The following is a 230,686-nucleotide window of genomic DNA, read 5'->3' as shown; positions in this document are numbered from 1 at the left end:
TGCTGATGCAGCAGGGCCAGATGATCTGGCAGCAGCGTATCTCTCAGGCCACTGGCTCAACGGAAATTGATCGTCTGAGCGACGTAGACACAACGCCGGTTATCGTTAACGGTGTGGTGTACGCGCTGGCCTATAACGGCAACCTGACCGCGATGGATCTGCGCAGCGGCCAAATCATGTGGAAACGTGAGCTGGGCTCTGTGAACGATTTCATCGTTGAGGGTAACCGCATTTATATGGTCGATCAGAACGACCGTCTGCTGGCGCTGAGCACCGAAGGCGGCGTAACGCTGTGGACGCAAAGCGATCTGTTGCACCGTCTGCTGACCGCGCCTGCGCTGTACAACGGTAGTCTGGTGGTCGGTGACAGCGAAGGGTATATGCACTGGATCGATCCGGATAACGGCCGCTTTGTTGCACAGCAAAAAGTCGACAGCTCTGGTTTCCTGACCGATCCGGTTGTGGCCGACGGCAAACTGCTGATTCAGGCAAAAGACGGCACGCTGTACGCGATCACGCGTTAATTACCCGGCGGTTGTAGTATACTAAACGGCTCCTGTTCACTCAGGAGCCGTTTTGACATTTTTAAAAACGCCGCGAAAGCGACGTTATTTTGAATTTTATGAGGCTTCAAACATGGTACCTGTGGTCGCGCTTGTCGGGCGCCCTAACGTTGGAAAATCCACTCTTTTTAACCGTTTAACACGCACCCGTGATGCGCTGGTTGCGGATTTCCCGGGGCTGACGCGTGACCGTAAGTACGGTCGTGCAGAGGTGGAAGGACGCGAGTTCATCTGTATTGATACCGGTGGTATTGACGGCACAGAAGACGGCGTTGAAACCCGCATGGCGGAACAGTCGCTGCTGGCGATTGAAGAAGCGGATGTGGTGCTGTTTATGGTTGATGCGCGCGCTGGCCTGATGCCGGCGGACTCCGCTATTGCCAAACACCTGCGTTCACGCGAAAAGCCGACCTTCCTGGTGGCGAACAAAACTGACGGTATCGATGCCGATCAGGCCGTCGCGGATTTCTGGTCTCTGGGCTTGGGTGAAATCTACCCGATTGCGGCATCGCATGGCCGTGGCGTGACCAGCCTTCTGGAAACCGTTCTGCTGCCGTGGGTTGATGAAGTGAACCCGCCGGAAGAAGTCGACGAAGACGCTGAATACTGGGCGCAGTTCGAAGACGGAGAAGAGGGCGAAGAAGAGCCTGAAGACGACTTCAACCCGCAGGATCTGCCGATCAAGCTGGCTATCGTGGGTCGTCCAAACGTAGGTAAGTCTACGCTTACTAACCGTATTCTGGGTGAAGAACGCGTGGTCGTTTACGACATGCCGGGCACCACCCGTGACAGTATCTACATTCCTATGCAGCGCGACGAGCGTGAGTATGTCCTCATCGACACCGCCGGGGTGCGTAAGCGCGGGAAAATCACCGATGTGGTGGAAAAATTCTCCGTTATCAAAACCCTGCAGGCGATCGAAGATGCCAACGTCGTGCTGCTGGTCATCGACGCACGCGAAGGTATCTCCGATCAGGACCTCTCTCTGCTCGGCTTTATCCTCAATAGTGGGCGCTCACTGGTTATCGTGGTCAACAAGTGGGATGGCCTGAGTAATGAAGTGCGCGAGCAGGTGAAAGAGACCCTCGACTTCCGTCTGGGCTTTATCGACTTTGCCCGTGTGCACTTTATCTCTGCGCTGCACGGCAGCGGCGTGGGTAACCTGTTCGAATCCGTGCGTGAAGCGTATGACAGCTCCACCCGTCGTCAGAGCACTGCGATGCTGACCCGCATCATGAATATGGCTGCAGAAGACCATCAGCCGCCGCTGGTGCGCGGCCGTCGCGTGAAGCTGAAATATGCCCACGCCGGTGGTTATAACCCGCCAATCGTGGTGATCCACGGTAACCAGGTGAAAGACCTGCCGGATTCCTACAAGCGCTATCTGATGAACTACTTCCGTAAATCGCTGGACGTAATGGGCACGCCTATCCGTATCCAGTTTAAGGAAGGGGAAAACCCGTTCGCCAACAAGCGCAACACCCTGACGCCAAACCAGATGCGTAAGCGTAAGCGCTTGATTAAGCACATTAAGAAAAGCAAATAAGCTTTCATCGTGAATTGCTAGCTATCATAAGCTTCCTAAAGCCCGAATATTTCGGGCTTTTTTGTTTTCAGGGGCTATCATAAGAGTACAGGAAAGTGCATCCTTTAGGTGTACACAGAGGTGTACCCAGCATACTGTTATGTCGTTTTGGGTACACCTTTACGCTTTTGGGTACACTTTTAGATGTACCAGTAGATTGCTAGGTATACGTGCATGCCAAAACTTACCGATATGCAGATCCGAGTGTGGATCAAGAGTGGCGAACGATTCGAGGGTAGGTCCGATGGCGAAGGACTTTATCTCCGCTTTCGCAAAGAAGACAAAACTCCATTCTGGCGTTTTCGATACAAACTTGCCGGCAAGCCCCGGACCTTAATGATTGGTTCTTATTCTGTTATCTCGCTTGCTAAAGCAAGGGAGATTGCTAAGGAACTTGCAGCCCGTGTTGCTCTAGGGCATGACGTGGCTGCAGAGAAGCAACAACGCAAGGCTGAGGCGATAGCAAAAATTGAAGCTGAAAAGAACGCTATCCACGTTTCTGAACTTGCAGCGGAGTATTACTCTCGTCAGATTGAGCCAACGTACAAGCATCCAGAGCTTTTCCTCGCTAGCCTGCAAAAGAATATTGTGGCCTTAATTGGAAAAATGAAGGTCGAAGAAGTTCGCCCACGCCACGTTGATAGTGTTCTTCAAGACGTTCTTAAGCGTGGGTCGCCCACAGTCGCTAATGACGTTCTCCGTATGCTCAAACGCCTGTTTGACTTCGCGGTCGTTCGAGGCATGATTGATGTTAATCCTGCTATATCATTCGGCTCAAAAGATGCTGGGGGAAAGGAGAAGGGAAGAAAGCGGGCATTGAGTCGTGATGAGTTAGTAATGTTCTTTAAAGCGCTGCGTAGTGGGCAAGGAATCAGCAGGGAAAATGAGCTAGTTTTTAAACTTATTTTGGCGCTGGGTGTGCGCAAAATGGAGTTATGTGCTGCTGAATGGACTGAGTTCGATCTTGAGAAGGGCGTCTGGCATCTTCCCGGCTCAAGAGCAAAGAATGGCGATGACATTGATATACCATTGGCGCAGCCGGTGATCGAGTGGATAAAAGAAATAAGACTTTTTGCTGGAAACAGCCGTTGGTTTATACCCGGCAGGAGAGCCAATAGCAGAACTCACATTAGCCGAGCAACTCTCAATATGGTCATGCCGTCTGTGTTGAGGGAAATGCATGGAATCGAGCCGTTCAGTATTCATGACTTGCGCCGTACTATGCGCACTCAAATGGCGGCGTTAGGCATTGATCCTTTGATAGCCGAGCGTTGCTTAAACCATAAAATCCCCGGCGTTGAAGGTATCTATAACCGGCACCAGTACTTCGAAGAGAGAAAAGCTGCATTATCGTGTTGGGCCGAATTAATGGTGACGTTGGAAAGAGGGGATAACTGAGGAGTTATGACATCTAAAGTGAAAGGGAGTAAAGCATGAAAGACATCTTGAGGAAATCACCAATTGAGAGGTTATGTGCTTCTGTATCCATCACGCCACAGGAAATGGCATTGGCACTCGCCGGTTTGAATCCACTAATGCGTCTCAGTGATGTACCCCCTGAGCACTCTGACTATGTTGATCTTACTCGCAAATCAATTGCGAGGGCGCTAAAAGTTCACAGGGATAAAAAAATAACTACAGATGAAGCTTGTAACGCCTTAGACATTTTTTTAGCTGCTTTCCCGTTCGTTGAAGAAAGTACACCCGAAGTAATCGCTCAAAAAGTTAAAGAAGCTATTGATGATTTGCGCGGCACTAAAGGATGGGAGGAGAAGGCTCGTAATTTAGGTGGGCTGCAGCTTATTAATTACATAAAAGAAACAAACAGAAGTGGACGTGGCCAGCACCGTAAACAAGATGAACAGGAAGGAACGATGAAGATGATGGGGGTTCTCATTCATCTCCTAGTTAAAAAGTCCGGGGTATCCTCATATCTTAACTCGGGAAAGCCCAATATAAGTGCAATTTATAGTGACGTATTGGAATTGTTAGAATCTGAAGGTTTATCAACGAAAGGCATAAGCCGAGCAGCATTTGCAGCAAAGGCAAAACAGGCGCTATTAGCGATGTATGCTGCAGAATAGAGTTTAGTTTGAGTGCCCGTTGCGTACTTGCACGAAGACAAAATGGGCAACTTATCGGTTTTTATTACTCAATATTTATCCGCTTTACTTAGCTGTTCCGCATCAAAAAAAACTAATTCATTTCCTGATCTCCTCCTTGATATCCACTTTCCCCTTTTATGTCATGGTTAGTCCCCTGTATTACTTAGAGCACTTTTACGCAGTTTCGCGCAGTTTTGTGCAGTTTTATGATGTTGTGGGTTATTGAATATTGTTGGATGACGTTGAGTGATGTTGAGTGATACGACGTTATGCATTGGTACGTTAAGTCTTCTCATATAACCTCACTGCAAGTCATAGCAGAGCATTAACGGCCAATAACAGTCATTAACAGCCAATGTAAACCATTGAGTTACATGTGATGAGCATACATACCAAATGATACCTAGAGATACCTAGACCTACAAAAAGATGTAAAACGTTGATAACTCATCATGTTCGTATGACTTGTAATGTCCTGTTTTATAAGAGTGATCAAATTTTCGGTGGTCACCTTGTTTTTCAAAAGATATTGATTCTTTCAAAAGAAACCTAATTTCTTTCAAAAGAATCTATTTATGCTGGAAATGCTGCGTAAGGAATCATTAAACTTCATCTAACCTAACCAGCTATCACAGGAGCATAAAAATGTTGGAAAAACAGGAAGTTTACTCAGCTATTCCTACTGAAGGTTACATCCGTCGTTTCCGCATGCCTGCGTTGCTTGGGGTATCCATGCCCACAATTGATCGTTGGGTCAAAAAAGGAATCTTGCCACGTCCCGTCAAGTTGAGTGACAACGTGACTGCTTTTGATGCACTTGAGATTAATCGCTGGCTGGAAGAGCGGCGCAAAGCTAACTGAGTCAGATCTTCACTTCTGTAAATTAGATTCGAGGAACAGTATGAAATCAAATAATGGCCTTAATGGTCAGGGCTTCCCTCACCCTGAAAACTGTAGTGATGATATTTCCGTTATCAATTTTGAGGGGCTAAAAGTTCGCATTGTTAAGCTCAATGGCGAACCGTGGTTCGTTGCAAAGGATGTTTGCGCGGCGCTGGAATTATCCAATTCGCGTATGGCGTTGCAGGCTCTGGATGATGACGAAAGAAATACCGTAACTTTAACTTACGGTATTCGTGGAAACCCAAATCATAGTGCTGTCTCTGAATCTGGTTTTTACAAACTGATTGCCCGTAGCCGCAAAGCTACTACGGCAGGCACATTCGCCCATCGTTTCAGTAATTGGGTATTTCGCGAGGTGATTCCCTCAATCCGCAAAACTGGCTCTTATGGCGTGCCGTTCGTGTTTCTGAACGATTTTAGCCGGCGTATGGCAGCCTATCAGCAGGAGGCCAGTAAACGCGGTTATAAGTTGCAGCAATGTAAGGGTGCTAAAGAGGCTCTTGAACGCGAGGAGATTCAACTATGGCGTAAGTATCAGCCTGAGCTGTTAGATGAAGATGTTCACGAGCCGTTCACTGAAGTTCGCTCAGCTCCGGTTGGAAACAAAAATCGAGTTCATGAATAACTTGCGTGCTCTTGCGATGTAGAGCACTCAAAATAAGTTTGTCGCGACAGCTTACTAAACAATTCGAAAAGGTTAATGCCATGAAGAATAATTATGCCCGTCTGGGGCAGGGCTTCGCTCACCCTAAAAACTCCTTGCCTTGTTATTCAACTGAAGGGTATGCTTTAAAAGCACCAGCAAAATCTGGTGCCAGGATTGGCGTCCTGAATGACTGTATGGCGACACATGACGCGCCAAGCGTCTTTTTTTGTGCCGTTGATCCGTCTCACCTATTTTCACGCGTTGTGGTTCAAAACCGCTCTGCTAGCAAAATTATGGTGGGCTGGGTGGGGGCGGAGAAATCCGCGCCGGAGTCCATACAGTCCGGTTACGCCAACCCTGCTCAGTCCACCACCAGTGAAATTGGCGTTTCCGGTGGTGGTTATCTAGACCACTGTATGGAGGCTGCCACATGGCTACTACCCCAACCCAAAAACTGCCCAAATTCACCTGGCTTTTCCTCGGTACGCCGAAAGGCCGGACCTGCACTCCCGTTGTTATCCGCATCGTTGCTGACAGTGAGCAAGAAGCCCGCGAGTTTTATTCCCGCTGGGATCTTATCTTTGCCGCCAAAATTCGCTCTGAATGTTCGCTTTATCAGTACAGCAGCGGCGCGTTTGAACTGGATGTTGCGAAATTGGGAGGTAGCCATGTTTAACCTCCAGACCCTGACAGCAAAAGCACGCGAGCTGCGCGGTAACGTGGTAAAAGCCACTACCACGAAAGGCACCCGCACCATGACCCCCGTTTACGAACGGGAAGAGCAGCGCAAACTGCGCGAACGCATCCAGCAGACCCAGCCGGACTGGGTTTTACTCTGGTGGGATATTGCAACCGTTACCGGCTGGCGTACCAGCGACGTGTGCAACTTCCGTTACTCCTGCATCAACTGGGAAACCGGCATTGCAACAATCATCGTAGCGAAGCAGACCAAAGCAGCAGAAGCCAGGGCGACCCGGAAGGGGATCGAGATTGTTCGCCAGCAGCGTAAGGACGCTGCCCGGCTTGCTGGCGATCACATTGCCTACATGCACTGGGATAGCGTGAGCTGCGACGAGCTGGCCGCCGGCATGACGGAAGAAGAACAGGCGATCGTGTTTGAGCTGGTGGCGAAGGCTGAAGTTAAGCACGATACCAAACAGCTGCCGCCGGGCATCATCAAGCGGCTGCGTGAACGCATGGAGCGCAATCTTATCGGTGACGACCTGGTATTTTCCCGCAGCCAGATTGAAAGTAACCGTTGCCAGTCTCTGGAAGGTAGCGTGAGCCGCCAGACGATCTGGAAGAAACTGCACAACGTAATGATGTGGTTTACCCGCGTGGTAAACACGCGTCTGCGCCTGAGCGCCTATTCCAGTCGCAAAATTGCCGCCTTTAATCTCATGTCCGCCGGGGGCGAACAGGGTTTGCTGGTCGCCTCTGAAATGCTCGGGCACAGTAACCCGGCAATCACCCGAACTTACCTCCAGTTAGGCAGCAAGGCCGCCGCCATTCAATCCCGTCTGGCCATGGAGGTATCTGTATGACAACGGTTATCCCGATTTGCCGTCCCGGCGCTTTTCTCGAGCACGTATCTGAACAATTAAATAGCGCGCGATATTATTTTGCCCGCCAGTCATTAAGGGATGGGGAGGAGAAATTATGACTCCTGTTTACGATCTGGTTCGCCGGGCCGACGGCAAAAACGTTTTCAGTTTCCCGGCCGGCGGCCGCTATCTGGTGGACACGTCAAATGGTCTTCAGTCGATGCGCCCCCTTATGGACGACGAGATCATTTTTACGGTGGAGAGTGCCGCGCGCTTTCTGAGGAAAATTGGTTATCAGGTAATCCCGCCAGCGGCGTGAGGTAAAAAAATATGACGATTAGAAATTCCGGCTTAGCTGCTGGTGGCCGCGCTCACCCTGAAATCAGGCCGGGCGATAAATGGAAGGACAGTCGGGGCAACATCGTAATTATCGAAAGTTACCGATTCGACAGAGTGACATATTGCCGCGAGGGGTACAGCTCACCGTGTTTTTGCGCGCCAGAAAGACTGGTGCGGGAATTTGAATTTGTATCTTCCGCGCCGGTCGCCGGCGAAAAAGATATCGATCGAATTATGCGGGTGCAGGGCATCGAACGAATTCGGGTTATGCGGGAAATCATCAGGGAGCGAGGGAACAGAAAATGAAGAATGCACCAAACCTTAAAAAGCAGCCGGCGGATCTCATGGAGGAGTCAATTATCTTTGCCGGTACTGATGCCTGGACGTTCGCCAAAGCATGGCAGGAAATGAACCCGATTGGCGATACGGTGCCGCCGGTTGTGCTGGATAAAAAGCAGCTGGCGGAGCTGGAGAATATCCGCATTGTGGATGATGGCCGGCTCTATGCCCGGGTTTGCCGCGGCGGGCATCTGACCGAACGTCAGATAACCATTCTCGCCACAAAGCTGGCGGTGGCCGGCGTGGAGCGCGCGCAATTCTACTCTGAAGGTTATCAGCTTCTGGAGGACTGGACGCCACAGCTGCCGCGCCTCAAAGCCGATGCGGAAGCCGGCAAAAGCATGGTGATCGGCAAACCGCTGACGGATGTAAACCTTCGCGACCTGGCTGATAACGAAAAGGCGCTCATACTGGCCGCGCGTTACACCGGCATTGCAATCAACGAAAACAGCGAAGGTGTGTACGTCTACCGTGCCGGCATCTGGGAGAAAACGTCTCTGCTCGAGCTGAGCCGCGAAATGGTGGCTATCTACAACGAGAACAAAACCAACTTCAGCAAGCGCGCGATTAACAACGTTATCGACGCCCTGAAAATTGTTATCCCGGTAATGGGGGAGCCGCGGCGCAGCCTGATCCCCTTTGCTAATGGCGTCTACGATATGGAAACCGGCGTTTTCTCCGAACACAGCCAGGATAACTGGCTGACCAACCATAACGGCGTGACCTACACGCCGGCGGTGCCGGGCGAAAACCTCCGCGACCACGCGCCGAACTTCCATAAATGGCTAAGTTACGCATCAGATAGAGACGCAATTAAGATGCAGCGCATCGCTGCAGCGCTCTTTATGGTGCTGGCGAACCGGTACGACTGGCAGCTGTTCCTCGAGATAACCGGGGAGGGCGGCAGCGGGAAAAGCGTCTTTACCCATATCGCCACGATGCTGGCCGGCGCGCATAACACCGCCAGCGGGAACATGGCGGCGCTCGACAGCGCGCGCGGGCGGGCGCAGTTCGTCGGCAAGAGCATGATAACGCTTCCTGATCAGCCCAAATATTCAGGTGAGGGCACCGGGATAAAAGCGATAACCGGCGGGGATGCCGTGGAGATCGACCCGAAACACGAGCACCAGTACACCGCCGTTCTGCGGGCGGTGGTTGTGGCCACGAACAACACGCCGATGATTTTCACCGAACGTGCCGGCGGGGTTTCCCGGCGCCGCGTAATTTTCCAGTTTAACCGGCGCGTCAGCGAAGAGGATAAAGATCCCGACCTTGCAGAAAAGATATCCGCTGAAATTCCGGTTGTGGTTCGCCGGCTGCTGGCGAACTTTGCGGATCCGGAAAAAGCGCGGGCGCTGCTGCTGGAGCAACGGAACAGCGAAGAAGCACTGGAGGTAAAGCAGAAAACGGATCCGCTATATGCCTTCTGCGCGCATCTGGAGCGCCTGGCTGATTGCGTGGGAATGCTGGTGGGTAACCGTAACCCGCCTCATCGCCCCCGCATGTACCTCTATCACGCTTATCTGAAGTTTCTTGAGGCGAACGGTTTCGAGAAGCCGCTGACGCTGAATAAATTCTCTGAGGGAATGGAAAGCGCCATGCGGGAGTTTAATCACGAGTACCGCAAGGAGAGAAAGACCCGCGGCGTGGTGACGAACGTCGAACTTTCAGAGAGTGCGGAGGACTGGCTGCCGCAGGCGCACCCGTTAGCTGAGGACAAAAGATGAATGTTTAGCTAAATATGGCGAAAGGTGTTCATAGTGTTCATTGATTGGTTAAAGTTCAATAAAATCAATAAGATTGACTATGAACACCTTCGTGTAAGGTATTCATAGGGTATTCATAGTGTTCATAGGTCACTTTAAATATGTGCTCATAAAGTAAACAGAAATATGAACACTATGAACACTTGTAACCCCTGTATGTAGACCGGTGTTCATAGGTTAATTTATTGTTTTGTCTGTGATTTATCGCCTTTGTGAACACCATGTATACCTTGAGGGCAAATTCTTTAAAACGCATCCACTCTTTTCACGTTGTGGACCCCAGCTATTTCATTAATATCGTTTCATAAATCGCAATTGATTATTTTGTTGTTGCGATTAATGAAACTTTAACGATGGCTTTAACAGGGGGCATCATGAGCAAGGTTAACGTTAAGCCCGTCCTGCTGAACGGTGAGCAGATTCAGGCCCTGAAAACCATTCAGGAGAGGGAACGCCAGAAGTCGGGCATAGGGATCGCGCCGTCTATCCATGCTGTTGCGCGCAAGGTATTTGATGCAGGGCTATCGAAAATGGAGGCTGGCCAGTGAGCTACTCAATCAAAATAGGGAAACACAGTATCGAGCTGGCAGGTTATGCCGGTAAGGTTGTTGCGCCAAATACTCAGATGGCCGCTTTATTCCGTGGCATGGCAGGCGAACTCACCAGCCTGAGGACAACGGCGCAGCAGGCCGAAGCTGAGGCGGATTTGCTGGACGTTATCCGCAACGATCCGGATCTGAACGAACAGGCAAAAAACCGCAGGGCAGGTGAAGCCCGGAACCCGGACACGCTCAAAGACTTTACCCGCGGCGTCGCAGCCGTAAGCGAGCAGGCCGCAAACATTCTCGATTACCTGAAGAACAAGCTCGCTCCGGTTAATCCACTGGCATCTGATGATGTTCAGGGATTCATGCGTGACAGTGAAATGCGTCAGGCATTCGCCCGACTGGATCGCCGCAGCCAGGAAAAAATGCTGCTGTCGATGCACAGTGGAAAGCATCAGGAGCTGGCGGACGCCTTACTGAGGGCGCACGCTGTGTGTTCGGGACTCGATACGGAACAGCTAAAACGTCTCGGCTTCTCCCGTATTGCATCAGAGAACGGGCAGGTGATTAACGCGGTTGCCGATCTGGTCGACGCGGTAAGGAAGGACGTCGCACAAATTACAGCTGTCCGAACCTGGTATAACAATCTCGTTTACGGGAAGAACGACGATCCATCAGACGTACAGCCACGCATGACCGGCCTTGACCAGTTAAGCGAACATGTCAGCGCGATGCTCAAAGGCAGCCAGCGGCAGACACATTCAGAAGAGAAGCAGGCCGCCTGAGGGCGGCTGTTTTCTGCCCGGAGGGATATACCAGAATGCTGTTAAGTAAATCAGCCTACGCCAGGCATATGGGCGTCAGCCGGCAAACTGTTTATGGCTGGATAGCCCGCGGTGAAATTGTTATTTCAGGCGATAAAGTGGATGTTGACGCATCACAGGCTAAACAAAATTCTGCTGGTGCTGGCGAACACCTGACTGAAATGACGTGGGCGCAGGCTGCCGCATGGGTATGGAAGCATGACGGCGGGAAAGCGCTGCCGGCTTATATTGATGCTGGCCCGCGGATAGAGGCAGCCGCCGCTGAGCTGGGTTTTGATGTTCAGCACGAGCCCGCAGAGCAACTACTGATTCTCTTCCGGCTGGATGAAGAAACCCACAGCTTCTATGGCAAAGACCGTGCAGCAGGCGCTTTACGGTTTCTTCGTTCTGAGCTGGCTTACGTTGCCACAATGCACCCCGATACGCTGGATGACTGGAACAAAACTGGTTTAATGTCACTCTGCCTGCTGGACGGCGAAAAACTGTAAACCCCCCAGCCCCTCAAACTTGACACTTTTTCGCGAGAAACTGGGAAAAGTGTCAACCCAACCTAACGGATCCTGACGCCTACGAACAGCAGCTACAGCAGAAGTGTAAAGGGCTGGCGTTGAGATTTGTTGAGCCTTGGCTGTTAACTTTTGTTAATTCTGATGCGAAGCAGGGCAGGTGTCAGCCTGTTATGGTTTGTTATCCCTTACTAGGGAAAACTAGGTGGAAAGTGTCAACCGCTACCGCTTCAGAAAACTTCAGGCACACGAACTCGTGAAGGGGAGGTGTTAAGCACACCCCCTTGCAACCATCCTCGAGCTTCATTCAGAGCACTGTTCTGGTTTTCCCGGACGCTGGCGTACAGACTGAGTTGTGAAAACTTGTCATCCACCGCCAGTGGGGATTTTTTGCTACAAGCGCTCTAAGTTACAGTTGCTTTCAAGTGTTAAGTTGGCATCATAATGGCATTTTGAATAGCCTGAGAAGCCTAACATCCTCAAGAAGCTAAATATTGATAGGAAACTGATATGGACTGGAGAGATTTAGCTAAGACCGCTGTATACACGGGTGATAAACAACCTGACGATAGCATATGGGAACGAGTTGAAGGAGTTGATGTTGAGTTTATTGGAGCGTTCCTTACCGCACATCTTAGCCTTGAGAAATATATTACAGATTATTTAAGTTTACGTTATCCTTCCTTATCTTGGAGTGATGCGAGGTTGACGTTTTCGCAAAAAATAGCATTGATTCAAAATGAGCCAGCAAATCCTCCTTATAACGAGATTTATATTAGAATTAAAGATTTTAATAATATAAGGAATAAGATTAGTCATAACTTGAATTATCAGTTAAGTGATAAGGATAAAGAAAAATTCAAGGATTTTTATAAAAAAATAACTCATTCTAATGATTTAGCGAGCCATTTTGATATTGAAAGCCCAGCAGATTTGATTTGTTTTTTCTCACTAATGGCAAGTTCATATTTTGCAAGTAGGATTTCATATTATCATTCACGGAAAAAATAACTTTCTTCATGTCATGAGACTGGTGAGGATTTTGCCTTTCGCATGTTTTAATGTCACTTTTTTTTCAAAGTGACATTTTGGACTGTTATTCTTTGAATAAAGGGATTTTTTATTATGATAAAACCAACTCATCTTTTGCGAAGATATATTTACTTTGATAATGAGGTTATTCGAATTTACAGTAGTTTTCGATAAAATCTTTCGTACTACAAGTGATGGTGTTAAAACCAGAGTAAGCAAAGCAGGCTCGTGCTTTTTTGCAAAATCTCGTGTCATCTGAAATTAGAAAATCTGCACCCAAAGCGGCAATAACATGTAACATGTCGTTTTGTGAAGATTTGAAACGGTCTTTTCCACGAGTGATTTTTGTGAAGTCATCAGGGTAATATCCGGCCCAATTCATTAAACAATAAGCTCGTGCAACATCAGATTCAGGGGTTTTATCAAAAAAATCATTTAGGTTAAAAGTACTATTTTTGTTTTGGAATACGGTCTCGATTTTTTTAACGACTTCATTTACGTCTGCGTTTAAAATGTCTAAGGCCTTAATTTCATTCATATTGCGAAAAGGTTGTGGGCCCAGTTGCTCATTGTCTTCAATCTTTGGTGACTGAACTAGTAATGGGTTTTTATGTAACGTATTGAAACTTGATTGAAAATCAATGAGAGCTTGTCTTGCTTCTTCTGGCAAAGAGGATAAGTCAACAGAGGCTAATTGTGTCAATGCAAGCTCAAGCATATTATTCAGGCTATCATTGAGTCCGTTGTTGATATCTTCAAAGCTCTCGCCTACCTGAATTCCTGATATTTTTCTAGAAAATAATTCAGTTGAAGATAACACTGAGTCGATACCGAGCTCTAAATTTTCTTTTTGTATTTTTAAAAATGATTCCCAGATAATTTCAGGGTGAATGTTGGATAATTTGTGAGTATTTGGTTCAATGTATGCTGCATTTATTTCGGATAACAGATTAATATGTTCTTTTTTGTAATCTTCAGATTTTATTTGTGATATTTCCTGAAGTGTTACGAATGAATAAATAGGAATTACATCATCTAATTTCAAAACGAGCTTTAATTTTATATATTCATTAACTTTCATTTCGTCGATTTTTCTTTGACGTAAATTACTTAATGTATTCTGATCTAAGTAAATTAAAAAGCTCATGATATCATTTCCTTTTTATATATTAGTCTAGTATGCACTATATCATTATCTCAAGTAGAAAGCATACTCTGATTTTATGTGCGCTTGATGAAAGTGCTTCTACTGTTCTACTCATAAGATTTGAGGTTTTAGTCTTTGGAGTCCCCTTTAAATTCTAAATATTTACGGTTATTAAAATCCTTTAAATACATCGCGATTGATTCTCTGCTTTTGCCGAATATTGTTTTGCATGATGCATTCGCTATCTTTGAATTAAGTATATGAACGTCATTATCGTTTAACTGATTACTCGAGAAATATTTTTTGCCACTTGTTGATATTAAAATCGCTTTACGACTTGATAGTGGGTAATAATAATCAATTGATTCACCTTCGCTGCCATCTGGGTGTAGGTTTATTAATGGTTGGTCTGATGTGATGAAATCAATAGTTGAAATATTTTCTAGTAGAATTATCTGGCGTTTATTATTCAATGACATATCGTAAGAAAGATTTGTAGCCATAAATGAACACATGAACCACCAATTTCTGTTATAAAAATCTCTTAATCGTTCTTTTATCTGTGGTGAGCTAGGGACTTTATCCAATGAGAGGATGAATAATTTCTTCATTTTCCATGTTCTAGCAAATTGATATCCTAAGAAGTAGCAGAAGTCATAGTATGTTTCCTTGTTTTCTAGATAAAGAAGATTACCATTTTTTAACTCGCTCAGAATCTCTACGGCTCTTGATTCTTGTTGGGATAAATAATTTTCAAAGAGATTACTTTGCATAATCTCCTGTAGGTTTACACCAAGCTTATCTTTAGCTTTAGGTGCTAAAAATGAAATTATTCTTTGGCCTTCAAATATAATATTCACAAAATCCAAATGGATTTCCTTTAATGTTTCATTTGACTTACTTACGATCAGATTGATTAGCTCTTTGTCGGATTCATTAAGCTCACCCATTTTGTAGAAGTTTTTCTCGAAACCGAGGCCTCTAACGCTGTCACAAGCAATATTAGATTTCTTTGTTATGTACCAAATGTTGGAGCCATCAACTGCCCAATCACGAAGATAATGTGCCCATACATAATGGTGTTTTGTTTTTTTCTCAAAAATTTTCATTGGATTCCCTTCAACAAGTATGATGTTGAGCATTTGTAGATCAATCTTACACTTGGTGTAATCGGTCAACTAGACCTGACGAAGCACTTTTAAGGTGTACCCAAGGGTGTACACAATCTAGGTGTTAAATTTATATAATTTTAAATAACAATTAGTTAATTAGTTGATAGGCTTTCACATTAAGAAAAGCAAATAAGCTTTGCCTGCTTCACGAAAGCCCGCGTATATCGCGGGCTTTTTTTTGCCTGGTCATACCGCCGGTTTTCTCTGTGTGAAGTCAATCACTATTCACTTTTAACCAAGTTTAAATCTAAGAAAGTAGACAATCGTCGAATTTTCATCTTAAAGTCCAGGGTCCGGTACTAGACAAAACTAGCGCCTGGTTATCAAATGGTTAACTAACTTTTCGCCGCATGTAAAAAATCGGCCAGATACGTAACTGGCCGGCGTACCTGCTGGTGTTTACAAGCACGACGACATACCTTTCGGGAGAATTATGCAATCCACTGTTAATCAAAAAGAGAGCCGAACGTTCTTCGGCCATCCGTATCCGCTCGGTTCCCTGTTCTTCACCGAGATGTGGGAGCGTTTCTCGTTTTACGGCATCCGTCCGTTACTGATCCTGTTTATGGCCGCCACCGTCTATGACGGCGGGATGGGCCTGGCGCGTGAAAACGCCTCGGCGATTGTCGGTATCTTTGCCGGTACCATGTACCTGGCCGCGCTGCCGGGCGGCTGGCTGGCCGATAACTGGCTGGGGCAGCAGAGAGCGGTCTGGTACGGTTCGATCCTGATTGCGCTCGGACACCTGTCGATCGCGCTCTCAGCGGTGATGGGGAACAACCTGTTCTTTATCGGCCTGATGTTCATCGTGCTTGGCTCCGGGCTGTTTAAGACCTGTATCTCGGTGATGGTCGGCACCCTGTATAAAAAAGGCGACGCGCGTCGTGACGGCGGTTTCTCGCTGTTCTATATGGGCATCAACATGGGCTCGTTCATCGCGCCGCTGATTTCCGGCTGGCTGATCAAAACCCACGGCTGGCACTGGGGCTTTGGTATTGGCGGAATCGGGATGCTGGTGGCGCTGATTATCTTCCGCGTGTTTGCCGTTCCGGCAATGAAGCGCTATGACGGCGAAGTCGGCCTCGACTCTACCTGGAACAGCCCGGTGGTGAAGCGTAACGGCGTGGGCGTTTGGCTGCTGGCGCTGGCGGCAGGTGTGGCAACGATCGTGACGCTGATTGCGCAGGGCGTGATTGTGATTAACCCGGTCGCGGTAGCCAGCGTGCTGGTGTACGTGATTGCGGCGTCCGTTGCCCTCTACTTCATTTATCTGTTTGTTTTTGCGGGGCTGAACCGTAAAGAGCGCGCCAGGCTGCTGGTCTGCTTTATTCTGCTGATCTCCGCGGCGTTCTTCTGGTCCGCGTTCGAACAAAAGCCAACCTCGTTCAACCTGTTTGCCAACGACTACACTAACCGCATGATTGGAGATTTTGAAATCCCGGCGGTGTGGTTCCAGTCGATCAACGCCCTGTTCATCATCCTGCTGGCACCGGTGTTTAGCTGGGCATGGCCGAAGCTCGCGAGCAAAAACATTCGTCCGAGCAGCATCACCAAGTTTGTTATTGGTATTCTGTGCGCGGCGGCGGGCTTTGGCCTGATGATGCTGGCGGCACAGAACGTGCTGAGCAGCGGTGGGGCGGGCGTGTCGCCGTTCTGGCTGGTGGGCAGCATCCTGATGCTGACGCTCGGCGAACTGTGCCTGAGTCCGATTGGCCTGGCGACCATGACGCTGCTTGCGCCGGAAAGAATGCGCGGCCAGATGATGGGGCTGTGGTTCTGCGCCAGCGCGCTGGGTAACCTGGCGGCGGGCCTGATTGGCGGCCACGTGAAGGCCGATCAGCTGGATATGCTGCCGGATCTCTTTGCGCGCTGCTCCGTCGCGCTGCTGATTTGTGCCGCGGTACTGATCGTCCTCATTGTTCCGGTGCGCCGCATGCTGGAAAATGCGCAGACTAAACCGGCAGCTAACGCCTCTTAAACCTCGATCTTGCCGGGGCGGCGTTATGCCCCGGCAATTTATTCGACGAGGTAAGAACATGCTGTTAGGGTTTGTTGGTCTTGGCGCAGTCGTTGAAACAGCTTACCTGCCCGCAATACGAAAAATCTTTGATACTCCCCCTCGCTGTTTAGGCTTTGATATCCAGCCCGTAAAACAGCCGGAGGGCGTAACGCGCTGTGCCACACTGGCTGAACTCCTCTCCCAGCCGCTTGATACCCTGTTTATTACCACGGCGTCGCTGCACCATCTTGAGGTGCTTGAACACGCTCTCGCCTCATCGGTTTCCCGCATCGTGGTTGAAAAACCGATTGTTGCCACGCTTCCCCAAACCGAAAAGCTCAACGCGCTGCTGGCGAACCCCGACGTCGCCTCCCGCGTGCTGGCGCTCGATCACTGGATGGCGCGTATCGAAACGGTGAAGCGGTCCCTGGTTGGCAATATCGCTGACATCGTCAAAATCGACGGTTTTTTGCAGGAGCCGAGCGGAGTTAACTCCGCCGGAGAACCCATTGCGCTTAACTTTGCCACGGGCGAGCCGGACGCGCGTACGCTTCGCCACCCTGATGGCGTGATTCTGGATATCGGTACGCACGTGCTGGCGATGCTGCGCGAAACGGTGCGCTATCTGGGCGGGAATGATGAGATGACGCTGCGGGTCGTCACGGCTAAAGACCGCCTGGGTCGCGATATTGCAAAAGGCGACCTGACCACCGCGGAAGGCGAGGCGCATCTTCAGGGAAGCATCAGCGGCGTACCGGTGGATATCTGGCTTAACAAATACGCGGGACCCGCGGGCGGGCAAAAAGGCTTACGGCTCTGGTTGCGCGACGGGCGGACCATCAGCTACGACCGGCACGGCGCTGAAGATGTGCTGGAGCTGATGAATGGCGACACGCGTCAACGCTGGAACATTCCCGGCACGATCTACGAGCGCTGTCTTGCAGAGCATTTTCTGGGCGCCAACAGCCTGTTTGAACGGGATCCGCAAGAGGTGAGCCGCACGACGCGCCGCAGGATAGAGGAAGTGACGCTGCTGCTGGCGTTACAGCAGCAGCTGCGTGGCCCGCACTGAACGTAACGTGGTAAAATTACCGCAGACCAGATCGCTTTTAAGGAGTCACCATGACGATTACCTGCCCGGATTGCCAGGCACCGCTGGAGCCCCTGAACGGGGTGGCGCACTGCGACAGCTGTAAAAAAGACATTGCGCTTGAAGCCCGCTGCCCGGAGTGTCATCAGCCTCTCCAGGTATTAAAAGCCTGCGGCGCGGTGGACTATTTCTGCCAGAACGGTCACGGTCTTATCTCTAAAAAACGCGTGGAGTTTGTTCGGGCCGAAGGTTAATCGCAGACGCAGCCTTCGCCTTTCTTCCACAGCTCGACCAGCGACTCGGGCGCTTCCTGCTCGGGTACCAGCACGATGATATCGGCGTAGTGCGCCTGATTTTGCCCGGTCCAGATAATCTGGATGCGGAAATAGCGCTGGTCGCCGCTGCCGGGTGAAGAGGCTTGCCCGGGCGGCTGGCCGCGTGGAAAAGCCTGCTCCAGGATGCTCACCAGGCGCTGGCGCTGGGCCTCATTGAGCGACGAAAGCGCGATGGTGCGCTGTCCGCTCAGTTTGGGAATAAAAGCGACGCCGCCTTCCCGAGCCACCTCAACCACGGCGTCATCCGTCAGTTCCGGAACCTGCATTTACAACACTCCCACCTGTTCCCAGGCTTGTTTAATGGCCGCACCAGCGTCGCCGCCGGAGCGTTTCTCTCCGTGCGCGATCGTCAGTTTTGCGAAGGCCTCAAAATCCGCATCCTGCGCCAGATTGCGATCGCAAACCGTGTCGTACCAGGCATAACCCGCTTTTTCCCAGGCGTAGCCGCCGATCGCCGTTGCGGCCAGGTAAAATGCCCGGTTGGGGATGCCGGAGTTCAGATGCACGCCGCCGTTATCCTCGCGCGTTTTAATGAAATCTTTCATGTGCGCGGGCTGCGGGTCTTTGCCGAGCAGAGGATCGTCATAGGCGGTGCCGGGTTCAGACATCGAGCGCAGCCCTTTGCCGTTGATCCCTTTCGCCAGCAGCCCTTCACCAATGAGCCAGTCAGCTTTATCGGCGGTTTGCTTCAGATGGTACTGTTTGACCAGCGAGCCAAACACGTCAGACAGAGACTCGTTCAGCGCGCCCGACTGTTCAAAATAGATAAGCCCGGCTTCGGTCTCGGTCACGCCGTGGCTCAGCTCGTGCGCCACCACGTCGATGGCGATGGTAAAGCGGTTAAATATTTCCCCGTCGCCGTCGCCGAATACCATCTGCTGACCGTTCCAGAAGGCGTTCTGATATTCCCGACCGTAATGCACGGTGCCGGTCAAAATAAGCCCTTTATTATCGAGCGAATCACGCTGATATTCTTTCCAGAAGAAATCATGGGTAATACCCAAATAATCGTAGGCTTCATCCACCGCCACATCGCCGTTCGACGCCTGGCCTTCGTAACGCACCTGCGTACCCGGCAGCTCCTGGGTTTGCTTCGCGTCGTAAATATCGCGCTCCAGCTGTCCGGCTTTATTCACGTGCGGCGCGGCGGGTTTGCCGGGCATGTGGGCCATCAGAGTCTGGACGTGGGTTAAGGTCTGACGGGCACAGCGCTGCTGCGGCTCGGAACCGCTTTCAATAATACGACGAAGAATATAAGGGGGAATAACGCTATGAAGATGGGGCATGCTGCTCTCCTTATTAAAAAAGGGAATAGCAGCAGTATAGTAAGTAACCGGCGAAGAATTATCCGGTTTTACGCTGACGCGTCTTTTTCACCGGTTTAATTGATTTCACTTCGCTTTCTACCCAGCCGTCTGAAAGACGCGTCGTCAGCACATCGCCGGTATTTACCTGTTTAGTTTGCTTCAGCACTTTGCCGTCCGTCGCCGTCGTCACGCTATAGCCGCGCGCCAGCGTGGAGAGGGGGCTGACCGCTTCAAGATGGGTCACCGCATTGCCAAAACGTTCGCGGGTGGTGCTCAGGCGCGCACGGACAGTCTCCGCCAGACGATACTCCAGCTGCTGGATCCGCGTTTGCGCGCGATAAATTTTCGGCTGCGGGTTCTGCTGGTTCAGGCGCTGCGTCACGCGCTGCTGGCGCGATACCGCGCGCTTAAGCTGCGCGTCCACCGCAACGCTCATGCGCTGACGCAGGCGCTCAAGCACGGTCTGCTGACGCGCCAGACGCAGCTGCGGGTGCTGCTGCTGAAGTCGATGATGAAGCTGGGTAAATCGGCGGGTACGGTTGGCAAGGAAGTAGTCCATCGCCATCTCAAGACGCTGCTGACCGTTCTGAATCTGACGCAGCAGCTCCAGCTGGTTGCGGCTGACCACTTCCGCCGCCGCCGAAGGCGTAGGCGCGCGCAGATCCGCCACAAAATCGGCTATCGTTACGTCCGTTTCGTGGCCGACGGCGCTCACCACGGGGATCTGACTTGCAAAAATTGCCCTCGCCACGCGCTCGTCGTTAAAGCTCCATAAATCTTCCAGCGAGCCGCCGCCGCGCCCGACGATGAGCACGTCGCACTCCTGACGGGCGTTCGCCAGCTCAATGGCGCGAACTATCTGGCCCGGCGCATCTTCACCCTGAACGGCGGTCGGGTAGATGATGACGGGCAGAGAAGGGTCGCGACGCTTTAGCACGTGTAAAATATCGTGCAGTGCCGCACCGGTTTTCGAGGTGATGACCCCAACGCAGTGGGCAGGAGAGGGCAGAGGTTTTTTGAACTGCTGGTCGAACAGACCCTCGGCGGAGAGCCTGGCTTTTAACTGTTCATACTTCTGCTGCAGCAGGCCTTCGCCCGCAGGCTGCATGCTCTCGACGATGATTTGATAATCGCCGCGCGGCTCATACAGGGTGATATTGGCGCGAACCAGAACCTGCTGGCCGTGCTGAGGGCGGAACGTCACGCGACGGTTGCTGTTGCGGAACATCGCGCAGCGCACCTGGGCGGTGTCGTCTTTTAAGGTAAAGTACCAGTGTCCGGAGGACGGCTGCGTGAAGTTAGAGATCTCACCGCTGATCCAGACCTGCCCCATTTCCTGCTCAAGCAGCAAACGCACCGTCTGATTAAGGCGGCTGACAGTATAAATTGAGGGGGATTGAGAGGATAACATGTGAGCGGGATCAAATTCTAAATCAGCAAGTTATTCAGTCGATAGTAACCTGCTGAGAGGTGAGCGCAAGCATTTTTTTTAAAAAAGTGTGGATGCAATCGGTTACGCTCTGTATAATGCCACGGCAATATTTAACCACCCAGGTCAGAGATATTGCCCATGCTACGTATCGCTAAAGAAGCACTGACGTTTGACGACGTCCTCCTCGTTCCCGCTCACTCCACCGTTCTGCCGAATACTGCCGATCTCAGCACGCAGTTGACGAAAACCATTCGCCTGAACATTCCTATGCTCTCTGCGGCAATGGACACCGTGACTGAAGCGCGCCTGGCTATCGCCCTGGCACAGGAAGGGGGCATTGGCTTTATCCACAAAAACATGTCTATCGAACGTCAGGCGGAAGAAGTTCGCTTGGTTAAGAAACATGAATCCGGCATCGTGTCTGACCCACAGACCGTTCTGCCAACCACCACGCTGCACGAAGTGAAGGCCCTGACCGAACGTAACGGCTTCGCCGGTTACCCGGTTGTGACCGAAGAGAACGAACTGGTCGGTATCATTACCGGTCGTGACGTACGTTTCGTGACTGACCTGAACCAGCCTGTCAGCGTGTACATGACGCCAAAAGAGCGTCTGGTTACCGTTCGCGAAGGCGAAACCCGCGACGTGGTGCTGGCAAAAATGCACGAAAAACGCGTTGAAAAAGCGCTGGTTGTTGACAGCAGCTTCCACCTGCGCGGCATGATCACCGTTAAAGATTTCCAGAAAGCAGAACGTAAACCTAACGCCTGTAAAGACGAGCATGGCCGTCTGCGCGTCGGCGCTGCGGTTGGCGCAGGTGCTGGTAACGAAGAGCGCGTTGACGCGCTGGTTGCTGCGGGCGTTGACGTCCTGCTGATTGACTCCTCTCACGGCCACTCCGAAGGCGTACTGCAGCGTATTCGTGATACCCGTGCTAAATACCCTGACCTGCAGATCATCGGCGGTAACGTGGCCACTGGCGCAGGCGCTCGCGCGCTGGCTGACGCTGGCTGCAGCGCGGTGAAAGTGGGTATCGGCCCTGGCTCTATCTGTACCACGCGTATCGTGACCGGCGTGGGCGTTCCGCAGATCACCGCGGTGTCTGACGCGGTTGAAGCGCTGGAAGGCACCGGTATTCCGGTTATCGCCGACGGCGGTATCCGCTTCTCTGGCGACATCGCCAAAGCGATCGCCGCGGGCGCAGCTGCCGTGATGGTAGGCTCCATGCTGGCCGGTACCGAAGAATCCCCGGGTGAAATCGAACTCTACCAGGGCCGTTCTTACAAATCCTACCGCGGTATGGGCTCCCTGGGCGCGATGTCCAAAGGTTCCTCCGACCGTTACTTCCAGACCGATAACGCCGCTGACAAACTGGTACCGGAAGGTATCGAAGGTCGCGTTGCCTATAAAGGCCGTCTGAAGGAGATCATTCACCAGCAGATGGGCGGCCTGCGCTCCTGTATGGGTCTGACCGGCTGTGGTACCATTGACCTGCTGCGTACTAAAGCGGAATTCGTACGCATCAGCGGTGCGGGTATCCAGGAGAGCCACGTTCACGACGTGACGATCACCAAAGAGTCCCCGAACTATCGTCTGGGCTCCTGATTTTTCTTCGCCCGACCTCGTGTCGGGCGATTTATTTAATCTGTTTCACTTGCCTCGGAATTAGCGTCAATGACGGAAAACATTCATAAACATCGCATTCTCATCCTGGACTTCGGTTCACAGTACACTCAGCTGGTGGCGCGTCGCGTGCGTGAACTGGGCGTTTACTGTGAGCTGTGGGCGTGGGATGTCACGGAAGCACAGATTCGCGAATTCAATCCAAGCGGCATCATCCTGTCCGGCGGCCCGGAAAGCACCACCGAAGAGAACAGCCCGCGCGCGCCGCAGTACGTGTTCGAAGCTGGCGTGCCGGTATTCGGCGTGTGCTACGGTATGCAGACCATGGCAATGCAGCTGGGCGGCCACGTAGAAGGCTCTAACGAGCGCGAGTTTGGCTACGCACAGGTAGAAGTTGTGACCGACAGCGCGCTGGTGCGCGGTATCGAAGACTCCCTGACCGCAGACGGCAAACCGCTGCTGGACGTGTGGATGAGCCACGGCGACAAAGTTACCGCTATCCCGTCTGACTTCGTCACCGTTGCCAGCACCGAAAGCTGCCCGTTCGCCATCATGGCGAACGAAGAAAAACGCTTCTATGGCGTGCAGTTCCACCCGGAAGTGACCCACACCCGTCAGGGTATGCGCATGCTGGAGCGCTTCGTGCGTGACATCTGCCAGTGTGAAGCCCTGTGGACCCCGGCAAAAATCATCGACGACGCCGTTGAGCGTATCCGCCAGCAGGTTGGCGATGACAAAGTGATCCTCGGCCTCTCCGGCGGCGTGGACTCCTCCGTGACCGCGATGCTGCTGCACCGCGCCATCGGCAAAAACCTGACCTGCGTCTTCGTGGACAACGGTCTGCTGCGTCTGAACGAAGCCCAGCAGGTCCTGGACATGTTTGGCGACCACTTCGGTCTGAACATTGTTCACGTGGAAGGCGAAAAACGCTTCCTGGACGCGCTGAAAGGCGAGAACGATCCGGAAGCGAAACGTAAGATCATCGGCCGCGTGTTCGTTGAAGTGTTCGACGAAGAAGCGCTGAAGCTGGAAGACGTGAAGTGGCTGGCTCAGGGCACCATCTACCCTGACGTGATCGAGTCTGCGGCTTCCGCAACCGGTAAAGCACACGTCATCAAATCTCACCACAACGTGGGCGGCCTGCCGAAAGAGATGAAGATGGGCCTGGTTGAACCGCTGCGTGAACTGTTCAAAGACGAAGTGCGTAAGATCGGTCTGGAACTGGGCCTGCCGTACGACATGCTCTACCGTCACCCGTTCCCGGGGCCGGGTCTGGGCGTGCGCGTGCTGGGCGAAGTGAAGAAAGAGTACTGCGACCTGCTGCGTCGCGCGGACGCTATCTTCATCGAAGAGCTGCACAAAGCTGATCTGTACAACAAGGTAAGCCAGGCGTTCACCGTGTTCCTGCCGGTTCGCTCCGTCGGCGTAATGGGCGATGGCCGCAAGTACGACTGGGTTGTCTCCCTGCGTGCGGTTGAAACCATCGACTTCATGACCGCGCACTGGGCGCACCTGCCGTATGACTTCTTAGGCCGCGTGTCTAACCGCATCATCAACGAAGTGAACGGTATTTCCCGCGTGGTGTATGACATCAGCGGTAAGCCACCTGCTACGATTGAGTGGGAATGATTTAACATTTGGTAAAAACTGCACCCCAAAAGTTATATATTCAACCTTTGGGGTACAGTTCGTAAGTTACTTTTTTTAGCACTGTTCATATCTGACTCTGATCTAAATCCTTACTCCATTATGAAACAGAATTTCGGCATTATATTTATATCCCAGGCAGGAAGTGATTCCTTTGATAAGTCAAAAATTCACTAATGCGGAGACAGATTTTGCACTGAAGGAGATTGAGGGTAGTAATTTACTTCAATACGGGGATATCGTCGAACCTGATGAGTTCGACGATAAAAATTGGAAGACCCATTTCTTTGGGATGTTTGGGGTAATTAAAACTATTGTGTTAATTATTCGTTAGTTGCCGGTTTGTATCTGAATTTATTACTTGGTACGTACTCTTTCCTTTGCATCACATTGATGATTTTGACTCCCTCACCATGTTTCAAATATTTGTAGGTAAAATACCTAGCTACTTTTTCTTCGTGCGTAGATAGGATTATTTGCTTTTCTCTGAAGTCATTGCGTAATACCTCGACTAGCGATGCCATATTAATATCGTCCATAGTCTGGACAGGATCGTCAATAAGGATGCCAGAAAATTTGGTAGAGTAGACTCGATGCAGCGCTAAAGTTAAAGCAATTACAACGGCGGATATCTGCCCAGAACTCATAGTATTGAGGATATCATGGTCGCTTTCCCAATTGGAAACTAAGCGCACATTCTTAAGTTCATCCTCACCCGTTGGGTCTTTAATAAAGATCCCATGTCCAAGCCCAGCCTGGTGAGTCTGGAGAATCTTTCCGGAATAGATGTAGAATGGGATTTCGATATTAGTAATAAGTTTTTTTCTATACTGCCTAATTTGAGTTCGAACTATTGTGATTAACTCACCTATATCTTTCGAAGCACGGTCTAACTGATTAAATTCAGTGGTCAGCTTTTTGATATTTTCAGAAATGCCTCTCAATGAACTGAAATAAAGACTTTTTATATAGCTCTCTTTTTTATCTAGTTGAACAGTATTTATTAATCCAAGCTTATCCTGTTCGCTGTTGAAATAATCTCTATAAATTCTTTCAAATACATTAGCTCTGTTGGCATCGTAATATCCTTCAGGTGTCTCACCTATCGCCAGGCGTATTCTTTCGCACAGGTTATCTACTGCTTTAGTGAGATAAATTTCCCCTCCTGGTACTGGGAATGTTGTTGCGAACAAATCATTATGTTCAATTTTCTCCGAATGTAACCATTTGCTCAGCTTATCAAGCCGTTTTTTATCAGCTAATGCTTTGGATAGGGAGAGTAACTCCTCTTGCGTTGAAGCTGTTACTTGCTCAAGGTACTTGGCGCAGGAGTGAAGTAAGGGGGAGAGATAAGTTGAGTTGAATGCATCTCTGGCTGCTACTAGCTGCTGTTCCTGTCCCGAAAGTTGTGATCTAATTAAATGGCCATGTTGAGTAATCGCTTGAGTTAGGGAGTCGTGAGTTTTCCAATCATGTCCACATAGCAAACATGCAGACTCTTCTGGTATGTTCTGGACACCATTAGACATTGCATCGTGATGCTTTAGAAGCTCGGAGTAAATAGAGCTTAAACCACTCGCTTTGTTCTCTATTTCAATAAGATTTTGAAGAGCTGCTTCAAATGCACTACTATTTCCAAGGGACAAAATTTGGAATATTGAATTTAAGTTAGCTACATCACGAATTAGCTTCAGATCACCACTTTTAAGAGTTGTATGACATTGCCGTATCGATTGGTAAGTTCTGTTCGCTGTGACATACAGATCATAATGATTAACAGAATTATAGTAGCCAATATAAAGTTGGAGAATCTCTCTTTGAAGAGTTGCATTCTCGAAGCGACGGTTTCTAATAAAAAAGTTCTGATATGTAAGAAGATTTTTTACGTTATTGATTTCCTCTAAAGAGTAATTAAGTTTTTCCTGATTTAATTCAGTGATCGTAATCGCGTCCCAAAATGGCTCTCTTTTGGAACCAGCTAACCATTGGAATACGTAAAAATGTGGCGCGATGACGTCGGCAGTAATACTTGTGCTTTCATCAATTTTGTAGGTTTTCTTAATATTCTCGATCTGTGTCGTGACATTCTTTTTAGAAGTTATTAACTTACGAGAAATGTCTGTCAGCTTACTAAGCCTTTCATCTGCATCACGCGTATTGCCAAATAGTTGGGAAAGCTCTTCAGCTCGTTGTGTTTCGTTTTTTGTTTTCAGAAATCTGGAAGTTTCTTCTTGCTGTACGTAATGAAATAGTAGGAAGTCCCGCGAAAAATTTTTGCTATCAAAATATTGCTCCAATGCATTCGGGGGGACTGGTACAGGATTTCCATCTATTATTTCGTTGAGTTCCCATAGCTCTACGAATCTAGAGATCCTTTTGGAGGCATTAGGGATTTTATCTTTTAGTTTTCGCTGAAATATTCTTGTTTTTGATTCTTTATCTTTGAATTCAAGGGTAATTTCAACTTTTTCTGCACCTTTATGTGCAACAACGATATCTGCTGGATTTTGGCGGTTTTCTAGAGATATAAGTCTAGTGATATTTCCTGTTATACCTAATTCGATTGCATCGAAGACAGAAGTTTTGCCATATCCATTTGGACCATCTAATAATATGAGATTATTATCATCAAAGTTTAACGTATATGGTTCTCCTCCAAATATTTTGAAGTTTTTTAGTACAATTTTATTGAGGTTGATCATGCTTGGTTCTCCCATATATTCGCGACACGCATATGAATGTTTTCATCGGTCCATTCAGTATCGATCTCCATTAGTTTTCTGTATATCGAAGATTGATATTGGGATAAGCAATTTTGAATCTCTTCATTTAAGTTGGTTAGTTTTTGTTCTTGAGGTGTATAGGTGATGAATGGAAGCTTAAGTGCAGTTTTCAGTATGAGGGAGTAGAAATCATTATTGTTAGCATGATCATCCTTAAATTTAAGAAAATTCCTTCCGTCATTTGAATTAATTATTTCGCTTATCACCTTGTTTGTTATTTTTTTTATCCCTGCTGAGGTGAGGTAATCTTTTAGACTTGTCAATTCACTTGAGGTGTAGGTGATAACATTCTTCTTGAAGTTGTAATGGTCTTCTTCAATAGAAAGTATTATCTTTCTGCTTATTTTTTCTTCTTCATGACAAATTATCATGGTGCAGTTTTTTTCGAAAGAGCGGTCCACTTGTCCAGAATTGCTGATTTCTTCGAATAGGGATTGCGCTTTATCATCTAGTAATTCTTGAGCTGTTGCGTCGGATTGGCTTTGAAGTTGAATCGTAACAAAGTATTCCTCTCGCTTGCTTTCCTGTGGCAAACAGAAAAGATAGAGATCTTTTTTCATATCAATCCGCTCATAACCATTGCTGTAGAGGATATTATTGACGATGTTTATCATTATTTTAATGCCTTCTGTGCGGTAGATATTGGGATAAGGTTAATATTTTTCAACATTTCGTCTCTTTTACAACGGGGGTCTGATTCTTCTGCTATAGGAGCTTCCGTATGTACAGCCAGTGTGGGCGAAAATTGGTACGCGTCTTTCCCATCATATATAAGATTTTCTACCTCAAATAATATTTCACTCATGTTTGGGTTATCTATAATTTTTCTTTCAATTTGGCTGGCTCGCCCAATATTTATAATTGTTGTTGGTAAGTAGTATTGAAGTGGCGGAGTCGCGCTACGATAGACGAATTTATAATGTAGTGCATTGTGTGAGACACGTTCAAAATTAATTGCATGTAGGATCTTTACAAGTACGTGGCGAATACCATCCGTGTTTACATCTAAAGCATTTTCTATATTGTTGTTATGTTGGAGATAAATTTGAGGAGAGAAGCGACGATAGTGTTCCCACAAATCTTTTGGACTTAAACCTAATAGCATTTTTCTTGCTTCTTTAAGATTACAGTACTCACTTTGGCTTTGGTTTAAATAGTCTTCTGGATCACTTATATAATCATCTATTAAATGAGAAAATTTTTCCTTAAATTTACAGGCGAGATACTCCTTGCCAATATCTTCATGTTCAATATCAAGCGCACAAATTATTTCTCCAAAGCTTATTGGGATTTTCTCGCCTAATTTTTTATTCTTATGTCGGTATATTATATATCGATCTATTATTCCTAAAAAACAGTGGAAAGTTTTTTCTAACTGCTCAGGAGTAGTAGGAAAATGCCTCTTGGTTAACGCATTAGCAATTTCAGATTTTATCTTGCTATTAATGTCATCTAAGCTGCAAAATTTATTGCCATCATCATATTGATAGGCATCAAGCCTAGCAAGAGCGTCATTTTTTCCATTCGATATAGATTTTAGGTGGTCATATAACTGATTTGCCTTATTACCATTGAAGGCTGCTCTTAATATAGCTGCTGTCTTGGTGATATTGTTCTGATCAGATGCAGCTTTTTCGAGCACAGAGCTTCCATCTTTGGGGATTGTATTTTGGTAATGGTTTAGAATAATATTTAGGTCGTCTTGTATTGATGTTGCTAAATCCTGGAAATTAGGTTTAGGATTTATCAACTTCCAGGTGTGAATTTTTCCTGTTACATTAGGCTGTTTGTATAGCTCCAAGGTAATTCCGAATAAGGCATCAGAATATTCGCTATAACTACTAGAATTATATGCCTTTACCTGATGGAACGAGATTGGGATTTCGTTGTGCCGGATCTCGAAGTCCTCAGTGGACTCTAGCATCAAGCTGTAATTTGACATGTCTGCATCTACAGGCTCTGCATTTATAAGTTTTAAGGCATAGTAAAGAGCAACTTTGCCTTGGTAATTGAAGCCACTCCAAGAAGGCGAAGCATCGAAAGCCATTAGAATACTCCTACGCTGCATCTGTGACGAAATATACGCACTGGTAAGACGACACTGTGGCCGCCGCGTTTCCATACGAGTGTGCTAATTCTAGGTGAAATCTCATATCAGATGCCACTTTATCAGCAGGGTTTTGCGAAAAGGAGTAAAAATTTTAAGTAGTTTGGTGGCTGCCTAGTCTTTTGCATACCCACTTTTCCTGTTCATTAGCTATGGGTTGGCTGGAGAAAATGAGCCTGATTACCTTGTCATCATGATCAGATCGGTAGTCGAGGGAAGCAGAGTGGATTTAGGGCGTTTTGACGGCAGATATTTCAATGGGATGTAAGTAGTTATATCGGGCGAATCAACCGTGAAAAGCAAACTTGGCGGCTATGAGTTGTGAGAGTGAAACTATGCGTACAGCAAATGAAAAATGCTCGGGAAATAGCCGAAAATATTTGGCTTTGCTTCCAAACTAATACCAGAGGAAGTTACTGACATATTGCAGTTATGATCGAGACAATGGCATAGTCTTTAGATGTTGAGTCGTCGTACTCTTCAGGATGGCTTGCAGAAATGTACGCTAAGATGACTGAAGATTTTCATACGTCACCTTTTTTAGGACCTTTTCTCTAATGGATTGGATTTAAGTGATATAAGTCATATAGATAACTCTTAATTCTCAATAGTATTATTCATGGTTTTGAGGAAGAAGGTATCTTAGATACGTTAAATTTATTGGGTTAAGATAGTCTAATTAATAATAGAGTGGGGATAATCCTCCCTCTGAACTAACCCCAAAATCCTCTGCCTGTGCAGGGGGTTTTTTATTTCCTTATTTCCCTTCCCCCAATCTATACGCCAGCGCCACCACCAGCGACTGCACCAGGCACAGCGTTGCCGACTGTGACCGAAACGCATCCACCTGCGCCTCTTTCACTACAAAGCAGAGATCGCTGAACGTCGCCAGGGGGCTTATCTGGCTGTCCGTAATCACGATCTGCCGCGCGCCGACGCTGGCGGCGGTTTCGCTCACCATCACCGTCTCTTCCGCGTACGGCGAGAAGCTGATCGACACCACAATGTCGCGCGCCTTAATGCGGCTGATCTGCTCGCGTAGCATGCCGCCCATGCCGTCGAGCAGGATAGGGCGACACTCCAGGTGGCTCAGGGCGTAGGTCAAATACGCGGCGACGCTAAAGGAGCGGCGCAGCCCGGCGATGTAGATGGTGTCGGCGTCGGCCAATAGCTGTACCGCGCGCTCCAGCATTTCCGGTTCGGCGCGGGCGGCCAGCTGCTGCAGCGCTTGGGCGTTCGAGCGGGCGAACTCCTGCAGGATATCGAGCGGCGTTTCCGGCACGGCCTCGCTCTCCATTTCGCGGAACAGCCGGGCGCGGTCGCTGTAGCTGGCGGTCTCCTCCACCAGGTTCATGCGAAACAGCTGTTTCATTTCGTTGAAGCCGGTGAAGTCAAAGGCGTTGGCAAAGCGGATCAGCGTCGAGGGCGGCACGTCGGCGCGCTCGGCAATGACGGCAACCGTATCAAAGGCCACGCTGTTGGTGTTATCCAGCACGTAGCGGGAGACCTGCTGCAGCCTCTTGCTCAGGCTATCGTAGCGATCGCGGATTTGCTGCTGCAGTTCGTTCAGGCTGGTTGCTGTCGTCATCTTATCCCCCAAGTACAGTCTTATGATTCTAAACGCAAAACCGCGTCTTTTAAATGTCGGCCATCCATCTGGCAGCAAAAATGAAACAGAAACTTCAGTCATTTCCTCGCCCGAAATCCCTTAATAGCGCACGCTGCGTCAGTGTTGTTGGCTGTTAACATAAAAATCCATCCTTGATCACAATAATCATCATTTATTTTATTTCAACTTAAAATGGAATATTTGTTTCATATATAGTGTCCAGTAGACAGCATTCAGGTAACAGTCACGTATCAACAGCGAGAGGTTAAGGATGGAGACGGTAGCGAATTTTATTCACGGCGAATGTGTCACCGGTTCAGGCCAGCGCGTTCAGGCGATCTTCAACCCGGCCACCGGCGAGCAGATCCGCCAGGTGGTGATGAGTACGGCGCAGGAAACCGAACAGGCGATTGCCGCCGCGCAGCAGGCGTTTCCGGCGTGGGCGCACCATGCTCCGCTGAAGCGCGCGCGCGTGATGTTCCGCTTCAAGGCGCTGCTGGAAGAGAACATGGACCGCCTGGCCCGCATCATCAGCGAAGAGCACGGCAAGGTCTTCTCCGACGCGGTGGGTGAACTGACCCGCGGTCTGGAGGTGGTGGAGTTTGCCTGCGGCATCCCGCATCTGCAAAAGGGTGAACACTCGGCGAACGTCGGTACCGGCGTCGACAGCCACTCGCTGATGCAGCCGCTCGGGGTCTGCGCCGGGATCACGCCGTTTAACTTCCCGGCGATGGTGCCGATGTGGATGTTCCCGATTGCGCTGGCGACCGGCAACACCTTCGTGCTGAAGCCGTCGGAAAAAGATCCTTCTCTGGCGCTCGCGCTGGCGCAGCTGCTGAAAGAGGCCGGTCTGCCGGACGGCGTGTTCAACGTGGTGCAGGGCGATAAAGAGTCCGTTGACGTGCTCCTGACCGACCCGCGCGTGCAGGCGGTGAGCTTTGTCGGCTCCACGCCGATTGCGGAATACATTTACCAGACCGCGTCCGCCCACGGTAAGCGCTGTCAGGCGCTGGGCGGCGCGAAAAACCACTGCATTCTGATGCCAGATGCCGACATGGAGATGGCGACCAACGCCATCATGGGCGCGGCCTACGGCGCGGCGGGGGAACGCTGCATGGCGCTCTCGGTGGTGCTGGCGGTGGGGGATAAAACCGCCGATGACCTCTGCGCCCGGCTGGAGAAACAGATTGCCGCGCTGCGCGTCGGGCCGGGCCTGGACCAGTCGCCGGAAAACGAAATGGGGCCGCTCATCTCCTCCGTGCACCGCAGCAAGGTGCTGGGCTACATCGACAGTGGCGAGTCGCAGGGAGCGAAACTTCGCGTGGACGGTCGCGGCTTCAGCGTGAAGGGCCACGAGCAGGGCTACTTCGTCGGGCCGTCGCTGTTCGATAACGTCACCCCGGAGATGACCATCTATAAAGAAGAGATCTTCGGCCCGGTGCTTTCTGTGGTGCGTGTAGCAGATTACGCCAGCGCGGTGGATCTGATTAACCGCCATGAATATGGTAATGGCTCGGCGATCTTCACCCGCGACGGTGGCTGCGCGCGCCGCTTCTGCGAAGAGGTGCAGGCGGGCATGGTGGGCGTCAACGTGCCGATCCCGGTGCCGATGGCGTTCCACAGCTTCGGCGGCTGGAAGCGTTCCATCTTTGGCGCGCTCAACGTCCACGGCAGCGACGGCGTGCGCTTCTACACCCGAATGAAAACCATCACCGCGCGCTGGCCGGAAATGCAGCAGGAGACAGGCGCTGCGTTCTCCATGCCGACGCTGGGCTGACAGGAGGTTTTATGCAAACCGAACGTATGACCATGGCCCAGGCGCTGGTCCGGTTCCTGAATCAACAGTACGTCAGCGTGGACGGCAACGAAACGCCCTTCGTGGAGGGCGTGGCCACCATCTTTGGGCACGGCAACGTGCTGGGTATCGGCCAGGCGCTGGAGCAGGACCCGGGCCATCTGCAGGTGATGCAGGGCTGCAACGAGCAGGGCATTGCCCATATGGCGACGGGATTCGCCAAACAGCACCGCCGTCAGCGCATTTTTGCCGTCACCTCCTCCGTCGGGCCGGGCGCCGCCAATATGGTGACGGCGGCGGCCACCGCCACCGCGAACCGCATCCCGCTGCTGCTGCTGCCGGGCGATATCTACGCCAGCCGCCAGCCGGACCCGGTGCTGCAGCAGATCGAGCAGTATCACGATCTTAGCATCAGCACTAACGACTGCTTCCGTCCGGTCTCCCGCTACTGGGACCGCATTAACCGGCCGGAGCAGCTGATGAGCGCCATGCTAAGCGCGATGCGAACGCTTACTGACCCCGCCAATACCGGGGCGGTGACCATCTGCCTGCCGCAGGACGTGCAGGGGGAAGCCTGGGACTACCCGCTGAGCTTCTTCGCGCGTCGCGTGCACCACATTGAGCGCCGTCCGCCCGATCCGCAGCGTCTGGCGCAGGCGCGGGCGCTGATCGCCCGCAAGCGTCGTCCGCTGGTGGTGTGCGGCGGCGGCGTGCGCTATTCCGGCGCGCATGAGGCGTTTCGCGAGTTTGTCGAGACGCTGCGGCTGCCGTTTGCCGAAACCCAGGCCGGAAAGGGGGCGCTGGTAAGTGACCACCCACTTAATCTGGGCGGCGTAGGGGTAACGGGCGGCATGGCCGCCAACCGGCTCGCGCCACAGGCCGACCTGGTGATTGGCGTGGGCACGCGCCTGACCGACTTTACCACCGGCTCCAAGGCGCTCTTTTCCCACCCGGACGTCGAATTCCTGCTGCTGAACGTGGCCGAGTTTGACGCCCTGAAGCTGGACGCGACCGCGCTGATCGCCGATGCCCAGACCGGGCTGCAGGCATTAACCCACTTGCTCAAGGAGTATCGCAGCGGCTGGGGAGAGGCGATCGCCGAGGCGAAGTCCGCCTGGCGCGACGAGTGCCGCCGCCTGTGGGATCGCCAGTGGCGCCCTGACGACGCGCCCGAAGTGGCGGGACACCTGGATGCGCAGCTGGCGGAATACGGCGAGACGCTCAACACCCGCCTGACCCAGACGCGGGTGCTGGGGCTGATCAACCAGCATATTGAAGATAACGCCGTTGTGGTGGGCGCGGCCGGTTCGCTGCCGGGCGATTTACAGCGTCTCTGGCAGGTCAAGACGCCGGACAGCTATCACCTGGAGTACGGCTACTCCTGCATGGGCTACGAGATAGCGGCGGCCCTCGGCGCGAAGCTCGCCAGACCCGAACTGCCGGTGTACGCCATGGTGGGGGATGGTTCCTACATGATGCTGCACTCCGAGCTGCAAACCGCCGTTCAGGAGGGCATTAAGATCGCCGTTCTGCTGTTTGATAACGCCAGCTTCGGCTGCATTAACAACCTGCAGATGGGGCACGGCATGGGCAGCTTTGGCACGGAAAACCGCCATCGCAACCCGGAAACCGGGCGGCTTGACGGGCCGCTGGTGAAGGTCGACTTTGCGCAAAACGCGGAAAGCTACGGCTGCCGCGCGTGGCGGGTGAACGACGAGCAAACCCTGCTGGCGGCGCTGGAGGCATCACGGGCGCATCCGGGCCCGACGCTGCTGGACATCAAGGTGCTGCCGAAAACCATGACCCACGACTACGCCTCATGGTGGCGAACCGGTGACGCGCAGGTAGCGGAATCTTCTGCCGTGCGTGAGGCCGCGGAGCAAACGCAGGCGCAGGTGAAAAAAGCCCGCCAGTATTGAGTTTTCTCTTCGTAACGAAATTTTCATTTCATTTCCCCTCACCCTAACCCTCTCCCCAAAGTGGAGAGGGGATGGTTCGGTGCGGCCTTTTCTCCCTCGCCCCATTGGGGAGAGGGCCGGGGGGAGGGGCGTTGCCGCACGTCCTTCCATGTTGTGAGATTGATAACAAAATTTATCTCATTCATCTCAAAAGTGTTAACCCACACTCAAAAACATAATTTTCACTATTTATAAAAATGAAATAAATGTTTTATTTATAGGGTCGTTAGTTCACAGCATTCACCAACACCGGGAGCCGTTATGTTTAACATTGCTTTACTGGGCGCTGGCCGCATTGGCCAGGTACATGCAGCTAACATCGCCAGCCACGGCGCGACCACCCTCTGGTCCGTGGTTGACCCGAATCAGGAATTTGCCACCCGTCTTGCCGCGCAGTATCAGGCCCGCCAGCAGAGTCTGAACGAGGCGATGACCGACCCTAACGTTCACGCCGTGCTGATCGCCTCCGCCACCGATACCCACGCGGATCTGATTGAAATGGCCGCCCGCCACGGCAAGGCCATCTTCTGTGAAAAGCCGGTACACCTTGACCTCGCCCGCGTGCGCGACTGCCTGAAGGTGGTCAAAGAGTACGACGTGCCGCTGTTCATCGGCTTTAACCGCCGCTTTGACCCGCAGTTCCGCCGCGTGAAAACCGACGCCCAGGCCGGGCGCATCGGCAAACCGGAATCGCTGCTCATCATCTCTCGCGACCCGTCTCCGCCGCCTGCGGAGTACGTGCGCGTCTCCGGCGGCATGTTCCGCGATATGACCATTCATGACTTTGACATGGCCCGCTTCATCATGGGCGAAGAGCCGGTGTCGGTGTATGCCCAGGGCAGCAACCTGGTGGATCCGGCGATTGGCGAGGCGGGGGACATTGATACCGCGTTTATCGTTCTGAAATATGCCTCCGGCGCGATGGCGACCATCGTCAACAGCCGCCGTTCATCTTACGGCTACGATCAGCGCCTGGAGCTGCACGGCTCCGAAGGGCTGCTGTGCGCGGGCAATATTCTTGAAAACCAGGTGCAGCACTACGGCAAACAGGGCTGCACCAGCGCGCTGCCGGAACACTTCTTCCTGCAGCGCTACAAATCCGCTTACGCCGCGGAATGGGAACACTTTGTTGCGGTCCTGCGCGGCGAAGCGGTGCCTGACTGCAGCGGCGATGATGGTGAACGTGCGCTGTACCTTGCGGATAAAGCGCTGGAGTCACTGCGCAGCCAGCGCGAGATCGTCCTCTAAACACAACAACCCTACACAGAGAGACATAATAATGAAAAAACTGATCGTAGCCGCCCTCATCGCCATGACGTCCGGGGCCGCCCTCGCCGAAAACGAGCAAATTGTTTTCAGTACGCCAAACCTGGCCATGCCGTTTGAAGTTCACATGCAGCGCACGGCGGTGAAAGCCGCAAAAGAGATGGGCGTGAAGCTTCAGGTGCTGGACGGACAGGGCAGCTCGCCGAAGCAGGTGGCTGACCTGGAAAACGCCATCACCCGCGGGGCGCAGGGCTTTATCGTCTCCCCTAACGACGTCAACGCGGTCTCCAGCGCGGTGGATGAAATTCAGGATGCGAAGCTGCCGATCGTCACCCTTGACCGCTCCGTCGACAGCCAGAAGAAAGTGCCGCACTTTGGCGCCAACAACTACAAGGGCGGCCAGGCGGTTGGCGACTTCGTTAAAACCAAATTCCCCAACGGCGCGGACATCATTCTCCTCACCGGTCAGCCGGGCTCCTCTTCCAATATTGAACGCACCAAAGGGATCCGCGACAGCCTGAAGGCGGGCGGGGATAAATACAAGATCGTCGCCGATCAGACCGGCAACTGGATGCGTTCTGAAGGGATGCGCATCGTTGAAAGCGTTCTGCCCTCGCTGCCGAAGCGCCCGCAGGTGATCCTCTCCGCCAACGACGATATGGCGCTGGGCGCGATTGAAGCGCTGCAGAGCCAGGGCGTGAAGCCGGGCGAAATCCTCGTGACCGGCTTTGATGCGGTGCCGGAAGCGCTGGCCCGCGTGCGCGACGGCTGGCTGGCGGTAACGGCGGATCAGCGTCCGGGCTTTGCGGTGCAGACGGCGATGAGCCAGCTGGTGGCCAACGTGCGCGAGAAGAAAGCCATCACCGGGGCCGACTATCCGCCGACGCTGATCACCAAAGAGAACCTGCAGCAGGCTGAGCGTATCGGTGAGGCCGGTAACTAATATGTCCCGAGCCGCCTCTGGCGGCTCATCATGAGGAGGAGCAGACTGATGTCGCAACCCTTACTGAAAGTGACCGACCTGGCAAAAAGCTTTTCCGGCGTCTGGGCGTTGAGCAGCGCCCAGCTGACCGTCGGCAGCGGAGAAATTCACGCCCTGCTGGGGGAAAACGGGGCGGGGAAATCCACGCTGCTGAAGGCGCTCGCGGGCGCGCAGCCGCAAACGCGCGGGGATATCTGGTTCAACGGCGAAACGCTGCCGGTGGACGACTCCCCGGTGGAACGGCAGAACAAGGGCATTATCACCATCTATCAGGAATTCAACCTGCTGCCCAACATGACCGTCGCGGAAAACATGTTTCTCGGCCGCGAGCCGCGCAGGCGTAACCTGATCGTCGACGAAAGGGCGGTTAACCAGGAGGCGCAGGTCATTCTCGACTACCTGCAGCTGAACGTTGCGCCGACCACGCCGGTCGCCCGCCTGAGCGTGGCCCAGCAGCAGATGGTGGAGATCGCCCGGGCGCTGACCCTCAACGCCCGGTTAATCATTATGGACGAACCTTCCGCCGCGCTGAGCGACAGCGAGGTGGAAAGCCTGCACCGCGTGGTGCGGGAGCTTAAAAACCGCGGCGTGAGCATTATTTACGTTACCCACCGTCTGCACGAAGTTTTCCAGCTCTGCGATCGCTTCACCGTTTTCCAGGACGGCCGCTTCACCGGCACCGGCGCGGTGGCGGAGACCAACGTTGAACAGCTGATTCGCCTGATGGTCGGACGCGACGTGGCCTTTAACCGTCGTCCCGCCAGCGAAACCCATCATGAGGACAAACCCGTCCGCCTGGCGGTGAAGGGGCTGAGCCGCGAAAAGCCGCCGCTGGATCCGCACGGCATCGCCCTGCACGACATCAGCTTCCACGTCCACGCCGGGGAAGTCCTGGGCATTGCCGGGCTGGTGGGCGCGGGACGTACCGAAGTGGCCCGCTGCCTGTTTGGCGCAGACGCGTTTACCTCCGGGAGCTTTGAGCTGGACGGCGTGCCGTATCAGCCGCGCGACCCGCTGTATGCCCTCGATCAGGGCGTGGCGCTGGTGCCGGAAGATCGCAAAAAAGAGGGGGCGGTGCTGGGGCTGTCGATCCGCGACAACCTGTCGCTCTCCTGCCTCTCCTCGCTGCTGCAGTGGCGCTGGTTCGTGAACACCCGTAAAGAGGACGATCTGATTGAGTCCTACCGCCAGGCGCTGCAGATCAAAATGGTCAACAGCGAGCAGGAGGTGCGCAAGCTCTCCGGCGGCAACCAGCAAAAGGTGATCCTCGCGCGCTGCATGGCGCTCAACCCGCGGGTGCTGATCGTCGATGAGCCGACGCGCGGCATCGACGTGGGGACCAAATCGGAAGTGCACCAGGTGCTGTTTGACATGGCGAAAAAGGGCGTGGCGGTGATCGTGATCTCCTCCGATCTGCCTGAAGTGATGGCGGTGTCCGACCGGATCATCACCCTCAGCGAAGGCCGGGTGACTGGCGAGATCCACGGTGACGACGCTAACGAAGAACGGCTGATGACGATGATGGCCATCAACCACAACGCCCTGAACGCGGCATAACGGAGTTTCACATGACGCAGATGATTTCTAAAACGCAGGCCCCGGTCAAACGCGCCGGACGCATCGATCCCATCGCCTTCTTCGAGCGCTTCGGGGTGCTGATTTTCATGATCCTGCTGCTGATCTTCTTCCAGTCGCAGAACAGCAACTTTTTCTCTGAACGCAATATTTTCAACATCCTGACCGAAGTCTCCATCTACGGGATCATGGCCGTGGGGATGACCTTCGTCATTCTCACCGCCGGGATTGACCTCTCCGTCGGCTCCATTCTGGCGGTGTGCGCCATGACCGCGGCGTACGTGATCAAAGGCGACAACTTCACTACCGTCGACCCGAACGCCTGGGGCGGCATGAGCTGGCTGATTGGGCTGGGGATTTGTCTGGCCATGGGCACGGCGATTGGCTTCCTGCACGGCCTGGGCGTCACCCGCCTGCGCCTGCCGCCGTTCATCGTTACCCTCGGCGGGATGACCATCTGGCGCGGCCTGACGCTGGTGATTAACGACGGCGCGCCGATTGCCGGTTTCGACCCAGGCTACCGCTGGTGGGGACGCGGGGAGCTGCTCGGCATCTCTATTCCGATCTGGATCTTCGCCATCGTTGCCGTCGGCGGCTATCTGGCGCTGCATAAAACCCGCTGGGGCCGCTTCGTCTACGCCATCGGCGGCAACCCGGAGGCGGCGCGCCTGGCGGGGGTAAACGTCAAGCGCGTGCTGGTCAGCGTCTACGTGCTGATCGGCTGTCTGGCGGGGCTGGCGGGCTTCATCCTGAGCGCGCGTCTGGGAAGCGCCGAGGCGGTGGCCGGGATCTCCTTTGAGCTGCGGGTCATCGCCTCGGTGGTGATCGGCGGCACCTCGCTGATGGGCGGCTACGGGCGCATCGGCGGCACCATTATCGGCTCCATCATTATGGGCATTCTGATTAACGGCCTGGTGCTGATGAACGTCTCGGCCTACTACCAGCAGATTATCACCGGATTAATTATCGTTCTGGCGGTGGCATTCGATACCTATGCCAAAAGCCGTCGCGGCGCACTGTGAGGATCACGATGAAAGAGGTTCGTATTGGATTAATTGGCACCGGGTATATCGGCAAGGCGCACGCTATCGCCTATGCCCAGGCCCCGACGGTGTTCAACCTGCGCGGCAGGCTGGTGCGCGAGATGGTGGCGGAAGTCACGCCGGAGCTGGCGGCAGCGCGCGCGCAGGCGTTTGGCTTCAACCGCTCCACGGGCGACTGGCGAGCGCTGGTGGCCGACCCGGCCATTGACGTGGTGGATATTTGCTCACCCAACCACCTGCATAAGGAGATGGCGCTGGAGGCGATCCGCCACGGCAAGCACATCTACTCGGAGAAGCCGCTGGCGCTTAACGCCCACGACGCGCGCGAGATGGTCGACGCCGCGAAGCGGGCCGGGGTGAAAACGCTGGTGGGGTTCAACTACATGAAGAACCCGACCGCGCAGCTGGCGAAGGAGATTATCGCGCGCGGCGAGATTGGCGAGGTGATCCACTTCTACGGCACCCACAACGAAGACTATATGGCCGACCCGCTGTCGCCCATTCACTGGCACTGCTTTAAAGAGACCGCCGGGCTGGGGGCGCTGGGCGACCTCGCGGCGCACATCGTCAATATGGCCCAGTATCTGGTGGGGGATATCGAGCAGGTCTGCGGCGACCTGAAAATCGTGGTCCCTGAACGCCCGGCGAAGGCCGGATCGTCAGAGATGATTTCCGTCGAAAACGAGGATCAGGCCCACGCGATGGTGCGTTTTGCGGGCGGTGCGCAGGGCGTGATTGAAACCTCCCGCGTTGCCTGCGGCCGCAAGATGGGGCTGTCGTACGTCATCACCGGGACGAAAGGCGCCATCAGCTTCACCCAGGAGCGCATGGCGGAGCTGAAGCTCTATCTGCATGACGATCCGGTGAACCGTCAGGGGTTCCGCACGCTGCTCGTTGGCCCCGCGCACCCGGACTACGCCGCGTTCTGCATGGGCGCGGGCCACGGGATTGGCTTTAACGATCAAAAAACGGTGGAAGTGCGCGACCTGGTGGACGGGATTGCCGCCGACGCGCCGATGTGGCCGGACTTCGAAGAGGGCTGGAAGGTGTCGCGCGTGCTGGACGCGATTGCGCTCTCGCACCGGGAAGGCCGCTGGCTGAACGTGAACGACATTGTCTGATGAGGTATCAACGTGGAAAAGCAGTTTGATGTGATATGCATGGGCCGCGTGGCGGTAGACCTCTACAGTCAGCAGATTGGTGCCCGTCTGGAGGACGCGTCGAGCTTCGCCAAATATCTCGGCGGGTCATCGGGCAACGTGGCGTACGGCACCGCCCGTCAGGGTTTACGTTCGTCGATGCTGGCGCGCGTCGGCGATGAACATATGGGCCGCTTCCTGCGCGAAGAGCTCAACCAGGTGGGCTGCGATACCAGCCATCTGATTACCGATAAACAACGCCTTACGGCGCTGGTGCTGCTCGGCATTAAAGACCGGGACACCTTTCCACTGATTTTTTATCGCGATAACTGCGCGGACATGGCGATTACCGCCAGCGATGTGGACGAAAGCTACATTGCCTCCGCACGTTGTCTTGCCATCACCGGGACCCACCTTTCTCATCCGCAGACCCGCGAGGCGGTGCTGACGGCGCTAGGCTATGCCCGCCGTCACGGCGTACGCACGGTGCTGGACATCGACTACCGTCCGGTGCTGTGGGGGCTGACCGCCTTAGGCGACGGCGAAACGCGCTTTATCGCCGCCGATAAGGTCACCCGCGAGCTGCAGGAGGTGCTGCACCTCTTCGACGTCATTGTCGGCACCGAAGAGGAGTTTCACATCGCGGGCGGCAGCACGGATACCCTGCAGGCGCTGGAGCAGGTGCGCGCCGTCAGTGAAGCTGCGCTGGTCTGCAAACGTGGCGCGCTCGGCTGCTCGGTCTACACCGACGCCATTCCGCCCCGTCTGGACGACGGCCTGACGGTGACCGGCGTGCGCGTGGAGGTGCTGAACGTCCTCGGGGCGGGGGATGCGTTTATGTCCGGCCTGCTGCGCGGCTACCTGAACGACGAAGGCTGGGAGCAGGCGTGCCGCTACGCCAACGCCTGCGGCGCGCTGGTGGTCTCGCGCCACGGCTGCGCCCCGGCGATGCCGAGCAAAATCGAGCTGGATGACTATCTCTCCCGCGCTGCGAACGTGCCGCGCCCGGATCTCGACCCGCGTCTTAACCATCTCCACCGGGTGACCACCCGCCGCCGCGAATGGCCGGAGCTGTGCGTGATGGCCTTCGACCACCGCAGCCAGCTTGAGGATATGGCGATGCAGTGCGGCGCGTCGCTTAAGCGTATTCCGGCGCTGAAGCAGCTGATCCTGCAGGCCAGCCGCGAGGCGGCGAGCCGCGCGGGACTGGAGGGCAAAGCCGGCCTGCTGTGCGACGGCACCTTTGGTCAGGACGCGCTAAACGCGATCACCGGGGAAGGGTGGTGGATTGGCCGCCCCATCGAGCTGCCGGGCTCCCGGCCGCTGGAGATGGAGCACGGCAACATCGGCACCCAGCTTATCAGCTGGCCGCAGGAGCACGTGGTGAAGTGCCTGGTCTTCTTCCACCCGGAAGATGCCCACGGCCTGCGCCTGGAGCAGGAGCAGAAAATCGCCGAGGTGTACCACGCCTGCTGCCATTCCGGTCACGAGCTGCTGCTGGAGGTGATCCTGCCCGCCAGCATGCCGCGCAGCGACGAGCTCTACCTGCGCGCCATCTCCCGCTTCTACAACCTGGGCATTTACCCGGACTGGTGGAAGCTGCCGCCGCTCTCAGCCGACGGCTGGACGGCGCTGAGCGAGATTATCGAACGCCGGGACCCGCACTGCCGCGGGGTGGTGATCCTCGGCCTGGACGCCCCGGCGGAACAGCTGCGCGCCGACTTCAAAGCCGCATCGGGGCAGGCGCTGGTGAAAGGCTTCGCCGTGGGGCGCACGCTGTTTGGCGATGCCTCCCGCGCGTGGCTGAAGCACGATATTGACGATGCGCAGCTTGTGGCGCGCATCCGGGACAACTACCTGCAGCTTATCGCCTGGTGGCGCGAGCGCGGACACGCATAATGGAGACGACAATGAGTGTGCAATTAGGCATTAACCCGCTGACGTGGACGAACGACGATCTGCCTTCTCTCGGCGCGGAGACGTCGCTGGAGACCTGTCTGAGCGAAGGAAAAGAGGCCGGTTTTGCCGGCTTCGAGCTGGGCAATAAATTCCCGCGCGAAGCGCGCCTGCTTGGCCCCATCCTGCAGCGCCACGACCTGCAACTGGTCTCCGGCTGGTACTCTGGCCGCCTGCTGGAGCGCAGCGTGGAAGAGGAGATCGCCGCCGTGCAGTCGCACCTGACGCTGCTGCGCGAGCTGGGGGCGAAGGTGCTGGTCTTTGCGGAAGTAAGCGGCTGCATTCACGGCGAGCAGCAGACCCCGGTGCACCTGCGCCCGCGCTTCCCGCAGGCGCGCTGGAAAGAGTACGGCGAGAAGCTCACCGAATTTGCCCGCTACACCCAGCAGCAGGGCGTGCAGATTGCCTACCATCACCATATGGGCACGGTGATTGAGTCCGCTGAGGACGTGGACAACCTGATGATCCACACCGGGGAGGAGGTTGGATTGCTGCTGGATACCGGCCATCTGACCTTTGCCGGAGCCGATCCGCTGGCGGTGGCGCAGCGCTGGGCGTCGCGCATCAACCACGTTCACTGCAAAGACGTGCGTGCCGACGTGCTGGCGGACGTGAAAAACCGCAAAACCAGCTTCCTCGATGCGGTGCTGAGCGGCGTGTTTACCGTGCCGGGCGACGGCTGCGTCGATTACCCGCCGATTATGCGGCTGCTGAAGGCCCAGGATTATCACGGCTGGCTGGTGGTCGAGGCGGAGCAGGATCCGGCGATTGCCCATCCGCTGACCTACGCCCGTCTGGGGTATAACAACCTGAGCCGTCTGGCGCGCGACGCCGGACTGATTTGAGGAGGGGACATGTCACGTCTGTTATCACGCTGGCAACAGCCGAACGCGGAGGGGCGCACCCAGTCCGTCACGCCGGAAAGCGCGGGGTGGGGGTACGTCGGCTTTGCGGCGTATGAGCTGCAGGAGGGGCAGACGCTGACGCTGCCCGCCGTCAGTGAAGAGCGCTGCCTGGTGCTGGTCGCCGGGCGCGCCTCCATCCGCACGCCTTCCGCGCAGTTTAACGACATCGGCGAACGGATGAGCCCCTTCGAGCGCATCAAGCCGTGGGCGGTTTACGTCGCCCCGCAGGAGACGGTGCAGGTGAAGGCGCTGACGAAGCTGGAGCTGGCGGTCTGCGCCGCGCCGGGCAAGGGCACGTATCCGACGCGGCTGATTGCGCCGCAGGATATCGCTGGTGAAGCGCGCGGCAAGGGCAACAACCAGCGTTACGTGCATAACATTTTGCCGGAAGACAGGCCTGCCGACAGCCTGCTGGTGGTGGAGGTATGGACCAGTGAGGGCTGCACCAGCTCGTACCCGAGCCACAAGCACGACACGGATAACCCGCCCCAGGAGACGTATCTGGAGGAGACCTACTACCATCGCCTCAACCCGGAGCAGGGGTTCTGCATGCAGCGCGTCTACACCGACGACAGAACGCTGGATGAGTGCATGGCGGTCTATAACCGTGACGTGGTGATGGTGCCGAAGGGTTACCACCCGGTGGCGACGATGGCCGGATATGACAGCTACTACCTCAACGTGATGGCCGGGCCGGTGCGCAAATGGATGTTCACCTGGGAGGAGGACCACGCGTGGATTAATCGGGATTATCCCGCTGCCAGCGAGGGCTGAAGCAGTTTTATTTGCCGGGTGGCGCTGCGCTTACCCGGCCTACGACACTGCTTTTTGCCGGGTGGCGCTGCGCTTACCCGGCCTACGACACTGCTTTTTGCCGAGGGCGCTGTACTTACCCGGCCTACGACACTGCTTTTTGCCGGGTGCGCTGTGCTTACCCGGCCTACGAAACCGTAGGCCCGTGCAAGCGCAGCGCCGCCGGGCAAAATTGTGCTCACCGGATCCGCCACGCCTGCTCAACTGACGGGTTCTTAAAAATGGTGGATCCCCGCGTGGGGCGGGACGGTGAATTCAACGGTTTTGCGGTCGAGCGGCTTATGCGTCGGGTCGGCCAGAATAAGGGTCACCTTGTGTTTACCGGCGGGCAGCCCCACCAGGATCACCGGCTCTCCGCTGGCGTCAGCCCAGTGCCACGGCGCGTCATCCACCACCACGTGAATGTGACCGATGCGCGGGGTAACCTTGAGCGCTTCGGGGCCGAACACCGGTTCGATGCGCAGGTTTTCGGCACGGTACTGAATAAACACCGCGCCTTTGCTCAGCGGCCCGGCAAGCGGCGGATCGACGATCAGCTTTGCGGGCGGCTGCGGCTGCGCCAGCGGCGCAACGGCGGCGGGGCCGTTAACGTCCGCGGCGCTCAGGTTGTCCAGCGGTGTGGCTTGGGCTACAGATGCCAGGGCAAGCAGGGGGATTAGTGCATAGCGACGAATCATCGGTCTCTCTCCTCATCGGTTCTGAATGGCGACAGGGAAAGAAAACCATTTTTATGTATCGGAGATATTTGCCGGAGGCGGCGTTTTGTACCCGTTTGTCAGCGTGGCGCTCTGGATACAGTGCGATACGGTTTGCCTGCCGGGACGGCGCACAATCGCTATCGCCAGCCCGGCAATCACCAGCGTCAGCCCCGTTGAAACCCACATTGCACCCGCGATCCCCTGCGTTTTATTCAGCCACGCATAGGCAAACGGTGAGGCTGCCGCCATCAGCTGGCCGGGGATCAGCAGCACGCCGGTGCGGCGGGCATAGCTTTCGGTGCTAAACAGCTCCAGCGGCAGCGTGGCTTTCACGATGGTGACCAGCCCGTTGATGGCGCCATAGCCCAGCACAAACCCGGCCGCGCACCAGACAAACAGGGAACTGCTTAGCCCAACCAGAAAGCAGAGCGGCATGGCGAGCGCGGTAAAAAGCGTGAGTTTGAAGGGAGTTAAGCGGGCACCCGCCAGCACTTCCAGCGAGCGAGCGCCCGTCTGGCCGATGCCCCACAGCATGCCGATGGCGACAGGCAGGCCGAAGTGGGCAATAAACTCCGGCAGATGGGTGGACGTACCGTTAGAGACAAAGGTGATGAGGGCAATGAAGGCGGCATAAAGCCAGCCGTTGCGCCGTTCGTCGCTCAGCGGAGGCGCGGCGACCTTTGTCGTCACCGTCAGCCGCTGCCGGGGAAGCGTTCTTATCAGCGCCGCGCTCAGCAGGCCGAAGAGAGCATAGACGCGCAGCGCCTCCTGCCAGCTCATCACCTGAAGCAGAGCATCGCCCAGCGGCCAGAAGACGGCGGATGCCAGCCCGCCCGCCAGCGTGACGCGTGAAATTGTTCTTCGCGCCTGCTGCCCGTAGAGGTTCACCAGCGCGGCGAACAGCGCATCGTACAATGACAGGCGCATCCCGACGCCGGTGACCAGCCAGGCGCAGTACCAGCCAAAAAGCGTCTGGGTATAGGCCATCCCTGCGCAGCTTGCGGCGATCAGCAACGTGCCGCTCATTACCACCGTCTGACCGCCAAAGCGTGCCAGCAGGCGGGCGACAAACGGGGACACCGCCGCCATCACCAGCATCGCCAGCGTCAGGCCGAGGTAAATCTGCGGGGATGACCATCCCCGGTCGGCTGCAATGGCCAGCGCAAAGGTGCCGGGCATATAAAACGAGATCCCCCAGTTGATGAGTTGATTACACCCCGCCGTGAGGGCGAGGCGGCGAGGCAGGGCAGGTGTTTCCATTATTTTTCATTCCGCTATGCAGTTGTCCTGAGCATAACTCGCGCGGTATTGTGCTGGCAGGGCAGCAACCTTATGCGCGGTATAAGAGAAACTTTGAATGACGACGCTTAATCTGGGCTATCTCGCCACGTTCCGTCTGGTGATCCAGCGCGGCAGCTTTTCAGCGGCAGCGGATGCGCTGGGCATTTCCCAGCCCGCCGTCAGCCTGCAAATACGCCAGCTGGAGCAGTTTCTGCAAACGCGTCTGGTGGAGCGGACCGGGCGGGGGATCAAGGCAACGGCTGCCGGGCAGGCTTTGCTGGTGCACGGGGAGCGTATTCAGCAGGCGGTGGATGACGCTATCCGGTCCGTGAGCGCCTTCAGCCACGATGTGAGCGGCACCATTACGCTGGGTACGGGGGCTACGGCCTGCATCCATCTTCTGCCGCCGCTGCTGGAGAAGCTACGCCGCGACTATCCGCTCCTGAGCGTGGGAGTCACGACGGGCAACACCCTCGACATCGTCAGGGCCATCGAAGAGAACCGTCTCGACATGGGGCTGGTGACGCTGCCGGTGAGCGGCAGAGCGCTGGACGTCATGCCGGTGATGGACGAAGAGTTTGTCTTTATCGCGTCGCGGGAGCAGCAGGAGGCTTTCAGGGCGCTCACCCCGGAGGCGCTGCACGCTCAGCCGCTGATTGCCTTTGAATCAGGCAGCGGTACCCGGGCGCTGATCGACGGCTGGTTTGCAGCCAGTGGATTAGCGATCGCGCCGGCGATGCAGCTTGGCAGCATCGAGGCGATCAAACGCATGGTTCGCGCGGGGCTGGGCTACAGTATTGTGCCGCGAATGGCGGTCAAACAGGATGCCGATCGCGAAGGGCTATGCGTGATGTCGCTTACGCCCATGCTGCAGCGGCAGCTGGCGGTGGTGATGCGGCAGGATAAAATCCTCAACAAAGGGATAGCAGGCATTATTCGGATAGTGCAAAACCATCCGGCGGCCTAGCGGTCAGCGGTGTCGACGGTCAGGCTGGACTGCTGCGACTGGGTTTTGTCCTGATGGTGATACCAGGCGCCAATCGAAGAGTAAACGAAGCGGCCAAAGAAAAACAGGAAGCTGATGAGCAGTATGATGCGGGTCATTCGGGTGTTAAATTGATGTCGTTTGCGCATACGCGTGACCTGACTCACTCTGTTTATCCTGGATAAGCCCTTTTGGGCGATAAGGACATTAAGGCACAGCGGGAAGGTGGGGTCAATTCTGCAGTGTGTAAATAACCGTCAATGTTTACATTAATTAATGTTATTGAAATTAATTAATGCATTTACCATATTGATAATATGAAGAAAATGATTTCAAAAAAACGCCGCAAAAAGATATTTGCGTAAATTAGTTTGATTTAAGTCAACGGGTTCCCGGCCTTGGTATTTAAAATCCTTCCTCCACACTGTTCGCCCCGCACGCCGCCGGGCGGCGCGTACGTCAGGTTGGATGCCTGTCTTTATTTTCCCTCTGGAGCGAAAGGGGTTTAACCGGGCATCTATGAACATTCTCGCTTTCCTGAAAAAAAATGAAAACCGCTGGTGGGCACTGCCGCTTATTTTGCCTGTGGTTTTACTTCCCGTGCTGAGCGTTGCGAATACGTTCACGCAGCTGGGCGACGGCATTGTGGCACTCTATTATTTACCCCTCTCATTTTTGCTTTCGCTGATGATGTTCTTTGGGCTGGAAGCGCTGCCCGGGATCGCATTGTCGCTGTTTATCCGCTACTACCCCTCGGTCGGCATGTTCGAAACGGTCGCCGGCGTACTCCATTTTATCGTCCCTTTGGTGCTCAGCTGGGGCGGCTACCGGGTGTTTGCGCCCAGACGGAATATGACCGCGTACGGCGATATCCGGCTGATGGCGCAGCGCATCTTCTGGCAGGCCTTCTGCCCCGCGACGCTGTTTCTGGTGCTGTTTCAGTTTGCGGTGTATTTAGGCGTGTATGAGAGCCGACAGAGCCTGGCGGGATTAAACCCCCTCAATATTCGCACGCTCATCAACTATCAGACGCTGCTGGTGAGCGGGCTGACGGGCGTGCCGCTGAGCTATCTGCTGATCCGCCTGATTCGTCATCCGCGCTATCTCAAAAGCCTTATCTCGCAGATCCGTTCCCAGATAGACAAAAAGGTGACGATCGTTGAGTTTCTGGTGTGGGCAATCGCGCTTGGCGGGCTGCTTTCGCTGCTGCTGCTCCCGATGAATGAAAACAGCTCCATTTTTACCACTAACTACACCCTGTCGCTGCTGATGCCGGTGATGCTCTGGGGCGCGATGCGCTTTGGCTATAAGCTGGTGTCGCTGATCTGGATACCGGTACTGCTGGTGTCTATTCACTATTTTTACCGCTATATCCCGGTGAACCAGGGGTATGACATTCAGCTGGCGATCACCTCTTCCAGCTACCTGGTCTTCTCGTTTGTGGTGATTTATATGTCGATGCTGGCGACCCGGCAGCGCGCGGTGAACAAACGCTCCCGCAGGCTGGCGCTACTCGACCCGGTCGTCCATATGCCTAACCTGCGGGCGCTGTCGCGCGAACTGGCGAAAAACCCGTGGTCGGCGCTGTGCCTGCTACGGATTCCGGAGCTGGAAATTCTGGGCCGAAATTACGGCGTATTGCTGCGCATTCAGTACAAACAGCAGCTGGCGCAGTGGGTGAATGGCACGCTCCAGCCCAATGAGCAGGTCTATCACCTGACCGGGTACGATATGGCGGTACGGCTCAACGCGGAATCGCACCAGCAGCGGATTGAGGCCCTGGACGAGCACATCAAACAGTTCCGCTTTGTCTGGGACGGCATGCCGCTGCAGCCGCAGGTGGGCGTGAGCTATTGCTATGTCCGGTCCCCGGTTAACCATCTTTATCTGGTGCTGGGTGAGCTGGGCGTGGTGGCCGATCTGTCGCTCTCCTCCAACCATCCGGAAAATCTTCAGCAGCGTGGTGCGGTCCATTTGCAGCGCAGCCTGAAGGATAAAGTCGCGATGATGAGCCGCCTGCAAAAGGCGCTCGATAACGACGAATTTGCCCTGCTGGTTCAACCCGTTCGCGGCCTGCGTGGCGATCGCTATCACGAAGTTCTGCTGCGGATGCCGGATATCAACGGGCTATTGATCTCCCCCGACCAGTTCCTGCCCGTCGCGCAGGAGTTTGGCCTCTCCTCGCGGGTGGATTTGTGGGTGCTGGAGCATACCCTGCGCTTCCTTGCCGCGCATCGCGAACGTCTGCCCGGCCAGCGCTTCGCCATTAATCTGGCCCCGTCGACCGTGTGTCGGGTGCAGTTCCCGCTTGAGGTCAGTCGCCTGCTGGCGAGATACGCCATTGAGCCGTGGCAGCTGATTTTTGAGGTGACGGAGTGCAGCACCTTCGGCAGCGGGGAGCAGGCGCTACATATTCTCCAGCAGCTGCAGAAAATGGGGGTACGCATTGCGATTGATGATTTTGGTACCGGGTATGCGAGCTATGCGCGGCTGAAAAGCGTGGATGCCGACATTCTCAAGATTGACGGCAGCTTTATCCGCAATATCGTCAACAATAGCCTGGATTATCAGATCGTGGCGTCTATCTGCCATCTGGCGCGCATGAAGAAGATGCTGGTGGTGGCTGAGTACGTCGAGACGGAAGAGATACGTAGCGCGGTTCACGCGCTAGGCATCGATTATGTGCAGGGCTATCTGATTGGCAGGCCGGAACCGCTTGAGTCACTGCTGGAAGCTGAGGCGTCCACCGCGGACGCCTGAGCCGTTACGCGGCGACGTCGGCGCTCTCTTCTTCAATTTTGAGCAGCCAGCCGGTGACCGCTTCCCAGTACTGCTGCTCTTTTTCCAGGTCCAGCAGGACCAGCGCGTTCTGGCTGAACCAGTCGTGCGGGAAGCTCAGCGTCCAGTGATGGTCGTCGGTTTTCAGCTTCAGCGTAGGCGGCGTGGTGGTGGCCTGGCGCTGGTTATTGAGCAGCACGCCCAGGCGCAGCAGCTGAATAAGCGGCAGGAACTGCTTCTTCTTGAACAGCGTGAAGCGCGGCAGATCGTCGAGCTTGATGGCCTTGCGGTGATAGCGCACCAGAGTCGCCATCATTGTTTGCTGCTCCTGGTTGAAGCCGGGCAGATCGCTGTTTTGCAGAATGTAGGCCGAATGGCGATGCATCCCGCTGTGGTTGATGTTCAGCCCCACCTCGTGCAGCATCGCAGCCCATTTCAACAGCGCGGCAAGCTGCGGGTGCGCAAGCTTCGGATTCTGCTCCTCCCACTGTTCGTACATCTGCACCGTGGTTTCCAGCACGCGCTTCGCCTGTTCGCGGTCGATATTGTACTGGTTGGCCAGGCTTTGCGCGGTGCGGCTGCGGATATCCTGATGGCGGAAGCGGCCTTCCATCTCATACAGCACGCCTTCACGCAGCGCGCCGTCGGAGAGACGCAGCTCCTTAATCGCCAGCGCATCAAAGACGCCGCACAGGATCGCAAGCCCCGGTACGAAGACTGATTTCCGCTCATCGGACAGGCCCGGCAGGCTCAGGGCGTCGAAGCTTTTATGCTTCAGCACCTCTTCGGTGAGCAGAGCCAGGCGTTCAGGGGTAATAATCCCGTCTTTTTCACCCATCGCCAGCAGCACTTCATGCGCGGCTTTAATCGAGCCGGACGCGCCCAGCGCCACGTTCCAGCCCTGGATACGGTACTGCCACGCCAGGTTTTCCAGCTTCTGAACGGCCGCCATACGCGCACGCTGGAAGTTCTCGCGGGTGATGGTGCCGCCCGGGAAATACATCTGCGCGAAGCTGACGCAGCCCATACGGCGGCTTTCCACCAGGCGCGGCTCAAAGTCTTCGCCAATCACCAGCTCCGTTGAGCCGCCGCCGATATCGATAACCAGCTTGCGCCCTTTTTCCGGCTGGGTGTGCTCAACGCCCATGAAAATCAGACGCGCTTCCTCGTTGCCGGAGATGATCTCAATCGGGTAGGGGATCACCTTTTCGGCCCGCTTGAGGAACTCGGGGGCGTTCAGGGCCTGGCGCAGGGTGTGGGTGCCCACGATGCACACGCTGGAGGGCGAGAAGCCCTGCAGGCGTTCAGCAAACAGCGACAGGCAGTTTAACCCGCGCTCCATTGCCTCTTCGCTGAGCATGCTGCGTTCATCAAGGCCATCCGCCAGGTGTACGCGCTGCTTCAGACGACCGATGATCTGCAGCGCGCCATCCACCTCACGGGCGATGACCATGTGGAAACTGTTAGAGCCAAGATCGACCGCGGCGAATTCCTGCGGGCGTGGGGTCTTATCATTTATCGGCATAGGTTAATCGGGTTGCTCGAGTGATTTGATATAGTCGTAAATCGCCAGTTGCGACCGCACTTTGCGGCGGTTGCCGCGCGGTACATAGCGGTTACTGAGTTCTTTGTCGATATAGCGTGCTTTCACGGTATCGCTGAACAGAATCTCGATGATGTCGAGGATCTGCTGCTTCAGACGCGGATCCAGCAGCGGTGCCGCGACTTCAATTCGGTAGTCAATATTGCGCGTCATCCAGTCTGCCGAAGAGAGATAGACCTGTTTATCACCCGCATTATCAAAAATATAGATCCGATCGTGTTCCAGGTAACGGTCAACAATGCTGATCACGCGAATATTGTCGCTGATGCCCTCCAGTTCCGGGATCAGCGAGCACATGCCGCGGATCAGCAGGTTAACCGGTACGCCGGAGCTGGACGCCGCGTACAGCCTGTCCACCAGCCCTTTGTCGACAAGGTTGTTGAGCTTCAGCGTGATGCCGGACGACAGCCCTTTCTGGGCATTGGCGATCTCTTTATCGATCATATCGTACAGCAGACGGCGCGAGTTCTGCGGTGAGACCAGCAGATAGTCGAAGTTCACCGGACGGTACGGGTTTTCGATAAAGTTAAAGACCCGGCGCACTTCGTTAGTGATGCGCGCATCGGCGGTTAAGAGCGAGTAGTCGGTATAAATTCGCGCCGTTTTCTCGTTAAAGTTCCCGGTACCGATGTGGGCATAACGCACCACATCGTCGCCTTCTTTACGGGAGATGAGGAACAGCTTGGCGTGAATTTTTAGCCCCGGCGCGGAGAAGATGACGTGCACACCGGCTTCCGTCAGACGGCGCGCCCAGTGAATGTTCGCCTCTTCGTCGAAGCGCGCCTGCAGCTCAACCACCACGGTGACTTTTTTGGCGTTGTGCGCCGCATGGATCATCGCGTCGATGATGCGGGAATCTTTTGCCACGCGGTAGATGTTGATTTTGATCGCCAGCACGCTCGGGTCGAACGAGGCCTGACGCAGCAGCTCCAGCACGTGCTCGAAGGTGTGGTACGGATAGTAGAGCAGCACATCGCGTTCGCGGATGGCGTCGAATCCGTTGCGGAATTTATCGAACCACAGATGGCGCAGGCGCGGCAGCGGCTTGTTCACCAGATTGGCTTTGCCGACGTTCGGGAAGCCAATAAAGTCTTTAAAGTTGTGGTAACGACCGCCCGGTACGATGGAGTCATAGCGCGAAATGGTCAGTTTCTCGCGCAGCATCTCCACCATGGCGTCCGGCATATCGCGCTGATAAACAAAGCGCACCGGCTCGGCCGTCAGGCGCTGTTTCAGGCTGGACGACATCAGCTCCATCAGGCTGGCTTCCATCTCGTGCACCAGGTCATATTCGGCGTCACGGGTCATTTTCATCGAGTAGGCGTTTAACGCATCGTAATCGAAGAAGCCTTTGAAAATGTCGTCCAGACAGTAGCGCAGGATGTTGTCCAGCAGGATCATCGGCTTGCGTCTGCGCGGGGTTTCCGGCGGCAGGTTCACAAAGCGCGGCACCTTGTCGGACGGGATCTCCAGCAGCGCGTAACGGATGGATTCACCGCGAATAATTTCCACCGCCAGGTAGGTGTAATCATCCTTCAGGAACTGTACCAGATCGGTTTCGCGGTTGATCAGAATCGGGGTAATGTGCTGGCGCAGGTAGTGTTTGAAGTAATGGCGCAGCCAGTTTTGTTGGTTAACGGAAAGCTGGCGTTCGTTAATCAGGAAGATTTGATTGCGCGCCATCTCCAGCAGCAGTTCGTTATACAGGCCGTCAAATTCCTGATCGGCTTTCAGCACGCGGGACTGGATTTTGCCCAGCAGATGCCGCGAGTGCGAGTTTAAGCCCTGTTCTTCGCTGATGATGATGCGTCTTTTCAGCTCGGCAAAGCGAACCTTATAGAACTCATCCAGGTTGTTGGAATAAATGCCCAAAAAACGCATGCGCTCGATCAGCGGGTTACTTTTGTCTGCCGCTTCCTGGAGTACACGTTCGTTAAATGCTAACCAGCTTAGCTCTTTCTCGATATATAACTTTTCCTGACCCATTACAGCTCACACTCCAGTTCAATCACAGGACGTGGTAAATCCGTCTCGTCCTTATTATGGCGAGCATTTCCACGATATGTCCAACAGTGCCAGAAAAGTATGACAGTTATTTTTTTTGTTGGGGATTTTAGAAGGTTGGAGAAGGGGATATCGGGTAATGCAATATACAGGTCGGGTAAGCGCAGCAGCGCCACCCGACATAACAAACTACTCTTCCGCCGCATGACCCTGCGGGGGTAACTTCACGCCGTCCAGCCAGGCTGCGCCGTCGCGCATCTCGAGACGCCCGTCGACAAACCAGCTCACCACCAGCGGGTAGATGGCGTGTTCCTGGGTCTGCACGCGTTCGGTCACATCTTCTTCGCTGTCGCCGTCAAAGACCGGGACTTTGGCCTGCAGGATCACCGGACCGCCGTCCAGCTCGTCGGTAACGAAATGCACGGAGGTGCCGTGCTCCTCATCGCCGTTTTCCAGAACCTGACGATGGGTGTGCAGGCCGGGATATTTCGGCAGCAGGGAAGGGTGGATATTCAGCAGACGACCAGAGAAGTGTTCGACGAAGGCCGGGCTCAGAATACGCATATAGCCCGCCAGCACGACCACGTCCGGCGCGTAGGCATCAATTTCATGCACCAGCTCGCGGTCAAAGGCTTCACGCCCGGCGAACTGGCTGGCTTCCAGCGCGTGCGCAGGAATGTTTGCTTCCCGCGCGCGCTCAAGGCCGAACGCGTCGGCCTTGTTGCTGAAAACTGCCCGAATGGTGCCATTGATTTTCTTCTGTTTGCAGGCGTCTATGATTGCCTGCAAATTGCTTCCGTTGCCGGAAATGAGCACCACGATGTTTTTCATTCAATGACCACACGCTGTTCGGAATCGGATGCTTTAATCGTACCGATTTTCCACGCGTTTTCACCTTTTTCAGTCAGCAGCTTAACCGCTTTATCCGCTTCGCTTGCCGGCAGGGCGATAACCATGCCCACGCCGCAGTTAAAGGTGCGGTACATTTCGTGAGAGCTCACGTTGCCTGCGGTCTGCAGCCAGTTAAACACGGCCGGCCACTGCCATGAGGATTCGTCGATCACCGCTTGGGTGTTGTCCGGCAGGACGCGCGGGATGTTTTCCCAGAAGCCGCCGCCGGTCAGGTGAGCGATAGCGTGAACGTCGACGTTCTCGATAAGCTCAAGCACGTTTTTCACGTAGATGCGGGTCGGCGCCAGCAAATGGTCGGCCAGCGGTTTACCGTCGAGTTCGGTCGTCAGCGGGTCACAGCCGCTCACTTCGAGAATTTTACGCACCAGGGAGTAGCCGTTGGAGTGCGGGCCGCTGGAGGCCAGCGCGATCAGCACATCGCCATCGGCCACTTTGCTGCCGTCGATAATTTCTGATTTTTCTACTACGCCGACGCAGAAGCCCGCGACGTCATAATCTTCGCCGTGATACATGCCCGGCATTTCCGCGGTTTCACCACCGACCAGCGCACAGCCGGACTGCAGGCAGCCTTCGGCGATACCGCTAATCACGCTGGCAGCGGTATCCACGTCCAGTTTGCCGGTCGCGTAGTAATCGAGGAAGAACAGCGGCTCTGCGCCCTGAACCACCAGGTCATTCACGCACATCGCGACCAGATCGATACCGATCGTGTCGTGACGCTTTAAATCCATCGCCAGGCGCAGTTTAGTGCCTACACCGTCGGTACCCGAGACCAGAACAGGTTCACGATATTTTTGCGGCAGCGCGCACAGTGCGCCGAAGCCACCCAGACCACCCATCACTTCCGGGCGGCGGGTTTTTTTCACCACACCTTTGATTCGGTCAACCAGCGCATTACCTGCGTCAATATCAACACCGGCATCTTTGTAGCTGAGAGAAGTTTTGTTGGTCACGGCTTAAATCCCCACGCGATTGCATAGCTAGTAAGAAAAATCGGCGCAATTCTAACAGTCCAGGCAAACGTTTGCGAGCCTATTCTGGACGTGGGGATCTTTTTTTCTATGTGCCCCGGTAATGCAGCCAAACTTGACTCCGTTCACGAAAATGAAACCGGTTTCTGAGAACTGCTTGCAACGGTTATTCCCTTTGCACATCATCGAACTGAAACCGGTTTCTGTAATTGTTTTTGCAGAAAATAACGCAGAATGAGGGAAAGCGAATGTCAGGATTTAAAGCAGGTTTTCTGTGGGGTGGGGCCGTTGCGGCGCATCAGCTGGAAGGCGGCTGGAAAGAGGGCGGCAAGGGCGTGAGCGTGGCCGATGTGATGACCGCGGGCGCGCACGGCGTGCCGCGTGAAATCACCAACGGCGTGCTGGACGGGAAAAATTACCCTAACCATGAAGCCATCGATTTCTACCACCGCTATAAGGAAGACATCAAACTCTTTGCCGAGATGGGGTTCAAATGCTTCCGCACCTCTATTGCCTGGACGCGGATCTTCCCGAAAGGGGACGAGCGCGAGCCTAACGAGGCTGGCCTGAAATTTTATGACGATCTGTTCGACGAGTGCCTGAAGCACGGCATCGAACCGGTTATCACCCTGTCGCACTTCGAAATGCCTTTCCATCTGGTCACGGAATACGGCGGCTGGCGCAACCGTAAGCTGATCGACTTCTTCGTTCGTTTCGCAAAAGTGGTTTTCCAGCGCTACCAGCATAAGGTGAAGTACTGGATGACCTTCAACGAGATCAACAACCAGGCCAACTTCCACGAAGACTTTGCCCCGTTCACGAACTCCGGGCTGAAGTACGCGCCGGGTGAAGACCGCGAGCCGGTGATGTTCCAGGCGGCGCACTATGAGCTGGTGGCCAGCGCCCTGGCGGTGAAGGCGGGGCGGGAGATTAACCCGTCGCTGCAGATTGGCTGCATGATTGCCATGTGTCCTATCTATCCGCTGACCTGCGCGCCGGACGATATGATGATGGCGATGAACGCCATGCACCGCCGCTACTGGTTTACCGATGTGCACGTGCGCGGCAGATACCCGCAGCATCTGCTCAACTACTTCGAACGTCGCGGCTTCGCGCTGGATATTACCGAAGAAGATAAAGCGGCGCTGACGCAGGGCTGCGTGGACTACATCGGGTTCAGCTACTACATGTCCTTCGCTACCAAGGCGACGCCGGACAACCCGCAGCTGGACTACGACGAAAGCAAGAGCCTGGTCTCTAACCCGTACGTGCAGAAATCCGACTGGGGCTGGCAGATTGACCCGGTGGGGCTTCGCTACTCCCTCAACTGGTTCTGGGATCACTACCAGCTGCCGCTGTTTATCGTTGAGAACGGCTTTGGCGCGATCGACGTGCAGGAGAGCGACGGCACGGTGAACGACCAGTACCGCATTGACTACCTGGCCGCCCACATTCGCGAGATGAAAAAAGCGGTGGTGGAGGATGGCGTAGACCTGATGGGCTATACCCCGTGGGGCTGTATCGACCTGGTGTCTGCCGGAACGGGCGAAATGAAAAAACGCTACGGCTTTATCTTTGTCGATAAAGATAACGAAGGGAACGGCACGCTGAACCGCAGTAAGAAGAAATCGTTCGACTGGTATAAGCAGGTGATTGCGAGCAACGGCGATAACCTGTAATTGTCGGGTGGCGCTAGCGCTTACCCGACCTACACTACACGTAGGCCCGCGTAAGCGTTAGCGCCACCGGACAGAACCTCGCACTTAAGCCGGAGACGTATCTCCGGTTTTTTGTCTTTGCTTGATCCCTGTCAAGCAACATGGGTATGGTCTAATCCGAAAAAAGCGGTATAATCCCGCGATTTTTTTGCGGACGCCACCTCAGAGGAGAAAGAGAATGAAGATTGTGGAAGTGAAACACCCACTCGTTAAACACAAGTTGGGCCTGATGCGTGAGCATGACATCAGCACGAAGCGTTTTCGCGAACTGGCATCTGAAGTCGGCAGCCTGCTGACTTACGAAGCGACCTCTGATCTGGAAACAGAAAAAGTCACCATTGAAGGCTGGAACGGCCCGGTGCAGGTTGAGCAGATCAAAGGTAAGAAAATTACCGTGGTGCCAATCCTGCGTGCCGGTCTCGGCATGATGGAAGGCGTGCTGGAGCACGTGCCAAGCGCGCGTATCAGCGTGGTCGGGATCTACCGTAACGAAGAAACCCTTGAGCCGGTTCCTTACTTCCAGAAGCTGGTGTCTAACATCGACGAGCGCATGGCGCTGGTGGTTGACCCAATGCTCGCGACCGGTGGCTCTATGATCGCTACCATCGACCTGCTGAAAAACGCGGGCTGTAACAGCATTAAGGTGCTGGTACTGGTTGCCGCTCCGGAAGGGATCGCGGCGCTGGAAAAAGCGCACCCGGACGTTGAGCTGTATACCGCCTCTATCGACCAGGGCCTGAACGAGCACGGGTACATCATCCCGGGGCTCGGCGATGCCGGCGATAAGATTTTTGGTACGAAATAATCGAATAACGATAAATAAGCCGACTTTGATAGTCGGCTTTTTTTTGAATAAAACGCCAACAATACTACACAGAGGAAAACACTATGACGCGCCGTGCTATCGGGGTGAGTGAAAGACCGCCGCTTTTACAGACTATCCCGCTTAGTTTGCAGCACCTGTTCGCCATGTTTGGCGCAACCGTGCTGGTGCCAATCCTGTTCCACATTAACCCGGCTACCGTGCTGCTGTTCAACGGCATTGGTACGCTGCTGTACCTCTTTATCTGTAAAGGCAAAATCCCGGCGTATCTCGGGTCGAGCTTCGCCTTTATCTCGCCGGTGTTACTGCTGCTGCCGCTGGGTTATGAAGTCGCGCTGGGCGGCTTTATCATGTGCGGCGTCCTGTTCTGCGTGGTGTCCTTCATTGTGAAGAAAGCCGGTACCGGCTGGCTGGACGTGATGTTCCCCCCTGCGGCGATGGGCGCAATCGTTGCCGTCATCGGTCTTGAGCTGGCGGGCGTCGCGGCGAATATGGCCGGTCTGCTGCCTGCTGACGGTCAGTCACCGGATTCCAAAACCATTATCATCTCGCTGGTAACGCTGGGCGTAACGGTGTTTGGCTCCGTGCTGTTCCGCGGCTTCATGGCGATTATCCCGATCCTGATCGGCGTGCTGGCGGGCTATGCGCTCTCCTTCGTGATGGGCGTGGTGGACACCACCCCGATTGCTCAGGCGCACTGGTTCGCCCTGCCAACCTTCTATACGCCACGCTTCGAATGGTTTGCGATCTTCACCATTCTGCCTGCGGCGCTGGTGGTGATTGCGGAGCACGTCGGCCACCTGGTGGTGACGGCGAACATCGTTAAGCGCGATTTAATCCGCGACCCGGGCCTGCACCGCTCCATGTTTGCGAACGGTTTCTCCACCATCATCTCCGGTTTCTTCGGCTCTACGCCAAACACCACCTACGGCGAGAACATCGGCGTGATGGCGATTACCCGCGTCTACAGTACCTGGGTTATCGGCGGCGCGGCGATCATCGCCATTCTGCTCTCCTGCGTCGGCAAGCTGGCGGCAGCGATTCAGATCATTCCTGTACCGGTGATGGGCGGGGTTTCTCTGCTGCTGTACGGCGTGATCGGTGCCTCCGGTATTCGCGTGCTGATTGAATCCAAAGTGGATTACAGCAAAGCGCAAAACCTGATCCTGACCTCGGTGATCCTGATTATCGGCGTGAGCGGCGCGAAGGTGCACATTGGTGCAGCGGAGCTGAAGGGCATGGCGCTGGCGACCATCGTCGGCGTGGGCCTGAGCCTGATCTTCAAGCTGATCTCGGTCATCCGCCCGGAAGAAGAAATTCTGGACGCGGACGACAGCGAAAAAGCGTCACACTGATCGTATTAACGGGCGAGGGATCGCCCGGTTCTCTCCTTGCAGGTTCCGTGTTAAACTCCATTCCGATTTTACGTAGGATCTCTGGTTGAGGTATTTCTGAACGGACCGGCACAGCTCTCTCTGCCACTCTATCTCCCTGACGACGAAACTTTCGCGAGTTTCTGGCCGGGTGATAACCCCTCTTTACTGGCTGCACTGCAAAACGTGCTGCGCCAGGATCACAGCGGATACATCTATATCTGGTCACGCGAAGGCGCGGGGCGCAGCCACCTGCTGCATGCCGCCTGCGCGGAGCTTTCGGCGCGCGGTGACGCGGTAGGCTATGTGCCGCTGGATAAACGTACCTGGTTCGTGCCTGAGGTGCTTGAGGGAATGGAACATCTCTCGCTGGTCTGCATCGATAATATCGAATGCGTGGCGGGGGATGAGCCGTGGGAAATGGCGATCTTCAACCTCTACAACCGCATTCTGGAATCGGGTAAAACCCGGCTGCTGATCACCGGCGATCGTCCGCCTCGCCAGCTCAATCTGGGGCTGCCGGACCTGGCGTCTCGTCTGGACTGGGGGCAAATCTACAAGCTTCAGCCGCTGTCGGATGAAGATAAGCTTCAGGCGTTACAGCTGCGCGCTAAGCAGCGTGGGTTTGAGCTGCCGGAGGACGTGGGGCGCTTCTTGCTCAAGCGCCTGGACAGGGAAATGCGCACGCTGTTTGACACGCTCGATCAGCTCGATCGCGCCTCCATTACCGCCCAGCGCAAGCTGACCATTCCGTTTGTGAAAGATATTCTCAAGCTTTGAGTTTGTTCGCCCGGTGGCGCTGCGCTTACCGGGCCTACAAAACCCGCTGCACTTTGTAGGCCGGGTAAGGCGCAGCCGCCACCCGGCTAAAGATCCCCCATCAGATGCTCAACCAAAAGCGGAATCGGTCTTCCCGACGCCACGCTCCGTCCGTTTTCACGCCACAGCGCCGTCCCGCTAATGTCCAGATGGGCCCACGGAATAGTTGGCGGGCAGAAGTGATGCAGCAGCCACGCCGCCGAGGCGCTGATCGCCGCATTGTTGCTCGGCGTGTTGCACAGATCGGCAATCGCGCTGTCGGTCTGCTTTTTCAGCCGCGCATCCAGCGGCAGGGACCACACTTCATCGCCGCTCTGCTTACCCGCCAGCATCAGCGCCGCGCGCAGCGGTTCATCCTGCGTCATCAGCCCGCTCAGCTCATACCCCAGCGCCTTCACGACCGCACCGGTTAAGGTCGCCATATCAATAATATAGCGCGCCTGCGGATGGCGCTGGCTGGCCCAGGCGATGGCGTCCGCCAGCACCAGTCGGCCTTCGGCATCGGTGTTGTTGATTTCAACGGTGGTCCCGTTGCAGGCCGTTGCTACCGTGCCGGGCTGCATGGCGTCCGGGCCGATGGCGTTTTCTGCCAGCGCCAGCACGCCCATGATGCGAACGGGAAGCCCCAGCTCTGCGACGGTCAGCATCAGGCCCAGCACGTTAGCCGCACCGCACATATCGTATTTCATGGTGTACATGCCTGCACCTTCCTTTAGCCACAGGCCGCCGGTATCAAAGGTAATGCCTTTACCCACATAGCAGCGCACCGGGTCGTCGCTGGCACCGTCATAATGAATCGCCAGCAGGCGCGGCGGACAGGTTGCCCCTTTGCCGACGGCGTGCAGCAGCCCCAGACCCTGCTCAACGATCTGCTTTTCATCCAGCACCTCAGATCTCAGGGCAGGGAAGGCGGCACACAGTTTTTGCGCCTCTTCCACTACAAACTGCGGCGTGCAGCGGTCGGACGGGATATCCGCCAGGCGTCGCGCCGCGACCATGCCGCGGGCGATGGCCTGCTGCTGGCGGAAAATAACCGCCAGTCGGTCATGCTGTTCGGGTAAACAGAGCGCGGTGATGCGCTCAAGACGGACGCTGTCACGGGTTTTCTTCAACTGCAAATCGCTTAGCCTGTGCGCCTGATTAAAGAGAAAACGCAGCACCTGCGCCAGCACCACATCGTCGATATCGGTAACGTCCAGTATCAGCTCGGGGCTGACGGGCGAGGCCAGCAGCGGGCGCAGCGCCGCCAGTAATTCTTCGGTCAGGCTATCCTGCCAGAGCGCATCGGGCAGCAGGGTGATCCGGGCAAACGGGGCGCAGCCAAAGCGGGTGTCAGCAATGCTGGCAGACTCGCGCATTTCCGCGACCAGCGACGTTTCGGGCAAATGCGTACAGGAGGCGGAGGCAATCAAATGGCTTTGCGGAGCCGCGTCAGAAAGCGCGGCGATAAACTGATACGTAATCATCATTGCTCCTCAATCGGCGCGCGGATCCGCGCGGCGTAGGCCTGCATCCATTCCTCATCCACGGCGTGAAAGTGCGTTTTCTCCCGCAGGCGTTCGGTACGAAAAACGGTGAGGGGCTGGCAAGCCGTCGCCACCACGAACGAAAAGGTTTTGATGTTGGTGGCGGCACCGAATTCGCCCCTGTTGTTCATGCACACCACGGAGAGATCGCCCACGCGGCCAAAGCGCGACATCAGCTTGTCCTCCAGTTCGAATACCACCGAATCCGCCGCCTGCTGCGGGGTCATCCCCTGCGCCATGCGGCGGACGATTTCGTAGCTGGTGCAGCCTTTCATCAGATCTTCACCAACGCCCGTGGCGGTGGCGGCGCCGGTTTCGCTGTCACAGTAAAAGCCGGAGCCAATAATGGGTGAATCCCCGAGTCGACCGCGCTTTTTCATGAACAGGCCGCTGGTGGAGGTGGCGACGCTCATCGAGCCCTGCTTATCGAGGCCGATAATGCCGACGGTGTCATGCCCATCGTAAGGGCTCAAGCCCTTATCCAGCGTTTCGCGGCAGCGCTTGCGGTAGTGCTGCATGGCGCGGTCAGTGAGCATGGTTTTGTCGGCAAAGCCCTGGCTCAGTGCCCATTCCCGCGCGCCCTGGCCGACCAGCAGGCTGTTGTAGCGCTGGCGGCTTAAAGCATGCGCCACGCGCACCGGGTTGGCGATATCCACCAGGTTGCCCACGGCACCAAACGCCAGCGTATCGCCGTCCATGTAGGCGGCGTCCAGCTCCACCTCGCCGTTTTCGGTGGGCAGCCCGCCGTAGCCGACGGATTTATAAAACGGAAAGTCTTCGACGGCGGCGACGGCATCCACCACCGCAGCGGAGACCGGGTTCCCCGCAGCCAGCGCAGACGCAGACTCCGTAACGCCTTCAAGCGCCATTCTCCAGGTCGCGATAATTCCCCACATGCTTTACTCCTGTTTTGCAAGGGTGGTGTCGGTTTGCGTAACGGTGGTCATTTCCGCCGCGCGGTACTGTTTGTCCACGATACGCATGAAAGGCAGGTACAGCATGGCGCCAATCAGCAGGTTGATCAGCTGCATCACGCTGCCGCTCAGGTGCCCGGTGACGATAAAACCGCTGATGACCGGCGGCAGCGTCCAGGGAATAAACACCCCGGTGGTGACGGCAACCGCGCCAATCTTCATCGCTACATACTGCACGGTGACCAGCACCAGCGGCACCAGGTTGAACGGGATAAGCATGATCGGGTTCATGATCACCGGCAGGCCAAACAGGATCGGTTCGTTGATGTTAAACACCGACGCCCCGGCGCCGAGGCGCGCCACTTCACGCATGTTTTTGCTGCGGGCGAAAATCAGCATCGCAATCACCAGCGACAGCGTGGCTCCCGCGCCGCCCATCCAGATCATGTCAAAAAACTGTTCGGTGATAATGTGCGGCGGCGTCGTGCCTGCCTGAATCGCGGCGATGTTGTCGGTCTGGTTCTCCATCCACAGCGGGCGAATGATGCCGTTGATCATCGATCCGGAGTTAATGCCCACTGACCACAGAATGGTGATGCTGAACACCGTCATCAGCGCGCCAAAGTAGGAGGTGCCGTAGTGGCGCACCGGCGTGGCAACCACTTCGTAAATAAACTGGTGGATGGTGTTGTAGTGGGTGTTTTCAAACACGATGCGGATAGCCAGCACCAGAATCATCACCAGCAGGGCCGGGATCAGCGCGGCGAACGACTCCTGCACCGCCGGAGGCACGCCGTCCGGCATTTTGATCACCAGTTTTTTGCGCTTGAGCCAGCAGAACAGCTCCGTCCACAGCAGGGAACCAATCATCGCCACGAACAGCCCTTTGCTGCCAATCCACTCCACCGGAATGACGGTGATACCGCCGTTTTCCGCCACTTTGATAAAGGGCGTCAGAATGAGAAAGGCGACCAGCGCCAGGATGCCGCAGGAGATGCGATCCTCACCGTAGTGTTCCGCCAGGCGGAAGGCGACCAGGAAGCTGATGAACAGCGACATGGTGGAGAACACCGCGTTGAACGGGATTTCGATAATGGCGCTCCAGCTCTCACCAAAGGCCTGAGACATAAACTGCTGATAGGCTTGATTCGGGAACGACGAGATCACCAGCAGAATAGAGCCGACGATGATAAACGGCATGAAGGAGACATAGGCGCCGCGAATGGCCCCGAGATGACGCTGCTGGGCCGTTTTGGCCGCCAGCGGCATCAGTTTTGCTTCGAGAAATCCCAGAACATTGTTCATTGTGAACTCCGTACAAGATTGAGGGGTGTTGTTTGTGTTATGTCTGGGGATTATCAGTGAAGCGCGGCGAGCGAAAGGTGAAATCGGTCACAAAGCAATCGCTGGTGTAGTATAAATCTCATGAGATTGGTTCTAAGGATCCTGCGATGGAAATTAAACTGCATGCTAATGCCACCACGACGCCGCGCATCCGTCGCTATCTTCAGCAGTCAGATAAAAGCGATAGAGAGCTGGCCACGGAGCTGGGTATTTCGGTCACTACCGTCAGGCGCTGGCGCAACCGCGAGCAGGTTTCGGATAACCATACGACGCCAAAAGTGATACACAAAGCATTGAGACAGGAGCAGGTTGCGCTGGTCAATGCCCTGCGGGATATCACGGGCGCCCCGCTGGACGAACTGCTGCAGATGGTCAATAACGGACTCGGGATCGCCGTCTCCCGCGCGACCCTGAACCGCTACCTTAAACCGGCTTCGGTAAAGCAGAAGGGCGCGACGTTGCAGGGGAAAAAGGCGCTGAAGGCAGGCATCGTGCCGCAAAAACTCCTGTTACATCATCAGCCTCTGTCTCTGCATATGGACGATGGCGGGGAACAGCATCTGCTCTGGGCGCGTGAACCCGTGAGCGGCTGGTGCTACGCCCGGCTGTACGCGGGCATTTCTCCGCAGTTGCTGGCCCACTGGGTGAACGACGCGCTGGAAGCCTGTCCGGCGGATATTCAATCTGTTGAGACTTTTGGTTTAGAGGTGAAGCTAAAGGAGCGCAATACCACCGTAACTGCGCATCCACGGCAATGCCGCGCCGTTCAGGTTGCTCTGCCGCTATGTGAAATCATCCCACGTCTGAACAGTGAGCTGGCAGGCGAGCTGTTGATTAAGCTGTGCGAATTTTACAACCGGGGAAAAACGCAGAAAAAGCTGGGAGAGAGTACGCCGCAGGCCTTTCTGGAAGCGCTGCGGCATCAGGACTAGAGGATCTCGAGCACGTCTTCCGGCGGACGTCCAATGCGCGCCTGGCCGTTCGCCACCACAATCGGGCGCTCAATCAGCTTTGGATTTTCAACCATCGCCTGGATCAGCTCAGCCTCGGTGAGGCGGCTGTCATCCAGGTTAAGCGACTTATACAGATCTTCTTTCTGGCGCATCAGCTCTCTTGCACTGCCCATTCCCAGCATGTGCAGCAGCTGGCGGAGGGTTTGCGCGTCGGGCGGGGTGTCGAGGTACAGCACCACCTCCGGCTCAACGCCGTTAGACTTTAGCAGGCTCAGGGTATCGCGGCTCTTGGAGCAGCGAGGGTTGTGATAGATTTTTACGGCGTCTGTCATGACGTGAATTCTCCTTTATTACATCTTCTCGTACGGCTTAAAGCGCTGCTGCAGGCCGCGCAGCTGATCGATACGCGCGTCGTAACGGGCCTGCTGGAGGCTGCCGAGTTTGACCTGCGAGCTGGCGCTGCTGAGCGTGGAAATCGCCTGATCGAGGCGGCCCACCAGGGCAAAACCTTCGGCACGCGCCGCCAGCTCCTGATCGCGGTTGCCGAGCTGGGCTTCCGCCTGAGCGAGCAGATCCCAGCCGTTTTGATCGTCTTTATTATTAAAGGTGTAGCGGTTCAGAATGGTCGCCGCTTCGCCAGGCTGGCCGCCCTGTAAGTAAGCGTTCGCCAGGTTAAGCTGCAGCACCGGGTTGGTACGGACGTCTTTTGCCCCTTTCAGACGGTTGATCGCATCGGCCGTTTTCTTCTGCCCCAGATCGATATCCGTCGACAGATCGAGGTACCACGGGTTGTTCGGATCGGCCGCCAGAAGCGGTTGCAGCGCTTTACGCGCTTCGTCGTATTTGCTGGCTTCCATCGCCTGGAGCGCCTGACCATACTGCGCGGCGTTTTTCTCTCGCACGTTGCCCTTCGCCAGGGTGTCCAGCAGGTCGCTGGTAAGCTGGTTACGCCCGGAATTGTACATCCCCAGGGTTCTCACCTTCGCCATGTAGAAATCCTGTGAAGACTGGACCACGACCGGACGCATCTGGTTGGCACGGTTACGCGCGTCCGACAGTCGGCTTTCAGGTAACGGGTGCGTCAGCAGGATTTCCGGCGGACGGGAAGAGTAACGTGCCTGATCGAGCAGTTTTTCGAGGAAGCTCGGCATGGCCTGCGGGTCAAAGCCCGAACGCTGCAGCACCTGAATCCCGATGCGGTCCGCTTCCTGTTCGTTTTGCTGGGTAAAGCTGATCATCCCCTGGCGCGTTCCCGCCAGCGTACCGGTCAGGGCTGCCATCCCGGCCTGCGGGCTGGCCATCGCCAGCAGAATAGAGCCCAGCGCGCCCACCCAGGTGAGGGGGGCGTTACGCTTCTGGTCTTCCATCGCACGCGCCAGGTGGCGCTGGGTGACGTGCGAAATTTCGTGCGCCATCACCGAGGCCAGCTGGCTTTCATTGTCAGAGTAACGGAATAACGCCGAATGCAGCACCACGTTACCGCCAAAGAAGGCGAAGGCGTTGATTTCGTCATTATTGATTAAATAGAAATGGAAGGGCGTTTTTACCGAGTCGGCGTGCGAAACCAGACGCATCCCCAGCCCGTTAATGTACTGTACCAGCAAAGGGTCGTTAATCAGCGGGGCGCTGCCGCGCAGCTGGCGAACATAGTAATCCCCCATTTGCATCTCTTGCCCAATAGAGAGCGTGCTTCCTGCTGTGGTGCCCATGTCCGGCAATGAATCGGACGAGTCAGCAAAAGCGGGCAACACCTGACCGACCGTCACCGCGGCTATCAGTGTTGCAACCAGTGTTTTTCTCAACTGCCTGAACATAACCACTGTCCTGTATGTTGGATGTGCTAATTTGACCGATGAACCGGCATATCGTTCATCTCTGCTGCTCTGCGAGTGTAGCCGTGTTACAGCATGAAGAAAATCCCATTCATCAGGCTTTTGCGGATTGCGATCGGGATACAAAAAGCGAAAGTCTTTTTTGTGACAGTTAGATACAATTCACCGTCTCACTCCCGCCATTCGATTCAGGGAAGGGTTGTATGCTCGAAATGTTAATGCAGTGGTACCGGCGTCGGTTCAGCGACCCGGAAGCCATTGCTTTGTTGGTTATTCTGGTTGCCGGGTTCGGTATTCTGTTCTTCTTCAGCGGCCTGCTCGCGCCCCTGCTGGTGGCGATTGTGCTGGCATACCTGCTGGAGTGGCCAACGGTGCGACTGGAACACATCGGCTGTTCCCGACGCTGGGCGACCAGCATCGTCCTGGTGCTGTTTGTCGGCATCCTGCTGTTAATGGCCTTTGTGGTGATGCCGGTGGCCTGGCAGCAGGGGATCTACCTTATTCGCGATATGCCCGGCATGCTGAACAAGCTTTCTGATTTTGCCGCCACGCTGCCGCGCCGTTACCCGGCCCTGATGGACGCCGGGATTATCGACGCGATGGCCGAAAATATGCGCGCCCGCATCATGACGATGGGCGATTCGGTGGTGAAATACTCTCTGGCCTCGCTGGTCGGGCTGCTGACGCTGGCGGTTTACCTTGTCCTCGTGCCGCTGATGGTCTTCTTCCTGGTGAAAGATAAAGACCAGATGCTCAACGCCGTGCGCCGTATTCTGCCGCGCAACCGCGGGCTGGCAGGGCAGGTCTGGGAAGAGATGAACCAGCAGATCACCAACTACATTCGCGGCAAGGTGCTGGAGATGATTGTCGTGGGGGTCGCCACCTGGATTGGCTTCCTGATTTTCGGCCTGAACTACTCGCTGCTGCTGGCGGTGCTGGTGGGGCTGTCGGTCCTGATTCCGTACATCGGCGCGTTTGTGGTGACCATTCCGGTTATTGGGGTCGCGCTGTTCCAGTTTGGACTGGGGACCGAGTTCTGGAGCTGCTTCGCGGTGTACCTGATTATTCAGGGGCTGGACGGTAACCTGCTGGTACCGGTGCTGTTCTCCGAAGCGGTGAACCTGCATCCGCTGGTGATTATCTTATCCGTGGTGATTTTCGGCGGGCTGTGGGGATTCTGGGGCGTGTTCTTTGCGATTCCGCTGGCGACGCTGATTAAAGCCGTGGTCCACGCGTGGCCGGATGTGCCGGCGGTGGAAGAGAAATAGGTTTTGTGCGGGCTGGTGCCCTCACCCCGGCCCTCTCCCACGGGGAGAGGGGGAAAATACTAAAAACGGCAACCAGGTTGCCGTTTTGCTGTTTATCAGGCGCTTGCTTTCAGCCAGTTCAACACCACGTCGTGGTGGTTGCTGGTTTTGAAGTCGTCAAACACATGCTCAACTTTACCGTCAGCGTCAATCAGGAAGCTGATGCGGTGAATGCCGTCGTAGGTTTTACCCATAAACGTCTTCTCGCCCCAGACGCCGAACTGCTCGCACACCTGATGGTCTTCATCAGAAAGCAGCGTGAAGTTCAGCAGCTCTTTTTCAGCAAATCGTGACAGCTTTTCTGGTTTATCCGTGCTGATACCCAGCACTTCCACGCCGACTTTTTTCAACTCGTCCATGTTGTCGCGTAAGCCGCAGGCCTGTACGGTGCAGCCGGGGGTCATGGCTTTCGGGTAGAAATAGACCAGAACACGCTGTCCCTGGAAGTCGGTCAAATTTACTTGCTCGCCGTCTTGATCCGGTAAGCTAAATTTCGGTGCGATGTCACCGGCTTTCAGTGGGTTCATTACTCAACTCCATCCTGTTCGTGCTGCGAATAATTGACGACGCTTATACTGCCCTGCGCGTTTAATTCTGTACAGAGGGCTTTGAACGCTTGCTCGATATTTGACGCATCCTGCGAGGCAGGGCTGTGCGCGGTAATTTGAATAAACAGCACCGGAAGACCCTGGTCATCGCTTGTCTGCGTACGGGAAACCAGTTCGGCAATATTCATCTGATGACTGTCAAACAGCGCCGTGAAACGCTCAATCAGATGCGGAGAATCAGGTACTTCAACCTGCACCCAGACGGTAGAAGGCAGTGCCGGACGCGGACGCGCCGTGGTGCGCTTCATGACAATCAGCAAATCCAGTTCGGCCCCCTTCAGCGGCAGGGTCGATTCAATCAAGGTAATGGCGTTCCATGTCCCGGAAAGCAACATAATAAATGTGAACTCTTCGCCAAGCATAGCCAGACGGCTGTCTTCGATATTACAGCCGCAGCTGCTTACGTGGCGGGTGATGGTGTTCACGATACCCGGCCTGTCGGCACCCAGCGCAGTGATAACCAGGTAATGTTGTGATGAGGTTGTCAAACCTGTTCTTCCTTTGCATGGTTAAGTCTTCCTAAGGAAAGCATAAAAAAAACATGCATACAACCGCCTGAGAGCCTCAGGTCGCTTGCTTTTATTACAGTTCCAAACGTAACATTGAGGCTCTTGTTCGCACAGAGGATGGCTCATGTTCACGGGAAGTATTGTCGCGCTTGTTACACCGATGGATGAAAAAGGTAATGTCTGCCGGTCAAGCATGAAGAAGCTCATTGATTACCATGTCGCCAATGGAACCTCGGCGATCGTTTCGGTAGGGACTACCGGTGAATCCGCAACGCTGAGCCACGACGAGCACGGCGATGTGGTGATGCTGACCCTGGAACTGGCTGACGGACGTATTCCGGTCATCGCGGGGACAGGGGCGAATGCAACCGCAGAAGCTATCAGCCTGACCAAACGTTTTAACGACAGCGGCATCGTTGGCTGTCTGACGGTGACCCCTTATTACAACCGTCCTACTCAGGAAGGTTTGTTCCAGCACTTCAAAGCCATCGCTGAACATACTGACTTGCCACAAATTCTGTATAATGTGCCGTCCCGTACCGGTTGCGATATGCTGCCGGAAACCGTTGGTCGTCTCTCGGAAGTAAAAAATATTATCGGTATTAAAGAGGCAACAGGGAACTTAAGCCGCGTTCATCAGATCAAAGAGCTGGTTTCAGACGACTTTATCCTGTTGAGTGGTGATGATGCGACCGCGCTGGACTTTATGCAGCTCGGTGGCCATGGCGTGATCTCCGTAACGGCAAACGTTGCGGCGCGCGATATGGCAGAAATGTGCAAACTGGCCGCAGCCGGTCACTTTGATGAAGCGCGTGTCATTAATCAGCGTCTGATGCCGCTGCACAATAAATTATTTGTCGAACCCAATCCGATCCCAGTGAAATGGGCATGTAAGGAGTTGGGGCTTGTAGCAACCGATACGCTGCGTTTGCCAATGACACCGATTACCGACCACGGTCGTGACATCGTCAGGGCGGCGCTGAAGCATGCCGGTTTGCTGTAGAGTTTAGGGAGATTTGATGGCTTATTCAGTACAGAAGTCGCGCCTGGCGAAGGTTGCGAGTGTTTCGCTTGTTATGCTGCTCGCTGCCTGTAGTTCAGACTCGCGCTACAAGCGCCAGGTGAGCGGTGATGAATCCTATCTGGATGCGACCCCGCTTGCTGAACTTCACGCACCGGCTGGTATGATCCTGCCGATTCAGAACGGCGATTATAATATTCCCGTGACCAACGGCAGCGGCCTGGTCGGTAAAGCGCTTGATATTCGTCCGCCAGCACAGCCTCTGGCGCTGGTCAACGGGGCGCGTACCCAGTTCACCGGTGATACGGCGTCTCTGATGGTTGAGAGCGCGCGCGGTAGCACCCTGTGGCCGCAGGTTGTCAGCGTCATTCAGTCGAAGAACTACACCATCGATAAACGCGATGACGCAAGCCAGACGTTAACAACCGACTGGATCGAATGGAACCGTCTGGATGAAGACCAGCAGTACCGCGGTCGTTATCAAGTCTCCGTAAAACCACAGGGTTATCAGCAGGCGGTTAACGTTAAGCTGTTGAACCTGGAGCAGGCGGGTAAACCGGTTGCGGATGCCGCGTCCCTGCAGCGTTACAGCACCGAAATGCTGAACGTGATTGCCGCGGGTCTGGATAAGACCGCTACTGATGCCGCCAACGCCGCGCAGAGCCGCAACGGCGCGACCTTCGATGTGCAAAGCGGTGCGGATGATACCGGCCTGCCAATGCTGGTGGTTCGTGCACCGTTTAACCAGACCTGGCAGCGTCTGCCAGCGACGCTGGAAAAAGTGGGCATGAAAGTGACCGACAGCACGCGTTCGACCGGCAGCATGACGGCAACGTATAAGCCGCTCTCCGACAGCGCATGGCAGGAACTGGGCGCGAAAGATCCTCAGCTTGCCTCCGGTGACTACAAGATTCAGGTAGGCGACCTTGATAACCGCAGCAGTCTGCAGTTTATCGATCCAAAAGGTCACACGCTGACCCAGTCGCAGAACGATGCGCTGGTCGCTGTCTTCCAGGCAGCATTCAGCAAATAAATACGAGGGCTGGTGAATCCAGCCCTTTTTATTTTAGTGCTACGCAAACGTGTGCGTGGCATAATATCCCCAGTTTTGAACACAAATCATCACACCAGGAGTAATGAAGATGCAGAAGCAAGCTGAGTTGTATCGTGGCAAAGCGAAGACCGTATACAGCACGGAAAACCCGGATCTGTTGGTGCTCGAGTTCCGCAATGATACGTCAGCAGGGGATGGCGCACGCATTGAGCAGTTCGATCGTAAAGGCATGGTGAACAACAAGTTCAACCACTTCATTATGACCAAGCTGGCCGAAGCGGGTATCCCGACCCAGATGGAAGCGTTGCTGTCCGATACGGAATGTCTGGTGAAAAAACTGGATATGGTTCCGGTTGAGTGCGTTATTCGTAACCGTGCGGCGGGCTCCCTGGTGAAGCGTCTCGGCATTGAAGAAGGTATCGAACTGAATCCACCGCTGTTCGATCTGTTCCTGAAAAACGATGCCATGCACGACCCGATGGTCAACGAATCCTACTGCGAAACCTTCGGCTGGGTGAGCAAAGAGAACCTGGCGCGTATGCAGGAGCTGACCTACAAAGCCAACGACGTGTTGAAAAAACTGTTTGATGACGCGGGCCTGATCCTCGTCGACTTCAAGCTGGAGTTTGGTCTGTTCAAAGGCGAAGTGGTGCTGGGCGATGAGTTCTCACCGGACGGTAGCCGCCTGTGGGATAAAGAAACCCTGGATAAAATGGACAAAGACCGTTTCCGTCAGAGCCTGGGTGGCCTGATTGAAGCGTACGAAGCGGTTGCTCACCGTTTAGGCGTTAAGCTCGACTAACTCCCTCACTTGCCAAAGGATGTTTCCATCCTTTGGCGTCTTACCCTTGTTTCCTATGGTAATCTTGCCGTTAACCGCCTACGATCATAGCTATTATAAATGGAATAGTTCGAGGTGGTTATGCGCTGGCAAGGGCGTCGTGAAAGTGACAATGTAGAAGACAGACGCAGTGATGGCGGCGGCGGTCCTTCAATGGGTGGGCCAGGCTTCCGGTTACCCAGCGGCAAGGGCGGTATAATCCTGCTGATTGTGGTTTTGGTCGCGGGTTACTACGGCGTTGACCTCACCGGGTTGATGACCGGTCAGCCGCTGCAGCAGCAGGAGCATTCTCAGCGCTCCATCAGTCCGAATGAAGATGAGGCGGCCAAATTTACCTCCGTTATTCTCGCCACAACAGAAGACACCTGGGGTCAGCTGTTCGAGAAGATGGGGCGTACCTACCAGCAGCCGAAGCTGGTGATGTACCGGGGGGCAACCCGCACCGGATGCGGTACCGGGCAATCTGTGATGGGGCCGTTCTACTGCCCGGCAGACGGCACCGTCTATATCGATCTCTCTTTTTACGATGACATGAAACGCAAGCTTGGCGCTGACGGTGATTTTGCCCAGGGCTATGTGATCGCGCATGAAGTCGGCCATCACGTGCAAAAGCTGCTGGGGATTGAGCCAAAAGTGCGCCAGCTTCAGCAAAATGCGTCTCAGGCTGAAGTGAACCGCCTTTCCGTTAAAATGGAGCTGCAGGCAGACTGCTTCGCGGGCGTCTGGGGCCACAGCATGCAGCAGCAGGGCGTGCTGGAATCCGGCGATCTTGAGGAGGCGTTAAATGCCGCTCAGGCTATCGGTGACGACCGTCTTCAGCAGCAGAGCCAGGGGCGCGTCGTGCCGGACAGCTTCACTCACGGTACCTCACAGCAGCGCTATAGCTGGTTTAAACGCGGCTTCGACAGCGGCGATCCGGCGCAGTGTAATACCTTCGGCAAAGCGATGTAATGCTGGAGTTTGAACAGCTAATAGGCGAGCTTGAGCGCACCGGCCATCGTCGGCTGGTGGTGCTCAGCGGCGAGGCGCAGTGGACGTTAAGCCAGGCGGTTGCCCTGCGTGACGCCTTTCCCGGAGACTGGGTAAGGCTGGACGAACATCCTTCAAAAGCCATCAGCGGCCTGCTGGGCCGCGAGTTCCGGCATGCCGTTTTTGACGCCAGCGCCGGGTTTGATGTCGCCGCGTTTGCCGCCCTGAGCGGAACGCTGAGCGCCGGAAGCCTTCTGGTGCTGCGGGTTCCACCGCTCGACGCGTGGGCCGAGTTGCCAGACAGCGATTCACTGCGCTGGAGCGACAGCGCCGAAGCGATAGCCACTCCGCATTTTGTACACCATTTCTGCCGGACGATTGCCGCCGACCCCGACGCGATTGTCTGGCATCAGGGCCGTGCGTTATCTCTTCCACCTTTACCCGACGCGCTTGACTGGCAGCCTGCCAGCGGCGCCCCGCAGCGCGAACAGGCTGAGATCCTGGATGTGCTGCAGGGGATGGCGGAGGGCATCGTGGCCGTCACCGCCGCGCGCGGGCGCGGAAAATCAGCCCTGGCGGGAATGCTGCTGAACCGCATTGCGGGCAGCGCCGTGGTCACCGCGCCGTCGAAGGGGGCGACGGATATCATCGCCCGCTTTGCCGGAGAGCATTTTCATTTTATGGCCCCGGACGCGCTGCTTGCCTCTTCACACCGGGCTGACTGGCTGATTGTCGATGAAGCCGCTGCGATCCCCGGACCTCTGCTGGAAAAGTTAGCAGTCCGTTTCCCTCGCGTGCTGTTGACCACCACGGTGCAGGGATATGAAGGGACGGGCCGGGGATTCTTACTAAAATTCTGCGGTCGGTTTGCCGGGCTGCAGCGCTACAGCTTATCTACACCGGTACGCTGGGCTGCGGGCTGCCCGCTTGAGCGGGTTGTCGCCAGCGCGCTGCTGTTTGACGATACGCTTATCGACCGCCGCCCGGAGGGAGAGGTGCGTCTAACGTCCCTGACGCCGGCGGCATGGGAAAGCCGCCCGGCGCTTGCAGCGAGCGTGTACGAGCTTCTCTGCGCAGCACACTATCGCACCTCGCCGCTCGATTTACGCCGCATGATGGACGCGCCCGGACAGCGGTTTGCCGTTGCCGAAACGGACCCGGATATCGCCGGGGCGCTCTGGCTGGTGGAGGAGGGCGGGCTGTCCCCCGAGCTTAGCCGCGCCGTGTGGGCAGGGTACCGGCGTCCGCGCGGTAACCTGGTGGCGCAGTCTCTGGCGGCGCACGGCGGCTCTCCGCTGGCGGCGACGCTCAGAGGACGACGGGTGACCCGCATTGCCGTACATCCTCACCGTCAGCGGGAAGGGATTGGCCAGGCGCTTGTTCGCAGCGCCAGCGGCGAAGATTATCTGTCGGTGAGCTTTGGCTATACCGATGAGCTTTGGCGTTTCTGGCAGCGATGTGGGTTTGTGCTGGTGCGGATGGGCAGCCATCGTGAAGCCAGCAGCGGCTGCTACACCGCGATGGCCTTGCTGCCGCAGAGTCAGGCAGGGCGTCAGCTGTGCGAGCAGGCGCAGCAGCGTCTGAAGCGCGATGCGCGGGTGCTATCGGCCTGGAACGGTGAAAAGATCCCCGTGGAGGATGGCTGGGAAGCTACCCTTAATAATGACGACTGGCTGGAGCTGGCGGGGTTTGCTTTTGCGCATCGGGCGTTTTCAACCTCGGTTGCCGCACTGAAGCGGCTGTTGTTAACCGTGGACATGCCGCTTCCGGCCCTGCGTGGGAAAATGGAAGGAAAAACGGAAGACGTCGGGCGAAAAGCGTTGCTGGCAACGTTGCGGAGTGAAACCGCGCAAGCGATTGAAAGCCTTGACTATCCGCGCTGCCAGCAGCTGAAAGAAGATATTTTGCAATGGCAATTTTTTCAATGACTTCTTCAGTAAAGTGGCATGGTCATTCACGTCGGGAGGCGTAGAATCCAGGTCATCTATTAAGGAGACCACCATGAAACACGACCATTTTGTTGTTCAAAGCCCTGACAAACCGGCTAAACAGTTACTGCTTCTGTTTCATGGCGTTGGCGATAATGCCGTCAATATGGGTCAGATTGGCAGCTGGTTTGCGCCCGTGTTTCCGGAGGCATTGATTGTCAGCATCGGTGGCGTAGAGCCGTGTGGTCCGAACGGACGCCAGTGGTTCTCTGTTCAGGGCGTGACGGAAGAGAATCGTCAGGCGCGCATCGACGCCATCATGCCCACCTTTATCGATATCGTCCGCTACTGGCAGCAGCAGAGCGGCGTGGGTGCCGACGCAACCGCATTGATTGGCTTCTCGCAGGGGTCAATCATGTCGCTGGAAAGCGTTAAAGCGCAGCCGGGTCTGGTTTCACGCGTCATCGCGTTTAACGGCCGTTTTGCGACGCTACCGACCAGCGCGACCACGCAGACCACCATCCACCTGATCCACGGTGGTGAAGACCGGGTGATTGAGCTCTCGCATGCGGTTGCCGCCCAGGAAGCGCTGATTCGCGAAGGTGGGGATGTGACGCTGGATATCGTTGACGAGCTGGGCCACGCGATTGACGACCGTAGCATGCAGTTTGCGCTCGATCGTTTGCGCTATACCGTACCGAAGCACTACTTTGATGAAGCGCTCAGCGGCGGTAAGCCGGATAACGATGATATCGTAGAGTTTATGTGAGGTTTCCCCCTCTCCCGGGGAGAGGGGAAAATTAACGATTACTTCTTCTGGTCCTTCTTCGGCCAGTCGTCGTCATCGTCCCACTTGTCGTTAAAATCACGGTGCGGGGGAAGATCCGGTTTGTTGGCGAGAAACTTTTTATGGTCAACGCGCTTAAGATCTTTAATCACGTTAAGCAATACGCCAACCAGAAAAACTAACACCAGAATCCACCAGTACTTTGAAAGCCAATCCATTCGCTATTCCTCTCTGAGCGTTCGTCAGGCGACGAGTTGCTCCATAATACGTTGATACATACGGGCCAGCAGTTGCAAATCTGCCGCATTGACACACTCATTGATTTTATGAATGGTTGCGTTCACTGGACCCAGTTCGACAACCTGGGCGCCCATACGGGCGATAAAGCGTCCGTCTGAGGTGCCACCCGTTGTCAGCAGCTGTGGCTTAATTTCATTATAGTGCTCGATGGCGTTCACCACCGCATCCACCAGTTTACCGCGCTGCGTCAGGAACGGCTGGCCGGAAAGCCACCACTCCACGGTGTAGCGCAGCTGATATTTTTCCAGCAGGGCGACAATGCGCGCCTTGATCATCTCATCGGTCAGTTCGGTGCTGAAGCGGAAGTTAAACTGGACGAAGTAGTCACCCGGGATCACGTTGTTGCTGCCGGTCCCGGCCTTGACGTTCGCAATCTGCATGCTGGTTGGCGGGAAGAATTCGTTGCCTTTATCCCACTCGATGCCCACCAGCTCGCTCAGCATTGGCGCAGCGCGATGGACCGGGTTATCGGCCAGATGCGGGTAAGCAACGTGCCCCTGAACGCCGTGAATGGTCAGGTTACAGGTCAGCGAGCCACGGCGCCCGTTTTTGACGACATCACCCACCACTTCGGTACTGGACGGCTCACCGACCAGGCAGTAGTCGAGACGCTCGTTACGCGCCATCAGCGCTTCAACGACCTTCACGGTACCGTTATGGGCGCTGGCTTCTTCGTCGGAGGTGATTAAAAACGCCAGACGGTTTTTGTGGTTTGGATGCTGAGCCACAAAGCGCTCTGCCGCCACGACCATCGCCGCCAGAGAGCCTTTCATGTCTGCCGCGCCGCGACCAAACAGCATGCCATCGCGGATGGTCGGTTCAAACGGCGGGTTAATCCAGCGATCCGCGTCACCGGCGGGAACGACGTCAGTATGCCCGGCAAAGGCCAGCGTTTCACCCTGGCCGCGCCACGCCCAGAAGTTTTGGGTATCGCCAAAATCCATGCGTTCAACGGTGAAACCGATGGCACGCAGGCGCTCAATCATAAGTGCCTGACAACCTGCGTCGTCCGGGCTAAGGGAAGGACGGCGAATAAGCTGCTGAGTCAGCTCAATGACCGGGCATGACATAAACTACACCTCAACGAAAAAAGTCGGAATAAAGGGTTTCACTGAAACCCAGCAGCATAGGCTGCCCTGGCGCGCAGAGCAATGGGCGTTTGATAATTGCCGGCATCTCGAGCATCAGTTTCGCCGCGCTGTCGGCGTTGTTGATGCTGGCGCGCAGAGATTCGTCGAGTTTACGCCAGGTGGTGCCGCGGGTGTTCAGCAGGGCTTCCCATCCCAGTTCGCCGATCGCGTTATGCAGAAATTTTGCATCAAGCCCGTCGGCACGGTAATCGTGGAAGCGGTACTCCACGCTGTTTGCTTCCAGCCAGCGGCGGGCTTTTTTGATAGTGTCGCAATTTTTAATGCCGTACATCACAACCATGGTGAATCCTTTTGCTCTTATGGCGATTAAATGTTCAGTAAATTCGAAGATATATCCTTAAGTGGAATATAACACATTCAGGAATCGTCTGGATTTACACTTCATCTTAATTCAACTCACATCTGTACGCTGAATATTCTTTCACCCTTTAAGCATAGATGTCCATAAGGTTTAAATTTCGAATAAACTCAGCGGGTAAAATAAAACTCACCCGTCCGTGGGGTTATTTCAAAATATTGCTAGCCGTCACAAAAAATTGACGGCTCTCCGTTCATATTTATCATAAATCCCCGCAGGACGTGGGGTACAATCACAGCAATTGGTTAAATAGTCTTCACAATGATGGTCCGTTTTTGTAGAATGCGCATAATAATAAGAGAGGTTGTTATGATTGAACGTGAACTGGGGAACTGGAAAGATTTTATCGAAGGCATGCTTCGTAAATGACATTCAGTAAGAATTGCAAGAGCACTAAAATAAGTAAAATAACCATAGTGTGAATTAATCACACAATAAAAAGGCGGCCGATAAAGCCGCCTTTTTTTATTTCAATCACTTACTCAGCGCGTTCCTTTAACGGGAAGCGGCGACGCACCAGCACAAAGAACAACGGCACGAAGTAAATGGCCAGAACGGTGGCCGAAATCATGCCGCCCATCACCCCCGTCCCGACGGCATGCTGGCTGCTGGAGCCTGCACCCGTACTGGTTGCCATCGGCAGTACGCCAAAGACAAACGCCAGCGACGTCATCAGGATCGGGCGTAAGCGCTGACGGCAGGCGTGCAGCGTGGCGGCCATCAGCTCGTGGCCTTTGGCATTCATCTCGTTGGCAAATTCAACGATCAGAATGGCGTTTTTCGCCGACAGGCCAATCACGGTGAGCAGACCCACCTGGAAGTACACATCGTTCTCCAGGCCGCGCATCCAGGTCGCCAGCAGGGCGCCGATAACCCCAAGCGGCACGACCAGCATGACGGAGAACGGGACCGACCAGCTTTCATACAGTGCGGCAAGGCAGAGGAAGACCACCAGCAGAGAGAGCGCGTAAAGCGCGGGGGCCTGCGCGCCGGAGAGACGCTCCTGGTAGGACATGGCCGTCCACTCCAGACCAAAACCGGCGGGCAGCTGCTGCACCAGTTTTTCCATGGTATCCATGGCGGTACCGGTACTGACGCCCGGCGCGGCTTCCCCGACGATTTCAACCGCAGAGTAGCCGTTATAGCGCTCCAGACGCGGCGAGCCGCTCTCCCAGTGCGAGGTGGCAAACGCGGAGAACGGCACCATGCCGCCAGCGTTATTCCTGACAAACCAGCGGTTTATATCATCCGGCAGCATGCGGAACGGCGCGGCGGACTGGACATACACTTTTTTCACGCGGCCGCGATCCATAAAGTCATTCACATAGCTTGAGCCCCACGCCGTTTGCAGGGTGTCATTGATATCGTTGATCGAGACGCCCAGCGCCTGCGCCTTACGCTGATCGATATCCACCTGGAGCTGCGGGCTGTCGTCCAGGCCGTTATGGCGAACGCGGGTCAGGCCCGGATCGTTGCCTGCCAGCGCTAGCAGCTTATCGCGTGCCGCCATTAGCGCCGTGTGGCCCGCCCCGGCGTGATCCTGCAGTTCCATATCAAACCCGGCGGAACTGCCCAGGCCGCTTATCGCCGGCGGGCTGCTGGCGAAGACGCGCGCCTCTTTGATGTGCGCAAAGGCTTTCGTCGCGCGTTCAATGATGGCAAATGACGTTCCCGTTCTGGTATCGCGCTCGTCCCAGTCCTTCAGGCGAACAAACATGCGGGCGACGTTCTGTCCGTTTCCGCCCGGGCCAGAGCCCACGGTGGAGAAGACCGACACAACGTTATCTTTCTCTTTGGTGAAGAAGTACTGTTCCACTTGCTGGACCACTTTCAGCGTCTGCTGCTGCGTTGCGCCGCTCGGGAGCTGCACCGAGGTGGTGAACATTCCCCGGTCTTCCATCGGCAGGAACGAGGTGGGAAGATGCATAAACAGCCAGACCATGCCGCCCAGCAGCACAACGTAAATCATCATCCAGCGCAGGCTGCGATGGAGCACGCCACCGACGGCAGATTCGTACCGCGCGGCATTGCGGTTGAACATGCGGTTAAACCAGCCGAAGAAGCCTTTTTGCCCGTGCTGCTCCCCTTTGTGCAGCGGTTTCAGAATAGTGGCGCACAGCGCAGGGGTGAGGATCAGCGCCACCAGCACGGAGAGCACCATCGCCGAGACGATGGTTATCGAGAACTGACGGTAAATCGCCCCGGTGGTGCCGCCAAAGAAGGCCATCGGGATAAAGACGGCCGACAGCACCATCGCAATACCGACTAACGCCCCCTGAATTTGCCCCATGGATTTGCGCGTCGCCTGGCGCGGTGAGAGACCTTCTTCGCTCATGATGCGCTCGACGTTTTCAACCACCACGATGGCATCATCCACCAGCAGGCCGATGGCCAGCACCATCGCAAACATCGTCAGGGTGTTAATGCTGTACCCGAACGCGTAAAGCACCGCAAAGGTCCCCAGCAGCACCACCGGGACGGCAATGGTGGGGATCAGCGTCGCGCGGAAGTTTTGCAGGAACAGGTACATCACCAGGAACACCAGCGCGATGGCTTCCAGCAGGGTCTTCACCACGTCCTCAATCGACGCTTTAACGAAGGAGGTGGTTTCGTAGGCGACTTTGTACTCCAGCCCGTGCGGGAAATATTGTGAAAGCTCGTCCAGACGGTCCAGCACCAGTTTGGCCGTGGCCATTTCGTTTGCACCGGAGGCCAGTTTAATCCCCAGGCCGGAGGCCTGATTGCCGTTAAAGCGGCTAAGGTAGTCGTATTTTTCCGCCCCCATTTCCACCGTGGCGACATCGCCCAGACGCACTTCCGACCCATCCTGATTCACGCGCAGGGTGATGTTGCGGAACTGGTCCGGCGTCTGCAGCAGGGATTGTGAATTGATGGTGGCGTTCAGGGCCTGTTTATCGACGGACGGCGTTCCCCCCAGTTGCCCCACCGCAATCTGGGCGTTCTGGGCTTTGATGGCATTCGTCACGTCGGTTGCCGTCATTTGGACGCTGTTCAGCTTGTTGGGATCGAGCCAGATGCGCATTGAGTACTGTGAGCCGTAAGCGTCGATATCGCCGACGCCGTTAATACGGCTGATGGGATCCTGAATATTACTGGCGACGTAGTCGGCAATGTCCTGCTTATCCATCGAGCCATCTGTCGAGACAAACGCGATGGTCAAAATGTTGGTATCACCGGTTTTACGCACGGTCACGCCCTGATTCTGCACCGCCTGGGGCAGCTTGCGCATGGCCGACTGCAGCTGGTTTTGTACCTGCTGCACCGCTTCGTCCGGGTCGGTGCCCGCCTTAAAGCTCAGGGTCACCGTCGCCTGGCCCGTGGCGCTACTTTGCGAGGACATGTACATCAGGTTATCCAGACCCGTCATGTTCTGCTCGATAACCTGCGTCACGGTGTTTTCCAGCGTCTGTGCGGAAGCGCCGGGGTAGTTTGCGGTGACGCGCACGTTAGGCGGTGCCAGATCGGGATATTGCTCAACAGGAAGTGAAGTAATCGCCAGGACACCTGTCAGACACAACAGGATGGCAAGCACCCAGGCAAAAATGGGGCGATCGATGAAAAAATTCGCCATGAAAGTGTGACCTCGTTTTGCTGCACGTCATTATTGTTTATTGCCCGCATAACTTTAGCGGTAAGGGCCAGGTCAAACGTGGAGAAATAAAGGAGATAATGTAAATTATCATGCGCTTTTCCCTGCGCGTCCCTCTTTACCGTTATTTACCCGTTAACGGCGCGGGCGCCGGGAACGTCACGCTGACCAGCGTGCCGCCGTTTTGCGGCTGCGAAAAGTGCAGCATTCCGCCGAGTCGTTGCGCGCGTTCGCGCATAATGTTCAGCCCGTAGTGTCCCGGCGGCTCGCTGGCTTCGCCAATCCCGATGCCGTTGTCACGAATGCTGACGCTGTGCGTACCGTCCGCTGCGGTCACGCAGCTTACGGTGATCTCGCTGGCCTGCGCGTGCTTAATGGCGTTCAACACGGCCTCACGCACGATCTGCAGCAGATGCACCTGCTTTTGCGCGTCCAGCGCCAGCGAGGAGAGGCGGCAGTCAAGATGCAGCTTCGCCTGCGTCTGGCTCTGCAGGACGTCAAGCGACTCCTGCAGCGCTGCGGGTAAATTCGCGTGGTTCAGCGTCAGGCGGAAGGTGGTAAGCAGTTCGCGAAGCTGCTGCCAGGCATTGTTCAGCTCGCGGGAGAAGTCGGATATGATGGTCTGCGCCGGAGTATTGTCCTCCGGCACGGCGCGTTTGAGCAGCGCCAGCTGAATGCGCAGATACGACAGCACCTGCGCCAGCGAATCGTGCAGCTCGCGGGCGATGGTGGCGCGCTCTTCCATCAGCAGCAGCTGCTGGTAATGCTTTTGCGCCTGGTTAAAGTACAGCCCGCGCCCGAGCATGGTCGCCACGCTTCTCATCAGCGGAAGGGGGACGCTGTCCGTCTCGCTTTGCCAGCGCAGCTCGCCGTAAAGGGTGTCCTGCATCAGTACCGGCAGGTTTTGCAGAGGAGTGCCCTCAGATTCCGTCCCTTCACACAGCCGCCAGTCGTCGCTGGTGCGCAGTTCCAGATAATTCATCTGCGTATAGTCATGGACAATCTGCAGGATATGCCGGAAGCAGTGGCTGTCTATCTGGCCGGTATTCAGCGCCTGAGAGCACTTGAACAGCATGTCGAGCTGCTGGTGGGCTTCATGCAAATGCCGCGTCTTTTCCGCAACCGAGGCCTCAAGCGAACGGTAAAGCGTAGCGAGCTCGGCGGACATGTGGTTGAAGGCGCGGGAAAGCTGGCCCAGCTCGTTCGGCAGGGCGGTATCCGGCGCCGGGGTCGCAAATTCCCCGCGCTCAACCCGTTCACTGGCCGCCACCAGATTGTTCAGCGGCAGCACCACCTGGCGACGGATGCGTCGCAGGGTAAACAGCGTCAGGAGCAGGATCCCGAGAGCGCCCGCCAGAGAGAGCAGGGTCACCGTCTGAATTTTATGTTCGGTGTAGTGCTGAAGGGCGAGCACAAAGGCATCAATGCGGCCAACAAAATCCTCAATGTGGGTTTGATACCACGCGCTGTCGCCGCGGGCGATGTGCGCATCCATCTCCAGCCAGGCCACGTGCAGCTGCTGGTAGCGCGCTTTGACATTGTCCGGGACGTACCAGCGGTTCAGCTTCTGCAGGGCAGGCGCGCTCAGCGTCCGTTGCCAGCTGTCGCGATGCGCGGCAAGGGAAGGGCTGTTGCGCTGCATCTCGTAGCCCAGGCGATAGCTCTGCATGCGCAGCGAACCCGCGATATTAATGGCTTCGGCGTCACGCTGGCTGCTGGCAAGCGTCAGCAGGGCGACGGTGCTGGTCAGCACGGATAAGACAATGATCGAAAAGAAAGCCCAGGCAAGGCTTCCGGAAACGGGTCGTTTAACGGTCACAGAACGGCTCTCTGAATAAAATTGATCTGCCACAGGTTCACTGTAAATAATTGGGCATCCTGGGCATTTGAACATTGCCCGATCGCGCCGTGATGCGTAAATACCATATTCATACAAAGAATAAGGTTATTGAACCAAAAACAGGTGTGGTTATGAATCGTTTTATTATGGCGAACAGCCAGCAGTGCATTGGGTGTCGCGCCTGTGAAGTGGCCTGCGTGATGGCGCACAACGATGAGCAGCATGTCCTGAGCGAGCGCCATTTTCATCCCCGTATTACGGTCCTGAAATCCGGCGACAAGCGACGCCCCGTCACCTGCCATCACTGTGAAAATGCACCCTGCGCGCAAAGCTGCCCGAACGGCGCCATCAGTAAATGCGATGACAGCGTACAGGTGAATCAACAAAAATGCATCGGCTGTAAGGCCTGCGTGGTGGCCTGCCCGTTTGGCACGATGGAGATTATCGTCACCCCGCTCGACAGCGGCAGCGTGAAGGCCTCGGCGAACAAATGCGATCTCTGTCTGACGCGGCCACGCGGCCCGGCCTGTATCGAAAATTGCCCGGCAGATGTCCTCTCACTGGTGACGCCTGCTGTCCTTGATAATCTGGCGAAGTCGCGCCGACAGCACACGGCCTGCCTGGAGGCGCAGCCCTGGCATGCGGAAGTCGTCGGAGAAACTGCTCCGCGCACCAAACTGCAGCAGATGCAGGCGACGGCGCCACGCGGCGAGCCCGACAAACTCGCTGCCGCAGAGCGCGTGGGCCATTTTAACGAAATTTACCTGCCGTTTCGGGCCGAGCAGGCCGCCCGCGAGGCATCGCGCTGCCTGAAATGCGGCGAGCACAGCATTTGCGAATGGACCTGCCCGCTGCATAACCACATCCCGCAGTGGATTGAGCGCCTCAACGCGGGGGATATCACCGGCGCGGTCGAGCTTTCTCATCAGACCAACTGTTTACCTGAAATTACCGGCCGCGTCTGCCCGCAGGACCGATTATGCGAAGGTGCCTGCACAATACGTGAAGAGGCGGGGTCCGTGACCATCGGGAACATCGAGCGCTATATCTCCGATCGGGCGCTGGCGATGGGCTGGCGGCCGGATATGTCCGCCGTTACGCCGTCGGGTAAACGCGTCGCGATCGTCGGTGCGGGGCCTGCCGGGCTGGCATGCGCCGACGTGCTGGCGCGCAGCGGCGTGAGCGTGACGGTCTATGACCGGCATCCGGAAATTGGCGGATTGCTGACCTTTGGCATCCCGGCATTCAAGCTGGACAAATCGCTGCTCGCGCGGCGCAGAGAGATATTTACTGCGATGGGGATCCGCTTCGAGCTGAACTGCGAGGTGGGCCAGGACGTGTCGATGTCGCAGTTAAAGCACGATTACGACGCCCTGTTTATTGGTGTGGGAACCTACCGCTCGATGAAGGCAGGTATCCCGCATGAAGACGCGCCGGGGGTCTATGACGCGCTGCCTTTCCTGGTGGGCAACACGCGGCATGTTATGGGGCTGGAGGCGACGGCCAGCGAGCCGTTCATCGACACCCAGGGTTTAAACGTGGTGGTGCTTGGCGGGGGGGATACCGCGATGGACTGCGTCCGCACCGCGTTACGCCACGGTGCGGCGAAGGTGACCTGCGCCTATCGTCGGGATGAGGCCAACATGCCGGGCTCGAAGAAAGAGGTGAAGAACGCCAGAGAAGAGGGCGCGACGTTTGAATTTAACGTCCAGCCGGTTGAGCTGACGCTGGATCCTGACGGAAAGGTCAACGGTATCCGGATGCTGCGTACCGAGCTTGGAGAGCCGGATGCGCAGGGACGGCGTCGGCCCGTTCCCGTGGCGGGCAGCGAGTTCGTGATGGCCGCGGATGCGGTCATCATGGCGTTTGGTTTTAACCCGCACGCGATGCCGTGGCTGCAGGCGCAGGGTGTCGAAACGGATGACTGGGGGCGGATCGTTGCCTCCGTCGAGAGCCGTTACCGTTACCAGACGACCAATCCACAGATCTTCGCCGGGGGCGATGCGGTACGCGGCGCGGATCTGGTGGTGACCGCCATGGCGGAAGGGCGTCATGCGGCGCAAGGGATACTCGACTGGCTGGGGGTTAACGCGCCAAAACATCATTAAACCGGCGGGCGACAAAGCGGGATTCACGGCGTAGTATAGGACGACTCATTGTGTCGTGGAGCCCGTATGACCCTGAAAATTGACGTTATCAAAGACAAAATTCTCTCTGAAAACTACTTTGTCCTGCGTAACATCACCTATGACCTTACGCGTAATAACGGTGAAGTGATCCGCCACAAGCGCGAGGTCTACGACCGCGGCAACGGAGCAACCATTTTGCTCTATAACCGTGAAAAGCAGAGCGTGGTGCTGATCCGTCAGTTCAGGGTGGCGACATGGGTCAATGGCAACCCCGACGGACGTCTGATTGAAACCTGCGCGGGCCTGCTCGATGATGATGAGCCGGAAGTTTGCATCCGCAAAGAGGCCGTCGAGGAAACCGGCTTCGAAGTGGGCGAGGTCAGAAAGGTCTTTGAGCTGTTTATGTCACCGGGCGGCGTGACTGAGCTCGTCCATTTCTTTATTGCGGAGTACAGCGACGCGCAGCGCACCCACCGGGGCGGTGGCGTTGAGGATGAAGATATCGAAGTGCTGGAACTTCCTTTTTCCCGGGCGCTGGAGATGATGCGTTCAGGGGAAATCAGGGATGGTAAGGCAGTGATATTACTGCAGTATTTACAGACAACCGGGTTAATGAATTTGAAGTCCGACGGGTATATCTGATAAATCCGATTGAGCAACCCCGGCTGGAACACGAAGATACTGCCCAGTTACGCGTTTTCGTTCCGGGATTGTGCCATTCATGCGCTACAGCGTCTTTTTGTTTTACCTGTTTTGTGTGCTCCTCGCGCCGCAGGTGCGGGCTGCACCTGCCCAGCAAGCCTTCTCTGACTGGCAGGTGACCTGCAATAACCAGAACTTTTGCCTTGCGCGCAACACGGGTGAACACCGTGGTCTGGTTATGACGCTCACCCGAAGCGCCGGCGCGAAAACGGACGCCACGCTGCGTATCGATCTTGGCGGTCTTGATACGCCCTCGGTCAAAGAGCCAGAGATTGCCCCCCGGCTGCTGCTGGATAACGTTCCCCTGAAGCTGGACAAACAGCGCTGGCAGCTCACGCCCTGGCATCTGAAAACGGACGATGCGGGCACCATCACCGCCTTTCTGAAAAACATCCAGGAAGGGAAGGCCCTGACCCTGCGGGGCGGTAAGCAGGTTATTTCACTGAGCGGTCTGAAAGCCGCGCTGCTGTTCATTGATGCGCAGCAAAAGCGCGTCGGCAGCGAAACCGCGTGGATCAAGAAAGGTGACGATCCACCGTTAAGCGTTCCGCCTGCACCCGCCTTAAAAAAGGTGGCGGTCGTCAACCCGACCCCGACGCCACTCTCCCACGCCGAACTGAACGACCTGCTGGACTATGGTACCGGACGGATGAACAGCAGCCAGTGCTCGCTGGATCCTAACCGCCGGGAAGTGCGCGTCACCGCGTTAACCGATGACAAAGCGCTGCTGATCGTCAGCTGCGAGGCGGGGGCCTATAACACGGTCGATCTGGCGTGGCTGGTATCACGCAAAAAACCGTTCACTGCCCGCAGCGTCAGGCTGCGTCTGCCGTTTACGCCGTCAAGCGACGGCAGTGAAATGGAGTTGATGAACGCCAGCTTCGATGAGAAGACGCGCGAGCTGACAACGCTCGCGCTGGGACGCGGTATGGGCGATTGCGGGATCCAGACGCGCTGGCGTTTTGACGGCCAGCGCTTCCGCCTGGTGCGCTACGCCGAGGAGCCCAGCTGCGACAACTGGAACGGGCCAGATGCCTGGCCCACGCTGTGGATCACACGCTAGTTTTGCCGGGTGGCGGCTTCGCCTTACCCGGCCTACGAATCTTGCGGTCTGTGACAATGTGCCGGGTGGCGGCTTGGCCTTACCCGGCCTACCAATCCTGCTGTCTGTGACAATATGCCGAGTGGCGGCTTGGCCTTACCCGGCCTACGAATCCTGCGGTCTGTGACAATGTGCCGGGTGGCGGCTTGGCCTTACCCGGCCTACCAATCCTGCATTATGTGACAATGTGCCGGGTGGCGGCTTTGCCTTACCCGGCCTACGAATCCTGCGGCCTGCAAAAGCTCGAACCGTAGGCCGGGTAAGCGATAGCGCCACCCGGCAAAGCAGACAGCTCCCCGTTACTGTTTACGGAAAAAGTCGTTGTACAGCATGTAAAGGTGCGCCGCGCTCCACGAGAAATTAGGCGCGCCTTGCTGCGCCCCGGTTAGCGGATTGTAGTTTTCCTGAATCGGGCCGTCGGACGTTAACCCCTTTGCGTGCTTAAAGAAGCTTTCTGCCAGCGTTTGTGCCTGTTCCCGGTAGCCGTAGCGTTCCATCCCTTTCAGGCCAAACCAGAACTGGTCGACCCAGACCCGGCCGCGCCAGTAGATATCCGGACCAAATGCCGGGTTGGTTAGCGCGGCAGTCCCGAGCGGCACGTACGTGTTGAACTCTTTCGGATCCAGCATCACTTTCACCACGGCATCAGCATGCTCCTGCGTGGCCGCACCGTTAAACAGCGGCGACCAGCCTTCCGGTCCTTTACCTCGCTCGACGATAGGCTTGCCCGCACAGCCGTTCGCCCGCGGTTTATCCTCGATACGGATGTCATAGTAAAAGCCGCTCTTCGCATCGAACATGCAGGTATTGATGTAGCTCGCGAGCCTATCCGCCAGCTGGCGGTAGCGGCTGGCCTCCTGCTCTTTACCCAGCAGGCTCGCCATCTGTGCCAGATAGTGATTGTCGCTGTACATATAGCTCGCCTGGTCGACGGACTCCTGCAGCAGCGAGTAGCCCAGCAGCTTGCCCTCTTTGTCGCGGTTTTCGGCAAACTTCACCGTCCAGTCGCTGCGTTTACCGCCGTTTGCGATGTATTTATCCAGCTGGAATTGATCGATAAAACCGAAGACGGCGGCGTCATCGCGCCCTGATTCCCACGAGGCCGCAACCTGCGCCGGGATCTCCAGACTGTCGTAATGGCCCTTGTCGATGACTCTGGCATAGTTCTTCAGTCCGGAGAGGGATTCTTCTTTATCGCCTCTTTTCACCGTGAAGAGCATGTCGCCGCTGGCGGTATTATGGGCCTTGTCGCGCGTCGCGCCGTACTCCGGCACGCCGTTGCCGTTGTGGTCGCGGTTGCGCAGCCACCAGTCGTGATAGGCCACCAGCTTAGGATACATTTCCGCCAGCCAGGCCTTATCCTGCGTGGTGTTGTACACCTCCATCACCGACCACGCCGCCAGGCTCGGTTTGGTATTACGCTCGTTCCAGTTGCCGCCGTCGCCGCCGCGTTCCGGGCTCAGGTTCCAGGCGATGAGGTCCGGCACAAAGCCGGCATCCTGCGGGCGTACCGGATCGTCGGGTTTGATTTGCCAGGAAAAGACTGCACGAATGTTCTCTTTGGCGATTTCCGGGTTGAAATGCGACATGGCAAACGCCTGTTTCCAGGTATCCCACGGCCAGGTCTGGTTGCCGGAGAACCAGCGTCCGGTGACGGATGGCGTCACCGTGTTATAGCGCACCGCGCCGCCCGGCGAGCGCCAGTTGCCGTTCAGCGTTTCGATGGCCTTCACCGCCACGCGGGTTTGCTCTGGGGTCGCATCAGGGTTGGTTAACCCTTTCTGCAAATAGCCTTCCCAGCGCTGCTGCGAGGCCGTCATATAAGCGGCCGGGCGCGCCAGAATATCGCGGATCTGCACCTGCTCGCGCTTTACCTCATCGGCATTCAGCAGATGGGAGTAGGTGGTATACAGCGTGGTGCTGCCGGTAATGTGCGCGCGGCTGGTAAAGCGGTGCCCGTCGACGGTGGTGTCAACGGGGAGGGATTTATGCACCTGATATTCGGAGCTGCCGGAGGTCAGCAGATCCCAGGTGGAGCGCACTTTGCCAAAGGTCACTTTCAGGCCGTCACGCGCGGGGAGCAGCCTGCGCTGGTAATCGGGATACGCGCCGTCGATGGTCTTATCCGACAGCGGTTTGCCCTCTTTAGCCTCCAGCTTTTCCAGCAGTTCGCCGTCCCACACCAGGTCGAGCGGTGACTTGCTGATGATGCGGGTTTCCAGCAGCGAGGTCCGCGCGGTGGCAAAGCGCAGCGTCATCGCGATCTGCACATCTTTCGCATTCAGCTTCTGCACCAGCGCGCCGGGCAGGCTGTAAGCCTCAAGGGTAAAATCGACTTTTTTGCCGTTCTGATACACGCTCAGGCGATCGAAGTTGGTCGCCATAAAGTTAATGTACTCTTCGGTGAGCAGCGCTACGCCGGGAAATCCTCCCTGGGTCTGCGGTCCGTCCGGCAGCAAATGCCCATGCCAGGCACCCAAATCGAAAAAGGGACTGAAACGCTGGTGGTCGTCAGCGTCGAAATCGTGCATGTATTCCGGTGCACCGGCGCGGTTGATGACGTTTTTAAAATCAGCTGGGGTGGTGGCGTGAGCCGAAAAGCTGAGCGCCAGCGCGCAGGCCAGCGGTGTAAGGCTGAGTTTCATGACGGAAGATCCTTTTACCAGTAGAAATATTGCATCAGGAAGACCTGGTCGCTCGGGTCGCCGGAGGCATTTTTCATGTAGAAGCGGCTGTCGGCCGCGGTAGCAAAACGGCCACCGCCGTACTCGTACCAGATACCGAACTGCATAAACGAGGTCGTTTCATCGGCGGCATTGTCCGGGCGATGCTTTGCGTAGCTGTAAGCGGTGGAGAGATAGACGCCTTTTAACGCTTCAATCATGGCGCTGACCATATACCCGGTCTCTGTGCCGGAGACGTCCCTGCCGCTGGCGCGCCCGGTGTGATGCCAGGCGCGCGCCGCCAGGTTGGGCGACAGAATGCCGGTCAGGAAGAGTTGGCCTGTCCCGTCGGTGACCTCCAGGCCGTTCATCCAGGTGACGTCTTTGACGATGTCATACTGGATATAGCCGTTGGCCATCGCCGGATAGGTATACTTATCGTCATAGCGATCGTATTTGCCAAAATGCAGCCAGGCTTTGCTCTCGTCATGGTGCCCCGCAGGCGTGGCGGTGACGCTGTAGCGCAGGTTACCGGAGCGGTTCTGTACCTTGAGCGCGTACATAATGTCGCGGGTGTTGGGGATCACATATCCCAGGTCGGGCGTGAAATCTCCCCACCACTGCAGGTCATCGAGGGAGGAGTCCTGACGCAGGCTGAGCATGATCTCGGTGCTGCCGTCAGTTTTGTAGCCGCCGTAAAAGCGGTTAAGCCCACCTTCGAATCCGCCCCAGCTGTGGTCGGGCACCCAGGCGTTCCCCTGATGGTCAGCCTGTACGGTCCAGCCCTCACCGTAAATCAGGCCGAACCAGTGCCCGTGCTTCATTTCCAGACCGCCCTCAATATAGGTGCCGTCACTGTATTTATGCTTATTCTGGCCTTCTAAATCCATATATCCGCCAACCCCCAGCTCGCCATAAAAACGAAATGATGGAGAGGTGATTTCCGGGGTTCGGGTATCGTCGTGCTCTGCTGGCCGTGCCTCTTCTGCGGCAAATGACGGGCAGCAGAAGGAGAGGGCAGCGAGTGCCCCAATCGTTTTCTCTTTAATTTTCATGCACTCATCCCAATGAGAAAATATCCATGCCTTAAGTGTTAATTAATATTTGAGGCAGGTGACGCTTCTATTTGTTGTTGTTCTTTTGATAATCCCCTGACGTATTTGCTGTATTTCCACCAGGCAAATCCGAGGAATAACACAATGCCACCGACGTTATAGAAAATAATCGTCAGAATATTGGCACCGGTGGGGAAGGTTGAGGCCACAAACCCGATGGCAAAAATCACAATCAGCATCGACACCACCACCATCCCCGTGGTGCGCGAGCCCATTTTGAAATCACGCGGGAGATGATCGAGCTTACGACGCAGATTCAGGTAAGCCAGCATGATGAACAGCGGCGGTAACATTGACGCGGCCGCGGTCATGTTGATGACGGTATTCATCAGCTCCTGCGCGGTGTTCGATCCCATGGTTGGGATAATCATTAACGGAATGACGATCAAATACTGGATCCACGCCGCGCGCGCCGGTACGCCGTTTTCGTTCAGCGCCACGGTTTTTGCTCCAAAGATGCCGCTCGGGATTTCAGAGAAGAAGATTTTGACCGGGGTCGCCGTCCACATCAGCAGGGAACCGAACATCGCGGTAAAGGAGACCAGGCCGACAAAGCGGTTCATCAGCACTTCCGGCAGGCCAAACCATACCGCCAGGCCGTGGAACACCTGTACAGAACCACCGGTGAACTTCAGCTCTTTGCTGCTGATAAAGACGTTAATCAGCACCGAGGAGATGGAGTAGAGCACGCCGATGAAAATCCCCGCCAGAATGATCACCCTGACGAAGGATTTTGACCCGCCCTTCACGTCGTTAACGTATACCGCAACGGACTCTGCGCCCCCGGCGGCCATAAATATCCAGGTGGTGATGCCAAGAAACGCCCAGTTAAAGTTCGGGATCATCGCGTCAACGGTAATCGGGTCGGCTGGCTGCACGCCGCCCATCAGCGCCGCACCGGCCAGCAGAATATAGGAGAGGGTCAGCAGCAGCATCAGCGTTGAGGTGACAGACGTGATCGGCCCCAGCATTTTCGCCCCGTTGGTGGACACCCAGGTTGAGAAAGCGAACAGCACCATGCTCAGGACCGTGGTGGCAAACGGCGTAAGAATGTACTCATAGCCCAAAAAGGCGTAAGAGGCGTAGGCGATGACGCGGGGTAATAACGAGGTAAAGAAGAACAGGTTTACGAACCAGTAGGTGTAGGCGGTAATAAACGCCCAGCGCCCGCCCAGCGAGCTTTTCACCCAGGCGTACACCCCGGCTTCGGAGTTTTTATTCAGGGAGACAAACTCCGCGATGATTAAGCAGAAAGGAATGAAGTAGAACAGGGTGGCTAAAAAGAACATCGGCGCCGAGGCGAGGCCCAGCTCGATATTGTTGTTGATAACGTTATTAAAACTAAATACGGCGGCAAACGTCAGCGACAGCAGGCCGAATTTGCCGATGGTATTACGCTTGGTAGTTTCAGACATAATATATCTCCGGGTACGAGGAGGATAGATACCCGTCATACTTCAAGTTGCAGATGCGTTGGCTGCACTCGTTCACCCCAGTCACATAGTTATCTATGCTCCCGGGGATTCGCTCTCTTGCCGCCTTCCTGCAACTCGAATTATTTAGGGTATAGCGGTGCTTCATTGGCACCGCTGAATTTTTATTTGTTATGGAAATAGCCGTCTTCGATGGTCACATAGAGGACGACTTTTTTAGCAGGCGTTTCGCTGATAAAGCGATAGGCCTCGTGATTCTCGCAAATGACGATTTGCCCCTCATGGATGAGTTCGGTATGGCCCACGCCTTTCAGGTACTCGCGGTCGGTTTCATCCCGGTAGCACTCCACAAGCTGAAGGGCGTCTTTTGCGGCGTACTCAATTTTCTGCGCGCCCTGCAGGTAGTAATGCACCTCGAAATAGCGACGATGGCCGACGAACAGCGCGTCGGTGCTGGCATCATGGGTCACGCGATAGGCCAGAGAGTCGCCAATCGAGTGGGCGACGCCGGGCTGGATGTGGTCGATATTGTTGATGGCCTCCGTGCAGCGCTGCCATTTACGGCCCGTGCGATAACGCTGCTGGAACTGTTCCAGGCTGTCGAGAACGATCATTTTTCTGCCTCGCTGTGCGAATTCATGGAGAAGAAACCGGTGCCGAACCGATGGTGTAACAGTGCCTGCGCGGCGGTTTGTCCGCCTTCCAGCGGGAGCAGGGTGAAGCCGTAGCGGAAAGGCCTGAACCAGACGCGCCAGGTGTCCAGCACTTCGCTTCCCCAGGAGTTGGAGCCTAAGCCCAGCAACTGATGATCGAGATTGAGGGTGATGTCATCGCTGCGGCGCAGTTCGTTGCAGTGCTGCGCGGCGTGGATGTTCTCTGCCGTATAGTGCCAGGCGCTGAAATGGATGGGCTGTTCAGGCACCACCAGAAGACCGCTGCCGTGACGGTTGGCGAGCGTTGCCCAGCGCACCTGCTGGCGGTTGCCGTTGTTCTGCGGGAACGGGTAGTTTTCGAACATCTCGTCCACGGTGGTGTGCCATTGGTCTATGGTGCTGGCCTGCTGGCTGTCCGGGTAGTTCTCTCCGGGGCCGCGTCCGTAGTAGCTCACCTGGTCGAATTCGCCGTTGATGCCGAGGGTGAAGCCGATGCACGGGATAATGTGCGGGTAATCGCCGTAGCGTTCGCCGCTTAGCTCAACGTTAATTTGTCCGTCGGCGGCAATGCGCCAGCGGTAGGTGCAGCGCATACCAAAATCAAACACCGGCGGAGCAATCAGCGTGCGGGTCGTAATGACGATCGCATCGTCCTGCTGTTCGATCTCAAAACCGCGCAGATGCTCCTGCATAATCTGCAGGTGGTTGGGTTGCCATAGCCCCTCATATTCCTGCTTGTGGTTATCAATCATCGGCTTGAAGAAATTAATCTTCGGTTCGCGGGTAATCTTATCTTCACCGTTAACCTGCCAGGCGCTGAGTTTTCCCGTCACTTTTGAGAAGCTTGCGCGGAAGTTATGTCCGGTCACGGTACAGTTCAGGCGGTCCTCTTCCAGCAGCAGCGGCGTGGCGTTGGCGTTAATAAACGGCGTCGCGTGAGCCGTGCGCGCTTTTAGCGGGAACTGATACACCGCAATCTCGTGTCCCGCCTCGCTATAGCGGGTGCGGCTGTTTTTGCTGATGCGCACGGTCAGGAACGCTTCGCGCTCGTCGAGTTCGGGCAGGTTCAGGCTCACGCTGCGGGTGCTGTTGGGGGCCAGCCCGGTCATTGTCAGCGGCTGGCTGTACAGGGTTTCACCTTCGGCACGCACCTCAACGAGCAGGGTGTAATCGTCCAGGCTGGTGAACCAGAAGCGATTTTCAACGTGCAGCTCGCCGTTCTGCCAGCGCAGCTTGACCGGGGCAATCACCTGCTTATATTCGCGCAGGCCCGGACCCGGCGTTTGGTCGGAGTAGATCAGCCCGTCGAGGCAGAAGTTGTAGTTGTTCGGGTAGTCACCAAAGTCGCCGCCGTAGGCGTAATACGTATTGCCGCTGGCATCTGCCGCCTGAATACCGTGGTCGCACCACTCCCAGACGTAGTGGCCCTGAATGCAGTCGTGGCGATCGAAGACGTTTTGATACTCGCTCAGACCGCCGGGACCGTTGCCCATCGCGTGGGCGTATTCGCAGATGATGCGCGGTTTGGCGTGGGGATACTCGCCGAACAGGTTCATCAGCGGCACGCGGGTGTACATGGTAGAGATAATATCCACCACCTCGGCGTCGCGATCTTCTTCGTAATGCAGCAGGCGCGTGTCGTCCAGCGCTTTTGCGGCCCGCGCCATGGCGCGGATATTGCAGCCGTAGCCGGACTCGTTGCCAAGCGACCAGATGATGATTGAAGGATGGTTTTTCTGCGCGTGAATATGGCGTTCGATGCGCTCAACGTAGACATGTTCCCACAGCGGATCGTCCGTGATGCGGCTCAGATCGCCGACGTTGGCAAAGCCGTGGGATTCCACATCCGTCTCCGCCATCACGAACAGGCCGTAGATGTCGCACAGCTCGTAGAAGCGCGGATCGTTGGGGTAGTGGGCGGTGCGCACCGAATTGATGTTGTGCTGCTTCATCAGGATCAGGTCGCGCTCGACCCGATCCATGCCCACGGCGCGGCCTTTCTGGTGATCGTTGTCGTGACGGTTTACGCCGTGCAGCTTCAGGTAGCGATTGTTGATGTAGAACAGACCGTCGCGCACCTTGATGTCGCGAAAACCAATACGCTGCGGGATAACCTCCAGCGTCTGCCCGTTCGCATCTTTTAGCGTTACTACCAGATGGTAGAGATAGGGGGATTCCGCAGACCACTGTTGAGGCTGTTTGACCTCAATGCTGAAGGCGGTTTCCGCGCTGCGGGTCACGGTCAGGCTGTCGGTTGTGCCCTGATGGATCGCTGCTTCGCCATCATACAGGGCATACTCCAGCGACACGGCCGATGCGTGCGGGGCCAGGTTTTCCAGCTCAAGCTGACAGAAAAGGGTGGCGTTTTTGTAAGCTTCGTCAAAGGTGGTTTTGATCGTGACGTCGCCCACGTGAGTGGGATTTTTGCCGATCAGATAGACGTCGCGGAAAATACCGGCCGTCCACCACATGTCCTGATCCTCAATGTAGGTAGAATCTGCCCACTGCATTACCCGCACGCAGAGCAGGTTTTGCCCGCCATGCACCGCGTGGCTGATATCAAACTCGGCGGTCAGTCGGCTGCCTTTGCTAAAGCCAATGTAGTGACCATTCACGTAGACTTCGAAATAGGTTTCGACGCCGTCAAACTTGATGAGGGTCTGCTTACCCTGCCAGCCGTCCGAAAGCGTGAAGTAGCGCTGATACGCCCCGGTTGGGTTATCTGTGGGCACCCGGGGGACGTCGACCGGGAAGGGAAAGCCTTCGTCGGTGTACTGCAGCTGGCCGTGGCCTTCCATCTGCCACATGGCGGGTACGGTTATGTCGCCCCAGTCGGCCATGTACTCAGAGGTGAAGTTTTCTGGCACCAGCAGCGGATGGGTGAAAAAACGAAAATTCCACTGGCCGCTGAGTGATAAAAAGCGGCTGCTGGCCTCGCGAGCAAAGGAGCGAGCCTGCGCGACGGTGTCATATGAGAAGAAGTACGCACGCGGCGGGAGCCGGTTCTCATGCGTGAGTTGAATATTTTCCCAGCGATTCATGCGATCTCCCTGTAGGGGTAAAACATCATTGCTGAGGATTTTAGTAAATATTTTACTAAATAAAATCAGTAAAATTGATTTGCTTTAACTCGATCACGAAATAAAAAAAAGCCGGGCATGCCCGGCAGCGTGTCAAACGAGGGGATTAACGGGTGGTGCCGCGCAGTTTCAGCACGCTCGGCACGAAGACCTGCAGCGGCAGCGCCCGGCCATCGCGGGATTTTTCCAGCAGCAGGTTAACCCCCTGGCTGCCCATCATTTCAGAGTGGATGCGTACGGTAGAGAGCGGCGGGAAGGTGAAGCGGGCGGTCGGGATATCGTTCACGCTAATGAGCGAAATGTCCTCCGGGATCGCCAGCCCTTTTTCATGGATAGCGCGCAAGACGCCGATGGCTATCGAATCCGAGGCCACAAACAGGGCGGTTGGCCAGCTTGTCTGAGCCAGCATGGTTTTTGCCAGTTCGTATCCGGACGAGCTGGAAAAACCGCCGCGCCAGATATCCTGTTCAGACACCACCCCTTTCAAACGGCCATACTCGACAAAAGCGGATTCGCGGATATCGGCTTTGCCAGGTTCATCTTCCCCGCCGATAAAGCCAATGCGCTTAACGCCCTGATCGATAAAGAAATCAACGATCTGCTTGCTGATGCGCGAGAGGTCAATGTCGACGGAATCGAACGCGCTGCCGGGCTCGTGAAAATCGATAAAGCAGACGTTGTCCGTCAGGGCCATTGCGCTACGGCGAGTGGCTGATGAAGGTTTGCCCACAATCAGTACGCCGGTCAGTTTTTTACTCTCCGGCAGGGTGGCACTGGCGTAACAGTTGCTTAGCTCCACGCCCAGTTTTTCACACTGCGTCTCAATGCCGTGGCGGATGGCAAGGTAGTAAGGGTCGTTAATCTCCAGCTCTTGCTGGTAGCTGTAGAGCGCCAGAATATGTTGCTGACCCACCGAGGCAGACTGCATTTTGCGAGACGTTGTGCTCTTATATTCCAGCTTTTCCGCAATCTCCAGAATGCGGTGTTTGGTCTCTTCTTTTACGTTCAACGTTGGGTCATCGTTTAAAACCCGGGATACCGTCGCCAGCGAAACGCCAGCCTCCGTCGCGATGTCTTTGAGCGTAGCCATGTTTGTCCTTATTCCCCACGTGATAACCCATTGTAAAGGATGGGCCAGGACATGCATCAGTTTTTACTAAATATCATGCCCATTGCTTCCGGCAAATAGCGTGCTAGTATTTAGTAAAATTTTACCAAAGAGAGAGCATGGACACGATAGCTTACGATGACTTTGCAAAGCTGGAGATCCGCGTGGGGACGATCGTGGACGTTAAGCGCCACGCTAACGCAGATAAACTCTATATCGCGCAGATTGATGTAGGCGGAAAAACGCTGCAAACCGTCACCAGCCTGGTGCCCTATTACCGGGAAGAAGAGCTTATGGGAAAAACGGTGGTGGTGCTGTGTAATCTGGCGAAAGCGAAGATGCGCGGCGAAACGTCTGAATGCATGTTGCTCTGCGCGGAAACCGATGACGCCAGCGAAAGCGTGTTGTTAACGCCGGAGCGGGCGATGGCGGCGGGTGTGCGGGTGGTATAAAAAAGGGCGGCAAAGCCACCCGATTTTTGTAGGCCGGGTAAGCGACAGCGCCACCCGGCAAAAGCACTAGATCACGCTCAGCGCCTTCTCCACCACGTTCTCAACGGTAAAGCCGAAGTACGGGAACAGCTTATCGGCAGGGGCGGACTCCCCGTAGCCCCGCATGCCGACAATCGCCCCTTTGAGCCCGACATACTTGTACCAGTAGTCGGCAATACCGGCTTCCACCGCCACGCGAGCCGCGACGCTGGACGGCAGGACCGATTCCCGGTACGCCTCGTCCTGAGCGTCAAAAATATCCGTAGAAGGCAGGGACACCACGCGCACCGCGTGTCCTTCGGCGGTCAGTTTCTCCGCCGCTTTCACCGTGATTTCCACCTCGGAACCGGTGGCAATCAGGATCACGTCCGGCTTGCCGCCGCTGTCCTTCAGAATGTAGCCGCCGCGGGCGATGTTTTTCACCTGCTCCGGAGTACGCTCGATCTGCGCCAGGTTCTGGCGTGACAGAATCAGTGCCGTTGGGCCATTGTGGCGTTCCACCGCCAGCTTCCAGCCCACCGCCGCTTCGACCTGATCGCACGGACGCCAGGTGCTGAAGTTGGGCGTCAGGCGCAGGCTCGCCAGCTGTTCAACCGCCTGGTGCGTGGGCCCGTCTTCCCCCAGCCCGATGGAGTCATGGGTGTAGACCATGATTTGCCGCGCCTTCATCAGCGCCGCCATGCGCGCCGCGTTACGGGCGTACTCGACAAACATCAGGAAGGTGGCGGTGTACGGCACAAACCCGCCGTGATGGGCGATGCCGTTGGCAATGGCGGTCATCCCGAACTCGCGCACGCCGTAGTGGATGTAGTTCCCGGCGATGTCCTCTTTGAGCGATTTCGAGCCGGACCAGATCGTCAGGTTGCTTGGCGCCAGGTCCGCCGAGCCGCCGAGCAGTTCGGGCAGAATAGGGCCGATTGCGTTCAGCGTATTTTGCGACGCCTTACGGGTGGCGATTTTCGCCGGGTTGGACTGCAGGTTTTCAATCAGCGCCTGGGTTTTATCGTCCCAGTCTTCCGGCAGACCGCCGCTCATGCGGCGGGAAAACTCGGCCGCCAGCTCAGGATGCGCTTTTTTGTAGGCGGCAAATTTATCGTTCCAGGCGTGCTGGGCTTTCTCACCGTCTTCACGGGCATCCCAGGCTCTGTAGATCTCTTTCGGGATCTCAAACGGCGGGTATTTCCAGCCCAGCTTCTGCCGGGTCAGCGCCACTTCCTCGTCACCCAGCGCCGCGCCGTGCGCCTCTTCTTTGCCCGCCTTGTTCGGCGAGCCGAAGCCGATCACCGTGCGGCAGATAATCAGGGACGGTTTATCCTTCACGCTCTGCGCTTCCTGAATCGCTTTTTTCACCGCCTCAGGGTCGTGGCCGTCGATCTCGTGCACCACATGCCAGTGGTAGGCTTCGAAGCGTTTTGCCGTGTCGTCGGTAAACCAGCCTTCGGTCTCCCCGTCGATGGAGATGCCGTTGTGATCGTAGAAGCCGATCAGCTTGCCAAGCCCCAGCGTGCCCGCCAGGGAGCAGACCTCGTGGGAGATCCCCTCCATCAGGCAGCCGTCGCCCATAAACACGTAGGTGTAATGGTCGACAATCTCATGGTCCGGCTGGTTAAACTGCGCCGCCAGCGTGCGTTCGGCAATCGCCAGCCCAACCGCATTGGCCAGCCCCTGACCGAGCGGCCCGGTGGTGGTTTCCACCCCGGGCGTATAGCCAATCTCCGGGTGCCCCGGCGTTTTGGAGTGCAGCTGGCGGAAGTTTTTCAGCTCCTCGAGCGGCAGATCGTAGCCGGAAAGGTGCAGCAGGCTGTAGAGCAGCATTGAGGCGTGACCGTTGGAGAGAATAAAGCGGTCGCGATCGTACCAGGTGGGGTCATTCGGGTTGTGCTTCAGAAAATCGTTCCACAGCACTTCGGCAATATCAGCCATGCCCATCGGCGCGCCGGGGTGGCCGGAATTGGCTTTCTGCACGGCATCCATGCTGAGGGCGCGAATGGCATTGGCTAGCTCTTTACGGGACATAGTTCACTCCGTGGCAAGGTTAAAGTTTGGCGGCGAGAAGATCTTCAAGTTTGCGCTGGTCGACGGCGAACAGGCGGATACCTTCCGCCAGTTTTTCGACAGCCATCGCGTCCTGGTTGTGCTCCCAGCGGAACTCCGCTTCGGTCATGGTTTTCGGTTTTGGCAGAACGGTGGAGGTTGGCACCAGCTTGCGGATCACCGTTTCTTCTTTGTCCTGTAGCTCCTGGAGCAGGTTAGGGGAGATGGTCAGGCGGTCGCAGCCTGCCAGGGCGAGGATCTGCTCGGTACGGCGGAAGCTGGCCCCCATCACGATGGTTTCGTAGCGGTGCTGTTTGTAATAGTCGTAGATATTACGGACCGATTTCACGCCCGGATCCTCATCCACCACGTATGGATCCATCGGCTGTTTCGCCTGATACCAGTCGTAGATGCGCCCGACAAACGGCGAGACGAGGAACACGCCCGCCTCAGCGCAGGCGCGCGCTTGGGCAAACGAGAACAGCAGCGTCAGGTTGCAGTGGATGCCCTCTTTTTCCAGCACCTCTGCCGCGCGGATGCCTTCCCAGGTGGAGGCGAGCTTGATCAGGATACGTGATTTATCGATCCCCTGTTCCTGGTAGAGCTCAACCAGACGACGCGCCTTATTAATGCTCTTTTCTTTATCGAACGAGAGGCGGGCGTCGACTTCGGTTGAGACGCGTCCCGGGATGCTTTTAAGAATTTCCGCACCAAAATTAACCGCCAGCTTGTCGCTGGCTTCCGCGACCTGCTGCTCCTGCGTTTTCCCGCGCTGTTTACCGTAGGCAATGGCGTCATCAATCAGATGACTAAAATGGGCAAGCCCGGCCGCTTTGAGCAGCAGCGAAGGGTTGGTGGTCGCATCCTCCGGCTGATAGTGGCGAATCGACTCGATATCGCCGCTGTCTGCAACCACGGTGGTGAATTTTTTGATGCCGTCTAGCTGGTTCATAAATGATTACTCCTTGGAAATAAAAGAGTTAGATGAGTGCGTTAGTTCACACTTCTGGAAAAATCATGATGGACTTAACAAAAAAGCATAGCAGACGGGGGAGGCATTGCTTTTGAGACGGGTAACATGGCTGTTATAAATTGATAACAATTTTTAATGTGTGATGGTGAGAGTTTGGCAGCCTTCAAAGTTTATGCGCTGTCCTGCGGCGATACTATCTGACCGATACGTAAAAGGAATAACAAGATGGACGATCAGTTAAAACAGAGTGCCCTCGATTTTCACGAGTTTCCTGTCCCGGGGAAAATCCAGGTCTCCCCAACCAAGCCGCTGGCAACCCAGCGCGATCTGGCGCTGGCCTATTCGCCGGGCGTCGCTGCCCCGTGTCTGGAAATCGAAAAAGACCCGCTGGCGGCCTACAAATACACCGCGCGTGGCAATCTTGTCGCCGTGATCTCTAACGGCACGGCGGTGCTGGGGCTGGGCAACATCGGTGCGCTGGCCGGCAAGCCGGTGATGGAAGGGAAGGGGGTACTGTTCAAGAAATTCGCCGGTATCGATGTGTTCGATATCGAGGTGGACGAACTCGATCCTGACAAATTCATCAACGTGGTGGCCGCGCTGGAGCCGACCTTCGGCGGGATTAACCTGGAAGACATCAAAGCGCCGGAATGTTTCTATATCGAGCAGAAGCTGCGCGAGCGTATGAACATTCCCGTGTTCCACGATGACCAGCACGGCACCGCGATTATCAGCACCGCCGCGATTCTGAACGGCCTGCGCGTGGTTGAGAAAAATCTCTCCGACGTGCGCATGGTGGTGTCTGGCGCAGGCGCGGCGGCCATCGCCTGTATGAACCTGCTGGTAGCGCTGGGTATGCAGAAACACAACATTGTGGTCTGCGACTCCAAGGGCGTTATCTATAAAGACCGCGAGCCGAACATGGCGGAAACCAAAGCGGCGTATGCGGTGGACGACGACGGTAAACGCACCCTGGACGACGTGATCGACGGCGCGGATATCTTCCTCGGCTGCTCTGGTCCGAAAGTGTTGACCCAGGAGATGGTGAAGAAGATGGCGCGTGCGCCAATGATCCTGGCCCTGGCGAACCCTGAGCCGGAAATCCTGCCGCCGCTGGCGAAAGCGGTGCGTGAAGACGCCATTATCTGTACCGGTCGTTCCGACTACCCGAACCAGGTCAACAACGTGCTCTGCTTCCCGTTCATCTTCCGCGGCGCGCTGGACGTTGGCGCAACGGCGATCAACGAAGAGATGAAGCTTGCCGCCGTTCACGCCATCGCGGAGCTGGCCCACGCCGAGCAGAGCGAGGTGGTTGCCTCAGCCTACGGCGATCAGGATTTGAGCTTCGGACCGGACTACATCATTCCAAAACCGTTCGACCCGCGTCTGATTGTCAAAATTGCTCCAGCGGTGGCCAAAGCGGCGATGGACTCTGGCGTGGCGACGCGTCCGATTCACGATTTCGACGCTTACGTCGATAAACTCACCGAGTTTGTCTATAAAACGAACCTGTTCATGAAGCCGATTTTCTCCCAGGCGCGCGCCGACGCGAAGCGCGTCGTGCTGGCGGAAGGGGAAGAGGCGCGCGTGCTGCACGCCACCCAGGAGCTGATCACCTTAGGCCTGGCGAAACCGATCCTGATTGGTCGTCCTAGCGTGATTGAGATGCGCATCCAGAAGCTGGGCCTGCAGATTAAGCCGGGCGTCGACTTCGAGATCGTTAACAACGAATCCGATCCGCGCTTCAAAGAGTACTGGAGCGAATACTACGCGATCATGAAGCGCCGGGGGATCACCCAGGAGCAGGCGCAGAAAGCGGTCATCAGCAACACCACGGTGATCGGCGCGATCATGGTGCATCGCGGCGAGGCGGATGCGCTTATCTGCGGTACCATCGGCGATTACCACGAGCACTTTAGCGTGGTGCAGGAGATCTTCGGCTATCGCGACGGCGTCCATACCGCCGGGGCGATGAACGCGCTGCTGCTGCCGAGCGGCAACACCTTTATTGCTGACACCTACGTTAACGACGATCCGACCCCGGACGAGCTGGCGGAGATCACCGTGATGGCCGCCGAGACCGTGCGTCGCTTTGGCATCGAGCCGAAGGTGGCGCTGCTGTCGCACTCTAACTTTGGTTCGTCTAAATCAGCGGCGGCGTGCAAAATGCGTCAGACGCTGGAGCTGGTGCGCGAGCGTGCGCCGGAGCTGATGATTGACGGGGAGATGCACGGCGACGCCGCGCTGGTGGAGAGCATCCGTAACGAACGTATGCCGGACAGCCCGCTGAAGGGATCGGCCAACATACTGATTATGCCGAACGTGGAAGCGGCGCGTATCAGCTATAACCTGCTGCGCGTCTCCAGCTCTGAAGGGGTGACCGTAGGACCGGTACTGATGGGCGTGGCGAAACCGGTGCATGTGTTAACGCCGATTGCCTCCGTGCGTCGTATCGTGAACATGGTGGCGCTGGCGGTGGTTGAGGCGCAGACGCAGCCTCTGTAAGCGCGTGGTGTCGGGTGGCGCGTTCGCTTACCCGACCTACGGGTTGAGTAGGCCGGATAAGCGCAGCGCCATCCGGCAGCTACACCCAGTCCCGAACCTGAATAAACTCACGCAAGGCAGCCTCCGGGCTGCCTTCTTTTGGTTCGTAGCAGTACTCCCAGCGCACCAGCGGCGGCATCGACATCAGAATCGACTCCGTGCGCCCGCCGGTCTGCAGGCCGAACAGCGTCCCGCGATCCCACACCAGGTTGAACTCCACGTAGCGCCCGCGGCGGTAAAGCTGGAACTCACGTTCGCGCACGCCGTAGTCGGTGTTTTTACGGCGCTCGACGATGGGCAGATACGCGTCGGTATAGCCTTCGCCTACCGCGCGCATAAAGCTGAACGCGGTATCAAAATCTGGCGCGTTGAGATCGTCAAAGAACAGCCCGCCGATGCCGCGCTGCTCGTCGCGGTGCTTCAGGTAAAAGTAGTCGTCGCACCACTTTTTAAATTTCGGGTAGACCTCTTCGCCAAACGGCAGGCAAAGATCCCGCGCGGTGGTGTGCCAGTGCACGGCATCTTCTTCGAAGCCGTAGTAGGGCGTTAAATCGAAACCGCCGCCGAACCACCAGACCGGGTCGGCGCCCGGTTTTTCCGCAATGAAAAAGCGCACGTTGGCGTGGCTGGTGGGCACGAACGGGTTGTGCGGATGCACCACCAGCGAGACGCCCATCGCCTCGAAGCTGCGGCCCGCCAGCTCAGGACGATGCGCCGTCGCAGACGCGGGCATGGCGTCGCCGTGAACGTGGGAAAAATTCACGCCCGCCTGTTCGAAGATGCCGCCGTTTCGCAGCACGCGGCTGCGCCCGCCGCCCCCGGCCTCGCGCTGCCAGTTATCTTCCTGAAATTCACCGCCGTCTGCGGCGGCCAGTTTCTGGCAGATCTCATCCTGCAGCTGCAGCAGGAAGGTTTTTACCAGTTGAGCATCGGGTTTCATCAACGTTTCCTGGAGTGCGCTTTTTGGTTATCGAACCAGTTGAAGTAGCTGATAATGCCGGAGGCGATGGCGTTGGCGATCTTCTGACGAAACGCCGTGGTGCCGAGGAGTCGCTCTTCTTCCGGGTTGGTAATGAAGGAGGTTTCCACCAGCACGGACGGGATGGACGGTGATTTCAGGACCACGAACGCCGCCTGCTCGGTGCCTTTGCTGTGCAGACGATGCACCGGCTTAATCTTCTTCAGAATATGCGAGCCGAGCGTCAGGCTGTTTTTGATCGTATCCGTCTGCACGAGGTCGAACAGCACCTGCTGTAGCAGATGATCTTTATCAGTGGCTTTCTTCCCGGCGACTTCATCCGCCCGGTTTTCGCGGTCGGAGAGGTATTTTGCCATGGCGCTACTGGCGCCACGGTTGGAAAGCGCAAACACCGAGGCACCGGCCGCAGAAGGGTTGGTAAAGCCGTCGGCGTGGATCGACATAAACAGATCCGCACCGTGCTGGTGGGCGATCTCAACGCGGTCATACAGCGGAATGAAGGTGTCGCCAGAGCGCGTCAGACGGGCGTCAATGCCGTTACTGCGTAAAATTGCGCGCACATTTTTTGCAATTGCCAGCACGACATGTTTTTCTTTCGACCCGTTTTTGCCGATGGCGCCGGTATCAATACCGCCGTGGCCCGGGTCGAGCATCACCAGACGCTTCGCGCCCGGCTTTTTGGTTTTTGGTTTGCTGTGTCCGTTACTGGTTTTGAGCGTGCTCTCGTCTTTCGCCTGAGCCTGCTTTGCGATGCCCGTTAACGTTAAGGCCGCCAGCCCCGATTTGAGAACCTGACGACGCGATGTGAGTGCTTTTAATGGTTTGAATGTGCTCATGCGGCCTGAATACTAAAAAAAGGGGTCCTGGTGTTATATCGTATCGTGTTTCCCGTTACGACAGTCCATATTGAGAATTGTTTTACTTTTCATTTCAATACGTGACAAAGTGACATTATGCCAAATTTTGGCGAGATTTTCCCCGGTTATTGGCTAAAGGCGTGCTTCGCGCCATAATCACTGTTTTTAAACCCGAAAAGGCGGTTAATACCATGGAGATACGCGTTTTTCGCCAGGAAGATTTCGAAGAGGTGATCACCCTTTGGGAGCGCTGCGATCTGCTGCGTCCGTGGAACGATCCGGAAATGGATATCGAACGTAAGGTGAATCACGACGTCAGTCTGTTTCTGGTCGCGGAAGTCAACGGTGAGGTTGTGGGGACGGTAATGGGCGGGTACGACGGCCACCGCGGCTCGGCCTATTATCTGGGCGTCCACCCGGAATACCGTGGCCGCGGCATTGCCAATGCGCTGCTGAACCGGCTCGAGAAGAAGCTTATCGCCCGCGGCTGCCCAAAAATCCAGATCATGGTGCGGGAAGATAACGACGTGGTGCTGGGCATGTATGAGCGTCTGGGCTATGAACACGCTGACGTGCTGACTCTGGGCAAGCGTTTGATTGAAGATGAAGAGTACTGAGATCCATCCGGCTGACTATGACGCGCAGGGCCGCGTCAGGCTGCCCTTTTTATTCTGGTGCGTTCTGCTGCTGCAGGCCCGGACCTGGGTGCTGTTTGTGATGGCCGCCGCGTCGCGCGGGCAGGGCGATACGCTGCTGAATCTCTTTTATCCCGATCATGATGCCTTCTGGCTCGGCTTGCTGCCGGGCGTACCGGCGGTGATCGCTTTTTTATGCAGCGGACGACGGCAGGCGATCCCCCGCTTTTGGCGCGCGCTTCGCTGGCTGCTGATCCTCGCCCAGGTTGCGCTGCTCTTCTGGCAGCCGGTACTCTGGTGGTACGGTGAACCGCTGACGGGCACTGGCGTTGCGCTGGTGGTTGCCGATATTGTGGCCCTGCTGTGGCTGCTGACCAACCCGCGTCTTCGCGCCTGTTTTGCGCATCAGGATGATTAATCCGGCACTTTTTGCCGATGTCGCACTCCAACAAGCGTTGATTTAACAAGAAAGGACGTTTCAATGAAATCGCTGCGTTTACTTTTATGCGCTCTCCCGCTGGCGTTGACCGGCTGTTCGACGCTCTCCTCCATTAACTGGTCCGCCGCGTATCCGTGGAACTGGTTTGGCTCATCAACGGAAGTGACCGAGCAGGGCGTGGGGAAAATTACCGCCGCGACGGCGCTGGATCAGAATGCTATTCAGGATGCGCTCAGCAGCGATTACCGCCTGCGCAGCGGCATGAAAACGGAGAATGGCAATATTGTTCGCTATTACGAAGCGCTGAAGGGCGACAAGCTGGCGCTGGTGATCAACGGTGACAAAGGCACGGTAAACCGAATTGCCGTGATGGATGAAGATATTCCGACGGCGAGCGGGGTGAAGGTGGGTACGCCGTTTAGCGAACTTTATAAGCAGGCTTTTGGCAACTGCACCAGCGCGCCGTCTGACGACAAGGTCGCGGTGGAATGTAAGGCTGAAGGCAGCCAGCACATCAGCTATGTCTTCACCGGAACCTGGAGCGGCCCGGAAGGACTGATGCCGTCTGACGACACGCTTAAGAGCTGGAAAGTGAGCAAAATACTCTGGAAGCAGTAATTTGCGCCTGAACAAACCGCCTCGCTGAAATCCGGGTATAATACCCGCCATCAATGCCACGCTGACGTGGCATCTTTATTTCAGGAGGAGCGATGTCTCAGGTTCAGAGTGGCATTTTGCCAGAACATTGCCGCGCGGCGATTTGGATTGAAGCCAATGTTAAAGGGGACGTGGATGCCCTGCGTGCGGCCAGTAAAGCGTTTGTTGATAAGCTGGCCACCTTCCAGGCCAAATTCCCGGAAGCCCACCTCGGCGCCGTTGTTGCCTTTGGCAATAACGTCTGGCGTCAGCTGAGCGGTGGCGAAGGGGCGGAAGAGCTGAAAGACTTCATCCCTTACGGCAAAGGTCTGGCGCCGGCGACCCAGTACGACGTGCTGATCCACATTCTTTCTCTGCGTCACGATGTGAACTTCTCCGTTGCCCAGGCGGCGGTGGCGGCCTTTGGCGACAGCATTGAGGTGCAGGAAGAGGTTCACGGTTTCCGCTGGGTCGAAGAGCGCGATCTGAGCGGCTTCGTCGACGGGACGGAAAACCCGGCTGGGGAAGAGACGCGTCGTGAAGTCGCGGTAATCAAAGACGGCGTGGACGCGGGCGGCAGCTACGTGTTCGTGCAGCGCTGGGAGCACAACCTCAAGCAGCTTAACCGCATGAGCGTGCACGACCAGGAGATGATGATTGGTCGTACTAAAGAAGCCAACGAAGAGATCGACGGCGACGACCGTCCCGTTACCTCTCACCTGACCCGCGTTGACCTGAAAGAAGATGGCAAAGGGCTGAAGATTGTTCGCCAGAGCCTGCCGTACGGTACCGCCAGCGGCACGCACGGCCTCTACTTCTGCGCCTACTGCGCGCGCCTGTATAACATTGAGCAGCAGCTGCTGAGCATGTTTGGCGATACCGACGGCAAGCGCGACGCCATGCTGCGCTTCACCAAACCGGTGACCGGCGGCTACTACTTTGCGCCGTCCGTTGAGCGTCTGCTGGCGCTGTAATGGCCTTTCACCCTCTCCCTGTGGGAGAGGGCCGGGGTGAGGGCATCAGGCCGCACCCCTTATTCCCTTTTCTGCTTCTAAATCACCAAACGGTATATAAAACCGTTACTCCTTTCATCCCCGTTATAAATATTATGACTATAAGATAGTCATCACATTTATAAGGGTGCGCAATGGCCGTTACTGTACTGAAAAAAGGAACTCTGGCGCTGGCAGGTTTACTGCTGGTGGCACAGGCGCAGGCGACTGAACTGTTAAACAGTTCGTATGACGTCTCCCGCGAGCTGTTTGCCGCCCTTAATCCACCGTTCGAACAGCAGTGGGCGAAAGACAATAACGGCGACAAGCTGACCATCAAGCAGTCCCACGCCGGCTCGTCCAAGCAGGCGCTGGCGATTTTGCAGGGCCTGAAGGCAGATGTGGTGACCTACAACCAGGTGACTGACGTGCAGATCCTGCACGACAAAGGCAAGCTGATCCCGGCGGGCTGGCAGAGCCGACTGCCGAACAACAGCTCGCCGTTCTATTCCACCATGGGCTTCCTGGTGCGTAAGGGTAACCCGAAGAATATCCACGACTGGAGCGACCTGGTGCGTTCCGACGTGAAGCTGATTTTCCCGAACCCAAAAACCTCTGGTAACGCGCGTTATACCTATTTAGCGGCGTGGGGCGCGGCGGACAAGGCTGACGGTAACGATAAAGCCAAAACCGAGCAGTTCATGACCCAGTTCCTGAAAAACGTCGAAGTGTTTGATACCGGCGGCCGTGGGGCGACCACGACCTTCGCAGAACGCGGTCTCGGCGATGTGCTCATCAGCTTTGAATCGGAAGTGAATAACATCCGCAAACAGTATGAAGCGCAGGGCTTCGAGGTCGTTATCCCGAAAACCAACATCCTGGCCGAGTTCCCGGTGGCGTGGGTGGATAAAAACGTGCAGGCAAACGGTACCGAGAAAGCGGCAAAAGCCTATCTCAACTACCTGTACAGCCCGCAGGCGCAGACCATCATTACCGATTACTACTACCGCGTGAATAACCCGGACGTGATGAACAAACTGAAAGACAAATTCCCGCAGACCGATTTGTTCCGCGTGGAAGATCATTTCGGCTCCTGGCCTGATGTGATGAAAACGCATTTTGCCAGCGGCGGTGAGTTAGACAAATTGCTGGCGGCGGGGCATAAGTAATGTTTGCAGTTTCGACAAAACGCGTGCTGCCGGGCTTTACCTTAAGCCTCGGGACCAGCCTGCTGTTCGTCTGCTTGATCCTGCTGTTGCCGCTCAGCGCGCTGGTGATGCAGCTTGCTCAGATGAGCTGGGCGCAGTACTGGGACGTGGTCACCAACCCGCAGGTGGTGGCGGCCTATAAGGTGACGCTGCTGTCGGCGTTTGTCGCCTCCATTTTTAACGGCGTGTTTGGCCTGCTGATGGCGTGGATCTTAACCCGCTATCGCTTCCCGGGCCGCACGCTGCTTGACGCCCTGATGGATCTGCCGTTTGCGCTGCCGACGGCGGTGGCGGGCTTAACCCTCGCGTCGCTCTTCTCCGTGAACGGGCTGTACGGCGAGTGGCTGGCGAAATTTGACATCAAAGTGACCTACACCTGGCTCGGTATCGCGGTGGCGATGGCCTTTACCAGCATCCCGTTTGTGGTCCGTACCGTGCAGCCGGTGCTGGAAGAGTTGGGTCCGGAATACGAAGAAGCGGCGGAAACGCTGGGCGCCACGCGCTGGCAGAGCTTCCGCAAGGTAGTTCTGCCGGAGCTGTCTCCGGCGCTGATGGCGGGTGTCGCGCTGTCGTTTACCCGCAGCCTTGGTGAATTCGGCGCGGTGATTTTTATCGCCGGGAACATCGCCTGGAAAACAGAAGTCACCTCGCTGATGATTTTCATCCGTTTGCAGGAGTTTGATTATCCGGCGGCGAGCGCAATTGCCTCGGTGATCCTGGCGGCCTCGCTGCTGCTGCTGTACTCGATTAACACTCTGCAAAGTCGCTTTGGTCGACGTGTGGTAGGTCACTGATGGCGGAAGTTACGCAATTGAAGCGATACGATGCACCCCGCATCAACTGGGGTAAATGGTTTCTGATTGGGGCGGGCGTGCTGGTTTCCGCCCTCATTCTCGTCGTGCCGACGGTTTATATCTTCGTTCAGGCGTTCAGCAAGGGCCTGATGCCCGCGCTGGAAAACCTGGCGAACCCGGATATGCTGCATGCCATCTGGCTGACCGTGCTGATCGCGTTGATCACCGTGCCGGTGAACCTCGTGTTCGGGACCCTGTTGGCCTGGCTGGTGACCCGCTTCAACTTCCCGGGACGTCAGCTGCTGCTGACCCTGCTGGACATTCCTTTCGCCGTATCGCCGGTGGTGGCGGGTCTGGTGTACCTGCTCTTTTACGGCTCCAACGGCCCATTGGGCGGCTGGCTGGACGAGCATAACCTGCAGATCATGTTCGCCTGGCCGGGCATGGTGCTGGTCACCATCTTCGTGACCTGTCCGTTTGTGGTGCGTGAGCTGGTGCCGGTGATGTTAAGTCAGGGGAGCAACGAAGACGAAGCGGCGGTGCTGCTGGGTGCGTCAGGCTGGCAGATGTTCCGTCGCGTGACGCTGCCGAATATTCGCTGGGCGCTGCTTTACGGCGTGGTGCTGACCAACGCCCGCGCGATTGGTGAGTTCGGTGCCGTGTCCGTCGTCTCTGGCTCCATCCGGGGTGAAACCCTGTCGCTGCCTCTACAGATTGAGCTGCTGCAGCAGGACTACAACACCATCGGCTCGTTTACTGCCGCAGCGTTGCTGACGCTGATGGCCATTTTGACCCTGTTTTTGAAGAGTGTGGTGCAGTGGCGTTTAGAAAATCAGGAAAAACGTCAGCATCAGGAGGGAAATCATGAGCATTGAGATTGCCAATATTAAGAAGTCTTTTGGTCGCACCCAGGTGCTGAATGATATCTCGCTGGATATCCCTTCCGGACAAATGGTGGCGCTGCTGGGGCCGTCTGGCTCGGGTAAAACCACGCTGCTGCGTATTATTGCCGGGCTTGAGCATCAGACCAGCGGGCACATCCGCTTTCACGGCACCGACGTGAGCCGCCTGCACGCCCGCGATCGTAAAGTAGGTTTTGTGTTCCAGCATTACGCGCTGTTCCGCCACATGACCGTGTTCGACAACATTGCGTTTGGTCTGACGGTGCTGCCGCGTCGCGAGCGTCCAAATGCAGCGGCTATCAAAGCCAAAGTGACCAAACTGCTGGAGATGGTGCAGCTGGCTCATCTGGCGGATCGTTTCCCGGCCCAGCTTTCCGGCGGTCAGAAGCAGCGCGTGGCGCTGGCGCGCGCGCTGGCCGTTGAGCCGCAAATCCTGCTGCTGGATGAACCTTTCGGCGCGCTGGATGCGCAGGTGCGTAAAGAGCTGCGCCGCTGGCTGCGCCAGCTGCATGAAGAGCTGAAATTCACCAGCGTCTTCGTGACCCACGATCAGGAAGAGGCGATGGAAGTCGCGGATCGCGTGGTGGTCATGAGCCAGGGCAACATTGAGCAGGTTGACGAGCCGGAACAGCTCTGGCGTGAGCCGGCGACCCGCTTCGTGCTGGAGTTTATGGGCGAGGTAAACCGTCTTCAGGGCACTATTCGCGGCGGCCAGTTCCACGTTGGCGCGCACCGCTGGCCGCTCGGCTATACCTCCGCGCATCAGGGGCCGGTCGATCTGTTCCTGCGTCCGTGGGAAGTGGACGTGAGCCGCCGAACCAGCCTGGATTCTCCGCTGCCGGTGCAGGTGCTGGAAGCTAGCCCTAAAGGTCACTACACCCAATTGGTGGTACAGCCGCTGGGCTGGTATACCGAGCCGCTGACCGTGGTCATGCGCGACGACGTGCCGCCGCACCGGGGCGAGCGCCTGTTTGTTGGGCTGCAGCACGCCCGTATTTATCACGGGAAGGAGCGCATCGAGACGCGCGAGGATATTGCTCTGGCGGAGTCAGCCTGATAGGTTATTAGGATGTTTATCGCCCGGTGGCGCTGCGCTGACCGGGCCTACAGTTATCACTGCGTCTTGTAGGCCGGGATCGCTGCGCGCGCCCCGGCTTTTTTATTGAGTAAAAATCGTGAATACACTCGAACACACCATCGGCAACACTCCTCTGGTCAAGCTTCAGCGCATGGGGCCGGACAACGGCAGTGAAATCTGGGTCAAACTCGAAGGCAATAACCCGGCGGGGTCGGTGAAAGACCGCGCGGCGCTGTCGATGATTGTCCAGGCCGAAAAACGCGGAGAAATTAAGCCTGGCGACGTGCTGATTGAGGCCACCAGCGGCAACACCGGTATCGCCCTGGCGATGATCGCCGCGCTGAAAGGCTACCGCATGAAGCTGCTGATGCCGGACAACATGAGCCAGGAGCGCCGCGCCGCGATGCGTGCCTACGGGGCTGAGCTGATTCTGGTAACCAAAGAGCAGGGAATGGAAGGCGCGCGCGACCTGGCGTTAGAAATGGCCGAGCGCGGCGAAGGTAAACTGCTCGATCAGTTCAACAACCCGGACAACCCTTACGCGCACTACACCACCACCGGCCCGGAAATCTGGCAGCAAACCGAGGGGCGTATCACCCATTTTGTCTCCAGCATGGGCACTACCGGCACCATTACCGGGGTATCGCGTTTTCTGCGAGAGCAGGAAAAAGCCGTCACCATTGTTGGTCTGCAGCCGGAAGAGGGGAGCAGCATTCCGGGGATTCGCCGCTGGCCCGCAGAGTACATGCCGGGCATCTTTAATGCCCAGCTTGTGGACCAGGTGCTGGATCTTCACCAGCGCGAGGCGGAAAATACCATGCGTGAGCTGGCCGTGCGCGAAGGTATCTTCTGCGGCGTCAGCTCGGGCGGCGCGGTAGCGGGTGCGATTCGGGTGGCAAAGGCAAACCCGGGGGCGGTGGTGGTGGCGATTATTTGCGATCGCGGCGATCGCTATCTGTCTACCGGCGTCTTTGGTGAAGAGAGTTATTCGCAGGGGGCGGGGATTTAAGCGTCATGGAGATGATTCTATTCCGGGATAATACCCGGGCGCAGCAAACCGACATTGTCGCCGTGCAGTCGCAGGTGGTTTACGGCAGCGTGGGGAACAGCATTGCGGTACCGAATATTCGTACCCACAGGCTGAACGTTACCGCCGTGCCGACGGTACTGTTTAGCAACACGCCGCACTACGACACGTTTTATGGTGGAGTGATCCCCGACGAGTGGTTCAGCGGCTACCTTAAGGCGCTGGAAGAGCGTGAGATCCTGCGCGAGCTTAAAGCGGTCACCACCGGCTATATGGGCAGCGCCAGCCAGATCGTTCTGCTGGCGCAGTGGCTGAAGGCGGTCAAAGCGCAGCATCCGGACCTGCTGGTGCTGGTCGACCCGGTCATCGGCGATATCGACAGCGGAATGTACGTGAAGCCCGAGATCCCGCAGGCGTATCGGGAGCACCTGCTGCCGCTGGCGCAGGGGATCACGCCAAACGTCTATGAGCTGGAAGTGTTAAGCGGCAAACCGTGCCGAACGCCGGAAAGCGCCATCACGGCGGCGCAGGGACTGCTCTCCGACAGCCTGAAATGGGTGGCGATCACCAGCGCGCCGGTCGCTGACGACCCGGAAAACATCCACGTGGTGCTGGTGACGAATGAGGGCGTGACCGTCAGCGCGCACCCGCGCGTTGAAACCGATCTGAAAGGGACGGGCGACCTGTTCTGTTCAGAGCTGGTGAGCGGAATTGTAGAGGGGAAAACCGTTGCTGATGCCATCCGCATGGCCGGCGATCGGGTGACTGACGTGATGCTTTATACCCAGTCGAAAGGTTACGACGAGCTTATCCTCCCCGCATAAACAAAAATGGCGCCCGAAGGCGCCATTTTTCTGTGCGGCAAGAATTACTTCTTGATGCGGATAACCGGGGTTTCACCCACGGTGACGCTGCCAGACAGTTTGATCAGTTCTTTGATTTCGTCCATGTTGGAGATAACAACCGGCGTCAGGGTAGACTTGGCTTTTTCTTCCAGCAGTGGCAGATCGAATTCAATCACCGGGTCGCCAACTTTAACACGCTGGCCTTCTTCCGCGATACGTTTGAAGCCTTCGCCTTTCAGTTCAACGGTGTCGATACCGAAGTGAACGAACAGTTCGATACCGCTATCAGATTCGATAGAGAACGCATGGTTGGTTTCAAAAATTTTACCGATGGTGCCGTCAACTGGAGCAACCATTTTGTTGCCAGTTGGTTTGATAGCAATGCCATCACCAACGATTTTCTCAGCAAACACTACATCCGGCACGTCTTCGATGTTGACGATCTCGCCGGAGAGCGGAGCAACAATCTCAATAGTTCCGGAGTCTTTTTTATCATCAGAAACCAGAGATTTCAGTTTATCGAACAAACCCATGATCTTCTCCTAAGCAGTAAATTGGGCCGCATCTCGTGGATTAGCAGATTGTTTTTTCTTCAATGAACTTGTTAACCAGCGTCATTAACTCGTCCGTTGTCGGTTGAGCAAGAGCCTGCTCTGCTAATACCTTCGCATCTTCGAAGTTCGTGTTACGGATAATCTTCTTAATGCGCGGGATGGAAATGGCGCTCATAGAGAATTCGTCCAGACCCATACCCAGCAACAGAAGTGTAGCACGTTCGTCGCCTGCAAGCTCACCACACATGCCAGTCCATTTACCTTCTGCATGAGAAGCATCAATAACTTGCTTGATCAAGTTCAGTACGGACGGTGACATTGGCTGGTAGAGATGTGAAATCATATCATTACCACGGTCAACTGCCAGGGTGTACTGCGTTAAATCATTGGTGCCGATACTAAAGAAATCAACTTCTTTGGCTAAATGACGCGCAATGGTCGCCGCCGCTGGTGTTTCCACCATCACGCCGATCTCAATTGACTCGTCAAATGCTTTACCTTCGTCGCGCAGTTCCTGTTTGTAGATTTCGATCTCTTTCTTCAGTGCACGCACTTCTTCAACAGAGATGATCATCGGGAACATGATGCGCAGTTTACCGAAAGCAGAGGCACGCAGGATCGCGCGAACCTGGTCACGCAGGATCTCTTTACGATCCATTGCGATACGGATTGCACGCCAGCCCAGGAACGGGTTCTCTTCTTTCGGGAAGTTCATGTACGGCAGCTCTTTGTCGCCACCGATGTCCATGGTACGGACGATAACCGCCTGAGAGCCGCACGCTTCAGCCACGGCTTTATAAGCAGCAAACTGCTCTTCTTCCGTTGGCAGCGCGTCGCGGTCCATGAACAGGAATTCTGTACGATAGAGACCTACGCCTTCCGCACCGTTGCGCTCAGCGCCATCAACGTCGCGGACGGTACCGATGTTTGCGCACACTTCTACCTGATGGCCGTCCAGGGTGATGGCCGGCAGGTCTTTCAGCTTAGCGAGTTCCGCTTTTTCAGTCGCAACCTGCTCCTGAACCGCGCGCAGTTTATCGATCTCTTCATTGGTTGGGTTGACGTAAACCAGATTGTTTACGGCATCCAGAATCAGATAGTCGCCGTTTTTCACCTGAGAGGTGACGCTACCGGTACCCACGATGGCAGGCAGTTCCAGAGAGCGCGCCATGATTGAGGTGTGGGAGGTACGGCCGCCCGCGTCGGTGATGAAACCGAGGACCTTTTTCAGGTTCAGCTGTGCGGTTTCAGACGGGGTGAGGTCAGCGGCAACCAGGATCACTTCATCCTGAATCGCACTCAGGTCGATGATGGCCAGGCCCAGGATGTTGCGCAGCAGGCGCTTACCGATGTCACGTACGTCAGCCGCACGCTCTTTCAGGTATTCATCATCCAGTTCTTCCAGGGCAGTTGCCTGACCTTCGATAACTTCATGCGCAGCCGCGTCGGCCGTCATGCCTTTATCTTTAATCAGGGCTATGATTTCCTGCTCCAGCTCCTCATCTTCGAGCAGCATGATGTGCCCTTCGAAGATGGCTTCTTTTTCTTCACCGAAAGTTTCGCCAGCTTTAGTTTTGATTGCTTCCAGTTGCGCAGATGCCTTGGCACGACCGCTCAGAAAACGTTCAACTTCCTGATCAACCTTGTCGGCAGAAATTTTTTTCCGGTCGATGACGATCTCGTCTTCTTTCAGCAGCAGTGCTTTGCCGAAAGCGATACCCGGGGATGCTAAAATGCCTGAAATCATAACCCTACCTTACTTGTGACTGATATTTAAAAGAACCCGGAAACTTACTCGAGCTCAGCCATCAGTTTAACCAGATGCTCAACTGCTTTCTGCTCGTCTTCACCTTCTGCAGAGATGGTGACAACGGTGCCCTGAGTCAGGCCCAGAGTCTGCAGTTTGAACAGGCTTTTTGCGCTCGCGCTTTTGCCGTTGGAAGTCACAGTGATTTCAGAAGTGAAGCCTTTTGCTTCTTTAACAAACTGAGCAGCAGGGCGGGTGTGCAGACCGTTCGGAGCGGTAATGGTAACTTCTTGCTGGAACATTGTATTTCCCCAACTTATAGGTTTAGTGTTGTGGAACTAAAGTCTAGCCTGGCGACTGAACTTTAGCCTGTATTGTTAGCGCTGACGTTTCGATCGTCATTAAACATTATGCAGCGAAAGCAAGACTTGAACCAAATCATAAAATCGATTCAGCAAGGCTATTTCGTTCACTGATTAATTTCACGCATCAAAATAATTGCTGGTTTAAATACCAGACCCAACGGGGTGAAGCAATGCCAGGAGGGGCAAAAGTTTGAAGCAGGCCACAAAAAAGCACCTGAAAAGGTGCTTTTTTACGCGTTATTAACATGCTGGCACTACTGTTGCAGCTCTTTTTCGGTAAACAGATCGGCAAACAGTGCGGTGCTCAAGTAACGCTCACCCGAGGAAGGAAGGATAACCACAATATTCTTATTGGTAAAGGCTTCATCTTCCTGAAGTTTGAGCGCTGCCGCAACGGCCGCACCGGAAGAGATACCCGCCAGAATACCTTCTTCATCCATCAGGCGACGCGCGGTAGAGATGGCTTCTTCGTTAGTGATGGTAACCACTTTATCGATCAGCTTCAGATCCAGGTTGCCCGGAATGAAGCCTGCGCCGATACCCTGGATTTTATGCGGGCCTGGTTTGAGCTCTTCACCCGCCAGTGCCTGGGTGATAACCGGTGAGTCAGTCGGCTCAACGGCAACGGTGATCAGGTCTTTTTTACCCTTTGTGCCTTTAATATAGCGTGACACGCCGGTCAGCGTACCGCCGGTACCTACGCCGGAGATAAAGACGTCAACCTGGCCGTCGGTATCTTCCCAGATTTCCGGACCGGTGGTCTTCTCGTGAATTTCCGGGTTAGCCGGGTTGCTGAACTGCTGCAGCAGCAGATATTTCGCCGGATCGCTGGCCACAATCTCTTCGGCTTTCTGAATGGCACCCTTCATGCCCTTCGCGCCTTCGGTCAGCACCAGGTTCGCGCCCAGCGCTTTGAGCAGCTTACGACGCTCGATGCTCATGGTTTCTGGCATGGTCAGCGTCAGCTTGTAGCCACGCGCGGCCGCCACATAGGCCAGAGCGATACCGGTATTGCCGCTGGTCGGTTCCACCAGCTCAACGCCAGGCTTCAGTACGCCACGTTTTTCAGCATCCCAAATCATGTTTGCACCGATACGGCATTTTACGCTGAAGCTCGGGTTACGTGATTCGACCTTCGCCAGAATGCGTCCATTACCGATACGGTTCAGTCGAACCAGGGGCGTATGACCGATAGTCAGCGAGTTGTCTTCATAAATCTTACTCATGGCCTGTCCTTAACTGTATGAAATTGGGATACCGACCCAGCATACCTGCTAAGCAGGTAGGGGGAAGTAAGGAATTCGCATATCTATATACTGCAAGGAAATAATGGGGATCAGTATGGAATAAGGGGCGGCATAAGCCACCCCTGCTTTACACATTTTTGCATTATTTCCATAACGCGTGCTTAGCACGGTAGCAGTCGACCCACATCGCCGTCGCGCCGCAGACGGCGACGGGCATGATGAACAGATTCAGGAAGGGAATCATGGTGAACAGGCTGGTCAGCGCGCCAAACTGCATATTGGCGACCTTCTGGCTGCGCAGGGCGGTGCGCATCGCTTTAAACGGCACCTTGTGGTTATCGAACGGATAATCGCAGTACTGAATGGCCAGCATCCAGGCGCTGAACAGGAACCACAGCACCGGCGCCACCGTCTGGCCAATGCCTGGCACAAAGTAGAGGATAAGCAGCACGATCGCGCGGGGCAGGTACCAGGCAAACTTCTGCCACTCGCGCTTCATTATGCGTGGCAGGTCTTTCATGATCCCCAGCACGCCCGTATCCGGCGGCGTTGCGCCGGTAAGCCGCGCTTCCAGCTGTTCCGCCAGCAGACCGTTAAACGGTGCGGCTATCCAGTTCGCAATCGTCGAGAAAAAATACCCAAACACCAGCAGCACGGAGATCACCGCCACCGGCCAGAGCAGGTAGTTAAGCCACTGTAGCCAGTCCGGCACATAGCTCATCAGCGACGGGATCCAGCTCTCCAGCTTTGTGAACAGCCACCAGAACGCGCCGCCCATCAGAATAATGTTGATCAACAGCGGGAGAATGACGAAGCGTCGAATCCCCGGCAGGGAGACCAGTTTCCAGCCCTGAGAAAAATACCAGACGCCGCTGCGCGGGGGAGAAGAAGATGTTGAAACCATAGCCAGGCTGTACTCCTTTTTACACAACCAGTGGAATTGCCCGCCTATATTATCCACTTACGGAGCAATGACCAGTTCGGAAATGTTCGAAAAACCAGCAAAAAGCACGATTTCCTTCATCTTTATGCTGTGAATGCTCTGCACACACTTGCACTTGACGTAAACGGCAAATACTCTTAGTGAGTAAATGTTTGCCGTGGTGGCAAGGTGTTAGAACAACAGAGAATATAATGATGCAGGATTTGCGTCTGATATTAATCATTGTTGGCGCGATCGCCATAATCGCTTTACTGGTACATGGTTTCTGGACCAGCCGTAAAGAGCGTTCCTCGATGTTTCGCGATCGCCCACTGAAGCGCATGAAGTCCAGTCGTGACGACGATGACAGTGAAGATGACATCGACGGCAGCGATGACGACGGCGTGGGTGAAGTTCGTGTTCATCGGGTCAATACTGCGCCCGGCGCAGGCCATGGGGAGCATGAAGCGCCTCGTCCTTCGCAGCACCAGTATCAACCGCCGTATGCTTCTGCACAGCCGCGCCAGCCAGCGCCTCAGCCTGTGGAAGAGCCGGTGCGCCAGCCGCCGCAACAGCCTGTCTATCAGCAGCCTGCCCAGCCGGTTCAACAGCAACCGGTGCAGCAGCCCGTGCAACAACAGCCTGCTCAGCCTGTACAACAGCCGCAGCAGCCTGTTCACGTGCAGCCTGCGCCTCAGCCTGCTCCGGCACCGCACGTTGAGCCTGAGCCCGTTGTAGAGCCAGAGCCGGTTGTTGAAAAACCGCAGCGTAAAGAAGCGGTAATCATCATGAACGTGGCCGCGCATCACGGTAGCCATCTAAACGGTGACGTGCTGCTTAACAGTATTCAACAGGCAGGCTTCAAGTTTGGCGATATGAACATTTTCCATCGCCACCTGAGCCCTGACGGTAGCGGCCCGGCGCTGTTCAGCCTGGCCAACATGGTTAACCCTGGCACCTTTGATCCGGAAATGACCGGTGATTTCGTGACCCCGGGCGTGACTATCTTTATGCAGGTGCCGTCCTACGGCGACGAACTGCAAAACTTTAAGCTGATGCTGCAGTCCGCTCAGCACATCGCTGACGAAGTCGGCGGCGTGGTGCTCGACGATCAGCGTCGAATGATGACCCCGCAGAAGCTGCGCGAGTATCAGGACCGCATCCGCGAAGTTAAGGAAGCTAACGCGTAATCGTCGCGTTTACTTCGACTCCTCCTCAACCCCCGCCTGTCGGGGGTTTTTTCTCATTGATGGTGCGATATGGACTCAATCGAACAACAACTCACTGAACTGCGAACCACGCTTCGCCATCATGAATATCTCTATCATGTTATGGACGCGCCGGAAGTCCCGGATGCGGAATATGACCGCCTGATGCGCGAGCTGCGCGAATTAGAGGCGCAGCATCCAGAGCTCATTACGCCGGACTCCCCCACCCAGCGCGTTGGCGCTGAGCCGCTGGGGGCGTTCAGCCAGGTGCGCCATGAAGTGCCGATGCTGTCGCTGGATAACGTCTTCGATGAAGAGAGCTTTCTGGCGTTTAACAAGCGCGTGCAGGATCGCCTGAAAAGCAGCGACTTCCTCACCTGGTGCTGCGAGCTCAAGCTGGATGGGCTGGCGGTCAGTCTTCTCTACGAAAACGGCGTGCTGGTGCGCGCAGCGACGCGTGGCGACGGCACGACGGGCGAAGACATCACCACCAACGTGCGTACCATCCGCGCGATCCCGCTGAGACTGCAGGGTGACAACATTCCTGCGCGTCTGGAAGTGCGCGGCGAGGTGTTCCTGCCCCAGGCGGGCTTCGAGAAAATTAACGAAGAGGCGCGTCGCACCGGCGGGAAGGTGTTTGCAAACCCGCGTAATGCGGCGGCAGGCTCTCTGCGCCAGCTTGACCCGCGTATCACCGCGAAGCGACCGCTTACTTTCTTCTGCTACGGTGTGGGTATTCTTGAGGGCGGCGAGCTGCCGGACACGCACCTCGGGCGTCTGCTGCAGTTTAAAGCGTGGGGCCTGCCGGTGAGCAACCGCGTTCAGCTCTGCGACTCGCCGGAAGCGGTACTGGCGTTCTACCACAAGGTGGAAGAGGACCGTCCGACGCTCGGGTTTGATATTGATGGTGTCGTCATCAAGGTGAATTCACTGGCGCTGCAGGAACAGCTGGGCTTTGTGGCGCGCGCGCCGCGCTGGGCGGTGGCGTTTAAGTTCCCTGCTCAGGAGCAGATGACCTTCGTCCGCGACGTAGAGTTCCAGGTCGGCCGTACGGGTGCCATTACCCCGGTTGCTCGTCTCGAGCCCGTGCAGGTGGCGGGCGTACTGGTGAGTAATGCCACGCTGCATAACGCCGATGAAATCGAACGCCTGGGCCTGCGCATTGGTGACAAAGTGGTGATTCGCCGCGCGGGCGACGTGATCCCGCAGGTGGTTAACGTCGTGGAGTCAGAACGCCCTGCCGAAACGCGCGAGATCGTCTTCCCGACCCACTGCCCGGTGTGCGGCTCTGACGTTGAGCGTGTGGAAGGCGAAGCGGTGGCGCGCTGTACGGGGGGCTTAATCTGTGGCGCGCAGCGTAAAGAGTCGCTGAAGCACTTCGTCTCCCGTCGGGCGATGGACGTTGACGGCATGGGCGATAAAATTATCGATCAGCTGGTTGAGAAAGAGTATGTCCACACGCCAGCGGATCTCTTCAGGCTGACGGCAGGTAAACTGACTGGCCTTGATCGCATGGGGCCAAAGTCAGCCCAGAATGTGGTTAACGCGCTGGAAGCCGCGAAAGAGACCACCTTCGCCCGCTTCCTGTACGCGCTGGGCATTCGTGAAGTGGGTGAAGCGACGGCCGCGGGCCTGGCGGCGTACTTTGGTACGCTGGAGGCGCTGGAAAAGGCAAGCATTGACGAGCTGCAGAAAGTTCCGGATGTCGGCATCGTCGTTGCCACGCACGTCTTTAACTTCTTCGCCGAAGAGAGCAACCGTGAAGTCATCGGCAAGCTGCTGGAAGAGGGCATCAGGTGGCCCGCGCCGGTGGTGGTCAACGCCGAAGAGATCGACAGCCCGTTCGCCGGTAAAACGGTAGTCCTGACCGGCAGCCTGAGCCAGCTTTCACGCGACGATGCGAAAGCGCGTCTGGTGGCGCTGGGGGCCAAAGTGGCGGGCAGCGTGTCGAAGAAAACCGACCTGGTGATCGCCGGTGAAGCGGCGGGTTCGAAGCTGGCGAAAGCCCAGGAGCTCGGCATTGCAGTGATCGATGAAGCGGAAATGATGCGTCTGTTGGGAGAGTAACGTGGAGAAAGAACAGCTCGTTGAGATCGCCAATACGGAGATGCCGTTCGGTAAATACAAGGGCCGCAGGCTGATTGATTTGCCGGAGGAGTATCTGCTGTGGTTTGCCCGCAAGGATGAATTCCCGGCAGGGCGGCTGGGCGAGCTGATGGCTATCACGTTACTGATCAAAACCGAGGGGCTGACCCAGCTGGTTCAGCCCCTGAAACGTCCTTAAGCCTTCGCGGCGCGGGTCTCTTCCTGCGCCAGCTTCTCGGTCTGGCGCTTGTAGCGACGCGCCAGCACCGCGCAGACCATCAGCTGGATCTGATGGAAAATCATCAGCGGCAGCACCATCATCCCAATCACCGAGGTCGGGAACAGAATGTTGGCCATCGGGATACCGTTCGCCAGGCTCTTTTTCGAACCGCAGAACACAATCGTAATTTCATCCGCTTTGTTGAAGCCGCACCTGCGCGCCACAAAGACGTTTACCGCAATCACAATCGCCAGCAGGACGATGCTGACCACCACGATAAACAGCAGCGAGCCTGCGCCCACCTTGTGCCAGATCCCGTTCACGACCGCTTCGCTGAAGGCGGAGTAAACCACCAGCAGAATTGAGGTCTGGTCGGTTTTTGAAATCCATTTTTTATGCTTCGCCACAAACGCGCCGGTCCACGGTCGGGAAAGATGTCCCAGCACAAACGGCAGCAGCAGCTGCAGACAGATTTTGCCGACCTGCTCCAGGTTGCCTTCCGCACCGTGCATGTTCATCAGCAGGCCCACCAGCAGCGGAGAGACGAAAATCCCTAACAGGCTGGAGGCGGACGCTGAACAAACGGCTGCCGCTACGTTGCCGCCTGCCAGCGAGGTAAAGGCGATGGCAGACTGCACGGTAGCGGGGAGAATGCACAGATACAGGAACCCGGTATACAGGGTTGGGTCGACATTGACCGGTGCCCACCAGGCAAACAGTACGCCGAGTATCGGGAACAGGATGAAGGTGCTGCACATCACCCACAGGTGCAGTCGCCAGTGTCCGCCGCCCGCGATAATGGCCTCGCGGGAGAGTTTGGCACCATGCATAAAGAACAGCAACGCGATGGCCGCCGTGGTCAGCCCTTCAAAGAATGGGACGAAACCGCCGCGAGCCGGGAAAAACGAGGCCAGTAATACGGTAACTACCAGGGTAAGCGTGAATGGATCAAGAATACGAAATAGTTTCATAATGACTCCTGAAATCAGATATCGCTATTGTGCTTTTTTCCATTTGAGAAATAAAATTGATTTATTGCATCCATTCATGAACTAAACAGATGAATTACTCCTTACGTCAGCTTCGTATTTTCGTCACCGTTGCCCATGCCCGCAGCTTTAGCAGGGCAGGGGATATCATTGGTCTGAGCCAGTCGGCGGTCAGCCACAGCGTAAAAGAGCTGGAGAATCAGACCGGGGTGAAGTTGCTTGACCGCACCACGCGCGAAGTGGTGTTGACCGAAGCAGGGCAGCAGCTGGCCCTGCGCCTCGAACGGCTGCTGGATGAGCTGAACAGCACGCTCAGAGACGTGGGGAGGCTGGGGCAGCAGCTTTCGGGAACCGTGCGCGTCGCGGCCAGTCAGACGATCTCTGCGCACCTTATTCCGCAGTGTATTGCCGAGGGCAGTCAACGCTACCCGGACATCGATTTTGTCCTGCATGACAGGCCACAGCAGTGGGTGCTGGAGAGCATCCGCCAGGGAGATGTGGATTTTGGTATTGTTATCGATCCCGGTCAGGTGACCGATCTGGCGTGCGAAAGCGTACTTTCTGAGCCCTTTTTGCTGCTCTGCCGTGACGACGATCCGCTGGCCACGTTGCCGGAGGTCAGCTGGCAGTCCCTGCAGGGCGCGAACCTGGTTTTACAGGATTATGCCTCGGGCAGCCGTCCGCTGATTGATTCCGCGCTGGTGAATCAGGGGGTAAAAGCAACTATCGTGCAGGAGATTGGTCACCCGGCGACGCTGTTTCCGATGGTGGAAGCCGGTATTGGCATCAGCGTCTTGCCCGCCCTGGCGCTTCCCCTGCCGCAGGGAAGCCGGCTGGCCGTCAGGCGATTAACGCCCGTTGTCGAGCGAAAGCTGATGCTGGTGCGGCGAAAAAATCGCTCACTCTCGGGGGCGGCGCAGGCTATCTGGGAAGTGGTGCGTATCCAGGCACAACGATTAACCGAAGCCCGCATACGCGACCCACTGTTTAACGCATCAGAAGATTAGATGTAGATATCAATCTGATTAGTGTCTGACGGGCTGTTCACCCCTTCCACTTTGCCCAGCTTTTGATCCTGCTTCTTCTGGGCCTCTTCGGCCTGCTGGCGCTGCAGCGCGGCGAGCTGCGCCTGCAGCACTTTGATCTGGGTCTGAATAAGTTCCTGCTGCTTCTTCTTCTCATCGGTGCTGACGGGACTGTTTGCCAGTTCTTTTAACTGCTGAGTCAGCTTTTTGATCTTGTCGAGAATGCGGGTGATTTGCGCAGAGATATCGTTACTGCTCGAAGTTCCACTCGCGCCGCTGGTTTGAATCTGTTGGGTTGAAGCCTGAATGGTCGTCATACTTTTTCCTCGCGTTATAAAACAGAGGTATCGGCACCGACGGGATTAGCTTGAGCAAAACTGCCATATCTGGCAGGGAGTTGCATCGATACACAATCAGTATTGATGGTGCGGTGAAAGTGTATTGGAGGTCACCGGCAGGCTGCGGATATAAGACGTAAGTCATGCGATCCCCGCTATCGCGATCTTAATCCTTAAGGAGCCTCTATGACCCTCTCGAATAACCCGTGGTACTGCGCCGACATCATTCGCGCCGCTAAGCCGAACTTCACGCCTCGCGTGGCGTTTATTCTCGGCTCTGGCCTGGGCGCGCTCGCCGACCAGATTGATGACGCCGTTTCCCTGAGCTACGAAAAGCTGCCGGGCTTCCCGGTGAGCACCGTGCATGGGCATGCCGGCGAGCTGGTGCTCGGGCATCTGGCCGGGGTGCCTGTGGCCTGCATGAAGGGGCGCGGCCATTTCTATGAAGGGCGCGGGATGACCATCATGACCGATGCGATCCGCACCTTTGCGCTGCTGGGGTGCGAGCTGCTGTTTAGCACCAATGCGGCGGGCTCGCTGCGCCCGGAGGTTCAGCCAGGAAGCCTGGTTGCCCTGAGCGACCATATCAACACCATGCCGGGCACGCCGATGGTGGGGCTGAACGATGAGCGCTTTGGCGATCGTTTCTTCTCTCTGGCCAATGCCTACGACGCGGATTACCGTGCCGCTCTGCAAACCGTGGCAACGAAAGAAGGCTTCCCGCTGCATGAAGGGGTGTTTGTCTCTTATCCCGGCCCGAACTTTGAGACGGCGGCCGAGATCCGCATGATGCAGATTATCGGCGGCGATGTGGTGGGGATGTCCGTGGTGCCTGAAGTGATTTCCGCGCGCCACTGCGGCCTGAAGGTCGTGGCCGTTTCTGCAATTACCAATCTCGCCGAAGGTCTGGGTGAGGTCAAACTCTCGCATGAACAAACTCTTGCCGCCGCCGAGCTCTCCCGCCAGAACTTTATCAATCTTATCTGCGGTTTTCTTCGCCATATTGCCTGAGTAAAACAATAAAGTGGCCCGCCAGGGCCACACTGCTATAAGGAATGGGTTATGAACATCACGACTCGCTTAAAGATGATGTCCTTTATGCAATATTTTATCTGGGGGAGCTGGCTGGTTACCCTCGGCGCTTACATGATTAACACCCTACACTTTACCGGCTCCGACGTGGGCATGGTGTACAGCTCCAAAGGACTTGCCGCGATCGTTATGCCTTCGCTGGTGGGGATTATTGCCGACAAGTGGCTGCGGGCCGACCGTGCCTACGTGATTTGCCACCTCGTCTGTGCCGTCGCGCTCTGCTATGCCGCGCAGGTCAATGAGCCCGGGCTGATGTTCTGGGTCATGCTGGTGAATGCGATGGCGTTCATGCCCACCATTGCGCTGTCGAACACCATTTCCTACTCCTGTCTTGAACAGGCAGGGCTGGATACGGTAAGCCATTTTCCGCGAGTGCGGGTGTATGGCACCGTGGGCTTTATTGCCGCGATGTGGGCCATAAGCCTGATGGGGGCGGAGCTGAGCAACGTGCAGCTGTATATAGCGGCTGCCGCGTCCCTGCTGCTGGCGCTCTATTCTCTGACGCTACCGGCTATTCCGGTTGCGAAGACAAAAGCGTCTCCGTCTCTGGCAAGCAAGCTGGGCCTCAATGCGTTTATCCTGTTTAAACAGCCCCGCATGGCGGTGTTCTTTTTATTCGCGATGCTGCTGGGCGCCGTGCTGCAGATAACCAACACGTTTGGCAGCCCCTTCCTGCATGATTTTGCGCGTAATCCGGCGTATGCAGATAGCTTTATCGTCAAATATCCGTCCATTCTGCTCTCCGTTTCGCAAATGTCCGAGGTGTTCTTCATTCTGACCATTCCGTACTTCCTCGGACGATTTGGCATTAAAGCCGTTATGCTGATGAGCATGGTGGCCTGGATGCTGCGGTTCGGGCTGTTTGCCTTTGGCGATCCGTCCGCGACGGGCTTTGTGCTGCTCATGCTCTCAATGATTGTCTACGGCTGCGCGTTCGACTTCTTCAATATTTCAGGCTCGGTATTTGTTGAACAGGAGGTCAGCGCCGATATCCGCGCCAGCGCGCAAGGGTTGTTTATGACGACCGTTAACGGTATCGGGGCGTATTTCGGTTCGGTATTGAGCGGTATGGCAGTGGATTATTTCTCGGTGGACGGGGTGAAGGACTGGCAGACGATCTGGCTGGTATTTGCGGCCTATGCCCTGGCGCTCGCGGTGGTCTTTTACTTCAGCTTTAACTACCACCACACCTGTAAAAACAGCGGGATGCGCACAGTTGCGCACTAAATTTTCCCTCCGGACGCTGAAAGGCTTTAAGGTAGGCGCATAAGTGTTATCGCCAGGATATGTTTTGATGGAACGCGTCTATCGGACCGATCTCAAGCTGCTGCGCTATTTTCTGGCTGTGGCGGAGGAACTGCATTTTGGACGGGCTGCGGCCCGTCTCAACATGTCTCAGCCGCCGTTAAGCCTGCATATTAAAGAGCTGGAAAGTCAGCTGGGCACGTTACTGTTTATTCGCCACTCGCGGAGCGTCGCGTTGACGCATGCCGGTAAAGTGCTGATGGAAGAGTCCCGTCGGCTGCTCGCCAGCGCAAACCAGGCTCTGGCTCGCGTCGAGCAAATTGGCCGGGGGGAAGCAGGGCGCATTGAGCTGGGGATTGTCGGCACCGCCATGTGGAGCGAGGTGCGCACGGTGATGCGCGCTTTCCTGAAAGAGCATCCGAACGTTGATGTCGTTTTTCGCGAAAAATCGCCGGTAATGCAGATGGCGCTGCTCGAGCGCCGGGAGCTGGATGTCGGGATCTGGCGAATGGCAACGGAACCTACCGCGGGGTTTACCAGCCTGCGGTTGCGTGAGGCGGCTTTTCTGGTGGCGATGCCGGAAGATCACCGGCTGGTCAGGGAGCCTTCCATTGCGCTCGCAGAATTGCAGGACGAGTATTTTGTCACGATGCCGTCTGCCCATTCAGACTGGGCATTTTTACATCGCGTCTGCCAGCAGGCCGGTTTTTCGCCGATGATTGTGCGTGAAGCCGTTGAACCGCAAACGGTGCTGGCGATGATCAGCATGGGGATGGGGATTACGCTCGCCGCAGACAGCTACGCGCAAATGCAGTGGCCGGGCGTGGTGTTCCGCCCGCTGAAAGAGCGTATACCGGCAGATTTATATGTGGTGTATGACGAGAAGCAGGCTACGCCCGCGGTGAAGACGTTGATTGCAACACTGGTGATGTAAATCGCAGATAGCAAAAAGGCGCCTTTAGGGCGCCTTTTTACATTGGTGGGTCGTGCAGGATTCGAACCTGCGACCAATTGATTAAAAGTCAACTGCTCTACCAACTGAGCTAACGACCCGAAATGGTGGGCGATGACGGGCTCGAACCGCCGACCCCCTCCGTGTAAAGGAGATGCTCTACCAACTGAGCTAATCGCCCATTTCGGAACTGCTGCGATAAGGTGAGAATGGTGGGCGATGACGGGCTCGAACCGCCGACCCCCTCCGTGTAAAGGAGATGCTCTACCAACTGAGCTAATCGCCCAATCTCAATTCTTATCTACACTGCGAGTCTACCGAAGTAGATGGTGGGTGATGACGGGCTCGAACCGCCGACCCCCTCCGTGTAAAGGAGATGCTCTACCAACTGAGCTAATCACCCCCGCTGTGTGGAGTCGCATTATAGGGAGAGTTGAAAATGAGTCAACGCATTTTCTAAAGTTTTTATTCGTTCGTCGTAAAATTAAACAAAACGATCGTGAAACGGGCTGTGGCGCATGATTTCTAAACAAAAATCGCAAACTCGGTCACGATAAAGGGATCAACATTGAGGATTCCCCCCACAGTGATAGAATATTGCCCATCGTTTTTTCCCCAGAATTTGCCGATTGCCGGCATCTTTATAACGTAAGGCCATTTCATGAAAATCAAAACTCGCTTCGCGCCGAGCCCGACAGGCTATCTGCACGTCGGTGGTGCACGTACCGCTCTCTATTCCTGGCTTTTCGCACGCCACAACAAAGGTGAGTTCGTGCTGCGTATTGAAGACACCGATCTTGAGCGCTCCACGCCGGAAGCAATTGAAGCCATTATGGACGGGATGAACTGGCTGAATCTGGAATGGGACGAAGGTCCGTATTTCCAGACCAAACGCTTTGACCGCTATAACGCCGTCATTGATGAGATGCTGGTCGCGGGCACGGCGTATAAGTGCTACTGCTCGAAAGAGCGTCTGGATGCGCTGCGTGAAGCGCAGATGGCGAACGGTGAGAAGCCGCGCTATGACGGCCGCTGCCGCCACGACCACAGCGAGCATGCTGCTGATGAGCCTTGCGTGGTGCGTTTTGCTAACCCGCAAGAGGGCTCGGTGATCTTTGACGACCAGATCCGCGGCCCAATTGAATTCAGCAACCAGGAGCTGGACGATCTGATCATCCGTCGCACCGACGGTTCCCCAACGTACAACTTCTGCGTTGTGGTTGACGACTGGGATATGGAAATTACCCACGTTGTCCGTGGTGAAGACCATATCAACAACACCCCGCGCCAGATCAACATCCTGAAGGCGCTGAATGCCCCTGTGCCAGTTTATGCGCACGTCTCCATGATCAACGGTGATGACGGGAAAAAACTGTCTAAACGTCACGGTGCGGTGAGCGTCATGCAGTATCGCGACGACGGCTATCTGCCGGAAGCGCTGCTGAACTATCTGGTGCGCCTGGGCTGGGCCCACGGTGACCAGGAGATCTTCAGCCGCGAAGAGATGATCGAACTGTTCTCTCTGAGCTCTGTAAGCAAATCAGCGAGCGCGTTTAATACCGAAAAGCTCCAGTGGCTGAACCATCACTACATCAATACCATGCAGCCAGAATATGTGGCGACGTATCTGCAGTGGCACATTGAGCAGGCAAATATTGATACCCGCACCGGCCCTGAGCTGGCGGATCTGGTGAAACTGCTCGGCGAGCGCTGCAAAACGCTGAAAGAAATTGCCGAAAGCTGCCGCTACTTCTATGAAGAGTTTGATGCGTTCGACGCGGACGCCGCGAAGAAACACCTCCGTCCGGTTGCGCGTCAGCCGCTGGAAGTGGTGCGTGACAAGCTGGCTGCACTCACCGAGTGGACCGCTGAGAATGTGCATCACGCGATTCAGGCGACGGCAGACGAGCTGGAAGTCGGTATGGGTAAAGTCGGTATGCCACTGCGCGTTGCGGTGACCGGTGCGGGTCAGTCTCCGGCGCTGGATGTGACGGTTCATGCCATCGGCAAGTCACGCAGCGTGGCACGTATTAACAAGGCGCTGGACTTTATCGCTGAACGCGAAAATCAGCAGTAATTACGCCTAAGATAAAAAAACGGCAGGGTAACCTGCCGTTTTTTTTATGCCATTTATTCCGTGATTTCCAGCCGCGTAAGAAAGCCGTGTATGCCTTCGCGTTTCAATAAGGCGTCCAGACGCTTCTGCTCCGGCTGAGTCATACTCTCCAGCGTCTCAATAATACCCGGAGACAGGTTTGAAGAGGGTTCACTGTAGGAAGCGGTGACCTCCGCGAGATGGTAAACCGCCTGACGGTTACGGATCGCCGGAAGGCTCATAATATGTTCCTTCACGCGCGCATCAACATGAATGAGCCGTGCCCGACCACCCTTCACGCCGTTGAGTCCTTCCGTTTTCCACCCCTGCTGGCGTATCCAGCGATTAACCGTTTGTCTGGCAACGCCCAAACTCTCCGCCAGCTCTTCCGTGGTCATTTTGCTACGTAATTTTTTCATATCAGTTCTGATCGCGAATCCCTAAACGTTGCAACAATCCGGTAATCCCTTCCCGCATTAACAGCGATGTCATCTGCTTCTGCTCTTCCGGCGTCATTTCATTGGCCAGCGTCAGGAGTAGGGTGTGAAGCGAACCCTCATGGCTGGCGCCTTCTGGCAGTTCGGACGTTTCACTTGCCCGACGTGCGCTGCGGATAAAGTCACGGACTTTTTCGTTCACATGTACCAGGCGCGCTTTCCCGCCCTGGACGCCTGGCTTTGGTGACGTAATCCAACCCTCTTTGCGTACCCATTTATTGATGGTCTGGCGGCTATAGCCAGTGAGGAGGGCTAACTCTTCTGGCGTCATTCGTTCCTTGATCATGCAATTTCCTGAATATCTGTGGGGTTAATTAACGGCTCATTTTATAGCACCGTTTTACGTGAAAACGTGACAGGCTTAACTCCTGACTGCGAGCAGGCTCGCAAAGTGATTCATTTGCATGATTTTTCGGCGATTGAATGGCTGGAATTGATTTTGCCGTTGACACTCCGCAGCGGAATTCATATTATGCCGCCCGTCAACATGACAGCTTTACGATGGGGCTATAGCTCAGCTGGGAGAGCGCTTGCATGGCATGCAAGAGGTCAGCGGTTCGATCCCGCTTAGCTCCACCAAACTCTGAACCCAACAGAGTGCGGTTAGTAAAGTAACATGTGGGGCTATAGCTCAGCTGGGAGAGCGCTTGCATGGCATGCAAGAGGTCAGCGGTTCGATCCCGCTTAGCTCCACCAAAATTGTAAACCCTCGTCAAAAGACGAGGGTTTTTTTTTATGTGTTTGTAACACCCTCTCCCGTATTTTGTTATCAAAAAGCAGGTATTCTCATACCTCACCTCAATCGACATCAATAAACCAGTCTATAAATAGACTTGAACTTGATTCGTGCAATTAATAAACCTATTATCCATCCGGTCAATGATTCGAACGGATAATATACTCATCAGCTTAATGAATAGAAAAACGTACAATAATGTAAAGATATTTATAATTGCCCTGACACTTTGTCTGATTGCGGTACCTGTCTCCCGTTATCTCTCTCCCCGTGCAATTGTTAATGGTCACGACGTTTATTTAGCATGGCTACCGCTGAGCGTTATGCTGGCGATAGTTCTGCTATTTGGGCGCAGGGCTATTCTTCCCATTGTGTTAGGTTTTACTGTCACTAATCTATTTTATATTAATTTAGCACCGCTACAATATGCAGTATTACTGTTTTGTCAGACCTTTGCATTGTTCACGGCCTGCGGCGTTCTGCGCATCATGCTGGGTAAGCGTTGGCGCTACTGTATCCCTAACAAGCACATCGGTTTACGTATATTCTGGCTAGGTTTTATCGTGCCGATAGGTATTAAGCTGTCGATGTATATGGCGGGCTATTTATTTGATTTTCCTGTGACAATATCGACCTTTTTCGGCGAGGGAACGGTAATTTATAACGTTGTAGATATACTGAGCCTGATCTGTGCGGCGTTGATTTTTACCATGATGTTCTATTACCCATTAAGAATGATAATTAATCCTCGCTATGCGAGGAACTTCTGGCGACAAAGCGTGAAGCCCGTGTTTTTTCACAAGAATTCATTATATATTTTTGTCTGGCTAATGCTTTTAAGTTTCATTCTCGTCATTTTATGCGGTCCTTTTGAATCACCCGTCATTGCCGGCTATTTGATGCCGCTGATTTTTATTCTTTTTACCTTAGCGATAAGCCGCCTGACCTATGCGCTTATCTCCCTGCTGTGGTCCGCATCCGCGCTCCTGCTGTTGACCTACAACTACAACTTCCTTAACGGGGTGGAAACAGGCCATTCGCTCTCTTTTATCCTGTCCGTGCTTATCTCTTTCGCTATCTGTCTGCTTTACATGTCGCGGATCTATCAGCGTAGCGAATGGCTCAAGCGGGGCTGGCAGGACAGAGCGCTCACCGATCCGCTGACAGGATTGCCCAATATTCGCGCGCTGGAGGAGTATCTTGAGACTCACCCGGATGCCAAAGTGTGCATTCTGCGTATGGATAACCTGGAGTTTTTGAGCCGACACTATGGGATCCTCATGCGTGTCCATTGCAAACGCACGATCGCCACGTCGCTGCAGCCACTTTTGCAGAAGGATGAGAAGCTCTTCCAGCTCCCGGGAAGCGAGCTGGTGCTGGTATTACTGGGGCCGGAAATTGCTGAACGTCTCCAGCATATGGTCGATCGGCTCAACAGCAGTAAGATTTTCTGGAACAACGCAGGGCTGGATATTGAGTTTGGCGCGTCCTGGGGAATGGTCGAAAATGGCGAAAAGCTGCATCACACGCTGGGGCAGCTGAGCTGGCTGGCAGAGCAGGCCAGCGGAGCGCAAAACGTTCTCGCACTCACGAATAGCCTCGAGGCGGCATCAGGGCAAACAACGGAGCGCGTCCTGATGCTGGCGCGGATTAAGCATGCCCTGGAGACGGATCGATTCCATTTATACGCGCAGCCGATCCAGAAGGCGGACGGGAGCGGGTATTACGAAATCCTGGCGCGTATGGAGAGCGAGGGCGAGATCTTCACTCCTGACCGCTTTATTCCGTTAATTGCCCAGTTCAACCTCAGCCACCGGTTTGATATGTGCATTATGGAGAAATTACTGCTGTGGCTGCGCGATAACCCTGCCACGCAGGCTGGTGCTCGTTTCTCTGTCAATCTGATGCCGCTCACGCTGATGCAAAAAGAGGTGGCGACCGAGATTTGCGCGCTTTTTGAACGCTACGGCGTTGCGCCTCAGGCCGTCGTGATTGAGATCACCGAAGAGCAGGCCTTCTCAAATTCAGGCTGCAGCATGCACAATATTCAGCAGCTGCGCGATTACGGTTTCCGGATTGCCATTGATGATTTTGGTACCGGCTACGCCAACTACGAGCGTCTCAGACGCCTGCAGGCAGATATCATTAAAATTGACGGCTGCTTTGTTAAAGACATTTGTACCGACGATATGGATGCGATGATCGTCCAGTCAATGTGTAATCTGGCGAAGACGAAATCGCTGTGCGTTGTGGCGGAATACGTAGAAACACCGGCCCAGCGCGAGATGCTGCTTCGCTTTGGCGTGGATTACCTGCAGGGCTACCTGATAGGTAAACCCAAACCGCTGGAAGAGTTGCGGGCATAAAAAAACCGGGAGCCAGGCTCCCGGTTTTTTGTTTAACGCTAAAGGTTACAGGACCAGTGCCGCGATGGAAGCAGACAGGACGCTCACCAGCGTAGAGCCGTAAACCAGCTTCAGGCCAAAGCGAGAAACCACGTTACCCTGTTCTTCGTTCAGACCTTTAATCGCACCCGCGATAATCCCGATGGACGAGAAGTTCGCGAAGGAGACCAGGAACACGGACAGAATGCCTTCCGCGCGCGGAGAAAGCGTGCTGGCAATTTTCTGCAGATCCATCATCGCAACGAATTCGTTAGAAACCAGTTTGGTTGCCATGATACTCCCAACCTGCAGCGCTTCGTGAGCCGGAACACCCATCACCCATGCAACAGGGTAGAAGATGTAGCCCAGAATACCCTGGAAGGAGATACCCAGCACCGCGGCGAACAGGGCGTTCAGCGCAGAAATCAGCGCAATGAAGCCGATCAGCATGGCGGCAACAATAATCGCTACTTTGAAGCCCGCCAGAATGTATTCACCCAGCATTTCGAAGAAGCTCTGGCCTTCGTGCAGGTTTGACATCTGGATGTTCTCTTCGCTGGCGTCAACGCGGTACGGGTTGATCAGCGACAGCACGATAAAGGTGCTGAACATGTTCAGAACCAGCGCCGCAACAACATACTTTGGCTCCAGCATGGTCATATACGCGCCCACGATAGACATGGAAACGGTAGACATTGCGGTTGCCGCCATGGTGTACATGCGGTTGCGGGACATTTTGCCGAGAATATCTTTATACGCGATGAAGTTCTCAGACTGACCGAGGATCAGGGAACTGACGGCGTTAAAGGATTCCAGCTTGCCCATGCCGTTCACTTTGGATAACAGGAAGCCAATTCCACGAATAACGAACGGCAGAACGCGGATGTGCTGCAGAATACCGATCAGCGCGGAGATGAAGACGATTGGGCAGAGAACCTTCAGGAAGAAGAACGCCAGACCTTCGTCGTTCATTTTACCGAAGACAAAGTTGGTCCCTTCGTTGGCGAATCCGAGCAGTTTTTCGAACATTTCGGAGAAGCCTTTTACGAAGCCGAGGCCTACGTTGGAGTTCAGGAAGAACCACGCAAGTAAAACTTCAATGACCAGCAGCTGGACAACATAACGGATACGAATTTTTTTGCGGTCTGTGCTGACCAGCAATGCAAGTGCAGTAACGACAACAAGTGCCAGGACAAAATGAAGGACGCGGTCCATATTTGCTCCAAATATGAGGCAGGTTTAATTTTCGTGCACATTCTATGTAACAAGCGAAAAGAAAACGAGATCGAGGACACACTATAGTTACATCCTGTGACGAGTCTCAAAAATAGTGATCCACAATACATTTTTGTTATGTTAGGTAAATGAGTGAAAAGTTAAGTTTGTGTGCTAGTCTTCACAAAAAGCGCGCGCGATTTCAGTTTCTGTTAGATCGCCCCACTTACCCGCCCGCCTATCGTTCAAAGCTATCAGAGAAATCACTGTAAACTTCACAAATGATCTTGATAATCATTCTCATTTTGATAGCATTAAACATAGCAAAGGCTATATTTCAGAGGCAGAAATGACAAACAGTCGCGTAGAGGGTAGCAGTGGCAGGGCCGCGCGCAAGCTGCGGTTCGCATTAATGGGACCTGCGTTCATCGCTGCCATTGGCTATATCGATCCAGGTAACTTTGCGACCAATATTCAGGCCGGGGCCAGCTTCGGCTATAAGCTGCTGTGGGTGGTCGTCTGGGCTAACCTGATGGCGATGCTGATTCAGATGCTCTCCGCAAAGCTGGGGATTGCCACGGGCAAAAACCTGGCGGAGCAAATTCGCGACCATTATCCGCGTCCGGCCGTCTGGCTCTACTGGGTTCAGGCTGAAATCATCGCCATGGCCACTGACCTAGCTGAATTTATCGGCGCAGCGATCGGCTTTAAGCTGATTCTGGGTGTGTCGCTGTTGCAGGGGGCGGTACTGACCGGGATTGCCACTTTCCTGATCCTGATGCTGCAGCGTCGGGGCCAAAAGCCGCTGGAGAAGGTCATCGGCGGTCTGCTGCTGTTTGTTGCGGCGGCCTATATCGTCGAGCTGATTTTCTCACAGCCGAATCTGGCGCAGCTCGGTAAAGGTATGGTGATCCCAAGCCTGCCAACGTCGGAAGCGGTATTCCTGGCCGCCGGGGTATTGGGGGCGACCATCATGCCGCATGTGATTTACCTCCACTCCTCGCTGACTCAGCATCTGCACGGTGGGACGCGCAAAGAGCGTTACTCCGCCACCAAATGGGACGTGGCAATCGCCATGACCATTGCGGGGTTTGTCAATCTGGCGATGATGGCTACCGCAGCCGCGGCTTTCCACTTTAACGGTCATACCGGTATTGCCGATCTCGACCAGGCCTATCTCACGCTGGAGCCGTTACTGAGCCATGCTGCCGCCACGATATTTGGTCTCAGCCTGGTGGCTGCCGGTCTCTCTTCGACGGTGGTGGGCACGCTGGCAGGCCAGGTGGTGATGCAGGGATTTGTTCGGTTCCATATTCCGCTGTGGGTTCGTCGCTCTGTTACCATGCTCCCGTCATTTATCGTGATTCTGATGGGGCTCGACCCAACGCGAATTCTGGTCATGAGCCAGGTGCTGCTGAGTTTTGGTATCGCGCTGGCGCTGGTGCCGCTGCTGATCTTTACCAGCAACAAAACCCTGATGGGCGAACTGGTCAACTCAACGCTGGTGAAACGGACCGGGTGGGCCATCGTGGTGGTGGTGGTGGCGCTGAACCTGTGGCTGCTGATTGGCACCGCGTTGGGACTCTAAAAGAAAAAGGAGCCGGGAGGCTCCTTTTTGCTGTTAGTCGTCATGACCGTGATGGCCATGTCCGTGACCTTTGCCGCGACCCCAGCCGCCGCGACGGTCGTCACGATCGTTCCAGCCTTCACGGTAGCCGCGCTCATAGGCGTTGTCTTTATACCAGCCGCGGTGTCTGCCGTTATCGTGTTTCCACCAGCGGTCTCCGCGCCACTCATAGTGACGGTTCCAGTAGTCACGGTCGCGCCAGTAGCCACCGTCCCAGTATCTGCCGTAGTCGTCACGATCGCCAATTTGTAATTTTACTGATGGCAACAGGGTGATTTCGCCCGCAGTGGCGATCAGCGGGGCTGAAGCCAGTAATACCGCTGCAAGAATCAGTGACCTGAACATACTCTTTCTCCTTCACGATCGGGGCCTTTGTTGGGCCTGTTAACGCAATATTACGAGTTGGTAAAGCCTCGTTTCATCGCCTCAACTCCGAATTCCTGGGTGAGAGCACTTTTTGCTAAAAGCGGTATTATTTTGAGCTGCTCAGAATCCCTTCTATACGGGTCAGTTCTTCCGCAGAGAAATGGCGGTTTTCCAGCATGCCCACGGCGTCATCAATCTGCGCCGTTTTACTTGCCCCAATCAGCACTGACGTCACCGTCTCATGGCGTAATACCCAGGCCAGCGCCATCTGGGACAGCTTCTGGCCGCGCTCTTCCGCCATGGCGTTCAGCTTTCTTACCTTCTCCAGCTTCTCTTCGGTGATCTGGTCAGGGTTAAGGAACTGACTGCCGCTTGCCGCGCGTGAGTCTGCCGGAATGCCGTTCAGATAGCGGTTGGTCAGTTGCCCGCCGGCCAGCGGCGAGAATGGAATACAGCCAACCCCTTTTTCCTGCAGCACGCTCAGCAGTCCCGATTCCGGCGCACGCTCAAACAGAGAGTATTTCGGCTGGTGGATCAGGCAGGGCGTACCGAGATCGTCAAGAATATCAATCGCCTTGCGGGCCAGTTCAGCAGGGTAGTTGGATAACCCGACATACAGGGCTTTTCCCTGGCGCACCACATGGTCAAGCGCTTTCATGGTTTCCAGCAGAGGCGTTTGCGGGTCAGGACGGTGGTGATAGAAAATATCCACATACTCCAGCCCCATGCGCTTCAGGCTTTGATCCAGGCTCGCCAGCAGATATTTGCGTGACCCCCAGTCGCCGTACGGACCCTCCCACATGGTATAGCCCGCTTTGGTGGAGATGATTAGCTCATCGCGCCAGGGCAGGAAATCCTCCTGCAAAATACGGCCGAAATTACGTTCGGCAGAGCCGGGAGGCGGACCATAGTTGTTGGCAAGGTCGAAATGCGTAATGCCCAGATCGAACGCGCGTTGTAAAAGTTGACGGCTGTTTTCGATAAGCGTGGTGTCGCCAAAATTATGCCACAGCCCAAGCGAGATGGCGGGCAACGTGAGCCCGCTTTGGCCGCAACGGCGATACTCCATTGTCCGATAACGATTTTTGTCCGGCTGATAACCCATTCTTGTGACCTCTGGCGCTGAAGAAAAAAATCTGTGTATGCGTTTACATTAACGTGAAAAAAAGCAGCATAGCGCAGCCTTTTTTGTAAAGCATTCTTTCCATGCCCTACTTATCGCCAATTCTGGACAGTCATCACGCTTATTTAATACTCAAGGTGAGGTCAACATTAGAAGGATACCTGTTTATGCGTACCCCATACTGCGTCGCCGATTACCTGCTGGACCGTCTTACAGATTGTGGAGCCGATCATCTGTTTGGCGTGCCGGGCGACTACAACCTGCAGTTTCTCGACCATGTGATAGACAGCCCGGATATCTGCTGGGTGGGCTGTGCTAACGAGTTAAACGCCTCCTATGCCGCGGACGGATATGCCCGATGTAAGGGCTTCGCCGCGCTGCTAACGACATTTGGCGTAGGAGAGCTAAGTGCGATGAACGGCATTGCGGGCAGCTATGCCGAGCACGTTCCGGTGCTGCATATTGTGGGCGCGCCGGGTACGGCGTCACAGCAAAGAGGGGAACTGCTGCACCATACGCTGGGCGACGGTGAGTTTCGTCATTTTTACCATATGAGCGAACCCATCACCGCTGCACAGGCGATCCTGACCGAACAAAACGCCTGCTATGAGATTGACCGGGTGTTAACTACCATGCTCCGGGAACGTCGCCCCGGCTATCTGATGTTGCCCGCCGACGTGGCTAAAAAGGCCGCCACGCCGCCTGTAAACGCTCTCACTCTCCGGCACGCGCATGCCGATAGCGCCTGCCTGAAAGCGTTCCGGGATGCCGCAGAGAACAGGCTGGCCATGAGCAAGCGTACTGCGCTGCTGGCCGATTTCCTTGTCCTGCGCCATGGCCTGAAGCATGCCTTGCAGAAATGGGTTAAGGACGTGCCGATGGCGCACGCCACCATGCTGATGGGCAAAGGCATATTTGACGAGCGTCACGCCGGCTTTTACGGCACCTACAGCGGTTCGGCCAGCGCCGGCGCGGTAAAGGAGGCGATTGAAGGGGCAGACACGGTGCTGTGCATCGGCACGCGATTTACCGATACCCTGACCGCCGGCTTCACGCATCAGTTAACCCCGTCACAAACAATTGAAGTTCAGCCTCATGCCTCACGCGTCGGCGACGTCTGGTTTACCGGCATCCCCATGCTCCAGGCAATCGAAACGCTGGTGGAGCTGTGTAAACAGCACGTGCACGATACGCCGCTACCGGCCTCTCAAAGCGCGATGGCCTATCCGCAGCCGGATGGCTCGCTGACGCAGGAGAATTTCTGGAAAACGTTGCAGACGTTTATCCGCCCGGGAGACATCATTCTTGCGGATCAGGGAACCTCTGCCTTCGGCGCGATCGACCTTCGTCTTCCGGCTGACGTGAATTTTATCGTCCAGCCGCTGTGGGGATCGATTGGCTACACGCTGGCGGCGGCATTTGGCGCGCAAACCGCCTGCCCGAACCGGCGCGTGATTGTGCTGACGGGGGATGGCGCGGCGCAGCTCACCATCCAGGAGCTTGGCTCGATGCTGCGGGATAAACAACACCCCATCATTCTGGTCCTTAACAACGAAGGGTACACGGTGGAAAGAGCGATCCACGGGCCGGAGCAGCGGTATAACGACATCGCGCTATGGAACTGGACGCAAATCCCGCAGGCCCTGAGCCTTGATCCTCAGGCCCAGAGCTGGCGAGTCAGTGAAGCGGAGGAGCTGGCGGACGTACTGGAAAAAGTCGCGCACCACGAGCGGCTCTCGCTGATTGAGGTGATGCTGCCGAAAGCAGATATCCCACCGCTGCTGGGGGCGCTTACCAAAGCGCTGGAAGCGCGCAATAACGCCTGATCACTTGTCGTTTCGCCAGGCCATCATCATCGGTTTGCCCGCCAGCAGGAGCCAGGCGGGCAACATCACGATACAGAGCAGGGGGAAAAGCGTTGAATCGGGTACCACCACCGCCGCCATAAACAGGCTGAGCCAGGCGTCGCGCGTGACCACCAGAACCAGCCCCAGAATAGAGCAGGAGACGGTAATGGCCGCTGGCACCGCATCGACATGTTCGTGCAGCATCAGCCCCAGCGCTACGCCAACAAAGACCGCCGGGAAGATGCGTCCACCGCGGAAACCGCAGGCTGCAGCCACCACTAGCGCGGCAAGCTTGATCACGGCAAACAGCAGATAGTCGGAGACGCTGAACACCTGGCTGAAGGCCAGCTGCTGCATCTCGTCCAGACCTTTGAACAATGTCACCGTCCCGCCGATTGCCCCTAAAATACCGAGGATCAAACCGCCAGCCCCCAGGATTAACACCGGGTGTTTCAGCTTATGCACCAGCCGGTGCAGGCGGGGAAGACACCATACCGCGACCATCCCCAGCGCGATGGCGATGGCGACGACGATGGCGCCGCTGAAAATATCGGCTATCTGCATCTGGCCGTAGTGGGGGAGCGAGAGTGAAAAATGGGGATGGAAAAACAGGCTGGTCGTCAACGCCCCCGCGGCTGCGGCCATCAGCGGCGCAAACAGCTTATCCCACAGCGGGACGTCGTTATTGCTGCTGAGCGTCTGCGAAAAGATCAGTGCGGCAGCGACGGGCGTGCCGAAAAGCGCTCCGATGGTGCCTGCGGAGGCGAGAATGGTCCAGTCCAGCGCGCCGACGCGGGGCAAAATGCGTGAACCGAGGAAAACCGCCAGGCCAATATTCACCGCCATAATCGGATGCTCAGGCCCCAGGCTAACGCCGCCCGCCAGACCGATAATCAACGCGATAATCAGCCCCGGCAGTGCCGAAGGGGAAACCGGGGCGCCAATCAGCGGTTCCTGCGCCGGGTCTGGTCCGGCATGGCCGGGACTGAAACGGATCACCAGGCCCACCGCAATACCGGTCAACGTCAGCATCATGACGACCCAGGCAGGAGAATCTGCAGTGGCCCCCAGTTTTGCCGGAAGCGCTGTCCATAACATTGTTTGCAGCACCGACGCGACTTTCATCACGACAATGAGCACCAGGCTTGAGGTCACGCCAATGATTAACGCCGGAATGGCCAGTAACAGCATGGTTCTGGCTCGCGGGTGGAGCATGATGATTTCCTTGTACAAAACGGTATTACGTTACTTTGCACATTAAGCTTTATGGCAATAGTGCAAAAGGTGCTGAAACGGTAAAGTTATTCTGTGACGAAGATCGATAATCCATGGGCATTCACCTTACGGCCGTTGTTGTTATCACGCCTTGAATTTACAGTGTCCCAAAGATTTATTCTGACTTTAGCGGAGCAGTAGAAGAATGACAAAGTATGCTTTGGTAGGTGATGTGGGCGGCACGAACGCGCGCCTCGCATTATGCGATGTAAGTAGCGGTGAGATTTCCCGGGCGAAAACCTACTCAGGGCTGGATTATCCAAGCCTTGAGGCCGTTGTCCGCGTCTATCTGGACGAGCATCAGGTAAGCGTTGAAGACGGTTGCATCGCGATTGCCTGCCCGATAACCGGCGACTGGGTCGCAATGACCAACCATACCTGGGCATTCTCCATCGCAGAGATGAAAACAAACCTCGGTTTTTCGCATCTTGAAATCATCAATGACTTCACCGCGGTGTCCATGGCGATCCCGATGCTGAAGCCTGAGCATCTGATCCAGTTTGGCGGCGCTGAACCGGTCGAAGGCAAGCCGATTGCGGTTTACGGGGCCGGTACCGGCCTCGGCGTTTCGCATCTGGTGCATGTTGCCCAGCGCTGGGTGAGCCTGCCGGGTGAAGGCGGCCACGTAGACTTTGCGCCAAACAGCGAAGAAGAGGGCATTATTCTCGAAGAATTACGCGCTGAGATCGGCCACGTCTCCGCCGAGCGCGTTCTTTCAGGTCCGGGGCTGGTGAACCTCTACCGGGCGATTGTGAAATCTGACGGTCGTCTGCCGGAAAACCTGCAGCCGAAAGACGTCACCGAACGCGCGCTGGCGGACAGCTGCATTGACTGCCGTCGTGCCCTGTCGCTGTTCTGCGTGATCATGGGACGTTTTGGCGGCAACCTGGCGCTAACGCTGGGCACCTTCGGTGGGGTCTATATTGCGGGTGGGATCGTACCGCGCTTCCTCGACTTCTTTAAAGCCTCGGGCTTCCGCGGCGGGTTTGAAGATAAAGGGCGTTTCAGAAGCTACGTGCAGGACATTCCGGTTTATCTGATCGTGCATGATAACCCTGGCCTGCTGGGTTCGGGCGCCCATCTGCGTCAGGTTCTTGGTCAAATCCTCTGATGCAGTGCCCTCTCCCGCGGGAGAGGGCGCTTTCTTTACAGGTGCATCAGCTGGCGGAACTCTTTCACCTTGCTGCGGCTCACCGGCACCTGAAAATCCAGATCCTTCAGACGCAAAATGTAGGTGTTGTTAAACCAGGGTTCGATCTCGCGGATCTTGTTTAAATTCACGCAGAACGAACGGTGGCAGCGGAAAAAGTGTGCCGCTGGCAGCTTGCTGCAAAACTCGGTGATGTTCATTGCCATCACGTACGATTCCCGCCGCGTATAGACAAACGTCATCTTTTCATGGGCTTCGGCATAGTAGATATCATTGACTGGCGTCACGATGATGCGCTCGTCTTTGACCAGATTAATGGTGTCGTTTTCCCGTACCGTTGGGGTGGCGCTAGCGGGAGCGGTCTGCTGCTGCCATGCGGCCTCCAGCTTTTGCAGCATGCTGACAATCCGCGACTCCTGATAAGGCTTAAGAATATAGTCAAACGCCTCCAGCTCGAAGGCCTCTACGGCGTGCTCTTTCCAGGCGGTAACGAAAACGATAAACGGCTTATGGGCAAACTGATTGATGTTTTGCGCCAGCAATACGCCATCCAGCGACGGAATATTGATATCCAGGAAAATGGCGTCGACCCGGTTATGCTGCAAAAACTTCAGCACGTCCAGACCATCATCAAACGTACCCACAATCTCCATCTGGCTGTGGGTTTTAATAAGCCAGGTGAGCTCCTGCTGAGCCAGGAATTCATCTTCTACGATGATAACTTTCATGGGCTACTCCACCTGGGGCAACAGTGATGTCGTCGTATGCGCGAGAGAGCGCTCATTCGGGACGTAAAAGGAAATTTCGGTGCCCGGCTCAAGACGGTGAATATGCAGTCCGTCGCCGTAAAGCAGCTTGACCCGGTGATGCACGTTCAGCAGGCCGATTTTATTCCCGGGCATTTCGTTAGACTCCACGCGCTCAATGACTTTTGGATCAATCCCGTGGCCGGTATCGCGCACGGCAATACGCACGCGGTTGCCGCTTTCGGTGACGCTGATGGTGACGACGCCTTTGCCTTTACAGGGCTGAATACCGTGAACAATCGCATTTTCGACCAGCGGCTGGATAAGCAGGCTCGGGATCACGCAGTTGACCTCTTCATCAATATCGTAAATGACCGTGAGCTTGTCGCCAAAGCGCGCCTGCTCAATCGCGATGTAGTCCTTGATCTGATACAGCTCTTTTTTGATGTCGATCTGCTCGTCATCTTTCAGCTCGATGTTGTAGCGCAGATAGCGCGACAGGTTGAAAATCAGCTGGCGCGCGGTGTCCGGATTAAGACGAATGGACGAGGAGATAGCGTTCAGCGCGTTAAACAGGAAATGGGGATTGATTTTACTCTGCAGCGCGCGCAGCTCTGCCTTATTTGCCATCTCACGCAGCTGTTCCGCCCGCGAAACCTCAAGCTGGGTGGAGATAATCTGCGACAGGCCAATCGCCATCTCCTGCAGGGAGGAGGTGATCTGATGCGCGTGACAGTAATAAATTTTCAGGGTGCCCGTCACGACGCCTTTCTCCCACAGCGGGATCACCAGCATCGAGTGGATCTCCGGCGTTCGGTGGGCTTCATCATTGTTTTTAATAATGATTTTACCGTAGTTAATCGCCTGCCTGGTGGTCGGGCTAATGGTGTCATCGTTGTCGCGATAGTTGTGTTCCCCGACACCAACGTAGGCCAGCACGTGGTCAATATTGGTGATGGCGACGGCGTCAGCATGGATGTCGTGGCGGATAATTTCGCAGACCTGACGCAACGATTCCGCGTTAACGTGGCGGAAAAGCGGCAGCGTTTTGTTGGCGATATCCAGCGCCAGCTTGGCCTGACGGGCGGCGCTGGCCTCTTTTTCCCCTTCTACGCTTTGCACCAGCAGCACGATAAAACCGATGCACACGCTGCCCAGGATCATCGGGATACCGATTTTCGAGACGATATCCAGCCCCAGCGCGGTGGTGGGGGCCCAGACGACGACCAGGATCATGGTCAGCGTTTCGCACACCATGCCTGCGACGATCCCGGCGCGCCAGCGCTGTTTTTTCGGGATTTTGCGGCTGATCCAGCCGGAAAGCACCCCGGCGATAATGCTGGTGATAAAGCACGGCACCGCCGTTACGCCACCGATATCAATCAGGTAGCGGTGCGTCCCCGCAATCAGGCCGGTGATGACGCCCACCCACGGACCAAACAAAATCCCGCCGGACATGACGGCGATTATGCGCACGTTTACCAACGAACCCTCTACCGGCACGCCGGACCAGGTGCTGAACAGGGCGAACAGCGAAAAGATAGCGGTAACGGCCAGCAGCTCTTTTGGCGAGTGGGCTGATTTGTGCAACAGCTCGCGAAACAGGCGAATGCGAATGAGGAAGAACAGGCAAATCAGCATTAATGCCGCGCGGTCAAAAACCGCCAGCAGCATAGTGAATATTTCGTGCACGAGTAGACCTGGGATAACGGGAAAGAACCATGATAAAAAACCTGGCGCGTATTGACCAGCTATCCGTCAGGTTTATCAAATGAGGAAAAACCATAATTTACAAAGGGGATTATCTGGCGGTGACCGATGCGTCCTGTTTATTCCATGCCCGCGCACCGTCAGGTAACTGGTTTGATATCATCATGTTAAATAACAGCTATCAGAAAGCCGATCCTGAAACAGAGGCTTCCGCTTTTAGGCGCAGCCGGGTTCCTGTTTTCAGACGATCGCTTTTTTTTCATTTCCCTCTCGACAGCATGATTTTTTTCAGGTTATTTTCTAAACATGCCACATCGGTGGCAGCGTCGCTCGGACGGTCCGGGCGCTAACGTTAATCTGAGGAATCTATGGCTGAATTCAGTCCTGAACGCCGTTTTACGCGTATCGATCGTCTCCCCCCTTATGTTTTCAATATCACTGCTGAGCTGAAAATGGCTGCGCGTCGGCGCGGCGAAGATATCATTGATTTCAGCATGGGTAACCCTGACGGCCCAACGCCACCGCATATCGTTGAGAAGCTCTGCACGGTTGCCCAGCGCCCGGATACGCACGGCTACTCAACCTCTCGCGGTATTCCCAGGTTACGTCGCGCGATCTCGCGCTGGTATCAGGATCGCTATCAGGTTGATATCGATCCGGAAAGTGAAGCGATTGTCACCATCGGCTCGAAAGAGGGGCTGGCACACCTGATGCTTGCCACGCTGGATCATGGCGATACGGTGCTGGTGCCTAATCCAAGCTACCCGATCCATATCTACGGCGCGGTGATTGCCGGGGCGCAGGTTCGCTCCGTGCCGCTGGTGGAAGGTGTCGATTTCTTTAACGAGCTGGAACGTGCGATTCGCGAAAGCTATCCGAAACCGAAGATGATGATCCTCGGTTTCCCGTCGAACCCTACGGCCCAGTGCGTGGAGCTTGATTTCTTCGAGAAAGTTGTCGCGCTGGCCAAGCGTTATGACGTGCTGGTGGTTCACGATTTAGCCTATGCTGACATCGTCTATGACGGCTGGAAAGCCCCGTCGATTATGCAGGTCCCGGGCGCGCGTGACGTGGCGGTAGAGTTCTTTACCCTGTCGAAAAGCTACAACATGGCGGGCTGGCGTATTGGCTTTATGGTCGGTAACAAAACGCTGGTGAATGCACTGGCGCGCATTAAGAGTTATCACGACTACGGTACCTTCACGCCGCTGCAGGTCGCGGCTATCGCTGCCCTGGAAGGCGACCAGCAGTGCGTTCACGAGATTGCCGCCCAGTATAAGCGCCGTCGCGACGTGCTGGTAAAAGGGCTGCATGAAGCGGGCTGGATGGTGGAAATGCCGAAAGCGTCCATGTACGTCTGGGCGAAAATTCCGGAGCCGTACGCGGCGATGGGATCGCTGGAGTTTGCCAAAAAACTGCTGCAGGATGCGAAGGTGTGTGTGTCACCGGGCATTGGCTTTGGTGATTACGGCGACACCCATGTGCGATTTGCCCTGATTGAAAACAGCGACCGTATTCGTCAGGCGGTGAGGGGCATCAAGAGTATGTTCCGGGCCGACGGTCTTCTCACCTCAAAGAGCGTCGCAGAACACCCCGCGTCGTCATGACATAAAAAAACAGGAGCCGATGGCTCCTGTTTTTTTGACTGCATGTTCTTCACTAGATCATCAGGGCAAAGGTTCCGGCCCAGACTAAAACAATCACCGAAATGCCCATAAAGAAATATTTCACGTTTCATCGCTCCGCGTATCTTGTGGTACGCATTTAAAAACAGAGTCCACCTGATTATAGAGAACTGAAATCCGGTCAAAACGGAAATGAGAATTTTCCCGTTACGCCGTTAACTCCAGCTCAGAATTCTGTGCTTTCCTGTTGCCAGACGGCGCTAATGTACGCCTAAAAATGAGGGGTGACAAGAGGCATTTTTTTAAATAATTTCCGTCACTTACGAGTGTCGTGGAACGGCGACAGTTTGATTTCGCTTCGCAATAAATTCACTTTGGGCGACGCAATCAAAGACGGTTTTTCAGCGGCAAGACAGGTGATTGAAAAGGTTAGTTTCTTAGCGAAACTAACCTTCCTGGAAGACTTAAATATAGAGAGAGGCTTCGCCAAGAGGGCGGGTTTTGAAACGGCGATGCATCCACAGATACTGCTCTGGGGCACGCATGATTTCAGTTTCGATAACTTTATTGATAAACGCTGCGGCTTCGCACTCGTTTTCCGGGTAGTTAGCCATTTCAGGCGAGATGTGCAGACGATAGCCTGACTTATCTGCTTTTCTCACCATCGTCACGGTCAGCATGGAGGCGCCAGACAGACGCGAAATGACAAAGGTGCCGTTAGTCGTCGCAACGTCTTTCACCGCAAAGAAGGGCGCAAAGCTGCTGCCTTTACGTCCATAATCCTGATCGGGTGCAAACCAGACGGCTTCACCTTTCTTCAGCGCTCCAACCATACCGCGCAGGTTGTTACGGCTGATCATCGCCTTATTGGAACGCATGCGGCCTCGCGTCTGCACCCACTCCATCAGCGCACTGTTGTGCGGTCTGTAGGTTGCCATCATTGGCTGACAAAGCCCCATCACGCGGCCGCCCAACTCCAGCGACATAAAGTGAACGCCAACGACCATCACGCCGCGTTTTTGCATCTGCGCGCGCTTAAGGTTATCCAGGCCTTCCACGTCAAACCACTTGCGGACACGCTCATCCGGCCAGAACCAGGCCATGCCGGTTTCAAGCAGCGCCATGCCGATAGACTTGAAGTTTTCAGCGATGAGTTTCTCGCGCTCTTCAGCGTTGTACTGAGGAAAGCAAAGCTCAAGATTTTTACGCGCGATGGATTCGCGACGTTTCAGGAAAACGCGGGAAGCGCTGCCCAGTTTAGATCCCAGCAAACGCAGAACAGGGTACGGAAGTTGAACCAGCAGCCAGAGTACGCCAAGACCAAACCATGTAAACCAGTAACGCGGGTGCAAAAATGCGCGTTTGAAATTGGATTGAGACAAAATAGAGAAACCTATGTAGAGCCGGTGAAAGTAACGCATAGTGCGATACCACGTGCCTATTAGACCGTAGTACAAGGTCATGGTTGCAGGCTTTACCGATCTTTACGGCGTTACCTGGCCATAGCTGACATTGGGTGGGCGGCATAATGTAACACCGTTATACGATATGTGCTATTACTCGTTTTTGATTAAAAAAGCGGCAGTTTGGAAGGTGTTTGATTTTACAGATTTTATAATCAATCGATGCAAGACCAGGCCGTCTACATGAGTTGGGCAGGTAGATCATCTTCTGATGAAGGCGTGAACGGGCAAAAAGAGCAGCGTGCTTATTCGTGACAGATTACTCACTTAAGAAATTTATTTATCACGTCCAAATTAGTGAATGAGAAAATTCCTTGTGAAAATTCTCATGTATTATTTACGCAATCAATAATTCAGTTTGTTTTCATTATTTATGAAAATCTTATTTTTATCGGTCTGCAATAATATGCTGCAGGCCGTTCATGATATTTGGTATTGGCTTCTTGATGTAAATCAATATTAAGCGTTTTCCCTGGCGTCTATCTGCCTGTAATCATTTTTTCGATACAAATATTCGGTTTGCATAACAAAAGCAGCGTCTTTTTCTGGGGTTGTAGGGTAATTCGCCATAATGTTTAGTAGAAAATTCTTAAGAAATTTCTTATTACGGATAAAAGATCTGTGTATTTGATTTTATGTCGATCATTATTCTAATATTGCGCATCAAGAACCATGCCGTGAAGTTGGCGTAGCAAAACAAAGAGGGATGATGAGATGGCTGACAGTTTTCAGAACGAGGTGCCTAAGGCACGTATTAACCTGAAGCTTGACCTGCATACGGGCGGGGCAAGCAAGAAAATGGAATTACCACTGAAATTACTGGTTGCTGGTGATTTCAGTAATGGGCAGGAGTCTGCTTCAATATCTGAGCGTGAAAAAGTTAACATCACGAAAAATAATTTTGATAGCGTTCTTTCTGAATATTCCCCAAAACTTAATCTAACCGTTAAAAATACGCTGGCTGATGATGGTGGTGAGGATGCTATTCAGCTGACTTTCCAGAGCATGAAAGATTTCACGCCAGAGCAGGTGGCTGCTCAGATACCGCAGCTCAAGGCGATGCTGGCAATGCGCAACTTGCTTCGCGATCTGAAGGCCAACCTGTTGGATAACCAGACTTTCCGAAAAGAGCTGGAAAAAATCGTTCTGGACCAGTCGCTTAGTGCTGAGCTGCGAAATGAACTCTCTGCACTGGCATCAAAAAAACCTTAACCATCACGCTGTTTTAACGGATTAATCAAGGAATGCTCATGTCTGTACAAAATAATATTGCTGGCGGTGAAAGCGTGGTGCTGGAACGCCCTACTGCGGGTGGTGTTTACGCCTCTCTGTTTGAGAAAATCAATCTGAGTCCTGTCTCCGAGTTGAGCGCGTTAGACATCTGGCAGGATGCGCAGGCGATGTCAGATGCGACCGCTGATGAACGTCTGACTGCCGGTATGCAGGTCTTTCTGGAGTGTCTGACCAAAGCGGGCGCGAAGGTCGAAAAACTGGATAAAAGCCTGATTGATCACCATATCGCTGAGCTCGATTATCAAATCAGCCGCCAGCTGGACGCGGTTATGCACCATGACGAGTTTCAGGCGGTTGAAAGCCTGTGGCGCGGTGTGAAGTCGCTGGTTGATAAAACAGATTTTCGCCAGAACGTGAAAATTGAGCTGTTGAGCATGTCCAAAGAAGACCTGCGCCAGGACTTTGAAGACAGCCCGGAAATCATCCAGAGTGGTCTGTATAAACACGCCTACATTGATGAATATGATACCCCAGGCGGCGAACCAATTGCGGCGCTGATCTCCGCTTACGAGTTTGATGCTTCAGCGCAGGATGTCGCCCTGCTGCGTAACATCTCTAAAGTCTCCGCTGCTGCGCATATGCCGTTTATCGGCTCTGCAGGCCCGAAATTCTTCCTTAAAGAGTCCATGGAAGACGTTGCGGCGATTAAAGATATTGGTAACTATTTTGACCGCGCAGAGTACATCAAGTGGAAATCGTTCCGCGATACTGACGACGCTCGCTACATCGGCCTGGTCATGCCGCGTGTACTGGGACGTTTACCGTATGGCCCGGATACCGTTCCGGTTCGCAGCTTCAACTATGTCGAAGAAGTCAAAGGTCCGGATCACGACAAATACCTGTGGACCAACGCCTCGTTTGCTTTCGCGTCTAACATGGTGCGCAGCTTTATCAACAATGGCTGGTGTGTACAAATCCGTGGCCCGCAGGCGGGTGGTGCGGTTCAGGATCTGCCTATCCATCTGTACGATCTCGGTACCGGCAATCAGGTAAAAATCCCGAGCGAAGTGATGATCCCTGAAACCCGCGAATTCGAATTCGCGAATCTGGGCTTCATTCCTTTGTCCTACTACAAAAACCGCGACTACGCCTGCTTCTTCTCGGCTAACTCTACTCAGAAACCTGCTCTGTATGACACCGCAGATGCGACGGCTAACAGCCGCATCAACGCCCGTCTTCCGTATATCTTCCTGCTTTCGCGTATCGCCCACTACCTGAAGCTGATTCAGCGCGAGAACATCGGTACTACCAAGGATCGCCGGCTGCTGGAGCTTGAGCTGAACACGTGGGTTCGCAGTCTGGTGACCGAAATGACCGATCCGGGCGACGAACTGCAGGCGTCTCATCCACTGCGTGATGCGAAAGTGGTGGTGGAAGACATTGAGGATAATCCGGGCTTCTTCCGCGTGAAACTGTACGCGATCCCGCACTTCCAGGTGGAAGGTATGGACGTCAATCTGTCGCTGGTTTCCCAGATGCCGAAAGCGAAATCGTAAGAACAGGCAGGAAGCCGATGAAAACGGAACAACCGCTATGGGGCAGGGGCATTATGGTCTCTCCCCAGCATTTTCAGCAACAGGTCGCGTATGCGGCCTGGTCTGCCGAATGTATTGCCCGGCTGGGCCTCTCCTGTCCGTGGGGGGTGATCAATGCCACCTTCGAACCGGAAGCTCTCAGGCTTGGACGTCTGCAGGCACGTCATCTGCATGTCCGTTTTCAGGACGGCACGCTGATTGATACAGACAATGCCGATACTCTGCCTCCGGTGCTGTCGCTTGAAAGCGAATCGCAGGTGGTGGAGGTGGTGCTGGCGCTCCCGCTACTGCGGGCGAACGGCGGCAACTGCCTGAAGCCCGATGAGGTAGCCGAGCGTCCGGTGCGATACCGGCAGCGCTGGCGGGATGTACGCAATACCTTTGGGGAAGATACCCGCCAGATTGCTGTGATACAGCCGGAACTGACGCTGCGTTTTGCCCATCAGAACAACAGCGACTATCTGACCTGCCCGGTCGCCCGACTGCAGCAAGACTCGCAGGGGACATGGCAATTAGATGAGACGTTTCTCCCTCCGCTGTTGGCCCTCCAGGGAAGCCGTTGGCTGGTTACCCAACTGGAACAACTGATGACCCAACTGCGTGCTCGCCTGTGCCGTCTCATGGCAATGCGGCGTGAAAGCAACGAGCGTATGGCTGATTTTGCCGTGGCTGATGTATCCCTGTTCTGGCTGCTCAACGCGCTGAACAGCGCTGAGCCCGTGCTGGGTCAGTTCCAGCGTAACCTGCAAAGCCCGCCGGAACGTCTGTATCCGGAACTTTCTCGTCTTGCAGGGAGCCTGCTGACCTTCTCTCTGGAGCATCAGGTGAATGCCATACCGGCATGGCACCACGAGCAACTTAATGCGGTGTTTCCACCGCTGTTTGATTTGCTTGGCGATCTGCTTGAAGCCAGCCTGCCGTCCCGCGTGGTGGCCCTGTCACTCGACTATGACCCACGGCTGCACTTCTGGCAGGCTCGCCTGCACGACCCGCGTCTGCGCGAAGGGGCTGATTACTATCTTTCTGTTCGCTCGCCGATCCCGGTGGCGCAGCTGCAGGAACAGTTCCCGCGTCAGTGTAAGGTGGGCAGTCCTGACCACGTGCGGGGGATCGTCAACTCTTCCCGCGTGGGCGTGCCGTTGACGCCGTTGCGCCATGTACCAGCCGCCATTCCGCTGCGCCTGGAAAATCAGTATTTCAGTCTCGATCTCTCCCATCCTCTTGCGACTGAGATGCTCCAGAGTGGGACGTGCATGTTTTACGTCCCAGGCATGCTTGGCGAGCCTGAACTTGAACTCTTTGCGGTACTGAGAACATGAGTGAACGTAAACACGGCGCTGCCGTGTCTGTTGATATTGACGCCCTGCTGCAGGATACCTGGCTTCAGGTCATTAGCCTTCGCCATGGCCCGCAGTTTCAGGAAGGTGAAGGTCGGGTCTTGTGGGAGCGGTGTATCGCTGATGTGGAGCGCGTTCAGCGCGAACTGAAAGCGAGTGAACTCGATGAAGCCAGCTGTGAGCATATCCTCACTGCACAATGTGCATTGCTTGATGAGGCGGTCAAAGGGCGCGGTGTGGAGGATGACGCCTGTGTGCAGTGGTATGACATTCCCCTGCAGGGACACTTCCTCGGCACGATGGACGCCGGCGACACCCTGTGTGACAGGATGCGCGATGTGCTGCGCGAACCTGCACCAGACATTGCCGTACTGACCTGCTTCCAGCGGGTAATGATGCTTGGATTCCTGGGCGACTATCGCGCGCTGAACGATCCTGAACGGCAGAAGCTGATCGGCGCGCTCAGTGAACATGTCGCGCCGTTCAGTTATCCGCAGACCCATCCTGTTCTGGCAGAAAGCCTTGCAGGGCGGGGAATGGGCGGATGGTTTGCATCGTGGCCCGCACGTATTGGACTAAGCGTGATTGTTATTGCCGCGCTCTGGTGGGGACTTGATCGCTGGCTCGATCAGATGCTGCTGACCCTGCTGCCGGGAGCCGTAAAATGAGTCCTGCACAACAGCGCGGGCTTGCGCTGTGGGCCGCCCTGCTGAGTGCAGTGGTCTGTCTGGCTTTTCTGCCGGTATCCCGGCTGGCTTCAGTGCTCGTTCTGCTGGCGATGCTCGGGGTTATCTTCGTGTTCTGGTATATCACCCGACCTCGCGCGGAGCATGACGTCACCCTGCTTCTGGATGACCTTCCTGAAGCCACTTACCGTCAGCCCGTGGTGCTGGTTTGTGGCGATCTGCCGCTGACCTGGCCGCAACAGTCACCGGTGCTGATCGCCACGCAGGGATGCTGGATCCGCGTTGAGGACCATCAGGATCTGGAGCAGGTTGCCCGTCAGATACTGTGGCAGCGCCCGGATTGGGGCCGTCAGCTGTCGGTGATGGTCAGTGTCTGCCCGCAGAAACATGTCGACAGCGAAGCCCTGACAAGTCGTCTGCTGGCTCTGCGCTGGCAAATCAGCCAGCTGCGTAAAGAAACGGGTCATTCTGTGCCATTGATTCTGAATGGTCAGATCGGCAGCGCGATGGCGGATGACATGCTCTGGCAGGCTGCTATTCCGGGTGAAGAGAGGAGCGTCTGGCGTGAGTCTAATGCGCCTTGTTCGATCGCCGCGTGGGTCAACACCGGCGGTGCGCCCGTGATGCAGCAGCAGGTGCTGATGAACAGCCTGATGAGCTGGTTCCATCAGCATGTCCAGGCGGTATTTATCGATGAGAATCCTGATGTTCCGACCATCGCACCTGCAGCGGTGCTGTGGGGAATGGGGCCGATTCTTGCCGGGAGCCTCGCCTCTTCGGCCTGGACGGCGTGGTTGTCGCGTCACACCGCTATGCGGCAGGTGGCTGGTTGGCATCCCGTAGGGACGGACAGTACGGTGATCTCACCCTTCCCGGATTTCATCCTGCCGCTGTTACCGGAGGGACGCGGGCTTACGCCACGAGCTCGCACCCAGCGCTGTGCCCTTGGTCTTTTCACCCTGGCGGCCATCACCGCGCTGCTCAGCAGTGGCTGGAACAATCGCCAGCTGCTGCATCGCGTCAGCTTCGATGTTGCCCGTTACGACAGCCTTTCTATGGATGATTACGGCCCGAAGGCTAGCGCCGTTGAGATCCTCAGGGAGGATGCGGCGCAGCTGGATAGCTATGCACGCAACGGTATACCGACCCGGCTGGGTCTGGGGCTTTATCAGGGGGAACGTCTACGGATGCCGGTGTTGGAAGCGATTCGTTCGTACGTGCCGCCACCTCCACCACCTAAACCGCAGCCGACCCCAAAACCGGTACCGAAAATTGTGAGGCTCGACAGCATGTCGCTGTTCGATTCCGGCAAGTTCGTGCTGAAAGCGGGCTCCACCAAAATGCTGGTCAATTCCCTGGTGGGGGTTAAGGCCAAACCGGGCTGGCTGATTGTCGTGTCCGGTCATACCGATAACACCGGCACTCCGCAACTGAACCAGACGCTGTCTCTGAAACGTGCTGAAGCGGTACGCAACTGGATGCGAGACACCGGCGACGTGCCGGAAAGCTGTTTTGCGGTGCAGGGCTATGGCGAAAGCCGTCCGATCGCAACTAACGACACCCCGGAAGGCCGTGCGCTCAACCGACGTGTCGAAATCAGTCTGGTACCGCAGGCGAATGCCTGTCTGATACCCGGCAAACCCTCAGCGTCATCGCAGGATGATGGCGCTTCACTACACAATGGAGAGTAATTCCATGGCAATTCCTGTTTATCTTTGGCTGAAAGACGACGGCGGCGCGGACATTAAAGGTTCGGTGGACGTTCAGGATCGTGAAGGCAGCATCGAAGTTGTCGCTCAGGAACATAACCTGTACATCCCGACCGACAACAACACCGGTAAGCTGACCGGTACCCGTATCCACACTCCGTTCCTGTTCACCAAGGAAATCGACTCGTCCAGCCCTTACCTGTACAAGGCTGTGACCACCGGTCAGACCCTCAAGTCTGCGGAATTCAAGTGGTACAAAATCAACGACGCGGGCCAGGAAGTGGAGTACTTCAACACCAAACTGGAAAACGTGAAGGTGGTGAAAGTGAATCCTGAGATGTATGACGTCAAGGATCCTTCCAAGGAGAAGCACAACCACCTCGAGCGCATTGAACTGCGTTACGAAAAAATCACCTGGACCTACAAAGACGGCAACATCATTCATTCCGATTCCTGGAACGAACGCGCCACCGCGTAAGTTGCAAGCGGGCAGATTTCTCTGTCCGCTTTTCTCTTTGCTGAACGTCTGCAGCAGCGGGCGCTGAGCAAAGAAAACATCAAATCCCGGAAACAGACCTTATGGGCCTCGGTAACGGCCAGGGGCGGTAGCGTGCCTGACAGGTCCTCAACAGTGAGTAAAACCAACATGGAAAACCCGGCAATCCTCCTTCGACGTCTTAATCCATACTGTGCTCGAGCGCTGGAAGGTGCAGCTTCGCTCTGCCAGACCCGCGCGCATGCAGAAATTCTGCCTGAGCACTGGCTGCTGAAGCTGCTGGAGCAGGGGGAAGGTGACCTGACGGTGTTGGCGCGTCGCTACGAATGGGATATGGACAGCATCTGGCAGGATTTGCTCGGCTGGCTAGACAGACAACCTCGGTCTGTTCGCCATCGGCCTCAGCTGTCTGAGGACATCCAGACTCTGATGCAGCAAGCCTGGCTACTCGCTTCACTTAACGAAGAAGAGCTGATTCGCAGTGTCCATCTGCTGATGGCGCTGGTGGAAAAACCGAAACTGGCACGTTGTGACGGCCTCTGGCCGTTGTTAACCCTTGGTCAGAGTCAGCTGGAACGCCTGCGACCTTTGCTGGATGCGCAATCGGACGAGCGACTGGAAATGCAGCGCGAAGCTGAACTGACGCAGCGCCACGGTGGTGAGGTGGAATTTGTCGGGCGCCCGGCTGGAGTAGAAATGGAAGAGGGGGAACTGAGCCCGGCGCTGCAGAACGCGCTGGATAAATTCACCCTTGATGTCACCGCCAAAGCGAAAGAGGGCATGATTGACCCGGTGTTCGGCCGTGATACTGAAATCCGCCAGATGGTGGATATCCTCTCCCGTCGCCGCAAAAACAACCCGATCCTGGTCGGCGAGCCGGGCGTGGGGAAAACTGCACTGGTTGAAGGCCTGGCGTTGCGTATAGCCGAGGGTAATGTGCCGGAATCCCTTAAAACGGTTATCCTGCGTACCCTTGACCTGGGCCTGCTGCAGGCTGGCGCGGGCGTGAAAGGTGAGTTCGAACAGCGCCTGAAAAACGTCATTGATGCGGTGCAGCAATCGCCTGTACCTGTCCTGCTTTTTATTGATGAAGCGCACACCATCATCGGCGCAGGTAACCAGGCGGGTGGAGCAGATGCTGCCAACCTGCTGAAACCCGCGTTGGCGCGTGGCGAACTGCGTACTATTGCGGCCACCACCTGGTCTGAATACAAACAATACTTCGAGCGCGACGCCGCGCTTGAGCGCCGTTTCCAGATGGTCAAAGTGGATGAGCCGGACGATGACACCGCCTGCCTGATGCTCCGTGGCCTGAAATCCCGCTATGCCGAACACCATAATGTGCATATTACCGACGATGCGGTGCGCGCGGCTGTTACGCTTTCCCGCCGCTATCTTACGGGCCGCCAGCTGCCGGACAAGGCAGTTGACCTGCTCGACACCGCCGCAGCGCGCGTCCGCATGAGCCTCGACACCGTGCCGGAACCGCTGACCTGCATTCGCTCGCAGATTACCTCTCTTGAAATGGAGAAGCAGGCGCTGCTGGAAGATATTGCTGTCGGTAATAAGAACCATGGTGAACGCCTGACCGTCATTGAACAGGAAGAGAACGATCTTATTGTTGCTCTCGACGAGCTTGAAACCCAGTACGGTCAGGAGATGAAACTCACCGGGCAGCTACGCGAAAGCCGTCGGGATATTTCACGCCAGCGTGAGACTCACAGGCTGCAACAGGAGCTTAACGAGATGCAGCACAGCAACCCGCTGCTCTCCCTGGATGTGGATGTCCGCACCGTTGCCAACGTGATTGCCGACTGGACAGGCGTGCCGTTGTCATCACTGATGAAGGACGAGCAGACCGAACTGCTGACTCTGGAAAATGAAATCGGTAAACGTGTGGTTGGGCAGGGTGTGGCGCTTGAGGCTATCGCCCGGCGCCTTCGTGCGGCAAAAACGGGCCTTACGTCCGAGAACGGTCCGCAGGGCGTATTCCTGCTGGTAGGGCCGAGCGGCGTGGGGAAAACCGAAACAGCGCTTGCGCTGGCCGATGTCATGTACGGCGGCGAGAAGTCACTCATTACGATTAACCTCTCTGAATACCAGGAGCCGCACACGGTTTCCCAGCTGAAAGGGTCACCTCCGGGCTACGTCGGCTACGGCCAGGGCGGGATCCTCACCGAAGCGGTGCGTAAGCGACCGTACAGCGTGGTGCTGCTGGATGAAGTGGAAAAGGCGCACCGCGACGTGATGAACCTCTTCTATCAGGTTTTCGACCGCGGATTTATGCGCGACGGCGAAGGGCGCGAAATCGACTTTCGCAATACCGTCATCCTGATGACTTCCAATCTCGGAAGCGACCACCTGATGCAGCTGCTGGATGAAAACCCGGAAGCCACCGAAGCAGACCTACACGAACGGCTGCGTCCGATCCTGCGTGATCACTTCCAGCCCGCGCTGCTGGCCCGCTTCCAGACCGTGATTTACCGTCCTCTGGCGGAAGCGGCTATGCGCACCATCGTTGAGATGAAACTCGCACAGGTCAGCAAGCGACTGAACCGTCACTACGGTCTGACCACGCAGATAGATGAGAGCCTGTATGACGCTCTCACTTCTGCCTGCCTGCTGCCGGATACGGGGGCGCGTAACGTTGACAGTCTGCTGAATCAACAAATTCTGCCGGTGCTGAGTCAGCAATTGCTCACCCACATGGCCGCAAAACAGAAACCAGCATCGTTACGCCTTGGCTGGGACGATGAAGAAGGGATCGGACTGGAATTTGACTGGAATCAGGGGGTAACGTATGAGCACTAATCCTCCGATCAGATACAGCCACAACCACCACCTGCTCGTGGTGAAAGGCTGTGATGCCGAACCCGATGTGCTGGCTTTTGTTGGCGACGAAGCCCTGAGCCGACCATTCAGCTACCGTGTTGAGTTCACCAGCCGCGACCACGGCATCAGCAAAGAGATGATGCTGATGAAGCCCGGCTCGCTGACGCTGCAGGCCCTGGTTGACCAGGGTTACGGCATCAAAATCCAGCAGCCGCTGCGGGTGATTCAGGGGGTGGTGACCGGTTTTGAACGCCTGGGCACCTCAAAAGATGAAACCCATTACGCCCTGACGCTCCGGCCCCGTCTGGCGCTGCTTGACCGTTCGCACCAGAACGCCATTTACCAGGACATGACGGTCCCGCAAATTGTGGAAAAAATCCTGCGCGAGCGTCACGGCATGCGCGGTCAGGATTTTCTGTTCTCGCTCATAAAAGAGTATCCGCGCCGTGAGCAGGTGATGCAGTACGGCGAGGACGATCTGCACTTCATCACCCGCCTGCTGGGCGAAGTGGGCATCTGGTTTCGCTTCACCACCGACACGCGCCTGAACATCGACGTGGTGGAGTTTTACGACAGCCAGCAGGGGTACGAGAAAGGCCTGACGCTGCCGTCGGTGCCGCCGTCCGGCCAGCATTCACAGGGTGTGGACTCGGTGTGGGGAATGGAAAGCCATCACAGCGTGGTGCAGAAGCAGGTCAGCACCCGCGACTACAACTACCGTCAGGCCACAGAGGATATGAATACTCTGGTTGACGCCACCCGGGGGGACGCGACCACGTACGGGGAAGCGTACCACTATGCCGACAATTATCTGACGCCGGGCAGCGCGTATGACCTCAATCCGGCGCCCGAGTCCGGTGCGTTTTATGCCCGCATCCGGCATGAGCGTTACCTGAATGGCCAGACGCAGACCCGGGGTGTCACCAGTTGCCCGACCCTTTCTCCGGGTCAGGTGCTCAAAGTCACCGGCGGATATGAAGTGACTGACGTGTTTGCTCAGGGTGTGGTCATCACCGCGATGCACAGCCATGCGCGCCGTGATGAAGACTTTGGCGTCAACTTCAACGGCATCCCGGACAGCACCGATTTTGGTTTCCGCCCGGAACCTGGCTCACGCCCGGTGATGGCCGGGACGCTGCCGGCCCGCGTCACCAGCACCACCGAAAATGACACCTATGGCCACATCGATAAGGACGGTCGTTACCGCGTCAATATGCTGTTTGACCGTGATAGCTGGGAAACCGGGTTCGAGAGCCTGTGGGTCCGCCAGTCCCGCCCGTATGCAGGTGACACTTACGGCCTGCACCTGCCGCTGCTGGCGGGCACCGAAGTGGCGATTGGCTTTGAAGACGGCAACCCGGACAGGCCGTACATCTCCGGCGTGCTGCACGACTCGGCCCACGGCGACCACGTCACCATCCGCAACTACAAACGTAACGTCCTGCGCACCCCGGCGAACAACAAAATCCGCCTCGACGACGAGCGCGGGAAGGAGCATATCAAGGTTAGCACCGAGTACGGCGGCAAGAGCCAGCTCAATCTCGGGCATCTGGTGGATGCTGAAAAGCAGCAGCGCGGGGAGGGCTTTGAGCTCAGGACGGACAGCTGGGGCGCCATCCGGGCGCAGAAAGGGATGTTCATCAGCGCTGATGGCCAGACTAAAGCACAGGGTCAGGTGCTGGAGATGCAGCCAGCGGTCAGCAATCTGGGTGATGCCCGGGAGCAGATGACGTCCCTCTCCGATGATGCGCAGAAGGCGACCGCGAACCCGGCCGATCTGCAGGCGCAAATCAAACTGCTGGAACAGCAGCTGACAGACCTCAAAAAATCAGTGCTGCTGGTCAGCGCGCCGGATGGAATGGCGCTGACCAGCGGACAACATCTGCAGGTATCAGCCGGGCAGAACCTGATAGCCACTGCCGGTAAAAATGCCGACGTCAGCGTGGTGAAAAATCTGTTCGTCGGGGTGGGTAATGCCCTGAGCGTGTTTGTTCGCAAGATGGGGATCAAGCTCATCGCGAACCAGGGGCCGGTGCAGGTACAGGCGCAGAACGACCTGATGGAATTGCTGGCACGTAAAGAAATCAGCATTGTTAGCACGGAGGATGAAATCCATCTTACTGCGAAGAAAAAAGTCACGATCAACGGGGGCGGAAGTTATATCACGCTTGATGCCAATGGCATTGAGTCTGCCACTCAGGGGGAGTACCGGACCAAAGCCGGGCATTACGGGCGAAAAGATAGGGCCAATGAGCCAAAAGACTTCCCGAATGTGGCACCTGAAACGACCGAACCTTCCAGTAACTTCAGCTTTTCCTGACAAGGAGTCAACACATGATTATCAGTCCTCCGTTTCTGAGAGATAAAGAGGCGACTCAGTCTGACGCAGACTGGATTGAAGCGATGATGCCTGTCAATGCTCGCCGGGGATATCCTCTCAATGCATCAGAGTCCTGGCATGGGGGCATCCATATATCACATACGGATTCAGGCACAACGTCGGAGAAGGTGAGGGCAATTGCTGAGGGAACAGTGGTGTCGTTCCGCAAGCCCTCTCCGCCAGAAAAAAGAGACCAGTTCCCGCTGAAGTATGCCCCTATAAGGGGAACGGATGATGGCTATGTTTTATTGAAACATGAGACAGAAATAGGTTCCGGAGAGGACGGTAAGGTAGTATTTTACTCTCTGTATATGCATCTGAAGTTTCTGGAAGCTGAGATAAAAGCTGACGCCAAAATTTACCGGAAAGACCCGCTTGGCTCTTGCGGAATGACTGATGGCCAGAATGAATTTCACTTCCAGGTTTTCTGCGATGATGACAACATCAGTAAACTGACGGGACGAAAAACGAAGGAACTGGATATTTCGAAAGATGGTCGCACTGATGCTGTTTACGGTGATATCCATTTTTATCTGCCAGCAGGAACAACGTTTTACGACAAAGCACCCGCAAATAACAGTACTTCCCTGGCCGGGCTTTCTGAGCTGTATACCAGTAGTGCACCTCTGTATGTCAGCATGAGTCTGGCACAAGGCAACTGTACGATCGTGACCCGACAGAAGAATACGCAGACTGACGGGAAGTATGATCTGCTGGGCGAGCCGCTGGTTAACGCCGATGGTGAAGATTATGAATACAATCTTTATAAAACCGCTATGCGGAATTATAAGGAGAGCCCCAGTGCCGGATATGAGTTGCTTCGTTTTGGCCGGGTTATCAATACGGAAAATGAAACGCTGGTGCCAGCAGATGCGCCATTATGGATGACAGTCAGGTATCCAGGTGGAACAGGGGTGGTAAATCTTGCCGCTCCCGATATCAAAAAGTTTAGCGATGCAGATTTCCCACACTGGACAGGATGGCTGCTGGTTGATGATGACAACGATATACACAGTCAGTGTAATTCGGCGATCATAAGAAAGTTGCAGGAAGAAGGCAGTTACGGAACTCAAAGCAACAGGCTTATCTGCTGTTTACCATTCGAGTGGGAAAAAAGCACAATAGATGCCAGGTATAAATGGTTGATGACCGGCCTGCCCTGGGAGCAGTGTACGCCGGAAAAAACGGCCATATGGACGGTCCCGGGGACGCAGGAAAAAAAGGACCGCGTTCTGATGAATGAGGAGGATTATGGCAAGTTCAAACAGCACGCAGAAGCGCTGTGTTTTGATGCCGGAGCGTTTAGTTCTGGTCGATTATGGCACTTTCACCCTGTTGAATTTATCAGTCTTTTCCGGAAATGTAATTGGCTAAGTGAACAGGACTTTATTAGAACGATCAGAAAAACCGTAAAAAATGAGTCTTCTTTAAGAGAAGAAGGGCGGTTGACGGAAAAAACAGTAATTGAACACCTGAATCAAAAGAAAGAAAAATCAACAGGGGTAATTATTCGGCCATCAGAAATGAGAAAAAGCTTAGCATTGACAATGAGAAATTTTGGTGTAAATAGCACAATTAGATTGGCTCACTTTTTATCACAAATATATTGCGAAACGGGTCGGGTTAGCGAATGTGAAGAAAAAGGGAAAGACTCATACTTTGATAAGTATGAACCTGAATTTGATGCAAAACATTATAATAAAAACGAACTTGCGAAAAAGCTTGGTAACGATCAAATTGGAGATGGCATTAGATTTAAAGGCCGTGGAATTATACAGCTAACAGGCAGGACTAATTATAGGGTGTATGGTGAATACAAAGGCAGTAGCGAGAAGTTCATAAGTTCAGCAGGTGCAGAAACTTTAATTTCGTCATCCTATTATTGCTGTGATGCCGGTGGATTCTATTGGATTCAGAAGCAAAGAATGAAGGTGCAAAATAAGAAATTAGTTAACTGGGGCCCATTGAGCATACATTACTGGGCCGACCAAGGGACTACTTATGCAGAAGTTAAGGCAGTAACTAAGTGTGTGAATGGCGGGAGTAATGGACTAGATGGTAGCCGATGGCCTTGTTTTGAACACGCATTTTACGCTTTAAATGATAGTGTTTCTCCAAATGATAATGTTAAATTTTTAGGTTGAAGGTGCATATATGAAAATTAAAATCATGGCTGCCATTCTTGCAATGGGAGTCGTTGCAAGTACTTATGCAAAAAATATTGATTATTGTAAGACGATAACGTTTGACACTGGAGGCTTTAATTATTCTGCTATTATGCAAGCGTCTTCTGATTCCGAATGTCGTGATAAGCCCGTTCCAATTCAATACAAAGGAATAAAAGATACATTCATCCTTACATCAGAGGCAAACCCAACTGGCGGAGCAAGCTATCTGACATGGGATGAATCAACTAAAACGTATGGATATGATAAGGATGAATTAAAGAACACAATTCATGATATTGTGAAACAGGGTGGGAGTGATAAGTATATTGAAGCATTGAATCCGATTGTGAAAATAAAATTCACTCCAAAGGATAACGGGGGGGTGGTTGTATCTGATATTATCTTCGAGGATGAAAACAACAAACCAATCAGCATCGTCAGGGATATATATTTTTACTCACAAGATAACTATGCTGCAGTGTATAGCTCTACTCCAATAAAATACACTCAGAAGAATAAGATCTTTTTTATAGATGAAGTTGAATCACTTTTTGAGACAATGAATATAAATTGGTAAAGTTTTGGGTTTGTTGATGATAAAACACCTAAAAGCTAATGATGCTGTAATAACATATACCAAAAAAAACAGTTGAAGTACAAAAAGGTCGTAGTACTGTAAAAATCACTGTTGATTACACCAGGCAGTGCAAGTGAGATGGCGGTTAATTATGAATAATACAATTTTACTGTCGGGTTTTGTTAGTGCCATTAATTTTTTCATTGGGTGCGTCTGCGAATGATGTAGATGTATTATCGGCAGTTAAAAGCTATACCATCAAGGATGGAGAACCTTACGGTCTATCACAAGTATATCAAATTGATGCACCTGACACCGGTTTCCCTCCTTATTATATTTTCCAGAAGTTAGGTAAAGGGAACGCATACCCATTTGTTTTTAATCGCGAAGGACTACCCATTCAAGTTTTGTTTCTGAGATAAATGGGTACTATAACCCTCCGCCTGGAGGCTATCTTGATTATCTTAATGGACGACTTGGAAATATTGAGCCTGGAGATGGTCCGAAATTTAGAGGCCGGGGGATGAAACAGCTTACAGGCCGCGAAAACTACAGTAAATACTGGGGTTATAGGGGATGGATTGACTTAGAAAAATACCCTATGAACTACAAAGGATTTATAAATGGATGGTGGAGACCTGTTAATTTGAGCAAAGCTCCTGCCATTGATGACCCACAGCTTCTATCCATTTCCCCATACAACTGTATTGACGCTGGTGCTTGGTACTGGATTGCCGGTGCTCGCACCGCTGGTTTTCGTCCAATAAATGCAAAAATTGTGGAGTTGGATGTTCACATGAACACTCTAAGGTTGTAACCAAAGCTATTAATGGCGCGTATACTGACGAAGAACGCCGATGGAAAGAAACAGCTAGAATCTCTCATATTTTGATGGACTAACAAATGAATCTTATTATTTCAACAATTGCAGTTTTTTTATTTCGTTTAATGCATATGCATCAGGTGTTACATTAAATGGAACTGACTCAATAACCGTTGACATTAACAATCATACAAAGACTCTTAAGTTTGATACTGTTATCAATGGCTATAGTGTTAAATGTAGCGGTGATAAAATAATTCTCTGGTGTAAGCCGAAAATAATTAATGAGGGCAATCCCCAGGATACAAATGTGATTCTTGTTGATTTGGATAACAGATATAAAAAGATTGAAAAGAGTGTAAGCGAAGGTGTTTTTAGCGTTGATTTTTTAAAAGGAAAGGATGTCGCTTATATCGCAACCAATCAGGGTTTGTTTTTTAATCTTACAAATGGAAATTTGAAGTCAGTTGGGTCGGAATTTGATTCTACAGATGATAATAACTTTGAAACTTGCAATAAAAATCGCTCGTGGGAATTTAATAGATACCCTTGATATTAATATTGGCAATGTATTGGAAAAGATAGTGGTGATTGTGCTATCAAGAAGTTAGTATAAGGTTTTAACTATTATCGTTAATCCTTATTATATTATTCTCTTTCTATTATCTGAAAAAAGCCAATGTATAACATAAATATTTGAACAATTTCCTGATTGATTAACTAGCACTTACAATCCATAACTGTCTGAGTTGAAGTGTTTTTAATAGTCTCCATAGGGAGGGGTATGAATTTTAAAAAATTAATCTTACTTTCGTTCTTGATTATTTCTTTGCCAACTTATTCAGCAAGCAAGTTGAAAAAATCATGTGGAGTACTGATCAACTCGGGAGGTGATACATTTTTATTTTACGATAAGAGTGGTGTCAAAGAATTTGAAACGAAAAAGAAAGACCAGCGGTTAATTTCGAAAAAATATTCATGTGCATGTATGTCTTATAAATCTGAGAGTAAAGAATACATTCGTGGGATAACAAAAATTGAATTTGTAAATGAGAAAGTGTGTTCAAGGCAGAAAGAAATAGGTAGAACTTATGTTTCAGAAATTGATAGAACTGGTCAAGGTATACCTCCAGGAAATATAGATAGTGATAAAGGCAATAAATTATACTTGGGTTATGATAATACACCACGTTTAGAAAATAAATTTTTCTTCTATAAAGGAGATGTAACCACTATTTATACATTTGAAAAGTATGGCTTCACATTTGCTAAATTTGGAGTGTGCTCGCTTGATGGTAAGACTATGAAATGCCGAAGATACTATGAATCAGGTATTGAAAAAGGCCGTCTTAGTGAAGAGGTTAATTATGCTTATGTAAAAGGGAATTATGTCGAGGAAGGTCTTCATGTTCTTTATGATCAAAATGGTGATGTTGCATTTATTGAGATTAAAAATAGAGATTATAAAAAAGATAAGGTGCTCTTTGATAGATGCCCTGAGAGAACCAAACGATCTTTCTATTTTAGTTAGTTTTTTAGAAATTTTGAAGTATGAGAGTATAAATGCCGTATTCACTGAAACATCCTCCTGAATGTTATCCCCGGCAAGTTCCACCTAAAATATCCCGTTGGCTTGCCGTATTGGTTGCGATGCTGGTCATCAGCGTGCTTCTTATGCGGATATTCGGACGATACATCGATAACAGTCACTTCTGGATGTTGGCCATTGGCACACCATTAGTTGCGTGGATTGTGTGTTTCACTATTCGCATGTGGGCCTGGTCTTTACAGGACAGTAAAGCGAATGGTTTTGACCGGCGTCGGGAGCAATGGATCTTGAGTGAGACCCGTAGGGCTCGTCGTGCGCTTCAGGTGTTGAATACGACATTTATTACAGCCCATCAGGAAGACCAACAGCGTTCTGTCGCTGATGATATGCTCAATAATCACAGCATTATCATTTCGCAGTCGGACTGGAAAGGCGAAAAAAGCAGGAGGCTGAGCCGTATTACGGCAGAACCAGAAGATACTCCTGGAATGGTTATCTCACGTTTGTTCTCTGAGCTTATTGCCGATCTTCCAGTTCACCAGTTTCCTGAGAACGTTTCGCTTGTTGTCATCCTCGATGTCTCGTCATCTCTGCCACTCCCTGCTATCAGAAATATCTGGCAGGAAGCCTGGCAGGAGAGTGGCATAACCTGCGCACTTGAGTACACAGACAGCAATGGGCCGGGGGTAGTCAACCACTGGCTGGATCACCGCATTAAAGATGATGCGATGTTATTGATTGTTGGTCTCCAGATTGATCCGGCTGTTTCAAATAATACTGCTGAAACAGCCGTTGCTTTGCTTCTTGGCAACCGCCTGACCCAGGAGGCACTCGAACCTCTCGCGCTGCTGCACCGGCCAGATGCTGCTACAACCGGTGAGCTGAGGGAGGGGATGAACATGGCCGCCTATAACGTCCCGCTCAAAGAAAACATCGTGAAAAATTTATGGCTTGCCGGGCTGACAGGTGAGCAGCGTGCAGAAGTTATTGAGTGCCAGAATGCGCACCCTGCGCAGTCTGTAGAGGACGAAGCCGTCATTTCGCTCGATACATCTATGGGACATGCCGGTGCCGCGGCCCCCTGGCTGGCTATCGCTGCCGCCACAGAAATCGCCCGACAAACTCAGTTACCACAGATGATTATCTGCGGTGATACCACACAGAATGTGCTGTGGAGCACGCTCATTACCCCGATTGCTTCCCGACAGGAGATGGATCCGTGAAGCTACCTTTAGCACCGAAGACTACGGAAGGCCGCTATCTTGCTGTCGCATTGATTTTCTTTTTTCTGTTAGCCGTTATGACGTTCATGGTCTGGAAGCATCCGGATATAGCCGGGATTGAAGACGGAAGTCAGCAGCAAATTTACTGGCTTATCGCCGGCGGATGTATTTCAGGCTGTGCCCTTATCGTATCCTTAGTTCTCCTGGCAGCGGTACGCAGTGCCGGTAAGCAAGAGTTTAATGCGCTTGTCGACAACACCAACGGTGATGATGAGAAAAAGAAACGGGAAAGTGAAAAAGCGCCTGTTCACCCTGCAGTGGCAATGTGTAACAAGATTCGGGGACATCTTCGCTCCCGTGTTGGCCTATACTGGCGTCGTAAAACCCGTCTGTTGTTAATCACAGGGGATGAGGCGGCAATCGAACAGCTGGTACCTGGCCTGCAGGAAAACCAGTGGCTTGAAGGTAACCGTACCGTTCTGATTAACGGTGGCAGTCTGACTGCTGAACCGGATAAGGAGAAATACGCCGCGCTGCGTAAACTGCGTCGCGGTCGTCCTCTGGACGGAATAATTCGCGTCATACCGCAGTCGCTTAACCTCACCCCTCAGATTAGCGATAGCGATTTACGTGGACTGGAAAAAATCAGCGATCTGCTGCGTTATTCCGCGCCGGTCTGGCTGTGGAAGCTGTGTGACAGCAAATGGCCGCAGGAGAAACGCACTGAACAGGCGGTAGGGGCCATTTTCCCGCTGCGTGCCATTGCAGATGATATTACCCGTCAGCTTGAACTGATGCTGCCTGCATTGCGGACGCAGGGTGTGAGTCAGGTCATTGAGAACAATGACCACGACTTCCTGCTGCGCCTGAGCCAGCATCTCCAAGACGGCGGTCTTGTCCGCTGGAATCAACAACTGGTTCCATGGTTGGCTGCCTCCCAGCAGCGTGTTCCGCTGCGAGGTCTGATGTTCAGCCTGCCGGACAGTCAACCTATTCATACTTCTGAGAGAACAGCCAGCGCTGAGAAGTATGTCCCCGAATCTCAGCGTCACGCGTTGACCCTGCCAGCAACCTGGCAGAGTATTATTGAAGACTGCACCCGAATACGTGGCCGCCGCGTCGGTATGGCCTGGGAGCAGACGCTTGCATGGACATTGATGGCCATCATTGGTGTCTGGGGGGCAGGGACGCTGCTGTCATTTGCGGTGAATCGCCAGCACATTGTCTCCGTCGCTGAGCAGGCTCATGCCCTGGTCGAGCATCCTTCCGTATCCGACTATCAACTGACGGCACTGCATGAACTGCGAAATGACGCCGGCCGCCTGCTGCACAATATTCAGGATGGCACGCCCTGGTATCAGCGCTTTGGGCTTGATCATAATCAGCAGTTGCTCAACGCAATGCTGCCCTGGTACGGCGTGGCGAATGACCGGCTAATACGCGACCCGGCAAATGCTGCCCTGGCGCAAAAGCTTACCGCCCTGATCAACTCAGCGCCAAACAGCGACCAGCGTGCTCAGCTGGCGAAACCGGGTTATGACCAGCTTAAAGCCTGGCTGATGATGGCTCGTCCGGATAAAGTCGACGGCGCGTTTTATGCACAAGCTATGAAAACCGTGCAGCCAACGCGTATGGGGATCTCCACCGGCTTATGGCAAAGCCTGTCACCGGATTTATGGACCTTCTATATCTCTGAACTGCCAAAGCAGCCACAGTGGAAAATCACACCGGATGCACAGCTGGTTAGCCAGAGCCGCCAGGTGCTGTTGCAGCAGATTGGCCGCCGCAATGCAGAAAGCACGCGGTATGAGAACATGCTCAAATCGGTGCGCCGTAACTATGCCGATGTGTCCCTCGAAGACATCACCAGCGGTACCGATGCGCGGCGACTGTTCACCACCGATGAAGTGGTGTCGGGCATGTTCACTCGCCAGGCCTGGGAAGGGGGCATTCAGCAGGCTATCGAAAAGGCCGCAAACTCGCGACGGGATGAAATTGACTGGGTGCTGAGCGATTCCCGTAAAGCCGTATCGGCGGATATGTCGCCTGAAGCGCTCAAAGCACGCCTGACTGAGCGTTACTTCACTGACTTTGCCGGCAGCTGGCTGAACTTCCTTAACAGTCTGCGCTGGAATCCTGCGAACAATATTGCCGATGTGACCGACCAGTTGACGCTAATGAGTGATGTCCGCCAATCTCCACTGATTGCCCTGATGAACACCCTCGCCTGGCAGGGACAGACCGGCCAACAAAGCGAAGGCCTTTCGGACTCCATTATCAAATCGGCAAAAGATCTGGTTGGTGGAAAAGACAAACCCGCAATTGACCAGTCGGGGACAGGTCTACAGGGGCCGCTGGATGAAACTTTCGGTCCGCTGCTTCAGCTCCTGGGTAAAAATACGGGCAGCAACGTCATGTCGGCTGATAACTCTCTGAGTCTGCAGACCTATCTGACCCGTATCACTCGCGTGCGTCTTCGCCTGCAGCAGGTGGCCAGCGCCTCAGATCCGCAGGAGATGATGCAAACCCTGGCGCAGACCGTATTTCAAGGAAAAAGCGTTGACCTGACCGACACCCAGCAATATGGCAGTCTGATTTCGGCAAGCCTTGGTGAAGAGTGGAGTGGTTTTGGCAGCACCATGTTTGTGCAGCCGCTGACTCAGGCCTGGGAGACCGTGCTCCAGCCGTCGGCGGCGAGCCTGAATGACAAATGGACCCGCTCCGTGGTGGCGAACTGGCGCACCGCATTTGAAGGGCGCTTCCCGTTCGCAGCGAGCAAGAGTGACGCCTCCTTGCCGATGCTGGCAGAGTTCATCCGTAAAGACAGTGGTCGCATAGATCGATTCCTGACCACAGAACTCAGTGGGGTGCTTCACAAAGAAGGCAGCCAGTGGGTACCGGATAAGGTCAACAGCCAGGGGCTGAGCTTTAACCCGGCTTTCCTGCGGGCCATTAACCAGCTGAGCGAACTTTCAGACATTCTGTTTACCGATGGCAGTCAGGGCATCAGCTTCGAGCTGCAGGCACGCCCGGCATCGCAGGTTGTAGAAACTCAACTGACCATTGATGGACAAAAGCTGCACTACTTTAACCAGATGGCTGACTGGCAATCCTTCCGCTGGCCGGGAGACACTTATAAACCAGGGACGATGCTGACATGGACCTCGGTTAATGCAGGTGCGCGTCTTTTCGGGGACTACCGCGGGACCTGGGGCTTTATTCGCTGGCTGGATCAGGGCAAGCGCCAGCAGCTTGACCGCAGTCAGTGGATGGTGAGTTACACCGCCCCGGATGGTCGTATCCTGCAGTGGGTACTGCGTTCACAGTTGGGGAGAGGGCCACTGGCATTACTGGAACTGCGCGGCTTCACGCTACCGGATCAGATTTTCAGCGTTGACAGCGCGGCCACGGCTCAGGCGCTGATGGCCAATACGGAAATCAGTGACATGGATGGAATCGAATAATGAGCACTTTGCAGAATCTGATTGCCGCCTGTCAGGCGGATGAAATTGAGCTGCGGCAGCAGGCGCAGGCGCGAACGGAACGCTGGCATCCCTGGCTTGCTCCTGTCAGCGATACCAGCCCTGCTGGGGAGGAACCGGGATATGACGATGATTTTCAGCGTATCAGAGAGGAGGTTAATAAACTCTCGGGCATCGATACCGGGTTGATTTGTACGCTTGCCGAAAAACTGCTGACCACTACCGCCAAAGATATCCGTATTGCGACCTATTATTGCTGGGCCCGTCTGCACCAGGACGGTGAGGCTGGCTTTGGCGAAGGGCTTGAACTGCTGGCGGGATTACTGCAGCGCTACGGAGTGCAGCTTCATCCGCAGCGGGAACGAAGCCGTAAACCGGCGCTGGAGTGGCTCGCAGGCTCTCGTCTGCTTGATAGTCTGTCCCTGTGGCCTGAAGTGGTACGCGACGATGCTATGCGTACAGTCGGTGCGCTGTTGCTCATCCGCAGCAGTCTTGAGGCTGAGCCAGAAGCGTCGCGGCCGGATTTGAATGCGCTCTTCAGCGCACTGGAATCCCGCCTGATGAAGGCTGGTGGCGTGGATGCTTTGGTTCCACAGAACGCCAGCAACACCCCTCAGTCACAGACCTCTGCACACACGACAGAGCATGACGCGCCAGTCCTGAGCCGCATCACGTCTGGTCAGGATTTGTTGAGTCAGGCCCGTACTCTGGCGGGGTATTTGCGTGAACAACCCGATGGATGGCTTCCCGCACACCGTCTGATGAAAAGCCTGCGTCACGACACGCTGACAGCGATCCCTGCACCGGATGCCGAGGGGAAAACGCGCATTGAACCGCCGCGGGCTGATCAAAGGGCCATGCTCAAACGATTATATCTGCAGCAGAGCTGGCTGGAGATACTGGAACAGGCGGACAGCACCTTCTCACGTGGTGCTAATCACCTCTGGCTGGATTTGCAGTGGTATATCCACCAGGCTCTGGTTAGATTGGGTCAGGATGTGCTGGCCGACATCATCATCGCCGACCTGAGAGGGCTGCTGCGACGCCTCACCGGACTTGAAACCCTGACCTTTAATGACGGAACGCCGTTTGCTGATGAGGTCACGCTCAACTGGATAAATCAAAGTGTGCTGGACGATATGTCCAACTGGCGTGATGAGCCGGTCAGTGCTGTCAGTGAGATGGGCAACGATATTCTGGCCCTTGAGCCGGAAGCGCTCGAGAAAGCGGATTCGGATGGCCTGGATGCCGCACTCCACTGGCTTCAGACACGTCCGAGGACGGACTCCACGAAAGACAAATGGTTGCTGCGCCTGCTGATGGCACGCGTGGCGGAACTGAAGGGTAAAAATGAACTGGCCCTGCATCTGCTGGGTGAACTTGACGGTGCAGCTCAATCAATCACCCTCACGCAGTGGACGCCAGCGCTGTTGTTTGAAGTCAAATCGCGCCGCCTCCGGTTGCTGCGCATGAAAGCCACACGCAGTGAAACCGATAAATCACGGCTTCAGCCTGAGATGGATTTGCTTCTGTCCGGTCTGATTGCGCTCGATCCAGCCAGCAGTGCAGTGCTTTGCTGATAACCTGGACTGAATTCATCTAAAGGGAAAAATATGGCAGCAGAAGGCTTTTACCTGGTGCAGGGCGATAAAACGACCTGCGGCGGGAGGATCACCACGGGCGCAGAGGATCACACGTTGTTTGATAAACCTGTAGCCCGGGAGCAGGACAGTGTGACCTGCGGTAAACATGCCGGACTTTACAGGATAGCCGGCGGCATTGATAACGACACCATCCATGGCAGGCGTATGGCTGGCACCCTCGACAGCTACAGTACCTGCCCCTGTAAGGCAAAGTTTATTCCGTCGATGATGGATGATACATACGAGAAGAGTAGTGGAGCTTCCACTGCAGAACCAGCAGCAGGATTTGCAGCTTCTGTGCAAACTTCGCCAGAATTGCCGAGTTATCTGACCGGTAAGCAAAAGCCAACTGGATTTGTATCTGATTATCCAGTTTTACGGAATACTCATGATTTTCCTGATGGTAATTTGAGGGCTATGCTAAGGCAAAGTAATCAGGATGTGATGCTGCTCACTCTTCCAGAAGCTTTCGAAATATTGTCCTCGTGGGGGGCATGGAAACACGGATGGGTAGCAATAACAGAAAGTACCCCCGGACAAATAGTTGTGAATTATGGAACAAATATCAAGGATGTTGTGACTGCATCTATGTTGATCAACCAATTGGGAAGCTTCAGCATAAAAGCAACAACATATGTAAACCGCAACGGTACAGAACTCATAAAAATAAGTGGTTATCCTGGTGTAAGGAAGATATTAAATGCACCTGTGTTTGCGGCTAAAAATCCAAAGATTGTTGATTTGGGAATTGGTAAATATGGGTTTGCAAAATCTGTTGTTGAAGGAGCACGGCTGACATTTTATGTTGCAGCCGCTTACAGGACTCTTGATTTCATTTTAAATGATGAGAGATCTTTAGCTGAATTCATAGGGGCTCTGGCTACTGATGTAATGAAAGTCGGCATTGTATCAGTAGTCACATTTGTTGTTGGAAGTGTCGTAGTAACCCCGTTGATTGCATTTAACCTTGTAATAGTCATTGGCGTTGGGTTTTTTGCTGCCTGGGGTTTAAATAAGCTGGACCAGAAGTTTGGTGTGACAGACAAAGTAGTTGAGTACATTGATGCGGCTCAACAAGAATTTGCTGAAAAAGCCAGGGAAATGGAAGATGGTTTTTGGGACTTAGGTGCTATGCTTGCAGAGCAAATGCTAATTAAAGGCAAGCAAATTATAGAGTCAGAAATTAGAGGGTTTTTGAGAAGCTCAATTAACGATATTACCAAGAGGATGTACTAACATATGACGAAAAAAATAAATGCTTTTTTTTCAATTCTTATATTGTTGGTTGTTTCTATACTGTCGTTTTATTTTTGGTTGAGTGAAGTCTTTGATTTACTCAAATTTCATGATGAAATTATTTTTTCGTGGATGTCATTAAGTCTTATATCAATACCAATGATATTTGCGTTTCCGTTATACTGGTTTTACCTTTCGCTCCGATATGAGCAAGAATACGCACTTAAAAAAATAAATAAAATTATGCCGCATTTCAAGTGCATGTGTGTGTTTGCTTTTGCTTTGTCATGTGCTATTTCGTTTGGCTATTTGTCAGCACTTAAAAGCAAAGATTACATTCTTTGCTCAGGAGTGCCATCAGGATGGACACCCGGAACGGCCAGCAAGTATGTGGTCGATAAAAAATTATGCTTCAGTTCGGGTAGGCAGCATGAAAGATAGAATTCGTGCATTTTTCACTATAGAGATCATTATTGGGTCGTGTACTCTAAGCTTTTACCTTGGAAAAGGAATGTTTAAAGAATAATCCAGCTTTGGTGATGAAGTTTTTTTTCATGGTTAACCGTTGCTTTGGTTGCGTTGCCTTTCGTGATGCTATTCCTACCGGCCTATTTTATTCTGGTTCTCTTCATGGGAAAAGAGTTTTCCTTCAAGAAGAAGGATTACTATGTCGTTTATTTAAAATGGGGTTGCATTGCTATTGTAATACTGGGTCTGTTGTACTTCATCCTCTATCCCAACGAGTTGATTAGCAGAGGTTAAGTACGCTGCAATGATATTCCATCGGGCTGGATGCCAGGCACAGCCACTTGTTATGTAAAAGAAATATTCTCCTAAAAACCATATTGATGAGCGACCATTTTATTTGAAGTCGCCTGTAGGTTTTTGAAATTCCCTTAATCGCTCATCACGCAGTAATTAACTAAACAGAAACTATTATGGACGATTTAACCCTGCGTTATTACGACGCTGAAATGCGATACCTGCTGGAAGCTGGCGAAGAGTTTGCCCGTGCTCACCCCGAGCAGGCGGCAATGCTCAACCTCGATAAAGCGGGCGCACGCGATCCGTACGTGGAGCGGCTTTTCGAGGGCTTTGCCTTCCTGATGGGGCGCCTTCGGGAGAAGCTTGATGACGACCTACCGGAACTGACCGAAGGGCTGGTCAGCCTGCTGTGGCCGCATTACCTGCGCACCATTCCCTCGATGTCGGTGGTTGAGTTCACCCCTGACTGGCGTGAGATGAAAGAGCAGATGCGCATCGTCAAAGGCTTTGAGGTGAATTCTCGGCCTATTGGTGAAAAGGGCACACGCTGCCGGTACACCACAACTAAAGAGATCACCCTTCAGCCGCTGTCGCTGGAGCACGCCCACCTGTCGACTGATCCTGACGGACGTTCGGTCATCAGCCTGCGCTTTAACTGCAGCCACCTGGCCGACTGGAGCCGTGTCGATCTCAGCCAGATCCCGCTCTACTTCAACGCTGATGCACCGCTGGCCTGCGCCATGCATGAAGCCTTTACCATGAACACGACGCGCCTTTGGCTGCGAATGCCGGGTGACGTGGACAGAAGACCGCTCGACGGGTACTTCGCCGCGCTGGGATTTGGCGATGACGATGACCTGTGGCCGAAGGGCAGCAGCAGCTTTAGCGGCTATCAGCTGCTGCTGGAGTACTTCACCTTCCGTGAGAAATTCATGTTCACGGGGCTACGTGGGCTTGAGACTATGGCCTTTCCGGCTGAGCTCCCATGGTTTGAAATCGACGTGGTGCTGGCAGAACGCTGGGAGCATGATTTCAGCTTTACCGAAAAGCATCTGCGCCTGAACTGCGTGCCGGTAATTAACCTGTTCCCGCTGGAATCTGATCCGCTGACGCTCAACTCGCTGCAAACCGAGTACATGCTGCGCCCGATGCGCGTGCAGGATGGCCATACCGAGATATACGCGGTCGATTCGGTGATGTCATCGAGCCAGCATACCTACGTGCCGTTCTCAAGCTTCCGCCACAAAGGCGGAATGATGCGCCATGAAGCCCCGGAATATTACTACCACACCCGCGTGCGCCGCGGTCCGTCAGGGCTGCACAATACGTGGCTTATCCTGGGTAGCGAAGCGTTTGATAACCACACCGTCCCTGAAGATGAAAGCCTGTCGCTGACGCTCACGGGTACCAACGGCCAACTGCCGCGACGAGCGTTGCAAAGTACCGTGCTCGATACGGTAATGAAAACCACGTCAGCCAGTATCACCGTGCGCAACCTGTGTGCGCCAACGCTTCCCTGTTATCCACCGGCGCAGGACCGTTTCCACTGGCGCGTGCTGAGCCATCTCGGCAGCGGGTTCCTGTCGATGATGGATAACGCCGATGTGCTGCGCGGTACCCTTGCGCTGTATGAATGGACGGATAGCGAAATGAACCGCCGTCGTCTGGAAGCCATCATCGACGTGAAGCACAGTGAAACCGAGCGATTTGAGCAGGGTTACCTGGTGCGCGGCGTGCAGATTGAAGTAACGCTGGACAGCCACGGCTTTGCCGGACGCGGCGACATCTGCCTGTTCGGCGAGATGCTGAGCCGTTTCTTTGCGCTCTACACCGACATCTATCTGTTCAATCGCCTGATTATTATTCTGCAACCAACCGGAGAACGCCTGGAATGGGAAGAGAAGCACAATCGCCGCATTCCCGGCTGACACCGAGGCTTGAAGCCGACCTTCACCGCATTAACTTCTATCGGTTATGTCAGCTGCTGGAGAAACGCAATCTAGGAAGGCCGCTGATGGGATCGACCAGCCATCCCTCTGATGATCCGGTACGCTTTGCGCCGCATCCTGGGATGGGGTTCCCGGCCAGCGAACTGAAGGCTGTCGAATATGACGAAGAGGATGACAGCAAGCCCGCTGTTATTCGCACCACCTTTATGGGCCTGTACGGTGTCGATTCACCCTTACCGACGGCATATCTCAATGACATCACCCAGCGCCGGGAAGGGCATGAGGCGCTGCAGGGCTTTCTGGATATTTTCAGTCATCGCATCCTGACCCAGTTTTACCGCGTCTGGCGTAAATACTCTTATCCCGCCACGTTTGAGCCGGGCGGAACGGACAGCATTTCACAGTCGTTATTGGGTCTGGTTGGTCTTGGGATACCGGGCACGGCAAATCATATTGCCACGCCAGTGTCGCGCTTTCTGGCTCTGCTGGGGGTTCTGCAGCAGCCGGGCAAAACTCAGGAAGGGATGCAGGCACTGGTGAGCCTGCTGGCCCCTTATACGACGGTGCAGGTGCGTCCGTACTGTCTCCGGCCTGTAGAGATCGACAGGCCGCTGGGATTTTACGGTGACGAAGATTTTCTGCTTGATGGCAATACGCCGCTGGGTGACGAAGCGATGGATGCCGGCAGCCAATTGCTGATTGCTCTCGCGACGGACAACGAACAGGAAGCGCAGGGCTGGAAGCCGGATGGCCAGTTGTACCAGGACTTTCTGGTGATGCTGCGGGTTTATCTGGGCTGGCGGTTTAAGGCCAGAATGACCCTGACGACGTCGGTTCGACTGCTGGCCGTACCCCCGCTGGGTGAAAATCCTTTCTGGCTGGGAATGAACGGCGTGCTGGGCGCGGAAGGTGATAGCCATCCTGATGACATGCCTGCAACCTTTACGACAGAGCTGGGATATTACAGCGGGCTGGAGCCCGCAAAACCACAACAAGGAAACCGACGTGTTACGTACAAGTTTAACTAAGACCATGCGCTGGTTGATACCTCTAATAGCGCTCACTCTGACAGGTTGCGGAGTGACGCAAAGCGTCACCGACGGTACCAAATCGGCGTTTAATTCTGTGTTCTATAAAAAGATTAAAATCCTGCATCTGGATTTTACCGCCCGTGAAGCGCTGAACACCGACTCTCGCGAAAATAACTCGCTGTCAGAGCCTGTCGTGCTTCGGGTTTACCAGCTCAAAGACCGTAAAACTTTTGATAAGACGGTTTATCAGCAGTTGCTTCAGGATGATGCCAGCATTCTGAAAGACGATATGCTGGCCAGTCGTAATGTCGTGGTGAAGCCGGGCGGTGATGCGAGCCTTGATATGCCGATGGAAGAAGAGGCGCAGTTTGTCGCGGTAGTAGGGCTGTTCCGCCATCCGGACATGACCAACGACACCTGGAAGCAGGTTATCAAGCGCAGCGATCTGGAACCGGATAAACCGCGCATTCTGGAAGCTGGCGAGAACCATCTTACGCTGCAACCGTTTAAGGACGACTGATGCCCCAGGGACACAACACGCCTTCGCTGTATGAAATGCTAACCGGAAATTTTACCGGTGGTCTCGACCTTAATCAGGTCAGTGAGGAAAACCAGGTCATCCTTTCGGTGCTGGACAACATGCAGCGCGTTCTCAACTGTCGCGCCGGCACGCTGGCACATCTGCCTGATTATGGGCTGCCCGATATGACGAAAATCCTGCAGGGCATGCCGGGAACGGCCCATGAACTTATGGGCACATTATCTGCCGTCCTGCTTAAATATGAGCCGCGCCTGAAAAAGATAGACGTTGTTCTGCTGGAGCAGAACGTACCCGGCGAGCTGCGCTATGCCATTGACGCCGAACTCAAAGGGATTGGCCTGGTGCGGTACGGCACTGAGTTTATGCCCGAAGGACGGGTCCTGTTGCGGCATCTCAGACAACAGCAGTATCTCGACACAACAACCCGTATATAAGGTCAGATAACACCATGTCAGTAAAATCACAGTTCCTGAAGAAGCTTCAGGCACGGCAATCCGTTCCAGCTTCTCCTGGCAGTAAGAGTCAGGCTGATATAGCAGAGTTTCGCCTGCGAATGGATCAGCTTCAGACGCAGATGGATGAGTGGCTGACAGGTACCGGACTGAATGTAGAGACACTGACGACATCAGTCCCGGACCTGCTGGTGGAGGGAGGGGCTTTCGAGATTTCCGGTATCGTTCTGCGTTATGACAACCGGGCGGTCAACTTTATGCCGCTCTTTCTTTATGGGCAGGGCGTAGCTGGTTGTGTCGAGGTGACTTTCTGCTCGAGGGAAAGCGTGATTTCTCAAGGACGTCTGTTCATGCGGGTGGGGTGTGTGAGTAACTGGACTTATGCTCCTCCTGAAATGTCATCTCAATCAGGGCAACTATTTGATGAAGGTATTTTTTTCGGTCTGATTTTAGCGCTGTTGCCATAGCGTTAATATTCATTCTCTTTATTAGTCATTGCGAATTGACCCGAGAAATGTTCATGGAAGCAATAATGAAAAAACTACGCCTCTTTCTTATGTTCTGTGTCCTTTTTACCTTGCAGGCTGAGGCCGCACGAGGAAGACAGCCCTGTTCAGGTTCAAAAGGAGGGATTGCACATTGCACCACGGATGGTCGTTTTGTCTGTAACGACGGCAGCTTTAGCCAGTCGAAGCGATTCTGTTCCGGCTACGGGAACGCCGTAACTCACCAGCAGGAAAATTTTTCCGCTCCTACAAGTAAAACACGGGCTAAAAAGGTGAAAACCCCGAAAAAGCAGGAGCAGCAATACCTGATAGAAAGTGAAGAGCCAGTCAATACGCAACCCCGTCAGCCCACATGCGCTCCTCTTTATATGGCAAACAAGCCTGGTTTCACCCATTTACCGATTTGTTCAGGGAATCAGTATTAATCCTTGTGGAAGAGGTAAGAGGTTCCTTTTCCACTATGCGGATTGAATGAACTGGATTGCAAAAAGAAAGGAAATTAAAAATGGCACGAAGAAAAAAGGATAACAATGCTGCGGGAATTATTCTGGTTATTATTGGCGTAATTATCTGGGGTGTTTATGTCGCGGTAAGAGCATTAATTAATCTTAATGAGCGATTTATTGAATCAGTATCGAATCCGGTCGGAATAATCGGTCTGTTCTTTGGTTTACTGATAGCTGTTGCGCTGATAATACGGGTTTTCATTTACCGGGGCTTCCAGAAGAAAACCGCGGAGCTTGAGCAGGCTATGTCGTACCTCATTCAGAAAGAGAAAGCCTTTGAAGAAACCGTCAGCACTGAAGTGGCTCGCGGCCTGTATCAGGAGAAGAAACAGCTTTCCGGTCAGTGGGATGACTTTCTCAATGCCAGAGATAGAGCCTCCCGTGCACTGCAGCGTATTGTGGATTCTGCGTATAAATTCAAAGTCAAAACCCTGCTTTCCGGCACCACGGTGAATAACTGGCAAAGCAAGTATGACCAGCTCAGGAAGGAGAGAGACGCTTACGCTGCAATCAGCGAGAAAATCACCTTTCTGGAACTTGAAGACAGCTCCGACTGGGATGGCGTAAAACAGCAGTTTCTGGATAAGGTTGCCCTGCTGGAAAAAGCGCAGGAAGAAAAAGAGTTTCAGGCAGAGCTCAAGCGTCAGATGCGGGAAGAAAAACAGCGTCAGGACGAACTGGACAGGCAGCAGCGCGAAGCGGAAGAGGAGGAGCAACGCCTTGCGGAGCAGCAGCGTTTACTGGAGGAAGCTCTGCTCGCCGCTGAAGGCGCTCACAGGGAAGAGCTGGAAAGACAGCGTCTTGAGCTGGAGCAGAAAATGCAGGACGTGCATCAGCGGTATGAACGCGCCAAATCCATGGCTCAGCTTACAAAGCAGGGACATGTGTATGTGATTTCGAATATCGGTTCCTTCGGTGAGAACGTCTTCAAAATCGGTATGACCCGACGCCTGGAGCCTATGGAGCGAGTGAAAGAATTGAGTGGTGCTGCCGTGCCTTTTGATTTTGACGTTCACGCCATGATTTCCTGCGATGACGCCCCCGCACTTGAAAAGACACTTCATGATCATCTGGAAAGCTACCGGATCAACAGAATTAACCTGCGTAAGGAGTTTTTCCGTGTCGAGCTCAGCAGAATTATCGATGAGGTAGAACGTCACCATGGTCAGGTTGAATATATTGCTGACCCAGTGGCTTTGCAGTATCTGCAAAGTCTCGAATATGCAGAAAACGAAGCTGCATAAACGATAATTCGCCATAGTTCCTCATATCAAAGGGATATCTGGTCATGAATGACATCACCTCACGCAAAATAAAAACCGGCGGCGACCCGCGCACGCTTCCGGAATATACATCCCTGCGTAATGAACTGAGTAAGTTAAGCCATCCCGCACGTCCGGATGTGAGCTGGCTATACGTGGAAAAATGCTGTCTTTCTTTATTCGAGCAAAACGGCGTTGAATTGCAGACAGCAGCCTGGTATACCCTTGCCCGTACACATCTGTCTCGATTAGCGGGCATGAATGAAGGGCTGGCAATCCTGGAGGCGCTGATTAGTCGGCAGTGGGATGTTCTCTGGCCGCAGGCGTTGCAGGTTCGTATGGAAATCCTGAGCAGTCTGAGCCTGCGCCTGCAGCAGCTCGTGCGTATGCTTCCAGTGAACAACGGTAATCTTAGCGAGCTTTATAGCGCGGAAGAACAGCTTACCAGCCTGGGGACGGTGCTCCAGCGTCTCGAGCTCAAACATCTTAGCCAGTTCGATACGTTACGAACGCTGGTACATTCAAGCGCAGCAAGGCTGGAAAACAGTAATGGCGTAAGAGATTTGAACGAGAGCAGTCCCGGCAGTGAAACCCCTCCGGATAGGGCAGAGCCGATCGAAGAGGTAAAATGGGTCTATGTTGCGCAGCAGGAAACTGAGCCGAATAGTGAGGACCGTATGACGGCTCCCGGATCTGCCAGACCATGGAAACCCTTTGTCGCTGGAGCGTTTTCTGCGCTGGTGGTTTGCACCGCCTTGGCGTGGGGAGGTGGCTTTCTCTCCAGACCCGATCCATTAACGGCTCAGGTTGTCGCCTCTCTGGCACCGTTACCGGAAGCGCTCACGCCTGTTCAGCAAGACGCGTTAACGCAGCGAGGAGCTTTACCGCCCACGTTTATCTCCGAAACGCAGCAGCAGCTTGCCCGACTGGATAAACTGCCTCCTGACTGGAATATCTCCTACAGCCTTCAGCTGTTAGCACAACTCCAGACATTGCGGCCGGAGGAGGCTAAAACGCTCACAATGCTGTGGCAGCAAAAATTTAACGCGACAGCCTTGCCTCTGGACGCAATGAACAGCTGGTATCAGGGGATGGTGAAGCTTCAGCAGCTGAGTAATCGGCTGAGTAGTCTGGATGAGCAAAAAGGAAAATATATAACGGTGAGCGAGCTTAAATCCGTGGTTTTTTCGACGATACAGTCATTTAACCATGCGATACCGGCTGAAGAGCAGCTCAGACGCCTGTCGCAGTATCCTGCCGGAAATGAGCTTCCTGAAGCAGAAAAGACCCAGCTGGAGCTGCATCTTAAACAACTGGCAGCACGGTATGTTCTAATAAAACAGGATTCTTCAATTCTGGCCGCGGATAGGTGAATGTGCTGGAAAAAGCATGGAGGTCAAAGTGTCCCCTGCATAAATAGAACCTGGTGTGTATGTTGTTGAAATATATTATTAATTTAATTTATATTCTATAAAGTTATACACCTAATTATACACATCAATAAATGCTTGTGTTTTCATCCGAGATGGAGGCATTCTGCAACGCCTCCAGCCTCCAGCCTCCAGCCTCCAGCCTCCAGCCTCCAGCCTCCAGCCTCCAGCCTCCAGCCTCCAGCCTCCAGCCTCCAGCCTCCAGCCTCCACTTTACAAAATGTTACAAATTCATTCGTCAAATTTGATGATTGTCAGTAGTTAACAACCGTTTTCAATGGTTGTCGCTCGTTAACATTCAGTACTCCTCAATATTATTCACCACTTATTATTATTCAATAATTTTGAATGAATTGTCATGGGGCTAACTTTACGAATAAATTCATCTGTGTAAGTATATAAATATCCAATCGAGACCAATAAAGAAGAAATAGTAATTAATGAGTGGGGTAATTATGAGTTTTATGCTTAACAGTGAACCATCCTATAAAAAATTAAGACTTTTACGGATGTCGGATGTAATTGATTTAACGGGGCTTCCAAAGTCAACTATTTATTTAAAAATGAAAAGCAAAGACTTTCCTAGACAGGTGTCTATCGGTGCTCGATCTGTAGCATGGGTCGAAGCCGAGATTAATGATTGGATAGAGAAAAATATTCAGAACAGGAAAGATAATTGCTCATAAGAGGTATTAAAATGATTAACCCAAGGAATGCTAATAAAATACTCTCAATCAAGAATGAAAGCACATCACTATTAGAAGCATATCAGGTAAGTATATTCAAAGATGGATATAGTGATGCTGCATGTATCGCAAGAATCGTTGAGATTTATTTTTTGAATAAACTTCGCATTAAAGGACAGAAACTATGTTCTTTAACTGGTCTAATGATCCCTGATACAGAGGCGACTACCGAAGAAACTAATCTCCTATTGAGCCGATTTGAGGTGCTATGTCACCGTGAAGAAGAAGAGTTATCCTTCCGACAAAGAGAGGTTAAAACTGCCGAGTACGCATTAAAAAATGCAGGGTTGAATGTTAACTCCAGAACAGTTTCTGAAGTAAAAAACAAAAATGCCGTGAAAGGGGCGCGTGATGCTTATGAACGACAGTACCATTCTGCATTTTTACGGCAGAAAGAGCAGCAAACGCGGGTAAGTCTCTTCAGAGGATTCGGAAGTTTGTTACTTGAAGAGGCTGAACATATCGGGGGGAACGTTAGTAAAAAATATATTAACTCGTTTTCCAGACCGTTAACTTCTCCCGATGAGTTTATTAACGTTTTAAACGATGCGACTTTAGTTCGGGATGTGAGATTTATCTTGGATGCTCTATGCGCACTGGATAATGCTGTTGAGCACATTCTTAAATGTTGTGCATACCCAAATGACCGTTACGAACTGGAAAGAGGTGGGATAAGTCGAACTATGGCCTATCGGGAGTACTACCGCGCTGAAAATGCCATACTTCGCTCCGTAGTAAGCGATCGAGAGTATGCAGAACATGCTGTGAAATTTAATCAGCTCTCTGAACACAAGAAAAAAATATTTCGTAAATAATAAAAGGATAAATCATGTACGCATTCAAAGCCGAAAGGCCGGACGCTGCACGCCGTTATCATAGTAAATTCGTATCTGGTACAAATTACCAGGAATCTTCAAACAGAAGATTTGCATTAAGTAAACCAACGGAAAATATTTTGCGAAGCTCAATTCTTGAGTCTGGTTGGTTAATCAATAATATCACTTTGCGTGACGTTAATGCTGTTTCAGGTAATGCCATTAATATTGGAGCCAGCGAGTTACATACAGGACGAGTTCATGGTGGCAGATTCAGTAAGATGTTAGCGATAAATGGCACTGAATTTTTTCTGTCCGAAACTGACACGTGTGCACGAATCAGCTATTTAGATATGTCACATATTTATCATACAGGTGCTCAGGGCGAATTTGATAAATCGGTCAGTGCGTTTTTTAGTCAGGCTTATGCACTTGATATGTTGCGGGTTGGTTTTAATGGCGAGTCTATTGCCGATACGACTGATCCTGAGATCAATAAAAAAGGTGAGGATGTAAATATCGGTTGGCATGCGCTGGCAAAAGACTATCGAGATGGTCAGCAGGTTCTAAGCACCCCTCTAACCCTTGGAGATACCGGGGAATGGAAAAACCTCGATCTGCTCGCTAATCACCTCATCACTGAGTTGATTGCAGAGCCTTATCGGGAAGATCCGCGTCTGGTGGTTCTCGTGGGTGCCGAGCTTGCTGCTAAACAGCGTCTTAAGCTCTTCAACGCAGCTGATCGCCCGGCTGATGTGGATGCTGCACAAATGGCAGTCAGTTCGGTTGCTGGACGGTTTGCTTTTATCCCGCCGTTCATGCCGGGAAAACGTCTTGCGGTCACTACGCTGGATAATCTGCACATCTATACCCAGTCCCGAACCCGATCATTCCGGGCTGAGTTTGATGATGAGAAAAGTGAATACGTTAATTCTTATCTTCGTAATGAAGGGTATGCGCTGGGTGAACCGGAGCTTTATGCGGCTGTTGATGAGAGTGCGGTGACTTTTTCTGACTGAGACTATAGAAACAAAAAGACCCGCTAAAAGCGGGTCTTATGCACAGCAACAGGATAATGAAAAACCGAAACTTCGGTCTGAGGTTTAAGAATGCCTAGGTTTATCTTTATGTTCAACACACAAGATTCGGTTATAAAATTCTTGCGCCATGCTAATTGCTCGGGCTATATTCACAGCGTTGCCGCAAAATCGGCAACCGGGCGTAGGAACCCGAGTAATCTAACGGCGACACAACACGCGCCAGGCGTGTTTTTTTGTGTCGTAGCTTTGACTCACCCTTATTTTATGGTGTGGTGGTTAACCGTATCTATTCGTTATTTACGCCACATCATCCAAATTATGGTAGTCCAGGCGGGGCAGCTTTCGGGCTGGCCGGTATCCGTTAGAGCCGGTATTCCTACCCCCGTCTGGGCTACCACCCATGAGCGTAGGAACTCCGGTGGTAGCGTTACCCGCTATCTAACGGAGATTGCCGCCATGGCTACGATCCCTGCTTTGTCTCACCCCCAATTTACCTTTGTATTTCTCGCTGTTCGCCGTTCTGACTGTGCCGCGCGACCATTCGCTGTGCGTACTGTTGCAACATGCGAGCGTGCTGCCCGCATGAAACTCGCTGCTGATTTTGTACTGAGTTTCGCCGCACGTATTCCGATGAACAATTTCGGGGAGGTGAACGCATGAGCCATTTACCTATCACTAAACATGGTTGCACCTTGTCTGAAGCGGGCGAAAGCCGTCTTTTACGAGTAGCTCAGGCCAGCGAGTTTCTTGCCGAAATTCTTTCAATGCCTGTAATGAGCGGAACAAAAACGATTTCTGCTGAAGGTGCCGCAGCGCTAATGGCATGTATTGCAGAACAGCTGGAAGGCGTAGTGAAGGAAACCAGCACCATGAAAGGAGAAAGCGATGCACGCTAATATCGGGATCAACTCAACAGAATTTCGGGCGGCATTTCTGCGCTCCTGCATTGCTGACGCCTATATCTCCCTGATGCTGCGGATTAATGGGGAAGCTGTGTATATCGAGGATGGCGAGCGTATCGAGCTGACACCTGATCGTGTAGCCATGAATATTCTTTATCACATTGAAGCGCCCTGGATTAACGAATTCGGCCATGAAGAGGGGCATCGTCTGGCGTGTGACGTTCTGGAGCGAATGCTGTCACCTGGTTACATGGCTGAAAATATCCGTCTTTCCGCATTTGGTGTTTCTGAGCTACGTGAAGTGTACCGGGACATCGTTTTCGGTGCGCCAGATGGAGAAGTACCTCCTGGTTTCAGCATTACCACTGCGGGAGTCGGGGAGGTACTGTTATGAAAGTTCAGTCTGTATCTGCGGTTTCGGGGGCAGCAAACGGGCGCTGGCCACACATCCTATCCTCGTTAGGGATTAAGGTTCCTTCCGCCCGACGCCACGGTGCCTGTCCGGCCTGCGGCGGAAAAGATCGCTTTCGTCTTGATGACAAAGAAGGGCGCGGAACATGGTTCTGTAATCAGTGCGGCAATGGCGATGGCCTTGATTTAGTCCGTCTGGTGACTGGGCGCTCAGTGAAGGAGGTCGCGGGAATGGTCTCTGAGGTACTGGCATTGCCTGAAGTACAGGATAAACCCGCTATGCCAGCCAGGAAAAAGACGGGGGGAAAAGAGACCGGGGCAGACCGCTATCAGAAACTTAAAAAGCTGTCTCAAAACGGTGAATCAGCCTATCTGACCGAAAAGGGATTACAGGGTTACTCTTTACCGCTTCTTACTGCCGCCATCAATCTGGCGGGGATGTCTTTTCCAGCCGGGTCGCTGCTGCTGCCTTTAACTGACATCACCGGGAATGTTACAGGCGGTCAGCTTATTAACTCCGATGGTGATAAAAGTCTTTTACCCGGCAGTCAGCTGTCAGGTGCTTTTATTGCCGTGGCTGATGTTCCGTCTGATGCTCCGGAACAGGTCATTATCACTGAAGGATATGCCACTGCGTTGACGGTCAGCCTCCTGGCTGAAGGTTGGATCGTTGCAGCTATTGCGGCCACAAATTTGGTAAAGGTTGCTGAGCAAATCCGCATTCGATGGCCTGACACCCGGATTATCCTGGCTGGAGATAACGATCTTGTTGACGGGAAAGAGAACACTGGCCGGGTATGGGCTGAAAAAGCGGCGAAAGCCGTAGATGGTTGGGTAACTCTGCCTCCGGTACGTCATAAAGCCGACTGGGATGATTATCGCCAGGAAACCGGGAAGGAAAGGGCGCGTGAAGCCTTCCGGGAGGAAATGACGTTGCACGGAAAAGGGCAAACCAGATTACCGCAGGGGTTCAGGCTCACGAAAGAATATTTGTGGTATGACAAGCTGGTGAACAAATCAGATGGTGACACTGAGATCCGCAATATCAAGATTTGCAGTCCACTGCGTGTGACTGCTATCACCAGCGATGCTGACGGCAGTAATTATGGCCGTCTGCTGGAATGGGAGGACACCAACGGCATTAGCCGAAAATGGGCAATGCCGATGGAAATGCTGGGTGGTAGCGGGGAGGAACTGCGGCGCGTACTGCTGGTCAATGGGCTTTCTTATATCAATATCAACGGGATGGCCAGAGCGCACCTGATGGAATACATCTCCCTGTGCAAGCCCGACAGAAAAGTGACCTGCGTGAATAAAACAGGCTGGCATGGCGGCGTTTATGTTCTTCAGGATGAAGTGATCGGCAGAGAGTCACAGTCTGTCATTCTCCAGACTTCCAGCGTTCAGGGGCGTGATTTTCGTGTTACGGGCACCACGGAAGAATGGCGGGAAAATATAGGTCGCTATTGCGTCAATAATGCCCGACTGGCCTTTGCCGTAAGCCTGGCATTCGCCGCGCCGCTTCTGAAGCTGGTTGGCATAGGTGGCGGCGGTTATCACCTGAAAGGTGAATCTACAGACGGTAAAACCACGACCATGAAAGTGGCTGCTTCGGTGTGCGGTGGTACGGATTTCTGGCATACATGGCGTGCTACCGGGAACGCGCTGGAAGGAACGGCCAGCCGCCGCAATGATGCCACACTGATGCTTGATGAAATCCGCGAGGTGGATGGCAGAGAGGCGGGGAATATTGCCTACATGCTGGCGAACGGCCAGGGCAAAGCCCGTGCCCGAACTGATGGTTCGGTACGGGAAACAAACCGCTGGAATTTGTTGTTTCTTTCCACGGGGGAGCTGTCACTGGTCGAGCACGCCGCCAGTGCCGGAGAGCGAACCTACGCCGGGGTTGAAGTACGCATGATCCAGATCCCGAGTGATTCAGGCAAGCATGGAGTATTTGAGGAGTTGCACGGCTTTAGTGGTGGTAAAGCGCTGGCGGAGCATCTGGAACACGCCGTTATTCATTATCATGGCTCACCCTTCCGCGACTGGCTGCATTGTCTGACAGCCGATCTCCAGGAACTGACCAGCCAGGCGAAAGCGCTGCTGAAGGACTACACCCGCAGGTTGACCCCAGCGGATGCAGGAAATCAGGTTGGGCGCGCCGTTACCCGTTTTGCGCTGGTTGCTATGGCTGGGGAACTTGCCACACAAGCCGGGATAACCGGATGGCCTGAAGGTGAGGCGTTCAGGGCTGCTGAGTGTTGTCTTGCCTCATGGATGGCTGATCGTGGGCATACCGCGAACCAGGAGGATAAAACCGCACTGGAGCAGGTCAGGGATTATATGACACGTAACCAGTTCAGCCGCTTTGCTGACTGGCACGACGACAGGAACCGCCCACTGTCGATGATGGGGTTCAGGAAAGTGGACAAGGGCGACAACGTGACAGAATCCACTGTGACCTTCTACGTATTGCCATCTGGCTGGAAAGAAATTTGTAAAGGGTTCGATTCACGAAAGGTGGCCAGATTGTGTGTTGAGGCGGGCTGGCTGAAAGCCGGGGAGGATGGGAGAACGCAAAACAGCGTTCGCCTTCCAGAAATAGGGCTTAAGCGTGTGTACCAGTTTAATACGCAAGTATTGGGTAGCACTGATCCCGAATAGTAATCGCGTGAGTCTTATTTTTATGAGGTAACACTGGTAACAGAGGTAACAGGCAGTGACGGCAAGGCTTGCCACTGTTACCAGTCAGAAATAGCCACTGGTAACAGTGGTAACAAAAATCAGTGTGTTACCACGCGTTACCTCTTTATTTAGGTCACTGGTAACAGATTAATTTCAATTAAATCAAAGATGTTACACGTGTTACCAGTGTTACACGTTCAGAACAAGAGGAAAGGAACCAAAATCCCTTCTTCTGGCAGGCAACAGAGGTTTAGCTATGCGAGTGATGAAAATTTACTGCCCGGAGTGTATGTCTGCGGCAACGGTGAGGAAAACAAACCGAAAGCACCCCAAATTATCAGATGTGTACTGTTATTGCTCTAACGTAGAGTGTGGGCATACGTTTGTGATGAACGTTTCCTTCTCACACACGATTAGTCCCAGCGCTTTGAGCGGCCAGGGACGGATTAAAGAGCTAATGGATGCCCTGCCACCGGACGAGCGACAAAAAGCGTTAGAACTCCTGTTGGCAGCCAAAGAGAACCAGTGAACGGCACGCCGGGAGTCACTAAAATTTTCCCGGCTTCGGTTCATTAAATTTCAGCTGCTTAAGGAAAAATATCTATAATAATCAGATTGTTAAATTTTAGGTGTGCCGTCAGTTATCATGAAAAATCTCACCTAAAATTTTATATGTCTTTAATATCAATAGCTTAATTCTAGTGGTTACGATGTTGGAGTGAAGCTAAACTGAAAAAAGCTGAAATTCTTTTCACTCTTTTCAGTTTCCTGCTCGCTGTAAATCCCCAGTTGTAGCGCGGTCTGGCGCTATCATTTGTAAAAAATCCCAACTGAAAAATTTTTGCGATCTGAAAACCGCAGGCGGGTGCGGTGTAGTGCGATTTTGGTAGTTTTACTTTTTTTGTTGTTTTGAGTATCTTTGTTGATGAATTCACCTCGTCTGTTTGGCTGGGAGCATCATGAATCATATGCATGAGATTAAGAAATTAAGTTAAATCTTCGCTTCTTAAAATAATTTGAGAGGGGTGATTATGTATCACCTTATAGATGGTAAAGTTATTCAAAGAATAAACAAGGAAGAATATGAATCAGTATCTGATTAAATCTATACATATCGAAAAGTTGTTTGGGTTATATACTTATAACTTGGATGAGGAAAAGTTAAATAACAGTGCCGTAATTTTATATGGTGATAACGGGGTGGGTAAAAGTACATTGCTTCGGTTAGCTTTCCATATGCTTTCCCCCTCAAATCAAAATGGGCATAGAACTGCACTTTCAAGTATCAAGTTTGATCTTCTAAAAATTGAGTTAACTTCTGGACACACATTAACTGCTAAGCATGAAAGTTTTAACACTGAGAATGCTTCCCTGACAATGGAGATATCTCATAAAGGAAACATAATTGCTAGATGGGTTAGAAGTCCTGGTCAGAATGAGGTAAGAAGACTCGTAATAGATGATGAAGTTGTGTATGTTCGTGAAGGTGGGCCGTATGAAAATATTATAATTGAAAACAAAAGACATCAAAATAAAGATCCTTTAAGGAAAGTCACTAGTCAACGTTTATATATTGAAACTTTGAAATCAATTACACCAATTACCTTTATCTTGGATGCTGATAGAAGGTTAGATGGGGACACTATCAGTGATCCTGATGATGAAGTAGAGCTGAGGCGAGCTGTTAAGATGGGAACGCCAAAGCGAATCCAGGACTTAGTTTTAAGGTCAAGAGAGATTGCATTAAGTCAGGCTATGAGTGCTGCAACTAAATGGATTGCGCGTAAAGCCGTTCAGGGTACGAATATTGGGACTGATAATGTACACTCCACATATGTAAGGATTTTGAAACAGCTTGGCTCAAGCACAAATCAAGGGAGCACACTAATAGTCGATGCTGATATTGATAGCCTTAAAAATAATTTAATTTCTATTGGGAAAGAAACATTTGAACTAGCAAAATACGAATTAACATCTTTTTTAGATATGACTGAGTTTCAATATGTCCTTTCTACAGATTCCTCATCACAAAAAGCACTTTCAGCCGAACTTTTAAAACCATATATTGAAAGTTTAGATGGGCGTTTAGCTGGTGTTCGTTCTATTTATAAAATATTAGATAAATTTATTTCAACGATTAATGAGTTGTTAACTGATAAAGAGATTCAATTTAAGTTAAGCCAAGGGTTTCTGATTGTTAATAAATTTGGAGATGAACTGACACCTGCTCAGTTATCCTCTGGTGAACAGCAGTTGCTATTACTGTTTTGCTATGTTTTAGTTGCTAGGGATACTCCTAGTATATTCATGATTGATGAGCCTGAGATATCACTAAATATAAAATGGCAACGAATAATAATTAACTCGTTACTTGATATTACAAATGAAGCAAACATTCAGTTTATTTTTGCTTCGCATTCTTTGGAGATAATTTCTCAACATCGTAAAAGAGTTGCTAAACTGGAAAATCAAAATGGCTGATTTACCAAGAAGATCTATTGAAGATATTAAAACTCGATATTTTGTTGAGCCTTCACTGCGTGATATCTATGTTGAGGGCGATTTTGATAAGCTTGCATTAAATTCTTGGTGCGAAAAAAAATTAGAGAAAAATATCGTTTCATATGAAATTGATAGTGTTGACATCCCATATGAAATACTTGAAAAGTATGGGCTAACAGAAGGGAATAAACAAAGAGTAATTGCGTTGGCGAAAGAGCTTGAAGAATTGCAATGCGATAATTATAAATGTTTAGTGGATAAAGACTTGGATCATTGGTTTGACGCAATTGAAGATATCCCCCAACTTGTCTGGACTGATTATAGTTCTCTTGAGATGTATTTTTTTTCAGAGCAATTAATAAAAGTAATTTTAGTTGATATTTCTAATAGCAAGATTAAAAATTGGCCGCAGTTTTATGTGTCTTTTTTAAATGTTTTGAAACAACTTTATAGTATCAAACTTACAGACCGATCTTTAGGGATAAATGGTAATTGGTGTGATATAAGAAAATCGCTATCGTCACCAAGTGATAGTTTGATATTTGACTATGTTAGTTATATTAATAAGAATCTTATTTCATTTGGATTAAAGTCTAGAAATGGCGAATTCATTCGATCTTTTAATGAATGGTTAGGTAAATTAGATTGTGATCCTAGATTATGTATAAGAGGACATGATTTTGTAGAGCTAATGTCTAGTGCTGTGAAAGAGTATAAAGGTATGAAGAGTTTTCAAGATGCCGAGGCGTTGCAACGTATGCTACTTGCTTTTATTGATGACATAGAACTGCTTATTCAGAGGTTAAGATGATCTGCATACCATTGAAGCATTGACTTTCTTTGGGTTAAGTATTGCGCATGATTGTAAGTACCTCGAATAGAGTTCCTATCAACATGCGCAAGTTGCAATTCTATCCAAGCACTCTCAAAACCATGTTCATGCAAAATAGTGCTCATGGTATGTCTAAAGCCGTGACCGGTTAAACGGCCATGATAGCCAAGTAGCTTTATTACTTTGTTGATACTGGCTTCGCTCATTGGTTTTCTAACGTCGTTTCGTCCTGGAAAAACAAGGTTATATTTTCCTGTTATTTCTTGCAGCTTTTTCAAGATACTTATTGCTTGAATAGGCATCGGAACTAGGTGAGGGCGACGTTTCTTCATCCGTTCTTTGGGGATCTCCCATAAAGCATTATCGAAATCAAACTCAACCCATTCCGCTGCACGTAGTTCAATCGTTCGTACGCCAGTTAGCATTAACAGCTGCGTGGCGTATTTGGTTACTAAACTACCTTTATAGCTGTCCAGAGCATTGACGAATTCAGGCAACTCGCTTTCAGTCAGAAACGGGAAGTGTTGAGTTTTAGGTTTGCTAAGTGCGATCGCCAAATCAGGGGCAAAGTTGTACTTTGCTCGCCCGGTAGCGACTGCATATCTTAGAACTTCACCGCAGCGGCGACGTATTTTGCTGGTTTGCTCAAGCGCACCTCTTTTTTCGATCTTTTGCAGAACGGTGAGCAGCTCCAAAGGTTCGATTTGTTCGATTGGACGTTGGCCGATGAACGGGAAAATATCCTTTTCCATGCAGTTAAGAACTTCATTTGCGTAGCCCTTAGACCAGGTTGCCGTTTTGGATGCGTGCCATTCCCTCGCTACAGATTCAAAGCTGTTAGCATGAGCAAACTGTAACGCAATTTTTTCTGCCTTTCTGGCTTCACTGGGGTTGACCCCTTTGGCCAACATCGAACGAGCTTCGTCACGTTTAGCACGCGCCTGTGCAAGCGATACATCACCGTACACGCCAAAGGAAATCATCTTCGGCTTGCCTGCAAAGCGGTAGCGATAACGCCAACCTTTACTGCCTGATGTGTCGATAAGAAGTGACAACCCCATGCCATCGTTCAACGTATAGGGCTTATCCTTTGGTTTTGCTCGTTTTATTTGAATGTCAGATAGCAGCATGTGTATAGAAAAAAGATCGAACTCAGTTATACACAATCTTATACGCAAAGATGTATAGATTCTATCAGAAATAATGGCACTTTACTGGACGAACAAGATTAGTGATTAGGATTTAAATCAGTGAGTTATGGAAGTTATTAGACTTGCTGAGATGTAATCATGGTGTCCCCTGCAGGAATCGAACCTGCAACTAGCCCTTAGGAGGGGCTCGTTATATCCATTTAACTAAGGGGACGAGGCGGCACGAGTATAGCTCTATTTACACTTTGGGTTAAGCGCATTGCCGCCTGACTGCTCAAAGAGTCACCGTTCAGGTCGATTTTTTTGTCGATTTATCATCATTTTCCCGTGCCTTAAGCTCAGCTTTGCGTTTGTTCGACATGTCGTTGCGGATTTGGGCATGGCTTAACAGCGCAAAGATAAACGTTCCGCCGCAGATGTTTCCCGCCAGTGTCGGAAGGGCGAACGGCCAGAAAAAATCGCTCCAGTGAAGCGTACCGTTAAAGACCAGATAGAGGATTTCCACGGTACCGACCACAATATGCGTGGTGTCCGCCAGCGCAATCAGCCACGTCATCAATATGATCACCACAATTTTGGCGCTCCCCGCTGAAGGAAACATCCAGACCATCGTGGCGATAATCCAGCCGGAGATGATGGCATTTGAGAACATCTCGATCGGGGTGTTTTTCATCACATCCATGCCAATTTTCACAAACGCATCCCGGGTGGGTTCATCAAAGATCGGCATATATTCAAACGCCCATGCTGCGATCCCCGTGCCGATAATATTACCCAGCAGGACCACGCTCCAAAGCCGCATCAATAAACCGAAATTGCCGAGGGTGGGGTTTTGCATCACCGGCAGCACGGCGGTCACCGTGTTTTCGGTAAACAGCTGCTGGCGGGCCATGATGACGATAATAAAGCCGAAGGTATAGCCGAGGTTCTCCAGTAAAAATCCGCCGGGCACGCCTTCCAGCTGCACATGAAATATCCCTTTTGCGAGCAGTGACGCGCCCATAGAGAGCCCGGCAGCGATGGCTGACCAGAAGAGGGCCATCGCGTCGCGCTCCATCTCCTTTTCGCCATCCTGGCGGATATGTTCGTGGATGGCCATCGCGCGGGAGGGGAGGCGATCTTCATCAATTTCTATCTTCTCGCCGCGCGCTTTCTCCTCGCTTTCAATTTCAAGATCCTCATTGTTCTCGCCAATTTTTTCTTCGCCCACGTCTTTCATATTTGCTCCCGGAGGTTGATCTTTCTGTTAAGCGTAGCGGCTTTTATCGGGATGCCTGTGGGGATGCTCTTAAATTGGCGGCAATGACAACAAAGGTGATACATCTCTTTCAAAGTCATTATAAAATTGCCAGCGAAACGAATTCCAAAAGCCAGGCTATGCTGAGATCAGAGTCACGGTGGTTACTGCCCGTAATTGTGCTCATAGACATCGGTAAACGTGCTGTTACAATCGCTTGCACGTTTACAGACGGAGCGTCAACGGCTCCGTTACGGATGGCAATCAACGATAGCCATACTGAACAGGGAGATATTTATGAAACTTCGGCTGTCGGCGCTTGCGCTTGGCGCGACGATGCTTGTGGGCTGCGCCAGCTCCGGTGAGCAAACGGGACGCTCCGATCCTCTCGAAGGATTTAACCGCTCAATGTATAGCTTCAACTACAACGTACTGGACCCGTATGTGGTTCGTCCGGTGGCAGTAGCATGGCGCGATTATGTTCCACAACCTGCGCGTAACGGGTTAAGTAACTTTACCAGCAACCTTGAAGAACCTGCGGTAATGGTGAACTACTTCCTGCAGGGCGACCCGTATCAGGGGATGGTCCACTTTACCCGCTTCTTCCTGAACTCCATTCTGGGGATGGGGGGCTTTATTGATGTTGCTGGTATGGCTAACCCGAAACTGCAGCGTGAACAGCCGCACCGTTTCGGCAGCACGATGGGGCACTACGGCGTCGGGTATGGTCCGTACATGCATTTACCGTTCTACGGTAGTTTTACCCTCCGTGATGATGGCGGCGATATGGCGGATACCCTGTATCCGGTCTTGTCATGGCTGACCTGGCCGCTGTCGGTGGGTAAATGGACGGTGGAAGGGATTGAAACCCGCGCGCAACTGCTCGACTCTGATGGTCTGCTGCGCCAGTCTTCTGACCCGTACATTATGGTACGTGAAGCGTACTTCCAGAATCATGACTTTATTGCCAACGGCGGTAAGCTGAAGCCGGAAGAGAATCCAAACGCGAAGGCGATCGAAAACGAACTAAAAGACATCGATTCGGAATAAATAAAAAAGGTGAGCAATGCTCACCTTTTTTGATTTCAGCACAATTAGAACGCGTAGTTGAAGTTCGTACCGAACAGCCAGGCTTTACCTTCAGAGGTAAACTCGTACGGACCTTCCTTGAACGTCACTTTCTGACCGTGCATATAAGATACGCCCGCATCGATGGAAGCATTCTCGTTCAACGCATAGGTCGCGCCAGCACTTAACCAGAAGCGGTCCTGATCCGGAATGGAAATGGAACGTTTGTCTGCCGGAACCGGGCTGTCGTCAAATGCGATACCGGAGCGGAAAGTCCAGTTTTTGTCGTAGTAGTAGGTGGTACCCAACGCAATACGATAGGCGTCGTGGAAGCTTTCGTCCTTATAGAACAGCGTTTGACCATTGGTTCCGGTCGCTTTCAGCTCCTGGAACTGGCTCCAGCTGGTATAGGCCAGGCTGTAGTGAATGGCCCACTGTGGTGCAACGCGGTTGTAACCGGAGACTTCCCACATTTCTGGCAAATGCAGTGACAGTGAACCTGGAACGGTCTGGTTGGACGTTCCCCAAGGGATGGTGGTGCCCGCACCTGGAACCAGATTGTTCACAGGCGTCAGGATGCCGCTCTTGTAATCGCCGTCGAAGTCAATTTTCACTTCGGAACGATAGGTCAGGCCCCAGCGGTTGTTTTTGTCCAGCTCGTACAGGATACCGGCGTTCCAGCCATAGCCCCACTCATCACCTTCAAGACTGGCAATTTTATTGCTGTTTTTTGGCAGGCGAGCAGTCTGTTCCCCGGCATAACGTTCGATTTTGGCATCAGCATAGACGGCATCAAAGCCCAGACCAAAACTCCAGCTATCGTTCAGGCGATACGCACCGCTCAGGTTAAGGTTCAGCGTAGTAAGGTCTGTTTTACCGCCGTATTCACCTGCCGGATAGTTGTTATTGAACTCGGTAGCAAGACCGTAGTTAGACGTTACGGATGCCCCCCAGCCAAACTGTTCGTTGATAGGCGCAACGAAGTGCAGGTTCGGGATCCATGCTGTTGGGGCAATATTGTCCGCTTTAAGGCTCGCACCTGAAGGTGACTTGCCGGAAATATTGACATCAGGATCGATATACACCGCACCGGCAGAGAAAGTCGGACGATCAAACATCATGATCAATGCAGGGTTACGACTCGCGTTACCTGCATCATCAGCAATAGCGCCTTCCCCGGAATACGCACGGCCAAGGCCAGAGGAAGAAAATTCGTTTAACTGAAAGCCCGCTGACCAGGCGGAAGTGGAGACGAGTGCCACTGCGACTGCCAGCGCAGTCTTGTTGAACAGGGTTTTCTGGCTCATGACCATAACCTCATTGAGTTATTTTTATTCAATAATTGTTACATACCGTAACAGGAGCGCGAAGTGTAGGGTCTGAGGTATGACAGACAAATCAGACCAGTGGCCAGAGTATAGGTCTGACCAGCCTGAATGTTGCAAGTTTGTTTATTAATATTTTCAAACATGTTTCGTGAAACGAGATCTGGTTGGCAAAATTGTGACCATCGCGACTCACCCAAAAGGGTGGTTTTTGTTTTAGATCATTTTTTAGTGTGATATTGGTCACTTATCCGATTTTGCGCCATTAACGGCTGGAGAGAGCCCGCGCCGGGGCGTAAAATAGCAGCATCGTGTTTATCTCGCGCGCTGCGCGAATACAGAGGAAATTGAGCTATGAGTAAATGCAGTGCTGATGAAACCCCGGTTTGCTGCTGTATGGATGTTGGGACCATCATGGACAACACCGATTGCACCGCCTCTTACAGCCGCGTATTCACCAACCGCGCCGAAGCGGAAGAGACCCTGACCGCACTGAGCAAGCGTGCGCGTGATGTTGAATCCGATCCGTGTGAAATCAAGTCTACCTTTACCGAAGTGGAAGGCGGCGTGAAGCTGGACATCGACTTTGTCTTCGCCTGTGAAGCTGAAACGCTGATTTTCCAGCTCGGTCTGCGTTAATCTCTGCGGCCTGATGCCCTCACCCCGACCCTCTCCCACTGGAGAGGGTGCAAACACTAAAAACGGTAACCTACGGGTTACCGTTTTGCTTTTTCCTTGGGGCATTTTCTTTTTCTTCTCTGTGCCTTAGCTCGCACTTTTTCGTTTCCCCGATTGGCTGAATGTAAAAAAATGGTTAAGACTATTATCAGGTCAGACCACTTTATGTTTGAGAAAATTTTTTACAGGGGAGTGTTATGAGTCAGGCATTACCGCTTATTACCCGTCAGGGCGATCGCATTGCCATCGTCAGTGGATTGCGCACGCCATTTGCGCGTCAGGCAACGGCGTTTCATGGCATACCGGCCGTCGACCTGGGGAAAATGGTAGTGGGGGAGATGCTGGCTCGCAGCGAAATTCCGCCTGAGGTCATTGAACAGCTGGTGTTCGGTCAGGTTGTGCAGATGCCAGAAGCCCCCAACATTGCGCGTGAAATCGTCCTCGGTACCGGGATGAACGTGCATACCGATGCCTACAGCGTCAGCCGCGCCTGTGCGACCAGTTTCCAGGCCGTGGCTAACGTCGCCGAAAGCCTGATGGCGGGCACAATTCGCGCCGGGATTGCGGGTGGGGCGGACTCCTCTTCGGTGCTGCCGATTGGGGTCAGTAAAAAGCTGGCGCGCATCCTGGTGGATGCCAATAAAGCCCGCACGATGGGGCAGAAACTCAAACTCTTCTCACGTTTACGCCTGCGCGACCTCACGCCTGTACCACCTGCCGTCGCGGAATACTCCACCGGCCTGCGCATGGGCGATACCGCCGAGCAGATGGCTAAAACGTATGGCATTACCCGTGAACAGCAGGATGCCCTGGCGCATCGTTCGCACCAGCTCGCTGCGAAGGCCTGGTCGGAAGGCAAACTTGCCGACGAGGTGATGACGGCTTACATCCCGCCTTACCGTGAACCGCTCGCGGAAGATAACAATATTCGCGGCACCTCGACGCTGGCGGATTACGCAAAGCTGCGCCCGGCGTTTGACCGCAAGCACGGCACGGTGACGGCGGCGAACAGCACGCCGCTGACGGATGGCGCAGCCGCCGTGATCCTGATGACCGAATCCCGCGCGAAGGAGCTGGGCATCACTCCCCTGGGGTATTTACGCAGCTATGCTTTCACCGCCATTGATGTCTGGCAGGACATGCTGTTAGGTCCGGCGTGGTCCACGCCGCTGGCACTGGAGCGCGCGGGGCTGACGCTGGCTGATTTAACCCTGATTGATATGCACGAAGCGTTTGCCGCGCAAACCCTGGCAAACGTACAGCTGCTGGCAAGCGAGCGTTTCGCGCGCGATGTGCTGGGCCGCGCCCACGCCACGGGCGAAGTGGATCAGAGTAAATTCAACGTGCTGGGCGGCTCTATCGCCTATGGTCATCCGTTTGCCGCCACAGGGGCGAGGATGATCACACAAACATTACATGAACTCCGTCGCCGTGGCGGCGGGTTTGGCCTTGTTACCGCCTGTGCTGCGGGTGGCCTTGGCGCAGCAATGGTTCTGGAGGCTGAATAATGGATATGCCATCTGCATTTAATCTGACGGTTCGCCTCGATAACGTGGCCGTTATCACTATTGATGTGCCTGATGAAAAGATGAATACCCTGAAGGCCGAATTTGGTGTTCAGGTGCGCGCGATGCTAAAGCAGATCCGCGACAACAAAGCCATTCGTGGTCTGGTGTTTATCTCTGCCAAGCCGGATAACTTTATCGCCGGGGCCGATATCAACATGATCGCCCGGGCGCAAAGCGCCCTGGAAGCCGAAGAGCTGGCGCGTCAGGGCCAGCAGGTGATGGCGGAGATCAACGGCCTGCCGATCCCGGTCATTGCCGCGATCCACGGCGCCTGTCTGGGCGGCGGGCTAGAGCTGGCGCTTGCCTGTCACAGCCGGATTTGTACTGACGATGCGAAAACCATTCTGGGTTTGCCGGAAGTGCAGCTGGGCCTGCTGCCAGGCTCCGGTGGAACGCAACGACTGCCGCGCCTGGTGGGCGTCAGCACGGCGCTGGAGATGATCTTAACCGGTAAACAGCTGCGCGCCCGTCAGGCGCTGAAAGCCGGTCTGGTCGATGACGTTGTGCCGCAGTCCATTTTGCTGGAGGCCGCCGTTGAGCTTGCGCTGAAAGGGCGTCAGGCAAAACGTCCTCTGCCGGTACGTGAGCGCGTGCTGGCCGGCCCGCTGGGGAGAACGTTCCTGTTCAGCATGGTGGGCAAAAAGACCGAACAAAAAACCAAAGGCAATTACCCGGCGGCAAAGCGGATCCTCGACGTGATCGAAACCGGGCTGTCGCAGGGCAGCAGCAGCGGCTATGCGGCTGAAGCTAAAGCCTTTGGCGAACTGGCGATGACGCCGCAGTCTCAGGCGTTGCGCAGCATCTTCTTCGCCAGCACGGACGTGAAAAAAGATCCCGGCAGCGAGGCAGAATCTGTGCCGCTGCGTGCCATTGGCGTACTGGGCGGGGGGCTCATGGGCGGCGGTATCGCTTTTGTTACCGCCAGCAAAGGCAAATTACCTGTACGAATCAAAGACATTAATCCTAAGGGGATCAACCACGCGCTGCAGTACAGCTGGCAGAACCTTGATCAAAAGGTCAAACGCCGCCATATCAAGGCAAGCGAGCGTGATAAAACCCTGTCGATGATTTCCGGTACCACGGATTACAGCGGTTTTGCGCACCGCGATCTGGTGATTGAAGCCGTGTTTGAGGATCTGACGCTTAAGCAGCAGATGGTGGCAGACGTTGAGCAACATTGCGCCCCGCATACCATTTTTGCCTCCAATACGTCGTCATTACCCATTGGCGATATCGCGGCGAAAGCCGAGCGTCCGGAGCAGGTGATCGGACTGCATTTCTTTAGCCCGGTCGAAAAAATGCCGCTGGTGGAAGTGATTCCGCATGCGGCCACCAGTCCGCAAACCATCGCTACGGTAGTCAAGCTTGCGAAGAAGCAGGGTAAAACGCCGATCGTGGTAGCAGATAAAGCCGGCTTCTACGTTAACCGCATTCTGGCTCCCTACATTAATGAAGCAATGCGGTTGCTGACGGAAGGCGAGAAAATCGAGCACGTCGACGAAGCATTGGTAAAGTTTGGTTTCCCCGTTGGCCCAATCCAACTTTTGGATGAGGTGGGAATAGATACCGGCACTAAAATTATACCAGTGCTGGAAGCCGCCTATGGCGATCGTTTTAGCCCACCTGCAAACATTGTTTCTGCGATTTTGAAGGACGATCGCAAAGGCAGAAAAAATGAACGCGGTTTCTATCTTTACGGCGCGAAAGGGCGTAAAAGCAAGAAACAGGTCGACCCTTCGGTTTATGGGCTTATTTCGACCACCGGTCAGGGAAAACTGTCCGCCGTTCAGTGCGCTGAGCGCTGCGTGATGATGATGCTCAATGAAGCGGCGCGCTGCTTTGGTGAACAGGTGATCAAGAGCGCACGCGATGGTGACATCGGCGCGGTATTTGGCATTGGTTTCCCGCCGTTCCTTGGCGGTCCGTTCCGTTACATGGATACGCTCGGCGCGGGTGAAGTGGTTGCTATCCTGCAACGTCTGGCTTCGCAATATGGTCCACGGTTTACACCGTGTGACGAATTATTGCAGATGGCGGAACGCGGCCAGACATTTTGGCCTGCAAGGGAAACTGTCCTCGTAAGCTGAGGTCAAAGAAGGGTAAATCCTGAAGTGAATGAACCTGTTCTGGCGATTTTGTAAACAGAGATTGACTATACTTACGCCATTGAGGTAAAAAACAGCGTTTCATTCACCGAATGGATCAGGCACAATGCCCGACCATCGGGTTTTCTACCTCGCAGCATTTATCGCGGGTAGCTAACGCCGGTGATTCTGGTTAACAAAAGCGGTGCAATATGCAAGTTTTTATCATGCGTCACGGCGACGCGGCACTCGATGCCGCCAGTGACTCAGTACGTCCTTTGACTGTCTGTGGCTGCGACGAATCTCGTCTGATGGCGACCTGGCTTAACGGTCAAAAAGTGGACATCGAACGCGTTCTGGTGAGTCCGTTCCTGCGTGCAGAACAGACGCTGGACGTGGTAGGGGAGTGTATGAACCTGCCATCCAGTGTGGATGTTCTCCCTGAACTCACCCCATGTGGCGATGTAGGCCTTGTCAGCGCTTATCTTCAGGCGCTGTGCAATGAAGGTGTCGCTTCCGCGCTGGTCATTTCCCACCTGCCACTGGTTGGCTATCTGGTATCTGAGCTGTGCCCAGGCGAGACCCCGCCGATGTTCACGACATCCGCTATTGCCAATGTTTCTCTCGACGAAACGGGCAAAGGTGTCTTCAACTGGCAAATGAGTCCGTGCAACCTGAAGATGGCAAAAGCGATCTGACGTGACGTGCGATATGGCGGGGTGCAATGTGCTTCCCGCCATTCTGTCAGGGCAACTCTGGCGGCTGCCACTCTTCCACTTCAATCAACACCAGCAATGCGGCATCTCCGCCGTACTCTTTGGGTGCCTGATGAAAAGCCATCACGTGTGGATGCTGAGCCAGCCATAGCGGCGTCTGTTGTTTGAGGATATGTTTACCGTGGCCATGCATCACGCAGGCGCAGAAAACATGTTCACGGCGACAGGCAGCGATCAACGCCCCCAGCTCCTGTTTTGCCTGCATCTGCGTTAAACCGTGCAGATCGAGAAACAGCTCCGGCGAATAATCTCCGCGACGTAACTTTTTCAGCTCAAAATGGCTGACGTCTTCGCGCACGTATTTTACAGCCCCCTGCGTATTGAGCAGCGGCTGAAATTCATCTGAAAAATAGTGGCTGTTATCCGCCTGCTCCTGCAGCAGGCGTTTGACCGGTACTTCGCTGATTTTTTTACGCTGCGGGCGATGGACGATGGTGTCCTGCGTGATTTTACGCGTCCCGGTCATTAGCTGTTGGAAGAGCGCCTGATCCTCCTCGCTGAGCGATGTTTTCTTTTTCATTCGTCATTCTCATCTCGTATTTCCGACAGTGTACCCGACTAAACGCATTTTTTAACCTCAAGCGAGACGCGTCATTGCTGATTTATCGCCGTCTTCATGGCAAACTAGCCGCCGAAAATTATGCGAGCATGCCCTGGAGGAAAGAGTGGATAAAATATTTGTCGATGAAGCAGTAAACGAGCTGCATACCATACAGGACATGTTGCGCTGGTCGGTTAGCCGCTTCAGCGCCGCCAATATCTGGTACGGTCACGGTACCGATAACCCGTGGGATGAAGCCGTGCAGCTGGTGCTGCCGTCCCTTTACCTGCCGCTGGATATCCCGGAAGACATGCGCACCGCGCGCCTGACCTCCAGCGAAAAACACCGCATCGTTGAGCGCGTGATCCGCCGCGTGAACGAGCGCATTCCGGTCGCCTACCTGACCAACAAAGCCTGGTTCTGCGGCCACGAGTTCTATGTCGATGAACGCGTGCTGGTGCCGCGCTCGCCGATTGGCGAGCTGATCAACAACCACTTTGAAGGTCTGATCGGCCATCAGCCGCAGCACATTCTGGATATGTGTACCGGCAGCGGCTGCATCGCCATCGCCTGCGCGTACGCCTTCCCTGAAGCGGAAGTGGACGCCGTCGATATCTCCACCGACGCGCTGGCCGTGACCGAGCACAACATTGAAGAGCACGGCCTGATCCATCACGTTACGCCAATTCGCTCTGACCTGTTCCGCGATCTGCCGACGCTGCAGTACGATCTGATCGTCACCAACCCGCCGTACGTCGATGCGGAAGACATGTCCGATCTGCCGAACGAATACCGTCACGAGCCGGAGCTGGGTCTGGCGTCAGGCTCTGACGGCCTGAAGCTGACGCGCCGCATTCTGGCCTGCGCGCCCGATTATCTGACCGACGACGGCGTTCTGATTTGTGAAGTGGGCAACAGCATGGTACATCTGATAGAGCAGTACCCGGATGTGCCGTTCACCTGGCTTGAGTTCGACAACGGCGGTGACGGCGTCTTTATGCTGACCAAAGCGCAGCTGCTCGACGCGCGCGAACACTTCAGCATCTATAAAGATTAATCCAGCGGGCTTCGGCCCGTTTCACAACGCTCAAACACAAACAACAATATCGGAGCCGTGATGGCAGGAAACAGTATTGGACAGTTATTCCGCGTGACCACCTTTGGCGAGTCGCACGGGCTGGCGCTGGGCTGTATCGTTGATGGCGTACCGCCAGGCATCGAACTGACCGAAGCCGATTTACAGCACGACCTCGACCGTCGTCGTCCGGGCACCTCTCGCTACACCACGCAGCGTCGCGAGCCGGACCAGGTAAAAATTCTTTCCGGCGTCTTTGAAGGCCGCACCACCGGGACCAGCATTGGTCTGCTGATCGAAAACACCGATCAGCGGTCCCAGGACTACGGCGCCATCAAAGACGTCTTCCGTCCGGGCCACGCCGACTACACCTACGAACAAAAGTACGGCTTCCGCGACTATCGCGGCGGCGGGCGTTCTTCCGCGCGTGAAACCGCGATGCGCGTGGCGGCAGGGGCGATTGCTAAGAAATACCTGCAGCAGAAGTTTGGCATCGTCATTCGCGGCTGTCTGACCCAGATGGGCGACATTCCGCTGGCGATCAAAGACTGGGATCAGGTTGAACAAAACCCGTTCTTCTGCGCCGATGCCGACAAGCTGGAGGCGCTGGACGAACTGATGCGCGGCCTGAAAAAAGAGGGCGACTCTATTGGGGCGAAAGTCACCGTGGTGGCCGATGGCGTCCCGGCTGGCTGGGGCGAGCCGGTATTTGACCGTCTCGACGCCGACATTGCCCACGCGCTGATGAGCATCAACGCGGTGAAGGGCGTAGAGATTGGCGACGGCTTTGACGTGGTTCAGCTTCGCGGCAGTCAGAACCGCGACGAAATCACGAAGGCGGGCTTCCAGAGCAACCATGCGGGCGGCATCCTGGGCGGTATCAGCAGCGGGCAGCAGATTGTTGCCAACATCGCGCTGAAGCCGACCTCCAGCATCACCGTGCCGGGCCACACGATTAACCGCGATGGCGAAGAAGTTGAGATGATCACCAAAGGTCGTCACGATCCGTGCGTGGGGATCCGCGCGGTGCCGATCGCTGAAGCGATGCTGGCGATCGTGCTGATGGATCACTTCCTGCGCCAGCGCGCGCAGAATGCGGATGTGACGACCACCATTCCACGCTGGTAAACATGAAAAAAACCGCAATTGCTCTGCTGGCGCTGCTTGCCAGTGGAGCCAGTCTGGCCGCGACGCCATGGCAAAAAATCACCCACCCGGTGGCGGGGAGCGCGCAGTCCATTGGCGCCTTTTCCAACGGCTGTATCGTCGGTGCCCAGGAGCTTCCTCTCCAGTCTGATACCTATCAGGTGATGCGCACCGATCAGCGACGTTATTTCGGCCACCCGGATCTGGTGCTGTTCATCCAGCGTCTGGGAAACCAGGTGCATAACCTGGGGCTGGGCACGATGCTGATTGGCGATATGGGGATGCCTGCCGGCGGTCGCTTTAACGGTGGACACGCCAGTCACCAGACCGGACTGGATGTCGATATCTTCCTGCAGCTGCCGAAAACCCGCTGGACCTCTGCCCAACTACTGAAACCGCAGGCGCTGGATCTGGTGGCGAGCGACGGTAAGCGCGTTGTGCCGTCCCTGTGGACGCGGGACGTATCCAGCATGATCAAGCTGGCCGCGGAAGATAACGACGTCACGCGGATTTTCGTTAACCCGGCCATCAAGCAGCAGCTTTGTCTGGATGCCGGAACCGATCGCGACTGGCTGCGCAAAGTGCGCCCGTGGTTCCAGCATCGTGCGCACATGCACGTTCGTCTGCGCTGCCCGGCAAATAGCCTGGAATGTGAAGATCAGCCGCTACCGCCGCCAGGCGATGGCTGCGGTGCGGAACTGCAAAGCTGGTTTGAACCGGCAAAACCTGGAACCTCTAAGCCTGAGAAGAAGACACCGCCTCCGTTGCCGCCTTCCTGCCAGGCGCTACTGGATGAGCATGTACTTTAATGGATAATTTCGTCGATCTGTTTATGGTGTCACCGTGGATGCTGGCGGCACTGTTTTTTGTTGCGATGTTAGCCGGTTTTATCGATGCCCTGGCGGGCGGGGGCGGTTTGCTGACCGTTCCGGCACTGCTGGCGGTGGGGATGAGCCCTGCCCAGGCGCTCGCCACGAACAAACTTCAGGCCTGCGGCGGATCGCTCTCTGCGTCGCTCTACTTTATTCGGCGTAAGGTGGTAAACCTTGCCGATCAGAAGCTGAATATTCTGATGACCTTTATCGGCTCGACCTCAGGTGCGCTGCTGGTTCAGCACGTGCAGTCTGATATTTTGCGTCAGATCCTGCCGATTCTGGTTATCTGCATTGGCCTCTACTTTTTGCTGATGCCAAAGCTCGGTGAAGAGGACCGCCAGCGTCGTCTGCACGGCCTGCCGTTTGCGCTGATTGCCGGGGGCTGTGTGGGTTTTTACGACGGTTTCTTCGGGCCGGGGGCCGGTTCATTTTATGCGCTGGCGTTCGTGACGCTGGCCGGGTTTAACCTCGCCAAATCCACTGCCCATGCCAAAGTGCTCAACGCGACCTCAAACGTCGGCGGCCTGCTGCTGTTTATCATCGGCGGTAAGGTCATCTGGGCAACCGGATTTGTGATGATGGCAGGGCAGTTCCTGGGCGCGCGCGCGGGCTCGCGTCTGGTGTTAAGCAAAGGACAAAAACTGATTCGCCCGATGATCGTCATCGTCTCGGCCGTAATGAGCGCCAAACTTCTTTATGACAGCCATGGACAGGAGATCCTCACCTGGTTGGGGATGCACTAATGAACAGTACGCATAAATACGAACAGCTGATTGAGATTTTCGACGGCTGTTTTGCTGACGATTTTAATACCCGTCTGATTAAAGGCGACGACGAACCGATCTATCTTCCTGCTGATGCAGAGGTTCCGTATAACCGCATCGTCTTTGCCCACGGCTTTTACGCCAGCGGCTTGCACGAGATTTCACACTGGTGCATTGCGGGTAAAGCGCGGCGCGAGCTGGTGGACTTCGGCTACTGGTACTGCCCGGATGGACGTGATGCCGCAACGCAGGGGCAGTTTGAGGATGTGGAAGTGAAGCCGCAGGCGCTGGAATGGCTATTCTGCGTCGCGGCGGGTTTCCCGTTCAACGTGAGCTGTGACAACCTCGAAGGCGACTTCGAGCCAGACCGTATCGTCTTCCAGCGCCGTGTGCATGCGCAGGTGATGGAATATCTTGAGAAAGGCATCCCGGAACGTCCGGCACGCCTGATCGAGGCCTTACAGAATTATTACCACACGCCGGTTATCACGGCGGAATGCTTCCCTTGGCCGGAAGATCTTTAACAGAGGAAAGAAGATGATCGCAGAATTTGAATCACGCATTCTGGCGTTAATTGATGACATGGTGGAACACGCCAGTGATGATGAGCTGTTCGCCAGCGGTTATCTGCGTGGTCACCTGACGCTCGCGGTAGCCGAGCTGGAAGCGGGTGACGATCACTCTGCCGATGCCGTTCACGCTGAAGTCACTCGCAGCCTGGAAAAAGCCATTTTGGCCGGGGAGCTCTCTCCGCGCGACCAGTCGCTGGTGCTGGGCATGTGGGACACTTTGTTCCAGCAGGCGAAAGCGAAGTAAGTGTTTCACCACCCTCTCCCACGGGGAGAGGGACGGGTGAGGGCACCAGGCCACACCCTACTTAACCTTCTTCCCCTTCAGCAGTTTCCGTACCCACAAGCGATTCGGATTCAGCCCAGCAAGTGTAACCCTGTCCAGCGGAATCGGCTCGTCGCTCATTTGCGCGGCTAACACTTCTGCCAGCAGCGGTGCGGAACACAGCCCGCGAGATCCTAATCCACCCAGCATATACAGCTCCGGATAAACCGGCGCGCTTACCGCATTATCCCGGTTATCAGCAAGGTCCTGATAGGCCTCAAGCGTCGCCTCATAGTCTGGCACATTTCCCGCCATCGGCAGATGATCGCGGGTGGCGCAGCGCACGCCGCAGCGCGCTTCCCCCTCGCTGACGTCAACCTCTTTCGCCCACGCCGCATCTGGGAAACAGTCAATCAGGCGCTGGCGGTTCTGCGCCTGATCCGCGTCGCTGTAGCGCATATCCGTTTCGCCACGATGGTAGCTGGCCCCGATGCAGTGATGGCCGTTAGACGGATTTTGCGGCGTCAGATAGCCGTCATAGCACAGCACCTGACGCAGTTTGCTCAGTTCGGGTGCGGAAGGAATATGGCTCACCTGGCCGCCGACCGGATAAACCGGCAGCGTTTCTGTCTGGATAAACTGGCTGATGTTATGCCCGTTTGCCAGCACAACGCAGGCATGGCTCGCCGCTTTGCCATCGGCAAAACGCAGATTCCAGCGTTCTGTCCGTCTCAACGATTCAACGGTGTGAGCATAATGCGCCGTCAGCCCGCGCGACTGCGCCAGGGCAATGACCGCCGCGGTCAGTTCAGCCGGACACAGCCAGCCGCCGAGCGGATACTGAATGCCCCCACAGCCGGTTTCCACGCCAGCGGTGTCTGCCACCTCTTGTGCACTTACCGCGCGGGCAATCTCGTCAGGCAGGCCCAGCGACAGCATCTGCGTGATTTTTTGCTGGCTCTTTTCATCCCAGCCGAGCTGCGTCACGCCGCACCAGTCATGGTCAAACGCCACCGGCAGGGCGTCGTACAGGCGACGGGCGAAGGTAAACGCCGCCGGGAAAAACCGGAACAGGGCCGGGTCGTGCGCGCTTAAAAGCGGATAGAGCGCCCCCTGGCGATTGCCGGACGCGCCGCTTGCTGGCGCATCGTCAGCACAGTAGAGCGTGACCTGCCAGCCGCGGTGGAGAAGCGCGAGGGACAGCAGGGCGCTGGCGATCCCCCCGCCGACTATCGCCACCTCACGTGCTGCGCTGGCGCGGCGTGCAAACCAGGGCGCCTGAGCGGGAACGTCCAGCGTCTGTTCCATCCTGCCGACCAGCATGTCGCGCTTGCGGCCAAAGCCTTTGGTCTTCTGCATGGTAAAACCCGCCTCCTGCAGCCCGCGGCGGACAAAGCCTGCCGAGGTGAAGGTGGCAAGCGTTGCGCCAGGACGGGCCAGCCGCGCCATCGCGCTAAACAGATGCTGGCTCCACATGTCCGGGTTTTTGGCGGGCGCAAAGCCGTCCAGGAACCACGCGTCCACCTTCTGATTCATCGAGTCGTCGAGCGTATCGGTCAGGTCGTTAATATCGCCCAGCCAGAGGTCCAGCGTGACGCGTCCGCCGTCCAGAATCAGGCGATGACAGCCGCCGATGTGGGGCGGCCACTGCGCCTGAAGCTGCTCTGCCCAGACTGCAAGCTCCGGCCAGCGCTGATGGGCAAGCCGCAGGTCATGCGCGGTGAGCGGGAATTTTTCGAAACTGATGAAATGTAATCTTTGTAGCGTAGCCTCAGGGTGTGCAGCGTGAAACTGGTTAAACGCCTGCCAGAGGGTTAAAAAATTCAGCCCGGTGCCGAATCCACTTTCCGCGACCACAAACAGGTTGCGCGAATGCTCCGGGAAGCGGGTGCTGAGCTGGTTTCCGTCGAGGAAAACATAGCGAGTTTCTTCGAGTCCGTTATCATTAGAAAAATAGACGTCATCAAAATCTCGGGAAACAGGTGTACCCTCAGCGTTGAATTCGAGGTTGGCGGGTTGTATAGCGTTTTGTTTCACGTAAGTTACTCGTCTGACAGGCAGTGGCACGATCTTAACGATGTGAGTCCATCGGTGCAAATTTCCGCAGAAAATGTCTGATCGGACTTGTTCGGCGTACAAGTGTACGCTATTGTGCGACTCGAAACTTACTATAGTGCGACTTACAGAGGTATTGAATGAAACGTGCAGTGATTACTGGCCTGGGCATTGTTTCCAGCATCGGTAATAACCAGCAGGAAGTCCTGGCATCTCTGCGTGAAGGACGCTCCGGGATCACTTTCTCTGAAGAGTTTAAAGATTCAGGTATGCGTAGCCACGTATGGGGTAACGTCAAACTGGACACCACCGGTTTGATTGACCGCAAAGTGGTTCGTTTCATGAACGATGCCTCTATTTATGCTTATCTCTCCATGCAGGAAGCGATCAAAGATTCCGGCCTGAGTGAAGAGGTTTATCAGAACAACCCGCGCGTGGGTCTGATCGCCGGTTCCGGCGGCTCATCAAAAGCGCAGGTATTCGGCGCTGACGCAATGCGTAGCCCGCGTGGTCTGAAAGCAGTAGGTCCGTACGTGGTCACCAAAGCCATGGGTTCTGCGGTTTCCGCGTGCCTGGCGACCCCATTCAAAATCCACGGTGTGAACTACTCCATCAGCTCCGCGTGTGCGACTTCCGCACACTGTATCGGTAATGCTGTTGAGCAGATCCAGCTGGGTAAACAGGACATCGTATTTGCTGGCGGCGGCGAAGAGCTGGGCTGGGAAATGGCCTGTGAATTCGACGCGATGGGCGCACTGTCCACCAAGTACAATGAAACCCCGGATAAAGCCTCCCGTACCTATGATGCGCACCGTGACGGTTTCGTTATCGCTGGCGGCGGCGGTATGGTTGTGGTTGAAGAGCTCGAGCATGCCCTGGCACGTGGCGCGCACATCTACGCTGAGATCGTGGGCTACGGTGCAACGTCTGACGGCGCCGACATGGTTGCGCCATCCGGCGAAGGCGCGGTGCGCTGCATGAAGATGGCGATGCACGGCGTTGATACCCCAATCGACTACCTGAACTCCCACGGTACCTCTACTCCGGTAGGCGACGTGAAAGAGCTGGGTGCGATCCGTGAAGTCTTCGGCGACAACAGCCCGGCGATCTCCGCGACCAAAGCCATGACCGGTCACTCTCTGGGTGCGGCTGGCGTGCAGGAAGCGATCTACTCTCTGCTGATGCTGGAAAACGGCTTTATCGCGCCAAGCATCAATATTGATGAGATGGACGAGCAGGCTGCTGGCCTGAACATCGTGACCAAACCAATGGACGCGACGCTGACCACCGTCATGTCAAACAGCTTCGGCTTCGGTGGCACCAACGCCACGCTGGTAATGCGTAAGCTGAAAGCATAAGCGTTTGAATGTATAGTAGAAGGGAGCCTGATGGCTCCCTTTTTTTATGCCTGAATTCGGAGTTATGCATGACGGCCGCAACCTCAGAAAAAAACGCCACGTCCGGGAACACCTCGCTGTTCCGCATCGCTTTTGCGGTATTTCTAACCTATATGACCGTTGGCCTGCCGCTGCCGGTGATCCCGCTGTTCGTTCATCAGGAACTGGGCTATGGCAACACCATGGTCGGCATTGCCGTGGGCATTCAGTTTTTAGCCACGGTATTAACCCGCGGTTACGCCGGACGGCTGGCGGATCAGCACGGTGCAAAACGTTCGGCGTTACAGGGGATGTTTGCCTGTGGGCTGGCGGGCGGCGCATGGCTGCTGGCGGCTCTCCTGCCCGTAGACGCCGCGTATAAATTTGCGCTGCTGGTGCTGGGCCGTTTAATCCTTGGCTTTGGTGAAAGCCAGCTGCTGACCGGCACCCTGACCTGGGGAATGGGTCTGGTGGGGCCAGCACGCTCCGGCAAGGTGATGTCCTGGAACGGCATGGCCATCTATGGCGCGCTGGCCGCAGGCGCACCGCTTGGGCTGCTGATTAATAGCCAGTTTGGATTTGCGGCGCTGGCCGCAACCACGATGGTTTTACCCCTGCTGGCGTGGGCGTTTAACGGTTCGGTGCGTAAGGTGCCCGCGCACAAAGGCGAGCGTCCTTCCCTGTGGAGCGTGGTCGGCCAGATCTGGCAGCCGGGTCTTGGCCTGGCGCTGCAGGGCGTGGGTTTTGCGGTGATTGGTACCTTCGTCTCGCTCTATTTTATGAGCCGCGGCTGGGCGATGGCCGGTTTTACGCTTACCGCGTTTGGCGGCGCGTTTGTGCTGATGCGCGTGCTTTTCGGCTGGATGCCGGATCGCTTCGGCGGCGTGAAGGTCGCGGTAGCGTCGCTGATGATAGAGACCGTGGGTCTGCTGCTGCTGTGGAATGCACCCGTGGCGTCCGTTGCGCTGCTTGGCGCGGCGCTAACCGGCTGCGGCTGTTCACTGATCTTCCCGGCGCTGGGCGTTGAAGTGGTGAAGCGCGTGGCCCCGCAGGTGCGCGGTACGGCGCTGGGCGGCTATGCGGCGTTTCAGGATATCTCATACGGGGTAACCGGGCCGCTGGCCGGGGTGTTAGCCACCTCTTTTGGTTATCCGTCCGTCTTCCTGGCCGGTGCGGTTTCTGCGGTGGTGGGGATCGTGGTGACGCTGGTGGCGTTTCGCAGGACTTGAGCCGTTGTTGCCGGGTGGCGGCTGCGCCTTACCCGGCCTAAGGTTCGAGCCGTTGTAGGCCCGGTAAGCGTCGCGCCACCGGGCAAAACCTCAGGCAACCAGCCAGAAAATCGCCAGTGCGATCAGTAGCGCAATAAACATCAACCCCGGACGCGCAGAGAGCGTTCTGAACGTCTCGACGACCGGCGCAAACAGCGGGCTGTAGATCGGCTGAATATTTCTCACCTCCGGCACGCCGCCCTCGCGCTCGGCGCGACGAACGAAGATTTGATTGAGCAGATCCTGCACCTGCGCGGTGGTCAGTACCGTTTGTGGCGTGGCCTGCCAGTTTTGCTGAGCGTAATCCCGAATCACGTCGAGCTCATGCGGCTCAAGCGGCTGCTTCAGTGCCGCCTGGACGGTATGCAGGGTAGGGGCATTCTGGCTGCTGAGCGTCTGGCGCGCCTGGAGCCAGGTCACCAGATGAGTAAACTGTTTGGCCGGGATCAGTTCACCCGCCTTCACGCCGGACAGCTCCAGCATGGATTGCCAGATAAGCTTCGTCGGTTCGCCGGTGGCCGCAGCCAGCTTTGTCACCATCTGCTTGAGCGTGTTGTGCTCGGCGGGCAGCAGCGGACGCTCGGTTGCCGGGCGCACCTGAGGCTGCGGAATCGACAGCTCGTTGTTCTGCAGCAGAGTCAGCACGGTTTTGAGCTGGTCGGGCGTTAGCTGCCCCAGCGCGGTCTGACCATACTGCTGGCGAATAAAATCACTCACCGCCTGGCGGTTATTGCCCTGGCCCAGCAGCTCCGTCAGCTGAGCAACAATCTGGCGCGTGGTGTGGTTCTGCTGCGCGTTATTGATACGCTGGTTCAGGTTTTGCTCGGCAGCAGGGAAATGACGCGACTGCAGGGGTGCGTCGTTCCTCACGCCTAGATCATGCTTAACCCCGGCCCAGACTTCCGCGTTTTGCTGTGAAGTCAGCGCAATCAGGCGCGTGATCAGTCGCTCCAGCACGGTGCGCTGTTGCGTGGATAGCGGTTGTTCACCGGCAACGTTTGGCGTGACGGGGCCTTCACCCGGAGGGCGTGGCGGCGTACCTGAAATGGGCTGCATCGTCAAAAATCCTTAAAGTCAAAACTCAGCGTAAACCAGGTATACGTATATGCCTGGCGGCCAGATTATGGCACACTTGGCAGGTTTTCTTCCTCTCAAACAGGTACTCAGACGTGAAAATCCTCGTTGATGAAAATATGCCTTATGCCCGTGAGCTGTTTAGCCGCCTGGGTAACGTTAAGGCTGTCCCTGGTCGCCCGATCCCGGTCAACGAACTGGATGACGCAGACGCGCTGATGGTGCGCTCGGTGACCAAAGTAAATGAGGCGTTGCTCGCCGGTAAAGCGATTAAGTTTGTCGGAACCGCAACGGCAGGGACCGATCATGTGGATGATCAGTGGCTGAAGCAGGCTGGAATCGGTTTTTCCGCTGCGCCGGGCTGTAACGCCATTGCCGTTGTGGAATACGTTTTCTCCTCGCTGCTGATGCTGGCCGAGCGCGACGGGTTTGCGCTGAAGGACCGCACCGTGGGGATTGTCGGCGTGGGTAACGTCGGCGGACGCCTGCAAAAGCGCCTTGAAGCGTTGGGGATCCGCACGCTGCTGTGCGATCCGCCGCGCAAAGACAACGGCGATGAGGGCGATTTCCGCTCGCTGGACGAGCTGGTCGAACAGTGTGACGTGCTGACTTTCCACACGCCGCTGTTTAAAGAGGGGCCGTATAAGTCGCTGCATCTTGCTGACGAGACGCTGATCCGTCGTCTGAAGGCTGGCACTATTCTGATAAATGCCTGCCGTGGTCCGGTCGTAGATAACGCCGCGCTGCTGACATGTCTGAATGAAGGTCAAGACCTCAGCGTGGTGCTGGACGTCTGGGAGCCGGAGCCGGATCTCAACGTTGAGCTGCTTAACAGGGTGGACGTGGGCACGGCGCATATCGCCGGTTATACCCTCGAGGGAAAAGCGCGCGGCACGACGCAGGTTTTCGAGGCCTACAGCACTTTTATCGGCCATCCGCAGCAGGTAGCGCTGGATACCTTACTCCCCGCGCCTGAATTTGGCCGCATTACCCTGCACGGTCCGCTCGATCAGGCAACGCTGAAAAGGCTGGTGCATTTGGTGTATGATGTGCGCCGCGATGATGCGCTGCTGCGTAAAGTGGCGGGGATCCCGGGTGAGTTTGATAAGCTGCGCAAGAACTATGTTGAGCGCCGCGAGTGGTCTTCCCTGTATGTGATGTGCGACGACGCGTCGGCGGCGACGCTGCTGCATAAGCTGGGATTTAACGCCGTTCATCACCCGGCACGTTAATGTCTTCTTAATGCTCCCTGTCGGATACTCCGACAGGGACGCTTTTTTATTTCTGGAGTAAACCACCATGTCTGAAGGCTGGAACATTGCCATTTTAGGTGCCACGGGTGCCGTGGGCGAAGCCCTGCTCGAAACCCTTGCTGAGCGTCAGTTCCCGGTGGGCGACATCTATGCGCTGGCGCGTACCGACAGCGCAGGTGAGCATCTGCGTTTTAACAGTAAATCCGTTATGGTCCAGGACGCGGCAGCGTTCGACTGGACGCAGGCGCAGCTGGCGTTTTTCGCCGCGGGTGCTGAAGCGACTGCTGCGTACGTTGAAGAAGCGACCAACGCAGGCTGCCTGGTGATCGACCTGAGCGGCCTGTTCTCAATGGAGCCGGATGTGCCGCTGGTGGTGCCGGACGTGAACCCGTTTGTGCTGGCTGACTACCGCAACCGTAACGTCATTGCGGTCCCGAACAGCCTGACCAGCCAGCTGCTGACCGCCCTGAAACCGCTGATCGACGACGGCGGCCTGTCGCGCATTACCGTCACCAGCCTGCTCTCCGCGTCCGCGAACGGCAAAAAGGCCGTTGACGCGCTGGCCGGGCAGAGCGCGAAGCTGCTGAACGGTATCCCGATTGATGAAGATGATTTCTTTGGCCGCCAGCTGGCGTTCAACATGCTGCCGCTGCTGCCGGACCGCGAGGGCTCCGTGCGCGAAGAGCGTCGTATCGTCGATGAAGTACGTAAAATTCTGCAGGACGATGGCCTGATGATCTCCGCGAACGTCGTGCAGTCTCCGGTCTTCTACGGCCACGCGCAGATGGTCGGCTTCGAAGCCCTGCGTCCGCTTGCGGCAGAAGAGGCGCGCGATGCGTTTGGCCGCGGTGAAGACATCGTGCTCTCTGAAGAGAGCGAGTTCCCGACCCAGGTTGGTGATGCCACCGGCAGCGCGCATCTTTCCGTTGGCTGCGTGCGTAACGATTACGGCATGCCGGAACAGGTTCAGTTCTGGTCCGTTGCCGACAACGTTCGCTTTGGCGGCGCGCTGATGGCGGTCAAAATCGCTGAAAAACTGGTGCAGGAGTACCTGTACTGATGTCAGACGTGGAACAAAAGCCGGTCCATAGAGTTGCCCTCGGAATTGAGTACGATGGCAGTAAATATTATGGCTGGCAGCGTCAGAACGAAGTGCGCAGCGTCCAGGAGAAGCTGGAAAAAGCGCTCTCTCAGGTGGCAAACGAGCCGATTAACGTCCTGTGCGCAGGACGGACGGACGCGGGTGTTCACGGCACGGGGCAGGTGGTTCACTTTGAAACCACCGCTGTGCGTAAGGATGCTGCCTGGACTCTGGGTGTAAATGCGAATTTGCCTGGTGACATTGCGGTGCGTTGGGTAAAAGCTGTGCCGGATGATTTTCACGCGCGCTTCAGCGCCACGGCGCGTCGCTACCGTTATGTCATCTACAACCAGCGCCTGCGTCCGGCGGTGCTAAGCCAGGGCGTGACGCATTTTTATGAGCCGCTTGATGCAGAACGTATGCATCGCGCGGCGCAGTGTCTGATTGGTGAAAATGACTTTACGTCGTTTCGTGCGGTGCAGTGTCAATCCCGCACGCCGTGGCGCAACGTTATGCACATAAACGTCAGTCGTTTTGGCGCGTATGTGGTGGTGGATATCAAAGCCAATGCCTTTGTACATCATATGGTTAGGAATATTGTGGGCAGCCTGATGGAAGTGGGTGCCGGACACCAGCCGGAGAGCTGGATTGCAGACCTGCTTGCAGCGAAGGACAGAACGCTTGCGGCAGCCACGGCGAAAGCGGAAGGGTTGTATCTGGTCTCGGTAGACTATCCGGATCGGTTTGACCTGCCGAAACCGCCAATGGGTCCGCTATTTTTAGCGGACTAAACAAAGGTGCAATTAGGGTTTAGACAATATGGACGTAATTCGTTTTTTAATTGATTTCATCCTGCATATTGATGTTCACCTGGCAGAGCTGGTCGCGCAGTATGGCGTCTGGGTTTATGCCATTCTGTTTCTTATTCTGTTTTGTGAAACCGGTCTGGTCGTTACCCCGTTCCTGCCAGGGGATTCACTGCTGTTCGTTGCCGGGGCGCTATCGGCGTTGCCCACTAACGATCTGAACGTGCATCTTATGGTTGTGCTGATGGTGATTGCCGCTATTGTCGGTGATGCGGTCAACTATACGATTGGACGTGTGTTTGGTGAGCGGCTTTTCAGCAATCCTGATTCGAAAATTTTCCGTCGCAGCTATTTAGACAAAACCCATGCGTTCTATGAACGCCACGGCGGAAAAACCATTATCCTTGCGCGCTTTGTGCCTATTGTGCGTACATTTGCACCGTTTGTGGCGGGAATGGGGCATATGTCCTATCGTCATTTTGCGGCATACAACGTGGTTGGCGCGCTGCTGTGGGTACTGCTGTTCACCTATGCAGGCTACCTGTTTGGCGATCTTCCGATCGTTCAGGAAAATCTTAAGTTACTGATTGTAGCGATTATTGTGCTTTCCGTACTGCCGGGCGTTATCGAAATCATTCGTCACAAACGCGCGGCGGCAAAACAAGCGAAGTAAATGCACGCTGGCGGTTCGACCACTTTTTTATCCAAAGTTTCGGGCTGTTATGTTTTAATGTGCAACATTCATGGTCTGTTGGAGGCAAAAATGGCATTATTCGCCTCTTATAGCAAAACTGGCATACGACCAGGTTCAGGCAGAAAGGTTATCAATGAGCTGGATTGAACGAATTAAAAGCAACATTACCCCAACGCGCAAAGCGAGCATTCCTGAAGGGGTATGGACGAAGTGTGATAGCTGCGGTCAGGTTCTGTATCGCGCAGAGCTGGAGCGCAACCTTGAGGTGTGTCCGAAGTGTGACCACCATATGCGTATGTCGGCGCGCAACCGCCTGCATAGCCTGCTGGACGAAGGCTCTCTGGTAGAGCTGGGTAGCGAACTCGAACCAAAAGACGTGCTGAAGTTCCGCGATTCCAAAAAATACAAAGATCGTCTGGCCTCTGCACAGAAAGAGACCGGCGAGAAAGACGCGCTGATCGTCATGAAAGGCACCCTGCATGAGATGCCGGTTGTTGCCGCTGCGTTTGAGTTCGCCTTTATGGGTGGCTCAATGGGCTCCGTGGTCGGTGCGCGCTTCGTGCGTGCCGTAGAGCAGGCGCTGGAAGACAACTGTCCGCTAATCTGCTTCTCTGCCTCCGGCGGTGCGCGTATGCAGGAAGCGCTGATGTCGCTGATGCAGATGGCGAAAACCTCTGCTGCGCTGGCGAAAATGCAGGAGCGCGGTCTGCCGTACATCTCCGTGCTGACCGACCCAACCATGGGCGGCGTTTCCGCGAGCTTCGCGATGCTGGGCGACCTGAACATCGCTGAGCCTAAGGCCCTGATCGGCTTTGCGGGTCCTCGCGTTATCGAGCAGACCGTGCGTGAAAAGCTGCCGCCGGGCTTCCAGCGCAGTGAGTTCCTCATTGAGAAAGGCGCCATCGACATGATTGTCCGCCGTCCGGAAATGCGCCTGAAGCTGGCGAGCGTCCTGGCGAAGCTGATGAATCTGCCAGCGCCGAACCCGGATGAGCCGCGCGAAGGCGTGGTGGTACCGGATCAGGAACCCGAGGCCTGATAACTGAAAAGGGCAGGGCCGGTTGGCGCTGCCCTTTTGCTTTCTAATCTGTTAATGACAACCGGGCATTATGGAAAATAAAAGCATTCCCCAAGCCACGTCGCCCCTGGCCGCGTGGCTTTCTTATCTGGAAAACCTGCACAGTAAAACCATCGATATGGGGCTTGAGCGCGTAAGCCAGGTCGCCGCGCGTCTTGATGTGCTCAAACCGGCACCTTTCGTGTTCACCGTCGCGGGGACCAACGGTAAAGGCACGACCTGCCGCACGCTGGAATCTGTCCTGATGGCCGCGGGCTACAAAGTTGGCGTGTACAGCTCGCCACACCTGGTCCGCTATACCGAGCGCGTTCGCGTGCAGAACAGCGAGCTGCCGGAATCGGCGCATACGGCGTCGTTCGCGGAAATTGAAGCCGCGCGCGGTGAGATCTCATTAACCTATTTTGAATACGGCACCCTGTCGGCGCTGTGGCTGTTCAAACAGGCGCAGCTGGATGTGGTGATCCTTGAGGTCGGCCTCGGCGGACGTCTTGATGCGACCAATATGGTCGATGCGGACGTGGCGGTAGTCACCAGCATCGCGCTGGACCATATCGACTGGCTGGGACCGGATCGTGAAAGCATTGGCCGCGAGAAGGCCGGTATTTTCCGCGCAAATAAGCCTGCCGTGGTCGGCGAGCCGGATATGCCATACACCATTGCTGACGTGGCAAACGAGAAGGGCGCGCGTCTGCTGCGCCGCGACGTTGACTGGCAGTACGAGGTCCAGGATAACGGCTGGCGCTTTAGCGACGCGCAGGGCGCGCTCGACAACCTGCCGCTGCCGCAGGTGCCGCAGCCGAACGCAGCAACCGCGCTGGCGGCACTGCGCGCCAGCGGCCTCGCGGTCAGCGAGCAGGCGATCCGCGACGGCATTCAGAACGCAATTCTGCCCGGGCGTTTCCAGATTGTCAGCGAGTCACCGCGCCTGATTCTGGACGTGGCGCATAACCCGCATGCGGCGGCGTATCTCGCGGGACGTCTCAAATCGTTACCAAAAACCGGGCGCGTGCTGGCGGTTATCGGTATGCTTCATGATAAAGATATCGGCGGGACGCTGGCCTGCATGGAGAGTGTGGTCGATAGCTGGTATTGTGCTCCTCTGGAGGGGCCGCGCGGCGCGACGGCTGAGCAGCTGATGGAACATCTCGGCAAAGGCGCAATCTACAGTAGCGTGGCTCAGGCCTGGCGTGCCGCGATGGCGGATGCTAAACCAGAAGATACCGTGCTGGTGTGTGGGTCATTCCACACGGTGGCACATGTCATGGAAGTGATGGACGCGGGGAGAACCGGTGGCGAGTAAGTTTCAGAACCGTTTAACAGGAACCATTGTGCTGGTCGCGCTCGGGGTGATTATTCTCCCGGGTCTGCTCGACGGGCAGAAAAAGCATTATCAGGACGAGTTTGCCGCTATTCCGCTGGTGCCGAAACCGGGTGACCGTGATGAGCCGGATATGCTGCCAGCGGCGACGCAGGCGCTGCCTGCTCAGCCTCCGGAAGGAGCGGCGGAAGAGGTGCGTGCAGGCGATGCCGCCGCACCGTCGCTCGATCCGTCACGCCTGGCGGCAGCCAGCAACAGCGATATCGATCCGGTGCCGGTAGAGCAGCCTAAACCTGTTGAAAAACCGAAGCCGGTTGAGAAGCCGCAGCCGAAACCGCAGCGGGATAAAGCCGCAGAGCAGCTGGCTGCCGCGTCAGAAACCCCACCGCCGGCAAAACAAGACGCGGCACCGACCGGAAAAGCGTACGTTGTGCAGCTCGGCGCGCTGAAAAACGCCGATAAGGTCAACGAGGTCGTGAGCAAACTGCGCAGTGCGGGATATCGTGTTTACACTTCACCTTCCACGCCGGTGCAGGGTAAAATTACCCGTATCCTCGTGGGGCCAGAGGCGTCCAAAGATAAGCTTAAAGGTTCGCTCGGTGAGCTGAAGCAGATCTCCGGCCTGAGCGGTGTGGTGATGGGCTACAGCGCGAACTGATAAGATCTTACCCATCCTCGGAGTGGTTAGCTCCCTCTCCCTTGAGGGAGAGGGCTGGGGTGAGGGGGGAGCAGACGTCCACAGAGACGTCAAATGGACCGTGGCGTTGAACATTTTTTCAGCGCCTTTTTTATTTACGCGCGGGAAGGAAATCCCTACGCAAACGTTTTCTTTTTCTGTTAGAATTCGCCCCGAACTGGATGACAGGGCGTTAAATCGTGGGACATATATGGTCTGGATTGATTACGCCATCATTGCGGTGATTGGTTTTTCCTGTCTGGTTAGCCTGATCCGTGGCTTTGTTCGTGAAGCGTTATCGCTGGTGACCTGGGGTTGTGCTTTCTTTGTCGCCAGTCATTACTACACTTACCTGTCTGTCTGGTTCACGGGCTTTGAAGATGAACTGGTCCGAAATGGAATCGCTATCGCGGTGCTGTTTATCGCAACGCTGATTGTCGGCGCTATCGTGAATTACGTGATAGGTCAGCTGGTCGAGAAAACCGGTCTGTCAGGAACGGACAGGGTGCTCGGGATCTGTTTCGGGGCGTTACGAGGCGTGCTGATTGTGGCCGCGATCCTGTTCTTCCTGGATACCTTTACCGGGTTCTCCAAAAGCGAAGACTGGCAGAAATCGCAGCTCATTCCAGAGTTCAGCTTCATCATCAGATGGTTCTTTGACTATCTGCAAAGCTCGTCGAGTTTTTTGCCCAGGGCATAAACCCTGAGATGTGGCTTAACGAGGAAAAGACGAATGTGCGGTATTGTCGGTATCGCCGGTTTCATGCCGGTAAACCAGTCGATTTATGACGCGTTAACGGTGCTTCAGCACCGTGGGCAGGATGCTGCGGGTATCATCACCATTGATGCAAACAACTGCTTCCGTTTACGCAAGGCGAATGGCCTGGTAAACGATGTGTTTGAAGCCCGCCATATGCAGCGTCTGCAAGGTAATATGGGGATCGGTCACGTTCGTTATCCTACTGCTGGCAGTTCCAGCGCCTCTGAGGCACAGCCTTTCTACGTCAACTCACCGTATGGCATCACCCTTGCTCATAACGGCAACCTGACCAACGCGCATGAGCTGCGTAAAAAGCTGTTCGAAGAGAAACGTCGCCACATTAACACCACCTCTGATTCTGAAATCCTGCTCAATGTGTTCGCCAGCGAGCTGGATAACTTCCGTCACTACCCGCTGGAAGCAGACAACATCTTTGCTGCGATTGCCGCGACAAACCGTCAGATCCGCGGCGCATACGCCTGCGTAGCGATGATCATCGGTCACGGCATGGTGGCCTTCCGCGATCCAAACGGCATTCGCCCTCTGGTGCTCGGCAAACGCGACCTCGGCGATGGCCGTACCGAATATATGGTTGCCTCTGAGAGCGTGGCGCTGGATACCCTGGGCTTTGAGTTCCTGCGTGACGTTGCGCCGGGCGAAGCGGTCTATATCACCGAGAAGGGCCAGCTGTTTACCCGCCAGTGTGCCGATAACCCGGTCAGCAACCCGTGCCTGTTTGAATACGTTTACTTTGCCCGCCCGGATTCCTTCATCGACAAGATTTCCGTCTACAGCGCGCGCGTCAACATGGGCACGAAGCTGGGCGAGAAGATTGCCCGCGAGTGGGACGATCTCGACATCGACGTGGTTATTCCTATCCCGGAAACCTCCTGCGATATCGCGCTGGAGATCGCCCGCATTCTGGACAAGCCATATCGTCAGGGCTTCGTGAAGAACCGCTACGTTGGCCGCACCTTTATCATGCCGGGCCAGCACCTGCGCCGTAAGTCCGTGCGCCGCAAGCTGAACGCCAACCGCGCGGAATTCCGCGACAAGAACGTTCTGCTGGTGGATGACTCCATTGTTCGCGGCACCACCTCTGAGCAGATTATCGAGATGGCGCGCGAAGCGGGTGCGAAGAAAGTCTACCTGGCCTCTGCTGCGCCGGAGATTCGCTTCCCGAACGTGTACGGCATCGATATGCCAACCGCCAACGAGCTGATCGCTCACGGGCGTGAAGTGGATGAAATTCGCCAGATCATCGGTGCCGACGGCCTGATTTTCCAGGATCTGAACGATCTCATCGACGCGGTGCGTGCCGAGAACCCGGAAATTCAGCAGTTTGAATGCTCCGTGTTCAACGGTATTTACGTGACCAAAGACGTTGACCAGCAGTACCTCGACTATCTTGATTCTCTGCGCAACGACGATGCGAAAGCCGTTCAGATGCAGAACGATCTTGAAAGCTTAGAGATGCACAACGAAGGTTGATGGTCCGGCAGGTGAGGGCGAACGCCCTCACTTGCAACTCCCCGCAAAATCCTGCACAGTCTGCCCTGAAATCAGTAAGGGCGAAAATCATGAAACGACTCATTGTTGGGCTTAGCGGCGCCAGCGGCGCGATTTACGGCGTACGTCTATTACAGGTTCTGCGTAACGTGGCGGAAGTTGAGACCCATCTGGTGATGAGCCAGGCGGCGCGGCAGACCCTCTCTCTGGAAACCGATCTCTCCCTGCGTGATGTTCAGGCACTGGCGGACGTGGTTCACGATGCCCGTGATATCGCCGCCAGCATCTCCTCAGGCTCGTTTAAAACGGCCGGCATGGTTATCCTGCCCTGTTCCATTAAAACGCTCTCAGGCATTGTGAACAGCTATACCGATACCCTGGTAACGCGCGCGGCGGATGTGGTGCTGAAGGAGCGTCGTCCCCTGGTGCTCTGCGTGCGGGAAACGCCGCTGCACCTCGGCCACCTGCGTTTGATGACCCAGGCCGCTGAGCTTGGTGCCATCATCATGCCGCCGGTACCGGCGTTTTATCATCGCCCGACCTCGCTGGATGACGTGATTAATCAGACCGTTAACCGCGTGCTGGATCAGTTTGACATCGACCTGCCTGAAGATCTCTTCACCCGCTGGCAAGGGGCCTGATTCTGTGCACAAACAGAGTGCATGAAAAGAGACGTTGCCCTGTTTCAGGGCAATTATGCAACGGCGATCATATCCTCGACATTTAATTCGTTTTTTCCCTTTTTCTCTTTCCGGTTCGTTCGGCAGACCTGCTATCTTTCACCATTAAGGCAATATCGCAACGTTTTATTAACATATTTAACGTCGAAGTTTTGACCAGACGGCAATGTGGCATAAGACCTGCAAGATGAAGCCTGCAACACAACACACAACACAATACATAATAAAATCACGGTACTTGAGGGTAAATGTATGAAGAAGACGGTTCTGGCTCTGTCTTTGCTCGTGGGGTTAAGTGCGGCAGCAGGTAGCTACGCAGCGCTTCCACAGACGGTTCGTATCGGTACAGACGCAACCTACGCGCCATTCTCTTCCAAGGATGCGAAAGGCGATTTCGTGGGGTTTGATATCGATCTGGGAAATGAAATGTGCAAACGCATTGCGGTGAAATGCACATGGGTGGGCAGCGACTTTGACGCGTTAATCCCGTCGCTGAAAGCCAAGAAAATCGACGCCATTATCTCTTCTCTCTCCATCACCGAAAAACGCCAGCAGGAGATTGCCTTCTCTGACAAGCTCTACGCCGCGGATTCTCGCCTGATTGCGCCGAAAGGTTCCCCGATTAAGCCAACCATCGACTCGCTGAAAGGCAAGCATGTTGGCGTGCTTCAGGGCTCGACTCAGGAAGGTTATGCCAATGCTACCTGGCGTGAAAAGGGTGTAGACGTGGTGGCTTACCAGAACCAGGATCTGATTTACTCTGACCTGGCCGCAGGCCGTCTGGATGCCGCATTCCAGGATGAAGTTGCCGCGAGCGAAGGCTTCCTGAAACAGCCTGCGGGTAAAGACTATGCGTTTGCAGGCCCGTCGGTAAAAGACAAAAAATACTTTGGTGATGGCACCGGTATTGGCCTGCGTAAGGATGATACCGAGCTGAAAGCCGCCTTCGACAAAGCCTTTGCAGAGCTGCGTAAAGACGGTACTTACGACAAACTGGCGAAGAAATACTTCGACTTCAACGTATACGGTGAATAATAGCTGGCGCTAACGCACCGCAAAGGTGCGTTACGGGAGCGGTTGACCCAATGCGGTGCATTTGTTGCACCGTGTTGGATCGCTTTGTGCATACTTACGCATTTATAATGCAAAAATTCCCGCCTGAAGGGCATTAGTCTTTGCCTGACAGAGGGGATTGATGGCACATTAGCACCACCCCGTCGTCGTAAAAATCCCGTATGAAGACAGTTTGTTGAGGACAAATATGAAAAAACTCGTGTTGTCACTATCTCTGGTGCTGGCCTTTTCCAGCGCCACCGCGGCATTCGCAGCCATTCCGCAGAAAATTCGGATTGGTACCGATCCAACCTATGCGCCGTTCGAATCGAAGAATTCAAAGGGTGAACTGGTCGGTTTTGACATCGATCTGGCCAATGAGCTGTGCAAACGCATCAAAGCACAGTGTACCTACGTTGAGAACCCGCTGGATGCGCTGATCCCATCCCTGAAAGCGAAAAAAATCGACGTGATTATGTCCTCGCTCTCCATCACCGAAAAACGCCAGCAGGAGATTGCCTTCACAGACAAACTCTACGCGGCCGATTCTCGTCTGGTGGTGGCTAAATCCTCTGACGTTCAGCCAACGCTGGAGTCCCTGAAAGGCAAACGCGTCGGCGTGCTGCAGGGCACCACGCAGGAAACTTACGGTAACGAACACTGGGCGCCGAAGGGGATTGAAATCGTCTCCTACCAGGGCCAGGAAAATATCTACGCTGACCTGACGGCAGGCCGAATTGATGCGGCATTCCAGGATGAAGTCGCGGCAAGCGAAGGCTTCCTGAAAACGCCGGTGGGTAAAGATTACAAGTTTGGCGGCCCGTCCATTAAGGACGTGAAGTTGTTTGGTGTGGGCACCGGTATGGGCCTGCGCAAAGAAGACAACGAGCTGCGCGAGGCGCTGAACAAAGCGTTTGCTGAAATGCGCGCTGACGGCACCTACGACAAGCTGGCGAAAAAGTACTTTGATTTTAATGTTTACGGCGGCTAATCGCCCCGTCAAATAACGTGCGGCCCCTCCCGCTGCGGGAGGGGATAAGACACGGTTCCACCACTCACGATACGACAGGGCTCGCGGTATGCTGTACGGATTTTCTGGCGTTATTTTACAGGGCGCGCTTGTCACCCTTGAGCTGGCTATCAGCTCCGTGGTGCTGGCGGTGCTGATAGGTCTGGCAGGCGCAGGGGCGAAGCTTTCGGCTAACAAACCGCTGGCGCTAATTTTTGAAGGCTACACCACGCTTATTCGCGGCGTTCCCGATCTGGTGCTGATGCTGCTTATCTTTTACGGTCTGCAGATTGCGCTGAACAGCGTAACGGACGCGATGGGCATGGGACAAATTGATATCGACCCGATGGTGGCCGGTATTATTACCCTCGGTTTTATCTACGGTGCCTACTTCACTGAAACCTTCCGCGGCGCTTACATGGCCGTGCCGAAGGGCCACATTGAGGCGGCAACCGCATTTGGTTTTACCTCTTCACAAACGTTTCGTCGGATTATGTTCCCGGCCATGATGCGCTACGCGCTTCCGGGCATCGGCAACAACTGGCAGGTTATCCTCAAAGCGACAGCGCTGGTCTCGCTGCTTGGTCTGGAAGACGTCGTGAAAGCGACTCAGCTGGCGGGCAAGAGCACCTGGGAGCCGTTCTACTTTGCGGTGGTCTGCGGCGTGATTTATCTGGTCTTTACGACCGTCTCCAATGGTGTGCTGCTTCTGCTCGAGCGTCGCTACTCCGTGGGTGTGAAGAGGGCTGACCTGTGATTGAGATTATTCAGGAATACTGGAAATCCCTGCTGTGGACGGATGGCTACCGCTTTACCGGCGTTGCTATTACGCTCTGGCTGCTGATTTCCTCCGTGGTGATGGGCGGCATTCTGGCGGTGTTTCTTGCCATTGGCCGCGTGTCGAACAATAAATTTATCCAGTTCCCGATCTGGCTGTTTACCTACGTGTTTCGCGGTACGCCGCTGTACGTGCAGCTGCTGGTGTTCTATTCGGGGATGTATACGCTTGAGATCGTAAAAGGCACTGAGATGCTGAATGCGTTCTTCCGCAGCGGTCTGAACTGTACGGTGCTGGCGTTGACGCTCAACACCTGCGCCTACACCACCGAGATTTTCGCCGGGGCAATTCGCTCTGTCCCTTACGGTGAGATTGAAGCGGCGCGCGCGTACGGCTTTTCCTCAGTGAAGCTTTATCGCTGCATTATTCTGCCGTCGGCACTGCGTATCGCGCTACCGGCGTACAGTAATGAAGTCATTTTGATGCTGCACTCCACCGCGCTCGCCTTTACCGCGACGGTGCCGGATCTGCTCAAAATCGCGCGCGATATTAACTCCGCGACCTATCAGCCGTTTACCGCGTTTGGCATTGCGGCGGTGCTCTATTTAATTATCTCTTATGTTTTGATTAGCCTGTTCCGTAAGGCTGAAAAACGCTGGTTGCAGCATATAAAACCTTCTTCGACGCACTGAGAAAGATGATGGCTGAGAACAAATTAAACGTTATTGATTTGCACAAACGCTACGGCGAACATGAAGTGCTGAAAGGGGTGTCGCTGCAGGCTAATGCAGGCGATGTAATCAGTATCATCGGCTCATCCGGCTCGGGTAAAAGTACCTTCCTGCGCTGCATCAACTTCCTCGAAAAGCCGAGCGAAGGCTCGATTGTGGTGAGCGGGCAGAATATTAACCTGGTCCGTGACAAAGACGGCCAGCTGAAGGTCGCGGATAAAAACCAGCTGCGCCTGCTGCGCACGCGCCTGACGATGGTGTTCCAGCACTTCAATCTCTGGAGCCACATGACGGTGCTGGAGAACGTGATGGAAGCGCCGATTCAGGTGCTGGGCCTGAGCAAGCAGGAAGCCCGCGAGCGCGCGGTGAAATACCTGGCGAAAGTGGGTATCGACGAGCGCCAGCAGATGAAATACCCGGTGCATCTCTCCGGCGGTCAGCAGCAGCGCGTCTCCATCGCGCGCGCGCTGGCGATGGAGCCCGAAGTGCTGCTGTTCGACGAACCGACCTCCGCGCTGGACCCGGAACTCGTTGGCGAAGTGCTGCGCATCATGCAGAAGCTGGCCGAAGAGGGCAAAACGATGGTGGTGGTGACGCACGAGATGGGCTTCGCCCGTAACGTCTCGAACCACGTGATTTTCCTGCATCAGGGGAAAATTGAAGAGCAGGGCCACCCGGACGAGGTGCTGGCGAACCCGCAAAGCCCGCGTTTGCAGCAGTTCCTGAAGGGGTCTTTGAAGTAGATTTTGCCCTTCTCCCTCTCCCTGTGGCGCTTCGCTTACCGGGCCTACGGGCTGGATGTTCTCCCTCTCCCTGTGTGAGAGGGTTGGGGTGAGGGCATCAGCCCGCAGTGCAGCCCAATCGCCCGGTGGCGCTTCGCTTACCGGGCCTACAAATTCTATTGCCGGCCGGCATACTCCAGCCGATACACCCAGTCGTCATAGCGCACGCCGTCAATTTCATACGCCTTTTCCAGCACCTGCGTACGCACAAACCCTGCTTTCTCCAGCACCCGCACCGAACCGCCGTTATCCGCCAGCACATATGCGTTAATCGCCTTCACGCTGGTCTGGTTGAACGCGTAATCGCACACCGCGCGCAGCGCCTCGCTGGCAATCCCTTTTCCCTGCGCGGCAGGCACAACCGTATAGCCGATATCGGCCTCTTCACGATTCTCAGGGCTGATTTGCAGGCCAATATCGCCCAGCGGCGTATCGTCCTCCAGAGAGCGGATTACGAAGACATGCTCCGCCATCAGGCGCGCGGCAAACGCGCGGCGGGTCTCTTTTTCCGGCGCGATGGCGGCCATGTAGCGCATGATGCTGCGATCTTCACGCAGCGAGCGAAAGAAGGCCCAGTCAGTGGGTTCGAAAGGAGTGAGGTGAAGCCGGGGAGTGGTGATGGTTGCCATTGTTACGCCATTTCTTCGGAACATGGCCTGTCACTGTAACATATTCACCGCACCACATCCCCCAGCGCCTCTTCTAATTCATACCAGCGGAACGCGAACCCGGCCGCTTCCAGCCGTTTTGGCAGCGCCCGCTGTCCGCCTAATACCAGCACGGACGCTTCACCCATCATCAGGCGAATGACCGTGGCAGGTACGCGCAATATCGCCGGGCGGTGCAGGGCATGCCCCAGCGCGTGGGCAAACTGTTCGTTACGCACCGGATACGGCGCAACCATGTTAAACGGCCCGCGCAGATCGTTATCCAGAAGCCAGAGAATACCGTTGACCATATCGTCGATATGGATCCACGCCAGGTACTGACGACCATTGCCGATGGGGCCGCCGAGCCCGAGCCGGAAAGGGGGAAGCATCTTCGCCAGAATACCGCCTTTCGGCGCAAGCACGACGCCGGTCCGCAGCAGGCAGACGCGGGTACGATCGCTTTGCGCTGCAGAGGCGATACGCTCCCACTGGGCGCAGAGCTTATGGGAAAACTCGTTATGGGGCGGCTCTTCCTCGGTTACCACCACCTCGCCGAGATCGCCGTAATAGCCCACCGCTGAACCCGAAATCAGCACCGAAGGCGGGGTGTGGCTATTGCGGAAGAGCTCGACCAGCTTTTCGGTAATGTTCCACCGGCTGCTGCATAACAGCTGTTTTTGCTCTTCCGTCCAGCGCTTATCGGCGATGGGTTCACCCGCGAGGTTAATGACGGCGTCGAAGCCGTCCAGATTTTGCTGCTCGGCCAGATTTTTCCAGATATCGATACCCGCCCCCAGCACCTGGCGCGCTTTCTCCGGGCTGCGCGTGACCACGGTGATGTCGTGATGCAAGGCCTGCAGACGCGCAATGAGGTGACGACCAATCAGGCCTGTACCGCCGGTCAGCAAAATCTTCATACAACCTCCAGGTTTACGCCTGGCGTCGCCAGCTTAACGTCATGGAGACGGAATCGGCGTAGCGCAGGGCGTGAAGTTTATCGATCTCAACTTCAGCATAAGTGACCCAGTGATGTTCGCGTGCGATATCGAGCACATCCTGAGTTAATTTTTCCAGCAGAGAGAAGCGGTTATTCTCCACGTACTGAATGATGTTTTTGGTTATTGTGCGGTAGTTCAGCGCGTCGTTGATGTCTTCGCTGGCCCGCGCTTTGTCTGCGGGGTAGTGAATCACCACGTTAATGACAATATCCTGACGGTTGGCGATCTCTTCCTCTTTGATACCGATGAAGGTACGCAAGCGTAAATTTTTTATACGAATAACAGCATCTGGCTGTGACATTGCAGGTCTTCTCCGTGTCAGTATTTCCTGCTCATCATACATGAGAGGCTCGCGGGCACCCAGCCTCATAGAGGGTTAAATCTGCTGGATTTTTTGCATCGCCCGCTCGGTGGCCGGGCGGGTTCGAATGCGCTCAAACCAGTTGTTCACCGCCGGGTAAGAGGCCAGGTCAATGCGGTGTTTTTCATGCGTATTCACCCACGGCCAGCAGGCGATATCGGCAATACTGTAATGATCGCCGCCGAGCCACGGCGTTTTCTCCAGACGTCGGTTCAGAACGTCATACAGCCGTTGAGTCTCAACCTGATAGCGTTCTATCGCATAAGGAATGGGCTGCGGGGCGTAAGCGGTAAAGTGATGGTTTTGACCCAGCATGGGCCCCAGCCCGCTCGCCTGCCAGAAGAGCCATTGCAGGGTATGGTGACGCTCGCGCAGTTCGCCGCTCAGCAGTTTGCCGGTTTTCTCCGCCAGGTAGAGCAAAATTTCACCGGATTCAAACAGGCTCAGCGGTCTGCCCCCGTCCGTCGGCTGGTTATCAATAATGGCCGGGATTTTATTATTCGGCGAGATAGCCAGAAAGAGAGGGCTGAACTGATCGCCTTTGCTGATATCCACGCGAATGATCCTGTAATCCAGCTCGGCTTCTTCAAGAAAGAGGGTGATCTTATGGCCGTTTGGGGTAGGGGCGTAATAAAGGTCGATCATTCTCAACTCCTGTCCATGCGAATAGTGGTGCCATGACAAATGAGTATAGGTGGTTGTTGTAAATCGTGAGTTTTCATCAAGTGACAGCGAGGCAAAGAGATTATATGTTGAGTAAAAACCGATCAGCCTATGAGGATGTTATGAACCAGCCCGTCATCACGTTGTGGTCCGATGCGAATTTCTTTTCTCCCTATGTTATGAGCGTATACGTTGCGCTGGCCGAAAAAGGGCTCACTTTTACGCTGAAGACCGTCGATCTTGACGGCGGTGAACATCTCAAGCCGCAGTGGCAGGGCTACGACCTGACCCGACGCGTGCCGGTGCTGGAGATTGACGGTTTTGCCCTGAGCGAATCGTCGGCGATTGATGAATATCTGGAAGATCGGTTCGCACCGCCCGAGTGGGAGCGCATCTATCCTCACGATCTGCAAAAACGCGCGCGGGCGAGGCAGATCCAGGCGTGGCTGCGAAGCGATCTGGTGCCGATTCGCGTGGAACGCTCGACGGACGTCGTGTTTGCCGGGGTGAAAAAGCCAGCGCTCAGCGCTGAAGGCCGTGAAAGCGCGCAAAAACTGATTGAAACCGCCACCTCGCTCCTCGCACACGGCAACCCGAACCTGTTCGGCGAGTGGTGCATTGCCGACGCCGATCTGGCGTTGATGCTTAACCGCCTGATCCTCAACGGCGATGAGGTGCCGCAGCTGCTGGTGGATTATGCCGCGTTTCAGTGGCAGCGCGCCTCCGTGCAGCGCTATGTGGCACTCTCGGCCAAGCGCGCGGGCTGATAAGCCCTGACGCTTCAGGTATGATGGGGGCAGTCTGTTTTCCCGAGGAGTGACTGATGAAACTGATGTTTGCGTCGGATATCCATGGATCGCTGCCCGCTACCGAGCGTGTCCTCTCCCTGTTTGCACAAAGCGGCGCGCAGTGGCTGATTATTCTGGGTGATGTGCTCAATCACGGCCCGCGCAACGCGCTGCCGGAGGGCTATGCCCCTGCGCTGGTCGCGGAAAAGCTTAACCCGTTTGCCTCGCGCATTATCGCCGTTCGCGGCAATTGCGACAGCGAAGTGGACCAGATGCTGCTGCATTTTCCCCTTACCGCGCCATGGCAACAGGTGCTGCTGGAACAAAGCCGCCTGTTCCTGACCCATGGGCATCTTTTTAGCCCGGATAATCTCCCGGCGCTCGCGGCTGGCGATGTCCTGGTTTACGGTCATACTCATATTCCGGTTGCTGAAAAGCGCGGTGAGATTTATCACTTTAACCCGGGGTCGGTCAGCATACCGAAAGGCGGATACCCTGCGAGCTATGGCATGCTGGATGGAAATACCCTGAGCGTTATCGCACTTAATGATCAGCAAGTTATTGCGCAGATAGCGATTAATCCGTAAGTTACACCTCAACTGCAAACGCGCCGAAAGAGCGCTTAGAAGAGAAGGTTTCCCGATGGTGGAGCAGAGTCATTTGGCAAGTACAGAGTGGGTTGACATTGTCAGCGAAGAGAATGAAGTGATCGCGCAGGCTAGCCGCGAACAAATGCGTGCGGAGCGTCTTCGCCACCGCGCAACGTACATCGTTGTGCATGACGGGATGGGCAAAATTCTGGTCCAGCGCCGTACGGATACCAAAGATTTTCTCCCGGGTATGCTGGACGCCACCGCAGGTGGGGTTGTGCAGGCAGATGAAGTGCTGCTGGATTCCGCGCGTCGTGAAGCGGAAGAAGAGTTAGGTATTGCCGGCGTGCCGTTTGCCGAGCACGGTCAGTTCTATTTCGAAGACGAAAACTGCCGCGTCTGGGGCGGGCTGTTTAGCTGCGTTTCTCACGGCCCGTTCGCCCTGCAGGAAGAAGAGGTGAGCGAAGTCAGCTGGATGACGCCGGAAGAGATCACCGCGCGCTGCGACGAGTTTACGCCGGATTCGTTAAAAGCGCTGGCGCTGTGGATGACCCGCAACGCCAAAAACGAATCGACCAAATCAGAGAAAGAGGAAGAGGCTGAGTAAGATTCAGCAACTCTCTCTCAGACACAGACTGGACGCGATGGGCTTTTGATCGCGCCAGTCACCGTCATTCAGACGCTCCAGCAGTGCTTTCCCGGCTTCAATTCCAATCTTACGA

At 54.5% G+C, this 230,686-nt stretch carries 206 protein-coding genes, 7 tRNA genes and 1 pseudogene (2 of these 214 cut by a window edge); 143 read left to right on the top strand and 71 right to left on the bottom strand.

Annotation, left to right across the window (positions count from 1 at the left end; all coding sequences use genetic code 11):
* The 16 genes and pseudogenes from bamB to AC2TE5_RS16690 all read left to right on the top strand — a co-directional run.
* On the top strand, positions 1-524 hold the final stretch of the coding sequence (gene bamB / locus AC2TE5_RS16765) for an outer membrane protein assembly factor BamB (RefSeq protein WP_213328058.1). 655 nt of this gene lie to the left of the window's left edge; only the last 524 of its 1,179 coding nucleotides appear in the window; the start codon falls outside the window, past its left edge; the stop codon is at positions 522-524.
* Positions 525-636: 112 nt separating this feature from the next.
* Positions 637-2,109 (top strand): ribosome biogenesis GTPase Der, encoded by a 1,473-nt coding sequence (der, locus tag AC2TE5_RS16760; RefSeq protein WP_023308811.1) that lies wholly within the window; start codon positions 637-639, stop codon positions 2,107-2,109.
* A 213-nt stretch (positions 2,110-2,322) separates the two neighbouring features.
* Positions 2,323-3,546: a tyrosine-type recombinase/integrase gene (locus AC2TE5_RS16755; protein ID WP_484612056.1), complete on the top strand. Its 1,224-nt coding sequence runs from the start codon at positions 2,323-2,325 to the stop codon at positions 3,544-3,546.
* Between the two features lie 35 nt (positions 3,547-3,581).
* A complete protein-coding gene (locus AC2TE5_RS16750) occupies positions 3,582-4,232 on the top strand; it encodes a hypothetical protein (protein WP_484612055.1) in 651 nt (216 codons plus the stop codon).
* A gap of 666 nt (positions 4,233-4,898) precedes the next feature.
* A complete protein-coding gene (locus AC2TE5_RS16745) occupies positions 4,899-5,114 on the top strand; it encodes a helix-turn-helix transcriptional regulator (RefSeq protein WP_214598057.1) in 216 nt (71 codons plus the stop codon).
* A 40-nt stretch (positions 5,115-5,154) separates the two neighbouring features.
* The gene (locus AC2TE5_RS16740) at positions 5,155-5,781 is read left to right on the top strand and encodes a BRO-N domain-containing protein (protein ID WP_484612054.1); all 627 of its coding nucleotides are present in this window, start codon (positions 5,155-5,157) and stop codon (positions 5,779-5,781) included.
* Between the two features lie 80 nt (positions 5,782-5,861).
* Positions 5,862-6,185: pseudogene (locus AC2TE5_RS16735) on the top strand (ash family protein); the annotation flags it as partial.
* A gap of 47 nt (positions 6,186-6,232) precedes the next feature.
* Positions 6,233-6,478: a host cell division inhibitor Icd-like protein gene (locus tag AC2TE5_RS16730; RefSeq protein WP_020802552.1), complete on the top strand. Its 246-nt coding sequence runs from the start codon at positions 6,233-6,235 to the stop codon at positions 6,476-6,478.
* Entirely contained in the window at positions 6,471-7,346 is an 876-nt protein-coding gene (locus AC2TE5_RS16725) for a tyrosine-type recombinase/integrase (protein ID WP_484613355.1), read from the top strand. The genes AC2TE5_RS16730 and AC2TE5_RS16725 overlap by 8 nt, the downstream gene beginning before the upstream one ends.
* Positions 7,347-7,461: 115 nt before the next feature.
* Positions 7,462-7,665 (top strand): hypothetical protein, encoded by a 204-nt coding sequence (locus AC2TE5_RS16720; RefSeq protein ID WP_020686326.1) that lies wholly within the window; start codon positions 7,462-7,464, stop codon positions 7,663-7,665.
* 11 nt (positions 7,666-7,676) lie between these two features.
* A complete protein-coding gene (locus AC2TE5_RS16715) occupies positions 7,677-7,991 on the top strand; it encodes a DUF4222 domain-containing protein (RefSeq protein ID WP_484612053.1) in 315 nt (104 codons plus the stop codon).
* Positions 7,988-9,751 (top strand): DNA primase family protein, encoded by a 1,764-nt coding sequence (locus AC2TE5_RS16710; RefSeq protein ID WP_484612052.1) that lies wholly within the window; start codon positions 7,988-7,990, stop codon positions 9,749-9,751. The genes AC2TE5_RS16715 and AC2TE5_RS16710 overlap by 4 nt, the downstream gene beginning before the upstream one ends.
* A 413-nt stretch (positions 9,752-10,164) precedes the next feature.
* A complete protein-coding gene (locus AC2TE5_RS16705; RefSeq protein WP_214598054.1) occupies positions 10,165-10,338 on the top strand; it encodes a hypothetical protein in 174 nt (57 codons plus the stop codon).
* The gene (locus AC2TE5_RS16700) at positions 10,335-11,120 is read left to right on the top strand and encodes a hypothetical protein (protein WP_048973615.1); all 786 of its coding nucleotides are present in this window, start codon (positions 10,335-10,337) and stop codon (positions 11,118-11,120) included. The genes AC2TE5_RS16705 and AC2TE5_RS16700 overlap by 4 nt, the downstream gene beginning before the upstream one ends.
* Before the next feature lie 35 nt (positions 11,121-11,155).
* Positions 11,156-11,647 carry a DNA-binding protein gene (locus AC2TE5_RS16695; protein WP_484612051.1) on the top strand — a complete coding sequence of 164 codons (492 nt, stop codon included), beginning with the start codon at positions 11,156-11,158 and terminating at the stop codon, positions 11,645-11,647.
* Between the two features lie 528 nt (positions 11,648-12,175).
* Entirely contained in the window at positions 12,176-12,676 is a 501-nt protein-coding gene (locus AC2TE5_RS16690; RefSeq protein WP_484612050.1) for a hypothetical protein, read from the top strand.
* 166 nt (positions 12,677-12,842) lie between these two features.
* Here the strand turns inward: AC2TE5_RS16690 and AC2TE5_RS16685 are convergent, their stop codons facing one another.
* Both AC2TE5_RS16685 and AC2TE5_RS16680 read right to left on the bottom strand, forming a co-directional pair.
* Positions 12,843-13,844, bottom strand: a complete 1,002-nt coding sequence (locus tag AC2TE5_RS16685; RefSeq protein WP_484612049.1) for a hypothetical protein — start codon at positions 13,842-13,844, stop codon at positions 12,843-12,845.
* A 128-nt stretch (positions 13,845-13,972) separates the two neighbouring features.
* Positions 13,973-14,953, bottom strand: a complete 981-nt coding sequence (locus AC2TE5_RS16680) for a DUF4238 domain-containing protein (RefSeq protein WP_484612048.1) — start codon at positions 14,951-14,953, stop codon at positions 13,973-13,975.
* A gap of 496 nt (positions 14,954-15,449) precedes the next feature.
* Here AC2TE5_RS16680 and AC2TE5_RS16675 point away from each other — a divergent pair, with 496 nt between their 5' ends.
* Genes AC2TE5_RS16675 through AC2TE5_RS16665 form a run of 3 tightly spaced genes read left to right on the top strand, consistent with a single transcriptional unit; the run spans position 15,450 to position 18,359 of the window.
* The gene (locus AC2TE5_RS16675) at positions 15,450-16,994 is read left to right on the top strand and encodes a peptide MFS transporter (protein WP_032659418.1); all 1,545 of its coding nucleotides are present in this window, start codon (positions 15,450-15,452) and stop codon (positions 16,992-16,994) included.
* Between the two features lie 58 nt (positions 16,995-17,052).
* On the top strand, positions 17,053-18,087 hold the full coding sequence (locus tag AC2TE5_RS16670) for a Gfo/Idh/MocA family oxidoreductase (protein WP_484612047.1): 1,035 nt from the start codon (positions 17,053-17,055) through the stop codon (positions 18,085-18,087).
* A 50-nt stretch (positions 18,088-18,137) separates the two neighbouring features.
* The gene (locus AC2TE5_RS16665; RefSeq protein ID WP_484612046.1) at positions 18,138-18,359 is read left to right on the top strand and encodes a zinc ribbon domain-containing protein; all 222 of its coding nucleotides are present in this window, start codon (positions 18,138-18,140) and stop codon (positions 18,357-18,359) included.
* On the opposite strand, the gene AC2TE5_RS16660 is transcribed toward AC2TE5_RS16665, so the two are convergent.
* From AC2TE5_RS16660 to xseA, 3 genes are read right to left on the bottom strand one after another with little or no spacing between them, the layout of a single operon-like run.
* Positions 18,356-18,706 carry a protealysin inhibitor emfourin gene (locus AC2TE5_RS16660; RefSeq protein ID WP_484612045.1) on the bottom strand — a complete coding sequence of 117 codons (351 nt, stop codon included), beginning with the start codon at positions 18,704-18,706 and terminating at the stop codon, positions 18,356-18,358. The two genes, AC2TE5_RS16665 and AC2TE5_RS16660, sit on opposite strands and share 4 nt — an antisense overlap.
* A complete protein-coding gene (locus AC2TE5_RS16655) occupies positions 18,707-19,726 on the bottom strand; it encodes a M4 family metallopeptidase (protein WP_484612044.1) in 1,020 nt (339 codons plus the stop codon).
* Between the two features lie 58 nt (positions 19,727-19,784).
* Complete coding sequence (gene xseA / locus AC2TE5_RS16650) at positions 19,785-21,158, bottom strand: exodeoxyribonuclease VII large subunit (protein WP_484612043.1); 1,374 nt, start codon at positions 21,156-21,158, stop codon at positions 19,785-19,787.
* 159 nt (positions 21,159-21,317) lie between these two features.
* Between xseA and guaB the strand changes: the two genes are divergently transcribed.
* Positions 21,318-22,784 carry an IMP dehydrogenase gene (guaB, locus tag AC2TE5_RS16645; protein WP_029741666.1) on the top strand — a complete coding sequence of 489 codons (1,467 nt, stop codon included), beginning with the start codon at positions 21,318-21,320 and terminating at the stop codon, positions 22,782-22,784.
* 69 nt (positions 22,785-22,853) lie between these two features.
* Positions 22,854-24,431, top strand: coding sequence for a glutamine-hydrolyzing GMP synthase (gene guaA / locus AC2TE5_RS16640; protein ID WP_202774541.1), 1,578 nt, complete (start codon positions 22,854-22,856; stop codon positions 24,429-24,431).
* A 341-nt stretch (positions 24,432-24,772) separates the two neighbouring features.
* Here guaA and AC2TE5_RS16635 read toward each other — a convergent pair whose 3' ends face one another.
* The 4 genes from AC2TE5_RS16635 to AC2TE5_RS16620 form a co-directional block, all read right to left on the bottom strand.
* Positions 24,773-27,151, bottom strand: coding sequence for an AAA family ATPase (locus AC2TE5_RS16635; protein WP_484612042.1), 2,379 nt, complete (start codon positions 27,149-27,151; stop codon positions 24,773-24,775).
* Positions 27,148-27,846, bottom strand: coding sequence for an ABC-three component system middle component 1 (locus AC2TE5_RS16630; protein WP_484612041.1), 699 nt, complete (start codon positions 27,844-27,846; stop codon positions 27,148-27,150). The genes AC2TE5_RS16635 and AC2TE5_RS16630 overlap by 4 nt, the downstream gene beginning before the upstream one ends.
* On the bottom strand, positions 27,846-29,279 hold the full coding sequence (locus AC2TE5_RS16625) for an ABC-three component system protein (RefSeq protein ID WP_484612040.1): 1,434 nt from the start codon (positions 29,277-29,279) through the stop codon (positions 27,846-27,848). The genes AC2TE5_RS16630 and AC2TE5_RS16625 overlap by 1 nt, the downstream gene beginning before the upstream one ends.
* Before the next feature lie 817 nt (positions 29,280-30,096).
* On the bottom strand, positions 30,097-30,927 hold the full coding sequence (locus AC2TE5_RS16620; protein WP_008502123.1) for a MurR/RpiR family transcriptional regulator: 831 nt from the start codon (positions 30,925-30,927) through the stop codon (positions 30,097-30,099).
* Positions 30,928-31,219: 292 nt separating this feature from the next.
* On the opposite strand from AC2TE5_RS16620, the gene AC2TE5_RS16615 reads away from it, so the two are divergent.
* The 10 genes from AC2TE5_RS16615 to iolB all read left to right on the top strand — a co-directional run bounded on the left by AC2TE5_RS16615 (position 31,220) and on the right by iolB (position 44,341).
* Positions 31,220-32,725, top strand: a complete 1,506-nt coding sequence (locus AC2TE5_RS16615; RefSeq protein WP_484612039.1) for a CoA-acylating methylmalonate-semialdehyde dehydrogenase — start codon at positions 31,220-31,222, stop codon at positions 32,723-32,725.
* 11 nt (positions 32,726-32,736) lie between these two features.
* Positions 32,737-34,662, top strand: a complete 1,926-nt coding sequence (gene iolD / locus AC2TE5_RS16610) for a 3D-(3,5/4)-trihydroxycyclohexane-1,2-dione acylhydrolase (decyclizing) (RefSeq protein WP_484612038.1) — start codon at positions 32,737-32,739, stop codon at positions 34,660-34,662.
* A gap of 300 nt (positions 34,663-34,962) precedes the next feature.
* A complete protein-coding gene (iolG, locus tag AC2TE5_RS16605; protein WP_038417345.1) occupies positions 34,963-35,949 on the top strand; it encodes an inositol 2-dehydrogenase in 987 nt (328 codons plus the stop codon).
* A gap of 31 nt (positions 35,950-35,980) precedes the next feature.
* Positions 35,981-36,910, top strand: coding sequence for a sugar ABC transporter substrate-binding protein (locus AC2TE5_RS16600; RefSeq protein ID WP_023333011.1), 930 nt, complete (start codon positions 35,981-35,983; stop codon positions 36,908-36,910).
* A gap of 48 nt (positions 36,911-36,958) precedes the next feature.
* Positions 36,959-38,506: a sugar ABC transporter ATP-binding protein gene (locus tag AC2TE5_RS16595; RefSeq protein ID WP_301512881.1), complete on the top strand. Its 1,548-nt coding sequence runs from the start codon at positions 36,959-36,961 to the stop codon at positions 38,504-38,506.
* 11 nt (positions 38,507-38,517) lie between these two features.
* A complete protein-coding gene (locus tag AC2TE5_RS16590) occupies positions 38,518-39,546 on the top strand; it encodes an ABC transporter permease (RefSeq protein ID WP_028014045.1) in 1,029 nt (342 codons plus the stop codon).
* An 8-nt stretch (positions 39,547-39,554) separates the two neighbouring features.
* Positions 39,555-40,688 carry a Gfo/Idh/MocA family protein gene (locus tag AC2TE5_RS16585; RefSeq protein ID WP_484612037.1) on the top strand — a complete coding sequence of 378 codons (1,134 nt, stop codon included), beginning with the start codon at positions 39,555-39,557 and terminating at the stop codon, positions 40,686-40,688.
* Between the two features lie 12 nt (positions 40,689-40,700).
* Positions 40,701-42,605: a bifunctional 5-dehydro-2-deoxygluconokinase/5-dehydro-2-deoxyphosphogluconate aldolase gene (locus tag AC2TE5_RS16580; RefSeq protein WP_484612036.1), complete on the top strand. Its 1,905-nt coding sequence runs from the start codon at positions 40,701-40,703 to the stop codon at positions 42,603-42,605.
* Positions 42,606-42,616: 11 nt separating this feature from the next.
* Positions 42,617-43,507, top strand: a complete 891-nt coding sequence (iolE, locus tag AC2TE5_RS16575; protein ID WP_339274885.1) for a myo-inosose-2 dehydratase — start codon at positions 42,617-42,619, stop codon at positions 43,505-43,507.
* A gap of 9 nt (positions 43,508-43,516) precedes the next feature.
* Positions 43,517-44,341, top strand: coding sequence for a 5-deoxy-glucuronate isomerase (iolB, locus tag AC2TE5_RS16570; RefSeq protein ID WP_484612035.1), 825 nt, complete (start codon positions 43,517-43,519; stop codon positions 44,339-44,341).
* A 254-nt stretch (positions 44,342-44,595) separates the two neighbouring features.
* On the opposite strand, the gene AC2TE5_RS16565 is transcribed toward iolB, so the two are convergent.
* Both AC2TE5_RS16565 and AC2TE5_RS16560 read right to left on the bottom strand, forming a co-directional pair.
* On the bottom strand, positions 44,596-45,057 hold the full coding sequence (locus AC2TE5_RS16565) for a DUF6130 family protein (protein WP_484612034.1): 462 nt from the start codon (positions 45,055-45,057) through the stop codon (positions 44,596-44,598).
* Positions 45,058-45,108: 51 nt separating this feature from the next.
* Positions 45,109-46,338, bottom strand: coding sequence for an MFS transporter (locus tag AC2TE5_RS16560; protein WP_484612033.1), 1,230 nt, complete (start codon positions 46,336-46,338; stop codon positions 45,109-45,111).
* 97 nt (positions 46,339-46,435) lie between these two features.
* Between AC2TE5_RS16560 and AC2TE5_RS16555 the strand changes: the two genes are divergently transcribed.
* Positions 46,436-47,326, top strand: coding sequence for a LysR family transcriptional regulator (locus AC2TE5_RS16555; RefSeq protein WP_484612032.1), 891 nt, complete (start codon positions 46,436-46,438; stop codon positions 47,324-47,326).
* Here AC2TE5_RS16555 and AC2TE5_RS16550 read toward each other — a convergent pair.
* The gene (locus AC2TE5_RS16550) at positions 47,323-47,493 is read right to left on the bottom strand and encodes a YfgG family protein (protein ID WP_023333002.1); all 171 of its coding nucleotides are present in this window, start codon (positions 47,491-47,493) and stop codon (positions 47,323-47,325) included. The two genes, AC2TE5_RS16555 and AC2TE5_RS16550, sit on opposite strands and share 4 nt — an antisense overlap.
* 370 nt (positions 47,494-47,863) lie before the next feature.
* Between AC2TE5_RS16550 and AC2TE5_RS16545 the strand changes: the two genes are divergently transcribed.
* A complete protein-coding gene (locus AC2TE5_RS16545) occupies positions 47,864-50,104 on the top strand; it encodes an EAL domain-containing protein (RefSeq protein WP_484612031.1) in 2,241 nt (746 codons plus the stop codon).
* Positions 50,105-50,108: 4 nt separating this feature from the next.
* Here the strand turns inward: AC2TE5_RS16545 and ppx are convergent, their stop codons facing one another.
* The 4 genes from ppx to purM form a co-directional block, all read right to left on the bottom strand.
* Entirely contained in the window at positions 50,109-51,647 is a 1,539-nt protein-coding gene (gene ppx, locus AC2TE5_RS16540; RefSeq protein ID WP_121425173.1) for an exopolyphosphatase, read from the bottom strand.
* Between the two features lie 3 nt (positions 51,648-51,650).
* Positions 51,651-53,711 (bottom strand): polyphosphate kinase 1, encoded by a 2,061-nt coding sequence (gene ppk1, locus AC2TE5_RS16535; RefSeq protein WP_213328082.1) that lies wholly within the window; start codon positions 53,709-53,711, stop codon positions 51,651-51,653.
* A 207-nt stretch (positions 53,712-53,918) separates the two neighbouring features.
* Positions 53,919-54,560 carry a phosphoribosylglycinamide formyltransferase gene (purN, locus tag AC2TE5_RS16530; RefSeq protein WP_484612030.1) on the bottom strand — a complete coding sequence of 214 codons (642 nt, stop codon included), beginning with the start codon at positions 54,558-54,560 and terminating at the stop codon, positions 53,919-53,921.
* Positions 54,557-55,594, bottom strand: coding sequence for a phosphoribosylformylglycinamidine cyclo-ligase (gene purM, locus AC2TE5_RS16525; protein WP_032643593.1), 1,038 nt, complete (start codon positions 55,592-55,594; stop codon positions 54,557-54,559). Before purM ends, purN begins: the two co-directional genes overlap by 4 nt.
* A gap of 266 nt (positions 55,595-55,860) precedes the next feature.
* Here purM and AC2TE5_RS16520 point away from each other — a divergent pair, with 266 nt between their 5' ends.
* From AC2TE5_RS16520 to AC2TE5_RS16505, 4 genes are all read left to right on the top strand, one after another.
* Positions 55,861-57,291 (top strand): 6-phospho-beta-glucosidase, encoded by a 1,431-nt coding sequence (locus tag AC2TE5_RS16520; RefSeq protein ID WP_484612029.1) that lies wholly within the window; start codon positions 55,861-55,863, stop codon positions 57,289-57,291.
* A 217-nt stretch (positions 57,292-57,508) separates the two neighbouring features.
* Positions 57,509-58,135 carry a uracil phosphoribosyltransferase gene (gene upp / locus AC2TE5_RS16515; RefSeq protein ID WP_023308769.1) on the top strand — a complete coding sequence of 209 codons (627 nt, stop codon included), beginning with the start codon at positions 57,509-57,511 and terminating at the stop codon, positions 58,133-58,135.
* Positions 58,136-58,218: 83 nt separating this feature from the next.
* Complete coding sequence (gene uraA, locus AC2TE5_RS16510) at positions 58,219-59,508, top strand: uracil permease (RefSeq protein WP_148242414.1); 1,290 nt, start codon at positions 58,219-58,221, stop codon at positions 59,506-59,508.
* Positions 59,509-59,604: 96 nt separating this feature from the next.
* A complete protein-coding gene (locus AC2TE5_RS16505; RefSeq protein ID WP_211438414.1) occupies positions 59,605-60,306 on the top strand; it encodes a DnaA inactivator Hda in 702 nt (233 codons plus the stop codon).
* Positions 60,307-60,392: 86 nt separating this feature from the next.
* Here the strand turns inward: AC2TE5_RS16505 and AC2TE5_RS16500 are convergent, their stop codons facing one another.
* The 3 genes from AC2TE5_RS16500 to celB are packed head-to-tail and all read right to left on the bottom strand — an operon-like array spanning position 60,393 to position 64,090.
* On the bottom strand, positions 60,393-61,811 hold the full coding sequence (locus AC2TE5_RS16500) for a leucyl aminopeptidase family protein (RefSeq protein ID WP_484613354.1): 1,419 nt from the start codon (positions 61,809-61,811) through the stop codon (positions 60,393-60,395).
* On the bottom strand, positions 61,811-62,767 hold the full coding sequence (locus AC2TE5_RS16495; RefSeq protein WP_484612028.1) for a glycosylasparaginase: 957 nt from the start codon (positions 62,765-62,767) through the stop codon (positions 61,811-61,813). The genes AC2TE5_RS16500 and AC2TE5_RS16495 overlap by 1 nt, the downstream gene beginning before the upstream one ends.
* Positions 62,768-62,770: 3 nt before the next feature.
* On the bottom strand, positions 62,771-64,090 hold the full coding sequence (gene celB, locus AC2TE5_RS16490; protein WP_484612027.1) for a PTS cellobiose transporter subunit IIC: 1,320 nt from the start codon (positions 64,088-64,090) through the stop codon (positions 62,771-62,773).
* Between the two features lie 146 nt (positions 64,091-64,236).
* Between celB and AC2TE5_RS16485 the strand changes: the two genes are divergently transcribed.
* Positions 64,237-65,061, top strand: coding sequence for a transposase family protein (locus AC2TE5_RS16485; protein ID WP_484612026.1), 825 nt, complete (start codon positions 64,237-64,239; stop codon positions 65,059-65,061).
* Here the strand turns inward: AC2TE5_RS16485 and arsC are convergent.
* Positions 65,058-65,414 carry an arsenate reductase (glutaredoxin) gene (gene arsC, locus AC2TE5_RS16480; protein ID WP_023308762.1) on the bottom strand — a complete coding sequence of 119 codons (357 nt, stop codon included), beginning with the start codon at positions 65,412-65,414 and terminating at the stop codon, positions 65,058-65,060. The genes AC2TE5_RS16485 and arsC overlap by 4 nt on opposite strands.
* Positions 65,415-65,432: 18 nt before the next feature.
* A complete protein-coding gene (gene bepA / locus AC2TE5_RS16475; RefSeq protein WP_213328089.1) occupies positions 65,433-66,896 on the bottom strand; it encodes a beta-barrel assembly-enhancing protease in 1,464 nt (487 codons plus the stop codon).
* A gap of 221 nt (positions 66,897-67,117) precedes the next feature.
* Here bepA and AC2TE5_RS16470 point away from each other — a divergent pair, with 221 nt between their 5' ends.
* Positions 67,118-68,182: an AI-2E family transporter gene (locus tag AC2TE5_RS16470; protein WP_213328090.1), complete on the top strand. Its 1,065-nt coding sequence runs from the start codon at positions 67,118-67,120 to the stop codon at positions 68,180-68,182.
* A 95-nt stretch (positions 68,183-68,277) separates the two neighbouring features.
* Here the strand turns inward: AC2TE5_RS16470 and bcp are convergent, their stop codons facing one another.
* The gene (gene bcp / locus AC2TE5_RS16465; protein WP_032659360.1) at positions 68,278-68,748 is read right to left on the bottom strand and encodes a thioredoxin-dependent thiol peroxidase; all 471 of its coding nucleotides are present in this window, start codon (positions 68,746-68,748) and stop codon (positions 68,278-68,280) included.
* A complete protein-coding gene (locus AC2TE5_RS16460) occupies positions 68,748-69,317 on the bottom strand; it encodes a glycine cleavage system transcriptional repressor (RefSeq protein WP_029739969.1) in 570 nt (189 codons plus the stop codon). Before AC2TE5_RS16460 ends, bcp begins: the two co-directional genes overlap by 1 nt.
* Positions 69,318-69,462: 145 nt before the next feature.
* Between AC2TE5_RS16460 and dapA the strand changes: the two genes are divergently transcribed.
* The 6 genes from dapA (at position 69,463) to ypfH (ending at position 75,920) form a co-directional block, all read left to right on the top strand.
* On the top strand, positions 69,463-70,341 hold the full coding sequence (gene dapA / locus AC2TE5_RS16455) for a 4-hydroxy-tetrahydrodipicolinate synthase (protein ID WP_008501633.1): 879 nt from the start codon (positions 69,463-69,465) through the stop codon (positions 70,339-70,341).
* Positions 70,342-70,357: 16 nt separating this feature from the next.
* Positions 70,358-71,392, top strand: coding sequence for an outer membrane protein assembly factor BamC (bamC, locus tag AC2TE5_RS16450; RefSeq protein WP_213328091.1), 1,035 nt, complete (start codon positions 70,358-70,360; stop codon positions 71,390-71,392).
* 109 nt (positions 71,393-71,501) lie between these two features.
* Entirely contained in the window at positions 71,502-72,215 is a 714-nt protein-coding gene (gene purC, locus AC2TE5_RS16445) for a phosphoribosylaminoimidazolesuccinocarboxamide synthase (RefSeq protein WP_023332985.1), read from the top strand.
* Between the two features lie 120 nt (positions 72,216-72,335).
* Positions 72,336-73,205, top strand: a complete 870-nt coding sequence (gene ypfJ, locus AC2TE5_RS16440; RefSeq protein WP_032659348.1) for a KPN_02809 family neutral zinc metallopeptidase — start codon at positions 72,336-72,338, stop codon at positions 73,203-73,205.
* Positions 73,205-75,151, top strand: a complete 1,947-nt coding sequence (locus AC2TE5_RS16435) for a tRNA(Met) cytidine acetyltransferase TmcA (protein ID WP_484612025.1) — start codon at positions 73,205-73,207, stop codon at positions 75,149-75,151. Before ypfJ ends, AC2TE5_RS16435 begins: the two co-directional genes overlap by 1 nt.
* A gap of 73 nt (positions 75,152-75,224) precedes the next feature.
* Complete coding sequence (ypfH, locus tag AC2TE5_RS16430; protein ID WP_048974870.1) at positions 75,225-75,920, top strand: esterase; 696 nt, start codon at positions 75,225-75,227, stop codon at positions 75,918-75,920.
* Positions 75,921-75,958: 38 nt separating this feature from the next.
* Here the strand turns inward: ypfH and AC2TE5_RS16425 are convergent, their stop codons facing one another.
* From AC2TE5_RS16425 to AC2TE5_RS16415, 3 genes are read right to left on the bottom strand one after another with little or no spacing between them, the layout of a single operon-like run.
* Positions 75,959-76,156 (bottom strand): YpfN family protein, encoded by a 198-nt coding sequence (locus tag AC2TE5_RS16425; protein WP_014171111.1) that lies wholly within the window; start codon positions 76,154-76,156, stop codon positions 75,959-75,961.
* A gap of 24 nt (positions 76,157-76,180) precedes the next feature.
* Positions 76,181-77,308, bottom strand: coding sequence for a succinyl-diaminopimelate desuccinylase (gene dapE, locus AC2TE5_RS16420; RefSeq protein ID WP_121425186.1), 1,128 nt, complete (start codon positions 77,306-77,308; stop codon positions 76,181-76,183).
* Positions 77,309-77,318: 10 nt separating this feature from the next.
* Positions 77,319-77,669 carry an ArsC family reductase gene (locus tag AC2TE5_RS16415; RefSeq protein WP_484612024.1) on the bottom strand — a complete coding sequence of 117 codons (351 nt, stop codon included), beginning with the start codon at positions 77,667-77,669 and terminating at the stop codon, positions 77,319-77,321.
* 387 nt (positions 77,670-78,056) lie between these two features.
* Between AC2TE5_RS16415 and ypfM the strand changes: the two genes are divergently transcribed.
* Entirely contained in the window at positions 78,057-78,116 is a 60-nt protein-coding gene (gene ypfM / locus AC2TE5_RS16410) for a protein YpfM (protein WP_015572204.1), read from the top strand.
* A gap of 109 nt (positions 78,117-78,225) precedes the next feature.
* Here the strand turns inward: ypfM and acrD are convergent, their stop codons facing one another.
* Both acrD and narQ read right to left on the bottom strand, forming a co-directional pair.
* The gene (gene acrD, locus AC2TE5_RS16405) at positions 78,226-81,339 is read right to left on the bottom strand and encodes a multidrug efflux RND transporter permease AcrD (protein WP_213328094.1); all 3,114 of its coding nucleotides are present in this window, start codon (positions 81,337-81,339) and stop codon (positions 78,226-78,228) included.
* A 142-nt stretch (positions 81,340-81,481) separates the two neighbouring features.
* Entirely contained in the window at positions 81,482-83,176 is a 1,695-nt protein-coding gene (gene narQ / locus AC2TE5_RS16400; protein WP_213328095.1) for a nitrate/nitrite two-component system sensor histidine kinase NarQ, read from the bottom strand.
* A gap of 152 nt (positions 83,177-83,328) precedes the next feature.
* Here narQ and aegA point away from each other — a divergent pair, with 152 nt between their 5' ends.
* The 3 genes from aegA to AC2TE5_RS16385 all read left to right on the top strand — a co-directional run bounded on the left by aegA (position 83,329) and on the right by AC2TE5_RS16385 (position 87,091).
* Positions 83,329-85,305, top strand: coding sequence for a formate-dependent uric acid utilization protein AegA (gene aegA, locus AC2TE5_RS16395; protein WP_484612023.1), 1,977 nt, complete (start codon positions 83,329-83,331; stop codon positions 85,303-85,305).
* Positions 85,306-85,371: 66 nt separating this feature from the next.
* Positions 85,372-85,968, top strand: a complete 597-nt coding sequence (gene nudK, locus AC2TE5_RS16390) for a GDP-mannose pyrophosphatase NudK (protein WP_213328097.1) — start codon at positions 85,372-85,374, stop codon at positions 85,966-85,968.
* Positions 85,969-86,047: 79 nt separating this feature from the next.
* A complete protein-coding gene (locus AC2TE5_RS16385) occupies positions 86,048-87,091 on the top strand; it encodes a DUF1176 domain-containing protein (RefSeq protein WP_484612022.1) in 1,044 nt (347 codons plus the stop codon).
* A 338-nt stretch (positions 87,092-87,429) separates the two neighbouring features.
* Here the strand turns inward: AC2TE5_RS16385 and ygjK are convergent, their stop codons facing one another.
* The 6 genes from ygjK to ebgR form a co-directional block, all read right to left on the bottom strand.
* Positions 87,430-89,775, bottom strand: a complete 2,346-nt coding sequence (ygjK, locus tag AC2TE5_RS16380; RefSeq protein ID WP_484612021.1) for an alpha-glucosidase — start codon at positions 89,773-89,775, stop codon at positions 87,430-87,432.
* Between the two features lie 14 nt (positions 89,776-89,789).
* Positions 89,790-90,848 (bottom strand): protein YgjJ, encoded by a 1,059-nt coding sequence (gene ygjJ, locus AC2TE5_RS16375; protein WP_484612020.1) that lies wholly within the window; start codon positions 90,846-90,848, stop codon positions 89,790-89,792.
* A 38-nt stretch (positions 90,849-90,886) separates the two neighbouring features.
* Positions 90,887-92,323 carry an amino acid permease gene (locus AC2TE5_RS16370; protein WP_121425196.1) on the bottom strand — a complete coding sequence of 479 codons (1,437 nt, stop codon included), beginning with the start codon at positions 92,321-92,323 and terminating at the stop codon, positions 90,887-90,889.
* A 182-nt stretch (positions 92,324-92,505) separates the two neighbouring features.
* Positions 92,506-92,955: a beta-galactosidase subunit beta gene (locus AC2TE5_RS16365; RefSeq protein WP_213328101.1), complete on the bottom strand. Its 450-nt coding sequence runs from the start codon at positions 92,953-92,955 to the stop codon at positions 92,506-92,508.
* On the bottom strand, positions 92,952-96,035 hold the full coding sequence (ebgA, locus tag AC2TE5_RS16360) for a beta-galactosidase subunit alpha (RefSeq protein WP_484612019.1): 3,084 nt from the start codon (positions 96,033-96,035) through the stop codon (positions 92,952-92,954). Before ebgA ends, AC2TE5_RS16365 begins: the two co-directional genes overlap by 4 nt.
* Positions 96,036-96,180: 145 nt before the next feature.
* Positions 96,181-97,164, bottom strand: coding sequence for a transcriptional regulator EbgR (gene ebgR / locus AC2TE5_RS16355; RefSeq protein WP_484612018.1), 984 nt, complete (start codon positions 97,162-97,164; stop codon positions 96,181-96,183).
* A 137-nt stretch (positions 97,165-97,301) separates the two neighbouring features.
* Here ebgR and AC2TE5_RS16350 point away from each other — a divergent pair, with 137 nt between their 5' ends.
* Positions 97,302-97,634, top strand: a complete 333-nt coding sequence (locus AC2TE5_RS16350; protein ID WP_024907583.1) for a tRNA-binding protein — start codon at positions 97,302-97,304, stop codon at positions 97,632-97,634.
* A 66-nt stretch (positions 97,635-97,700) separates the two neighbouring features.
* Here AC2TE5_RS16350 and tkt read toward each other — a convergent pair whose 3' ends face one another.
* Together tkt and tal are read right to left on the bottom strand one after the other, a co-directional pair.
* Positions 97,701-99,689, bottom strand: a complete 1,989-nt coding sequence (gene tkt / locus AC2TE5_RS16345) for a transketolase (protein WP_063143476.1) — start codon at positions 99,687-99,689, stop codon at positions 97,701-97,703.
* 19 nt (positions 99,690-99,708) lie between these two features.
* Entirely contained in the window at positions 99,709-100,659 is a 951-nt protein-coding gene (gene tal, locus AC2TE5_RS16340) for a transaldolase (protein ID WP_061714673.1), read from the bottom strand.
* A 246-nt stretch (positions 100,660-100,905) separates the two neighbouring features.
* Here tal and maeB point away from each other — a divergent pair, with 246 nt between their 5' ends.
* Entirely contained in the window at positions 100,906-103,185 is a 2,280-nt protein-coding gene (gene maeB, locus AC2TE5_RS16335; protein ID WP_126329918.1) for an NADP-dependent oxaloacetate-decarboxylating malate dehydrogenase, read from the top strand.
* Positions 103,186-103,264: 79 nt separating this feature from the next.
* On the opposite strand, the gene hemF is transcribed toward maeB, so the two are convergent.
* Positions 103,265-104,164 (bottom strand): oxygen-dependent coproporphyrinogen oxidase, encoded by a 900-nt coding sequence (hemF, locus tag AC2TE5_RS16330; protein ID WP_484612017.1) that lies wholly within the window; start codon positions 104,162-104,164, stop codon positions 103,265-103,267.
* Positions 104,164-105,039, bottom strand: coding sequence for an N-acetylmuramoyl-L-alanine amidase AmiA (gene amiA, locus AC2TE5_RS16325; RefSeq protein WP_484612016.1), 876 nt, complete (start codon positions 105,037-105,039; stop codon positions 104,164-104,166). Before amiA ends, hemF begins: the two co-directional genes overlap by 1 nt.
* 212 nt (positions 105,040-105,251) lie before the next feature.
* Here amiA and AC2TE5_RS16320 point away from each other — a divergent pair, with 212 nt between their 5' ends.
* The 10 genes from AC2TE5_RS16320 to pdxK all read left to right on the top strand — a co-directional run bounded on the left by AC2TE5_RS16320 (position 105,252) and on the right by pdxK (position 113,595).
* On the top strand, positions 105,252-105,677 hold the full coding sequence (locus AC2TE5_RS16320; RefSeq protein ID WP_024907604.1) for a GNAT family acetyltransferase: 426 nt from the start codon (positions 105,252-105,254) through the stop codon (positions 105,675-105,677).
* A complete protein-coding gene (locus AC2TE5_RS16315) occupies positions 105,664-106,113 on the top strand; it encodes a DUF2919 domain-containing protein (RefSeq protein ID WP_032659317.1) in 450 nt (149 codons plus the stop codon). The genes AC2TE5_RS16320 and AC2TE5_RS16315 overlap by 14 nt, the downstream gene beginning before the upstream one ends.
* Positions 106,114-106,176: 63 nt before the next feature.
* Positions 106,177-106,752, top strand: a complete 576-nt coding sequence (locus AC2TE5_RS16310; protein ID WP_213328106.1) for an RpoE-regulated lipoprotein — start codon at positions 106,177-106,179, stop codon at positions 106,750-106,752.
* A 92-nt stretch (positions 106,753-106,844) separates the two neighbouring features.
* Positions 106,845-107,744, top strand: coding sequence for a Dyp-type peroxidase (locus AC2TE5_RS16305; protein WP_039263701.1), 900 nt, complete (start codon positions 106,845-106,847; stop codon positions 107,742-107,744).
* A gap of 173 nt (positions 107,745-107,917) precedes the next feature.
* On the top strand, positions 107,918-108,931 hold the full coding sequence (locus AC2TE5_RS16300) for a sulfate ABC transporter substrate-binding protein (protein WP_121425210.1): 1,014 nt from the start codon (positions 107,918-107,920) through the stop codon (positions 108,929-108,931).
* A complete protein-coding gene (cysT, locus tag AC2TE5_RS16295) occupies positions 108,931-109,764 on the top strand; it encodes a sulfate/thiosulfate ABC transporter permease CysT (RefSeq protein WP_004123378.1) in 834 nt (277 codons plus the stop codon). The genes AC2TE5_RS16300 and cysT overlap by 1 nt, the downstream gene beginning before the upstream one ends.
* The gene (gene cysW / locus AC2TE5_RS16290) at positions 109,764-110,639 is read left to right on the top strand and encodes a sulfate/thiosulfate ABC transporter permease CysW (protein ID WP_023308733.1); all 876 of its coding nucleotides are present in this window, start codon (positions 109,764-109,766) and stop codon (positions 110,637-110,639) included. The genes cysT and cysW overlap by 1 nt, the downstream gene beginning before the upstream one ends.
* Complete coding sequence (gene cysA / locus AC2TE5_RS16285; protein WP_004853015.1) at positions 110,629-111,723, top strand: sulfate/thiosulfate ABC transporter ATP-binding protein CysA; 1,095 nt, start codon at positions 110,629-110,631, stop codon at positions 111,721-111,723. The genes cysW and cysA overlap by 11 nt, the downstream gene beginning before the upstream one ends.
* 118 nt (positions 111,724-111,841) lie before the next feature.
* Entirely contained in the window at positions 111,842-112,753 is a 912-nt protein-coding gene (gene cysM, locus AC2TE5_RS16280) for a cysteine synthase CysM (protein WP_484612015.1), read from the top strand.
* 5 nt (positions 112,754-112,758) lie between these two features.
* Positions 112,759-113,595, top strand: coding sequence for a pyridoxine/pyridoxal/pyridoxamine kinase (gene pdxK, locus AC2TE5_RS16275; protein ID WP_029739990.1), 837 nt, complete (start codon positions 112,759-112,761; stop codon positions 113,593-113,595).
* Positions 113,596-113,639: 44 nt separating this feature from the next.
* On the opposite strand, the gene crr is transcribed toward pdxK, so the two are convergent.
* The 5 genes from crr to cysZ all read right to left on the bottom strand — a co-directional run bounded on the left by crr (position 113,640) and on the right by cysZ (position 118,433).
* A complete protein-coding gene (gene crr / locus AC2TE5_RS16270) occupies positions 113,640-114,149 on the bottom strand; it encodes a PTS glucose transporter subunit IIA (protein WP_003861316.1) in 510 nt (169 codons plus the stop codon).
* Between the two features lie 40 nt (positions 114,150-114,189).
* Complete coding sequence (gene ptsI / locus AC2TE5_RS16265; RefSeq protein ID WP_023332954.1) at positions 114,190-115,917, bottom strand: phosphoenolpyruvate-protein phosphotransferase PtsI; 1,728 nt, start codon at positions 115,915-115,917, stop codon at positions 114,190-114,192.
* Positions 115,918-115,961: 44 nt separating this feature from the next.
* Entirely contained in the window at positions 115,962-116,219 is a 258-nt protein-coding gene (gene ptsH, locus AC2TE5_RS16260; RefSeq protein ID WP_000487600.1) for a phosphocarrier protein Hpr, read from the bottom strand.
* 317 nt (positions 116,220-116,536) lie between these two features.
* Positions 116,537-117,508: a cysteine synthase A gene (gene cysK / locus AC2TE5_RS16255; RefSeq protein ID WP_014884739.1), complete on the bottom strand. Its 972-nt coding sequence runs from the start codon at positions 117,506-117,508 to the stop codon at positions 116,537-116,539.
* 163 nt (positions 117,509-117,671) lie between these two features.
* On the bottom strand, positions 117,672-118,433 hold the full coding sequence (gene cysZ, locus AC2TE5_RS16250) for a sulfate transporter CysZ (RefSeq protein ID WP_029739991.1): 762 nt from the start codon (positions 118,431-118,433) through the stop codon (positions 117,672-117,674).
* 230 nt (positions 118,434-118,663) lie between these two features.
* On the opposite strand from cysZ, the gene zipA reads away from it, so the two are divergent.
* The 3 genes from zipA (at position 118,664) to AC2TE5_RS16235 (ending at position 121,943) form a co-directional block, all read left to right on the top strand.
* Positions 118,664-119,641 carry a cell division protein ZipA gene (gene zipA, locus AC2TE5_RS16245; RefSeq protein WP_023332952.1) on the top strand — a complete coding sequence of 326 codons (978 nt, stop codon included), beginning with the start codon at positions 118,664-118,666 and terminating at the stop codon, positions 119,639-119,641.
* Positions 119,642-119,710: 69 nt separating this feature from the next.
* On the top strand, positions 119,711-121,726 hold the full coding sequence (gene ligA / locus AC2TE5_RS16240) for an NAD-dependent DNA ligase LigA (protein WP_484612014.1): 2,016 nt from the start codon (positions 119,711-119,713) through the stop codon (positions 121,724-121,726).
* Between the two features lies 1 nt (position 121,727).
* Positions 121,728-121,943 carry a DUF3820 family protein gene (locus AC2TE5_RS16235; protein ID WP_003861328.1) on the top strand — a complete coding sequence of 72 codons (216 nt, stop codon included), beginning with the start codon at positions 121,728-121,730 and terminating at the stop codon, positions 121,941-121,943.
* On the opposite strand, the gene AC2TE5_RS16230 is transcribed toward AC2TE5_RS16235, so the two are convergent.
* Positions 121,940-122,935 carry a bile acid:sodium symporter family protein gene (locus AC2TE5_RS16230; RefSeq protein ID WP_484612013.1) on the bottom strand — a complete coding sequence of 332 codons (996 nt, stop codon included), beginning with the start codon at positions 122,933-122,935 and terminating at the stop codon, positions 121,940-121,942. The two genes, AC2TE5_RS16235 and AC2TE5_RS16230, sit on opposite strands and share 4 nt — an antisense overlap.
* A gap of 89 nt (positions 122,936-123,024) precedes the next feature.
* On the opposite strand from AC2TE5_RS16230, the gene AC2TE5_RS16225 reads away from it, so the two are divergent.
* On the top strand, positions 123,025-123,960 hold the full coding sequence (locus AC2TE5_RS16225; RefSeq protein ID WP_484612012.1) for a LysR family transcriptional regulator: 936 nt from the start codon (positions 123,025-123,027) through the stop codon (positions 123,958-123,960).
* Here the strand turns inward: AC2TE5_RS16225 and AC2TE5_RS16220 are convergent.
* Positions 123,957-124,295, bottom strand: coding sequence for a FlxA-like family protein (locus AC2TE5_RS16220; protein ID WP_029740388.1), 339 nt, complete (start codon positions 124,293-124,295; stop codon positions 123,957-123,959). The genes AC2TE5_RS16225 and AC2TE5_RS16220 overlap by 4 nt on opposite strands.
* A 207-nt stretch (positions 124,296-124,502) precedes the next feature.
* Between AC2TE5_RS16220 and xapA the strand changes: the two genes are divergently transcribed.
* The 3 genes from xapA (at position 124,503) to AC2TE5_RS16205 (ending at position 127,587) form a co-directional block, all read left to right on the top strand.
* The gene (gene xapA / locus AC2TE5_RS16215; protein ID WP_213328112.1) at positions 124,503-125,327 is read left to right on the top strand and encodes a xanthosine phosphorylase; all 825 of its coding nucleotides are present in this window, start codon (positions 124,503-124,505) and stop codon (positions 125,325-125,327) included.
* 51 nt (positions 125,328-125,378) lie between these two features.
* Positions 125,379-126,635 (top strand): nucleoside permease, encoded by a 1,257-nt coding sequence (locus AC2TE5_RS16210; RefSeq protein ID WP_484612011.1) that lies wholly within the window; start codon positions 125,379-125,381, stop codon positions 126,633-126,635.
* A 67-nt stretch (positions 126,636-126,702) separates the two neighbouring features.
* Complete coding sequence (locus AC2TE5_RS16205) at positions 126,703-127,587, top strand: LysR family transcriptional regulator (RefSeq protein ID WP_063143490.1); 885 nt, start codon at positions 126,703-126,705, stop codon at positions 127,585-127,587.
* Positions 127,588-127,630: 43 nt separating this feature from the next.
* Here the strand turns inward: AC2TE5_RS16205 and AC2TE5_RS16200 are convergent.
* The 4 genes from AC2TE5_RS16200 to AC2TE5_RS16185 form a co-directional block, all read right to left on the bottom strand.
* A tRNA-Lys gene (locus AC2TE5_RS16200) sits at positions 127,631-127,706 on the bottom strand.
* Positions 127,707-127,710: 4 nt separating this feature from the next.
* Positions 127,711-127,786: transfer RNA gene (locus AC2TE5_RS16195), tRNA-Val, on the bottom strand.
* A gap of 29 nt (positions 127,787-127,815) precedes the next feature.
* A tRNA-Val gene (locus AC2TE5_RS16190) sits at positions 127,816-127,891 on the bottom strand.
* Positions 127,892-127,932: 41 nt separating this feature from the next.
* Positions 127,933-128,008 (bottom strand) — tRNA-Val (locus AC2TE5_RS16185).
* 258 nt (positions 128,009-128,266) lie between these two features.
* On the opposite strand from AC2TE5_RS16185, the gene gltX reads away from it, so the two are divergent.
* A complete protein-coding gene (gene gltX, locus AC2TE5_RS16180; RefSeq protein WP_213328115.1) occupies positions 128,267-129,682 on the top strand; it encodes a glutamate--tRNA ligase in 1,416 nt (471 codons plus the stop codon).
* Between the two features lie 53 nt (positions 129,683-129,735).
* Here gltX and AC2TE5_RS16175 read toward each other — a convergent pair whose 3' ends face one another.
* Complete coding sequence (locus AC2TE5_RS16175; protein WP_484612010.1) at positions 129,736-130,119, bottom strand: YfeC-like transcriptional regulator; 384 nt, start codon at positions 130,117-130,119, stop codon at positions 129,736-129,738.
* 1 nt (position 130,120) lies between these two features.
* Positions 130,121-130,483, bottom strand: coding sequence for a YfeC-like transcriptional regulator (locus tag AC2TE5_RS16170; RefSeq protein ID WP_159514635.1), 363 nt, complete (start codon positions 130,481-130,483; stop codon positions 130,121-130,123).
* A 217-nt stretch (positions 130,484-130,700) separates the two neighbouring features.
* Between AC2TE5_RS16170 and AC2TE5_RS16165 the strand changes: the two genes are divergently transcribed.
* The 3 genes from AC2TE5_RS16165 (at position 130,701) to AC2TE5_RS16155 (ending at position 133,299) form a co-directional block, all read left to right on the top strand.
* Positions 130,701-130,776: transfer RNA gene (locus AC2TE5_RS16165), tRNA-Ala, on the top strand.
* A 41-nt stretch (positions 130,777-130,817) separates the two neighbouring features.
* Positions 130,818-130,893, top strand: a tRNA-Ala gene (locus AC2TE5_RS16160).
* A gap of 216 nt (positions 130,894-131,109) precedes the next feature.
* Positions 131,110-133,299: a sensor domain-containing phosphodiesterase gene (locus AC2TE5_RS16155; protein ID WP_484613353.1), complete on the top strand. Its 2,190-nt coding sequence runs from the start codon at positions 131,110-131,112 to the stop codon at positions 133,297-133,299.
* Positions 133,300-133,344: 45 nt separating this feature from the next.
* Here AC2TE5_RS16155 and AC2TE5_RS16150 read toward each other — a convergent pair whose 3' ends face one another.
* Positions 133,345-134,532: a NupC/NupG family nucleoside CNT transporter gene (locus AC2TE5_RS16150; RefSeq protein ID WP_008501591.1), complete on the bottom strand. Its 1,188-nt coding sequence runs from the start codon at positions 134,530-134,532 to the stop codon at positions 133,345-133,347.
* Positions 134,533-134,881: 349 nt separating this feature from the next.
* On the opposite strand from AC2TE5_RS16150, the gene AC2TE5_RS16145 reads away from it, so the two are divergent.
* Complete coding sequence (locus AC2TE5_RS16145) at positions 134,882-136,120, top strand: Nramp family divalent metal transporter (RefSeq protein WP_063143495.1); 1,239 nt, start codon at positions 134,882-134,884, stop codon at positions 136,118-136,120.
* A gap of 33 nt (positions 136,121-136,153) precedes the next feature.
* On the opposite strand, the gene AC2TE5_RS16140 is transcribed toward AC2TE5_RS16145, so the two are convergent.
* The gene (locus tag AC2TE5_RS16140; protein WP_213328117.1) at positions 136,154-136,504 is read right to left on the bottom strand and encodes a DUF2502 domain-containing protein; all 351 of its coding nucleotides are present in this window, start codon (positions 136,502-136,504) and stop codon (positions 136,154-136,156) included.
* A 127-nt stretch (positions 136,505-136,631) separates the two neighbouring features.
* Positions 136,632-137,630, bottom strand: coding sequence for an L-glyceraldehyde 3-phosphate reductase (gene mgrA / locus AC2TE5_RS16135; RefSeq protein WP_484612009.1), 999 nt, complete (start codon positions 137,628-137,630; stop codon positions 136,632-136,634).
* A 185-nt stretch (positions 137,631-137,815) separates the two neighbouring features.
* On the opposite strand from mgrA, the gene ipdC reads away from it, so the two are divergent.
* Positions 137,816-139,474, top strand: a complete 1,659-nt coding sequence (ipdC, locus tag AC2TE5_RS16130) for an indolepyruvate decarboxylase (protein WP_484612008.1) — start codon at positions 137,816-137,818, stop codon at positions 139,472-139,474.
* Here the strand turns inward: ipdC and AC2TE5_RS16125 are convergent, their stop codons facing one another.
* On the bottom strand, positions 139,475-140,710 hold the full coding sequence (locus tag AC2TE5_RS16125) for an ion channel protein (RefSeq protein ID WP_484612007.1): 1,236 nt from the start codon (positions 140,708-140,710) through the stop codon (positions 139,475-139,477).
* A gap of 205 nt (positions 140,711-140,915) precedes the next feature.
* On the opposite strand from AC2TE5_RS16125, the gene glk reads away from it, so the two are divergent.
* Positions 140,916-141,881 (top strand): glucokinase, encoded by a 966-nt coding sequence (glk, locus tag AC2TE5_RS16120; protein ID WP_484612006.1) that lies wholly within the window; start codon positions 140,916-140,918, stop codon positions 141,879-141,881.
* 35 nt (positions 141,882-141,916) lie between these two features.
* On the opposite strand, the gene AC2TE5_RS16115 is transcribed toward glk, so the two are convergent.
* Both AC2TE5_RS16115 and AC2TE5_RS16110 read right to left on the bottom strand, forming a co-directional pair.
* Positions 141,917-142,648, bottom strand: a complete 732-nt coding sequence (locus AC2TE5_RS16115; RefSeq protein ID WP_033146137.1) for a LytR/AlgR family response regulator transcription factor — start codon at positions 142,646-142,648, stop codon at positions 141,917-141,919.
* A gap of 3 nt (positions 142,649-142,651) precedes the next feature.
* Positions 142,652-144,358 (bottom strand): sensor histidine kinase, encoded by a 1,707-nt coding sequence (locus tag AC2TE5_RS16110; RefSeq protein ID WP_121425231.1) that lies wholly within the window; start codon positions 144,356-144,358, stop codon positions 142,652-142,654.
* 386 nt (positions 144,359-144,744) lie between these two features.
* Here AC2TE5_RS16110 and alaC point away from each other — a divergent pair, with 386 nt between their 5' ends.
* Positions 144,745-145,983: an alanine transaminase gene (gene alaC, locus AC2TE5_RS16105; protein WP_213328123.1), complete on the top strand. Its 1,239-nt coding sequence runs from the start codon at positions 144,745-144,747 to the stop codon at positions 145,981-145,983.
* Between the two features lie 52 nt (positions 145,984-146,035).
* On the opposite strand, the gene ypdK is transcribed toward alaC, so the two are convergent.
* Together ypdK and lpxP are read right to left on the bottom strand one after the other, a co-directional pair.
* Positions 146,036-146,107 (bottom strand): membrane protein YpdK, encoded by a 72-nt coding sequence (gene ypdK, locus AC2TE5_RS16100; protein WP_099458937.1) that lies wholly within the window; start codon positions 146,105-146,107, stop codon positions 146,036-146,038.
* Between the two features lie 358 nt (positions 146,108-146,465).
* A complete protein-coding gene (gene lpxP / locus AC2TE5_RS16095) occupies positions 146,466-147,422 on the bottom strand; it encodes a kdo(2)-lipid IV(A) palmitoleoyltransferase (protein WP_213328124.1) in 957 nt (318 codons plus the stop codon).
* A 756-nt stretch (positions 147,423-148,178) separates the two neighbouring features.
* On the opposite strand from lpxP, the gene tssB reads away from it, so the two are divergent.
* The 36 genes from tssB to AC2TE5_RS15915 all read left to right on the top strand — a co-directional run bounded on the left by tssB (position 148,179) and on the right by AC2TE5_RS15915 (position 190,790).
* On the top strand, positions 148,179-148,676 hold the full coding sequence (gene tssB / locus AC2TE5_RS16090; protein ID WP_311391966.1) for a type VI secretion system contractile sheath small subunit: 498 nt from the start codon (positions 148,179-148,181) through the stop codon (positions 148,674-148,676).
* Positions 148,677-148,708: 32 nt separating this feature from the next.
* Positions 148,709-150,253, top strand: a complete 1,545-nt coding sequence (gene tssC, locus AC2TE5_RS16085; RefSeq protein WP_484612005.1) for a type VI secretion system contractile sheath large subunit — start codon at positions 148,709-148,711, stop codon at positions 150,251-150,253.
* 17 nt (positions 150,254-150,270) lie between these two features.
* Positions 150,271-151,611, top strand: a complete 1,341-nt coding sequence (tssK, locus tag AC2TE5_RS16080; RefSeq protein WP_484612004.1) for a type VI secretion system baseplate subunit TssK — start codon at positions 150,271-150,273, stop codon at positions 151,609-151,611.
* Positions 151,608-152,297, top strand: coding sequence for a type VI secretion system protein TssL, short form (gene tssL, locus AC2TE5_RS16075; RefSeq protein WP_484612003.1), 690 nt, complete (start codon positions 151,608-151,610; stop codon positions 152,295-152,297). The genes tssK and tssL overlap by 4 nt, the downstream gene beginning before the upstream one ends.
* Positions 152,294-154,006, top strand: coding sequence for an OmpA family protein (locus AC2TE5_RS16070; RefSeq protein ID WP_484612002.1), 1,713 nt, complete (start codon positions 152,294-152,296; stop codon positions 154,004-154,006). Before tssL ends, AC2TE5_RS16070 begins: the two co-directional genes overlap by 4 nt.
* 4 nt (positions 154,007-154,010) lie before the next feature.
* On the top strand, positions 154,011-154,502 hold the full coding sequence (gene hcp, locus AC2TE5_RS16065) for a type VI secretion system effector Hcp (protein ID WP_484612001.1): 492 nt from the start codon (positions 154,011-154,013) through the stop codon (positions 154,500-154,502).
* A gap of 168 nt (positions 154,503-154,670) precedes the next feature.
* The gene (tssH, locus tag AC2TE5_RS16060; RefSeq protein WP_484613352.1) at positions 154,671-157,331 is read left to right on the top strand and encodes a type VI secretion system ATPase TssH; all 2,661 of its coding nucleotides are present in this window, start codon (positions 154,671-154,673) and stop codon (positions 157,329-157,331) included.
* Positions 157,321-159,672, top strand: a complete 2,352-nt coding sequence (locus AC2TE5_RS16055; protein ID WP_484612000.1) for a type VI secretion system Vgr family protein — start codon at positions 157,321-157,323, stop codon at positions 159,670-159,672. The genes tssH and AC2TE5_RS16055 overlap by 11 nt, the downstream gene beginning before the upstream one ends.
* Positions 159,673-159,686: 14 nt before the next feature.
* Positions 159,687-161,876: a hydroxyethylthiazole kinase gene (locus tag AC2TE5_RS16050; protein ID WP_484611999.1), complete on the top strand. Its 2,190-nt coding sequence runs from the start codon at positions 159,687-159,689 to the stop codon at positions 161,874-161,876.
* A gap of 10 nt (positions 161,877-161,886) precedes the next feature.
* The gene (locus tag AC2TE5_RS16045; RefSeq protein WP_484611998.1) at positions 161,887-162,477 is read left to right on the top strand and encodes a hypothetical protein; all 591 of its coding nucleotides are present in this window, start codon (positions 161,887-161,889) and stop codon (positions 162,475-162,477) included.
* A 523-nt stretch (positions 162,478-163,000) separates the two neighbouring features.
* Positions 163,001-163,294, top strand: coding sequence for a hypothetical protein (locus AC2TE5_RS16040; protein ID WP_484611997.1), 294 nt, complete (start codon positions 163,001-163,003; stop codon positions 163,292-163,294).
* A 316-nt stretch (positions 163,295-163,610) separates the two neighbouring features.
* Positions 163,611-163,853, top strand: coding sequence for a hypothetical protein (locus AC2TE5_RS16035; RefSeq protein ID WP_484611996.1), 243 nt, complete (start codon positions 163,611-163,613; stop codon positions 163,851-163,853).
* Positions 163,854-164,084: 231 nt separating this feature from the next.
* On the top strand, positions 164,085-164,831 hold the full coding sequence (locus AC2TE5_RS16030; protein ID WP_484611995.1) for a hypothetical protein: 747 nt from the start codon (positions 164,085-164,087) through the stop codon (positions 164,829-164,831).
* Between the two features lie 32 nt (positions 164,832-164,863).
* On the top strand, positions 164,864-166,072 hold the full coding sequence (locus tag AC2TE5_RS16025; RefSeq protein WP_484611994.1) for a hypothetical protein: 1,209 nt from the start codon (positions 164,864-164,866) through the stop codon (positions 166,070-166,072).
* Positions 166,069-169,536 carry an ImcF-related family protein gene (locus AC2TE5_RS16020; protein ID WP_484611993.1) on the top strand — a complete coding sequence of 1,156 codons (3,468 nt, stop codon included), beginning with the start codon at positions 166,069-166,071 and terminating at the stop codon, positions 169,534-169,536. The genes AC2TE5_RS16025 and AC2TE5_RS16020 overlap by 4 nt, the downstream gene beginning before the upstream one ends.
* On the top strand, positions 169,536-171,134 hold the full coding sequence (gene tssA, locus AC2TE5_RS16015) for a type VI secretion system protein TssA (RefSeq protein ID WP_484611992.1): 1,599 nt from the start codon (positions 169,536-169,538) through the stop codon (positions 171,132-171,134). The genes AC2TE5_RS16020 and tssA overlap by 1 nt, the downstream gene beginning before the upstream one ends.
* A gap of 33 nt (positions 171,135-171,167) precedes the next feature.
* A complete protein-coding gene (locus tag AC2TE5_RS16010; protein WP_484611991.1) occupies positions 171,168-172,433 on the top strand; it encodes a PAAR domain-containing protein in 1,266 nt (421 codons plus the stop codon).
* A 3-nt stretch (positions 172,434-172,436) separates the two neighbouring features.
* Positions 172,437-172,874 carry a DUF1240 domain-containing protein gene (locus AC2TE5_RS16005; protein WP_484611990.1) on the top strand — a complete coding sequence of 146 codons (438 nt, stop codon included), beginning with the start codon at positions 172,437-172,439 and terminating at the stop codon, positions 172,872-172,874.
* A 497-nt stretch (positions 172,875-173,371) separates the two neighbouring features.
* On the top strand, positions 173,372-175,126 hold the full coding sequence (tssF, locus tag AC2TE5_RS16000; protein WP_484611989.1) for a type VI secretion system baseplate subunit TssF: 1,755 nt from the start codon (positions 173,372-173,374) through the stop codon (positions 175,124-175,126).
* Complete coding sequence (tssG, locus tag AC2TE5_RS15995; protein WP_484611988.1) at positions 175,090-176,175, top strand: type VI secretion system baseplate subunit TssG; 1,086 nt, start codon at positions 175,090-175,092, stop codon at positions 176,173-176,175. Before tssF ends, tssG begins: the two co-directional genes overlap by 37 nt.
* Positions 176,153-176,698 carry a type VI secretion system lipoprotein TssJ gene (gene tssJ / locus AC2TE5_RS15990; protein ID WP_484611987.1) on the top strand — a complete coding sequence of 182 codons (546 nt, stop codon included), beginning with the start codon at positions 176,153-176,155 and terminating at the stop codon, positions 176,696-176,698. The genes tssG and tssJ overlap by 23 nt, the downstream gene beginning before the upstream one ends.
* Complete coding sequence (tssE, locus tag AC2TE5_RS15985; protein WP_311391993.1) at positions 176,698-177,153, top strand: type VI secretion system baseplate subunit TssE; 456 nt, start codon at positions 176,698-176,700, stop codon at positions 177,151-177,153. Before tssJ ends, tssE begins: the two co-directional genes overlap by 1 nt.
* A gap of 14 nt (positions 177,154-177,167) precedes the next feature.
* Positions 177,168-177,638 carry a hypothetical protein gene (locus AC2TE5_RS15980; protein ID WP_484611986.1) on the top strand — a complete coding sequence of 157 codons (471 nt, stop codon included), beginning with the start codon at positions 177,168-177,170 and terminating at the stop codon, positions 177,636-177,638.
* Positions 177,639-177,703: 65 nt separating this feature from the next.
* Positions 177,704-178,102, top strand: a complete 399-nt coding sequence (locus tag AC2TE5_RS15975) for a YdcA family protein (RefSeq protein WP_484611985.1) — start codon at positions 177,704-177,706, stop codon at positions 178,100-178,102.
* An 80-nt stretch (positions 178,103-178,182) separates the two neighbouring features.
* Positions 178,183-179,427: a GIY-YIG nuclease family protein gene (locus AC2TE5_RS15970; RefSeq protein WP_484611984.1), complete on the top strand. Its 1,245-nt coding sequence runs from the start codon at positions 178,183-178,185 to the stop codon at positions 179,425-179,427.
* Between the two features lie 44 nt (positions 179,428-179,471).
* Complete coding sequence (locus AC2TE5_RS15965; protein ID WP_484611983.1) at positions 179,472-180,818, top strand: VasL domain-containing protein; 1,347 nt, start codon at positions 179,472-179,474, stop codon at positions 180,816-180,818.
* Positions 180,819-181,330: 512 nt separating this feature from the next.
* Positions 181,331-181,561, top strand: a complete 231-nt coding sequence (locus AC2TE5_RS15960; RefSeq protein WP_071884875.1) for a helix-turn-helix transcriptional regulator — start codon at positions 181,331-181,333, stop codon at positions 181,559-181,561.
* Between the two features lie 11 nt (positions 181,562-181,572).
* Positions 181,573-182,436, top strand: a complete 864-nt coding sequence (locus tag AC2TE5_RS15955) for a hypothetical protein (protein WP_484611982.1) — start codon at positions 181,573-181,575, stop codon at positions 182,434-182,436.
* A 14-nt stretch (positions 182,437-182,450) separates the two neighbouring features.
* Positions 182,451-183,455 carry a P2 family phage major capsid protein gene (locus AC2TE5_RS15950; protein ID WP_039263257.1) on the top strand — a complete coding sequence of 335 codons (1,005 nt, stop codon included), beginning with the start codon at positions 182,451-182,453 and terminating at the stop codon, positions 183,453-183,455.
* A gap of 108 nt (positions 183,456-183,563) precedes the next feature.
* On the top strand, positions 183,564-184,136 hold the full coding sequence (locus AC2TE5_RS15945) for a host cell division inhibitor Icd-like protein (protein ID WP_082454935.1): 573 nt from the start codon (positions 183,564-183,566) through the stop codon (positions 184,134-184,136).
* Entirely contained in the window at positions 184,133-184,372 is a 240-nt protein-coding gene (locus tag AC2TE5_RS15940; protein ID WP_052206762.1) for a hypothetical protein, read from the top strand. Before AC2TE5_RS15945 ends, AC2TE5_RS15940 begins: the two co-directional genes overlap by 4 nt.
* The gene (locus AC2TE5_RS15935) at positions 184,362-184,772 is read left to right on the top strand and encodes a hypothetical protein (RefSeq protein ID WP_039263255.1); all 411 of its coding nucleotides are present in this window, start codon (positions 184,362-184,364) and stop codon (positions 184,770-184,772) included. The genes AC2TE5_RS15940 and AC2TE5_RS15935 overlap by 11 nt, the downstream gene beginning before the upstream one ends.
* Positions 184,769-187,456 (top strand): DUF927 domain-containing protein, encoded by a 2,688-nt coding sequence (locus AC2TE5_RS15930; protein WP_039263254.1) that lies wholly within the window; start codon positions 184,769-184,771, stop codon positions 187,454-187,456. The genes AC2TE5_RS15935 and AC2TE5_RS15930 overlap by 4 nt, the downstream gene beginning before the upstream one ends.
* Positions 187,457-187,733: 277 nt before the next feature.
* Positions 187,734-188,006 carry an Ogr/Delta-like zinc finger protein gene (locus AC2TE5_RS15925; protein WP_039263253.1) on the top strand — a complete coding sequence of 91 codons (273 nt, stop codon included), beginning with the start codon at positions 187,734-187,736 and terminating at the stop codon, positions 188,004-188,006.
* Positions 188,007-188,560: 554 nt separating this feature from the next.
* On the top strand, positions 188,561-189,958 hold the full coding sequence (locus tag AC2TE5_RS15920; RefSeq protein WP_039263252.1) for an ATP-binding protein: 1,398 nt from the start codon (positions 188,561-188,563) through the stop codon (positions 189,956-189,958).
* Positions 189,951-190,790 carry a DUF4435 domain-containing protein gene (locus AC2TE5_RS15915; RefSeq protein ID WP_039263251.1) on the top strand — a complete coding sequence of 280 codons (840 nt, stop codon included), beginning with the start codon at positions 189,951-189,953 and terminating at the stop codon, positions 190,788-190,790. The genes AC2TE5_RS15920 and AC2TE5_RS15915 overlap by 8 nt, the downstream gene beginning before the upstream one ends.
* Here the strand turns inward: AC2TE5_RS15915 and AC2TE5_RS15910 are convergent.
* From AC2TE5_RS15910 to AC2TE5_RS15900, 3 genes are all read right to left on the bottom strand, one after another.
* Positions 190,775-191,941 carry a tyrosine-type recombinase/integrase gene (locus tag AC2TE5_RS15910; protein WP_039263250.1) on the bottom strand — a complete coding sequence of 389 codons (1,167 nt, stop codon included), beginning with the start codon at positions 191,939-191,941 and terminating at the stop codon, positions 190,775-190,777. The two genes, AC2TE5_RS15915 and AC2TE5_RS15910, sit on opposite strands and share 16 nt — an antisense overlap.
* A gap of 160 nt (positions 191,942-192,101) precedes the next feature.
* A tRNA-Arg gene (locus tag AC2TE5_RS15905) sits at positions 192,102-192,176 on the bottom strand.
* Between the two features lie 75 nt (positions 192,177-192,251).
* Entirely contained in the window at positions 192,252-193,181 is a 930-nt protein-coding gene (locus AC2TE5_RS15900) for a formate/nitrite transporter family protein (protein ID WP_063145782.1), read from the bottom strand.
* Positions 193,182-193,496: 315 nt separating this feature from the next.
* Here AC2TE5_RS15900 and mlaA point away from each other — a divergent pair, with 315 nt between their 5' ends.
* Positions 193,497-194,249: a phospholipid-binding lipoprotein MlaA gene (gene mlaA / locus AC2TE5_RS15895; RefSeq protein ID WP_213328125.1), complete on the top strand. Its 753-nt coding sequence runs from the start codon at positions 193,497-193,499 to the stop codon at positions 194,247-194,249.
* Between the two features lie 44 nt (positions 194,250-194,293).
* Here the strand turns inward: mlaA and fadL are convergent, their stop codons facing one another.
* Positions 194,294-195,574, bottom strand: a complete 1,281-nt coding sequence (fadL, locus tag AC2TE5_RS15890) for a long-chain fatty acid transporter FadL (protein WP_484611981.1) — start codon at positions 195,572-195,574, stop codon at positions 194,294-194,296.
* 372 nt (positions 195,575-195,946) lie between these two features.
* Here fadL and AC2TE5_RS15885 point away from each other — a divergent pair, with 372 nt between their 5' ends.
* From AC2TE5_RS15885 to sixA, 4 genes are all read left to right on the top strand, one after another.
* Entirely contained in the window at positions 195,947-196,231 is a 285-nt protein-coding gene (locus AC2TE5_RS15885; RefSeq protein ID WP_024907659.1) for a YfcZ/YiiS family protein, read from the top strand.
* Positions 196,232-196,467: 236 nt separating this feature from the next.
* On the top strand, positions 196,468-197,778 hold the full coding sequence (gene fadI / locus AC2TE5_RS15880; protein ID WP_484611980.1) for an acetyl-CoA C-acyltransferase FadI: 1,311 nt from the start codon (positions 196,468-196,470) through the stop codon (positions 197,776-197,778).
* Positions 197,778-199,925 (top strand): fatty acid oxidation complex subunit alpha FadJ, encoded by a 2,148-nt coding sequence (fadJ, locus tag AC2TE5_RS15875; RefSeq protein ID WP_484611979.1) that lies wholly within the window; start codon positions 197,778-197,780, stop codon positions 199,923-199,925. The genes fadI and fadJ overlap by 1 nt, the downstream gene beginning before the upstream one ends.
* Positions 199,926-200,134: 209 nt before the next feature.
* The gene (sixA, locus tag AC2TE5_RS15870) at positions 200,135-200,620 is read left to right on the top strand and encodes a phosphohistidine phosphatase SixA (protein WP_045330962.1); all 486 of its coding nucleotides are present in this window, start codon (positions 200,135-200,137) and stop codon (positions 200,618-200,620) included.
* Between the two features lie 46 nt (positions 200,621-200,666).
* Here sixA and smrB read toward each other — a convergent pair whose 3' ends face one another.
* Positions 200,667-201,218, bottom strand: a complete 552-nt coding sequence (gene smrB / locus AC2TE5_RS15865) for an endonuclease SmrB (protein ID WP_032643455.1) — start codon at positions 201,216-201,218, stop codon at positions 200,667-200,669.
* A 145-nt stretch (positions 201,219-201,363) separates the two neighbouring features.
* Between smrB and prmB the strand changes: the two genes are divergently transcribed.
* Genes prmB through AC2TE5_RS15835 form a run of 6 tightly spaced genes read left to right on the top strand, consistent with a single transcriptional unit; the run spans position 201,364 to position 205,915 of the window.
* Positions 201,364-202,296 (top strand): 50S ribosomal protein L3 N(5)-glutamine methyltransferase, encoded by a 933-nt coding sequence (prmB, locus tag AC2TE5_RS15860; RefSeq protein ID WP_008502612.1) that lies wholly within the window; start codon positions 201,364-201,366, stop codon positions 202,294-202,296.
* Between the two features lie 60 nt (positions 202,297-202,356).
* On the top strand, positions 202,357-203,442 hold the full coding sequence (aroC, locus tag AC2TE5_RS15855) for a chorismate synthase (RefSeq protein ID WP_029742149.1): 1,086 nt from the start codon (positions 202,357-202,359) through the stop codon (positions 203,440-203,442).
* Between the two features lie 2 nt (positions 203,443-203,444).
* Positions 203,445-204,269: a penicillin-insensitive murein endopeptidase gene (gene mepA / locus AC2TE5_RS15850; protein ID WP_024908935.1), complete on the top strand. Its 825-nt coding sequence runs from the start codon at positions 203,445-203,447 to the stop codon at positions 204,267-204,269.
* Positions 204,269-205,078: a sulfite exporter TauE/SafE family protein gene (locus AC2TE5_RS15845; RefSeq protein ID WP_121425240.1), complete on the top strand. Its 810-nt coding sequence runs from the start codon at positions 204,269-204,271 to the stop codon at positions 205,076-205,078. Before mepA ends, AC2TE5_RS15845 begins: the two co-directional genes overlap by 1 nt.
* The gene (locus tag AC2TE5_RS15840; RefSeq protein ID WP_033146101.1) at positions 205,078-205,623 is read left to right on the top strand and encodes an elongation factor P hydroxylase; all 546 of its coding nucleotides are present in this window, start codon (positions 205,078-205,080) and stop codon (positions 205,621-205,623) included. The genes AC2TE5_RS15845 and AC2TE5_RS15840 overlap by 1 nt, the downstream gene beginning before the upstream one ends.
* 13 nt (positions 205,624-205,636) lie before the next feature.
* The gene (locus AC2TE5_RS15835) at positions 205,637-205,915 is read left to right on the top strand and encodes a YfcL family protein (RefSeq protein WP_029740204.1); all 279 of its coding nucleotides are present in this window, start codon (positions 205,637-205,639) and stop codon (positions 205,913-205,915) included.
* Between the two features lie 57 nt (positions 205,916-205,972).
* Here AC2TE5_RS15835 and mnmC read toward each other — a convergent pair whose 3' ends face one another.
* Complete coding sequence (gene mnmC / locus AC2TE5_RS15830) at positions 205,973-207,970, bottom strand: bifunctional tRNA (5-methylaminomethyl-2-thiouridine)(34)-methyltransferase MnmC2/FAD-dependent 5-carboxymethylaminomethyl-2-thiouridine(34) oxidoreductase MnmC1 (RefSeq protein WP_484611978.1); 1,998 nt, start codon at positions 207,968-207,970, stop codon at positions 205,973-205,975.
* Between the two features lie 158 nt (positions 207,971-208,128).
* Between mnmC and fabB the strand changes: the two genes are divergently transcribed.
* Both fabB and AC2TE5_RS15820 read left to right on the top strand, forming a co-directional pair.
* Complete coding sequence (fabB, locus tag AC2TE5_RS15825; protein WP_023312571.1) at positions 208,129-209,346, top strand: beta-ketoacyl-ACP synthase I; 1,218 nt, start codon at positions 208,129-208,131, stop codon at positions 209,344-209,346.
* A gap of 68 nt (positions 209,347-209,414) precedes the next feature.
* Complete coding sequence (locus tag AC2TE5_RS15820; protein WP_213328128.1) at positions 209,415-210,593, top strand: MFS transporter; 1,179 nt, start codon at positions 209,415-209,417, stop codon at positions 210,591-210,593.
* A 90-nt stretch (positions 210,594-210,683) separates the two neighbouring features.
* Here the strand turns inward: AC2TE5_RS15820 and flk are convergent, their stop codons facing one another.
* Complete coding sequence (flk, locus tag AC2TE5_RS15815) at positions 210,684-211,688, bottom strand: flagella biosynthesis regulator Flk (protein WP_484611977.1); 1,005 nt, start codon at positions 211,686-211,688, stop codon at positions 210,684-210,686.
* Between the two features lie 113 nt (positions 211,689-211,801).
* Here flk and pdxB point away from each other — a divergent pair, with 113 nt between their 5' ends.
* The 15 genes from pdxB (at position 211,802) to hisP (ending at position 225,875) form a co-directional block, all read left to right on the top strand.
* The gene (gene pdxB, locus AC2TE5_RS15810; protein WP_484611976.1) at positions 211,802-212,938 is read left to right on the top strand and encodes a 4-phosphoerythronate dehydrogenase PdxB; all 1,137 of its coding nucleotides are present in this window, start codon (positions 211,802-211,804) and stop codon (positions 212,936-212,938) included.
* A gap of 67 nt (positions 212,939-213,005) precedes the next feature.
* Positions 213,006-214,019, top strand: coding sequence for an aspartate-semialdehyde dehydrogenase (locus tag AC2TE5_RS15805; RefSeq protein WP_024908943.1), 1,014 nt, complete (start codon positions 213,006-213,008; stop codon positions 214,017-214,019).
* Positions 214,019-214,831 (top strand): tRNA pseudouridine(38-40) synthase TruA, encoded by an 813-nt coding sequence (truA, locus tag AC2TE5_RS15800; protein WP_213328131.1) that lies wholly within the window; start codon positions 214,019-214,021, stop codon positions 214,829-214,831. Before AC2TE5_RS15805 ends, truA begins: the two co-directional genes overlap by 1 nt.
* Positions 214,832-214,859: 28 nt before the next feature.
* Positions 214,860-215,519: a DedA family protein gene (locus tag AC2TE5_RS15795; RefSeq protein WP_029740198.1), complete on the top strand. Its 660-nt coding sequence runs from the start codon at positions 214,860-214,862 to the stop codon at positions 215,517-215,519.
* Positions 215,520-215,673: 154 nt separating this feature from the next.
* Complete coding sequence (gene accD / locus AC2TE5_RS15790) at positions 215,674-216,579, top strand: acetyl-CoA carboxylase, carboxyltransferase subunit beta (RefSeq protein WP_063145400.1); 906 nt, start codon at positions 215,674-215,676, stop codon at positions 216,577-216,579.
* A 70-nt stretch (positions 216,580-216,649) separates the two neighbouring features.
* The gene (folC, locus tag AC2TE5_RS15785) at positions 216,650-217,918 is read left to right on the top strand and encodes a bifunctional tetrahydrofolate synthase/dihydrofolate synthase (protein WP_484611975.1); all 1,269 of its coding nucleotides are present in this window, start codon (positions 216,650-216,652) and stop codon (positions 217,916-217,918) included.
* Positions 217,908-218,594, top strand: a complete 687-nt coding sequence (gene dedD / locus AC2TE5_RS15780; protein WP_063145402.1) for a cell division protein DedD — start codon at positions 217,908-217,910, stop codon at positions 218,592-218,594. The genes folC and dedD overlap by 11 nt, the downstream gene beginning before the upstream one ends.
* 229 nt (positions 218,595-218,823) lie before the next feature.
* The gene (cvpA, locus tag AC2TE5_RS15775; protein ID WP_000262116.1) at positions 218,824-219,312 is read left to right on the top strand and encodes a colicin V production protein; all 489 of its coding nucleotides are present in this window, start codon (positions 218,824-218,826) and stop codon (positions 219,310-219,312) included.
* Positions 219,313-219,345: 33 nt separating this feature from the next.
* The gene (purF, locus tag AC2TE5_RS15770; protein WP_024908947.1) at positions 219,346-220,863 is read left to right on the top strand and encodes an amidophosphoribosyltransferase; all 1,518 of its coding nucleotides are present in this window, start codon (positions 219,346-219,348) and stop codon (positions 220,861-220,863) included.
* An 89-nt stretch (positions 220,864-220,952) separates the two neighbouring features.
* The gene (locus tag AC2TE5_RS15765; RefSeq protein ID WP_029740194.1) at positions 220,953-221,522 is read left to right on the top strand and encodes a UbiX family flavin prenyltransferase; all 570 of its coding nucleotides are present in this window, start codon (positions 220,953-220,955) and stop codon (positions 221,520-221,522) included.
* Positions 221,523-221,813: 291 nt separating this feature from the next.
* Positions 221,814-222,596 carry a lysine/arginine/ornithine ABC transporter substrate-binding protein ArgT gene (gene argT, locus AC2TE5_RS15760; RefSeq protein WP_023312560.1) on the top strand — a complete coding sequence of 261 codons (783 nt, stop codon included), beginning with the start codon at positions 221,814-221,816 and terminating at the stop codon, positions 222,594-222,596.
* Between the two features lie 226 nt (positions 222,597-222,822).
* Entirely contained in the window at positions 222,823-223,605 is a 783-nt protein-coding gene (hisJ, locus tag AC2TE5_RS15755) for a histidine ABC transporter substrate-binding protein HisJ (protein ID WP_024908950.1), read from the top strand.
* Between the two features lie 88 nt (positions 223,606-223,693).
* Entirely contained in the window at positions 223,694-224,380 is a 687-nt protein-coding gene (locus tag AC2TE5_RS15750; RefSeq protein WP_014832782.1) for a histidine ABC transporter permease HisQ, read from the top strand.
* Positions 224,377-225,093, top strand: a complete 717-nt coding sequence (locus tag AC2TE5_RS15745) for an ABC transporter permease (protein ID WP_008502590.1) — start codon at positions 224,377-224,379, stop codon at positions 225,091-225,093. Before AC2TE5_RS15750 ends, AC2TE5_RS15745 begins: the two co-directional genes overlap by 4 nt.
* An 8-nt stretch (positions 225,094-225,101) precedes the next feature.
* Positions 225,102-225,875 carry a histidine ABC transporter ATP-binding protein HisP gene (gene hisP, locus AC2TE5_RS15740; RefSeq protein ID WP_045354320.1) on the top strand — a complete coding sequence of 258 codons (774 nt, stop codon included), beginning with the start codon at positions 225,102-225,104 and terminating at the stop codon, positions 225,873-225,875.
* A gap of 155 nt (positions 225,876-226,030) precedes the next feature.
* On the opposite strand, the gene AC2TE5_RS15735 is transcribed toward hisP, so the two are convergent.
* The 4 genes from AC2TE5_RS15735 to yfcG all read right to left on the bottom strand — a co-directional run bounded on the left by AC2TE5_RS15735 (position 226,031) and on the right by yfcG (position 228,568).
* Entirely contained in the window at positions 226,031-226,543 is a 513-nt protein-coding gene (locus AC2TE5_RS15735) for a GNAT family N-acetyltransferase (RefSeq protein WP_484611974.1), read from the bottom strand.
* A gap of 44 nt (positions 226,544-226,587) precedes the next feature.
* Positions 226,588-227,481: a TIGR01777 family oxidoreductase gene (locus tag AC2TE5_RS15730; RefSeq protein ID WP_484611973.1), complete on the bottom strand. Its 894-nt coding sequence runs from the start codon at positions 227,479-227,481 to the stop codon at positions 226,588-226,590.
* A gap of 13 nt (positions 227,482-227,494) precedes the next feature.
* Positions 227,495-227,863, bottom strand: a complete 369-nt coding sequence (gene folX, locus AC2TE5_RS15725; protein WP_023336419.1) for a dihydroneopterin triphosphate 2'-epimerase — start codon at positions 227,861-227,863, stop codon at positions 227,495-227,497.
* Positions 227,864-227,938: 75 nt separating this feature from the next.
* Entirely contained in the window at positions 227,939-228,568 is a 630-nt protein-coding gene (gene yfcG, locus AC2TE5_RS15720; RefSeq protein ID WP_213328136.1) for a GSH-dependent disulfide bond oxidoreductase, read from the bottom strand.
* Between the two features lie 140 nt (positions 228,569-228,708).
* Here yfcG and yfcF point away from each other — a divergent pair, with 140 nt between their 5' ends.
* The 3 genes from yfcF to yfcD are packed head-to-tail and all read left to right on the top strand — an operon-like array spanning position 228,709 to position 230,571.
* Positions 228,709-229,353 carry a glutathione transferase gene (gene yfcF / locus AC2TE5_RS15715; protein ID WP_032643441.1) on the top strand — a complete coding sequence of 215 codons (645 nt, stop codon included), beginning with the start codon at positions 228,709-228,711 and terminating at the stop codon, positions 229,351-229,353.
* Positions 229,354-229,409: 56 nt separating this feature from the next.
* Positions 229,410-229,961, top strand: a complete 552-nt coding sequence (yfcE, locus tag AC2TE5_RS15710) for a phosphodiesterase (protein ID WP_484611972.1) — start codon at positions 229,410-229,412, stop codon at positions 229,959-229,961.
* A gap of 55 nt (positions 229,962-230,016) precedes the next feature.
* Positions 230,017-230,571 carry an NUDIX hydrolase YfcD gene (gene yfcD, locus AC2TE5_RS15705; RefSeq protein WP_023312551.1) on the top strand — a complete coding sequence of 185 codons (555 nt, stop codon included), beginning with the start codon at positions 230,017-230,019 and terminating at the stop codon, positions 230,569-230,571.
* A gap of 3 nt (positions 230,572-230,574) precedes the next feature.
* Here the strand turns inward: yfcD and AC2TE5_RS15700 are convergent, their stop codons facing one another.
* Positions 230,575-230,686: the 3' portion of a LacI family DNA-binding transcriptional regulator gene (locus tag AC2TE5_RS15700; RefSeq protein ID WP_023312550.1), read on the bottom strand. The gene runs 908 nt beyond the window's last position; the window shows 112 of its 1,020 coding nt (coding positions 909-1,020); the start codon falls outside the window, past its right edge — the gene reads right to left on this strand; its stop codon occupies positions 230,575-230,577.

This window comes from Enterobacter sp. N5-15 (assembly GCF_057221635.1).
Note: the sequence above shows the minus strand (reverse complement) of the source record. Positions and strands in the feature narration are given on the sequence as shown.

Bases quoted from the DNA above. Each gene is read 5' to 3' on its own strand.
- der (WP_023308811.1), top strand. From the start codon at position 637: ATGGTACCTGTGGTCGCGCTTGTCGGGCGCCCTAACGTTGGAAAATCC.
- AC2TE5_RS16755 (WP_484612056.1), top strand. From the start codon at position 2,323: ATGCCAAAACTTACCGATATGCAGATCCGAGTGTGGATCAAGAGTGGC.
- AC2TE5_RS16750 (WP_484612055.1), top strand. From the start codon at position 3,582: ATGAAAGACATCTTGAGGAAATCACCAATTGAGAGGTTATGTGCTTCT.
- AC2TE5_RS16745 (WP_214598057.1), top strand. From the start codon at position 4,899: ATGTTGGAAAAACAGGAAGTTTACTCAGCTATTCCTACTGAAGGTTAC.
- AC2TE5_RS16740 (WP_484612054.1), top strand. From the start codon at position 5,155: ATGAAATCAAATAATGGCCTTAATGGTCAGGGCTTCCCTCACCCTGAA.
- AC2TE5_RS16730 (WP_020802552.1), top strand. From the start codon at position 6,233: ATGGCTACTACCCCAACCCAAAAACTGCCCAAATTCACCTGGCTTTTC.
- AC2TE5_RS16725 (WP_484613355.1), top strand. From the start codon at position 6,471: ATGTTTAACCTCCAGACCCTGACAGCAAAAGCACGCGAGCTGCGCGGT.
- AC2TE5_RS16720 (WP_020686326.1), top strand. From the start codon at position 7,462: ATGACTCCTGTTTACGATCTGGTTCGCCGGGCCGACGGCAAAAACGTT.
- AC2TE5_RS16715 (WP_484612053.1), top strand. From the start codon at position 7,677: ATGACGATTAGAAATTCCGGCTTAGCTGCTGGTGGCCGCGCTCACCCT.
- AC2TE5_RS16710 (WP_484612052.1), top strand. From the start codon at position 7,988: ATGAAGAATGCACCAAACCTTAAAAAGCAGCCGGCGGATCTCATGGAG.
- AC2TE5_RS16705 (WP_214598054.1), top strand. From the start codon at position 10,165: ATGAGCAAGGTTAACGTTAAGCCCGTCCTGCTGAACGGTGAGCAGATT.
- AC2TE5_RS16695 (WP_484612051.1), top strand. From the start codon at position 11,156: ATGCTGTTAAGTAAATCAGCCTACGCCAGGCATATGGGCGTCAGCCGG.
- AC2TE5_RS16690 (WP_484612050.1), top strand. From the start codon at position 12,176: ATGGACTGGAGAGATTTAGCTAAGACCGCTGTATACACGGGTGATAAA.
- AC2TE5_RS16685 (WP_484612049.1), bottom strand. From the start codon at position 13,844: ATGAGCTTTTTAATTTACTTAGATCAGAATACATTAAGTAATTTACGT.
- AC2TE5_RS16680 (WP_484612048.1), bottom strand. From the start codon at position 14,953: ATGAAAATTTTTGAGAAAAAAACAAAACACCATTATGTATGGGCACAT.
- AC2TE5_RS16675 (WP_032659418.1), top strand. From the start codon at position 15,450: ATGCAATCCACTGTTAATCAAAAAGAGAGCCGAACGTTCTTCGGCCAT.
- AC2TE5_RS16670 (WP_484612047.1), top strand. From the start codon at position 17,053: ATGCTGTTAGGGTTTGTTGGTCTTGGCGCAGTCGTTGAAACAGCTTAC.
- AC2TE5_RS16665 (WP_484612046.1), top strand. From the start codon at position 18,138: ATGACGATTACCTGCCCGGATTGCCAGGCACCGCTGGAGCCCCTGAAC.
- AC2TE5_RS16660 (WP_484612045.1), bottom strand. From the start codon at position 18,706: ATGCAGGTTCCGGAACTGACGGATGACGCCGTGGTTGAGGTGGCTCGG.
- AC2TE5_RS16655 (WP_484612044.1), bottom strand. From the start codon at position 19,726: ATGCCCCATCTTCATAGCGTTATTCCCCCTTATATTCTTCGTCGTATT.
- xseA (WP_484612043.1), bottom strand. From the start codon at position 21,158: ATGTTATCCTCTCAATCCCCCTCAATTTATACTGTCAGCCGCCTTAAT.
- guaB (WP_029741666.1), top strand. From the start codon at position 21,318: ATGCTACGTATCGCTAAAGAAGCACTGACGTTTGACGACGTCCTCCTC.
- guaA (WP_202774541.1), top strand. From the start codon at position 22,854: ATGACGGAAAACATTCATAAACATCGCATTCTCATCCTGGACTTCGGT.
- AC2TE5_RS16635 (WP_484612042.1), bottom strand. From the start codon at position 27,151: ATGATCAACCTCAATAAAATTGTACTAAAAAACTTCAAAATATTTGGA.
- AC2TE5_RS16630 (WP_484612041.1), bottom strand. From the start codon at position 27,846: ATGATAAACATCGTCAATAATATCCTCTACAGCAATGGTTATGAGCGG.
- AC2TE5_RS16625 (WP_484612040.1), bottom strand. From the start codon at position 29,279: ATGGCTTTCGATGCTTCGCCTTCTTGGAGTGGCTTCAATTACCAAGGC.
- AC2TE5_RS16620 (WP_008502123.1), bottom strand. From the start codon at position 30,927: ATGACGACAGCAACCAGCCTGAACGAACTGCAGCAGCAAATCCGCGAT.
- AC2TE5_RS16615 (WP_484612039.1), top strand. From the start codon at position 31,220: ATGGAGACGGTAGCGAATTTTATTCACGGCGAATGTGTCACCGGTTCA.
- iolD (WP_484612038.1), top strand. From the start codon at position 32,737: ATGCAAACCGAACGTATGACCATGGCCCAGGCGCTGGTCCGGTTCCTG.
- iolG (WP_038417345.1), top strand. From the start codon at position 34,963: ATGTTTAACATTGCTTTACTGGGCGCTGGCCGCATTGGCCAGGTACAT.
- AC2TE5_RS16600 (WP_023333011.1), top strand. From the start codon at position 35,981: ATGAAAAAACTGATCGTAGCCGCCCTCATCGCCATGACGTCCGGGGCC.
- AC2TE5_RS16595 (WP_301512881.1), top strand. From the start codon at position 36,959: ATGTCGCAACCCTTACTGAAAGTGACCGACCTGGCAAAAAGCTTTTCC.
- AC2TE5_RS16590 (WP_028014045.1), top strand. From the start codon at position 38,518: ATGACGCAGATGATTTCTAAAACGCAGGCCCCGGTCAAACGCGCCGGA.
- AC2TE5_RS16585 (WP_484612037.1), top strand. From the start codon at position 39,555: ATGAAAGAGGTTCGTATTGGATTAATTGGCACCGGGTATATCGGCAAG.
- iolE (WP_339274885.1), top strand. From the start codon at position 42,617: ATGAGTGTGCAATTAGGCATTAACCCGCTGACGTGGACGAACGACGAT.
- iolB (WP_484612035.1), top strand. From the start codon at position 43,517: ATGTCACGTCTGTTATCACGCTGGCAACAGCCGAACGCGGAGGGGCGC.
- AC2TE5_RS16565 (WP_484612034.1), bottom strand. From the start codon at position 45,057: ATGATTCGTCGCTATGCACTAATCCCCCTGCTTGCCCTGGCATCTGTA.
- AC2TE5_RS16560 (WP_484612033.1), bottom strand. From the start codon at position 46,338: ATGGAAACACCTGCCCTGCCTCGCCGCCTCGCCCTCACGGCGGGGTGT.
- AC2TE5_RS16555 (WP_484612032.1), top strand. From the start codon at position 46,436: ATGACGACGCTTAATCTGGGCTATCTCGCCACGTTCCGTCTGGTGATC.
- AC2TE5_RS16550 (WP_023333002.1), bottom strand. From the start codon at position 47,493: ATGCGCAAACGACATCAATTTAACACCCGAATGACCCGCATCATACTG.
- AC2TE5_RS16545 (WP_484612031.1), top strand. From the start codon at position 47,864: ATGAACATTCTCGCTTTCCTGAAAAAAAATGAAAACCGCTGGTGGGCA.
- ppx (WP_121425173.1), bottom strand. From the start codon at position 51,647: ATGCCGATAAATGATAAGACCCCACGCCCGCAGGAATTCGCCGCGGTC.
- ppk1 (WP_213328082.1), bottom strand. From the start codon at position 53,711: ATGGGTCAGGAAAAGTTATATATCGAGAAAGAGCTAAGCTGGTTAGCA.
- purN (WP_484612030.1), bottom strand. From the start codon at position 54,560: ATGAAAAACATCGTGGTGCTCATTTCCGGCAACGGAAGCAATTTGCAG.
- AC2TE5_RS16520 (WP_484612029.1), top strand. From the start codon at position 55,861: ATGTCAGGATTTAAAGCAGGTTTTCTGTGGGGTGGGGCCGTTGCGGCG.
- upp (WP_023308769.1), top strand. From the start codon at position 57,509: ATGAAGATTGTGGAAGTGAAACACCCACTCGTTAAACACAAGTTGGGC.
- uraA (WP_148242414.1), top strand. From the start codon at position 58,219: ATGACGCGCCGTGCTATCGGGGTGAGTGAAAGACCGCCGCTTTTACAG.
- AC2TE5_RS16500 (WP_484613354.1), bottom strand. From the start codon at position 61,811: ATGATTACGTATCAGTTTATCGCCGCGCTTTCTGACGCGGCTCCGCAA.
- AC2TE5_RS16495 (WP_484612028.1), bottom strand. From the start codon at position 62,767: ATGTGGGGAATTATCGCGACCTGGAGAATGGCGCTTGAAGGCGTTACG.
- celB (WP_484612027.1), bottom strand. From the start codon at position 64,090: ATGAACAATGTTCTGGGATTTCTCGAAGCAAAACTGATGCCGCTGGCG.
- AC2TE5_RS16485 (WP_484612026.1), top strand. From the start codon at position 64,237: ATGGAAATTAAACTGCATGCTAATGCCACCACGACGCCGCGCATCCGT.
- arsC (WP_023308762.1), bottom strand. From the start codon at position 65,414: ATGACAGACGCCGTAAAAATCTATCACAACCCTCGCTGCTCCAAGAGC.
- bepA (WP_213328089.1), bottom strand. From the start codon at position 66,896: ATGTTCAGGCAGTTGAGAAAAACACTGGTTGCAACACTGATAGCCGCG.
- AC2TE5_RS16470 (WP_213328090.1), top strand. From the start codon at position 67,118: ATGCTCGAAATGTTAATGCAGTGGTACCGGCGTCGGTTCAGCGACCCG.
- bcp (WP_032659360.1), bottom strand. From the start codon at position 68,748: ATGAACCCACTGAAAGCCGGTGACATCGCACCGAAATTTAGCTTACCG.
- dapA (WP_008501633.1), top strand. From the start codon at position 69,463: ATGTTCACGGGAAGTATTGTCGCGCTTGTTACACCGATGGATGAAAAA.
- bamC (WP_213328091.1), top strand. From the start codon at position 70,358: ATGGCTTATTCAGTACAGAAGTCGCGCCTGGCGAAGGTTGCGAGTGTT.
- purC (WP_023332985.1), top strand. From the start codon at position 71,502: ATGCAGAAGCAAGCTGAGTTGTATCGTGGCAAAGCGAAGACCGTATAC.
- ypfJ (WP_032659348.1), top strand. From the start codon at position 72,336: ATGCGCTGGCAAGGGCGTCGTGAAAGTGACAATGTAGAAGACAGACGC.
- AC2TE5_RS16435 (WP_484612025.1), top strand. From the start codon at position 73,205: ATGCTGGAGTTTGAACAGCTAATAGGCGAGCTTGAGCGCACCGGCCAT.
- ypfH (WP_048974870.1), top strand. From the start codon at position 75,225: ATGAAACACGACCATTTTGTTGTTCAAAGCCCTGACAAACCGGCTAAA.
- AC2TE5_RS16425 (WP_014171111.1), bottom strand. From the start codon at position 76,156: ATGGATTGGCTTTCAAAGTACTGGTGGATTCTGGTGTTAGTTTTTCTG.
- dapE (WP_121425186.1), bottom strand. From the start codon at position 77,308: ATGTCATGCCCGGTCATTGAGCTGACTCAGCAGCTTATTCGCCGTCCT.
- AC2TE5_RS16415 (WP_484612024.1), bottom strand. From the start codon at position 77,669: ATGGTTGTGATGTACGGCATTAAAAATTGCGACACTATCAAAAAAGCC.
- acrD (WP_213328094.1), bottom strand. From the start codon at position 81,339: ATGGCGAATTTTTTCATCGATCGCCCCATTTTTGCCTGGGTGCTTGCC.
- aegA (WP_484612023.1), top strand. From the start codon at position 83,329: ATGAATCGTTTTATTATGGCGAACAGCCAGCAGTGCATTGGGTGTCGC.
- nudK (WP_213328097.1), top strand. From the start codon at position 85,372: ATGACCCTGAAAATTGACGTTATCAAAGACAAAATTCTCTCTGAAAAC.
- AC2TE5_RS16385 (WP_484612022.1), top strand. From the start codon at position 86,048: ATGCGCTACAGCGTCTTTTTGTTTTACCTGTTTTGTGTGCTCCTCGCG.
- ygjK (WP_484612021.1), bottom strand. From the start codon at position 89,775: ATGAAACTCAGCCTTACACCGCTGGCCTGCGCGCTGGCGCTCAGCTTT.
- ygjJ (WP_484612020.1), bottom strand. From the start codon at position 90,848: ATGAAAATTAAAGAGAAAACGATTGGGGCACTCGCTGCCCTCTCCTTC.
- AC2TE5_RS16370 (WP_121425196.1), bottom strand. From the start codon at position 92,323: ATGTCTGAAACTACCAAGCGTAATACCATCGGCAAATTCGGCCTGCTG.
- AC2TE5_RS16365 (WP_213328101.1), bottom strand. From the start codon at position 92,955: ATGATCGTTCTCGACAGCCTGGAACAGTTCCAGCAGCGTTATCGCACG.
- ebgA (WP_484612019.1), bottom strand. From the start codon at position 96,035: ATGAATCGCTGGGAAAATATTCAACTCACGCATGAGAACCGGCTCCCG.
- ebgR (WP_484612018.1), bottom strand. From the start codon at position 97,164: ATGGCTACGCTCAAAGACATCGCGACGGAGGCTGGCGTTTCGCTGGCG.
- AC2TE5_RS16350 (WP_024907583.1), top strand. From the start codon at position 97,302: ATGGACACGATAGCTTACGATGACTTTGCAAAGCTGGAGATCCGCGTG.
- tkt (WP_063143476.1), bottom strand. From the start codon at position 99,689: ATGTCCCGTAAAGAGCTAGCCAATGCCATTCGCGCCCTCAGCATGGAT.
- tal (WP_061714673.1), bottom strand. From the start codon at position 100,659: ATGAACCAGCTAGACGGCATCAAAAAATTCACCACCGTGGTTGCAGAC.
- maeB (WP_126329918.1), top strand. From the start codon at position 100,906: ATGGACGATCAGTTAAAACAGAGTGCCCTCGATTTTCACGAGTTTCCT.
- hemF (WP_484612017.1), bottom strand. From the start codon at position 104,164: ATGAAACCCGATGCTCAACTGGTAAAAACCTTCCTGCTGCAGCTGCAG.
- amiA (WP_484612016.1), bottom strand. From the start codon at position 105,039: ATGAGCACATTCAAACCATTAAAAGCACTCACATCGCGTCGTCAGGTT.
- AC2TE5_RS16320 (WP_024907604.1), top strand. From the start codon at position 105,252: ATGGAGATACGCGTTTTTCGCCAGGAAGATTTCGAAGAGGTGATCACC.
- AC2TE5_RS16315 (WP_032659317.1), top strand. From the start codon at position 105,664: ATGAAGAGTACTGAGATCCATCCGGCTGACTATGACGCGCAGGGCCGC.
- AC2TE5_RS16310 (WP_213328106.1), top strand. From the start codon at position 106,177: ATGAAATCGCTGCGTTTACTTTTATGCGCTCTCCCGCTGGCGTTGACC.
- AC2TE5_RS16305 (WP_039263701.1), top strand. From the start codon at position 106,845: ATGTCTCAGGTTCAGAGTGGCATTTTGCCAGAACATTGCCGCGCGGCG.
- AC2TE5_RS16300 (WP_121425210.1), top strand. From the start codon at position 107,918: ATGGCCGTTACTGTACTGAAAAAAGGAACTCTGGCGCTGGCAGGTTTA.
- cysT (WP_004123378.1), top strand. From the start codon at position 108,931: ATGTTTGCAGTTTCGACAAAACGCGTGCTGCCGGGCTTTACCTTAAGC.
- cysW (WP_023308733.1), top strand. From the start codon at position 109,764: ATGGCGGAAGTTACGCAATTGAAGCGATACGATGCACCCCGCATCAAC.
- cysA (WP_004853015.1), top strand. From the start codon at position 110,629: ATGAGCATTGAGATTGCCAATATTAAGAAGTCTTTTGGTCGCACCCAG.
- pdxK (WP_029739990.1), top strand. From the start codon at position 112,759: ATGGAGATGATTCTATTCCGGGATAATACCCGGGCGCAGCAAACCGAC.
- crr (WP_003861316.1), bottom strand. From the start codon at position 114,149: ATGGGTTTGTTCGATAAACTGAAATCTCTGGTTTCTGATGATAAAAAA.
- ptsI (WP_023332954.1), bottom strand. From the start codon at position 115,917: ATGATTTCAGGCATTTTAGCATCCCCGGGTATCGCTTTCGGCAAAGCA.
- ptsH (WP_000487600.1), bottom strand. From the start codon at position 116,219: ATGTTCCAGCAAGAAGTTACCATTACCGCTCCGAACGGTCTGCACACC.
- cysK (WP_014884739.1), bottom strand. From the start codon at position 117,508: ATGAGTAAGATTTATGAAGACAACTCGCTGACTATCGGTCATACGCCC.
- cysZ (WP_029739991.1), bottom strand. From the start codon at position 118,433: ATGGTTTCAACATCTTCTTCTCCCCCGCGCAGCGGCGTCTGGTATTTT.
- zipA (WP_023332952.1), top strand. From the start codon at position 118,664: ATGATGCAGGATTTGCGTCTGATATTAATCATTGTTGGCGCGATCGCC.
- ligA (WP_484612014.1), top strand. From the start codon at position 119,711: ATGGACTCAATCGAACAACAACTCACTGAACTGCGAACCACGCTTCGC.
- AC2TE5_RS16230 (WP_484612013.1), bottom strand. From the start codon at position 122,935: ATGAAACTATTTCGTATTCTTGATCCATTCACGCTTACCCTGGTAGTT.
- AC2TE5_RS16225 (WP_484612012.1), top strand. From the start codon at position 123,025: ATGAATTACTCCTTACGTCAGCTTCGTATTTTCGTCACCGTTGCCCAT.
- AC2TE5_RS16220 (WP_029740388.1), bottom strand. From the start codon at position 124,295: ATGACGACCATTCAGGCTTCAACCCAACAGATTCAAACCAGCGGCGCG.
- xapA (WP_213328112.1), top strand. From the start codon at position 124,503: ATGACCCTCTCGAATAACCCGTGGTACTGCGCCGACATCATTCGCGCC.
- AC2TE5_RS16210 (WP_484612011.1), top strand. From the start codon at position 125,379: ATGAACATCACGACTCGCTTAAAGATGATGTCCTTTATGCAATATTTT.
- AC2TE5_RS16205 (WP_063143490.1), top strand. From the start codon at position 126,703: ATGGAACGCGTCTATCGGACCGATCTCAAGCTGCTGCGCTATTTTCTG.
- gltX (WP_213328115.1), top strand. From the start codon at position 128,267: ATGAAAATCAAAACTCGCTTCGCGCCGAGCCCGACAGGCTATCTGCAC.
- AC2TE5_RS16175 (WP_484612010.1), bottom strand. From the start codon at position 130,119: ATGAAAAAATTACGTAGCAAAATGACCACGGAAGAGCTGGCGGAGAGT.
- AC2TE5_RS16170 (WP_159514635.1), bottom strand. From the start codon at position 130,483: ATGATCAAGGAACGAATGACGCCAGAAGAGTTAGCCCTCCTCACTGGC.
- AC2TE5_RS16155 (WP_484613353.1), top strand. From the start codon at position 131,110: ATGAATAGAAAAACGTACAATAATGTAAAGATATTTATAATTGCCCTG.
- AC2TE5_RS16150 (WP_008501591.1), bottom strand. From the start codon at position 134,532: ATGGACCGCGTCCTTCATTTTGTCCTGGCACTTGTTGTCGTTACTGCA.
- AC2TE5_RS16145 (WP_063143495.1), top strand. From the start codon at position 134,882: ATGACAAACAGTCGCGTAGAGGGTAGCAGTGGCAGGGCCGCGCGCAAG.
- AC2TE5_RS16140 (WP_213328117.1), bottom strand. From the start codon at position 136,504: ATGTTCAGGTCACTGATTCTTGCAGCGGTATTACTGGCTTCAGCCCCG.
- mgrA (WP_484612009.1), bottom strand. From the start codon at position 137,630: ATGGGTTATCAGCCGGACAAAAATCGTTATCGGACAATGGAGTATCGC.
- ipdC (WP_484612008.1), top strand. From the start codon at position 137,816: ATGCGTACCCCATACTGCGTCGCCGATTACCTGCTGGACCGTCTTACA.
- AC2TE5_RS16125 (WP_484612007.1), bottom strand. From the start codon at position 140,710: ATGCTCCACCCGCGAGCCAGAACCATGCTGTTACTGGCCATTCCGGCG.
- glk (WP_484612006.1), top strand. From the start codon at position 140,916: ATGACAAAGTATGCTTTGGTAGGTGATGTGGGCGGCACGAACGCGCGC.
- AC2TE5_RS16115 (WP_033146137.1), bottom strand. From the start codon at position 142,648: ATGAAAGTTATCATCGTAGAAGATGAATTCCTGGCTCAGCAGGAGCTC.
- alaC (WP_213328123.1), top strand. From the start codon at position 144,745: ATGGCTGAATTCAGTCCTGAACGCCGTTTTACGCGTATCGATCGTCTC.
- lpxP (WP_213328124.1), bottom strand. From the start codon at position 147,422: ATGCGTTACTTTCACCGGCTCTACATAGGTTTCTCTATTTTGTCTCAA.
- tssB (WP_311391966.1), top strand. From the start codon at position 148,179: ATGGCTGACAGTTTTCAGAACGAGGTGCCTAAGGCACGTATTAACCTG.
- tssC (WP_484612005.1), top strand. From the start codon at position 148,709: ATGCTCATGTCTGTACAAAATAATATTGCTGGCGGTGAAAGCGTGGTG.
- tssK (WP_484612004.1), top strand. From the start codon at position 150,271: ATGAAAACGGAACAACCGCTATGGGGCAGGGGCATTATGGTCTCTCCC.
- tssL (WP_484612003.1), top strand. From the start codon at position 151,608: ATGAGTGAACGTAAACACGGCGCTGCCGTGTCTGTTGATATTGACGCC.
- AC2TE5_RS16070 (WP_484612002.1), top strand. From the start codon at position 152,294: ATGAGTCCTGCACAACAGCGCGGGCTTGCGCTGTGGGCCGCCCTGCTG.
- hcp (WP_484612001.1), top strand. From the start codon at position 154,011: ATGGCAATTCCTGTTTATCTTTGGCTGAAAGACGACGGCGGCGCGGAC.
- tssH (WP_484613352.1), top strand. From the start codon at position 154,671: ATGGAAAACCCGGCAATCCTCCTTCGACGTCTTAATCCATACTGTGCT.
- AC2TE5_RS16055 (WP_484612000.1), top strand. From the start codon at position 157,321: ATGAGCACTAATCCTCCGATCAGATACAGCCACAACCACCACCTGCTC.
- AC2TE5_RS16050 (WP_484611999.1), top strand. From the start codon at position 159,687: ATGATTATCAGTCCTCCGTTTCTGAGAGATAAAGAGGCGACTCAGTCT.
- AC2TE5_RS16045 (WP_484611998.1), top strand. From the start codon at position 161,887: ATGAAAATTAAAATCATGGCTGCCATTCTTGCAATGGGAGTCGTTGCA.
- AC2TE5_RS16040 (WP_484611997.1), top strand. From the start codon at position 163,001: ATGAAACAGCTTACAGGCCGCGAAAACTACAGTAAATACTGGGGTTAT.
- AC2TE5_RS16030 (WP_484611995.1), top strand. From the start codon at position 164,085: ATGAATTTTAAAAAATTAATCTTACTTTCGTTCTTGATTATTTCTTTG.
- AC2TE5_RS16025 (WP_484611994.1), top strand. From the start codon at position 164,864: ATGCCGTATTCACTGAAACATCCTCCTGAATGTTATCCCCGGCAAGTT.
- tssA (WP_484611992.1), top strand. From the start codon at position 169,536: ATGAGCACTTTGCAGAATCTGATTGCCGCCTGTCAGGCGGATGAAATT.
- AC2TE5_RS16010 (WP_484611991.1), top strand. From the start codon at position 171,168: ATGGCAGCAGAAGGCTTTTACCTGGTGCAGGGCGATAAAACGACCTGC.
- AC2TE5_RS16005 (WP_484611990.1), top strand. From the start codon at position 172,437: ATGACGAAAAAAATAAATGCTTTTTTTTCAATTCTTATATTGTTGGTT.
- tssF (WP_484611989.1), top strand. From the start codon at position 173,372: ATGGACGATTTAACCCTGCGTTATTACGACGCTGAAATGCGATACCTG.
- tssG (WP_484611988.1), top strand. From the start codon at position 175,090: ATGGGAAGAGAAGCACAATCGCCGCATTCCCGGCTGACACCGAGGCTT.
- tssE (WP_311391993.1), top strand. From the start codon at position 176,698: ATGCCCCAGGGACACAACACGCCTTCGCTGTATGAAATGCTAACCGGA.
- AC2TE5_RS15980 (WP_484611986.1), top strand. From the start codon at position 177,168: ATGTCAGTAAAATCACAGTTCCTGAAGAAGCTTCAGGCACGGCAATCC.
- AC2TE5_RS15975 (WP_484611985.1), top strand. From the start codon at position 177,704: ATGAAAAAACTACGCCTCTTTCTTATGTTCTGTGTCCTTTTTACCTTG.
- AC2TE5_RS15970 (WP_484611984.1), top strand. From the start codon at position 178,183: ATGGCACGAAGAAAAAAGGATAACAATGCTGCGGGAATTATTCTGGTT.
- AC2TE5_RS15965 (WP_484611983.1), top strand. From the start codon at position 179,472: ATGAATGACATCACCTCACGCAAAATAAAAACCGGCGGCGACCCGCGC.
- AC2TE5_RS15960 (WP_071884875.1), top strand. From the start codon at position 181,331: ATGAGTTTTATGCTTAACAGTGAACCATCCTATAAAAAATTAAGACTT.
- AC2TE5_RS15955 (WP_484611982.1), top strand. From the start codon at position 181,573: ATGATTAACCCAAGGAATGCTAATAAAATACTCTCAATCAAGAATGAA.
- AC2TE5_RS15950 (WP_039263257.1), top strand. From the start codon at position 182,451: ATGTACGCATTCAAAGCCGAAAGGCCGGACGCTGCACGCCGTTATCAT.
- AC2TE5_RS15945 (WP_082454935.1), top strand. From the start codon at position 183,564: ATGTTCAACACACAAGATTCGGTTATAAAATTCTTGCGCCATGCTAAT.
- AC2TE5_RS15940 (WP_052206762.1), top strand. From the start codon at position 184,133: ATGAGCCATTTACCTATCACTAAACATGGTTGCACCTTGTCTGAAGCG.
- AC2TE5_RS15935 (WP_039263255.1), top strand. From the start codon at position 184,362: ATGCACGCTAATATCGGGATCAACTCAACAGAATTTCGGGCGGCATTT.
- AC2TE5_RS15930 (WP_039263254.1), top strand. From the start codon at position 184,769: ATGAAAGTTCAGTCTGTATCTGCGGTTTCGGGGGCAGCAAACGGGCGC.
- AC2TE5_RS15925 (WP_039263253.1), top strand. From the start codon at position 187,734: ATGCGAGTGATGAAAATTTACTGCCCGGAGTGTATGTCTGCGGCAACG.
- AC2TE5_RS15920 (WP_039263252.1), top strand. From the start codon at position 188,561: ATGAATCAGTATCTGATTAAATCTATACATATCGAAAAGTTGTTTGGG.
- AC2TE5_RS15915 (WP_039263251.1), top strand. From the start codon at position 189,951: ATGGCTGATTTACCAAGAAGATCTATTGAAGATATTAAAACTCGATAT.
- AC2TE5_RS15910 (WP_039263250.1), bottom strand. From the start codon at position 191,941: ATGCTGCTATCTGACATTCAAATAAAACGAGCAAAACCAAAGGATAAG.
- AC2TE5_RS15900 (WP_063145782.1), bottom strand. From the start codon at position 193,181: ATGAAAGACGTGGGCGAAGAAAAAATTGGCGAGAACAATGAGGATCTT.
- mlaA (WP_213328125.1), top strand. From the start codon at position 193,497: ATGAAACTTCGGCTGTCGGCGCTTGCGCTTGGCGCGACGATGCTTGTG.
- fadL (WP_484611981.1), bottom strand. From the start codon at position 195,574: ATGAGCCAGAAAACCCTGTTCAACAAGACTGCGCTGGCAGTCGCAGTG.
- AC2TE5_RS15885 (WP_024907659.1), top strand. From the start codon at position 195,947: ATGAGTAAATGCAGTGCTGATGAAACCCCGGTTTGCTGCTGTATGGAT.
- fadI (WP_484611980.1), top strand. From the start codon at position 196,468: ATGAGTCAGGCATTACCGCTTATTACCCGTCAGGGCGATCGCATTGCC.
- fadJ (WP_484611979.1), top strand. From the start codon at position 197,778: ATGGATATGCCATCTGCATTTAATCTGACGGTTCGCCTCGATAACGTG.
- sixA (WP_045330962.1), top strand. From the start codon at position 200,135: ATGCAAGTTTTTATCATGCGTCACGGCGACGCGGCACTCGATGCCGCC.
- smrB (WP_032643455.1), bottom strand. From the start codon at position 201,218: ATGAAAAAGAAAACATCGCTCAGCGAGGAGGATCAGGCGCTCTTCCAA.
- aroC (WP_029742149.1), top strand. From the start codon at position 202,357: ATGGCAGGAAACAGTATTGGACAGTTATTCCGCGTGACCACCTTTGGC.
- mepA (WP_024908935.1), top strand. From the start codon at position 203,445: ATGAAAAAAACCGCAATTGCTCTGCTGGCGCTGCTTGCCAGTGGAGCC.
- AC2TE5_RS15845 (WP_121425240.1), top strand. From the start codon at position 204,269: ATGGATAATTTCGTCGATCTGTTTATGGTGTCACCGTGGATGCTGGCG.
- AC2TE5_RS15840 (WP_033146101.1), top strand. From the start codon at position 205,078: ATGAACAGTACGCATAAATACGAACAGCTGATTGAGATTTTCGACGGC.
- AC2TE5_RS15835 (WP_029740204.1), top strand. From the start codon at position 205,637: ATGATCGCAGAATTTGAATCACGCATTCTGGCGTTAATTGATGACATG.
- fabB (WP_023312571.1), top strand. From the start codon at position 208,129: ATGAAACGTGCAGTGATTACTGGCCTGGGCATTGTTTCCAGCATCGGT.
- AC2TE5_RS15820 (WP_213328128.1), top strand. From the start codon at position 209,415: ATGACGGCCGCAACCTCAGAAAAAAACGCCACGTCCGGGAACACCTCG.
- flk (WP_484611977.1), bottom strand. From the start codon at position 211,688: ATGCAGCCCATTTCAGGTACGCCGCCACGCCCTCCGGGTGAAGGCCCC.
- AC2TE5_RS15805 (WP_024908943.1), top strand. From the start codon at position 213,006: ATGTCTGAAGGCTGGAACATTGCCATTTTAGGTGCCACGGGTGCCGTG.
- truA (WP_213328131.1), top strand. From the start codon at position 214,019: ATGTCAGACGTGGAACAAAAGCCGGTCCATAGAGTTGCCCTCGGAATT.
- AC2TE5_RS15795 (WP_029740198.1), top strand. From the start codon at position 214,860: ATGGACGTAATTCGTTTTTTAATTGATTTCATCCTGCATATTGATGTT.
- accD (WP_063145400.1), top strand. From the start codon at position 215,674: ATGAGCTGGATTGAACGAATTAAAAGCAACATTACCCCAACGCGCAAA.
- folC (WP_484611975.1), top strand. From the start codon at position 216,650: ATGGAAAATAAAAGCATTCCCCAAGCCACGTCGCCCCTGGCCGCGTGG.
- cvpA (WP_000262116.1), top strand. From the start codon at position 218,824: ATGGTCTGGATTGATTACGCCATCATTGCGGTGATTGGTTTTTCCTGT.
- purF (WP_024908947.1), top strand. From the start codon at position 219,346: ATGTGCGGTATTGTCGGTATCGCCGGTTTCATGCCGGTAAACCAGTCG.
- AC2TE5_RS15765 (WP_029740194.1), top strand. From the start codon at position 220,953: ATGAAACGACTCATTGTTGGGCTTAGCGGCGCCAGCGGCGCGATTTAC.
- argT (WP_023312560.1), top strand. From the start codon at position 221,814: ATGAAGAAGACGGTTCTGGCTCTGTCTTTGCTCGTGGGGTTAAGTGCG.
- hisJ (WP_024908950.1), top strand. From the start codon at position 222,823: ATGAAAAAACTCGTGTTGTCACTATCTCTGGTGCTGGCCTTTTCCAGC.
- AC2TE5_RS15750 (WP_014832782.1), top strand. From the start codon at position 223,694: ATGCTGTACGGATTTTCTGGCGTTATTTTACAGGGCGCGCTTGTCACC.
- hisP (WP_045354320.1), top strand. From the start codon at position 225,102: ATGGCTGAGAACAAATTAAACGTTATTGATTTGCACAAACGCTACGGC.
- AC2TE5_RS15735 (WP_484611974.1), bottom strand. From the start codon at position 226,543: ATGGCAACCATCACCACTCCCCGGCTTCACCTCACTCCTTTCGAACCC.
- AC2TE5_RS15730 (WP_484611973.1), bottom strand. From the start codon at position 227,481: ATGAAGATTTTGCTGACCGGCGGTACAGGCCTGATTGGTCGTCACCTC.
- folX (WP_023336419.1), bottom strand. From the start codon at position 227,863: ATGTCACAGCCAGATGCTGTTATTCGTATAAAAAATTTACGCTTGCGT.
- yfcG (WP_213328136.1), bottom strand. From the start codon at position 228,568: ATGATCGACCTTTATTACGCCCCTACCCCAAACGGCCATAAGATCACC.
- yfcF (WP_032643441.1), top strand. From the start codon at position 228,709: ATGAACCAGCCCGTCATCACGTTGTGGTCCGATGCGAATTTCTTTTCT.
- yfcE (WP_484611972.1), top strand. From the start codon at position 229,410: ATGAAACTGATGTTTGCGTCGGATATCCATGGATCGCTGCCCGCTACC.
- yfcD (WP_023312551.1), top strand. From the start codon at position 230,017: ATGGTGGAGCAGAGTCATTTGGCAAGTACAGAGTGGGTTGACATTGTC.